Here is a 229,045-nt window from a genome sequence, read left to right as displayed (position 1 = left end):
GGACAATCAAACTTGATAGCGCCGCAGGGGCACTTTACATCATGAAAACGCAGAGTGATTTTCTTATGAAAGCGAGTTTGTCTTGACCATTTTCAAGAACCTGCCCACCCCGCCCCATGCGCAGAAGAAGCCGGTGAGCGATACGCATCACGGCATCACACGCACGGATGATTATGCCTGGTTGCGGGCGGATAACTGGCAGGCGATGTTCAAGGACCCTTCCCTCCTGGACCCCGCGATCCGCACCCATCTGGAAGCGGAAAACGCCTATATGGAAGCGGCGATGGCGGATACGAAGGCGCTTCAGGAAACGCTCTTCGAGGAAATGAAGGGACGCATCAAGCAGGACGATTCCTCCGTGCCGGTCAATGATGGACCTTACGCCTATGGCACACTTTTCGTCACCGGCGGCGAGCAGCCGCATTATTTCCGCACCCCGCGCGATGGTGGCGAGAAGCATGTTCTTCTCAACGGCGACAAGGAAGCGGAAGGCAAGGACTATTTCCGTCTCGGCGGACTCGATCAATCGTCCGATCACAGCCGCGGCATCTGGAGCTATGACGACAAGGGCTCTGAATTTTACACGCTACGCATTCGCGATCTTGCGACCGGCGTCGATCTCGATGACGTCATAGAAAATACCGGCGGCGGCGGCGCCTGGGCGCCGGACGGCAAAAGCTTCTTCTATACGCTTCAGGACGAGAACCACCGTCCATCCAAGGTCTTCCACCACATTATCGGTCAGCCGCAGTCGTCCGACCGGCTTGTCTATGAGGAGAAAGACCCTGGCTTCTTCATGGGTGTCGGCGCCTCGGTTCTCGATGACTTCATCTTCATCGATATCCACGATCACGAGACCAGCGAATACCGCATCCTCTCCACCAAGGATCTGCTGGCGGAGCCGCAGATCGTGGCCGAACGCGAGGAAGGCATCGAATATTCGATGACGGAAGGCGGCGATGTCTTCTTCATCCTCACCAATGATGGCGATGCCAAGGATTTCCGCATTGTCGAAGCCCCGGTTGAAGCGCCTGGCAAGGATAACTGGAAAGAGGTCGTGCCGCATGAGCCGGGCCGTCTCATTCTCTCGGTCGATGCCTATGCCCGCCATCTGATATGGCTCGAACGCCGCGACGGTCTGCCGCGCATCGTCATCCGCGATCGCTCCTCCGGTGAAGAACATGCGATCGCCTTTGAGGAAGAAGCCTATTCGCTCGGCCTGCATGGTGCTGCGGAATATGACACCGACGTCATCCGCTTCAGCTACTCGTCCATGACGACGCCAAGCCAGTTGTTCGACTACAATATGGTGACGCGCGAGCGCACGCTTCTCAAAACCCAGGAAGTGCCATCCGGCCACAACCCGGACGACTATGTGACGCGGCGCGTCATGGCGCCTTCGCATGATGGCGCGCTGGTGCCCGTATCGCTGCTTTACCGCAAGGATACGCCACTCGATGGTTCTGCGCCCTGCCTGCTCTACGGTTACGGCGCCTATGGCATCACCATTCCCGCCTCGTTCAGCACCAACAACCTCTCGCTCGCCGATCGAGGCTTCATCTATGCGGTCGCGCACATTCGCGGCGGCAAGGACAAGGGGTTCGAATGGTATGAAAACGGCAAGATGGAGCACAAGCAGAACACCTTCAAAGACTTCATTGCCGCCGCCGACCATCTGGTGAAAGAGGGCTTTACCTCCTATCGCGGCATCATCGCCGAAGGCGGATCAGCCGGCGGCATGCTGATGGGAGCTGTCGCCAATATGGCGCCGGAGAAATTCGCCGGCATCATCGCCGCCGTCCCCTTCGTCGACGTGCTGACCACAATGCTCGACGATACGTTGCCACTCACACCACCCGAATGGCCGGAATGGGGAAATCCGCTTGAGTCCGAGGAGGAGTATCAGTGGATCGCCGCCTACTCGCCCTATGACAATGTCGGCGCCAAGCCCTATCCGCCTCTTCTTGCGATTTCCGGCCTGACCGACCCGCGCGTGACCTATTGGGAGCCGACAAAATGGGTCGCAAAGCTGCGTGAAAAGACCACCGGCGATGCGCCGATCCTGCTCAAGACCAATATGGCCGCAGGCCATGGCGGCAAGTCTGGCCGCTTCCAAAGGCTGGAGGAGATCGCCTTCGAATACGCCTTTGCGCTGAAAGTTGCTGGCAAGGATCAGGTATAAGGCAATTCAAGCCTTCCTGGGTGACTTGGCGGTGCGCTTTGGCGCATCGCTGATTCTACCCACCTTCAACGTGATTCCCCCGCTTGTGCAGGTTCAGATGCCCCTCGGCAGTCAAAGAATCGGCTTTTGCGGGGTTTTTGTTATTTTGCAAGCCCCTAAAATGCAAAAACGAAGCAGGGGTTTGACACCTGTCAAGCGCCGTCAACGCGTCCGAACGACATGCGACAAGCTTCACGCAAGCTTCAGCGGTTAAAAAACCGTTAACAGCTTGGTGAGGCTAACGATGAACATCGACAACAACATTGGCGGAGCGCCCTATCAAAGTCGCTCACAACCTATTGAGAAAGTGCAAACGGACGCGGCTGTCTCAGAGGTTTCTTTGCCTGCCTTTTCCGGCAGCACGATTTCCTTCGTCAACGCCCTGCAAGCAGGCTCGCTGGCAAGCGTACTCTGGACTGTCAACCGCGACGCGGTGAAAGAGGCTGCGACAGCAGCATCCACCGTTTCCTTGGCCCCGGCCGAAGACACTGACGCCGCCTGGGTCTATCAGGCCTATACAGAACACTGACACCGCCGGATGATCCGGCGGCCGTCCCTTAAGGGCAATAGCGCTTCAGGCAAAGCCCCAGACCTTTATAAAGTGCGCCTCTCGCACCGATCACGCAGCAGCGTTGATCTCGATCGTCACATGCGACAATTCTTCGATCTCTAGAAGCTTTTCACGATAGGCAGCAGCTGATGTCTCGCCAGTCGTGGACAAAGACACGATGGCCGCATGATGCCCTGGGCCGACCTGCCAGACATGCAGGTCGGTAATGTTCTCATTCCCCGTCTCGACCGCGCCGCGGATTTTGGCCAGGAGCGGACGCTGCTGCGGCATCGCATCGACCAGTACCGCGCCCGTGCTGCGAAGCAGGCTCCACGACCAGCGGGCAATAATGATGCCACCGACAATACCCATGGCCGGATCAAGGAAGGTCCACCCGTTCCATTTGCCGAGAATGAGCGCCACGATCGCCAGCACCGAGGTCAAGGCATCCGCCACCACGTGAAGATAGGCGGCGCGCAGGTTGTTGTCGCGGCTCTGATGATGCGCGTGCGAGCCATGAGCGTGATCATCATGACGGTGCGCGTGGCTGTCATGCCCATGGTCATGATTGTCGTCATCACCGTGGTGCCCTTGATGGTGTCCATAATGATGGTGATCGTCCTTCAGGAGGAGAGCGCTGACAATGTTGACGATGAGGCCGAGGACCGCGACGATGATCGCCTGATTGAAATCGATCTCCACCGGCGAGACGAAGCGCAGGGCGCTCTCCCATGCGATCAGCAGCGCAACGACGCCTAGGACCACCGCGCTGGCGAAACCAGCGAGATCGCCGAACTTTCCCGTACCGAAGGTGAAGCGTGGATCATGTGCATGCTTGCGAGCGTAAAGATAAGCGAGTGCCGAAATCAGCATCGCGCCCGCATGGGTCGACATATGCCAGCCATCGGCTGTCAGGGCCATGGAGCCGAACCATTGGCCTGCCGCGATCTCCACCACCATCATGACGGTGGTCAGAGCGATGACCATCCAGACGCGCCGTTCGTTGCGCTCGTGATCACTTCCTAAAAAAACATGGGTATGCGTGCCATCCGTATGGCCATGTTCCATCGTCGCCATCGTCTTCACCTTATCGAATATAGGTTTTCAAAACCTGCGCCAGTTCTTCCGTGGCCTTGGCGCGTTCCTCGTCATTTTCTGCGTGCAGCACATGCTCATGCAGATGCTCCTGCATCACCTCGCCCGTGAGACCTGAGAGCGCGCCGCGCACCGAGGCGAGCAGTTGCAGAACGTCGCCGCAGGGCTTGCCGCCTTCCAGCGCGCGCTCCACCGCTTCCATCTGCCCCTTCATGCGCCGGATGCGCGCCAGAAGCTTATCCTTGTCACGGATCGTATGGGACATCTGTTCATCCTCTATATAGTATAGGGGGGTATACTATTTTTTCTTTAGGCAGAAGGCAAGCCCCCATGCAGCTCGGGAAGATGCTGATGGTGACAGAGAGTTCGATCAGCCCTTCAGGGTATCGAAGAGCGGCATACTGATGAGGGCGGCGGTTGCGATCATCCCATAGCAGATGCGGCGAAAGGTTTTCTCTTCGGCAAGGCCGAATACTCTGCTGCCGAGCCATACGCCAAGGCCATAAACCGGTGCGACCAGAACCGCTAAACCGATGAGCTTAATGGTGATGAGACCATTCCAGAGATAGGCCGTGGCGTTCAGCACGGTGGAAATTGCAAAGTAGAGAATGATATTGGCCCGGACAATGATCGCAGGCACTGCCCCACCCAACCAATAAGCGACGACCGGCGGCCCGCCGATCTGCGCTACACCGGAAAACACACCTGCGATCAGTCCGACAATCGCCGTCAGAATTGCCTTTGGCCGGTCGCGGTAGCGCCAACCGGACATTAGCAGCGTCAGCAGCACAACAACGATGACGACGATCGCCCAACGGATGGTGACGGGATCAAGTGTCATCAGGAGGTGGACGCCAAGGGGCACGCCGATGATCGCGCCGAGCGCCATGGTGAGCACGTCGCGTCGATCCGCCCGACGGACTGCCCCCGGTACAGGCCAAGCGTCATCACCCCATCGACCACAAGAAGAAGCGGAACGGCAATCTGCGGGCCCATGACCGAACTGGCGAGCGGCACGAAGATCAGCGCCGCCCCGAAGCCGGAAAAACCGCGCGCGAGACCTGCGCTCAAAGCGACGAGCACCAGAAATGCCAGGGCGGAAGAGGAAAGACCGGTCGATAAGATACTGGGCATGAAGGTGATCGTCGAAGGGAGTCGTTTTCGCGTCCGACATACTCCATCAGCGCGCGTGAATAACCAACTGCTTTCCTCGAATAGCTGGCGGCGGAGGTGGCAGAAAAATTGCCTTTCCCTTGGCCGAACCCTATATCTCTATAAGCTATAGCTATGAGGATGAGGCGCATGTATTCCATCGGCGATCTATCGAAACGGACCGGCGTAAAAGTGCCGACCATTCGCTACTACGAGCAAATGGGCCTGCTCAACGAAGCAGACCGTTCCGAAGGCAATCAGCGGCGTTATGAGAAGGCCGATCTGGAACGTCTGGCCTTCGTTCGTCATGCCCGGGACCTTGGCCTCAACATTGAAGCGATCCGCGAATTGATCGCGCTCAGCCAGCATCGCGAAATGCCCTGTGCCGGAGCCGATCGCATTGCGGCCGATCATCTTGCCACCGTACGGGAGAAGATCGCCAAGCTGAAGAAGCTGGAACACGAGCTGGAGCGTATCGTCTCGCACTGTGACGGGCATTCCATAGAGGACTGCTATGTCATCCGCGCGCTGTCAGATCACGGCCTGTGCGATCACGATCATTGAGACGTCATGCTGGGAAAGGACAGTCACCAGCGACGGCAACTGTCCTCCTGCTGTCTCCTTAGCGGTTATAGACCGCTGTGATCTTTGCCGTGGCAATGGTGTTGGCGCCAATCATAAATCCCGCAAGCGCGTTGCTGGCATTGTCCGGCAGATCTAGGCGCTCCGTGCCGAGAGCATGGACAGTGAAGATGTAGCGGTGGACTTCGCCGGGTGGCGGGCATGCTCCGCCAAAACCGACAACGCCATAATCGTTGCGGATTTCCAGAGCTCCCGCGGGCAGTTTCTTCTTGCCGCTTGCATCAGGTTCGAGCGCCGTTTGAGAGGCGGGAATATTCACCACGTTCCAGTGCCACCAGCCTGAGCCTGTCGGCGCATCCGGGTCGTAAGTCGTGATGGCAAAGCTCTTTGTGCCAGCCGGTGCGCCAGACCAGGATAGCTGCGGCGACTGATTTCCGCCCTCGCAGCCGAAGCCCTTGAACACGAAGGTCGACGCAAGTTGCTGACCCTCGGCAATCGATGTGCTCGATAATTTGAAGTCCGCGGCGCTTGCTGTCGTGGTGGTTAGCAAGGCGAGTATGAAGCCTGTCGCAACGTTCTTTTTCAGCATGATGAGGTGTCCTTTCCACACATTGATCATGCCCATTCCAATAGACCTTCACGGAATTTCGAGCTTCCGGCTGGCGATCAAAGACTATCGAAAAACGATCAGAGTTCTGCCGTCCGGATGGAGCGCGGCTTGAGACCGAATCTCTTGCGGAAGGCTTCGGAGAAATGGGAGGGCGTCTTGAAGCCGCACTCCAACGCGATGCTGGAGATCGGGCTATCCGTCGATTGCAGCATTCCCAACCCCTTCTCCAGTCTCGTGTTCAACAGGATCTGCGAAAATCCAGGACCGGATTTCGCCAGCCACCGGCGGAAACTGGCTTCACTCATGGCAAAATGCCGGGCGACGTCTTCGGCCCGCCAGGGCTGGCTGATGTCGGTCTCTATCAGCCGCCGCACCTTGTTCCATGGCTGGTCTTCACCTCTCCTCGGCAGATGGACACCGTGATGGCGCAGCCAGACCAATGGCTCCAGAAGGCGATGGCGCTTGACCGGGATGGGTAAAGCGTCGTCATCCAAGGCTCGCCGCGTGATCTCTACGACATCATAATCAGCGCTTTGTGCCTGGCGAATAATCTGCACACCGGGCGGGCCAGCTGCGAGCGGCTGATCGGCGAAGACCGAGTCAATCAACTCATGATCGAAGTAGATCCCGGTCGCCCGATAGTTTGCAGCACTGACAGGACGGTTTTCCAAGGTCACGATAGAACCCGATGGGAAAATAAGGAGGTCACCGGCCTCGCCCACGAACTCGCCGTTCACGGGGCAGACGACCCTTTTGCTCCCCACACAGATGAAGCATAGGAAGGTCAGGCCGATGAACAGATCCGTGAATGTCGCGGCCGTGGCTTGGGTAATGGGAAACACGGAGACGCCCGGCCCATGAAAATCCAGTTGCTCTACGGATTGCGCCGTCATCGATGCTTTTATCCCTGCTATTGCCTTTACTGAGTGGGAGAGCGCACTCGGGAGGCACATAGCGGCTTGAGGGCGCGCGATGTCAATCTGCCACATGCCTCATGGCAGATACCGAAACGTAGCTATCCAAAATGCTGAAACGGCCCCTTGACAGCTCTGCAATTCGAGCGCAATGAATCGCCCATGATCAACGAACGCGCACCCATCTCCTGCACGTATTTTTGGGCCTACCTGTAAAGGGCGGCTCGACAGATCACTTTGTCAACAAGCCGCCGTTAGGCGGCTTTGTTGTTTTCCAAGCGTCCTGACGGCAAAAGACCAGAAAACCGAAGGACCAGACCCATGACCGAAGACAGCCTCCTGACACTGCCGAGACCGCCCGTCGTCACCATTCGTGGTGCGCGCCCTGCCGATCTTCCCGAACTCAATGAGATGATCACCCTGCTTGCCGCCCATCATGGCGATGCCGCCGCGATTACGCCCGAGAAGCTCGAGCGCGATCTTTTCGGCCAGGTCCCCTGGATCACCGCACTGGTGGCCGAAGCTGCAGGCGAGCTTATCGGTTACGCCATTCTCGTGCCGCTCTACCGCGCACAGGAAGGCCGCCGCGGCATGGAATTGCACCACCTCTTCGTACGGGACGGGCATCGCGGACACGGCACCGGCCAGCATCTTGTGGCGCGCGCGCGCGACGTTGCCAAGCGCTGCGGCTGCGACTTCCTGTCCGTCGGTGCTGCAACAGGCAACTTTGCCGCACACAAGTTCTACGAAAACATGGATTTCGTCCCGCGTCCCGTCACCGGCATGCGCTTCATGCAAGCGATCGCCTGAGCTTCTTCGCTTTAGGAGAATGACATGACTCGTATTGCCATTGCGCTGACGCAAGACTTCGCCGACTGGGAACCTGCACTGCTTGCCGCTGCGGCCCGCAGTTATCTCGGCGTCGAGATCGTAACCGCATCACCCGACGGCCAGCCCGTCATTTCGATGGGCGGGTTCAAAGTGATGCCGGAAACGTCCTATGATGCTCTCGACCCGGAGACGATCGACGCGCTTGTCATTCCGGGCGGCATGAGTTGGGAAAAGGGCAGCGCGCCCGATTTTAGCGATCTGGTCTATCGCTTTCGGGCGCGAGGCCGCGTGGTTGCAGGCATCTGCGCCGCGGCCAGCGCGCTCGCCGGGACAGGCATCTTGAACAGTGTGGCCCATACCGGCAACGCCCTGGCGTCGCATCAGAAGTATGGTGCCTATGAGGGAGGAGCGCTCTATCGCGATCAGCCACAAGCCGTCAACGATCAGGGTGTCGTCACCGCGCCCGGCAATTCACCGGTCAGCTTTGCTAAAGAGGTGCTGAAAGCTCTCGGCCTGTGGGGATCGGAAACCGACGCGGAACTGTCGGTATTTTCTGCGGAACACTTGCCGACTTAACGATCCAGAACACGGCAGAGACGCGCCGGTCCTTGCGCGCCCTCTGCCGACATTGATCGACGAAGATCGCGGCTGTTGATATGAAGGCTGCGTTCGAAAGGGATGTTCATCCGCTCGATCTTGTTTCGGGCAGCGGCAAGAAACATCTCGCGGTTTGCGATAAAGTAAGCGCGACAGGTTTCTTCCGCCGGCACCTCAGTCATCAGCGCTTTGAAAGCGAGGCGGTGCATGGCGCAAAGCGCGCCATGACCGGGAACGGAAAAACGCAGGCAATCGAGTTCATGGCTCCAATCGACTGCGTTTTGACCCGCCATCATTTTTACTTTGCAGCCTCGAAGCGCTTGAGGAACAGCCCGCTCAACGAGCCGAGGATCAGCCAGAAGACGAAGCTGGTGACTGTTGCAAGCACGACGAAGCGGCGTTCCAGCGGCAGAGGCGCCAGCGCATGTTCACCCGCAGGCGGCAATGGCGCACCGACGACGTGCGGCGCGACGATCAAGACGACGGCAAGGATCACCGCCCAGGGCTCCGAGCGGCGGAAGGCCAGAAGCGCAATGCCCCCGGCAGTCGCGGCAGCGGTCGCAATCCACCAGGCCTGACGCGCGCCAAGATCAGCAGCAGGGCTGCCCGGCAGTTCTGGCGGCAAACCGATCATCGGCGCCAGCATGACGACAGCAAAGCCGGCGAGCCCCCAGAAGAGACCTTCGCGCCAACCACCCTGGGAGCCGCGAAGCGAGATCAGACCGGTGAGCACCAGCGCATAGCCGATGGCCGTCAGCACGTTAGCGGCCACGGTGTAGGCATTGCGCTCGAAACCATCTGCCGGCGTCCAGGCTTCCGCGTCATGATGGTGATCGGCGGGTGTGGCCGCATCATGGGAGTGACCTGCCTCGCCACCGGCGCTTTCGAAGGTTTCCGCCTGGAGGATCAATGGCGTTGTGCCAACCGCCTGCATGGCGCTGACGGCAAGCCCCGCTATCAGTCCCACGAGGACAGCGGTAAAGACAATATTTCTGAAAAACGGCATCTTATGTCCCCTCAATGGCAGGGGAAAGCGTTGGCGTGGCGCGTATCATGCGCCGCATTATGCATGGCCTCGACATGCGAGAAGCCGACGAAACCGACAATGAACAAACCAAGTGCAACGGCACTCAGCGCCTGCAAGAGTTTCGATGTGGTCGAGGAAACGGCGCTCGACGCCGTGTTCTGTTGGATAGACATGGTGACCCTCTTTTTCAGCGGCGCACCGCTCTCAAGCAGCAGGACGCACGCATTCAACATTCACCACGGGGAAAGACAAACAAGGCTTTTCGGACGGATGACGCCAACCCGAAAACCGTGCTCTTCCGGACACCCCGCCGGCATTGACGACACTTCGCGATGGCAGGTCTCCTGGCTCGCGGGTCGCAGCCTTGAAAACACCTTCCCGATGCCAAAATCAGCATCAGTGGATTTCGTTTTCAGGCTCGCCGCTCACAGTTGCGGGGGCAGCCACGAATGAGAGCAGAGCTCCTATCGTATTCCCTTTTCACTTTCCGGCATATCCGGAAAGACCATCACGCCTCTGTTATCAGTCAGCGGTTGTGGAGAGTCAATGCGGGAAGCGTGGCCTCCCGCTTTCATGATGTCAACGCGCCGGAACGGCCTTGAGATAAGCGGCGATTGCATTGCGATCTTCGGCGGAGAGCTTGGCCATATTCTGCTGCACCTTGACCATCGAACCACCGACGCTGTCGAACTCCGGTGTAAAACCGGTTTCGAGATAGTTGGCTATATCGGCAACGGTCCAGGAGCCGATGGCTTGCGAACCCGGCGTGATGTCGGGGATCGTCCCATCGCCTTCCGGGTTTGGGCCGCCTGCCAGCCACTTATCCGCGATCAGCCCGCCAAGCGCCGTGCGTGGCGTGTGGCATTCGCCGCAATGGCCTGGGCCTTCCACCAGATATTGGCCGCGCGCGACATCCATGCCAGCATTGGCAAGCTGCACGCGCGGCGCGCCCTTGTCGAAATAAAGGAACTTCCAGCCGCCGAGAGCCAGTCGCATATCGAGCGGGAATGGTAAATCGTGAGGCGGCGCGTCATTGGTGCTGGCAGGCAACGTCTTCAGGTAGCCGAAGAGATCGTTGATATCCTGCGCTGTCATGCGCGCATAGGACGTATAGGGGAAGGAAGGATAGAGATGTTCGCCATTCTTTCCCACGCCTCGGGTCATGGCGTCGCCGAACTCGGCCACCGTCCAGCTTCCGATGCCGTGCTGCGGATCAGGTGAAATATTGGGCACGTGGAAGGTGCCGAAGGGGCTTGGCAAGGCCTGGCCACCGGACAGGGTCTTCAAGGCATCGCCGCTGGCATTCGGGGCAGCATGACAGCTTGCACATCCGCCCGCCCAAAACAGCGTCTCCCCATTGGCAAGATCGGGCTCACCCAGATTGGCCCAATGGCTTGGCGGTTGGCGCTCAGGTGCCGTCACCCACATGAAAATGCCGAAACCGGCAAGACCTGCGACCGCAACCCCGCCTGCCAGCTTTGCCCAGATGGACGCCATCCGCCTCTCCGCTATCGATAAAACATGATAAAAAGAATAGCCCGCCGCTGAACCGGCGGGCTTGTCTTGGCTGTCTTACTTCTTCACGCGATAGGCCTGATGGCAGGAGCTGCAATCGGCACCGAGCGTCTTCAGGGCAGCACCCGTGCTGGCCTGATCGGTTGGCAGCTGTGCGAGAACGGTATCGGCATCCGCACCGAGCTTTTCCGACTTTGCCTTGAAGTCCGCAAAGTTCTGCCAGATGGTAGGCGACGCAGCGCCTCCCTCGGAGCCAGCCGGGAACTGATCCGGGAACGCCTTGGCGTTGGTGCTGATGGTGGTGACGGCGGTCTTCACGGCCTCGGCGTCGTAGGGCTTTTCACCCTTGGCGATCGCGCCGAGCGCACCCATGGCACCGCCGATCTGTTTCATCAAGCCTTCGCGCTTTTCAACCTCGCCGGCAGCGGAAACCGCTCCGGCGCAAAGACAGCCTATGAGAATGGATGCGGCAATCGTCTTGAATTTCATGTCTCTCTCCTTGTTCCGGTGGCACCGGAGGGTGGTTGTTCGCCGTACCGCATCGTTGCCACGACACGCGCTTGCGTGCCGGGCGGCACACCGAGTCGAACAGAGATGAAGATGCAGGCTTCGCGTGGCAAAAAGAAGTCACATTCGGGTGATTTTCCAAAGGAAAATCAGCGACCTAAACTTGGACTTTTCGGTTTCCTTTTAAGCCTCCGCAAGCGGTGAGAACGGCTCCCATACGAGACCTAACACATCTTAGGCAATGAAGGGGGAAACGACGTCAGAACACAAGAGTACGGCTTGTCTCCCGGCCAAAACCACGCAGAGAGATGCGGTCCACATAGACATCGGCGATCGCAAAGGTGTTGTGGTCCAGCGTGTCCACCATGCCCTTGATAGTGACGAAATGGGTATTGCCGATGACGCCGTAATTGCCGTCGTGATTATGCCCGCAGAACCACGCCTTGACGCTGTGATGTGCGGCCAGCAGTTTCAGCACGTCTGGCGCATCCCACATATTATGCGCGTTTTCGGGATAGAGGGGATAATGGCAGAAGAGCACGACCTGCTCATGCATGGCATCGGCCTTGGCAAGCGTTGCCCGCAGCCAAGCCAGCTGTTCGTCGCTGAATGAGCCGTTCCAGTCTTGGGCATTCAAGGCGCCAGCCTCGCGCAGCGCCTCCAGGCGGGCCTTGGCAAGCTCGCGCCGCGGATCGCCAAGCGGAGGTGCAAAGGTGCTGACATCGTTGCCGTCGAGCACGATGAAGCGGAATTCGCCGAGGGTGAAGTCATACCATTTCGCCGGCATGCCGAGCCGCTCATGAACCTTCGGCAAATGCTCTTGCTCGACAGCGAAGTCGTGGTTGCCGGGAAGCAATATGGAGCGATGATTGAGTTGATCGTAACAGCCGAGGATCGCGTCAAAGCTCTCCCAGCCGCGGTCGATCAGGTCGCCCAGGGTGACGACGAAAGCCAGCTCCTCCTGATTGAAGGTCAAGATCGCATCCGCCAGCTTTCTGGTACTCTCCGCGTAAAATCGATTCATCTCCGGCCGGGCCGGGATATCGGCATATTGCGGGTCGGCGACGATGCCGAAGGAAAAGAGCGGTGCGGCGGGTGTGTCTGTCATGATCGCTACCGCTTAAGAGCGCCGCATGACAGCGGTGTGACAGCCATAATAGAAGGCGAAGCCTTATGGACGTCAGCAGGAGCGGCAAGAAGCCATAAAACAAAACACCCGGCGCGAAGGCCGGGTGCTGCTTATCCGATCGAATCGGAAAATTACTTGGAGGCGGCTTCGTAGCGCTCCAGGACGTAATCCCAGTTGATGAGATTATCGACGAAGGCTTCGAGGTACTTCGGACGCAGGTTGCGGTAGTCGATATAGTAGGAGTGTTCCCATACGTCGACGCCGAGGATCGGCTCTGCGCCGTGGACCAGCGGGTTTTCACCGTTCGGGGTCTTGGAGATTTCAAGCTTGCCGTTCTTGACCGAAAGCCAAGCCCAGCCCGAGCCGAACTGCGTGGTGCCAGCGGCGATGAAATCCGCCTTGAACTTGTCGTAACCGCCGAGATCGGAGGCGATCGCCTGTTCGAGCTTGCCGGGCAGCTTGTTGCCGCCGCCGTCCTTCTTCATCCACTTCCAGAAATGGACGTGGTTGTAATGCTGGGCAGCATTGTTGAACAGACCGGCATTGGTACCGAAGGACTTCTTTACCACTTCTTCAAGCGAAAGGTCGGAAAGACCGGCTTCCGCAGCCAGCTTGTTGCCGTTGTCCACATAGGCCTTGTGGTGCTTGTCGTGGTGAAACTCCAGCGTTTCGCGCGACATGTAAGGCGCGAGCGCATCGTAATCATAGGGGAGTTCGGGAAGTTCAAAGGCCATGGTTTTACTCCTTGTTGCAGCGGCTGGGCCGCTCCTTGAAACCTTGTGCGCGGACCATAGGATCAGCCGTCAATTCAGGCAACCTGTGAATTATCAAAATGTTCCAGCAAAAGAGAAAATTCCTCTCGCGCCTCTTCAAAAACATGATTGCGACCCAGTTTGCCGTACCAATTCCGAGCGATCCGTTCGGCTGATCCTGCAAGAGACTATCGAAAGGGCATGGCAATGAAACGACAGGCTTTGGTTTTGATCATGGCATCCTTGGTGGCGTTACCCGCAGCCGCATCGTCCGACAACGCCTGGGAAGCATTCATCGCCGACGTGCAGGCAAAATGCCTCGATGCGGGTGCGAGGCTGATGGATGACGCAAAGGCCGTCGTCGATCCGACAGGAAGCGAGAATTACGGCCTCGCAATCCTGACCGGAAAGGCGAAGGGAGCAGACGCAACGATCAGTCATATCTGCGTCTACGACAAGAAGACCAAGGCCGTAGAGCTTGGAAGCGAGCTGTCAGCCGATTCCGTAAAAGTCGAGCTGCCGGGCTCTACCAAGCCCTGAGAGCTGAAGCGCGGCGCGATCTTTCAAATCCGCTCCAAACGCTTTCAGGCCCTTGTTTCATCGCGTGTCATCATCGCAAAACCGCTGCACGCGTTTGCTTGGACCGTGCTTTAGAATCTGGGCGTCGTGTCCGCCTCACCAAGCGGTCGCTGCATGAGAACGATATCCAGCCAGCGGCCGTGCTTCCAGCCTACCGATTTCAGCGTGCCCACCATCTCGAAGCCTACAGCGCGATGCACCCCGACAGATGCGACGTTTTCGGAATCGCCAACCACCGCCACCATCTGGCGGAACCCCCTCGCCGTTGCCTCTTCGATGAGCGCCAGCAGCAGGGTCTTCCCAACGCCTAAGCCCTTTCGGTTTGGATCGACATAGATGGAGTCCTCGACCGTCGCACCATAGGCCGGGCGGGCGCGGTGCGGTCCTGCATAGGCATAACCGACAACCGTGCCCTCCATCTCAGCAACGATATAGGGAAAGCCGCCGGCAAGGAGTGTCGCCCGGCGTTCACGCATGATGTCAGCGGTGGGCGGCTCGATTTCAAAGCTGGCACTGCCATGGAGAACGGCGTCGCGGTAGATTTCGACGATGGAGACGATATCGCGCTCTTCACAGGGGCGGATAATCATGGCGGCTTTTGTAGGCGAGGTCATTTCGGAATGTCCTGAAGGGGTATGCGGCTCACCGCAATCTGCACCAGCGACATATCAAAATAAAGGTTATAGATCTTATGCAAGACATAAGGATTTCTTTGATATGGATTTTGACCTCCGGCAGTTGAAGAGCTTCATCGATGTTGCGGATCTTGGGAGTTTTTCCGCAGCCGCCGAAAAGGCCGGGCTGACGCAGCCTGCCATCAGCCTCCACATTCGGCTGCTCGAAAAGCGGCTTGGCGTTCGGCTGATCGAACGGGTTGGACGTCGGGCGCAGCCAACCTCGGCGGGGCGCGATCTTCTGATCCATGCGAGACGCATTGCCGACGAGGTGTCTCAGGCCATCGAGACCGTCGCCCCGCATCGAAGCGGCCAGAGTGGGCGTTTGCGCATCGGCACTGGCGCGACGGCGCTGATCTATTTCCTGCCGACGATATTGCGAGAGATCCGTCATCTCATGCCCGGCGTCGAAATTCGGGTGGAAACCGGCAACACCCCGGATATCATTCGCCTTCTCGAAAACAACGAGATCGACGCGGCGATCGTCACACTCCCCGTCACCGGTCGAAGCCTCGATCTGCGCGAGGTTCTTCGCGAAGAACTGGTCGCGATCTTTCCACCTGATGCTACGGACGTTCCGGCCCATATCGATGCTGATTATCTCTGTGCCCAAGCCTTGCTGCTCTATCAGGGCGGCAACACCCGAAAGCTCGTTGACGGATGGCTGAAAGGCACCGGCAGACGCGTTCAGCCCGTCATGGAACTTGGTAGCGTGGAGGCGCTGAAGACACTGGTCGAGGCAGGCCTCGGTGTTGCTGTCGTGCCCGCCATGGCCGTTCGCAATGCCACTTCGACTGAACTGCAGACGCGCTCGCTTGTGCCTAAGCTGAAACGTGATCTCGCGCTGGCGCTCAGGCGCGACAAGCACATGACGGCCCCGCTCCGCGCCCTTGTCGCTGCCCTCAACCGCCAGTTAGAAGCGTCAGCGCGATCAGCCACATGACAAGCGCAATGACACCTTCCAGAATGCGCCACGCAGACGGATTGGCAAACACGGGACGCAACCAGCGCGCACCATAGCCAAGCGAGAAGAAGAAGACCCATGACGCTGTGGCGGCGCCTGCACCGAAGACCGCTTCCTTACCTGGGAACTGGGTCGAGATCGTGCCGATCAAAACCAAGGTGTCGAGATAGACATGCGGGTTCAGCCATGTCAGCGCCAGACAGGTCAGAAGCGTCGGAGCAAAGGACGTAACCGTGCCGGATGCAGCGGCCAAAGACTCTGAGGAACGGAGTGCCGATTGCAGGCTCTTTGCGCCATACCACAGCAGAAATGCAGCACCCGCATAGCGCATAGCTGGCTCGATTGCCGGCATGATGGTGGCGATCTGCCGGAAGGCCGTCACGCCGATGGTGATGAGGATTGCGTCGGAAAGCGCGCACGCCAAGCAAACGGCGAAGATATGATCGCCGCGAAGACCTTGGCGCAGCACGAACGCATTCTGCGCACCGATCGCCACGATCAGCGTCATACCCATGGTGAAGCCTGTGAGATATACCGAAAAATCCATAGGATGCCCCTTCCGTCCAGGCATCGAATAGGTAGCGGCATCAGTTTAATCCAGTTAAAGATACTTACCTCGATTAAGCAGAGCTAATTCTATGGACTATGCAGCGCTTCGTGCGGTGGCAATGGTGGTGCAGACCGGCAGCTTCGAAAAGGCAGCACTTGCTCTGCATGTGACGCCATCGGCCATCTCTCAACGGGTCAAGCAGCTCGAGGAGCGGCTGGGCGCCGTTCTCATCCTGCGTGGCAATCCCTGTATGGCTACGGAAAAGGGCGCGTGGGTCTGCCGCCATATGGAGCATGTGGGGATGCTGGAGTCTGAACTCTTCAGCCAGCTTCCCGCTCTTCTCTCCTCCGAAGAAACCAACAGCCGCGTGACGCTGCACATCGCAACCAATGCCGACAGTCTTGGCACCTGGTTCCTGCGGGCAGTTTCCGCTTTCACACATCAGTCAGGCTTTCTCCTGAACGTGGCGGTGGACGATCAGGATCACACGGCGGAGTGGCTTCAGCGCGGACGGGTGCTTGCAGCGGTGACGAGCCTGGAGAAGCCGATCCAGGGCTGCCGCGTCACTCCACTCGGCTTTCTCCGCTACCACGCAACAGCAAGCCCGGAGTTCATCAATACGTACTTTTTCGATGGTGTGACTGAGGCGCGCCTCGCGCAAGCTCCTGCCCTCACCTTCAACCAGAAAGACCGGCTCCAGCAGCAATGGATCAGCCAGGTTTTCGGCACGTCCATCGTCCACCCAACCCACTGGCTACCCTCCACCCAAAGCTTCGTGGATGCCGCGCTGCTCGGCATGGGCTGGGGCATGAACCCGGAGATTCTGGTGCGAAATCATCTGGCGGATGGACGACTGGTGGAACTGGTGGCCGGAACGCCACTGGACGTCCCGCTGTTCTGGCAGGTCAACCGGCTGGCTGCCGATCGGCTAAAGGCACTGACGGATGCGGTGGTCGAAATAGCTCGTCAGGAGTTGGTTCAGGTCAAGATCAAGTAACTCCTTGGGACACCGTATTCACGCGACATCCACAAGGAGTTGCAATGCCGTCTTTTTACTCCGCCGAAGCCGTCGACTTTGCCCAGTCCATGTAAAGATCGAGAGCCTTGCGCGCCACCGGTCCAGCCTGGAGTTCGCGATCGTCAAGCTTAATGACCGGCGAGACCTTTGAGTAATTGCCCGAGCAGAAGATTTCGTCCGCATTGCGGAAGTCTTCGACGGAGAGGGTCGTCTCACGCACATCGAAACCGGCCTGGCGCAGCAGCACCATCACACGCGAGCGGGTGATTCCGGCCAGAAAGGTGCGGTTCGGGACAGGCGTGTAGACGATACCGTCCTTGACCATGAAGACGTTCGAGGATGCTGACTCGGCAACGTTGCCATTCATGTCGCGCATCAGCGCGTTGTCGAAGCCGCGCGAGCGTGCCTCGATGATGGCGCGACCGCTATTGGGATAGAGGCTGCCAGCCTTGGCATCCGTCATGGCCGTTTCCGGCGAAGGACGGCGCAGCGGCGAAACGGTCAGGGTTAGCGGAACGCCGGCATCCATCGGCGCCTCGAAAAGGCAGAGCGCAAAGCGTGTCGATTCCGCATCGGGGGCAACGACAGAGCCGCGCGTGCCATGCTCGGCCCAGTACATCGGCTTGATATAGATCGCCATATTGCCATCGAACTTCTTCACGCCTTCCAGCGCCAGTTGCTCGATCTCCTCCGGCGTCATCGTCGGCTTCATACCCATATTGACGGCGGAGCGGTTGACGCGCTGGCAATGCAGATCGAGATCGGGTGCCAGACCATCGAACCAGCGCGCTCCATCGAACACCGTCGAAGCGAGCCACATGGCGTGGGAAGTCGGGCCGATCAAAGGAGGATTGCCGGGAAGCCATTGACCATCGACATAGGTCCAAGTTGTGGAACGGGGTGCAGTATCGACAGTCATGACATTCTCCTTCTTCAATGCGTCGGAATGAATGCCCGCACGGCTGCTAGGTCAAGATGAAATTCCCGGCGGTGGTCAAAAGGAAGGATTATTGCCTGAGTCTTGCCGTGAAATGCGCATTTGTTGCGTGCAGCCAAGAGCACGCTCCAGGCGTTGTTGCGCCGATCGAGGTGATCTGGCGGTTGCGAGGATGCCGTGCCATCTTCGGTGAAACACGAGCGCAGAGAGGCCCTAAATGGCATGGTCGGCACAACAATATCTGAAATTCGAAGACGAGCGCACGAGGCCAGCACGTGACCTTCTGGCGCAAATTCCGCTGGAGCGGGTTATGACTGGCTTCGACCTTGGTTGCGGTCCCGGCAACTCCACCGAGCTGCTGACGGAGCGCTACGGCGTCAACGTCATTACAGGGGTCGATAGCGACGAGAATATGCTGGAAGAAGCAGCTCTCAGGCTGCCCACCACGCAATTTGTTCAAGCCGATCTCTCATCCTGGCTGCCGGATGCGCCGGTTGATCTGCTCTATGCCAATGCAGTGTTCCAATGGCTGCCGAACCACATCGATCTGTTTGAGCGGCTGATGGATCACCTGAACCCCGGCGGCGTCCTCGCCATCCAGATGCCGGACAACCTCAATGAGCCCAGTCATCTGCTGATGGAGGAAACAAGCCGCTCCGGCCCGTGGAGCCAAAACTTCGAGGGGCGGCAATTACGCCGCCAGCCACTGCCCTCGCCGGCCGATTATATCAACCGACTTTCGCCAAAAGCGATCCGTGTCGATGTGTGGCACAGCATCTACAATCATCCCATGGCCGATGCAGGGGCCATCGTGGAATGGGTCAAGGGCACCGGCCTTCGTCCCTATCTGGCAACGGCCGGGGTCGACCATCAAGATGCTTTCTTGGAGGATTACCGAAAGCGTATCGACGCCGCCTACCCGCCGCTTGCGGATGGTCGACGTCTGTTGCGCTTCCCACGACTGTTCATTGTCGCGGTTCGTGGCTGATCCTGAACGGATAGCCATGGCCCCATGCCTGTCCGTTTCAAGTCTCCAAAGCATGTCCGGTGATCACGGGATTACCGGACATGCTCTATGTTGTTGTTTTTGCAGCATTTTCCGAGGCCGAAGCGATTACGCTTGGGCTGGAAATGCTCTAAAGTATGTCGCGCAAAACTGTGCAGCGGTTTTGCGATAACGACATGCGATAAAGCAGGGACGTAAAGCGTGTGAGCGAATCTGAAAGATCGCGACACGCTCTAGGGTCCAAACCCAATCAAATTGTTGATGAGATTGGCTATCTATGATTCACTGCCTGTAGAAGCAGGAGTGTTTGACCATGGCGGGCGAATTTTGGCTTGATGACGAACAGTGGGCAGTGATTTCGCCGCTGCTTCCGACCAACCAACCCGGCGCTCATCGTACTGATGATCGCCGGGTTATCAGCGGCATCATCCACGTCTTGCGATCCGGTTGCCGCTGGCAGGATTGTCCATCCTGCTACGGGCCTTCGACAACGATCTATAATCGCTTCCATCGCTGGTCTGCAAAAGGGATATGGCGGCGACTGTTTGAGTCTCTGGTGCAAACGACCGATCGCGACATCCATATGATCGATAGCACAACCGCAAAGGCACACCGTTCTGCCGCTGGTGGAAAAGGGGGGCGGATGCCGAAGCAATTGGTCGATCGAGAGGCGGCAGATCGACAAAAGTCCATGCTGTTGTCGATGGTTGTGGCCGTCCAGTCGCGTTGCGAATAACGCCTGGGCAACGTGGTGATGCACCCATTGCCATCCCGCTCCTTGATCCCCTGCCTCCGACACGTCTGTGCGCCGCAGATACGGCTTACGACAGCGACGCCTTACGCAGCTTCCTGACAGCACGCGGCACGCAACCAGTCATCCCAAACAATCCAACCCGAAAGAGGATCAGACCGTTCGACCCGGTCGCCTACCGAAGACGGAATATAATCGAGCGGACATTCTGCCGTCTCAAGGACTGGAGACGTGTCGCGACGCGATACGACAAGCTCATGATAAACTTCGAGGCAACGTGCTACATTGCAGCGATCGTCACATGGTGGATCAATTGAGTCTGGAGCCTAGACCTCAGCCGTGAAAGGCGTAGACGCGCAGCCGGTAACCATCCGGATCTGCCGCCAGGAACGTGCGGCCAAAGTCCATGACAGTTGGCTCCTGCAGAATAGGCAGTCCTTTGTCGGTCCACGCGCGATGGCAGGCATCGACCTCATCGTCAGTCTGCACGATGAACGCAATTTCGGCAGCGCTGCCATCGGAAGACAGTGGCGGCTGAACGGCGTGGCGGGACCAAAGGCCAAGGCGCATGCCGCTTTGCAAGTTGAAAAGAGCGAAGGTATCGGAGAGCTCGACAGGCTGAGCACCCAGCACATCACTGTAGAAAGCAGCGCTATGGCGCGGATCGTTGACGAAGAGAATGATGAAGTTCGGGTGGTTCATTTTGGTCTCCTGTTGTTGATGAGGAGACCTTAGCCAGGCACAGTGTCAGTTTCTGTCAGCAGTCTCTTGGCGCGCCTTCATCATCTGCCGCCACCCTTTGAGAAGGACTTCGCGGCGTTTGGGATAGCGCGCCTCCAGGAGGGTGAAGGACGAAATCCGATCAGCGCGGAAGCTGCGGTAATCCTGTCTTAGTTCGCACCATCCCAGCAGCACACGAACCTGATCGAAAAACGCCAGTGCAAAAGGCCAGACGATCCGGCGACTGCAACGCCCCTGCTCATCGGCATAGTCGATCTGGATCTTTGCCTGGCTTCGGATGGCATCGCGAATATTGCCGAGATCGATATGCGGCATATCGACAACCTTTCCGGGCCCGACAAGAAGCGTGGAATTGTCCAGTTCCTCCGCCAGGGCCTTCGGCAGGACGGCCGCGATCTTGGCAAGCCCGGCACGCGCGGCATCCGCCAATGCGCCATCTGCCCTGCCCGCCACCCAACGCGAGCCCAAAACCAAAGCCTCGATTTCCGCTTCGGAAAACATCAGAGGCGGAAGAAGATAGCCTGGTCGCAACACGTAGCCGACGCCGGCTTCACCCTCGATATTGGCGCCTTGCGCCTGGAGCGTGGCGATGTCGCGATAGAGCGTGCGCAGGCTGACACCTGTCGCAGCGGCCAATTCTGCCCCGCCTACCGGCCTGCGATAACTGCGCAACAATTGTAGCAAATCAAGCAAGCGCTGCGAGCGTGACACGCACATCTCCAGATAGCAAACCAAAACTATGAGTTTTAATCATCGATTTATACCTGTCGTATAAAATCTTACCAATTTACGTCACCTGTCATTATTCATTTTAAGCCACTTATTCTCAATGTCAGGTCGCTATACTGGCTTCATAAGATTTTCCGAGGCACCAATGCTTAATTTCTGGCGAGACAAGAGCGGCAATTTTGCCATGCTTACCGCAATCCTGGCTGTGCCACTGTTTGGCGCGGCAGGCCTAGCGTTGGACTTCAGTCAGGCACTTGCTGTCAAGGAAGATCTGCAGCAACAGGCGGATGCAACGGCACTCGCTGCAGTCGCCAAAAACTCACCCTATGTGGCTGAAGCCCGCAAGATGGGCGGAGATGGCCCCATCATCGTCGCGGGCAGTTCCCCGACGGACCTCTTCAAGAAGGAAAAGGACAAAAAAGACGATTTCGACGTCAAGAATGTCACCCTGATGGTCAAGAAGATGGGGAATGTCGTTGAATCTTCTGTAGAACTCGATGCAACAGTCAACACTTCGCTATCATCGATCCTCGGCAAGGACCTCGTTACCGTCAGCGTTAAATCCACGGGTCGATATCAAACAGAAAAGTACATGAATTTCTATTTGTTGCTCGATAACACGCCGTCCATGGGTGTGGGTGCAACGCCGCAGGACGTCGCCAAGATGGTGGCGAACACACCCGACCAGTGCGCCTTTGCGTGTCATGACGTTAAAAGCGGAGCCAAAAGCTATTACCAGTTGGCCAAAGACCTGAACGTGACGACGCGCATCAATGTGGTAGGGAAAGCGACAGCCTCGCTCATGGACACCGCAGCGGATACGCAGACCGTTTCCAATCAGTTCAGAATGGCAGTCTATACCTTTGGTGAAAAGGCCGAGGACACAAAACTGCTCGAAGTTGTTCCTCTCACGTCTAGTCTCTCAGACGCAAAGAGTAAGTCGAGCAAGATCGACCTGATGTCCATTCCTTATCAAGGATATAATAACGACCAGCAGACAGATATCGACCGCGCCTTGACGCAGATTTCCTCGAAGATGGGCTTGCAAGGTGACGGCAACAGCTCTGCGACGCCCGAAAAGGTACTCTTCTTCGTATCCGACGGCGTTGGCGACAGCTACAAACCGACAACCTGCACCAAAAGAACCACCAACGGTCGTTGTCAGGAGCCGATCGACACGCGGTTGTGTACCGCCCTTAAGAGCCAGGGCTACCGTATCGCCGTACTCTACACGACCTATCTGCCGCTTCCGACAAACGGCTGGTACAATGACTGGATCCGCCCGTTTCAGTCTGAAATCTCGACCCGTATGCAGGATTGCGCTTCGCAAGGCCTCTTCTTCGAAGTCAGTCCGACTCAGGGCATCAGCGACGCCATGTCGGCACTGTTCAAGCGGGCCGTCTCCTCTCCGCGCCTGTCGAGCTGAACTGATCAGTTCGGCTCGAGCCGCTCGACTAGGAAATCGATAAAGGCGCGAATGCGGGCAGCCAGATGCTCGTGTCCCGCATAGACGGCGTGGACAAGCTCAGTGTCGCCGCCATTATACTCTTCAAGGATCGGCACAAGCTGCCCGGCCTCTATGTCCGGACGGACGTGAAACTCCCCGATCCTGCCAAGGCCGACGCCCAGGAGGCACAGCTGCCGCTTGATGGAGCCGCTGGAGACCTGAATATTGCCGGTGATCGCCTTGGTGTACACGCTCTCCGTTCCGGGATCGCGAAAAGGCCATTCATCGAGGCTCCGGCGGAAGTTGAAGCCGATACAGTTGTGCGCGTCGAGGTCCTCCGGGGTCTTCGGCGTTCCATGCTTTTTGAGGTAGTCAGGCGATGCGACAATGACACGCCTGCTGGAAAACAGGCGCCTCGCCATCAGTGAGGAATCCCTCATCGGTCCCACACGGATTGCGATATCGGTGCGCTCGCCGATAAGGTCGATGACGCCATCGGTCAGGGTTAGATCAAGCCGCACCTTGGGGTGGCGTTCGGCAAACTCACCCACGAGCGGCAGAATGCAGCGCTCCCCAAAGCCGACCGAGGAGTTGACGCGAAGCAGCCCCCTCGCCTCCTCGCGACCGCCGGCGACGAGCTCTTCGGTCTCATCGATCTCTTTCAGGATGCGGCGGGCGCGACGCAGATAGATGTCGCCTTCGGGCGTCAGTTCCAGTGTTCGCGTCGAGCGGACCAGCAACCGCGTGCCAAGCCTCTCCTCGACTCTGGAGACAAGCTTGCTGACGGCGGAGGGAGACAATTTGAGCCGCCGTCCAGCGGCGGAGAAGCTTTTCAGGTCGGCAGCGAGGACGAAGACTTCCATCTCACCGGCGCGATTGTCCATGACCTCACCTATGATTTCAATTCAAAGATGATTATCGATTAATTGGGATTATCAAACAAGTGTCCCATGCCGATATTCAGCCCGAAACTTCAACACCTTCGGGACGGCCCATCTGATCGGCCGGAAAGGCGCAACCATGCCCCTCGCTCTCTTTGCCCTGACGATTGCGGCCTATGCAATCGGCACCACCGAATTCGTCATCGTGGGTCTTTTGCCCACCGTCGCCAATGATCTCAACATCACACTTCCGCTCGCCGGCCTGATCGTCTCGGTCTACGCGCTTGGTGTCACCTTTGGCGCGCCTATTCTCACGGCGCTTACCGGTCGCATCGAGCGCAAGCCGCTTCTGCTCGGCCTGATGGGCCTCTTCATCCTCGGCAATAGCGCTGCGGCGCTCAGCCCCAGCTATGAAATGCTGCTGGTCGCGCGGGTTATCTCCGCCTTTGCCCATGGCGTGTTCTTCTCCGTCGGCGCGACCATCGCCGCCGGGCTGGTTGCCGAGGATCGCAGAGCTTCCGCCATTGCGATGATGTTCATGGGATTGACGGTTTCCATCGTCACCGGCGTTCCCCTCGGCACGCTGATCGGCCAAATTTTTGGCTGGCGCGCCACCTTCTTTGCGGTCGCCGCCCTCGGCGTCGTCGCCTTCATCGGCATTGCAGCACTGCTGCCATCGACGCTTCAAAAGGCCCCGGCCGCCAGTCTCATGGACCAGGTGCGTGTTCTCGGCTCCGGCCGGCTGCTGCTGGCCTTTGCCATGACGGCGCTCGGTTATGGCGGTACCTTCGTCACCTTCACCTTTCTCGCCTCAATCCTGCAGGATCTGACTGGCTTTGCTGCAAGCACCGTCAGCCTCGTTCTGGTGCTCTACGGTCTGGCGATCGCTGCGGGCAACCTCGCCGGGGGACGGATTGCCGACCGTAATCCGGTCAAGGCGCTTGGCTGGCTTTTCGCTCTTCAGGCGCTGGTCCTTGCTATCTTTACCTTCACCGCTCCGTCGGCCCCGGCTGCTTTGGTGACCCTTGTCGCACTTGGCTTTTTATCCTTCGCCAATGTGCCGGGACTTCAGCTTTACGTGGTACAGCTTGCAAAGCGTTTCCGGCCGAACGCAGTCGATGTCGCCTCGGCGCTCAACATCGCCGCCTTCAATCTCGGCATCGCCGTCGGCGCCTGGATCGGCGGTCTGGTGGTCGCATCCCCACTCGGTCTCGGTGCAACGCCATGGGTCGGTGCGCTGTTGGTTTCGGGGGCGCTGGTTCTGACGCTGGTCAGCAGCAGTCTCGACCGCCGCCAGGCAGGTCTTGCCCAGACCGTGTGAACCAAATCCCGTCCTCAGTACTTAGGATGAGGACCTTCCCGCCCCGCAGACTTGCGGGGCCATTATTCGCAATGGAGACAAAAACGATGCAAACAGTCAACGCCAATGGCGCAAACATTCCAGCTCTCGGCTTCGGCACATTCCGCATGCCGGAAGAGGACGTCCACCGTATCCTGCCACAGGCGCTGAAACTGGGTTTCCGGCATGTGGACACGGCGCAGGTCTACAAGAACGAGGCTGCAGTCGGTGATGTCATCGCCAATTCCGGTATCGCGCGCGGCGACATTTTTCTCACCACCAAGGTGTGGGTGGATCAATACAAGCACGACGATTTCATCCGCTCGGTGGATGAGAGCCTGACGAAGCTGAAGACGGATTACGTCGATCTGCTTCTTCTGCACTGGCCGAAGAGCGATGTGCCGCTGGCCGAGCGGATTGGCGCACTGAACGAGCTTCATAAAGCCGGCAAGGCGCGCAACATCGGGATTTCCAACTTCAACGTCGCACTGACGGAGGAGTCGGTCAAACTGTCGGATGCGCCGATTGCCAATAACCAGATCGAGTACCACCCCTATCTCGACCAGACGAAGGTGATCGAGGCTGCCCGCAAGCACGGCATTTCGATCACCGCCTACTATCTGATGGCAGATGGCAAGGTGCCGAAAGACGAGGTGCTTCGCGATATTGGCGCCAAGCACGGCAAGACCGCGGCCCAGGTCGCGCTGCGCTGGGCCATCCAACAACCCGACGTGATTGCGCTATCCAAGACGGCAACCGAAAGCCGCCTGCCCGAAAACTTCGACATCTTCGACTTTGAACTCTCTGACGAAGACATGAAGGCAATCTTTGCTTTGGCGAAGAAGGACGGACGCATCGTCAATCCCGGCCATCTGGCGCCGGAATGGGATGACTAAGTCGATCAACGCTGCACGAAGGCCAGTTTCAGGCCAAGCGCAACGAAGGCTGCGGCGAAACTTCGCCGCAGCCAGACCAGCACGGAAGGCCGCGAAACAATCTGGCGCCGGACAGAAGCGGCAAAGCAGCCATAGGCCGCGAAAATCACAAATGTCATCGCCATGAAGACGAGGCCGAGAGAGGCCATTTCGCGGGCCGATGACGACGAGTCTGCCGCGACGAATTGCGGCAGGAAGGCGAAGAAGAAGATCGAGAATTTTGGATTCAAAAGGTTGATGAGGATGGCCTCGATCACGACGGGGCCCGGCGTTCTTGCGGGCTGTGTTTCATCCACCCGCAGAGCGCCATTTTCTCTCAGCGTGTTCCACGCCATGTATAGCAGATAAATAACGCCCGCATATTTGATGAGAGCGAATGCCGCAGCACTCGCATGGAGGATCGCTGCAAGGCCGGTAATTGCCGCCAGCAGATGCGGGACGATGCCGAGCGTGCAGCCGAAGGCGGCGATCAAGCTTGCACGCGCCCCCTGTGTTAGACCGGCTGCCAGCGTGTAAACCACGCCTGTGCCAGGAGAGGCCACGACGATGGCCGATGTGAGAAGAAATTCGAGTGTCATGAGGACCTTCCTTGAAAGAAGGTGTTACTCTGCTTCGATCCCACATATCGGTCTTGGATGAAATTGCAGGTTTCGATCAGGAGAGCGCATGCCTGTAGGTGGCGGCGTCGTGCCGAAGTGCCGAACGAAGACGCGGTTCAAGTGGCTCTGATCGCAAAAGCCGGACGCCAACGCCGCCTCGGCAGGCGCATCGCCCTTTGCCAATGCTTGCCGCGCCATGTGCAAGCGGCGCTGCATGAGATAGCTGTGCGGTGTCAGCCCCGTGACCGAAGAGAAAGCACGCAGAAATCGGAAGCGGCTCATGCCCGCTTCCGCCGCCAGTTCGGCGAGGCTGAACTGCATCTGCGGTGCCTCATCCACCATCTCCTTGACGCGAGAAAGAGCAACGGATGCAGCGTGCTTCGGCGGGGCAAGAGGTCGCTCCAGCATCTGAGACAACAGCAGCAGGAGAGCCTCCTCGCCCGGTAGAGCCGAACGTTGCGACGTCATGGTTTGAAACACTGCGCGAAAGCGATCGGCCAAGGGGCGCGGATCTACGGGGTAGACGAACTCGAAATCGCGGCGATCCTGTTCGCGAATGTCCGACAATGCTGCGTGGACGACTTCGGGATCGAGATAGAGCATCGTCCAGGCCCGGCCACGCTCGCTGAGCGCTATGCCGTCATGCACCTCACCCGGATTAACGGTGATGACGTGCCCTGCCTCGGCCTCGACGACCCCGCGTCCGCTCGCCGATTTTTGCGCGCCCCGTTCGATCACACCAATGCCGAACTGGTCATGCATGTGACGGGGGAAACTGCGGTCGCTATCAGCAATCACCGCAGCCACGCCCGGCATCGTCGTTTTCGGCATCGTGAACTGGTGTCTGCCCATAGACCGCGCGCCCCCTATCAGAAGCGCAAGCCTATCAGGAACAGCCCGCATCAGGAATGCAGGCTGTTCACCATGCCGAAGACCTGATCGAAATTGCCGTTTTCGGCTGCGAACCGCAGAGGCTTGCAGCGCTCCACGATCACTTCCTTCTCTTCGGGTCTGTTCGTCAGGATATCCATGACTTCCGCGATGAAGGCATCGAGCGGCATGGCGCGCTCGTCGTTAGCCTGCTTTTCACCCTGAAGCATCGTCTGCACGTAAGGTGGCGCAATCTCGATGACATCGACGGGCGTGTCCTTCAACTGCTCGCGCAGCGCCATCGAATAGGCATGGATGGCAGATTTCGTGGCACTGTAGGTGGGCGTTGCTACCATCGGCACGAAAGCGAGACCAGAAGAGACGGTCAAGACGGCAGCATTGTTCTTTTGCAGAAAATGCGGAAGCAAAGCTGCGGTCAACCGGATCGGCGCGAGCAGATTGGTGGCAATCGTCTCTTCCGCGATCTCAAGATAGTCCGGGACCGCGGCGATGTCCTCGTTCTTCATGATGCCGGCATTGTTGATGACGACATTGAGTTCGGGATGGTCACGCGTCAGCGTTTCGGCAAAGGTCCGAATGTTCTCTGCCTTTGTCGCATCGAGCACGGCCGATACCATGCCGGGATTTGCTCTTGTCACTTCATCCAGCGCAGACTGGCGTCGACCGGAAATGATGACCTTGTTGCCAAGTGCATGGAAGGCTTCGGCAAGTGCGCGGCCAATACCGGAACCACCACCGGTGATGAGTATCGTGTTTCCTGTCATCTTCATTTGGCTATCCTCTCTTGTTGAGTGAAACCAAGTTAGCTACGCTACTCTCCAATCGAAAGTAGGCACCCGAAAGATTTATACTTACCAAAAGGAGAGTGTCGGGATGAAGAGGCATCTGGTTGACCCAGCCATAGAAGAAAAACGCCTTCATCCACCGCCGGATGAGACGGATCCCGTTATTGAAGCTCTGGTTCAGGACATCATCGCCAAGGTGGCGGACAAGTGGACGATGTTGATCCTGGAAGCTCTGGAAGAGCATGGGACGATGCGCTTCACGCAGATCGGCAAGGTTGTCGGCGATATCAGTCAGAAGATGTTGACCAAGACGTTGCGCCAGATGGAGTGCGATGGGCTGGTGAAACGCACCGTGCACCCGGTCATCCCCCCGCATGTGGATTACAGCCTGACCCATCTCGGCACGACTTTGGGCAGTGCGTTCTGCGGCGTCTGGATATGGGCGGAGACGCATCATGCGGACATAGAAAAGGCGCGGAAAGCCTTCGAAGAGCAATCCCCACGCCTAAAATAATGGGCCTGAAATAATGCAAGCGCTTCCTTGAAGGAAGCGCTTAGAAGTGGCCGATCAGGCGAACTGGCTGAGGCCCGGTACGGACGCGATCACCTTGTCCACGACTTCGTCGCCGGCATGCTGGCGAGCAATCGAAATGGTGGTCTTGGCAAGTGCGGAGATTTCACCCATGCCGAGGCCCTGGCTCATCAGCTGCTGGCCAAGACCCATGATGCCGCCGCCACCGATGGCGCTCATCAAGCCGCCAAGCAGACCACCGCCGCCCTGACCTTCGCCGTTGAAACGCGCGACGAGATCCGGCGCGCCGGGGATCGATTCGATCATCTTGGCCACGGCCGCGTCATCGGCTTCGCGCTGGAGGAAACCCAGCATCATGCCGAGAGCCTTTTCCGCCTTATCTGGCGCAATGCCCACTCTATCTGCAACCTGGGTTACGATTTCGCTCATAAACTTCCTCCTGAATGCGAAATTACGTTCACGTCAACGTAAAACAATTGAAACATAGACTCAAGACCGCGCAGCCCAATGAAACACTGGTTTTTCGATCCGCTCTTTTCAACCTTATCAAACAGTTGTTGAGGGCCAAAACAGTTCCTATAAGTATAGGGCGGAAATTAAAAACGGGGCACCGCTGCTCGGATAGCTTGGGAAGGATCGCCATATGCTGCAGGACGGAAAGCTTTATATCGGCACGAGCCGCAACCCGGACGACAGCCTTAACAAGGGCGAATATCTCGATCTTCGTTTCGGCAATCGCCACGGGCTGATCACCGGTGCCACCGGCACGGGTAAGACCGTTTCCCTGCAGGTGTTGGCAGAAGGGTTCGCCAAAGCTGGAGTCCCGGTTTTCTGCGCCGATATCAAAGGCGATCTGTCCGGCATCGCCAAGCCCGGCGAGGCGAAAGACTGGGTGACGAAACGGGCCGAACAAATCGGCTTTTCCGATCTCTCCTTCGAGCAGTTTCCCGTGATCTTCTGGGATCTCTATGGCGAAAAGGGCCATCGCGTGCGCGCGACGATCGCCGAAATGGGCCCTCTCCTTCTCGCACGGCTGATGGATGCCTCGGAAGCGCAGGAAGGCGTTCTCAATATTGCGTTCAAGATTGCCGATCAGGGTGGTCTGCCGCTTCTCGACCTGAAGGATTTGCAGTCGCTGCTGAATTACATGGGCGAGCATGCAAGCGAGCTTTCCAGCCAGTTCGGCCTGATCTCGAAATCCTCCGTCGGTTCATTGCAGCGCGGTCTGCTGGTGCTTGAACAGCAGGGTGCACAGCACTTCTTCGGTGAGCCGGCGTTGAAAATCGCCGACATCATGCGCACCACCAGCGACGGGCGCGGGGTGATTTCGGTTCTCGCCGCCGACAAATTGATGATGAACCCGCGCCTCTACGGCACCTTCCTGTTGTGGATGCTTTCCGAACTCTTCGAAGAGCTGCCGGAAGTGGGCGATCCCGCCAAGCCGAAGCTCGTTTTCTTCTTCGACGAGGCGCATCTTCTCTTCAACGACGCGCCGCGCGTTCTGATCGAGCGTGTCGAACAGGTGGTTCGCCTGATCCGGTCCAAGGGCGTTGGCGTCTATTTCGTCACCCAAAATCCACTCGACGTACCGGAAACGGTGCTGGCGCAGCTTGGCAACCGTGTGCAGCATGCGCTTCGCGCCTATACGCCCCGCGAGCAAAAGGCGGTGAAAACCGCCGCCGACACGTTCCGCCAGAACCCCGCCTTCAATACGGCAGAAGCCATCACCACGCTCGGCACCGGCGAGGCGCTGGTTTCCACCCTTCAGGACAAGGGCGCGCCCTCCATCGTGGAACGCACGCTGGTGCGCCCGCCGTCCGGCCGCGTCGGTCCGGTGACGGAGGATGAACGTCGCAGCATCATGGGATCCAGCCCGGTGGCCGGTCTCTATGATACGGATATCGACCGCGAATCCGCCTTCGAGATACTGGGCGAACGCGCGCGTAAGGCAGCCGAGGCGGAGGCTGCCAAGCGCGCGGCGGAAGAGCAGGCAAGCCAGCAGCCAGACAGTGCCGCGGGCCGCTGGAAGCTGCCAGGTTTTGGCGACGACGAACCGAAACAGGCATCAACCACCGGCGGAGGAAGACGCTCCAGCGGCTACCAGCGTCAGACGGTGATCGAGGCTGCGATGAAAAGTGCGGCCCGTTCCGTCGCGACATCGGTCGGACGTGCGCTGGTTCGCGGCATCCTGGGAAGCCTGCGGCGCTAATTTCGCGCGCGCCCTGACATCCCGAAAACATGCCGGAGTGTGCGTCCAAGCTCGGTCCGGCCACCAGATCGCCAAAGCCTTCACTGCGAGCGGCTGGGGACGCGCAAAGAGGATCATCTCATTCAAAATGATCGCTTCGGCCGGGTGTGGGGGCGACGAGTTCATCTACGCCATTCTGCAAACCGACTGAAACAAGTTGACGTCGCGATGACCGACGCAAGCCTCTCTGCGTCGAACTCAGACCTTCAGCAGTCTTGCAATCCGAGGATCAGCGGAAAAGTCGCCGAGGGAAAAGCCGATACGCTGAACCGGCTGCTCGCAAAGGGCCTGTATGCCCATTTTCGATAGGCGAATGCGCCAACTGGAACGGGCCACGGGATGCTTTGACTTGAAGCCAAGTGGCGACAACAGCGCGATATTCTTGCCCTTCTCAGGATCGCGCACTGACCGATAAAGGATCGCCTGAACGTCCGCCTCACGCGCCGCGTCTGCCAAAGCCTGGCATGCTGCATAATCGTTGACGTCGGTCCAGAGAGCCGCATCGCGGGATAACGCAGGCTTCGTCAAATCGATTGCCGCATCTGTCCGAATGTCGGCGGCAAAGGCGGTATACTCCGCCGCGTTGACGGGCATGGGCGTTGCTGGTGACTCGACGTAGAACAACAAGCGGTAGAAAGCCATTTCGGCCAGCGCTGTCTCTATCCTCCTGGCGGCATAATAAACGCCCTTCGTAAAACCTGCCCGGCGAAAGCGAGAGCCATAAGGATAGGCAGAATCGTAGCGAAATGGCGTCGCAAGCAGATAATCCAGGCCCTCGCATTCCGGCGGAAAACGCCGCTTGCTGCTTTCCAGAATATCTTCGAGCAGGGATTGCTCATCCACGGTATCGACCAGTTTCATGGTCGACACGCGGTGCTGCGCCTCGACAAGACGCCACCAGCGCCCTTGGGACGGAAAACTTTCAGAGCGGAGCGCGTCTGGCGTCCAGGTAAGAGAGGACATCGAGCAAACCGGTGATGGAGGTCAGTTTTTCGGCGGGCACGCCCGCAAGCGCATCATTGTGGTTTAGAAGCCAGGCACGCGAGACTGCGTCATCCCCGCCGACAATGGCGTCGAGCGAGCGGAAGACACGGATCAGAAGCACGGCAAGTTCGAATGGCTTGCTGCCAGGCTCCAAACAAAAATCCTGCCTCTTCATCCTTGATACGGTGGGGGCGGAAATACCGAGAATATCTGAAAGGCGTGCTGCGGTCAGGCCGAGTTTTTCCGACGCCGCGACGGCGGCTTTCGTAACGACCCTTCCCTCTTTGGACTCCGCTGTCGGCTTGAGTTGGATATCCATCATCAATCCTTTCCTGAGAAAGAATATAACCTATATATTTCAGAAAACAAGAACGGCCGGTTGGGGCAACCGGCCGCTCGAGCAGACGCCACCAGCTGAACGGTGGCAGTCAAAAGCTTTATTCAACGGAAACAGGCACTTCCGTCGAGGTGCGCAGAGCGTGCGAATAGGGGCAAACGATGTGTGCCTTTTTCACGAGATCTTCAGCGGTTGCCTTGTCGAGGCCTGGGATGTTGACCTTGAGCGACACGTCGATGCCGAAACCGCCGCCGTCTTCCCGTGGGCCAACGCCAACGCTTGCGGTCACGGCCGTATCATCAGGCAGCTTCACCTTTTCCTTGCCAGCGACAACACGCAGCGCGCCGAGGAAGCAGGCGGAGTAACCGGTTGCGAAAAGCTGCTCTGGATTCGTGCCGTGGGCACCGTTACCGCCGAGCTCCTTCGGAACCGTCAAAGTAACGTCCAGAACGCCGTCTTCGGTCTTGGAATTGCCCTCGCGTCCGCCGCCGGTTGCCGTCGCCTTGGTCGTGTAAAGAATTGGCATGTCATGTACTCCCTTGGTTTGCGTTGGATATCTTGTAGCGCATAATTCAATTGCGCACAATACAATTTTGCGCATTGAAAAAATTTTTATGGTCTGCGATAAGGTTAATAAGTTTGCTCGGCCTTCGCATGCAGCAGGAACCGAGTGACGGGATAAAATGTTCCCTAGAGCGCTTCCCTGACGAGCGGAATTGCTTCGCCGGAACGGAATTTCGCAGAATGCGACAACACCATAGGCCTTTGATCTCAAAGAGATCGGCGCCTCGGTCGATCCTGTTCTTGTGAAACCGGTTTCGGTGGCGGCTGTCCGAGCAGCGGGAGGGCGCTTCAACAGCGCATTTTGGAGCTCACGCGAATGGACGACGGGACAATGGAAGGCCTTTTAAGGCTGGACGTACAGATATGTTTCGCGCTTTATGGCGCAGCCCATGCGTTTACGCGGGCCTATAAGCCGTTGTTGGAGCCGCTGGGCCTGACCTACCCGCAATATCTGGTGATGATGGCGCTGTGGGAGGAAGACAACGCCACGGTGAAGGCGCTCGGCGAAATGCTCGGCCTCGATTCAGGTACCCTATCCCCTCTCCTGAAACGGCTGGAGCAGGCAGGCCTCATCACCCGCAAACGCGGCAAGCAGGACGAGCGGCAGGTCGTGATCAGCCTGACGCCGGAAGGTGCGGACATGAAGAAGAAGGCCGTTCACGTCATGCGCTCCATCGGCGAAGCGACAGGATGCAGCCTTGAAGAACTCGGGCAAATTCGGGATCGGCTGAATTCTCTGAAGGACAATCTGGCGCGAGCATGACGACGACCGCGCCGCCCCTCGTCGCTGCGCGACGTTCTCACCACTCATAACAGGCGAAGCGAGGGATAAGCTGACGCTGTAGCAGCAAGTGTTTGCACCACCCTCAAAGCCAAAGCATGAGGGTGGTGGATGATTGAAACGAGCCGGCTTACTGCCAGACGACCACACGCGCCTTGTTCGGAACGCGATCATAAAGGTCGATGATGTCCTGGTTCATCAGGCGGACGCAGCCGGACGAGACGGCCTTACCGATGGAGTTCCACTCCGGAGAACCATGCAGACGATAAAGCGTGTCCCTGCCGTTCTGGAAGATGTAGAGCGCGCGTGCGCCGAGCGGGTTTTTCAGGCCGGGCTCCATGCCGCCATTCTTGGCGGAATATTTGACCAGTTCCGGCTGACGCGCCACCATTTCATCCGGCGGCGTCCACTTCGGCCACTTCTGACGCCACTGGATAACGCCCTCACCCGACCAGGCAAAGCCTTCGCGACCGATGCCGACGCCGTAACGCATCGCCGTACCACCGGGCTCGACCACATAGAGGAAACGCGACCGCGTATCGACCACGATCGTTCCGGGACGTTCGCCTGTCGGGTCCACGACCCGCTGGCGGTAATAGCGGCGATCGATTTTCTGGTAAGGTACCGCCGGGATGACGAAACCGCCATCCTCAACCGTGCCATACATCACAGCCAGCTCAGCGTCCGAGATTCCGGAGGAGAACATCTGGCGAAAATCATTGGCAACGCCACCGGCGAAGCCCAGCGGCTGCGTGCTGTCATAGGGGCCGACACCGGTAGATGCACAACCCGCCAACAGCGACGCGGAAGAAAGGCCCAGAAGGGATAGGAAAGTCCGTCTTGAAAGATCTGTGTCGGTGCTCATCATAAGTCCGGTTTTCTCACATCGGAGGCGAAGAGGAGGCACTGTACCGAAGCGTGCAGAGCCTGCCTTTCAATCTCGCCGTACGTCGTTTGTTCCACGATACATCAGCTATTGCTATAGTGGTTAATACATACTGAAAACCAGTTGCAGCCTTGCAACATTCGCACCGGCGGCGTGCTTTTACCGGTCGTCGTGTTCACATCACCACAATCGGCGCGCCCTGCGGCACGCGGTCGTAAAGATCGATCACGTCCTGATTGAGCATTCTCACGCAACCCGATGAGGTTGCCTTGCCGACCGATTGCCAGTCCGGCGTCCCATGAACGCGGTAGAGCGTGTCCTTGCCGTCCTTGAAAATGTAAAGAGCCCGCGCACCGAGCGGGTTGTTGAGACCGGGAACCATGCCGCCCCGCGCCGCCGAGATCGACGCCAGCTCAGGTTGTCGCTGGACCATTTCATCCGGCGGCGTCCAGCGCGGCCATTTTGCCTTCCACTGGATCGTCCCACGACCCGCCCAGGCATAGCCGGATCGTCCGAGCCCGACACCGTAGCGGACCGCTTTGCCGCCCGGCTGCACCAGGTACAGAAAATGCTGCCTGGTATCGACGACGATCGTGCCCGGCGCTTCTGCTGTCTCGTAGCTGACCTCCTGGCGCAGAAACCGCGGATCGATGCGGCTATAAGGAATGGCAGGCAGTGTGTGGCCTTCATCCGACAGCACATCGTACATGGCGCGATGAAGCGGGTTGGAGACTGGCAGCCCGTATCCCATCGTGCGATCACGATAGGCAGGCGAAAGTGCCGGTCCCGGGCGTGCTGTGGTCGGCGGGCCGTAAAGCTGCTGAAACTGCGAGCGGAAGAGATCCGGCGGACGGCTATTGATAGAGCCGGGCGTCTGCGGAAGCGGCTCGCGTGGGATCGAGCCGACATTGTTGTAATTGAAGACAGGCGCCGTTTCTCGCACGAAGACATCGGCATTCATGCGGCTGGTGTCGGTTATGAACAGGCAGCCGCTGAGAAGCGGCGCCGTCATCAACACGCAGGCAAATCGGCGGAGGGTCTTCAGGGCAAATACAATCATCGAACCGCTTCAGAGATAGATCACTGACGGCACAATGACTCGCGCGGCTGGCGCGAGGCTGGATAGATCAGGCTAACAGGGCTGCGCGTGCACTGCGACCTGCACGCAAAACCGGCTTCTTCAGACGAAATTATTGAAGAAGCATATGCTCTCGTCCACCGCATGCGGCACAACGCCATTGTGGGTGCCGGGCAGCAACCTGTGGTCGATCTTAGAACCCACGGCCATCGCGCGCTCGACAAGAAGCCTGTGGTCGGCATCGAACGGGCGTTCTTCCGTCCCGCGCAGCAATAGCGTCGGGCACTTAAGGCTGTGACCGAAACAGACCGAGGAGCGCATTATGAACTCCTGCGGATTGGTCTCGTCGAAACACAACTCATCGGAATAGCGGTTGAAGTAACGCCAGGAGTTCACGCCCGCCGAGATCGGGACCGCTGCGCGGAATTTTCGCGTCATCGCGGCTAGAAGGGAGAGCGTGCCGCCATTGGAATGACCTGCCAGGAAGAAGCGATCCTTGTCGATGCCGGGAAGGCTTTCCAGATACTCGGCCGCGGATAGAGCATCCGACGTCTCGTCATAGAAGCCAGAGTAATAGCCCTTCTGGCCGTTCTCGCCGCGGAAGGACGGCAGCATCACCACAAAGCCTGCTTCCCAGTAGGGCTTCATCAGCGCCCAGTGCCCATCGCCCGTGGCGTTGCCACCGTGAAGGAAGAGAACGGCAGGCTTGAGCTTCTTCTGCGGAACATATTCCGACAGCCAGGCAACAAGCTCGATCGAGCCGTTCGGGCCACCCGGATAGGTAACGCGCCGGGCGCCGGCTGGTGTCCCCAAAGGCTCGGATTTTTCGGGTGCAGACATCTTGCGCAAGAGATGCGTGTGAAATCTCTCGCGCGCCTTGGCATAGTCATCGCGCTCCAGCGGCAGAACAGGCGGCTGGTCCACTTCTGAATGCGCGCCTCTTGGCAGCAGAGCTGCTGCGCCAAGACCAAATGTTCCCGCCAGCAGAGCACGACGTGTGGGAGAAAAGGGAGAAATCTTATCCATGCGCCTGTCCGTCATGCGGGATATCCGATAAGCGTTGCACAGCATAATTTCAGCATCGGAATCTCCGATTGTCTACTTAATGTTTCTCTTTAATGCGGTCATCTGCATTCAACCTTCCCGTTCATCGACCATCGCCATTAGGGTCGCAAGCCGGTCGGCTTCCGAGGGGAGTTTGTCTGCACGCAAACGCGCGATTCGTGGAAAGCGCATCGCAACGCCGGATTTATGGCGGGCCGAGCGATTGATGCCTTCGAAGGCAACTTCAAGCACGAAGCCGAAGGATGGCGTGGCGCGCACCGCGCGGACGGGACCGAAGCGTTCAACCGTGTTGTCACGCACGAACTTGTCCAAAACCTCAAGTTCGGCATCGGTGAAGCCGAAATAGGCCTTGCCCACAGGGACCAGTTGCTCGCCACCCTCACCTTCTGCCCAAACGCCGAAGGTGAAGTCGGAATAGTAGCTGGAGCGCTTTCCGTGACCACGCTGCGCATACATCATCACCGCATCGATATTGAACGGATCCCGCTTCCATTTGAACCAAGGACCCTTGGCGCGTCCCGCCTGGTAAACGCTGTCCTTGCGCTTGATCATCACGCCCTCGATCACGGGATCGGGCGGTGCCTTGCGGAGATCGTCAAGTTCCTGCCAGTTCGAGAAAGGTACCAGTGGCGACAGATCGAAGCGGTCATGTGGCGCCGTCTCGATCAGGTCTGTAAGATGCTTGCGCCGCTCCAGATAGGTGCCGCCTCGAATATCCTCGTCGCCCTTGAATAACAGGTCGTAGGCGCGGATGAAGGCAGGATATTCTTCCATCATCCGGCCCGTTACCGTCTTGCGGTTCAGACGCTGCTGGAGGTCTGAAAAGGTTCGCGTGGCGCTGTTTGAGCGCGCCGTGCCACCGATAAGAAGCTCGCCATCAATGACACCATCGAAATTAGCGGCTTCGAGAATATCTGGAAACGCGCCTGAAATATCGTCGCCAGATCGCGAGTAAAGCTTGCGGGTATCGCCAGCGCGGGAGAGCTGAACGCGGATACCGTCCCATTTCCATTCGGCTGCAAAATCCTGCGGATCAAGATTGGCGAGATCATTGTCGCCGACCGGCGTCGACAGCATGACGGAATGAAAAATTGCGGGTGTTGCCAAAAGAGGCCGGTCGGTCTTTCCCTCCAGCCAGGCAAAGAGCGGCTCATAGGGCGGCTCCAGACCATGCCAGAGCGTTTCGATCTCGGTAATATCCCTGCCGGCAAAATCGGCGAGCGCCTGCCGGGCCAAGCGCGCGGACACCCCAATGCGCAAACCGCCGGTGACGAGCTTCAAAAAGGCGAAGCGTGAGGATGTGTCCAGCCGATCCAAAAGCTCTCGCACCGCGCCGCGCACTTCTGTCTTGCCGAGCGCGTTGATCTTGCGCACGACTTCGCCCAGGCCAGGATCGTTCGCCTGCGGCAGATCGGCGTTCTGGCTTGTATCCCAGACCAGCGAAATCGTTTCGGCCAGATCGCCGACATAGTCGTAGGAATAGCGAAAGAGCACCTCATCCATGCGCTCCAGAACCAGTTCTCGAAGCAAGGCAGGCTTGACGCTTTTCAGGTCCAGCGTTCCGGCGATTGCCGCAAGCCCGTAGCCGCGATCAGGATCTGGCGTTTCACGGAAATAGTCTGTGAGAAGCTTCAGCTTGCCGTTTCTGGACGGTGTCAGAACAAGGCGGTCGAGAAGGGTCGCAAAGGCTTTCACGCTCAATCCCCCTCATCTTCATAGCCGACGAGATGGAGCGGACGCGCCGGAATGCCCTGAAGCTCGCACCAACGCACCAGCGCTTCCTCACGGCCATGCGTGACCCAAACCTCAGACGGCGCGACTTCCTTGATGGTCTCCAGCAGTTCCGGCCAGTCGCAGTGATCGGAAATCACCAGCGGCAATTCAACACCGCCCTGTTTGGCACGCTGGCGCACCATCATCCAGCCAGAAGCAAAGGCGATCAGCGGTTCGTTGAAGCGACGCGCCCAACGCTCCTGAAATGCCGAGGGGGGGCCGACGACGATCGCGCCCTTGAACTGCGCGGGATTGCTTTTCTCCAATGTCGCAGGGCGGATGTCTCCGAGATCGATTCCTTGTGAAACGTAGTAATCACAGAGCTTTGCCAGAGCGCCGTGTATATAGACCGGCCCCGAATAACCGTTGTCGCGCAAGAGCCGAAGAACGCGCTGCGCCTTGCCAAGCGAATAGGCACCGACGAGATGGGTGCGTTCGGGGAACTGGCGTATAGAGGTCAAAAGCTTGGCAATTTCGCGTGCTGGTGCGGGATGGTGAAAAACCGGAAGCGCGAAGGTGGCCTCGGTGATGAAGACATCGCAGGCGACCGGCTCGAAGGGTGAGCAGGTCGGATCGACGCCGCGTTTGTAGTCGCCGGACGCGACGATGCGCAGGCCATCATATTCGATGGAGATCTGGGCGGAGCCGAGCACATGTCCGGCAGGATGGAAACCGACGGTAACGCCGTTGACTTGCGCCGTCTCTCCGAAGCCGATCGCCTGTTCGCTGACCGTAAAATCTTCGCCGTAACGCAAACGCATGATGTCGAGCGTCTGGCGCGTCGCCAATACCTTCTCGTGCCCTGCCCGCGCGTGATCAGAGTGACCATGGGTGATCAACGCCTTCGGCACCGGCTTTACCGGGTCGATGTAAAAGTCACCCACTGGGCAATAAAGCCCTTTCGGTGTCGGGCTGAGCAGTTTTTCTGGTTTCATGGCGTCGGGATCGACCGGAATTTACGATGCTTCAAAACGTCTTGCGCAAGACAAAACGAACCGTGCGGAATAAGGTTCATTCTGGAAACATCGAGGCACGGCCGGTGAGCGCTTTTTTAATTTCGACCTAGCCCTGCCCTGTGTGCAGACATCAATCGCCTTAACAATCAGGCGGTCGACCGATGATCACGCTATACCCTCCTCTCGCCTCAATCCTGAGGCGTCGGCTTCTCTGTAGCAACCGGCAAACGGACATTCTTCAGCATCACCGCGGCGATGAGACCGATCACTGCCGTCGCCGACGCGACAAGAAACAGCGGTGTGAAGGCGGCGGCATAGAGATCGGCCACAGCGTGTTGAGAGGCGGCAGGCAATTGAGCCAGCATCTTGGGCGTCAAGTCCTGAATGCGGCCAACGCCGGGGATATCGGCACCGGTTCCCTTCAGGCTTGACGATATGACCGCCCCATAAATGGAAATGGCAAGAGCTGCACCTCCCATGCGCGTCAGGGTCACCGCCCCGCTCGCCGCGCCGACATCGGCTTTGGCCGCGGAATTCTGGACGCCAATGATCGGCGCCTGCTGGCCAAGGCCAACGCCAAGCCCCTGCAACAGCAACAGCCCCGCAATGATCGCCAAGGGTGTGCCGGCGTGGACCTGCGACAGCGAGAGCATGGCGATGACCGCAATCGACAGACTGATGATCGAGAACGGCTTATAGCTGCCCGTCTTCGAAATCAGCCGGCCCGCCGTCAGCGAACCCATGACGATGCCACCGGTGACGGCGATGAAGAAGAGGCCGGCTTCCGAAGGCGAAAGCCCTGTCGTCGTCTGGAGGAAGAGTGCGTAGTAGTTGACCATACCGATACCGAGACCTCCACTGACCAGCGAAATGATCATCAGCAGAGGAAAGGTCGAATCCTTGAACAGTCGCAGCGGCACGATCGGTTCAGGCGCGCGCTTCTCCACCTGCACCCAAAGCGTGCCGCAGACGACGGCAAATACGAGGATGGCGAGGCTCTGCCAGGCAATCAGTGAGCCGAAGAGTTCAGCACTGTCGGCCCAGAGCACGACGCTGGAAATTGCGGCGGCCAACAAAACCGCACCAATGTAATCGATCTTCGGCTGACGGTCCGGGCGACGATACGGTAGCAGGAAGGCCAGCCCCAGCAGGACGACGATGCCGATGGGCAGGTTGATGAGAAAGATGGAGCGCCAGCCGAAAAGATCGCTCATCGTGCCGCCGAGGATCGGTCCGACACTGCCGGACGCCATGATGACGAGGCTCGAATAACTCTGATAACGTGCGCGTTCACGCGGCGCAAAGAGATCGGCATTGACGGAGAAGATCGACACCATGATGCCACCGCCGCCAAGGCCCTGCAGAACGCGGGCGGCGATCAGCGAGTCCATCGACCAAGCCAGGCCGCAGGCAAGCGAACCGACGGTAAAGATGACGACGGCGGAGATCATCACATATTTGCGGCCAAAGAGATCGCCAAGCTTTCCATAGACCGGCATCACGGCACTGGTGGCAAGCAGGTATGCAGAACCTACCCAGCCGAAGCGCTCAAGCGCACCGAACTCGCCCACGATGGTCGGCAAGGCCGTGGAGACGATCTGGTTATCCAGCGTTGCCATGAACATGGCCAGCATCAGAAAAAGGAAGACAACCAGCCTGCGACGGGGCTCCGTCACGAGAGGGGCCGCAGAGTTCACCGACATATCCATGGAAAGGCCTCGTGTTAGGCGTCGATTTATGTGCTTTTAGCATATATATGTCAATAGCATCTTTTGAAGAATTGATGTAGGGTTGGTTCGATAAGGAGCGAGGGCAGCACATGAACAATCAGATCCTCAGGCGCGCCGACAGGGCAGACAAGAATGCGTCATTGCAAGACGACGTGCTGGACATCAGCCATACCATGACACGCATGCGCATCATGATCGGCCGTCGCGTCATTGGCCGTACTGCGATTGCAAAGCTGGCGCCGGGGCTCGATCTCTCGCATCTTGATGTTCTCGATGTCGTGAATCGGACACAAGGCAACGCCACAGTTGGCTCGATTGCCGAGGGCATGCGGCTCGACCCATCCCGTGGAAGTCGCCTCGTCGCCGATATGGTCGGCCGCGGACTGTTGCAACGGGATGTGTCGCAGGAGGATGGCAGACGCAGCGTGATTGCCGTCACCGCTCTCGGGCGGAGTATCCTCGAAGATATGCATGACGCCAAAATCGCCATCATCCGCGATGTGGTGAGTGATTGGCCGAAAGAGGATGTTGCCGCCTTCGCAGAGCTTTTCGACCGCTTTATCGGGCGCTTCGAGACACGCCTCTCTCCAGACGCACGCCCTTAGACGAACGATATCAGACACCTCAAATATGATTGACTAGTGCATGCCGCGAACAGCGTGCCGCGGTTTTTCGTTACCGGCATGCGACAAAACAAAATCTCGAAACTTAAAGAGCGTCGCTGAAAGATCGCGACGTGCTTTAGGCGACGTGCGCAGTTCGCGCCTACGCGGCGTTTTCGATCTGCGCGTCGTCCGTCGCAGCGCTTCGACCAGCCCTCTTTGCCTCGTACATCGCCAAGTCGGCTTTGGCCAGAAGGCTCTCAGGGGTCTTTCCGTCATTGGGATAGAAAGCGGTTCCCATGGAACATGTGACTGCAATTGCACCCGCGGAGAGAGCGATCGGCTCCTGCGCAGCCAGCCGAATTTCCTCAAGACGCGCCAGGACACCGGCTTCGTCTCCCTTGGGATTGCTAAGATGACGGCAAATTCATCGCCACCAAGACGAACAGCGGTATCAGACGCCCGGATGGTTTTTTTGTGATTCGTTCGGCAATCGCTCGCAGAACATCGTCGCCCGCTGCATGCCCATAGATGTCATTGATTTGCTTGAATTTATCGACATCAAAATAGGTGATAGCAACCAGCCGATCTTCCCGTTTCGCCTCGTGTAGGGCTCGGCGGAACTGCCCCCAGAAGAGATTGCGGTTCGAAAGACCGGTCAGCGGATCATGATGCGCCATGTAATGGACACGCTCTTCCGCACGCCGGCGATCAATCGCAATCCCGGCAATGTTTGTTGCCATATCGATAATCTCTTTTTCCACTTCGGTCGGCATGCGGACCGATTTGGAATAGAGCGCGAATGTGCCCAGCAGGACATCATTGTTGCCAAAGATTGGTGTAGACCAGCACGAGCGAAGACCGTGTGGCTCAACAACACCAGTATAACCGGACCAAAGCGGATTTTCAAAAATGTCACTGACGTAGACGGGCATCCTGCGGAAGGCAGCCGTGCCGCAGGAGCCGTTGTTTGGCCCTACCGGAACACCGTCTACGGCGGAGACATATTGTGGCGGCAACGATGGCGACGCACCATTGCGCAGCAAAGCGGTCTTCTCGTCCAGCAGAAGAACCGATCCGCAAACATTGTCTAGCAGACCCTCCACCTCGCTTACCACCGCCGAAAGAATATCCTTCAGCGGCTCCCCTTTGACGATCATTTCCAGCAATGAAGCATGGCTTCTTCGCATCGTTTCCTGCCGCTTTGTAAAGGTGATCTCGCGAGAGATCCCGGCAAGTCCTACAGCCATACCGGTCTCATCCCGTAGGATGATCCGCGTTCCCGAGTACCAATGTGTCGTTCCGTCGACGGCCACCATCGGCTCTTCAGCATCGAAAATATCGATATTGCCCTTGAGGATGCGGCGATCCAGCCGATCGATACACTCGGCGACTTGCATTGGAGCCAGATCGAAAATCGTCAAAGTCCGGCCTTCAAGGAAATTCCGCTCATAGCCCAAGGAGGCAAGTGCCGCAGCGTTCATGTACTCATACCGACCTGCGCAATCCTTTATGAAAACGATCTCAGGAATATTATCGAGCAAAAATGTCACTTTGTGCCTCAGCACATCCTGCATCATCGTTCCGATGAATGGCGCTTGTGATCTTGACGGGGTCGGACCGTTTTGCTCACGCATTTCTAAAGGCTCCATGAAAAATCTTAAGCCCGGTGCTTCTGCTTGATCGAACTTCAATGCAGCCTCGCCGGATAGCAACAGGCTTAAGCTACAGAGAAGTTGCTTATACTGAATTAACAAACCCCATTGCTACGCCCTGGCGCCGATGGCACGTCTTTTTCATGATACTATTACTACCAAGACATTACCGCGCTACTTGTTTTCCGTTATCGGGGACTGGGTCTCGCGGAGCCTTGTCCGCATCGGCCATCTCAGAACGCAACAGAGGTGCAGAGCGTTTCCTTGTTAAATAGAAACGTTCTGCCGGAGCAGGTTTTCGTCAGGGCAAAGGCGATTGGCGAAGGGCATACCCAAAGGTACGGTCGAGCCGATCGCCTTTGAGCCTGGCGGAAAGATGCCCGGCCCTCCCATCGCGCCGCTTCGCCGTGCGAAGCGATTAGCGCGCCGGGCGATTGAAGCTCTTGCAGATTTGCCAGCAAATCTGCGGGAGGGTTGGTTGAAACGGGCCACCTGCTTGCCCGGACGGCTTGGCCGTATGCTTTGGCTACGGCACGCGCCCTCCGGACAATCAGTCGATCCCGTTTGAACCAACAGAACTGTTTCTATTTAACAAGGAAACGCTCTAGGCTTCGAAGGAATGACCCTAAAGCCCGCCGCGATCTTTCAGATTCGCGCCTTATGCTTTAGGTCTTTGTTTTATCGCATGTCGTTGTGGCAAAACCCCTGCCCACTTTTGTGCGACATGCTTTGGTTTCATCTGGCAAATCGGAGATGCTTGCAATGCTGACTATTTACGGCGTCTATCGTTCCCGGGCCACGCGTACATTATGGCTTGCACGGGAATTGGATATCGCGTTCGAACATGTGCCGGTCATCCAGGCCCGGTGTCTGGCCGATCCTGTGGCGGCCGATGCGCCAATCAACACGCTGACGCCTTCCTATCTAGCCATCAACCCGATGGGCACTATCCCCTGCATCGACGATGACGGCATGGTCCTTTACGAATCCATGGCGATCAACCTTTACCTGGCGCGCAAATACGGCACATCCGTCGCGCCGAAAGATGCGGCGGAAGATGCCCATATGATGCAGTGGTCTTTTTTTGCCGCCACGGAAATCGAGACGAACGCTCTGAAGATTTCCTCGACCTTCGCCGAAGGATTGGCCGACAGCGATACCGGCAAAGCCGTGATCGAAGTGGCAGCGCGCATGTTGCGCCGCCCCTTCCGCGTGCTTGAGCAGCACTTGGCGAACAAGGAGTATCTGGTGGGCAACCGCTTTACCGTTGCCGATCTGAACGCCGCTGAAGTCGTTCGCTACGCGCAGGCGCACGCGCCGCTGTTCGACGCACACCCTGCCGTCAAGGCTTGGTTGGAACGTTGCCAGTCCCGCCCGGCCTTCAAGGCAATGTGGGATGCGAGAGCGGCCGAACCGGCTTAAGGGTTCAGGACAAGACCGAGGTCACGCGGATGTCGCCGACGGGGATACCGTTCCAGTTTTTCGTGGAGCGGTTCGCTATCGCGTCGAGCGCGCGCTCTTCCACGCTGTTCTTTTCGAAGTGACGCGCCAACAGAGCGGCAATCATTGCCTCTGCGGCGCGGGTGGTGCCATCTTCGCATTTCACCGCGACTGCCAATCCCTTCTCCGGCAGAATGCCGACAAAGACACCTTCGGCACCAGTCTTGGCAAAAATTCTGCCTGGGGCGATTTCCATCAGCTTGGTGCAGGTACGGCCAGTGCCGGCAACGTAAAAGGGTTCGGCCATGCAGGCTTCAATCAAGCGGCGTGACGCCTGAGCGCGAGCCGGCTCAAGCCCTTTTCCGGTCGCCATCTTGGCAAAGCCCTGCGCCAGCGATTTTAACGGCACGGCATAGGCCGGGATGGAGCATCCATCGATACCGCAACTGTCTTCGGCAATCGCGACACCCGTCAGGCTTTCCATCGTGGCGCGGATTTCGCGCTGCAATTGGTGCCCGGCATTGACATAACCTCTCGCCTCGATACCGTTATGGCTACAGGCACAGATGAAACCGGAATGTTTGCCGGAACAGTTGTTGTGCAGCGCTGTCGGCTTCTCCATGCTCCGTGCCTGCCCGATGAGTGCTTTCTGATCCAGCGACCAGTGCGCGCCGCATTCCAGCGCGCTGAGATCATGCCCCGCGCGTGCCAGCATAGACGCCGCCAATTCCACATGCGCTTCTTCACCAGAATGGGATGCACAGGAAAGCGCAAGCTCTCGGTTGCCGAATCCATAGGCGTCCGCAGCCCCGCTTTCCACCATGAACAGCGCCTGCATGGCCTTGCAGGCGGAGCGGGGGAAGACTGCGCTTTCTACATCGCCTGCAGAGAAGACAACCTTGCCATCGCCATCCACCACCACGGCCATGCCTCGGTGACGGCTCTCGACGAGGTTGCCGCGGGTGACTTCAACGGTAACGGGGTTGTGCATGGTGCTGGCCTCAAAAAGTTCGAAATGCGATCCCTATCTAACCCTATTGGTCGCATCATGCACGGGGCACTCCATTGAAATTTGCCAAGCGGTTTCTGGCCGTCGTCTTTCTCGTCTATCTCTTGCCTGCCCTCGCCTCCGCGGGTCTCTGGGCGATGAAGGAACATCCTACCGGCTATCGCAATGCGCGCTGGTCTTCCGCAGGCATTCTGCCCGAAGCAGCCTTGGACAAACCCGCAGCGATCTATGTCTACTCGGCCATGACCGGCGGTTTCAAAGGGTCGATTGCCAGCCATGCCTGGATCGTGATGAAGCCGGAAGGTGCTTCAAGCTATGAGCGCTACGACAAGGTCGGCTGGGGCTCGCCCATTCGCCGCAATGCCTACGCGCCGGATGCCTACTGGTATTCCAATATGCCGCGTAAGGTTCTGGAATTGCACGGTGAGAAAGCCGAAAGGCTGATCCCGAAAATCCAGCAGGTCATTGCCGACTACCCTTACGCCAAGGCTGGGGGCTACCGGATTTACCCCGGCCCCAATTCCAATACGTTCATCGCCCATGTGCTGCGTAGCGTGCCGGAACTCGGCGCGGTGCTGCCGCCGGACGCTGTCGGCCGTGACTACCTGCCGAATGGCGCGTTCTTCCATATTGCAGACGATTGGAAGGATGTCAGCGTTTCGCTGGGTGGGCTGTTCGGACTGTCCGCCGGTGTGCGTAGCGGCTTCGAGATCAATTTCCTCGGACTCGTCGCCGGCATCGATATTCAAAACCCTGGCATCAAGATCCCAGGGCTCGGTTACTTCGGCGTCAACTCATTCGATCCGGCACCGGAGCGCAAGCCGGAATCTGCGTGAGCGTCACGCTCATGATGCTCGGCTTCGCTCGCGCGCCTTGCCCTGATCCCCTGCGCAATGAAGACGCGAGACAGGCCATGGTAGAGGGGCTCGGGTGAAATCATCCGCGAGGTCAGGTAGCCCAGCATCGACGCGGCCATGATGGCGATGACTCCATCATGATTACCGGTCATTTCTAAAATAATGACAAAAGCCGTCATCGGCGCCTGAACGACACCGGCGAAATAGCCCGCCATGCCAAGGATGGCGCCAAGCGCGATGCTGGTGCCCAGAAGGGAGGACACCGTACTGCCGAAGCCCGCACCGACGGAGAGCGAAGGCGCGAATATGCCGCCAGGAATGCCCGACAGCATGGCGAGAAATGTCGTCATCAGCTTTTCGGCAAAGAACAGTATCGGTGCAGCTTCACCCTCTACCGCCGCCCGCGCCTGCTCATAGCCGGTCCCGAAGGTCGCGCCACCGCTCACGATGCCGATGACGGCTGAAGCCATGCCGCAGACCGCTGCGACAATCAGCATGCGCTTGAGCGGAACCGTATGTGCCCAGCGACGAATGCGTTGCGAGGCGCGCAGAGCACCAGCGCTGAAGATGGCGCCGAGGAAGCCGCCACCGATGCCACAAAGCAGAACGAGGCTCCAGTCCTTCCCCGTATTCATCACCACCGTGCTGGTACCGAAATAGGTGTAGCTGCCGACAAGTCCGAGAGAGGCGAGACCGGAAAGGATGACGGCCGTCAGCACGAGGCCGTTGGCGCGGGACTGATAGGAGCGGCTCATCTCCTCAATGGCAAAGACGATGCCGGCGAGCGGCGTATTGAAGGCCGCAGCAATCCCCGCGGCCGATCCGGCAAGGATCAGCCCCCTCGCCTGCGCCATGCCGCCCACCCGCGCTGCCAGAAGCATGATCGAGGCACCGACCTGCACCGTTGGCCCCTCGCGCCCAATGGATGCGCCGGACATCAGACCGACGACGGTCAGCACGATCTTGCCAACGGCAAGCTTGATCGACAAAAGTCTCGAACGGTCCGCATCATCGTGAAAATGACGCGCGGCGATGGCTTGCGGAATGCCACTTCCGCCGGAATTGGGAAACACCACCATTGCCAGCCAGGCGCAGATGACGAAGCCGAGTGGCGTGATAATGAGGGGCAGAAGGTATGCCCATTCGCCAGACGATGTCGTGGCGGCAAAAACATGCTGCGCCCAATCCGCAGCCTTGGCAAAGGCAACACTGATCAGCCCTACCGCGATGGCACCGAGCCAGAAGACGGCTCTGGGCTTCCAGATACGCCAAGATCCCCACATGACGCGAGAGCGGCGGACCATCTTCATTTTTTTGTACGTGGCGGGCATGGCGTGTTTCTGCAATTCAAATAGCAAGATTTCTTATCGGACCAGGGCGCTTCGATTGCAACCATGTCTTTGACAAATGCCGCGCAAAGGTGCAAATCTACGTATCGCAATTGCAATTCAGGAGGCAATCCAATGAAAACCGCGACCTTGCCACCCCTTCGGGTCGAGCCGGAATTTAGAGAAAAAGCAGAAAGCGTTCTAAGAGAGGGTGAAACGCTGTCCGGCTTTATCGAAGAGGCCGTGCGCAAGCAGGTGGAAATCCGCAAATCGCAGGCTGAATTCATCGCCAGGGGGCTGGCCGCGCTTGATGAATCAAAACGAAAGGGGACGTTTTACCCTGCAGAAGAGGTTCACGCGGAACTAAGGGCAATGCTCGCCGCCAAGAAAGCAGAGCGGCATAAGTGACGTTCAAAGTCTTCTACACGATCAAAGCGCGCGCGGATATCACGAGACTATATGCTTTTCTTCTGGAGAAAGACTACGAGACGGCGGAAAGAGCAATCGACCGCATCATTATGGCGGTGGAAAGTTTGCGCGACTTCCCTTTTGCTACAAGAAAGGTGCGTGGCGATGACGCACTGCTTCGCGAGTTGCTCATTCCGTTCGGTTCTTCCGGTTACGTCGCACTCATCAAGATTGAGGATGCGGAAACCGTAGCCGTGCTGGCCATACGCCACCAGCGCGAAGACGACTATCATTGATACCTACAGCATAGGCCCGAAAATCGGGATCGACTTTTCGGCAAGGCACCAGAGCACCGTGCGTCCAAAAGGACGCGCGCCGCCCTAGCGATCGCTGACCGCTGCACGCGGATTGACCCAGGGCTCCTGATTGGAGCGCGGCAAGGGCTGTCGGCCAAGAATATGATCGGCCGCTTTTTCTCCTGTCATGATCGACGGTGCATTGAGGTTGCCATAGGTCACATGCGGGAAGATCGAGCTATCCGCGACGCGTAGGCCATCAACACCAATGACGCGGCATTCCGGATCAACGACGGCCAAAGGATCGTCCTTGCCGCCCATACGGCAAGTTCCGCAGGGGTGGTAGGCGCTTTCCAGATGTTCACGCAGGAAAGCGTCGATTTCCGCATCCGACTGAACCTTTTCGCCTGGCTGGATTTCCGGGCCGTGGAACTCATCAAAAGCCTTCTGGCTGAAAATCTCACGCGTGAGGCGCACGCAATGGCGGAATTTCTCCCAGTCTTCAGCGTGGCTCATATAGTTGAAGCGGATCACCGGATCGTCCTTCGGATCGGACGAACGAAGCGTGACATCGCCGCGCGATTTCGACAGGTTGTAGCCGACATGAACCTGGAAGCCATGGCTCTTCGCGGCCGCCTTGCCGTCGTAGGAAATGGCGACGGGGAGGAAGTGGAACTGGATGTCCGGCTGCTTCAATCCTGCTGCGGAGCGCAGGAAGGCGCAGGCCTCGAACTGGTTGGAGGCACCGAGCCCACCCTTGGTCATCAGCCACTGCGCACCGGCCACGCCCTGCCAGAACCATGGCAGCCATGAATAGAGCGATACGGGCTTAGTGGACACCTGCTGGAAATAGAACTCCATATGGTCCTGAAGGTTGGCACCAACGCCCTGTCGATCCACCTTCACCTCAACGCCCATGTCCTGAAGATGCTGCGCCGGGCCGATGCCGGAGAGCATCAAAAGCTTCGGCGAGTTAAAGGATGAAGCGGCGACAATGACCTCGCGGTTCGCCTTGATCGTCTCGACGATGCCCTTGCGCTCGATCTCCACGCCCGTCGCACGACCATTCTCTATGACGATCTTGCGCGCAAAGCCATGCACAAGCGTGACGTTGCCGCGCTTCAGCGCCGGTCTTAGATAAGCATTTGCCGCGGACCAGCGGCGACCGTTATGGATCGTCTGCTCCATCAGGCCGAAGCCTTCCTGCTTCGAACCGTTATAGTCGTCGGTCAGTTCGAAACCCGCCTGCGCTCCCGCCTGAATGAAGGCATGGAATAGCGGGTTCTTCACCGGACCACGCTGTACATGCAGCGGCCCATCCGTGCCGCGCCAGCCTTGCTCACCGCCATGGCTGTGTTCCATGCGCTTGAAGTAAGGCAGCACATCCGCATAGGCCCAGCCCTGCGCGCCGAGCTCTTCCCAGCGGTTGAAGTCTTCCGCGTGACCGCGAACATAGACAAGTCCGTTGATGGAGGACGAGCCGCCGATGACCTTACCGCGGGGCGCGGTGATGCGGCGATTGTTGAGGTTCGGCTCCGGCTCGGAGAGATAACCCCAATTGTAGCGCTTCATGCTCATCGGCCAAGCGAGCGCTGCGGGCATCTGGATGAAGGGTCCGAAATCCGATCCGCCTGCCTCGATGACGATGACAGAATATTTGCCGTCTTCCGACAGGCGATAGGCCATGGCTGAGCCAGCGGACCCGGAACCGACAATGACGAAATCTGCCTGTTGCATCAGCTTATCTCTTTTGGTGTTAATTGTTCGCGCTTAAGGTCGTAACACGACCGGCGATAAACATGATCTATTGAATAATCCCCTAGCAGGGGAGCGCATCATCAATAGGGCGCCTCGACCTTTCCGGTCGCCACGTAAACCGTCTTCAACTCGCTGTAATGATTGAGGGCTGCTGCCGAATTTTCCCGGCCAAAGCCGGATTGCTTCGAGCCGCCAAAGGGCATTTCGACTGGGCACAGATTATAGGTGTTGATCCAGAGCGTTCCGGCTTCCAACTGGTCGACCACGCGGTGCGCACGCGACAGATCGGCGGTGAAGACGCCGCCCGCGAGACCGAATTCGGTCGCGTTGGCGCGGGCAATGACCTCGTCCTCATCGTCGAAATCCAGCACGCACATCACCGGCCCGAAGATCTCTTCGCGGGCGATCGTCATCTCGTCCTTCACATCGGCGAAGACGGTGGGCTGCACATAGTAGCCCTGGCCGGAGACATTGTTGGGAATGCCACCACCGGTCACGAGCGTTGCACCTTCCGCCTTGCCCTTCTCCATATAGGCCAGCACCTTTTCCTGCTGCGCCTTCGAGACGAGCGGGCCGATCTGCGTTGCCTCATCCATCGGGTCACCAATCACCATGGCATCGGTGCGGCTCTTCAGATTGTCGAGAAAGCGCTGTTTTGCGCCGCGCTGGACGAAGACGCGCGTCCCATTGGAGCAGACCTGTCCCGAGGAGTAGAAGTTGCCGAGCATGGCGCCGCCGACAGCGCTTTCGATATCGGCATCGTCGAAGACGATCAGAGGCGACTTGCCGCCAAGCTCCATGGTCACATGCTTGAGGTGGCCCGCCGCCGCAGCGGCAACCTTGCGGCCCGTCGGAACGGATCCGGTCAACGACACCTTTGCGACGTCAGGGTGGTTGACGAGAAGCGGACCGGTATCGCGGTCGCCCTGAATGACGTTGAAGAGACCTTTCGGCAGTCCCGCTTCGATGAGGATTTCGGCGATCTTCAAAGCACCCAGCGGCGTATTTTCCGACGGCTTGAAGACCATGGCGTTGCCAGCGACGAGCGCAGGGGCCGCCTTCCAGCAGGCGATCTGCTGCGGATAGTTCCACGCACCGATGCCAACGCAAACACCAAGCGGAACGCGCTTGGTATAGGCAAAATCACCGCCAAGAGGGATGTAATCTCCGTTCAGCGCTGACGGTGCAATGCCGCCAAAAAATTCGAAGGAATCGGCACCGGAGGTCGGATCAGCAACGATGGTTTCCTGAATGGGCTTGCCGGTATCGAGCGTTTCCAGTTCGGAGAGCTCGCGGTTGCGCTCGCGCATGATATCCGCCGCGCGCCGCAGGATCCGGCCACGTGCCGTCGGGCTCATCGCCGCCCATTCCTTTTGCGCGCGCTTCGCCGAGGCGATTGCCTGCTCGACAATGGCAGGCGTTGCCGCATGGAGCCGCGCGATGACTTCACCGGTCGCCGGATAGATGCTTTCGATCAGCGTGCCCTTGTCGTCTTCGACATAGTCGCCATCGATGAAATGCGAGGCTTTGGGCTGGGCTTTCAAAGTCATGATCAATGTCCTCAAAGAATACGGGCGGTCGGCTTATTGGCCGAAAAGCGTTTCAACTGCACGTCAAAGTAATCTTCGACCAGAGCGGCCGCGGCGGAGATGCCGAGCGGTGCCGCATGGAGACTGTGGCGGATATAGAGCCCATCAATGAGGGCTGCCGCCCCTTCCGCGATCCGCGCCGCGTCGTCAGGCGGGCATAGGCGACCAAGACCGTGCATGATGTTGGAGCGAAGACGTTTGGTGTAGACGACCAGCAGCCGGCGGGTTTCTTCCGAACGCTGCGCCTCGACATAGAAGGCCAACCATGCCGCCACGGTCTCCTGGGTAAACTGGTCGCTTTGAAACGACACCCGAACGATGGCACTGAGGCGCTCGCGCGGACCGGAGGCTCTTGTCAGCGCCGCAACCGCATCCCGCCGCAGATCCCGCAACAGGCTGCGGATCGTTTCCAGCAGGAGTTGCTGCTTGCTGCCGAAATAATGATGCGCGAGCGCCGCGGAAACGCCCGCCTCCTTGGCTATATCCGACATCGTCACATTCAGCGAACCTTGATGGCCTATGGTGCGCAGCGCTGCGTCAACCAGTGCCTTGCGCCGCAACGGCTCCATCCCGACTTTGGGCATAACGATCTCCTTTGTGCTTTTTTTATTATTGATTGACTGATCAATCAATAAAAAATGCGACAAGCATCCGCCTGCTTTGCGGCATATCAAAGCGCGAAGCGATCGCATGCCGGAAGCTCTTCGTCGTTCAGTGAATATCATCTGGAACCAACCGCGAGCTACCGCGTTTGCTCCGACCGCCATTTGGCGATGTGACAATATTATGTGCCGCATCGCGACCCCATGGCGGCCATACGGCTGACGGGAAAAATTCCGCAGCTTGGAAATAGGGAGGACTACCATGCCATTGTTGACCGTATCGATCTCTCCAGAGCAAGCCGCAAAGATGCACGAAGCCGTGGCTCGTGGTGCTTATGCATCAAGCAGTGAAGTTGTGCGCGCAGCGCTAAAGCTGTGGGCAGAGACGCAGCACGTCGAACAGCGTAACCTCGTTGGCCGCAATAGAGATGGTGAGGCCGTCAACGTCGCAGAGCTTTATGCTCTCCACAACACTCACAGGCGCTGATTGACTGGCTCGCCTCCGCAGCATCAAGCCGGAGGTTAAACTTTCATCAAAGTTTCATCTGCCGTAAAGTTTTCATTGAGGAGTTCTCTCCACACTCCCGCTTAAAAACGTAGGTTTATGTGGCGTCGCCACAAACCGATGTGCAATGGTGGAGAGAGCGCGTGGTTTCGATGAATGCCGAGCCGACTATCATAAGACGGTTTGCCAGCGGCCAGATGATTTCGATGGCGAAGCTGGTACTCGAATGCGCGTTCCAACCGATTGTCGAAGCGACGACCGGCACGGTCTTCGGTTATGAGTCCCTGATGCGCGGATATGACCGCATCGGCTTTTCCAACCCTCTCGAACTTCTCGATCACGTCGAGGCCGATGGGCAGCTTGTCGAATTGGAAAAGATGATTGCGAGCCGCGCTCTCGCCAAGTTTTCCACGCTCCCGGATCTCTCCTCCGCGACCCTGTTCCTCAATCTCGATGTCCGGCTCATACGCTATGGCGACATCATTTTGGACAAGCTGCTGGAACAACTAGCACAGGCCAAAATCCCGCCCTCCTCCATCTGCTTCGAGCTGTCGGAACGCTTCGACAATACCAGCGTGCCCGAGTTCAGCACCCTGATCAACCGTATGCGCAAGGAAGGCTTCAAGCTCGCCATCGACGACTTTGGCGTTGGTCACGGCGAAATGAAGCTGCTTTGCGATTTCGATGTCGATTACCTGAAAATCGATCGCTACTTCATCCAGGATGTCGAGCGTAATCCGCGCAAGCGGCACATGGTCAAAAACATCGTCAACATCGCCCATGTGCTCGGCGTACGCGTCATAGCAGAAGGCATAGAAACGGAAGCGGAATTCCTCGCCTGCCGGGAGATGGGCGTCGATCTGGTCCAGGGCTGGTTCGTCTCCCGCCCCACCACCTTCGTCAAGGAACTGCAGACCTCTTTTCCGCATCTCCAACTGCTCGGCGAAACCCGGCGCAACCGACAGACGCTCGATGAGATCCTCATCCGCCGCCAGATCGAGCACCTGCCAACCGTCTATGAAAATGACAGCATCGACAGCGTTTTCGAACTCTTCCGCCGCAATCCGGAGCAGGCTTTTTTCCCCGTTCTCAACGCCAATGGCGAACCGCGCGGGGTGATCAACGAGTATCACCTGAAGGAATATATTTATCAGCCCTTTGGCCGCGATCTCTTGAAGAACAAGGTCTATGAGCGGACGATCTCGCATTTTGTCGATCGCGCCCCGATCGTCGGGCTGGATGCGGATGCGGATCGGCTGATGAATATCTTCGCCAATATGGGCGGTAGCGCCTGCGTCATTCTCACCGAAAACATGCGCTATGTCGGCGTGGTCTCGGCCGCATCGCTGATCAAAGTCATCAACGAGAAGCAATTGAAGCTGGCGCAGGAGCAAAACCCGCTGACGGCTCTTCCCGGCAACCGGGCGATCAGCGGCTTCATCGAGCAGTCCTGCCGGGATAGCGATGAAGATCGCTTCTTCTGCTATTGCGACTTCGACAATTTCAAACCCTTTAACGACAAGTATGGCTTCCACGTCGGCGACCACGCGATCAGCCTGTTCTCAGCCCTGATGAAGCGATACTTCTTCTCTGGCGATTGTTTCCTTGGCCATATTGGCGGCGATGATTTCTTCATCGGCGTTCGCGACTGGAGGAAGGACGAGGTAACGGAAATCCTGGAGCGGTTGCTCAGCGATTTCCACGACGATGTCATCTCACTTTATTCGGATGAAGATCGTCTGGCAGGACAGATCAGGGGCTTCGACCGTTTTGGCAACGAGCGGGAATTTGCTCTCCTGCGCTGCTCGATCGGCGTCCTTCAATTGCCAAAGGGCATGTTGATCGGCAATCCAGAGGGTATCGGCGCCGAAATCGCCAACATCAAGAAGGCGGCCAAGCGAAGCGATGCCGGTCTCGTCATCTGCAGCCACGGCGAAACGAAATGACGGGAGCGGCATTACGCCGTCTTTCATAAGCCATCCGGGTCACCTAAGTTTAGCTGACTGTAAGAAAGCTTTGAGGAGGCCACCCGTGTCACTGCCGTCCACCATGCGTTTTGTTGATCTCCCCAGCTTCGGCGGACCCGAGGTCATGACGTTTTCGAACGGGCCTCTGCCCTCACCCAAGGCCGGAGAGCTTCTGGTGAAGGTTCAGGCCGCCGGGATCAACCGACCGGATGTCGCGCAGCGTCAGGGGAATTACCCAGCCCCCAAAGATGCCAGCCCGATTCTAGGACTTGAGGTCGCCGGAGAAGTCGTCGCGCTCGGCGAAGGTGTCAGTGATTTCCAGATTGGCGACCGGGTCTGCGCGCTTGCCAATGGCGGCGGCTATGCTGAGTACTGCGTGGTGCCGGCGGGCCAGGCGCTGCCCTTCCCGACTGGCTATGATGCGGTCAAGGCGGCGGCTGTGCCGGAAACCTTCTTCACCGTATGGGCCAACCTCTTCCAGATGGCGGGCCTTACCGAAGGCGAGAGCGTTCTCATCCACGGTGGCAGCAGCGGCATTGGCACAACGGCGATCCAGCTCGCCAAAGCCTTTGGTGCGGAGGTCTATACCACTGCGGGCTCGAAGGAGAAATGCGACGCCTGTGAGAAACTCGGCGCCAAGCGAGCGATCAATTACCGCGAGGACGATTTCGCCGCGGTCGTCAAAGAGGTGACCGGCGGCAAGGGCGTCGATGTGATCCTCGACATGATCGGCGCCTCCTATTTCGAAAAGAACATCGCCTCGCTCGCCAAGGATGGCTGCCTGTCCATCATCGCCTTCCTGGGTGGCACGATTGCTGAGAAGGTCGATCTGCGCCCCATCATGGTCAAGCGCCTCACTGTGACCGGATCGACCATGCGGCCGCGCACCGCGGACGAAAAGCGCGCCATCCGCGATGAACTCGTCGAGCAGGTCTGGCCGCTGTTGGAAAGCGGCAAAGTGGCCCCTGTCATTCATGACGTGATCGATTTTGATCAGGTTGCGGAGGGTCACCGGCTGATGGAAAGCAGCAGCCATATCGGCAAGATCGTGATGCGCGTCAGCGCGTAATATCAGAGACTTGGCGTCGGCGCCCGGCAACCCGGCTGGCTTTCTGTGCGTCACGCTGCCGTTTGCGGACTATCGCGGCTTGTTCGGGTAACGACATCGATATAAGGGCGCCCTCTTGCAATCGGCGCGAATCAGATTACCTTCATACTATGTTCAACGTAGAGAAAGGAAGGTGATCCAATGTCTAGTGAGATTTCGGTCTTCGTAGCAGGCAATGGAAAGGATTTGATTTTGACGAGGCAGCCCTCGGCCTGATCCGCCTTCCCTTCGAAACGTTGCAAAACGTTTCGGGTCTGAAACAGTGACCAAACTCATGGAAGGGCCGCTCGAAGCGGCCCTTTTCCGTTTCTTCGTTGTACTTACTTGCGAAAGACCTGCCAGCGGGTCGGGCGAAAGCGCACCTCGTTACCGACGGAAACCGATGCGTCGAGCGGCACCTCGATCTCCAGATGGTAGGGCGCGTGGCCGTTATTGGCGATATCGACTTCCGCAATGCGGGTCCCAGCGAGGCGACGACAGGTGGTGACCTTCCCGTAAAGCGCGTCGCGCTCTTGCGTCAGCACCACATCTTCCGGACGGAAGAACAGATCGCCCTCTCCATCGCCGCCTTCAGCAAGACCGACGCTCTCCTGTTGAAACAGGATTTGGCCAGTCTGGATCTTGACCGGAAGGCTGGAGGATTCGCCAATGAACGAAAAGACGAAGGGGGAGTTCGGCGTGTCGTAGACATCGTCCGCCGTGCCAACCTGCTCGATCTTGCCCTGGCTCATCACCACCACGCGGTCAGCCAGCTCCAGGGCTTCTTCCTGATCATGGGTGACGAAAACGGTGGTGTGGCCTGTGCGATCGTGAAACTCGCGAAGCCAACGACGAAGCTCCTTGCGCACCTTGGCATCCAAAGCACCGAAGGGTTCATCCAACAGCAAAACCCGCGGCTCAATGGCAACGGCGCGCGCAAGCGCGACACGCTGACGCTGGCCGCCTGATAGCTGGTTGGGATAACGTTTCTCTAATCCGGACAGATGAACCATGTCCAGCAGTTCTGAAACTCTTCTGCGGATTTCTGCTTTTGGCGGACGCGTCGCAGACGGTCGTACCTTGAGGCCGAAGGCAATATTTTCGGCAACCGTCATATGACGAAACAGCGCGTAGTGCTGGAAGACGAAGCCGACATTGCGCTCCTGCACGGAACGATGCGAGGCATCCTCGTCGCCAAAGAAAATCTGTCCCGCGGTTGGCTGCTCGAGGCCTGCGATAAGACGCAGAAGCGTCGTCTTGCCGGACCCGGAGGGACCGAGCAATGCGATCAGTTCGCCGGAACGGATATTGAGCGACACGTCGTTCAACGCCGGGAAGCGATCGAACTGCTTGGTAATGCCGGAAACCTTCACTTCCATAGATATGCCCTTCAATGCTTGCCGGCAGCGTTGCCCGCGCCAAAGCGTATTTCGAGAATGGTTTTGAGTACAAGGGTAACAAGCGCAAGACCTGCCAGCAGCGTGGCGACGGCAAAGGCGGCTCCGATATTGTACTCGTTATAGAGAATTTCGACATGCAGCGGCATGGTGTTGGTCTCGCCGCGAATATGACCGGACACCACCGAAACGGCGCCGAACTCGCCCATGGCGCGGGCGTTACACAACAGCACGCCGTAGAGCAGGCCCCATTTGATGTTGGGCAGCGTGACATACCAGAAGGTTTGCCAGCCGGACGCGCCCAGCGAAATGGCTGCTTCCTCGTCTCCGGTTCCCTGATCCTGCATCAATGGGATCAGTTCGCGGGCAACGAATGGAAAGGTGACGAAGACGGTCGCAAGAACGATGCCCGGTACAGCGAACAGGATTTCGATGCCATAGCTCTTCAGCCAGGGTCCGAGCACACTGTGGGAAGAAAACAGGATGACATAGACGAGGCCGGAAATCACCGGTGAGATGGAAAATGGCAGGTCGATCAGCGTGATGAGGAAAGCCTTGCCCTTGAACTCGAACTTGGCGATGGCCCAGGCGGCAGCCACCCCGAAGATCAGATTGAGCGGCACAGAGATGGCGGCGACCAGAAGCGTCAGGCGAATGGAGGCGAGCGCATCCGGCTCTACGATCGCTTCCCAGAAGGATTCCACACCTTTGCGGAAGGCTTCGACGAAGACGGCCACCAGAGGCAGCACAAGAAACAGCGCCAAGAAAAGGAAGACCACAAGAAAAAGGGCAAGCTTTGCTGGCAGCCCCTCGCTTGCCGGATCGCGGAACGGCCTGGAGGGAAGGATTTGAGCTTTATCAGGCATAACCATACCTCTTACGGCTCCAGGCCTGAATGAGATTGATGACGAAGAGCATCGCAAAGGAGATGATCAGCATGATGGTGGCGATGCCCGTCGCGCCCGCATAGTTGAATTCCTCAAGCCGGATGACGATCAGGAGCGGAGCGATTTCCGACACATAGGGGATGTTGCCGGCAATGAAGATGACGGAGCCATATTCCCCGACGCCGCGGGCAAAGGCGAGCGCAAAACCCGTGAGAATGGCGGGAACGAGACCAGGCAGCAGAATGCGGGTGATCGTCTGGAAACGGTTGGCGCCGAGCGTGGCCGCAACCTCTTCCACCTGCCGGTCGATTTCTTCCATCACCGGCTGCACGGTGCGCACGACAAAGGGCAAGCCGATGAAGATCAGAGCAATGACAATGCCAATTGGAGTGAAAGCAATCTTGATGCCAAGCGGTTCGAACAGTGAGCCGATCCAACCGCGATTGGAATAGAGCGTCGTCAGCGCAATACCTGCAACCGCAGTCGGCAATGCGAAAGGCAGATCAACGATCGCATCGACGAAGCGACGCCCTGGGAAGCGATAGCGTACCAGTACCCAGGCGATGATGACGCCGAAGAAGGCGTTGACGAGCGCTGCGATGAAGGCCGTGCCGAAACTGATGCGCAGCGCATTCAAGGTTCTGCTGTCGGTGGCAATGGCCAGGAACTCGGAAAATCCGAGTTGGGCCGTGGACCAGATAAGGCCGCCGAGGGGAATGAGAATAATGAGAAAAAGATAGGTAATCGTGTAACCGAGCGTCAGGCCAAATCCTGGCAAGACGCTAGACTGACGCCACTTCCATCCGCTTTGCGATGGGGTATTGCTCATCGAGGCTCCGGGTAAACTGATGGCTTGACGAGCCATCATATGCGCTATCGACCGGCCGTGAAGCCAGTCGATCCAATCTGCTCATCGCCGGGCGGCACCAGGCCGCCCAATCGTTTGCACATCATCCACTTACTTGGCAGGCTTGTAAATCTGGTCGAAGATGCCGCCATCGCCGAAGTGTTCCGGCTGTGCCTTGGCCCATCCGCCGAAGATCGGATCATCGATGGTGACGAGCTTGATATCCGGCAGCTGCTTCAGGAGATCCTTGGAGACAACGGATGGGTTGCTCGGACGATAGAAATGCTTGGCCGCGATATTCTGGCCCTCATCCGAGTAGAGATACTGCAGATAGGCCTCGGCCACCTTGCGGGTTCCCTTGGCATCCACGTTGGCATCGACCACCGCGACTGGCGGTTCGGCCAGAATGGAGATCGGCGGAACGACGATTTCGAAAGCATCCGCACCGAATTCCTGTCCGGCGAGATAGGCTTCGTTTTCCCAGGCCAACAGAACGTCGCCGATCTGGCGCTGAGCAAAGGTTACAGTGGAACCGCGGGCCCCTGTATCCAGAACCGGAGCACGCTTGTAGAGTTCACCCACATACGCCTTGATCTTATCCTGGTCGCCTTTGAATTCTTCATTCGCCCAGGCCCAGGCAGCAAGATAGTTCCAGCGCGCGCCACCCGACGTCTTGGGATTTGGCGTCACGATCTGCACGTCACCCTTCACCAGATCGCCCCAGTTATGGATGCCCTTTGGGTTTCCCTTGCGCACGAGGAAGACGATGGTGGACGTATAGGGTGAGGAATTGTGCGGCAGGCGGGTGCGCCAGTCTGGATTGATCTTGCCGCTGTTCTTGACGATGGCGTCGATATCGCTCTGGAGCGCCAGCGTGACGACATCGGCCTCGAGTCCGTCGATAACGGAGCGGGCCTGCTTGCCTGAGCCGCCATGCGACTGCTGGATGGTGACATCCTCACCCGTATCGGCCTTCCACTTCTTGGCGAAGGCCTCGTTGAAGTCCTTGTAAAGTTCTCGCGTCGGATCATAAGACACGTTGAGAAGCTTCGTTTCGGCCAAGGCCGGTCCGACAGCACCCAATGTGACAGACAGGCTGAGCGCGACGGCGCTGAGGCTGGAAAGAAATTTCGACATCACTACCCTCCTGGATGCGTTCGGCCTCACAGTAGCGGTTGAGGCTGTGGGGTCAATCAGGTGCGATTTATTCGCAAAAGTGTTTCCCTGACGCCCATTCCGACAATACGAAACACGCCGCCGAGGAAAAGAATGGCGGAACAAGTCATGCGCCAAAAGACCGACCTGCGCAAAACTGGTTCACAATTTTGCCCTATTTTGCGAGATCACGCGTAAAAAAATTGCGTGATCGGAATGTTATTGCGCTTCAAACATTCCAGACAGACGAACTCGAGGTGGCTCAGCAAAGAAAAAGTCTATCAAAATTAGAGAAAATATCGCGATCTATCTTGCAATTCGGGACGAACGAGGCTTAATTCGCCGGATTGATTTGGGCGCTACTTCGCTCTTTTGGGACTCTTTTGCGCATAAACACGCCGCAAGAGAGATATTTGCTCATTAGCGTTCGACAGAAGCATGCTGGTTTCTGTCACAAATGGCATCTTTCGGCGATTATCGGGACACTAGAGTTTCGGAATCGAGAAATGACGATCAATACGCCCCCGCAGACCATTTCCAGCCACAACGTGACGTCGCTTGATGCGACTCTGAAAGATCTCAACCTCGTTGAGAGACTTGCCTTTGTCTCTGGCCTTGGGTCGCGGGTGGTCTTTACCACCAGCCTCGGCATCGAAGATCAGGTCATTACTGCCGCGATCGGCACGCATCGCTTGCCTATCGACGTCGCCACGCTTGAAACTGGGCGTCTTTTTGCCGAGACGGTTCGTTTGATCGAAGAAACGGAAGACCGCTATGGTCTGACGATCACCCGCTTCTATCCAGAGCAGGACGATATTGACGCCTATGCTGAGAAATATGGCCTGAATGGCTTTTACGAGAGCGTCGAGGCGCGCCATGCCTGCTGCCATGTGCGCAAGCTCATTCCCCTGGCCAAAGCGCTTGACGGTGCTGGTTTCTGGATAACGGGCCTGCGCCGGGGACAATCAGGCAATCGAGCCTCCACGCCGTTTGCCGAGTTTGACGCTGAGCGCAACCTCATCAAGATCAACCCGCTTGCGGACTGGGACATCGATACGATCAAGGCCCATGTCGCGGCGGAAAACATTCCCGTCAATCCACTCCATGCACGCGGGTACCCGTCTATCGGCTGTGAGCCCTGTACTCGCGCCATCAAGCCCGGCGAACCAGAGCGTGCCGGTCGCTGGTGGTGGGAAAATGACGAGAAGCGCGAATGCGGCCTGCATGTTGCCGAAGCCGCGCAAAGCTCGATCAGTCCCGCCCCACAAAACTAACAATTCAATTCAGTACATTCCCGGAGTTTAAAATGTCCAATGCAGTTCCGGAAACGGAAGGCACCAGCGTCAGCACACCCAAGCAGCCGCTCGATCCCCATCTCAAAGCCCTCGAAAACGAAGCCATCCATATTTTCCGTGAAGTTGCCGCCGAGTTCGAGCGTCCTGTGATGCTCTACTCTATCGGCAAGGATTCGTCCGTGCTGCTACACTTGGCGCGCAAGGCATTCTTTCCGGGTCGCATCCCCTTCCCGCTTCTGCACGTCAATACCGGTTGGAAGTTCAAGGAAATGATCGAATTTCGCGACAATATCGTCAAGGAATATGATCTCGACCTGATCTCACACACCAACCCACGTGGCGCTGCGGAGAACGTGACGCCATTTACGCATGGCTCAGCGCTCTACACCGATATCATGAAGACGGAGGCTCTGCGTCAGGCGCTCGACGCCGGCAAGTTCGATGCCGCTTTCGGCGGTGCGCGCCGCGACGAGGAAGCCAGCCGCGCCAAGGAGCGCATCTATTCCTTCCGCACGCCCGACCATAAGTGGGATCCGCGCAACCAGCGTCCGGAACTCTGGAACATCTATAATGGCATGGTGCGCCAGGGCGAAAGCGTGCGCGCCTTCCCGCTGTCCAACTGGACCGAGGTCGATATCTGGCGGTATATCCAGGCGGAAAACATTCCGCTCGTTCCGCTCTATTATGCCAAGGAGCGCCCCTATATCGAGCGCGATGGCATGATGATCCTGGCGGAAGACGAGCGGTTGGAACTGCAGCCTGGCGAAGAGGTAAAGTATGATTCGATCCGCTTCCGCACACTCGGCTGCTTCCCGCTGACGGGTGCGATCCATTCCGAGGCGACCACGCTGGACGAGGTCATCGCCGAGCTTGAGATCGCCACCGTCTCCGAAAGGCAGGGCCGCGCCATCGACCGCGACCAGTCGGGCTCCATGGAAAAGAAAAAGCGCGAGGGCTACTTCTGATGACACAGACCTCCACAGCACAATCCGCCACCATACTGCCCTTCGTCGAGCCGGCGAAAGCCGTCAAGGATACCCGCCCGCTGCGCCTCATCACCTGTGGCAGCGTGGATGACGGAAAGTCGACGCTGATCGGCCGTCTGCTTTGGGACACCAAGGCGGTAAAGGAAGATCAGGCTGCGACGCTGAAGCGTGACAGCGGCAAGCAGAACGATTTGGGCCTCCCAGACTTTGCGCTGCTGCTCGACGGTCTCCAGGCCGAGCGTGAACAGGGCATCACCATCGATGTCGCCTATCGCTACTTCGCAACCGACAAGCGCGCTTTCATCGTCGCAGACACGCCCGGTCATGAGCAATATACCCGCAACATGGCAACCGGCGCCTCGACCGCAGATCTTGCTGTGCTTCTGGTGGATGCCCGCACAGGCATCCTGGAACAGACGCGCCGTCACGCCACGATTGCAGCGCTGATGGGCATTCGCCAGTTCGTGTTGGCCGTCAACAAAATCGACCTGACCCACTACGACAAGGCCGGTTTTGAGCTGATTGCGCATGACTTCAAGGAATTCGCGCTGTCGCTCGGCATCAAGCAGATCGTTGCCATTCCCATGTCGGCGCTGAAAGGCGAGAATGTCGTGCTCTCCGGCAAGGCCTCCATGCCGTGGTATGATGGCCCGACGCTGGTGGAAACCCTGGAGCTTGCGACGGTTCGCTCCACCCAGACCGGCGGCTTCCGCCTGCCCGTGCAGCGCGTCTCTCGCCCGGGCGAAAGTTTTCGCGGCTATCAGGGGACGGTTGCCGGTGGCGCCGTGAAGCCTGGTGACTCTGTCGTCATCCTGCCATCGGGCATGGTGGCAAACGTCAAGCAGATCGTCACCTTCGATCTGGTGCGCAATGCCGCCGTTGCCGGCGACGCGATCACGCTGGTTCTCGATCGTCAGGTCGACGTGTCTCGCGGCGACATGATCGTTTCGATCGATGCACAGCCCCAAACGGGTCTTGCCTTCGACGCGCAGATCGTTGCACTACAGCCGGGTGGCATCGAGCCGAACAAGCGCTACTGGCTCAAGAGCGGCAGCCGTCGCCAGCGCGTCAGCGTTCAACCGGTGACCCAGCTGGACCTGAAGAACGGTCACTGGCAGGCCCATGCCGAAACGCTGCCGATGAACGCCATCGGCAAAGTGCGCCTGAGCTTCGACGAAACGGCGATCTTCGACCCTTACGAGCAGAACCGCTCTACGGGCTCCTTCATCCTGATCGACCCGGACACCAACAACACGGTGGCGGGCGGCATGATTGTCGGCAAGCGCAGCGATACGGGCAAGATTTCCGACGGCGAACGCGTCATTCTCTCGCTCCCCGCCGATCTTGCGGAGGCGCTGCTGGCTAGCGAATCGCTCTCGTCGCGACGTGATGAAATCGAACTTCGAAGAACAAGCGCGAAGGCCGCGTCGAGGCTTCTTGAAGATCTCGAATAAACGAAAAGGCGCCGGACAATCCCGGCGCCTTTTTCGATTGACGTTTTTAATGTCTGATATTCAAAGTGTCTTAGATGCGTGGAATAATGTTTGTAGTTTCCCGTTTTATCGCTTGTAATCAGCACAAAACACTGGACGCGTTCGCACCGGATGTCTCAGAAAACGAACATCCACAGCAGCACGACGACGAAGAACGGTACGCCCAGCGCCCACAACAATAATCCTTTCAGCATGACATAACCTCCTTGTATATTAGAGGACAACGTCTGCGGGCACACCATGTTCCAAAACGATTTTTTCTCTTCGTGGACTGCCTTTCGCCCACATACACCCTATTCATATTAATCGAGCGAAATCGACGGATGCGTCGTCGCTTTTCGAATGTCAGGCTTTTTTGCAGAGGTGGGTCAGCCTGACACAAGTGAGCGATGTGAAGGTGCCGCAAAATACTGCGGAAGGTCACCATGAACAATTTTGCCGCCCCCACGTCCTCAAATCTCCTGGAGTCCGTCAACGAAAAGCTCGATCACCTCATGGCATCGTTCTCCGTGCTTGCCGAGCGGCAGCAGGTGACGGATGAAATCATGACGGAATTGGTGACGTTCTTTCAGCGTTTCCGCGAGGACACGATCGAGGGTAGCGAACGCAATTTGGAGGAAATACGGGCAGCGACAGACGTCTTCATGAGCCGAACGAACGACGTCGCAGAAACAACCGTCAGACTGACAGAGGCCGTTGTCGCCGGACTTCGCGACGTAACCGCAGTGAGTGAAGAGGCGTCGAAAGAACATTATCTCGCCCTTCGTCATTTGGCGCAGACGAGCCTGCGTAAGGCGCCGCTGGGCTCAACTCGGATTCGCTGCATGTTCCTCGTCCACATGATCGAATCATGGGACGCGCAAATAGACGTGTATTATGCAATGAAGAGCGATCCGCGCTTCGATCCTGTCGTGATCAGCATTAACAGGTCATTTCCCGGAGACAAGGACTTCGGCGGTGAAGAGGTCGTCAGCAAGGCACTCAGTGACTTGAAGATTGAACATGTTCGCATCGCCACGCACGACGTCGCCGAAGCGCGGGAGATGCTTGGATACCTCGCGCCTGACGTGATTTTCCGCCAATCGCATTGGGACAACGATTACCCGCCGGCGTTCTCGACATCGGAGCTATCCATTGCGAAGTTGTGCGTTATTCCTTACGGCATGTCGATAGTGCAGAAATTCGTTCACTCCGATCCGACGCCAGAAACCGTCTCTCCGATGGCTTTCGACCAACCGTATCATCGCTCCGCATGGCGGATTTTTTGCGAGACCGAGCAAACAAGAACCTATTTCAAGAGCTTTCAGCACTCTCACCCTGGCAAGTTCGTCCTTTCCGGCTACCCGAAGCACGAGCGATTAAGGAAGGCCATTGGCCAGGGCAAATGGCCCTTGCCGGATGGCGGGGGCAAGCCTTTCCGCGTGATATGGGCACCGCATCATTCGTTGGATGACAACTGGCTGGCTTTCGGCGTGTTTCATCAGGTTTACAAGGACATGTTGCGCTGGGCGCAAAGCGCACCGGACATTCAGTTCGTCCTGAAACCTCACCCCGCGTTGTTCGGTACTGCAGTCGGTCTTGGCCTGCTGTCTCAAGGCGAACTTGAAGAGTTCAAGCGCGAATGGCGTGCGTTACCAAACTGCGCGATCGAGGAGGGGTTATATGCAGAAATCTTCGCTGCATCCGACCTGATGCTGACAGACGGGCTTTCCTTCCTCACAGAGTATCAGCTTTTCGACAAGCCACTCGTGTTCATCGACTCTCAGCGCCACGTGCCGTTGAACGCCCTTGGCCAACTCGCGCTAGAATGCGCCGATACCGTAACCTCCGTATCGCAGGCGGAAGATACAGTGATGGCTTACCTGAACGGCAAGCCATGGGGGCATGAGGAGGCACGCAGGCGTCTACGGGAAATCATGCTTCCGAACGAACGGCCTTCCGCGGATATCATTGTTGATGCCATTGCAGAAGGGCTCGGTATCCACCGCGCTCCGCAATATGGCTTATCCATCTCCGCTGATCAGCCTGAGAAAAGTTTCGGACATTAAAACCTTCGAGGACAAGGGACATGGCGCATCCGACAGGATGCAGGTTGGAGTGGGTATGAACATCGTTTTTCTGGCAGCGGGGCGCGGAAGCCGTTTATCGGAACTGACGATCGACACCCATAAGTCGCTGTTACCCGTGGCAGGCAAACCTGCTTTACAGCACATTCTCGACATTGCTGTGGCGTCAAAACCGCGCGACATCGTCATCGTAACCGGCTACAAGAACGACGATATCGAGGCCTTCATCCGCTCGGCCTACGGCGATGCCATCCGCACGGTTCTGAACGAACGCTATGCGTCTGACACGAATATTCTCTCCACTGATATCGGCGTCGATGCCTTGCATCGTCCTCATGACGGCTATCAGATCGTTGAAACCGACATTGTGATGCAAGCTGCCGGATGGCAGAGAATTTTTCGCGGTGAGCGTAATGTGTCCGAATGGTCCACGCGTGGCATCTACAGCTACAATTTGACGGGCGGCGCTTTGAAGGCAGACGAGAATGGTCAAGTCGAGGGCATCGTCTACGCTCCCCAATATGATGCGCGATATGAGGGCTGGTCCAAGCTTCTCGGCACGCTTTACGTTGGCAAAGGCGAGGTGGAGGCCGACCGGCGGATCCGCAAACAGGCAATCGGCAAGACGATCGCCCAATACTACATGACCCCTTGGGCGGAGAATCTGGAGGAGCTGCCATGCAGCAAGCTCGATCTGAGCACGTTTTTCGCGGCGTCCTACAACGATGTGAACGCATATCTAAATGCCACCCAAGCATTTGAAAAAATGGCAGCAGGACACGGAGCGTAAGGTGAAAGTCGAACTCGTAGAGGTGGCAGACCTCAAGCACATCGAAGGCTATAGCAAGCGCCGTGTGGAGTGGCTCAAGGAAAAGGTGCTCAAAGAGCAGGTATGGAACAAGCCGCTTGCGCTTGATGACAAGCACGCGCTGGTCATGGATGGTCAGCATCGCATGGAGGTTGCTCGCGCGCTCGGCTTCAAGCGCGTGCCTGCGGTGAAGTTCAGCTATGCCGACATCGAAATCTGGAGCCTGCGTCCCGGAAAATATGAGTTCGATTGGAAAATGGTGACAGAGCGTGCGCTGAGCGGCGATATCTTCCCTTATAAGACCGTTAAGCATCGCTTCCCCGGCGACCTGCCTGTGATCAGCTACACTCTGGATGAACTGCGATGAGCAAGGTAGAACGCGCCATCATTCTGGCAGCTGGCAGGGGCCACCAGCTCGATGGCTACACCAAGATCCTCATTCGACATCCAAAGACCGGCAAGACGATCCTCGACCACGCAATCGAGGCTTTTGGCGAGAAGCAGATAACTGTGGTCGTCGGCTTCCGCGCCGTACAGATCATGGAGCAGTACCCACAGCTCGACTACGTCGTCAATTACGACTGGGCTCTGACCAATAATGCCATGAGCCTTGGCCTAGCCCTGGATGAACGGCCTGCCTATGTCGTCTCCGGCGATGTGTTTTTTGACCAGCCACTGATTAACATGCTAGATGATGCGCCCGCCAATCTGGCGCTGACTGAAACGCGTGAAAATCGCACGCTGACCGCCATTCACTGCATGTTGCGGGAAGACGGTAGTGTGGCAGAAACCTATCAGGGTGCTGTTCGCAACGTGCATCACCCGGAAGCCATTGGTCTGTTCAAGATCAGCGACAGCGATCTCCTGCAACGCTGGAAGAAGCTGTGCGTGCGTCATGGCAATCTTTTTGTTGGCCAGACCCTCCCTTGCGATGGTGCGCCGATTTTCTCCACAGCTGTGGGTGACCACCCCTTCGTTGAGATCAACACCCCCGGCGATTACCTAAACTTCATGGAACGGTGCCGAAAGCAATGATAAGATCCGTCACGGTTGGCATACCCGTCGGGGTAAGGTCCCCCGCCGAACTCGAAGAAGGCGCGAAGATGCTAATCGCGGAGGCGCGAAGCATTCTTGGTGACGCCAACATGGTGCCGCGCACGATTCGCTACACGCTGCCGGCCGTCGGCCCCAAGGGGGAAGATGATGGCACGGTTCTTTCGACGCTGCGTTGGATTGACAATCTGGCCGCCGAAACAGGCGTCCGCTGGTTCTGCCTGCCGTTTGATTTTGTCGAAGAGGGTCCGCGACGCCAGCGTCTTTCGACCGCGCTCGATATCATTACCCGCTTCCCCAGGCTCTTCATGAACCTGATCGTTGCCGACGAGGAACGGTTGTCGGTTCCCGCCATCAATGATGTGGCATCGCTGGTGGCCAAAATTGCGCGCAAAAGCAATAATGGCTTCGATAATTTCCGTGTCGGCGCGTCCTGCGGCTGCCCAGCCAATGCCCCCTTTTTTCCCTTCTCCCGCCACGAAGGCGATGAGATTGCTTTTAGCTTCGCGCTGGAGACAACGGGGATTGCGCTCGCCGTCGTCCAGGAATTCGGCACCGCGCCGGATCTCGATCTCTTCCGTGACCGATTGGTCGAGCGACTGACCGAATCGCTTAGCGAGATCCATGCGCTCGGCGAAGAGATCGCAGCGCGAACGGGTACGATCTATAAGGGGCTCGACGCTTCCTTCGCTCCCTTCCCAGACGGTGAAATGTCGGTGGCGACCCTTGTCGAGCATCTTCTTGGCGCGCCCGTCGGCAGCCATGGCAGCGTCTTCATCACCGGCATACTCACCGATGCGATCCGTGCCTCGCTGCGTAACAGTGGCGCGCTGAGTGTCGGCTTCAACGGCGTCATGTATTCACTGATGGAGGACAACGCCCTCGCCGCCGCCAACAGCCGTCGCAACATCAATATGGATGCTATGGTATCTCTTTCGGCCGTCTGCGGCTGTGGCGTGGACATGGTTCCTATCAGCGGCAACAGCTTCCCCGAAGAGATCGCCGGCTTAACGCTCGATATTGCGCAAATGGCCTTGTCACTTCACAAGCCACTTGGCGTTCGCGTTTTGCCGATCCCCAACAAGTCCCAGAACGAGTTCACCGAATTCAATCTCGATTTCCTGTGCGACAGCCGGGTGGTTGGCCTCCAGGCGCATGATCGCAGACTGAACACATCGGCCGCGACTCTCAATCTTCTCTCCCCGCGTTTCTCCAACTCCCTCAACAGCTAAGGTTTCCGAAGACATGCTCGATAAGGACAAGGTCAAACGCTTCTGGGACGATCGGGCATCGACGTTCGAATCAGTCGCCTTCGAAAGCATCGCGAATCTGGAGCAGGACAAGAACAACCTGGAACTCAAGATCGATCTGGAGACACAAAAGGTTTTCGACTGGCTTGGCGATGTTTCAGGCAAGTCGATTCTAGATCTTGGTGCGGGCGTTGGGCAATGGACTTTCCGGTTCGCCGCACGTGGATGCAGCAAGGTGACTGCGGTGGAGTACTCCGCGCCGCTCGCCGAGATCGGCAAAAAAGAGGCGCTGCGCCAGACAGCCACAAATGTAGAGTTCATCGTCTCACCAGCGGAAAAATACGTCGCGACGGAACCGTACGACATCGTCTTCATCTCCGGCCTTTTCGTCTATTTGAATGACGATCAGGCCGAAGAGCTGATGCAAAATCTTCCAAAGGCCTGCGGAAAGAACACCACCCTCCTGCTGCGGGATGGAACAGGCATTCTAGACCGCCACGAGATCAACGATAGGCTCTCGGAACACCTGCAGTCAAATTATTCAGCAACTTACCGCACGCGCGACCAGTACGTCGGCATGTTCGCAGCCGCAGGCTTCAGCGTACTGCGCGATGAAAACATGTTCGAGGAAGGAAACCCGCTGAATAAGTATGCGGAAACGCGCCTGCGGATCTATCAGTTTAAACCGGACGCGTGACATGCCAACAATCATCCCGCCTGGCGGCGCAGTCGATTGGCCTGCACAAGAAGGTACTTTGGGCGTCATTGGCGTCGCTCCATGGGCAACGATCGAATTTCTACGGGCCTTTTATACCCTGATACCGGCGTCAAAAGACTGGCACTATCCGCGCGTTATCACCGATACCAATACCAAGCTGCCAAGTCGTGGACGTCATCTTCAGCTTGGTGAGCGCGATCCGTCACCCTTCATTGCAGAAACCATCGAGGAGATGGCAGCCCTTGGCGCCACTGTCATCGTACTTCCCTGCAACACAGCTCATATTCTATATGACCGCTGGGCGTCGGCGTCGCCCGTTCCCGTGCCGCATATTGTTCAGGAAACAGTGTATCGGGCTGCGCTCAACGGCGCTCGCCTCGTGACGGCGTTCTCGTCGACGTCCCTTGCAAGCTCCGATCTTTATGGCTCTTTCATTGAGAAGAGCGGAATGTTCTGTTACCGGCTCGAAGCCAGCGATCAGGCGCTGATCTCCGCGATGCTGGAAGAGGTGAAAGTAAGGGGCGCTGTAGGGGCGCTCAACCTAGAGCATTTGCGTCTATTGTGTGAGACCTTGCGGCGGGCAGAGGTCGATACCGTTCTCCTGGGTTGCACGGAGTTATCGGGTATTGCACCGCATCTTCAAGCGGCAGGTCTTGCCGTCTTCGATTCCAACCTTGCCCTTGCGGAAAGCGCTCTGGCTCTCGTCAACGGCACCTCCTCCCTCTGATAAACCCGTAGTCTCATCGCTGCAGCCCCGCATCATCGAGCTTGAGGATACGGCGATCAAGTTGATATGTTTCTCCAGCCTCATATGGTCAAAAAAACACGCCTGTCGTCGGACAGGCGTGTCTTGCAAAACGACGCAAACACTTGATCAAATGAACTGCTCAAGATAACTGGAGAGGTCGAAACCCGCGTCGCCGCGCTTCATCGGCTCTCCGAAGCTTGGATCCATCCGCAGCCACGCGTGAGGGCCGCTATCGCCTAAGGGGATGTCGCGGGTCATACGCTGTTGCAGCGATGGATGCAGGAGTTCAATGATGTCGTCGGTAATCATGGGGTCGACCACCACCGGCTGGAGACTAAACGCCTCGGCCTCCTTCGCGGCCAGGGAAAGTCCAGCGAGTTGCTTGATCGTATCCGGTGACGATTCGGAGAGCGGCACTTCCTGATAGGCGCGCATACGGTGATAAAGAATATACGCTTCGGGCCAGTTCCCCGTCTCGATATGCAGCCTCAGCGCAACGCTTTGTCGGTTGAGCATGAACATGATCAGCTTGTTTAGGAAATCTTGACGCTCATAGCCGGACGGCTTCTTATGCTTCCACATCAGTGACGCAAGAAATTCCAGGCCTCCACGATAGGTATCCCACTGGAACATGCATTCATTGTTGCCCTGCTGCAGGCGAGGATCGTCCGAGATGGCGGTAACGCGCGCAAACGGCTCCGGCATGAAGAGGATTTCGGTATGTTCAAGCGCCCTTCCAGTGAAGAGATAGGCCCAGAAGATGAACGGCGTCGCACTCGAAATGGATTTCGCCAGGATATCTCGCCGAACGATCATGAATTCTGGAAAGATATGATACCCGAAGATGACATCGAGGAAAGCGCCATAATCACCCTTGGCTATCCGCGTAGGACCGGAAACGCGGTAGAACGGCCCAACGTCCCGCTGGCCGCCACGCGCATCCACCAACATCCAGGGGGCCTGAACCATACCGACACCTGGATCGCGCTCCATGATCTCGATATACCCCTTGACCTTCTCGGGAATGAGCAGATCGTCATCGCCCAGAAACACCGCATAGCGTCCGCGCGCGCGGCGCATCGCAAAGGCGTAGTTGCTGACGAAACCGGAATTCTTCACCCGGCGATAGGCATTGATTTCGGGGATACCATCCAGGGACTCGATATAGGCGCCCGTATCGTCCGTCGAGCAATCATCAACGATAACAATTTCGAAAGGTACCTGAAGCGCCCGGAACCGCTCCAGATGAAAGGATACATTCCGCTCCAGCAGGAACTGGCGATTGTAGGTAGGAACACAGATAGACAGAAGAATTTCAGAATTCGACATCGCGACGGCCGCCTGCAAACAACGATGACATCGACCATCAGGGACGAATTCGCCTTGAGGCAGGAACACGGCTTTAACGCCTCAACTACCGGGAAAATTCGCAAAGCCCGAAGACGGATGCGGATTGATCTTTGGTCCGACCCAACCTTCTTGCCCCGTAACAAAAGCGGGAAGACGGATCATCGAGACAGCCTTAGCGCGTCCGGCTTTTGCGAAACTTATGGAGTTCGTTAACTGATGCGTGCTGACGGCCGCACGCCTGGACCGGACAGTACGACACTTATCACTCGCCAGATAATGCAAAAGATCCAGCCATAGTTAGCGTCAGTTGCAATCGATTTTGGAGGGTTATCGGGACCTAAAACCTTGGCCGCACAGGCTTAAGCTGGTCGGAGTGAGAGGATTCGAACCTCCGACCCCGTCGTCCCGAACGACGTGCGCTACCAGACTGCGCTACACTCCGTGACCAGCGGCGTTTCTATAGACCAGCATCCGGCTCTCGACAAGCGGCGGTTACGAAATTTTTGTGACATGTGCTTCGGAAAGAAATGAAGGAGTTAGGTGCGCGGGAATCGTTACAAAAAAGCAATTGTGGCAAGAAATTTTGATCAGCGCTTCACTTGGCACTGCCCAGTTCCTGTAAATCTGTTAGGGGAAACGCATTTCCCGGCGACGATGCCGGACAGGCACAAAGGACCTTTCACCATGCGTTTGCGCATTGCACTGCTCGCGGGCCTCTCCATCGCCCTCTCCGCTTGCACCACCACGCCCTCCATCGCCACGAAGAGCCCGGTCGAGACCCGTTGGGTCGGCCAGTCCGCTGGCATCTTCTTTGCCAAGTTCGGCCCGCCTCTCAGCGATGTATCCAATGGCAACAGCACGACCTACACATGGCGTGGCGGTTACAAGAAGGCGAAGATTCCAGCGAAGTATGATGAAAAGGACGGCAAGCGTGGCCGCCAGATTTCTCCGGCTCGCAGCGCCTCTCTGTCTTGCACCGTTCAGTTGAACGTCGATTCCAACTACAAGATCAGCTCGATCCGCACCGTTTCCGATCGTCCGGGCGTCAACGGTCCGAGCTACTGCGCGGAATTCCTCGCCGGCGAATAAAGGCTCGACCTCATTGCGAAGCCTGCACCGCCCGCCTGATTTCGTCAGGCGGGTTTTCTTTTGTATTGAGAAGAGTGGCTCACTGCTCTTGCAGTCCCGCGCATGCCAGCCATGCAAAAATGCATATCTTCAATCTAGACCGATTTAATTTAGGCATAGCTCAATTCGCGTCGATTTGCGCAATACGAGACGGCACGACCTATATGTCCGTAAACGCTTATAAAATGCGTCAGGAATGATTTGCTGCGCCTCCTGGATTCTGCCGCACTAACATTTCTTTGACAATCAAAGGAGCGATTTCAGCCTCGTGCTGGCCATGTTGTGACATGGAGGTCGATGGTCTATTGCGGCGCACAATTCTAATAAAGCGCAATTTAATAGGGTAGCGACGTGATCAAGAACGATAAGGGCAGCACACTGCCAACCGAATTTTCCCACAACTCCTTCACCATAACCCGTCGGCAGGTTCTTGGAACTGCCTTGGCAGGTCTCGCTGCCGCTGCCCTCCCTGGCGTTCCGGCGCTCGCTCAATCGGCCGATAAAAAAGCGGACGTGCTGCTCATCGGTGGCGGCATCATGAGTGCGACGCTCGGCATCTGGTTGCGCGAGTTGGAGCCGAACTGGTCGATCCAGATGCTTGAGCGCCTGGATGCGGTGGCTCTTGAAAGCTCCAATGGCTGGAACAATGCCGGCACCGGGCACTCTGCACTTGCGGAATTGAACTACACGCCCGAAACCGCCAATGGCGGCATCGATATTTCCAAGGCGGTCGAGATCAACGAGTCCTTCCAGATCTCCCGCCAGTTCTGGGCCTGGCAGGTGCGCAATGGCGTTCTGAAAAATCCGCGCTCCTTCATCAACCACACGCCACATATGAGCTTTGTCTGGGGCGATGAGAATGTTGCCTATCTTGAAAAGCGCTATGAAGCGCTGAAGGCGAGCCCGCTGTTTGCCGGCATGCAATATTCGACCGATCCGGAACAGATCAAGAAGTGGGTGCCGCTGATGATGGAAGGACGTGATCCCTCCCAGAAGATCGGCGCCACCTGGTCGCCGCTCGGCACCGATATGGAGTTTGGCGAGATCACCCGCCAGTTTGTGTCTCACCTCAAGAGCACGTCGAATTTCGACATGCAGGTTTCCAGCGACGTCGATGCCATCGAGCGCAATGCCGATGGCTCCTGGCGCGTCAGCTACACCAATTCGACGAGCGGTTCCGAGCACTCGATCGACGCGAAATTCGTCTTCATCGGCGCTGGTGGCGGCGCGCTTCATCTGCTGCAAATGTCCGGCATTCCGGAGGCCGAAGATTACGGTGGCTTCCCGGTCGGCGGCTCGTTCCTGGTCAACGAGAACCCGGATGTCAGCATGCTGCATCTGGCAAAGGCCTATGGCAAGGCATCGGTCGGCTCTCCGCCCATGTCCGTGCCGCACCTCGACACCCGCGTCATCGGTGGCAAGCGCATCGTTCTCTTCGGACCGTTCGCAACCTTCTCTACCAAGTTCCTCAAGGAAGGTTCCTATTTCGACCTTCTGACCTCTACGACCATGAGCAACATCTGGCCGATGATACAGGTCGGCGTCGAGGAGTATCCGCTGGTTGAATATCTGGCCGGACAGTTGATGTTGTCCGACGAAGATCGGATCGCGGCACTGCGCGAATATTTCCCCAAGGCAAAGGCGGATGAGTGGCGCCTGTGGCAGGCGGGCCAGCGCGTGCAGATCATCAAGCGCGATCCGGAAAAGGGCGGCGTCCTGAAGCTCGGCACAGAAGTCGTTGCCGCCAAGGATGGCAGCATTGCAGGCTTGCTCGGTGCTTCTCCGGGCGCCTCCACCGCCGCCCCGATCATGCTCGGGGTGCTGCAGAAGGTCTTCAAGGACAAGGTGGCTTCGCCGGAATGGCAAGCGAAACTGCGCGAGATCGTTCCAAGCTACGGCACAAAGCTGAATGCGGATCCGGAGAAAGTTCAGCAGGAATGGGATTATACTGCCGAACATCTGCAACTGCCGACACCGCCACGCATCGATGTGAGCGCGCTAACCACATCGGCTCCGACCGACGCGCCGGTTAAGAAGACGCCGGATATGGCGCTTTAATCAAATCGAAACATCGATCCTTAAAGCCGCGTACCCTATGGGCGCGGCTTTTTGCCCGGAAGGCACGAGACGGGCGCTAAAGAAACCAGAGAGCCGACTCTATTCAGATCCTCAACGATCGCGAAAAGCCTTAGCATCTGGTCAGCGTCTCAATGCGCTCTGCATTGCATGATCAAAATGAGAAGAAAAAATGGCTGGGGCGCCAGGATTCGAACCTGGGAATGCCGGTACCAAAAACCGGTGCCTTACCGCTTGGCGACGCCCCAACGAAGCAAGTGGGTAAAACGCCACTGCCTGAACGGCGCCTGATTAGCAAAGCATGGCGGCAGCGGCAATCATTAAGTTTGTGCTGGTCCAGATTTCTTGTGGGTGCTGTGGTATCTTCGTGATAGGTCGTGAACGACCAGGATGGCCGCAAAAGCGCTAAGCGGCTTTACGATGATCCCATGCGCTAAAACAACGGCTTGAGACGTGCCGCGAACTTACAAAATCGCGTGTCGTTGTACCAAGCATTGTGAAGAGCTTTCGCACCATGGCAGACCCCGCATTCGATCTTGAATTTCAACCGGCCTACGGCACGGCGGTGACTGTTGCGGAGAATGTTCAACGGCTCACGGTCAACAATCCGTCGGCCTTCACCTTCCATGGCACCAACAGCTATATCGTCGGCGATCGCTCGGTGGCGGTCATCGATCCGGGTCCGGAGGATGAAGATCATTTTCAGGCACTGATGCGTGCGCTGGAAGGCCGTGAGGTGACGCATATTTTCGTCAGCCACACGCACCGGGATCACTCACCGCTGGCGAAACGGCTTAAAACAGCGACCGGCGCAATCACCGTGGCTGAAGGGCCGCATCGTTCGGCGCGGCCGCTGCATGACGGTGAGCGCAGTCCCTTCGCGGAAAGCGCCGATAGCGATTTCGTGCCGGATCTGGCTCTTGGCGACGATGAGACAGTGACGGGCGATGGCTGGGCGCTGACCGCACTTCACACGCCGGGTCACACGGCCAACCATGCGGCTTTCGCGCTGGATCGTGACGGCATCGTTTTTTCCGCAGACCATGTGATGGCCTGGGCAACGACCATCGTTGCGCCGCCGGATGGCGCGATGAGCGACTATATGGCCTCGCTCGACAAGCTTCTCGAACGGGATGACAGGCTGTTCCTGCCCGGCCATGGTGGTCCAGTCAAAGATCCGGCGGCCTTCATGCGCGGGCTTCGCACCCATCGCCGCATGCGGGAAAAAGCTGTGCTGACGAGGATCAAGGCGGGGGACCGGACGATCGCGGAGATGGTGAAGGTGATCTACCGCAGCACCGATCCGCGCCTGCATGGCGCAGCGGCGCTTTCCGTTCTCGCTCATATCGAAGATCTGATTGAAAAAGGTCTGATTGAGACCGATGGTCCGCCGTCGTTGACCGGTCTTTATCTGCCGAAATAGGGGAACGGATGAGCGCCGCCTATAGCTATCGCAACGACCCCTCCGTTCCGCACTTCCTGGACGATAAGCCATTGATCATCTTCGATGGCGAATGCGGTTTCTGCTCCCGGGATATCGATTTCGTTCTTCGCCGCGACAAGCAAGGGCTGTTTCGGTTCACGCCGGCGCAATCTCCTCTCGGTGCCGCGCTGATGCGTCATTACGGTTTCCGCACCGATGATTACGAGACGAGCCTTCTCATCGAGAACGGCGTCGTCCATGCTTACTCCGACAGCGTGCTGCGCGTGATCGAACTGCTGGGCGGCATGTTGGGGATGACCGCAACAGTGATGCGCCTGGTGCCGCGCTTCCTACGCGATCGGGTCTACCGGCTGGTTGCTCGAAACCGCATGAAGATTGCCGGGCGGCGCCAGACGTGCCGGGCACCCACGCCGCAAGAGCGCGAGCGTTTCTTGTAGATTAGTTGTCGTTGAGACCCTGCATCTCAGCGTCCAACGCGTCGAGATAGCTGTCGGCGATCTTCTTGCCCATACCGAGATCATGCGGACCGAAGCGCGAGGCGACGCGGACATCCACAAGTGTCGTTTCCGTGTCTTCGCGCAGGCGGATCAAGACATCGAAACGCGCACCCAAAATAAGAGTGCGCATATCTCCCTGCATCAACACGGTGCCGCTGCCATTGAAGAAGGTCGGTGCCGGTGCTTCCGCCGGCCGTGCCAGCGGCACAGGCACAATGGCGGGCAGATCTTCGACGGGCGTGTCCGTGGCACCCTCCTGCACGTCCTGCTTTGGGGCACCCGGCTGCGCATCCGGCAAGGCACCAATCAGGCCGTCGGTCTGCAAGATGCGGATGTGCTGAGCCTTCGCCACCTTCCGCGCGGCGGTGTAGACCCGGTCGATCGCGCCTTCGTAGCGGTGGCCGAGGAAGCCGGGATAGGCCTCCAGCTGCGCGTCGCGTTCGGCTTTCGAGACGGCCGCCGGACGCGGCAGCCATTGCTGGTTGGCCGAGGGGATCGACAGCCAGTTCGGAACATCGACCGTATCGGTCGTCACATCATAGATTTGCGGTTTCTGCCAATAGAGGAAGCCACCATAGGCGACCACGCCAAGCGGGATGGCGGAGAGCAGCAAGGCGTAAAGCGACCACACCCCACCCTTTGCGCCGACAGACCAGAGACGTTGAAGACCGATGAGCGCAAGCACGACAGAGACAGCAGCAATGCCAGCGGAAATCAGGGTGAGCGCAATGAAGTCCGGCGTCGTCAGCGGACCGAACCGGTGCAAGGGTGCCGTAATCAGAAACAGCAGGAGGGCTGCAAAACCAAGATAACGGGAGAGATAAGCCGCATGGGAAACGGGTCTAACGAAACGCACTGTCATGAAGCAGCACCCGCACACACATGCATTACAAAAAAGCGCCCCAGAGACATTTGTCTGCCTGAATCACCGATACCGGGTTGTCATAAAGCGTTTCCGAAGGAAATGGAATCGCTGCACCGATTTTGCTTAACAGGGTACCGCAACCTTTCCTGAAAGCGGGACTTTTACACATCACCAATTGGGCGTATCAGAGCAAGAAAACGCCAAGCTGGGATCAGGGCTTCCAGAGGAGTGATGACTATGCGTGTTTCGATCGTTCTCGGTTCACTTGCCGCCATGCTGGCACTGACCGCTTGCCAGACGCTGACGCCGGAAGAGCGCCGCGCGCGCGACGAGGCAACCTGCCGCGGCTATGGCTTCCGCCCGAACACCGATCAGATGGCGCGCTGCCTGCTCGATCTCGATCTCGACCGCAGGGCCGATAACCGGGCATGGCAGGCGCAGGTCAACCGCGACATGTTCTGGTCACCGGTTGTTGTCGAACGCCGGGTCATTGTCGAAAACCGCTAACTGGCGCCTTACAGCGAAACGACTTTCTTAGCAGGTGCGGCCTGCCGCTGCTGCGCCTGCGACAGCGTTGCCTGAGCGGCGGCCAGCCGGGCAATCGGCACACGGAAGGGCGAGCAGGACACGTAATCCAGCCCGACATTTTCACAGAAATCGATGGAAGTCGGATCGCCGCCATGCTCACCGCAGATGCCAAGCTTGAGCTCGGAGCGCGTCTGCCTGCCGCGGTCCGCGGCAATGCGAATCAACTCTCCTACCCCGTCGAAATCGAGCGACACGAAGGGATCGCGCTCGATGATACCCTTGCGTTGATAGGTGTTGATGAAGCGCGCCGCATCGTCGCGCGAAATGCCGAAGGTGGTCTGCGTCAAGTCGTTGGTGCCGAAGGAGAAGAATTCCGCAGCCTCGGCGATGACATGGGCGCGAAGGGCGGCGCGCGGCAGCTCGATCATCGTGCCGGTTAGATATTCCAGCGTCATGCCACTCTCTGCCGCAACCTCTGACGCAACGCGGTCTATCACCCCGCGAACGTAATCGAGTTCAGAGCGAAGGCTGACAAGCGGCACCATGATTTCCGGAACGACTGGCGCGCCCGTGCGACGCGCGGCTTCCACCGCAGCTTCGAATATGGCACGCGCCTGCATCTCGGCAATCTCGGGATAAGAGATCGCCAGGCGGCAGCCGCGGTGGCCAAGCATGGGATTGAACTCATGCAGCGCATCGAGCCTCTGGCGGAACAGAGTCTGCGGCATGCCCATGGCAGCCGCAACCTCGACGATCTCGCCATCGGTCTTGGGCAGAAACTCGTGCAGCGGCGGATCAAGCAGGCGGATCGTCACAGGCATGCCGTGCATGATGGAGAAGAGTTCGGTGAAGTCCTCTCGTTGCATGGGAAGCAACTGGTCGAGCGCGGCGCGCCTGCCCGCCTCATCCTCCGCGAGGATCATTTCGCGCATCACATGGATACGCTCGCCTTCGAAGAACATGTGCTCGGTGCGGCAAAGGCCAATGCCCTCGGCACCGAAGGCGCGGGCAGCTCGCGCATCGGCAGGCGTATCGGCATTGGTGCGAACCGTCATGCGCCGCGCGCCATCGGCCCATTCCATCAGCTTGCCGAAATCGCCGGAAAGCTCCGGCTGAGTCATCGGTACTTCGCCTTTCAGCACCCGCCCCGACGAACCGTCTATTGTAATGACATCGCCTTTGCGCAGCATGCAGCCCATGCCAATCAGCACGCCACTGCGCAAATCCACGCGCATCGAGCCAGCACCCGTGACGCAAGGAATGCCCATGCCCCGCGCCACCACGGCCGCGTGGCTTGTCATCCCACCTCGCGTCGTCAGGATGCCCTCGGCCGCATGCATGCCATGAATATCTTCCGGGCTGGTTTCCATGCGAACCAGAATGACGCGGCGACCTTCCGCCTTGGCAGCGACGGCTTCCTCGGCGCCGAAGACGATCTCTCCGGATGCAGCTCCTGGTGACGCCGGCAGGCCTGAGCCGATAATCGGTCTTTCGATAGACGAATCGATGGTGGGATGCAGCAGTTGATCCAGCGAAGAAGGATCGATCCGGCAGACAGCTTCATCGGCGGTGATCAGGCCTTCCTCGACCATATCGACGGCGATCTTCATGGCCGCACGTGTCGTGCGCTTGCCGCACCGGGTCTGGAGCATCCAAAGCTGCCCGCGTTCGATGGTGAACTCCATATCCTGCATATCGCGATAATGGGTTTCCAACTGCTTGCAGATCACCAGGAATTCCTGAAATGCCTCCGGCATCAGCTTTTCCATCGACGGCTTGTCGGAGCCGGAGGCGATGCGGGCCGCCTCGGTGATGGATTGCGGCGTGCGGATGCCCGCGACCACGTCTTCGCCTTGCGCGTTGACAAGAAACTCACCGTAAAGCTCTTGTTCTCCTGTCGATGGGTTGCGGGTGAAAGCAACGCCTGTGGCAGAGGTGGAGCCGAGATTGCCGAACACCATGGCCTGAACATTGACCGCCGTTCCCCAATCGCCAGGGATTTTGTGCAGATGGCGGTAGGTGACGGCACGCGTGTTCATCCAGCTGGAAAAGACAGCGCCAATTGCGCCCCAGAGCTGGACTTCCGTATCCTGCGGAAAGGGTTCATCCAACTCGTCTTCGACCAGTTGCTTGTAGCGCGACACCACATGCTGCCACTCGTCGGCGGAAAGCTCCGTATCATATTCGTGACCGAGACGGCCCTTTTCATCCTCGAGGATTTCCTCGAAGACCTCATGGTCAAGACCCATGACGACATCGGCATACATCTGGATGAAGCGGCGATAGCTATCCCACGCGAAACGGGCATCACCGGAGTCCTCGCAGAGCGCCTGCACCGTCTCGTCATTGAGACCGAGATTGAGAACGGTATCCATCATGCCGGGCATGGAGGCACGCGCACCGGATCGGACGGAAAGCAGGAGTGGACGCGGGCCTGCGCCGAATTTGCGGCCGGTCATCGCTTCCATGCCGGCGATCCCGCTTGAAACCTGCAGCTTCAGGTCATTGGGGAGTTGGCGTCCGCCCTGGTGGTAGCGGCCGCAGACTTCGCTGATAATGGTGAAGCCGGGCGGAACAGGCAGGCCGAGGCTTGCCATTTCGGCAAGATGCGCACCCTTGCCTCCCAATATGGCAACATCACTCGCGCGGCCTTCGGCAGCACCGTTGCCAAAGGTATAAACCCATTTCTTCATTATACGCTCTCCACCCAGAAGCGTTCTTGTTTTTCAACCCATTATAGCATTGTCACACCGTTGGGAACGCCAGAGAGTGCAAGATGACAGTGCAGTGCAGCATAATTGCGGCATTGGCGGCCCAGGGATGGCGAAACGCCTGCGGCGAGCGCGGGCATCCATTGTTACGGGTTGTCTCCGAGAGCTTCGCTTGAAGTGTGTCGCGATCGTTCAGATGCGCTTCTCACACTTCAAGCCTTTGATCGCATGTCGTTATCGCAAAACCATTGCGCAACTTTCGCTTGGACCATGCTATCACAACTCTTGCCAGTCCTGCTTAACCGCTGCGTTGCCGTTGAAGGCGGTTGCGAGCTTGCGGCCAAGCGCACGGGCGGGTGACGCTGCCGGACGCTCCGCAGGGGTTGCCGCACGGATCGGGGCCTCGAAGGTGGCAGACAGCTTGAACTGGCCGAGAAGCTGGTTCAGCGAAGAGGCTTCACGTGCGAGACCATGGCTGGCCGCCGTCGTCTCTTCCACCATCGCCGCATTCTTCTGCGTGTCCTGGTCCATCTGGTTCACAGCCGTGTTGATCTGCTGCAGACCGGAAGACTGCTCCTGTGCCGCTTCCACAATCGCCATGACGTGCCGGTTGATCTCCTGCACTTCCGCCACGATCGTCTCAAGCGCGCGGCCGGTTTCACCGACAAGCTCCACGCCTTCCTGAACCTGGGTGTTGGAGGTGGAGATCAGGCCCTTGATGTCCTTGGCAGCACTGGCAGAGCGCTGCGCCAGTTCACGCACTTCCTGCGCAACGACGGCAAAGCCCTTGCCTGCTTCACCAGCACGTGCCGCTTCGACACCGGCGTTCAGCGCCAGAAGGTTGGTCTGGAAGGCAATCTCATCAATCACGCTGATGATGTTGGAGATTTCACCGGACGACTTCTCAATCCGCTCCATGGCGATAACGGCCTTGCGAACGACTTCACCCGACTGTTCGGCTCCGGTGCGCGCCTTGGCGACCAGATGACCGGCTTCCTGGGCGCGACGGGTGGAGTCCTTCACCGTGGTGGTGATCTCTTCCAGTGCGGCTGCGGTTTCCTCGACGGAGGCTGCCTGCTGTTCGGTCCGCTTGGCAAGATCGTCGGCGGCCGAACGGATTTCATTCGCACCAGCATCGATACCACGGGCGTTCTCCGCCACGCGGGTCAGGGCCGACTGGAGCTTCTCGGCAGAGGCGTTGAAGTTCTCACGCACGACATCGAGATGGGCCACGAAAGGCTGGCTGATGCGATAGCACACATCGCCATCCGACAGACGCGACAGGCCGTCTGCCAAATGGTCGACCGCAAACTGCGTGTCCTCGGCTTCCTTCGCCTTCTGTTCGTCGCGAGCAATCCGCTCCTTCTCCGACAGGCTGCGATTGGCGTCAGCCTCCTGTTCCAGACGGATGCGCTCCAGCGCATTCTCGCGGAAGACGGAGACAGCTTGCGCCATCTGCCCAACCTCGTCCTTGCGATCGACGCCGTCGATCTCTTCGCGCGTTTCGCCACCGGCAAGCGACACCATACGCGCACGCAGCTTTTCAATCGGTGCCGTGATGCCTCTGGAAACACAGAACAGGGCCGCGCCGATGAAGGCGAGAAAAGCCAGACCGATGCCGATCAACGAGTGTTTGATGGTTCTTGTTGCCTGTGCGGATAGAACCTGCACGCCTTTCGCGGTTTCCGCAGCATTTGCGTTATTCCAACCCCGGAGATCGGCGCGATAATCCACGACGCGGGAGCCTATCTTTCCGATTTGGAGGCGTGCGTCATCGAGATTACCAGCCTTGATGAGATCAACGCTGGAATTCGCCAGATCGATGATCTCCTTACCTCTTTGAATGAACTTATTCGCTTCGGCGCTGACAGAAGGATCGAGCCGCTTGGCCTCTTCCATGCGCTTGATAAACAATTCGGCGTCGTTTCTATACAGTGCTTCGATTGCGCCCATGTCGCCACCGATCACCTTGATGCGAAGAATTTCGTTGACGGCAAAACCTACGCCGACGATCGCGGTGGACGCTCTGAACAGACTCGTCGACGCGGCAGCGTTGTTGTCGAAAAAGCGCACATAGGCACCATTTGCCTGATTGTAACTATGCGCCAGAAAGCCGGCGCCAGCCATGCCGACCGCGACCATTGGGAGGAGGATCGCCAGGATCTTGTAACGAATTTTAATATTGTCAAAGAGGATCATGTGTTCTCGCAGGACTAAGAAATAACAAGAAAAGACCCGGATACCCTCCTCGAAATCCAGCATGCCATTTCTTGCCACAAGACTTTGCACCGTCATGGAGCAACTGTGGTTGAGGCAATAAACTACGGGCGGCTGCCTTTAAAATTGATTAAATGCAAACGGAATCCGCATCCTAAAGGCGCGAAAAGCGAACCGGATGCAGCTTTCTAAATAACTAATATAACTTAAAATTGTATATTAGGACGCTTCCGCCAATGTCTCCGCCATTTGCAGATCGACCGAAACCAGTTGCGAGACGCCCTGCTCAGCCATGGTAACGCCAAAGAGGCGGTCCATCCGGGCCATGGTGATGGGGTTGTGCGTGATGATGACGAAACGGGTTTCGGTGGAGGCCACCATTTCGTCCATCAGGTTGCAATAGCGCTCGACATTGTGGTCGTCGAGCGGCGCATCCACCTCGTCCAGCACGCAAATGGGAGCTGGGTTGGTGAGGAAGACGGCAAAGATCAGCGCCATGGCGGTCAGGGCCTGCTCGCCGCCGGACAAGAGCGTCATGGTCTGCGGCTTCTTGCCCGGCGGACGGGCGAGAATCTCAAGCCCTGCTTCCAACGGATCGTCGGACTCGATCAGTTGCAGCTCTGCTGTGCCGCCGCCGAAGAGATGGGTAAAGAGCCGCTGGAACTGGGTATTAACGACATCGAATGCGGCGACCAGGCGCTCGCGGCCTTCACGGTTGAGGTTTTGGATTCCGGCGCGCAGCTTCCTGACGGCATCGATGATGTCATCGCGCTCTTTGATCAGGGCGGCAAGCTTGGCGGAGAGCTCCGCCTGCTCCTCATCGGCGCGCAGATTGACCGCGCCGAGGCGCTCACGCTCGATCTTCAACCGGTCGAGATCGCGCTCCACGTCACGCACTTCCGGCAGCGGCGCTCCTGACGGTAGTCCGGTGAGACGCAAGGCCATATGGGGTTCGACGTTCAAAGCCTCGCGAATGCGGTGCTCGCTCTCCTGCCGTTTCTCCCTTGCAGAAACCAGCCGTTCTTCGGCGCGGCCACGCTTTTCTCGTGCTTCCGCCAGTTCTGACAAGGCGGTTGCCGCTGCGCGATCGGCATCCCGCTGGAGATTTTCGGCTTCCACCAGACGGTCTGCGGCAGCGCGGCGCGCCTCTTCCATCTTCTGCAATTCGGTTAAGAGATTGCGGCGCTTCTCATCGAATTCTTCCGGCGCGATATCGAGTTCCGCGAGTTCATCACGCGCCTCCTCTTCACGCTCGCGCAATGTGGCGATGTGGTCGGCGGCACTTGCAGCGCGAGCCGCCCATGTTGCGCGTTCCTGCGCAATGGCATTGATGCGGCGCTGGCGCGCATCAGCCTCACGGCTTAAGCCCTCATGGCGTGCACGCGCCTCGGCCAGAAGGCTTCTATCTGTTGCAACTTCCAGCTGGCTGTCGCGCAAGCGCTCATCAAGGCTGGAAAGATCAGCACCGTCTTCGAGTTCGATGCGGGCATTCTCTTCCTGAGCCGCGATCTCCTCAATCTGACCGCCAATCTGGTTCAGAGCCTCCGAGACGACGTCGCGGCGGCGCAGGAGATCGCCGGATGCCCGCTCTGCCATAGAGAGGGCATCACGCGCTTCGGTCAGCTGCCGGGCGGCAAGGCGGCTACGCTCGCGCGCTTCATTCAAACCGGCCTCCGCCAGACGGATGTCTTCGGCGCGCACCGACAGTAGCTCTTCCGCCTCTTCCAGCGCGAAACGCGCCTCCTCGATTTCGCCTTGGATTTCGGACAGGCGATTCTTTTGTGCCAGCCGCAGCGCTGCACTTCCCGGCGCATCGGCGCTTGCCACGTGGCCGTCCCAGCGGAACAGCGCGCCGTCTTTCGTCACCAGCCGCTGGCCGGGTTTTAGAAGCGACATCAGTCGCTGACCGTCTTCGACAGAGACGACGATACCGATCTGGCGAAGTCTTCGCTTCAAGGCATCCGGGCCGGAGACATGCGACAGGAGCGAGGGAAGGCCCTGCGGCAGGGCCGGATCGTCGGCGCCTTCGCCATTCGCTGTCCAATATGCGGGCGCGTTTTTATCCAGCGGGCTTTCCAGATCGTCGCCAAGGGCTGCACCAAGCGCTGCCTCGAAGCCGCGATCCACTTTCAGCTCTTCCGCTACCGGCGTGAACGAGCCGGAAGCAGCGCCGGCGGCCAGCATTTTCGAGATGGTGCGCGCTTCGGTTTCCAGCGCGTTGAGGCGATTACGCGCCATATCAACCGGTCCACGCGCCAGGGATTCGGCGGAACGCGCCTCAGCAACGGCTGTCTCCGAATCGTCAACAGCGACCAGCGCATCTTCCGCCGCTATCTCCGCCGCCTCGACCATCTCGCGCTTTTCCGCAGGATCTGGAAGTTCGGCCAGCTTCTCATCGATCGTTTCGACTTCGGTAGCAGCCTCGGAAAACTGTCTTTCCAAGCGCATCTTGCGGTCGGCAAGCTCACGGATCGAGCGTTCAAGCTGGGCGCGAGACGCCGCAGCTTCGGCGCGTTCTGCCGTCAATGCTGCAAAAACCCGTTCGCTTTCGGAAAGCTTGGCAGCGGCCTCCTCGAAGGCCTCGCGCGTCTCCTCGGCGTAGCGCCCCGAATCGGCCAGGATGTCGAGGAGCTCGGCTTCTTCCGTATCGAGGCGGGAAAGAAAGTCGGCATTGTCCGAGACGAGCCGCTCTTCGCGCTGAATGTCTTCGCCAAGTTGCGAAAGGCGCCGCGCCAGTTCATCGCGGCGGCGGAGCAAGCGGTTGGCTTCATCATCCAGCTGTGTGCGGGCGATCTGCAATCGCTGAAGCGCGGCAGCGACCTTCGCTTCATTCTCGCGCAGTTCGGGCAGCTTGAAGCTTGCAACGCCCTGCTCTTTTGCCGCTTCCATCTGCCGCTGCGCCTTTTCGGCCACCAGATTGGTGGCGAGGTTCAGCGCGCTGTCCGCTTCCCGTTCCGACTCGCTCGCATCCACCCAGCGGATATGGAGAAGCGTTGCTTCGCGCGCGCGGATCTCGGCAGAGAGCATCTTGAAACGATTGGCCTGGCGGGCCTGGCGCTTCAGGCTTTCGATCTGGCTTTCCAGCTGTGCGGTCACATCCTCAAGCCGTTCCAGATTGGTTTCGGCGGCACGAAGGCGCAGTTCCGCCTCGTGGCGGCGTGAATGCAAGCCGGAAATGCCTGCCGCCTCTTCCAGCAATTGTCGGCGCGCCTGCGGTTTGGCATTGATCAGCTCGCCGATGCGCCCCTGCCCCACCATGGAGGGTGAGCGCGCGCCGGTAGACGCGTCGGCGAACAGAAGCTGCACATCCTTGGCGCGGGCCTCCTTGCCATTGATCCGATAGACAGAGCCGTTCTCGCGCTCGATGCGGCGCGTGACCTGGATCTCGTCAGCATCATTGAAGGCGGCGGGCGCGGTGCGATCGGAGTTATCGAGGTAAAGGCCGACTTCCGCTGTGTTGCGCGCAGGGCGATTGCCGGAGCCGGAGAAGATCACGTCATCCATGCCGGAGGCGCGCATGTTCTTGTAGGAGTTCTCGCCCATCACCCAGCGAAGCGCTTCCACAAGATTGGACTTGCCGCAGCCGTTCGGCCCGACAACGCCGGTCAGGCCTGGCTCGATGATGAATTCGGAGGGCTCGACGAAGGATTTGAAGCCCAGCAGGCGCAGCTTATTGAACTTCATGCCGCTGCCTCGAACCGTAGACTTTCAGATGCGAAAACGGGCGCGCGGAGATATCCGGCGCCCGTCAGAATGTGGCGGCGTCGATTAAAGAAGTTTGTCGATAAGGGCCGACATGGTTTCAACCGACATGTCTCCAGAGTACTTCTTGCCGTTGATGATGAAGGTTGGCGTAGAGTTGACGCCGAATTCCGTCGCGCCGCGCTGCATCGTTGCGTTCACATCATTCAGAAGTTGCTGGTTCGTCAAGCAGGCCTCGAAGCTCTCTTGTGAAAAACCGGCCATTTTCGACATTTGCAGCAGTGCTGCGCGTGCATCCTGGGCGGTTGCCCAGCTCTGCTGCTGTTTGAACAGCATGGAGACGAATGGGAAATACTGCTGCTCCGGCGCGCAACGGGCCAGCATGAAGGCTGCGGCAGCGCGCGGATCGAACGGGAACTCGCGGATGATGAAGTAAACCTTGCCGGTGTCGATGTACTTCTTCTTGATCTCTTCAAAGGCTGTGTTGTGGAAATGCGCGCAGTGCGGGCAGGTCATCGACATGTATTCGACGATCTTCACCGGCGCATTGGCATCGCCCAGAGCACGGTCCGGCAGAGCGCCGGGCTTCAGCACCTCAGCCATATCGACGTCGCCGGAGGATTCCGGAATATCCTGCGCAAAGGCATTGCCTGCAAGCACCGGGAGTGCAGCGACGACAGAGGCCATGGCAACAGTGCCGAGAAGAGCGCGGCGGGTGAGGTTCAGTTCGGGGAAATGCATGGAAGCACCTGTTTGTGAAAGACGCAAATGTCTATGATTCCGATATAGCCACACATCGTTTCCAACAAGCGGCGAGTTCTTTTGTTCTTGTCAAAGAATTGTGACCAGTCAAGGACTGTTCGCTCCAGTTCCCTGCTTCACAGTGTCCGGCTGTTCATAACGTCCGACCTTTGGGACGCTTTTGCATGACGGCGGTTCCAAGCCGCTCCACCGCTTTGCGCAGGGCTTCACTTTCTATCCCCTGCATCATGTCATCCAGTCGTTTTGCCGCCTCCCCTCGCAAAGGCTGCGGCTTGCGCCTGCGAGTGGAAGCCGTCGAGACAGGCTTTTGCACGATGCGGATCTGACGCACTGCGGGGAAGCCAAAAAAGCCGTTGATCCGGGCGATCAACTCGCCCTGAGCATGGGTCAAAAAAAGCGCACGCGCGCCCTCGCAGGCAATCGTCAGAACACCCGGCTGATAACCGCCGCGATCCGGCCCCTCGTCGCGGCGCGGCCAGGTGATCTTTTCGGGGCGGGTACAGTCGGCAAAATCATCGCCGGCAATCTCGTCCCATGAACCGAGCAGTGCCGTGCTGATACCGGCTCTCTTTGCCAAAACGGGATCGATAATGCCGTTTGCAACTTCGGCAATCTGAAGGACACCTTTACGGGTCTGTCGCATGGTCACACTACTCTGAACTCGCGGCTTGATTGGGCGAAGCGTATGGACCAAGTATAGGACGTTTCCATCTCAATTGGAAACGCCATCACCAAATCGGACAGACCTTACATATGCTTCATAAAACCGAAGGGCCGGCTTACGCGCAGTTGTTGCTGGCCTGGTATGATCGCCATCACCGCGATTTGCCATGGAGAACTTCACCATCCATGGCTGCAAAAGGCCTGCGGGCCAATCCCTATCATGTCTGGCTGTCCGAAGTGATGCTGCAGCAAACGACGGTGCAGGCCGTGAAGCCTTATTTCACCAAGTTTCTCGCCGCATGGCCAACGGTCAACGATCTCGCCGCAGCGCCGACCGAGGACGTGATGGCCGCATGGGCGGGGCTTGGTTATTATGCCCGGGCACGAAACCTGAAGAAATGCGCCGAAGCGGTCGCCCATCAGCATGGCGGTACGTTTCCCGACACGGAGGAGGGGCTGAAAGCGCTCCCAGGTATTGGCGACTATACCGCCGCGGCCGTGGCAGCGATTGCCTTTAACCGTCAGGCGGCGGTGATGGACGGCAACGTGGAGCGTGTGATCTCACGCCTGTTCCTGATCGATTCGCCCCTGCCCGGCTCAAAGCCTTTGATGAAAGCCCGCGTTGCGGAGATCACGCCTAACGACCGGCCGGGTGATTTTGCCCAGGCGATGATGGATCTCGGCGCCACGATCTGTACGCCGAAGCGTCCTGCCTGCGCGCTCTGTCCGTTCAACGGCCACTGTCTGGCTCTGGCGCAGGATGAGCCGGAGCGGTTTCCGGTCAAAGCCAAGAAGAAGGATAAGCCCGTGCGCGTCGGCGCGGCCTTCGTTGCGGTCAATGACGAGGGAGAGATCCTTCTGCGGCGGCGCATCGACAGTGGCCTGCTCGGTGGCATGACGGAGGTTCCGACGACGGCCTGGACCGCGCGCCTCGATGGCGGCACGGAAAAAGCCCATGCGCCTTTTGACGCCGACTGGGAAGCGGCAGGCACCATCGTACATGTCTTCACCCATTTCGAACTCAGGCTGACGATCTACCGGGCGAGAGTCGGAAACGAAGTCAAAGCCGATGACGGATGGTGGGAGCCGGTCACAAATCTTGATGCCCAGGCACTGCCAACGGTGATGAAAAAGGCAATCGCTCAGGCTATTCCATTGGCGTTTGCGGCAAGCGCCGGGAAAACGCAGCAGTCTTCGAGAAGCAGGAAAGTTTCATGAGCAAGATCAATCATATTGTTTTCGATATCGGCAAGGTTCTCATTCATTACGATCCGCATATTCCCTATAGCCGCCTGATCCCCGACGATGCCGAACGCGCCTGGTTCTTCGAGAATGTCTGCACCCATGATTGGAATTTGGAGCAGGATCGCGGTCGTACATGGGCGGATGCCGAAGCCTTGCTACTGGAAAACCATCCGGACCGGGAAGAGCATATCCGCGCGTTCCGCACCCATTGGCACGAGATGGTCTCCCACTCCTATGACGATTCCGTCGCCATCCTCAAAGGCCTGATCGACAGCGGCCATGATGTGACGATGCTGACGAACTTTGCCTCCGACACCTTCCGCGAGGCACAGAAGATGTACCCGTTCCTGACGCTCTCTCGTGGTGTGACAGTCTCGGGCGATGTCGGCCTGATCAAGCCGGATGTCGCGATCTACAAGCTGCATGCCGAAACATTCGGGCTCGATCCTGAGACCAGCATCTTCATCGACGATTCGATTGCCAATGTGGAAGGTGCGAAGGAAGCCGGCTGGCAGGCGGTTCACTTCACCGGTGCGGAAAAGCTGAAGGCGGATCTGGCAGAATACGGTATCAAGGTCTGAGGAATGGCAGAGGCGAAGATCTATCTGAGCGGGTACTTGGACGTGCCGGAAGATCGTCGTGAGGCGGTGGCAGACGCCTTGCCGCATCATATCGAACTGACACGCGCTGAACCAGGATGTCTCTCCTTCGAGGTCGTTCTGAGCGACGATATTCCGGGGGCTATCTGGTTTCGGAAGTCTTCACCAATGAGGAGGCCTTCGATGCACATCAGGGCCGGATGAAAAGCTCACACTGGTTTGCGGTCACGCAGGGCATTCCGCGCAATTATAATATTCAAAAAGGCGAGTAATGTCCGGAGGCTTCGTCAGGAAAAAAGTTTGAGAATTCCTGGCGCAGGCAGGAATGGCGGTCCCCGTCCTGCGCCAGTCCAGCCGCAAGCGGCCAGATCTGAAGAATCATCAAAGCAGGGAAGCATCCGTCTTCTTGGCTTTGCGCATCTGTTCGATGCGCCAGCGGCTCGCCCTCGTCCCTTGGCGAGATTGATTAATGTCGCTTACTTGCTCCAAGCTTGCCATGCAATTGAAATATTTCGGGAAAACTCGTTGTCCAAAACAACATACACCAAGGCCCGGCATTCTATGAACGCCGGGCCTTGCTTGTTCTTCATCCGGGACTGAAGGTACTAAAACCGGATGAAGTCTATGGCGAAAGTAACATCGAGCGGTGGATCGAAGACTGGATGTTCCTTTTATCGCGTGTCAATATCGCAAAACCGCTGCACACTTTTGCGCGACATGCTTTAACCGGCTTTGGCCAATTCTATGCGGATGACGCTTCTCAGATCATCGATCGGCTTCAGAGCATCACCATCCTGGTAGTGCCAGAAGGTCCAGCCATTGCATGCATCTAGGCCCTGCACCTTGGCGCCCAGCCGATGGATCGAACCAGCATCACCGCCCGACGAAACCGTGCCATCGGCGCGAATGATCGCCGTGTAACGGCGCTTGGCATCCGTCAGCACCTGGCCGGGGCGTACGAGGCCGCTTTCGAGGAGAACGTTGAAGGCCACGCGTGGTTCGGCCTTCTTGCCGGTCATCACCGTCAGTTCCGCCTTGCCAAGCGGTTCGACGGCAGCGATGCGGGCAGATGCCGCATCGATGTAGTCCTGCTCGCGCTCGATGCCGACGAAATGACGGCCAAGGCGCTTTGCCACCGCACCTGTCGTACCGGAGCCAAAGAAGGGATCGAGCACAACGTCGCCGGGCTTGGTCGAAGCCATGATCACGCGGGCCAGAAGTGCTTCCGGCTTTTGCGTCGGATGGATCTTCTTGCCGTCATCACCCTTCAGCCGCTCGGAGCCGCTGCAGATCGGAAACAGCCAGTCGGAGCGCATCTGCACGTCGTCGTTCGACGCTTTCAGCGCTTCGTAATTGAAAGTGTAGCTCTTCGCCTTGGCATCGCGGCTGGCCCAGATCATCGTCTCATGGGCGTTCTGGAAACGGCGACCCTTGAAGTTCGGCATCGGGTTGGTCTTGCGCCAGACGATATCGTTCAGGATCCAGAAGTTCATGTCCTGAAGGATAGCACCGACACGGAAGATGTTGTGATAGGAGCCGATGACCCAGATGGTGCCATTCGGCTTCAGCACGCGCCGGCAGGCGAGCAACCAGGCGCGAGTGAAGGCATCATAGGCGTCGAAGGAGGCGAACTGGTCCCACTCGTCATCCACCGCATCCACAAGCGACTGATCAGGACGATGCAGCGTGCCGCCAAGCTGGAGGTTATATGGCGGATCGGCGAAAATCGCATCTACGGACTGGCTCGGCAGCGCTTCGAGAGCGGCGACGCAGTCACCCTTGATGATGCTGTCTTTCCAGGCATCGCTCTCGCCTGCAAGATCAAAACCGGCGCGCCGAAAATCGGCCAGTGGAAACACTGATGCCATGGGTACTCGCTCCATACGCTTACTCAACTGAACTGGCCTTATGGTTACCGAAGATGGTTATCAAAGGCTGAACGAGAGAAAGAAAGTTCGGAGGTAAGTGCATAAAAATGCGAGAAAATAGATTACCAGGCCAAAGAGTGAGATCGCTGAGCGGACGCGGCGGTTGCTATGGGAGGATGACACCACCGCAATAGTGGAGCGCATAGGCTTCCTCGCAACCGACCATGATCACCTCGCGGCCGTGAAAATGGCGAGCATCGCCCTCGCTCCTGTCGATGTATGTTCCGTATTCACCCGTCCACTCGAAACCACCGAGGAACCGACCGCTCCGATACATCGTAGAGAGAGCTTTCGTGATGGTGGCTCCGGCTCGCTGGCCATCGATCAGATCCGGACGACAGATGAAGCCGTAATAATTCATCGCCCAATAGGGCGTTCGCCTGAACCAGAGAACCTCTTGGCCGATGAAATTCGTACCGCCAAAGTAGCTGTCGCGATACTCCCAATCCCCATCCGACCATGTGAGATCGTGGGAGCCAGGCCTACTCGGCTCTGTCTTCACGCCGCCTCCGACGTAGCAGGCCGCTTTTGCCCGAACGATGACATCATTCAGATTGTCCATAGCAACTCCTCTGACATGAACATATAGCGAACAAATCATCTGTTTCGTCAAGACGAAATAGCGTCTTCCCGCCAACGGACTCGCTTATGGAACCGGATGTTATTTCTAACGTTTTAATTTAGGAATTTTCCACACTGGCGGTATTATGGTGCCAGTGAAGGGTGCAGGGGTGAAGTTGAAAATGCGCATAGCCTTGATGATCGCCGCGACGCTCTATGCCAGCGCCGCCTTCTCGCAGCAGTCTGCACAGCAAAGCCAACAGGTACCCAAGCCACAAGTCAATGTGCGCACGGACGCCTTTCTTTTCAAAGGCGGCCCGTCGCTCGGCGATAGCGACAAGGTTCGATGGGATTTCTACAAGGCAGATAGCATGGGCGGACGAAGCGACGAGAATGTCGGCGGTGCTTATGATGCGACCTTCGAGGAGAAAATTCCGCCGGGCAAATATGTCGCGGTTGCTGCGCTCGGCAATATCAGCCGCGAGATCGCGTTCGAGGTCAAGGACGGCGCCGTCACCGAGCTTGCAGTGGACTTCGAGGCGGCACAACTCACACTCGTGCCGAAGCGCAGTCCGGACAGCAAGGAGGCAGAGCCGCTTGCGCGAGTGACTGTGACGCAGGACGAATTCAGCGACAGTATCTATGGCGCTAAGGAACTTTATGTGCCGGCCGGCGAATTGAAACTTGAGGGCCGTATAGGTCCGGCGGTGGCCGAGGAAACGATCACGGTCAAAGCCGGAGACACCGTGAGCCATGATGTCATCATTCCAAGTGGTGTGGTTGTCACCAACGCCGTCTACAAGGAGGGCGGACGGCAGGTCGAGACCGACAGCATTCGGTTCGAGGCATTAAAGGACATGCAAACTTTGGACGGCACGCGCGAGACGATCACCGGAACCTATGGCCCAGGCAAGATCATGCAGATGCCGGCTGGAAACTTCATTATGCGGGCGAGGCTCGGCAAGGTGACCGTCGAGAAGCCTTTTAGCGTCACGGCAGGCCAGCGTACCGATCTCAGCATCGATCTCGATGCAGGCGTGCTTGTCGTATCAGCGCCTCAGGCAGAGAGGATCGACATTCTCGAAACCACCAAGGATCTCCAGGGCACGCAGAAGGAAATTTCCGGTCGCTATGGCACGACTCACCAGGAGACGCTTCACCCCGGCACCTATGCGGTGAAAGTGACCTATGACAAGAAGGCCAACCGCGATCCGAAGGAAGTCAGCGCCACGGTGACGGCATCCGAGCGCACCGAGATCAACATCACCGATTGATCCCAAAAGCCAAACCGCGAACTATCCAACGATGGCGAACGCGTCGCGGGTCGAGCCGGTTGGTGTACGCACAGCCGTTCGGCCGATCCACTGAACATGACCGTGCAGAATACGGACGGCCTCTTCCGCTCGCTCACCGCGAAGCGCGTCTATGATGGCACGGTGATCCGTGTCGGTGCGACGCTCCCAGCCTGCCCGCCAGGCGGAGAACAGAAAACGGGCGCTGGCCGCATGCAGTCCGTCGATCGCTTCCATCAGTCGAGGCATGTTGCAGGGGGCTGTGATCAGCCGATGAAACCGCCGGTTTGCTTCTTCCCATCGGCGGACGTCCTGCGCATCGTCACCCTCATGCGTCGCGGCCTCCGCCTCATCCAAAATGGCTGTGGTCAGGTTGGGGATGGCATTACGCAGAGCAAGCACTTCGAGCGCGGCACGCATCTCCGCCACTTCCCGCACATCAGCCAGGCCGAAATCGGCCACCCGAACGCCGCGGCGCGGAATGCTGACGGCCAAGCCTTGCGCCTCCAGGCGCCGAAAGGCTTCTCTCACCGGCACATGCGAGGCACCGAACTCTTCGGCGATGTGATCCTGCCGCAGCCTTTCGCCAGGCGCAAACTCACCGCGCACGATGCGCTCGGCGAGCGTGCGGCTGATCTTGGCGGCAATCGTATCGTCAGGCTTGGTTTTTGGAATCTTGACCATGACCTGACATAGGGCGAGGCCGGCGAATTGTCGAGCGATGCGATAAACCGCAAAGCTCCCTTGCATTCCAGCCGGTTGAGCTTGTGGCTGAGTTGGTCTAAAAGCCGCCAACCCCATTCCCATTCCTCCACCGACATCAAGGGAGCGCATATGAGCGGCTTCGACCTTATTATTTTCGACTGCGACGGCGTTCTGGTCGATTCGGAAATCATCGCTGCACAGGTCGAATCCCGCCTGTTGACGGAAGCGGGCTATCCCATCTCCGTTGAAGAAATGGGCGAGCGCTTCTCGGGCATGACCTGGAAGAACATCCTGCTTGAGGTCGAGCGCGAGGCAAGCATTCCGCTTTCGGCCACGCTGCTCGATAAATCCGAAAAGCTTTTGGATGCGCGCCTGGCACGCGATGTCAAAGTCATCGATGGCGTAAAGTTTGCGCTGTCGCGGCTGACGACGCAGCGTTGCATCTGCTCGAATTCGTCCAGCGCCCGGCTCGACATGATGCTGACGAAGGTCGGTTTGAAACCCTATTTCGAAGGCCACGTCTATTCCGCCAAGGACCTTGGCGCAGATCGCGTCAAGCCGAAGCCGGACATTTTCCTCCATGGCGCCAAGCAGTTCGGCGTCTCGCCTGACAAGGTGGTGGTGATCGAAGATTCCGTTCACGGCATTACCGGGGCGCGGGCTGCTGGCATGCGCGTCATCGGCTTCACCGGCGCGTCGCATAGCTATCCAAGCCATGCGGACAAGCTGACCGATGCAGGCGCCGAAACAGTCATCTCCCGCATGCAGGATCTGCCCGCGACAATCGCTGCACTGTCCGAATGGGCGATCTGATCCATTAAAAAAGCCGGAGCGCCTAAGGCGCTCCGGCTTTTGAAAATATGTCTTGGAGTCGGGTCTGATCTCAGCCCCTACGGCCACCCTTCTTGCTGCTGGCCTTGGCGCCACCTTCGTCAAACGAAATGAAGACATTGGTCTGCTTCGATGCGCCGCCGGGACCATTCGGAATGGCGACATTCGGGTTGTTGAAGATGAACTGCGTGCCTGCGGCCCCAGCAGGAACATCCACGCCGAGGCTGGTGACCTGCGAGAAGATTTCGCCGTCGCCATCCTTCACCGTCACACGGATCGGCAGATTGACACGACCTGGCTTGGAAAGAGGACCTGGAACCACGCGGCCCTGAGCGAAGACATTCACCGTCAGGGTGGAGTCACTCATACTGCAGGAACGTGTCGTATCGGAAATCGACGCCTGATAGACGAGCTTGCTCGGATCACCCTTGGTGCCGGCATAGACCTGATGGACGGCATTGGTATCCAGCACGGTAATGGGTGGGCAGTTTGCCTGCACGACGGGGGCGGTTGCAGCCTGTGCAGCCGGAGGATTGACCGCCAGCGAATCCGATGGATTGGAAGAATTGCAACCCGCAAGCACGGCAAGCAGCGATGCTGCGGCGGATAAACGCAAAATAGTCCCTGTCACTCTGTTCCACCCTCTAAAACAATTCCGCGACAGGCCGGAGATGCAATTTATTGGCCTTCCTTGCCTGTCGGCGATGGTCTATAGCAGCGGCGCCGGAAAAAATCGATGGTTGCGTTCGGATTTGCGCCATTTTTGCAAAATGGACGAAATTCCCGCGCCCAGTGGTTCGTACGGCTTGACTGGTGACGACGACGAAGGACGATTTCCGTGAAATATGTTTCGACCAGGGGCAGCGCCCCATCGCTTGGTTTTTCCGATGCGCTGCTGGCAGGTCTCGCGCGCGATGGCGGCCTTTACGTTCCGAGCGAATGGCCGACGATGAAAAAGAAGGAAATTCGCGCACTTCGTGGCAAAAGCTATCAGGACATCGCGTTCGAGGTCCTTTATCGCTTCACCGGCGGGGAAATTCCTGAAAAGGATTTCCGTTCGATGATCGACGACGCCTACGCAACCTTCCGTCATCCGGCCGTCGCTCCGCTCGTGCAGACCGGGCCGAACAGCTTCATTCTCGAACTTTTCCATGGCACGACATTGGCGTTCAAGGATGTCGCCATGCAGTTGCTCGCCCGGCTGATGGACTACACCCTTGCGGAACGTGGCCAACGTGCGACGATCGTTGGCGCCACATCCGGCGACACGGGCGGCGCTGCGATCGATGCCTTTGCCGGTCGCGACCGCACCGACATCTTCATTCTCTTCCCGCATGGCAAGGTCTCGCCGGTGCAGCAGCGTCAGATGACCAGTTCCACGGCTTCGAATGTGCATGCGCTTGCTATCAACGGAAACTTCGACGACTGCCAGAACCTCGTCAAAGAGATGTTCAACGACGCTAAATTCCGTGATGGCGTCAAGCTATCCGGTGTGAACTCCATCAACTGGGCGCGCATCATGGCGCAGGTGGTCTATTACTTCACCACCGCCATTTCGCTCGGCGCGCCGGACCGCAAAGTTTCCTTCACTGTGCCGACTGGCAACTTCGGCGATATTTTTGCGGGCTACGTGGCCAAGCAGATGGGCCTGCCGATCGACAAGCTGGTGATTGCCACCAATGACAACGACATTCTGGCGCGCACCCTGAAGACTGGCCGCTACGAGATGCGCGGCGTGCACGCCACCACCTCGCCGTCGATGGACATCCAGATTTCTTCGAATTTTGAGCGCTTGCTTTTTGAAGCCTATGATCGCGACTCGAACGAGATCAAGCGTTCTATGGATGGCCTGAAGCAATCGGGCGCCTTCCAGATTTCCGAAGCGGCGATGAAGGTGATCAAGCGAGACTTCCGCGCAGGTCGTGCGACCGAAAAGCAAGTCGCCGCGACCATTCGCGATACGCTGAACGAGACCGGTTATCTGCTCGATCCGCACACGGCAACGGCGGTTCACGTAGCGAAAAAGTACGAAAAAACAAACAGTCCGATGGTGGTTCTTTCCACCGCGCATCCGGCGAAATTCCCCGACGCCGTAAAATCCGCTTGCGCAATTGATCCTGCCCTACCAGTATGGCTAGCTGATCTTATGAACCGGGAGGAGCGTTTCGACGTCCTGGAAGCAGAGCTTGACGCCGTGGAGACATTCATCGGCAAGCATGCTCGCGCCAACGACTGAGCGACGCGGAAAGACGTGGAAATGAATGTGAACGTAACCCGGTTGTCGTCCGGGTTGACAGTCGTCACCGAAAGAATGCCTCACCTCGAAAGCGTTGCTCTCGGCGTGTGGATAAAATCAGGTTCGCGCAACGAGACGGATGACGAGCATGGCATCGCGCATCTGCTCGAGCATATGGCGTTCAAGGGTACGGCGCGCCGTACCGCCCGGCAGATCGCCGAGGAGATCGAGAATGTCGGCGGCGAAGTCAACGCCGCGACATCCACCGAAACCACATCCTATTATGCTCGCGTGCTGAAGGATCACGTTCCGCTGGCTGTCGACATTCTTGCCGATATCCTGACGGAGTCCGCGTTCGACGAGGCGGAACTCGAACGTGAAAAGAACGTCATCCTGCAGGAAATCGGTGCGGCCACCGACACACCCGATGACGTCGTGTTCGACAATTTTTCCGGCGTTGCCTATCGCGACCAGACCATCGGTCGCCCGATCCTTGGTACACCGGAAACGGTACAGTCCTTCACCACGGCGCAGATTCGCCATTATCTCGGTCGCAATTACACGACGGACCGGATCTTCGTCGTCGCTGCCGGTGCTGTCGATCATGAAATCTTCGTCAAGCAGGTCGAACAGCGCTTTTCCAGCCTGCCGCAAAAGCCCGAAGCCACGCCGATCATCGAAAAAGCCATCTATACGGGCGGCGAAATTCGTGAGACGCGCGATCTCATGGATGCGCAGATCCTGCTCGGCTTCGAGGGCAAGGCTTACCACGCACGCGACTTCTACTGTTCGCAGATTCTGGCCAATATTCTTGGCGGCGGCATGTCGTCCCGCCTCTTCCAGGAAGTGCGCGAATATCGCGGTCTTTGCTATTCGGTCTACGCCTTCCACTGGGGCTTTTCCGATACCGGCATTTTCGGCATTCACGCCGCAACCGGCAGCAGCGATCTGGCGGAACTGGTTCCGGTCATCACCGAAGAACTGCGCAAGTCCTCCGAGGTCATCTATCAGGAAGAAATCGATCGCGCTCGGGCGCAGATCCGTGCGCAGTTGCTGATGGGCCAGGAAAGCCCAGCGGCACGCGCTGGCCAGATTGCCCGCCAGATGATGCTCTACGGTCGTCCCATCCCCAATGACGAGATGATGACGCGTCTTGGCGACATCACTCGCGAGCGGTTGACCGATCTTGCAGGACGTCTGTTTTTCGATAAAGTCCCGACATTGTCCGCGATCGGCCCCTTGGAAAACCTCGCGCCGCTGTCTGACATTACGGCGGGGCTTTCTGCGGCGCCATCCATGAAGATAACGGCAAACGGCTGACGGCAGAGACTGATCCGCAGCATGGTGTTGGATGACTAGATGCTGCGCTTTCTCTCCCGCAACAGTGATACGCCGGAACTTCGCAACGCAAACTATCTGCTGAGACTGCCGCGTTATTCCGACTACCGCCAGTGGCACAAGCTGCGCTCGGAAAGCCGCGGCTTTCTTCAGCCATGGGAGCCGACCTGGCGAAGCGACGAACTGACAGAGAGTTCGTTTCGCGTACGCGTCACCCGCAACAACCAGGAATTTTCATCCGGCACAGCCGTGTCGCTTCTGCTCTTTCTTGCGGACGGAACGCTGATCGGTGGCATCACCATCGGCTACATCCGCAGGGGTGCTGCACAAAGCTGCATGATCGGATATTGGATGGGTGAAGCCCATGCGCGTCACGGCCATATGTCTGCCGCATTAAAACTGGTAATACCCTACATCTTCAATGGACTTCAGTTGCACCGTATTGAGGCAGCCTGTATTCCAGACAACTTCAAAAGCATCCGGCTGCTCGAAAATGCCGGCTTTCAGCGGGAAGGCCTCTTGCGCGAATATTTGAAAATAAACGGCGAGTGGCGGGACCACGTCATGTTCTCGCTGATTGCCGATAAACACGGTTCCGGCAGGACTCAGTGAGATTGATGACATATATGAGCCTTGTGTCGCGCCCTGTTGAAACACCTACCGGCGAAAACATGTGCGACAGCGCTGCTGTTCTTCTGCGCCATTTTCTCCAGCCAGGCGTTCGCCTTCGAGCCGGTCAAGATTTCCCGCGACGACAATGCGCTCGATCTGACCGCCACCACCGATATCTACGCCAACCAGGGCGAGGCCTTTCAAGTTTCGACCGCTCCGGGGCCGGACGGTATTCGCCGGCGCATCGAAGTGCGCGCGAGCTCTCCCGCCCACCAAGGCGACTGGGCGGTCTTTGCGCTTGCCAACGTCTCGGAAGAGCAGCTTGAGCGCGTCATCGTCGCGCCGCACTTCCGTTTGGTCAATTCCAAGCTCTTCTGGCCAGATCTCGGTTCGCAGCGCATCATCGCCATCACCCCGAGCGAAGGCTTTGCGCTGGACCGTCAGCCAAGCCCCGACGCCGACGTCTTCCGCATTACGCTGAACCCGGGCGCGGTCATTACTTTCGTGGCAGAGCTTTCCACCCCACAGCTGCCGCAGCTCTATCTCTGGGAGCCGGAGGCCTACAAGGACACGATCAACGCCTTCACGCTCTATCGCGGCATCGTGCTGGGGATCGCCGGTCTTCTCGCCGTTCTTCTGACCATTCTTTTCGTCGTCAAGGGCACGTCGGTTCTGCCGGCTTCGGCGGCACTCGCCTGGGCGGTGCTCGCCTATATCTGCGTGGATTTCGGCTTCCTTGAAAAGCTCATCACCGTAACATCAAGCGACGAGCGAATGTGGAGGGCGGGCGCCGAAGTGGCGCTCGCCTCCAGCTTCGTGGTCTTCCTGTTCACCTATCTGAATTTGAACAGATGGCACGCGCATCTGGGTTACGCGACATTCGCCTGGATCATCGGACTGGGTGCGCTTTTCGGCGTGGCGATCTACGATCCATCGATTGCATCGGGGATCGCGCGCGTTTCCTTCGCGTTGACCGCGACCGTCGGTATCGTGCTGATCATCTATCTCGGCTTCAACCGCTACGACCGCGCCATTCTACTCGTGCCGTCCTGGGCGCTGATCCTGGTCTGGCTCTTCGGTGGCTGGCTGACGGTGACGGGCCAGTTGGATAATGACATCGTACAGCCGGCGCTTGGCGGCGGCCTCGTTCTCATCGTGCTTCTGATCGGCTTTACCGTCATTCAGCATGCTTTTGCCGGAAGTGCTTACCAGCAAGGCCTCTTCTCCGATCTCGAGCGCCAATCGCTGGCGCTGACCGGCAGCGGCGATACGGTATGGGATTGGGACGTGACGCGTGACCGCATCGTCACGACACCTGACGTATCGATCAAGCTCGGACTGCATCCCGGCACCATGCATGGCGCTGCGCGCAACTGGCTGCCTCGCCTGCACCCGGACGACCGCGACCGGTTCAAGGCGACGCTCGACGTGTTGCTGGATCATCGCAAAGGGCGGCTGAACCATGAGTTCCGCATTCGCGCCGAAGACGGCCACTTCCATTGGCTGCAGATCCGCGCGCGTCCGGTTCTCGGTTCGAACGGCGAAATCATCCGCTGCGTCGGCACCATCACCGACATCACGGAGCAGAAGAATTCCGTCGAACGCCTGTTGCAGGATGCGCTGAACGACAATCTGACCGGCCTTCCGAACCGTCAGGTCTTCCTCGACCGTCTGCAATCCATGTTAAACCTGGCGCTAGATGGCGATACGGTTCGCCCCACAGTGATGGCCATCGACATCGACCGCTACAAGCTGGTGAATGACACGCTTGGGATCGCCGCTGGCGACAACATTCTGATCGCGTTGACGCGTCGCTTGCGCCGCCTTCTAAAACCGCAGGATACGCTGGCGCGGCTTGGCGGCGACGAATTCGGGCTGATCCTCGTCTCGGAACGCGACCCACAGCGCGTGGCCGACTTTGCCGATGCGGTGAACAAGGCCATCATGGTGCCGATCAATTTTGCCAATCGCGAGATCATTCTGACGGCTTCGATCGGCCTCGTCTCCTGGATCGACCAGCAGGAAAGTGCTGCAGGTTTGCTGAGCGACGCAGAACTTGCTATGTATCGCGCCAAGCGCGCCGGCGGCAACCGCGTGGAGCCCTTCCGGCCGGCTTTCCGTACTTCTGGGACCGACCGTCTGCAGATGGAAAGTGACCTGCGCCGCGCGCTTGAACGCAAGGAGCTTACGCTCGCCTACCAGCCGATTGTTAAACTCGACAATGGCGATCTAGCCGGCTTTGAAGCCTTGATGCGCTGGGAGCACCCGAAACGCGGCAATATCCCGCCAAGTGAATTCATTCCGATTGCGGAGGCCTCCGGCCTTATCGAACCGCTTGGCATGTTTGCGCTGGAGCGCGCGGCAAATGATTTGATGGATTGGCAGCATGCGATCGACAAGCTGCCGATCTTCATCTCCGTCAACATCTCCAGCGCGCAACTACTGAATAACGAACTCTACAATGACGTTCGTAGCATGCTGCAGCGAACACGCTGCAATCCGCAGCAGCTGAAGCTGGAGCTGACGGAATCGATCGTCATGGAAAATCCAGAGCAGGCGCGACTTGTGCTGGCGAAGCTCAAGGAGACAGGCCTGAGCCTCGCGCTCGACGATTTCGGCACCGGCTATTCGTCACTTGCCTATCTGACGCGCTTCCCCTTCGACACGATCAAGCTCGACAAGGCACTGATTGCCAACACCAGTGACAAGCGAAACGTGCTGCTTCGCTCGATCATTGCCATGGCGCGTGCGCTTGAAATGCAGGTGGTGGCGGAAGGCATCGAAACGCCTGAGGATGCGGCGGAACTCGCCCGCATGAATTGTCATTACGGGCAGAGCTTCTTGTTTGGGACGCCGGACACGCCGGACGCAGCACTTCGGTTGCTACGCGAGCGCTTTCAGGTTTTCAAACGTGCCTGACTGCTGCTCGGCTTGCGGCTGAGAGGCCTGATAGTCTGTGACTTGTTCTTGTCCGCCGAAGTCGGAGTTCTCCGGAATTTTTCCATGTAGCAAGTCATGGACGAATTGCAGCTTCTCGACGACAGCCGGCGCCAGAACGAAGGGGTAGAGATCTGCCTCACCCATACTACGCTGCATGGAGTTCAGCGCAACGCTGAGCGGCACCCATGCATTGACCAGTCGCTGCGCGCTTCTTGCACGGTAGGGATCGAAAGCCACTTCCGTCGCCATTTCCTCATGGCCTTCCGGCTCGATAGCAATGCCGAAGGCATGGGCCGTTTCAAGCGTGTCGACGATGTGGAGATAGTGGGCAAAGCACTCGGCGAAGTCCTCCCAAGGATGAACCGAGGCGTAGGAGCTGATGTAGATCTCCTGCCAGCCGGGCTTCGGTCCTTCTTCGTAATTGCGTTTCAGTGCCTCGCCATAATCCTCGCGCTCGTCGCCGAATGCGGCACGGAAAGCCTCAAGGCGGCCAGCGTCGCGGACCAGCTTGTTCCAGATAAAGTGACCGACCTCGTGGCGGAAATGACCAAGCATGGTCCGGTAGGGCTCGTTCATATTGGCGCGGACCTGCTCACGCGTCACATCATCCGCTTCAGCCGCGCGAATGGCAATAAGGCCCTCATCATGGCCCGTCATGGCAGGGATCACGGATCCGTCTGGAGCGATCTCATCCACCAGGAAGTCGAACACCAGGCCGCCCTGCGGATCGGCATCGCGGTTCGGATGGGGCAGATTCAAGCGCAGCATGGAGTAGAAGAGATGCCGCTGGGCCTGGCTAAGACGACGCCATTGTTCAATGCCTTCCTGGGTGGAGGCATCCGGCACAAGACGGTTATGGTTGCAGGCGGGGCAGAACGGCGTTTCGCTGTCAGATGGCACTGCCCAGTTGCAGATGTCGTTGACTTCATTGGCGCAGAAGCGAACCTGATGATCAGGCCTCGATACCAGCGTCCATAGGGGGTCGCCTGCTGGATCCAACGCTTCCATTGAAAGCGTCTCCGGTACGAAGGCAAGACGATGACCGCATCGAACACAGGAGCGGTTGTCGAAGTGAACGGGCTGTCCGCAGGCAGCGCACGAGAAAAGTTGCATCACTATCTCCGGGTATCACGACTGATTGGCGAAATTGACTGCACAAGCGAAGAGCGCATGTGCCGAGTTTCAACACATGCGCTCTGCGACCTTTGAAGGTCATTCAGGTCGCGACCGTCTCATTTCGAAGACGTCGCGGTCCTGTTACATTCTGTCGACGGTGTCTTTAACGGCATCCTTGGCCTTGCCAGCAGCGACCTGGACCTTGCCCTTGGTTTCCTGCGCAGCACCTTCAGCGCGCACACGGTCATTGCCAGTGGCAGAACCGACGCTCTGCTTTACCTTGCCAGCAACTTCATTTGCCTTACCAGCGATCTTGTCGGATGTGCTACCCATGATCATTCTCCCTAGTTTATGCCAGGCTCGGTGCTGGCTACCGGGGAGAAAACGTCATGAATATAGTTTTGTTCCTCTGGATCTTACGCTTTCGTAGCGAAGATCAGGCATGCCCTGCCTCGGCCGAAAGCATGCGCGGATCAACGCCCATCAAAGCAAGGGCGCGCTCATACTTGTCATCCAGAGACCGGTCGAAGATCAATTCTTCCGAGGCGGGGCAATTCAGCCAACCATTATTGGCGATTTCGTTTTCGAGTTGCCCTGGCGCCCAACCGGCATAGCCGAGCAGCATGGTTGCGCGCTGTGGCATCCGGCCGTTGGAAATGGCCCGCAGGATGTCAAGTGTGGCGGTCAGCGAGATGTCGTCGCTGACTGGAATGCTGGACTCGCTGGAGTAATCATCGGAATGAAGCACAAAGCCCCTACCCGTCTCCACCGGCCCGCCAAACTGAATGGGAAACTCGCGCGTGCGGTTGGGCAGCATGATGGCATCGTTGCTGTCCATGATCTTGAGGTGCAGCAAAACGTCGGTGAAAGTGATCTGCTGCCCGCGATTGATGATGAACCCCATGGCCCCGGCCTGCGAATGCGCGCAGATGTAAATGACGGAGCGCTCGAAGGCGCTGTTGGCGAGCCCCGGCATGGCGATCAGAAACTGACCATCCAGAAAGCCTCGTTCCTTCTTGTCCATGAGGGTCGAAAAAGCCAAGAGCGCCTCCCCATCAGCGCCCCATAGCGACGCCGGTCTGGTTTCACCTTTTGATAAGGATGCGGCATCCGGCCCCATCAATCAACCGAAAATGATGAATGAGACGAAATCGTAACTGGTCGCTTCGCGCCGCTTGCGGTAGACGAAGACTATGACCCTTTCGTTCTTCTCCTCCCTTCGCACTTTTCTCATCGCTTCTATCGCGCTTTTATCCACGCTTGCCGTTGGAGACACTGCCAAGGCCGATACGACCGAATGGGCAACGAGCGAAGGTGGGCGCATGCGCATCGTCAGCTTGGCCCCCGATAGCAGCGGGAAAATCGAGGCGGTGCTTCAGATCGATCTCAAGCCCGGCTGGATCACTTACTGGCGTGAACCGGGGGAAGCTGGCATTCCTCCGCAGTTGAAGCCAGACGCGGCAAGTGGTGTGACGCTGTCCTCCATGTCGTTTCCCGTGCCGAAGCTGATAAAGAACGATGACATCACAGATATCGGCTACGACCAGCCTGTGAACTTCCCGATCACACTGCAATCTGGTGCTGGGCACGAAGCCGACGCGGCCAAGCTGACGGCCTTTATCGGTGTCTGCCTCAACATCTGCATTCCTTTCGAAGCCAGCTTCGACATCGACAGGAAGGCAGAGGCCACGGAAGAAGAGGTCGCTTTCATCCAGTCGAGCAGGGCAAATCTTCCAGAGGCACCATCGGATGATTTCAAGGTAGTCAACTTCCACATCACCCCGGACAAGACCCTGCTCGGTGTGGAGTTGTATTTGCCCGAGGGAGCGCCGAAGGAGGCCGATATCTACGTCGCCGGCCCATCGGGATATGCCTATTTCGAGCCGCAGAACCTTGTGCGCGACAAGCGCAAGCTCTCCTTCTACATGAACATTAAGGGTCTGCCCAAGAGCTATAATCCGAAAGGACAGAGCTGGCATATTCTGGTCAAATCCGGCGCGCGCGCCATGGAAGCACCGCTGAATTTTCCCGCTCAGTAAGGGATCTCGGATATCCGAGAAAACGACTTCACAGTTTTCTTGATCATGCTCTATAGTCGCGCCGTCATTGCCACAGGAGCGATATTATGACCATCAAGATCGGCGACAAGCTGCCTTCCGCCACATTCAAGGAAAAGACCCCGGACGGCCCTGTCGAAACCACGACCGACGAGCTTTTCAGCGGCAAGAAGGTTGTCGTCTTTGCCGTTCCCGGCGCATTCACGCCAACCTGCTCTTTGAACCATCTGCCCGGCTATCTGGAAAATCGTGACGCCATCCTTGCACGCGGCGTGGACGATATCGCTGTCGTCGCCGTCAATGACTGGCACGTCATGGGTGCATGGGCGCAGTCCAGCGGCGGCCAGGGCAAGATCCACTTCCTGGCAGACTGGGACGCATCCTTTACCAAGGCGCTTGGCCTTGATGCAGACCTTTCCGCTGGCGGTCTCGGCGTGCGCTCCAAGCGCTATTCCATGCTGGTGGAAGATGGCGTGGTCAAGTCCTTGAACATCGAAGACAATCCCGGCCAGGCTACGGTTTCCTCCGCCGCCACGATGATCGAACAGCTCTGATCTTTCGATAAACAGCTCATCGAAAACTGGCCCGGCATTCAGTCGGGCCTTTCACGTTTCAGGCTATCCTGCGCCCTGACGAAACCTCACGAGGCCCGCCATTCTTCCGCCTCAATTGTTACACCATAACGGTAACGGTATAACATTTTTGTGAGCGCGCCATGCTGCGTTTGTCCTTCCTGCCTCCCCTGCTGCGCCAATCCGCAGCTCACCGTATTTTGCTGGTTCTCCTGCTCCTCCTGCCTCTATGGGCAGCGATCTATTGGGCGGTCATTCTTCCATGACAGAGCCATCCATCCTTCGCATCGAAAACCTGACCGTTGCCTATGAGCGGCATCCGGCAGTCCATCATGTGTCTGGTGCGTTTCATGCCGGGAGCCTGACGGCCATTGCCGGACCCAATGGCGCCGGCAAATCCACGTTGCTCAAGTCCATCATCGGAGAGTTGCGGCCATCGGAAGGCCAGATCATCCACTCCTTGAAGCGAACAGACTTCGGCTATCTTCCACAAGCGGCGGATATCAACCGGCGCTTTCCGATCTCTGTGCTCGATACCGTGCTGCTCGGGGCCTGGAAGACCGCGGGCGCATTTGGACGTCTCACGAATGAGCAGTTGAACGCAGGTGGTCGCGCATTGTCGGCCGTCGGTCTTGAGGGTTTCGAGAAGCGGCCTATTGGCTCGCTGTCGGCCGGACAGTTCCAGCGTGTGCTTTTTGCGCGGCTTCTGGTGCAGGATGCCAAGGTTATTCTGCTCGATGAGCCTTTTACCGCCATCGACGCCAGAACAACGCGCGACCTGCTGGACATCGTTGCCCGTTGGCATGGCGAGGGACGCACCGTGATCGCCGTGCTGCATGACTTCGATCAGGTGCGAGCGCATTTCCCCCAGACATTGTTGATCGCCCGCGAGCTCGTCGGCTGGGGCGCAACAGCCGATGTGATGTCGCCTGCCAACCTCCTGCGCGCCCGCGCCATGGCGGAGCGCTGGGATGAGAATAGCGACATTTGCGAGCCAGCGGCATGATGGCCTACGATCTCTTCATTGCGCCGTTTCACGATTACGGCTTCATGCGGCGTGCGCTGGTCGCCTGCCTTTGCCTCTCTCTCGGCGCAAGCCCCATCGGCGTGCTGCTTGCCCTGCGGCGGATGAGCCTGATGGGCGATGCGCTTAGCCACGCCATCTTGCCGGGCGCGGCGATCGGCTATCTGGTGGCCGGCTCGCTGTCCTTGACGGCCATGGGGCTCGGTGGCCTCGTGGCGGGGCTCTCCGTGGCACTTCTTTCCGGTATTGTCACCCGCGTAACGCCGCTTCAGGAAGATGCGAGTTTTGCGAGTTTCTATCTGGCGTCGCTCGCGCTTGGCGTTCTGATCGTCTCGCTGCACGGCTCGAATGTCGATCTGCTGCATGTGCTGTTCGGCACGATCCTGGCTATCGACGCACCGGCGCTTTATCAGATCGGCGCCATTACTTCGCTGACACTGGTGGTGATGGCCTTCATCTATCGCCCACTCGTGACCGAGTGTTTCGATCCGGGCTTCCTGCGCGCCGTTGGCGGCCGAGGGCCGATCTATCACGTGGCATTCCTGCTGCTGGTCGTCATCAATCTGGTCGCAAGTTTCCAGGCGCTTGGAACGCTGATGGCCGTTGGCCTGATGATGCTGCCAGCGGCCATCGCCCAGCTTTGGGCACGCAGCCTGCCCGCCATGCTGGCGATTGCCAGCGGCAGTGCTGCGGCCTCCGGCTATCTCGGCCTCGTCGCCTCCTATCACTTCGAGACGGCATCTGGCCCCACCATCATCATCGCGGCCACCTGTCTCTACGGGCTCTCCATTCTGATTGCGCCCGCAGGCCTTGGTTCCCGCCTTTTCACCCGCCCTCATCTGAAGGGCTAATTTTAGGAGAATGCCAATGTCACCACGCTTCTTTCTTCTCTCGACCGCGCTTCCCATCACCATGGCCTTTTCCAATGCCGCCTCGGCTGGAGAGGTGAAAGCCGTCGCCTCCTTCACCGTGCTTGCCGATGTGGTGAAGCAGGTGGGCGGAAAGCACGTAACCGTCACCAGCCTGGTGAAGCCGGATGGCGATCCCCATGAGTTCGAACCCTCACCTGCGGATGCAAAAAGCCTGAAAGCTGCAGACGTCGTCTTCGTGAGCGGGCTTGGTTTGGAAGGATGGATGGACCGGCTTATCTCCGCGTCGGGCTACAAGAGAACACCTGTCGATGTATCCCAAGGCATCAAGACGCGCGAAATGGACGAGGACGGCAAGACCGTCACCGATCCGCATGTCTGGAACAGCCCGGTCAACGTCAAGGTGTGGGTGAAGAATATCGAGACGACGCTGGCCGCTGCCGATCCGGAGGACAAGGACGACTTCAAGGCGAATGCCGCCGCCTACATCCAGAAGCTTGACGACATGGATCGTTACGCGCACCAGAAGTTCGATCCCATCCCGCAGGATCGCCGCAAGATTCTCACAAGCCACGATGCCTTTGGTTACTTCGGTCGCGAATATAACGTCACCTTCCTGTCGCCGCTCGGTGTCTCAACGGAAACGGAAGCCTCAGCCGGCGACGTGGCAAAGCTGATCGAGCAGATCAAGGCCGAGCACGTGAAAACCTATTTCTTTGAAAATTCCAATGACCCGCGACTGGTGAAGCAGGTGGCAAAGGCGACGGGTGCTGCGCCCGGCGGCGAACTTTATGTCGAGTCGCTCTCCAAGGCGAAGGGCCCTGCCCCGACCTATGAGAAGATGTTCCGCTACAACGTCGACAAGATCTCGGACGCCATCAACAAGTCCAGTTGATTTGAAACTGAATGGCCCTCTTCACCCAGCCGGGTGATGAGGGCCATTCATCATAGATGTCGGACATGAAGCTGCTTGTCGTCAAACAGCCATGTCGAAAACGAGGATGCCGGCCAGGCCGCCATCTGTCAGGCCAGCCAGACGTTCGCCAACCTCGACGTGTTCCGGATGGACGAGATAGTCGTCGCGCGCCTCGGTGCTCTCGAAGGTGACGATGAAGCCATCCAGAAATCCACCATTCAAGCCTTCCGACGATACGTTCTGGCCGCACTTGATGTCGGAAATGCCGGGAATGACATCTTTCAGCGCTGTGATCGCTTCATAGATCGCCTGCTTTTCGGCGGTGGTGGTTGCGGATTTAAACCGCAGGAATACGCAGTGAAGTATTGTCAAGTGCCTCTCCTCTTCGACTGGGCAGCTCGGTCCGAGACTACACCATCGCTTCATGACCGCCGTTTGAACGGTTCCATGCCTTTTCGCGCCAATTCATCGGCGCGCTCGTTTTCCGGATGTCCGGCATGACCCTTGACCCAGTGCAGCGTGACCTTGTGTCGCTCGCGCGCCGTCTCCAGCGCCTGCCAGAGCTCGACATTCTTGACAGGTTTATTGTCGGCGGTCTTCCAGCCCTTTTTCTTCCAGCCAAAAATCCACTTGGTGATGCCGTCCTTGACATAGGCGCTATCGGTATAGAGATCGACCTCGCAAGGAGCCTTCAGTGCGTTCAGCGCTTCAATGGCCGCCATCAGTTCCATGCGGTTGTTGGTGGTCTCAGCCTCGCCACCGTTCAGTTCCTTCTCGACCTCGCCATAGCGAAGAACGGCGCCCCACCCGCCTGGTCCGGGATTACCAGAACAGGCGCCATCGGTGAAAATGTCGACGTGCTTCATTCTTCCACCAAACCATATTCGGCCACGTTGCCGATGGAGCGGTGGAAGCGCAGCTTGCGCAGATATTCGAGCGGATCCTTCTTGACCACCAGCGCGCCCGCCGGCGTCGTCAGCCAGTCATAGAGGCGGGTCAGGAAGAAGCGTAGCGCGGATCCACGCGCCAGGATCGGCATGGCATCCAGTTCGGCTTCACTCATCGGACGGACCGACTGATAGCCTTCAAGCAGCGCTTTGCCCTTGGTGACGTTATAGGAGCCATCCTTCTCGAAGCACCAGGCATTGAGGCAGATCGAGACGTCATAAGCGAGAAGATCATTGCAGGCGAAATAGAAGTCGATCAGGCCGGAAAGCTCATCACCCAGGAAGAAGACATTGTCCTGAAAGAGATCGGCATGGATAACGCCCGACGGCAAATCCTTCGGCCAATGGGCCGCGAGGAAGGCGATTTCGGGATCGATCTCTTCCTTCAACCCGCTTTCGACTTCGTCGGCGCGCGCCTCAGACTTGTCCCACAGCACTTTCCAGCCTTCCAGCGAAAGAGCGTTTGGCCGCTTGATCTCGAAGCCTTCGCCCGCCAGATGCATCGCAGCCAGTGCCTTGCCGACTTCGCGGCAATGCTTCGCCTCCGGCTTCCTCAACCACATGCCTTCGAGGAAGGAAATCAGCGCAGCGGGACGGCCAGATAACTCGCCCAGTAGCTCGCCGTCTTTTCTCGGCAAAGGCAGCGGGCAGGATAGGCCTCTATCGGCCAGATGCTGCATCAGCCCGAGGAAAAACGGCAGGTCCGACTTTTCCACCCGCTTCTCGTAGAGGGTCAGGATGAGTGGATCTTTCGTCGTGTGCAGCAGGAAATTGGAGTTTTCGACACCCTCGGCAATGCCCTTATAGGAGGTCAATTCGCCGACGTCATATTGGCCGAGAAACTGTCTCAGCTCATCTTCGGTGATGTCCGTGTAAACTGCCAATGGAATTCTCTTGTAAGAGGATGGATAAGGATCAGCCGTTCAGCACGGCCTTTGGCGGAAGCGCATCGATCGCGCTGCCATTGACGAATGCCATGTCTTGCGTGGTGAGTTCAATATTGCGAAGCTCCCGATTCACCAGAAAATGCTCGGTCTCTTCTACCGTTACGGCAAGATCGAGCGTCGTGTCGAAGCGTTCTTTAAATGACTGGATGATCTCGTCGACAATGACTTCCGGCGCGGAGGCGCCCGCCGAAAGACCAACCGTGCGAACGTCGCCGATGTCGCTCCAGTCGATCTCACCGGCACGCTGGACCAGCACGGAACGCTTGGCGCCGGCGCGCAAGGCTACTTCAACCAGACGCTTGGAATTGGACGAGTTCGGCGCACCGACGACGATGAAGAGGTCACAGCCGGGAGCTGCCTGCTTCACCGCATCCTGCCGGTTGGTGGTGGCATAGCAGATGCTATCGGCCGCTGGTGCCTGCATGGCCGGGAACCGCTCCTGCAGCTTGGCAATGACGCCCGCCGTATCATCGACGGAGAGCGTCGTCTGCGTCACAAAGCCGAGGTTTTCGGCATCGAGCGGCTGATAAAGCGCTGCATCTTCCACCGTCTCGATCAGTGATACTGTGCCTTCGGGCAATTGCCCCATGGTGCCAATGACTTCGGGATGGCCGGCATGGCCGATGAGGATGACGTGACGACCGAGCCGCTGGTGGCGCATGGCCTGCTTGTGCACCTTGGAGACGAGCGGGCATGTGGCATCGAGATAGAAGAGGTTTCGCGCCTGCGCGTCTTCCGGCACGGATTTCGGCACGCCATGGGCGGAGAAAACGACCGGCTGCTGGCGATGCTCGGCAGGAATCTCGTTCAGTTCCTCGACGAAGATCGCGCCTTTCGCCTCAAGCCCCTCGACCACGTAACGGTTGTGGACGATCTCGTGGCGCACATAGACGGGTGCGCCATAGGCTTTCAGCGCCAGCACCACGATCTGGATCGCGCGATCGACACCGGCGCAGAAACCGCGCGGGCCACAGAGCCTAATGGTAAGAGGCGGCTTGGAAACGGCCATGTTCATTCCTGCTCCTTTTGCCTCCCGCATTTCAGAGATACCGGCAGGCATTCGCCCATCAACGTCCCACTTCAACGGTCTTGGACGAACACGCGACTGCCCTACTTCTTCGGACCCTTCATGTCCCGCACATAGGCAAAACCGGCCACGAAGACAAGGGCGGCGGCAAGACCGTACCATGTAATCGCATATTGCAGGTGATTATTGGGCAGGTCGATCAGCGTTACGCCACCCTTCGGCCAGCCACCTGGATTGGGCGCCGCATTGGCATCGACGAAAAACGGCACGAGCGTGTCTGCCGGAACGCCGGCGCTTTTCGCCATGGCGCGGATGTCTTTCCAATAGAAGATATTCTTACCCACGTCATTGTCCGGCAGCATAATCGACGGCTTGGATGCAAGCTGCGCCCGCGCCAGGCCTTCAATGGTGACACGACCGGTAACCTGACCCTGCTCACGCTTGGCGGGCTCTTTCATTTCGTAAGGCACAAAGCCACGGTTGACGAAGATCTCTCGGCCATCATCCAGTTTTAGCGGCGTGTAGACATAATAACCCGTCTGCCCTTGGTGGGTAGCGAAGAAGTGCCTCTCCTTGGCATGATCGAAAATGCCGGAAAGGCGAACGGTGCGATACTCGATATCCCCGCCGGAGGCAGCGATCGTCTCGATCTCACCGAGTTCGACGGGCGCCGAGTGAACGCGAAGCTCAATCTCACTCAGCAAGGCTTCCTTCCAGTAAAGCCGCTTCACCTGCCACGTTCCGAGCGACAGAAGAATAACCAGCAAGAGAAGCACCAGCGGACCGGCAAACCACAAGCGCCGGTGGGATGGCTTGAGAGCGCCAGAATCAGCCATGATCGATTTTGCCTTCACTGGCATTGTTACGATATTGCAGCGCCACCATGATGCCCTTCAGCTTACGCAGCAAAACGAGCGAGACGATCACGGTCAAAGGAAGCCAGATCAACGCATGAAGCCAGACGGGGGGAGCGAATACGGAATCGAACCAGAGCGCGAGACCCATAATCAGGAAACCGACGATCAGCATGACGAAGACTGCCGGGCCATCGCCAGCATCTGCAAAAGCGTAATCCAGCCCGCAGGCGCTGCAATGTGGCTTCAATTTCAAAAACCCATCGAAAAGCTTTCCTCGCCCACAGCGCGGGCAGCAGCCTTGCAAACCGACTTTGATGGGATCGACGGGAGGGAATTCGCCTGTAGTCTCTCTCATGGCTCCTCCGGCCTCTTCAGATCAACAAGCGCGGCCATACGCCGCGCTTATACCGCCGCTGGATGAGGCGACACTTGCCCTTCGCCATCCGGCGCAGGGCGGTAACGCACCGCCTTTTGCAAGCCTCGTCAGTGGCCAGTCTCCGCCAGAGGCGCGCCCCAACCACCCCAGATGTAAATGGCGAAGAAGAGGAAAAGCCAGACGACGTCAACGAAGTGCCAGTACCAGGCCGCTGCTTCGAAGCCGAAATGATGCTTCGGCGTGAAACCGCCAGCGATGGCGCGGAACAGGCAGACCAGCAGAAAGATGGTTCCAACGAAGACGTGGAAACCATGGAAGCCCGTAGCCATGAAGAATGTCGCGCCGTAGATGGAATTCTTGAAATCGAACGGTGCGTGGACATACTCGTAGAACTGCACGGCAGAGAAAAGCACGCCAAGCGCAACGGTCAAGGCCAAGCCGGTAATCATGCCCTTGCGGTCATTGTGCAGCAGCGCGTGATGCGCCCAGGTGACGCAGGTGCCAGACAGCAGCAGGATAACCGTGTTGTAGAGCGGCAGATGCCAGGGGTCGATTACCTCGATACCCTTTGGCGGCCATTGACCGCCCGTATAGGCAAGACGCGACGCTTGAATGGCCTCATGAGGATAGAGGCTCGCATCAAAGTAAGCCCAGAACCATGCCACGAAGAACATGACTTCCGACGCGATGAACATGATCATGCCATAGCGCAAATGCAGCGCCACGACCGGTGTGTGGTTCCCCTCATCACCTTCCTTGATCGTATCCGCCCACCACGCATACATGGTGTAAAGAACGATGACGAGGCCGATATAGAACAGCCAAGGATTGGCAAGCTCAAGCCCGAACAGCTTGAAGGAGCCACCATTCAAATAGCGCATGTAGCAGATGCCGCCAAAGGTCAGCACGAACGCGCCGATCGATGCCAGAAGCGGCCATGGGCTCGGGCTTATGATATGGTAGTCGTGGTTTTTCTGCTGCGTATCTGCCATGTGATCAATCCCCGAAGGCTCTTCCCTATCTCGCTGAACCCGCCTCGCTGAGTTGATATCAGGCGACCGGTTCATTCCATGGCGCGATCTTGCGACCACGCCTCCCTCTCACAGTCTCGTTTCGTCACGTTCAGTCTTTGCCGGTAAGGACGCAACCGGTTTTTCCGCTTTTGACGGATAAAACGTATAGGACAAGGTCAATGTATGAATGTTCTTCGTTTCCCGGGCCTTGACGATGTCTGGATCAATGAAGAACACGACCGGCATCTCCAGCGTCTCTCCTGGCTGAAGCGTCGTCTCAGTGAAGCAGAAACACTGTACCTTGTTGAAATAGGCACCAGCCTCCATCGGCGTCACGTTGAAGACCGCCGTGCCTGTGGTTGCTACCGGCGAACGGTTGGTCGCCTTGAAGGTCACCTGAATCGTCTCGCCGATCCTCGGTTCGACCATCTTGTTTACCGGACGAAAGTCCCAGTTCAGCCCGTTGGAGGTATTGGAATCGAAGGTCACCTTCATCGTCTTGTCGAGAACGACATCGGAATATTGCTCGACGCGCTGGGTGGTGCCGTTATAGCCGGTGACCTGGCAGAACAGGCGATAGAGAGGCACAGAGGCATAGGCCATGCCGACCATGCCGCAAACGAAGACGAGGCAAAGCACAAGGATCGAGCCGTTGCTCGTCTTTCTATTTCCCGTCGTCTTTTGATCTGCTCCCATGTCTCCCTCCTCCCGAATATCGTGCGATCAATGACCGCCGATCTTGATGATGGTGATGATGTAGAACAGCACCACCAGAGCCGCGAGTGTTAGGCCGAGTGCGACGTTGCGCCCGCGCCTCGACCTCTTCTGCGCTTCGTTGAGCTTGACGGTCTCGATCACGCCGCACCTCCAAACATCGTTACAAAGGACGGCACGAGGTGATCGGCCAAAAGCGCGGAGAAAATCGCAAACAGGTAGAACACCGAGTAGGCGAACATCTTCTTTGCCGGCATCATCTTTTCATCGCCATCCGGCATGCGCCGAACGGAGATGGAACAGTAGACGAAGATGACGCTCAGTACCGCAGCGAAAATACCATATCCCAATCCAGCGAGACCGGAAAAATAGGGGGCCACGGCGACCGCCATGGTCAGTACGGCATAGACGATCATCTGATTCTTGGTCGAGCGTTCACCGGCGACGTTCGGCATCATCGGAATGCCGACAGAGCCGTAGTCGCGCATCTTGAAGAGCGCCAAGGCCCAGAAATGCGCAGGCGTCCAGAGAAAGATGATCAGAAACAGGATCGTGCTGTCGAGGGAGACATTGCCGGTCACACAGGCCCAGCCGATCATGGGCGGAAAGGCACCTGATGCACCACCGATAACGATGTTTTGCGGCGTCGAGCGCTTGAGCCACATCGTATAGACGACGGCATAGAAGAAGATGGTAAAGGCGAGAAGACCGGCCGCAAACCAGTTGACCGCGAGACCCAGAATGGCAACCGAAAACACCGACAGTGTCAGTCCGAAGGCCAGCGCCTCGCCCGGTGCGACCCGGCCCGACGGAATAGGGCGCTTGGCCGTGCGGGACATGACCGCATCGATATCGGCATCGTACCACATGTTCAAAGCGCCGGAGGCCCCTGCCCCGACGGCAATGCAGAGGATCGCGATCAGGGCGAGGATCGGATTGATCTCTCCCGGCGCCAGAATGAGCCCGGAAAAGGCCGTGAACACCACCAGCGACATGACACGGGGCTTCAAGAGCTCAAAATAATCACGCGCGCCAGCTTCCGAAAGCGAAGCGGAGTCGATTGCCAGCGTGTCGCGATTGTCAATAACGGTCATTATTTCCTGCTTTCCCGAAAGACGCCCCATCGCAATGCGGCGCCTTATCTCATTTCGTCCGGCGTAAAACTGACATCTATCATGTTACGCCGGACAAAACGCTCGGACAAAATGCCTCAGCGAATGCGCGGAAGCTGCTCCCACTGGTGGTAAGGCGGCGGAGACGACAGCTGCCATTCCAGCGTGGTGGCACCTGGACCCCAAGGATTGTCGCCAGCGATGCGCTTCTTGGCAAAGGCTTCCCATACGCCGAAGAGGAAGATCAGGACAGCAACCGCCGAGATATAGGAACCGTAGGACGATACCATGTTCCAGCCCGCATAGGCATCCGGATAATCGATGTAACGGCGTGGCATGCCGGCCAGACCGAGGAAGTGCTGCGGGAAGAAGATGAGGTTGACGCCGACAAACATGACCCAGAAGTGCAGGTTGCCGATCTTCTGATTGTACATGTAGCCGGTGATCTTCGGGAACCAGTAGTACCAGCCGGCAAAGATCGCAAAGACGGCGCCGAGCGACAGAACGTAGTGGAAGTGGGCCACAACGTAGTAGGTGTCGTGAAGCGAACGGTCGAGGCCAGCATTGGCGAGCTGAACGCCCGTAACACCACCCACCGTGAAGAGGAAGATGAAGCCGATCGCCCAGATCATCGGCGTCGTGAAGGTCAGCGAACCGCCCCACATCGTCGCTATCCAGGAGAAGATCTTGATGCCGGTCGGCACCGCAATCACCATGGTTGCGAAAACGAAGTAGCGCTGCGCTTCGAGCGACAGGCCGACGGTGTACATGTGGTGTGCCCACACGATGAAGCCGACGGCACCGATCGCGACCATGGCATAGGCCATGCCGAGGTAACCGAAGATCGGCTTCAGCGAGAAGGTCGATACGATGTGGCTGATGATGCCAAAGCCAGGCAGGATCAGAATATACACTTCCGGGTGACCGAAGAACCAGAACAGGTGCTGGTAGAGGATCGGGTCACCGCCGCCTTCAGGAGAGAAGAAGGTGGTGCCGAAGTTACGATCCGTCAGAAGCATGGTGATGCCGCCTGCCAGAACCGGAAGCGACAGAAGCAGAAGGAAGGCAGTGACGAGCACGGACCAGGCAAAGAGCGGCATCTTGTGAAGCGTCATGCCCGGCGCGCGCATATTGAGGATCGTGGTGATGAAGTTGATCGCACCGAGGATCGAGGATGCACCGGCCACGTGGAGCGCGAAGATCGCCAGATCGACCGCCGGCCCCGGCATACCGCTCGTTGACAGCGGTGGATACATCGTCCAGCCGCCACCCACACCATAGGCACCTGCCGGACCTTCGACGAAGAGCGAAAGAAGAAGCAGGATGAAGGCAGGCACGAGCAGCCAGAAGGAGATGTTGTTGAGGCGTGGAAAGGCCATGTCCGGCGCGCCGATCATGATCGGTACCATCCAGTTGGCGAAACCGCCGATCATGGCCGGCATGACCATGAAGAAGATCATGATCAGCGCATGCGCGGTGGTGAACACATTGTACATGTGCTTGCCGCCGTCGATGGCAGCGTCACCTTCGAAGCCATAGACCATGGTTGCCAGACCGTGGAAGATCTGGATGCCAGGCTCTTGCAGTTCCATACGCATGACGACCGAGAGGCCGCCGCCGATGATGCCCGCAATGATCGCGAAGATCAGATAGAGCGTGCCGATATCCTTGTGGTTGGTCGAGAAGAACCAGCGCTGCGCGAAACTCGGCGTATGATCGTGATGTGCGTGATCGTCGCCATGGGTCTCATGGGCGGCACGAGCATGAGAGTGATGGTCGTCGTGTGCGGAATGTCCAGCCATTGTCCTCACCCCTTGCCTTAGTTGGTTTCATTCGAAGCGACGCGAAGGGCGCTTGCGCCATCCACAGAAGCCATCAGCGCCCGGTTGGCACCGCTCAAGTCAGACGCAGCGGCAGCAGCCCAGGTTTTATATTGCTCTTCGGAAACCACCCGTATGGCAATTGGCATGAAGGCGTGATCCTTGCCGCAAAGCTCGGAACACTGGCCGTAGTAAAGTCCTTCTTTCTCGGTCTTGAACCAGGTTTCATTCAGACGGCCTGGAACAGCATCGATCTTGACGCCAAAGGCCGGCATCGCGAATGCATGGATCACGTCCGTCGGCGCGGCGGTGACGAGGAGACGAACGGTCTTGTTCACCGGAACGACCATTTCATTGTCCACGGCGAGAAGGCGCGGATAGATCGCGCGGTTTTCCTTGCCGGCAGCAGCGCGGTCGGCGTCCTTCAGCAAGTAGCTGTCGAACGCGAGAGGCTCGGAGCCTTCCGCTGCCTGGTATTCATAATTCCACTGCCACTGAGTGGCGGTTGCCTTCAATGTCAGGTCTGGATTTTCCGGCTGCGTCAACTGCGCATTGAGCAGGTTGAAGGACGGGAATGCCAGGAAAAGAAGAATGAGGACGGGAGCCAGCGTCCAGATGATTTCGATCGCCGTATTATGGCTGGTCTTGGACGGTACCGGATTCTTGGACGCCTTGAACTTCGCGACAACAAGAATGAGCAGGACGAGAACGAAAAGCGTGACGGGAACAATGAACCACAGCGTATATTGTTCAAACCACCGAATTTCGTGCATGATTGGCGTTGCGGCCTCCTGCAATCCCATCTGCCACTCTTTCGGCTGGTCAGCGCGGGCGCCGACAGCCGAGAGCAGACAGATCATGCCCGCTAACGCTGCGTTAATCCTAGTAATCACGGTACCTCTCCCTCACGCACCTGGTCATGATCAATCCCAGGCACAGAATCCATGCTTATAGCTTAGACTCAAATCATAGTTTGTCCACTGCCGCAATATCGCCCAGCTTTCGGAGAGAGGCATTTTTCTTCCCCAAATTCTTCCCGCTCACCCTTCGCTGTAACGATCTCGAAAGGTGACAAATGGTGCGCGCCATTGCTGAAGCTGCAACAGATTTAAGCTGTGGCAGGTCCTATTTTGGCCGTACTCACTTGGAAATGAGGAAGCCAGCTCTTTCATTTCCCGTATCGGAAGTCAAAATAGCGCACTGATTCGAATTCCAGAGGTATCCATGCGTCTGCCCCCGATTGCGCGCGCCGCTCTTGTCGCCGCCGGTTTCTCTCTTCTCGCGTCCGGCGCGAGCGTCGCCCAGCAACCGCCTGGTACGCCGAAGTCCACACACGGCTCATGGTCGGTCATCTGCGACAAGCCCGCCGGCGCGTCCGAAGAGCAATGCGCATTGATGCAAAACGTCATTGCCGACGATCGCCCGGAAGTTGGCCTTTCTGTCGTGGTGCTGAAGACCGCTGACCGCAAATCCCGCATCCTTCGCATCCTCGCACCGCTCGGCGTGCTGCTGAAGGATGGAATGGAACTCTATATCGACAACAACAATATCGGCCGCGCCTATTTCACCCGCTGCTTCTCCGAGGGCTGCTATGTGGAAGTCGATATCGATGACGAGTTGATGAAGGTTTTGCGCGCGGGAAAGCACGCGGTGTTCGCATTGCGTGAATCGGTCGATCAGGATCGTGTCGGTATTCCGATCGAACTCAGTGGCTTTGCTGAAGGCTATGACGCTCTTCCCTGAGCTATGTGGGCCGGCAGCGCGCCGCGATGCTACCGATTGACAATTCCTCAACAGACCTGTGAGGCGGCTTGCGCCGCCACATTCCAGCACCTAAATCTCACATGAACAGATGATGGATGCTGACGCCTGGAGTACGCGATGACCCAAGACCTTCTGACGCTTTTCGATTGCGATGAGGGGACGTTGCGGAGCCGCGTGGCAGACGCGCTTGCCGGTGCCGATGACGGCGAACTCTTCGTCGAACACGCCCAGGCGGAATCGCTGACCTTCGACAATGGTCGCCTGAAGGGTGGCAGCTTCAATACCGATCAGGGCTTCGGCCTTCGTGCGGTCGCTGGCGAAACCGTAGGCTACGCCCATGCGGGTGAACTTTCGACTGCGGCATTGCAACGCGCGGCCGATGCTGTCGGCGCAGTCACCAAGGGATACTCCGGCTCTTACGCGGCGGCACCTCAGCGGACCAACAAGAAGCTTTATGGCGACGAAAACCCCATCGGCTCACCCTCCTTCGAGGAAAAGGTGAAGCTTCTGACCGAAATCGACGGCTATCTGCGGGACAAGGATCCGAAAGTTCGTCAGGTGACTGCATCAATTGCGGCAAGCTGGCAGATCGTCGATATTCTGCGCGCCGATGGCCACCGCGTCAGCGATATCCGTCCGATGACGCGCATCAATATTTCCGTCGTAGCCGGTGAAGGCGATCGCCAGGAGACCGGCTCTTACGGCATTGGCGGACGCGTCGGCTTCGGCGATTTCATCCAAACCGAGAGCTGGCAGCGAGGTGCCGACGAAGCGTTGCGTCAGGCGCTGGTCAATCTCACAGCGATCGATGCGCCTGCTGGTACCATGGATGTCGTGCTCGGCTCCGGCTGGCCTGGCGTCATGCTGCATGAAGCCGTCGGACACGGTCTCGAGGGCGATTTCAATCGCAAGAAAACATCTGCCTTCGCGGGACTGCTTGGTGAAATGGTGGCCGCACCCGGCGTCACGGTGGTGGATGATGGCACCATCGACAACCGTCGCGGCTCGCTGACGGTGGACGACGAGGGCACGCCGTCCGGCTACAATGTACTGATCGAAAACGGCAAGCTGGTCGGCTATATGCAGGACCGGCAGAATGCCCGGTTGATGGGCATGACCGCAACGGGCAACGGACGCCGTCAGGGCTATTCCCACGTTCCCATGCCGCGCATGACCAACACCTATATGCTCGGCGGCGACAAGACGCCGGAAGAGATCATCGGGTCGGTTAAAAAGGGCATCTATGCCGTTTCCTTCGGCGGCGGTCAGGTGGACATCACGTCGGGCAAATTCGTCTTTGGCTGCACGGAAGCCTATCTCATCGAGAACGGGAAGATCGGCGCACCCGTCAAAGGTGCCATGCTGATTGGCAACGGACCGGACGCGATGAAGCGCGTGACCATGATCGGCAACGACATGAAGCTCGACACCGGCATTGGCAATTGCGGCAAGGCAGGCCAGTGGGTACCGGTCGGCGTTGGCCAGCCGCATCTGCGTATGGACCAGATCACGGTCGGCGGCACCAGGGCTTGAGGTGGGCGGATGGCAACGCTCGTCGAGATCGTTGCCTACGATCCTGACTGGCCGTGTCTCTATCTCGATACTCAAGACCGTCTGGTCCTGTTGTTAAGCGGCATGGTCGAAAACATCGAGCATGTCGGCAGTAAATCCGTCGCCAATCTTCCCGCCAAGCCTTATATCGATATCGATGTCGTCCTGAAGCATTCCAGCTGCATGGACGATGCCAGGTCACGCATGGAAGCTGCAGGCTTTGAGCCACGCGGATCGCGCCATGGTGACGGCGTGTTTGCTTTCATGGTTCGGGATCCGTTGCCGGGTCTTCGCGTTTATCTTTGCCCGCCGGGCAGCAAGACCCACCAGAATAGAATGCGTTTCCGTGAAATCCTTCGCCAGAACCCCTCTCTTGCCAATGACTATGCGACGCTTAAGATGGTGCTCGCCAAGACATACAGGCACGATGGCGATGCCTATACGCAGGCCAAGTCCGACTTCATTCATAAGACGCTGAACACCGAAATCCCGCCCTCATCCGCACGATAAACACCCCTCCCCATTGATCAGGAAAAGATGACCTTCGTTTCCAATGCACTCGTTCCCGAACTTGCCGTCAGCGACTGGCACAAGAGCCGCACATTCTATTGTGATCTGATCGGCTTTCATGTCGTCTATGAGCGCCCGGAAGAAGGTTTCACCTATCTGGCGCTCGGCGACGCGCAATTGATGATCGACCAGATCGGTGCTGGACGTACCTTCGAGCAGGAGAATGCGCCGATCAGCTATCCCTTCGGCCGCGGCATGAACCTGCAATTGGCCGTTCCCTCCCTCCAGCTCATCCTTGACAGGTTGGAGCTTGCACGCGTTCCGCTCTTTCTCCCGCTCGAAGAGAAATGGTATCGCAAAGGAGAGACTGAAGTAGGCAACCGGCAGTTCGTCGTTGCCGACCCGGATGGCTATCTCATTCGCCCTTTCGAGAGCCTCGGCGAACGCGTCTTTCGGTTCGAGTAAGGCATGGACATGACATTACCGCACGTGCCGAAAGCGGTCATCTTCGATATGGATGGCCTCCTGATCGACAGCGAGACGCTTTACCGCGACTCCTTTCTTGCGGCATCGCAAGAGGGCGGGCACAACTTGCCTGTCGAGCTTTACCAGCGCGTCTGCGGTAGTCCGTGGGATGTGATCAGCGGAACCATCATTGCCGAGAATGGTGCGGATTTCCCCATGGATGCGTTTCGCGACGCATGGCTACGCCACCTGGCGATCAGCATGGCAGGGGGCGTGCAGATCAAGACTGGCGTTGTGGAGATGCTCGATCTGCTGGACGATCTGAAGCTGCCGCGTGCCATCGCCACCTCATCCCGGCACGAATCCGTCGATCGACACCTCGGACCTCATAACCTCCTCGGGCGCTTCGATCACATCGTGGCGCGCGAGGATTATACCGAGCCCAAGCCTTCCCCCATGCCCTATCTGACTGCCGCCAACCGTCTCCGCGTCGATCCTGCCGACTGCATGGCACTGGAGGATTCCTATCATGGCGTTCAATCCGCCTCCTCTGCCGGGATGATGACGGTGATGGTGCCGGATGTAGCGCCTGCGACCGAGCGGATGCGGGAGAAATGCGTTGCGATCTGCCCTAGTCTCTCGGACGTCGCTGCATTGCTGCGCGCGGAACCGACGCGCGGCTAATCCGCAGCGGCTGGATCGAAGCGCCATTTGCGTTGGATCGAACCGATGAGATCAAGCTGGTTGTGATGGGCAAGCAGAAGAACATGGCCGAACAGGTCTGCCAGCTCGTCCGAAAGGTCCTGCCTCATCTCTTCTGCCGTTTTGCCCTTTGCCCGACCGCGCGCCGTCAAGCGGTTCCACGCTTGCGTTACCTCGCCAACCTCTTCCTGCAGCTTCAGCATGAACCAGTCCGGATCGCGCTCAATACTGTTTGATGCGGCATAGTACGCCGAAGCTTTTTCGAATTTTTGCATCAAGTCGGCCAGCATCGTGTTCCCTCTTCGTTCACACGAATACTGATCATGATTCGGCCGCCGCTGTCGACGGCCATCCCGCTTACGGTATCCGCCCGAAATCGGACTCGATTTTCGGAAAGCACGATGCGTCGCTTCAAAAAAGGTAAAGCGCCGTGCGTCCAATGGGACGCACGGCGCTTTACGGGTACATGCGGACCTTCGCCCAAGGGGCGTCAGTGGTTTCCCGCCGGAATTCCACGCGGTCGTGGAGACGGAATTTCCGGTCGTGCCAGAATTCGATGGTCAGCGGATTGATGCGGAAGCCCGACCAATATGGGGGACGTGGAATATCACCCAGCGCATATTTGGCGGTATACTCCGCCACGGCCTTTTCAAGCGCGAAGCGACTTTCCAGCGGTCGGGACTGCTTGGAGGCCCAGGCACCGATACGGCTGCCACGGGGGCGTGAGGCATAATATTCATCTGCCTCTTCGTCCGAGACAATCTCCACCAAACCTCGAATGCGGACCTGTCGGCGGAGGCTTTTCCAATGGAAACACAAGCCGGCCTTCTGCTGTCCAAGAAGCTCGCGACCCTTGCGGCTCTCGAAATTCGTGTAGATCACAAAACCGCGTTCATCCGCCGCTTTCAACAGCACCATGCGCACGCTCGGCATTCCGTCCTCGTCCACGGAGGCCAGCGCCACCGCGTTTGGATCATTTATCTCGGACGCGGTTGCATCACGCAACCATTCAGCGAAAAGCGCGAATGGTTCATTTTCTTCCGTGAAGTCACTAGATGTTAACCCCGTTTCCGACATATTGAATAAAATGCTCCAAAGCTGATTTGCGTACCAGAGATGAGTTCTGGGTAAGAGATGGTGATCGTCATAGCAAAGTCGAACAGTCGCACAAAGAGCTTCCTGTCATCGGTCGTCAATGTTTTTGCCGCCGGCTTTATGGCCGTTGCACTGACAGGCTGTGTCAGTCTTGATCTTTTCGGCGGCGAAAAAGTCGACCGCTCGCTCTCCACGGCGTCCGTGCCAAACCAGCCGACCCAGCCGGTGCTCTCCGATGATGCCACCATTCGCAATGCCGTCACGTCTGCCGACCTGGTGAAAGTTGCCGATTCCCCTGTTCCATGGGCGAATGCTGCAACCGGCAGCGCTGGCGTCGTAACCGCGATCCGCGAAGACAGAAGCACCGGCTTCGTCTGCCGCAACTTCAACACCACGCGCCATTCCTTTGAAGGCGTGGCCAGCTATACGGGTCAAGCGTGCCTTTCCGAGACAGGCGAATGGCTGATGACCCGCTTCGACCAGAAGTAAAACATTTACCCTATCCTCAGAGATCAGACCGGCAATGCGCTCAGTAACGCGTGTGTAAAGGTCTGATTAGCAACTTCTTGCCACAGTCCTATCCAGTTCAAGACACTGATCGTGCAACATTTTCAAAGGTTGGCACGTTCAGGTCTGAGTTTCTTCTGTTTCAGGCCGCTTCGACAAGCGGCAGCAGTTTCGGGCGTAACTGGTGGTTCGGATGCGTGATCCCTATTCAATTCTCGGTGTCAAGCACGATGCCGATTCGGACGAGATAAAGGCCGCCTGGCGTTCCAAGGCGAAGACCGTTCATCCCGATCACAATCGCGATGATCCGGATGCCACTGCACGCTTCACCGAGATTGGACAGGCCTACGATCTGCTGAAGGATCCAAAGAAGCGCGGTTTCTACGACCAGGCACGTCGGGCCTCAGACGGCAAGCAACGCGAACAAACCATTATGCAGAAGCGGGAGGCCGCAAGGGAGGCCGCCCGCCAGGCTGCGGAACGCGCAAAGGCCGCCGAAAAACTGATGGAAGAACTGGCCCGGGCGCAGGCGCGCAACGAGAAGGCGGCCGCAGAGAGCACAGAAGATCCCTCTGCCGCCGCAACAAAGGGTAGCGCCAAACCGGAATCTCCCGAGGATATGCTGGAACGCATTTTCGGTGCGGAAGCGAAGGTGAAAGGCGGCGTTGACGCGGCAAAATTCGCCGTCAACGGATCGGTCGACGACGCATCCGCTCGCGAAACATCGGACGCCGGAAACTCCGTTGCCCTCGGCTTTTTCAACGCCCTTATCCGTCGTTTCAAGGCGCCTCCTCCAGTCGTGGAGAAAGCACCCGACATGACGGCCGAAGCCATTGTAACCGTGAACGACATTATCGCTCAGAAGCAGGTGACGCTTCGTATGCCCGATGAGCGGGAAGTGCGCTTTCACCTGCCGATCGGAACCACCGATGGACATGTGGTGCGACTGAAGGGCCAGGGCCTCAAGCTGCCGGAAACGCCGCGTGGCGATCTCGTCGTCACGGTTTTGACCGCCCGCGACGACGCGTTCACCGTGAAGGGCTACGATATCCACACAAGTCTACCGCTCGCACTTGCCGATGCCGTGCTGGGATGCGAGGCCAAGGTTCACTCGCCTCGTGGAGAACAGCAGGTTTCAGTGCCGGCATGGTCCGGTTCGGACAAGGCCATTCACGTGCCGGGCAAAGGCTTGCAAAAAGAAGATGGCACCTTCGGCGATCTCGTCGTCGAACTGCGTATCGTTCTGCTTGAAACACCAGATGCTAAAGTAACGGACCTGATGCGCCACATGCGCGAAGGCCTTTATCTGTGACGCCTGCGTGAAAGCGGTGAACAACGCACCCTTTGTTACGCTCCCTTACATGAGATGATCTGAGGCCTTCTTGAACAGCGGTTCTGCCTATGCCATAGGCAGGATCAATCTGGAATATGAGGGAGCATCACATGGCTCAGACATCCGGCCTGATGGCTGGCAAGCGCGGTCTCATCATGGGCGTCGCAAACAATCGTTCGATTGCCTGGGGCATTGCCAAGGCTTGCGCCGATGCCGGTGCCGAACTTGCCTTCACCTGGCAGGGTGACGCATTGAAGAAGCGCGTTGAGCCTTTGGCCCAGGAACTGGGCGCCTTCATGGCCGGGCACTGCGATGTCACCGATCTCGAAACGGTCGACGCTGTCTTTTCCAATCTCGAAGCCCATTGGGGCAAGATCGACTTCGTCGTGCACGCCATTGCGTTTTCCGACAAGGACGAGTTGACGGGTCGTTACCTCGACACGAGCCGCGACAACTTCAACCGCACCATGGACATCTCCGTCTATTCTCTGGCGGCCGTTGCAAAGCGCGCCGAGCCGATCATGAATGACAGTGGCTCGATTTTGACGCTGACCTATTATGGCGCTGAAAAGGTCATGCCGAACTACAACGTCATGGGCGTCGCCAAGGCAGCGCTCGAAGCAAGCGTGCGTTATCTGGCGGTCGATCTCGGCAACCGAGGCATTCGCGTCAACGCCGTCTCCGCCGGCCCGATCAAGACGCTTGCCGCTGCAGGCATTGGCGATTTCCGCTATATCCTGAAGTGGAACGAGTACAACGCACCGCTCAAGCGCACCGTTTCCATCGAGGAAGTCGGCAAGTCTGCGCTTTACCTGCTCTCGGACCTCTCCACCGGCGTGACGGGTGAAGTGCATCATGTGGATTCGGGCTATCACGCAATCGGCATGAAGGCTGTAGACGCGCCGGACATCTCCGTCGTAAAAGACTAACACGGTTCAGAGATAAGGACTGGCGCCGCCTCATTTTTGACGTGCGGCGCCGTCACGTCTTTAAAGGACAGAGTTAGAAACGCAGGGGTGAGCAGTGCTGGTCTATGTTATCCGCCACGGACAGACAGACTGGAACGCGATCAGAAGGCTTCAAGGCCAAAAGGACATCCCGCTTAACGACTTCGGCCGCTCCCAAGCGGTCGGCAACGGCAAGACCCTCGCCTCTATTCTCGGCCCGACAGCCACGGAATTCGATTACGTCGCAAGTCCCCTTGGCCGCACGCGTGAGACAATGGAACTTGTGCGCGGTGCGATGGGACTTGATCCTATAGACTACCGCACCGATGAGCGCCTTGTCGAAGTGTCCTTCGGCGACTGGGAAGGCTACACCCTCCCCGAACTCAAGCTTTCCTTTCCTGACCGCGTCAAGGCGCGCAAGGCGGCGAAATGGGATTTCATTCCGCCGGGCCAGAATGCCGAAAGCTATGAGATACTTTCCTGGCGCATCGGCGCCTGGCTTTCATCCGTCGAGCGCAAGACCGTTTGTGTTTGCCATGGCGGCGTGATCCGCAGCATGTTCCGGCTGGTCTCTGGCATGGACAAGGACGAAGCGGCGGAAATTCCCATTCCACAGGACAAGATATTGAAAGTCGAGACCGACAAGAATCTGGCCGAATGGGTTGACGTCAGAGAAACCGTCTAGTCTTACCCTGTGTCTGCCGCTCTGGACGTAAAGAAAGGCTTCAAATAGCTTCTTCAGAACGCTGAGGTTCAGGGAGCATGATATGCTTGGCAAAACGGTTTTCCTTGTTGCCGTGATGATGGCAAGTCTGGCCAACGCACAGGATACAGAGCCCGCCGAGACTGAACCTCCAGCACCGTGGAGACATCTTGACGGTCGCAACACCGGCACCGTTGGGACGTGCTCGCCGGACGATACTGGCGACATCACCATCTGTTATCTCGTGCGGTGTGACAAAGGCGAACTGGTCTTCGTCATGCAGGAGGCCGATATAGCGGAATTTGGGATTAGCAAGATGACCTTTGAGATCGGCCGCTACAAACGGACGATCAAGATGCCTCCCGTCAGGAACGATGAACAAGCGATCAGTCTTGCTAAGGAACCGAAGCTGCTCGCAGCGCTCACATCGGGCGCCGATTGGGCAAGCCTTTCAACGTCCGGCGCCCGGGTGGAATATAGTACGGGTTTCGAATTGACCAACGCGCCGAAATTGATTTCGGAGTTGCGTGCTAAATGCCTGAAATAATTAGAAGTGCCGCAGTAAAACGGTGCCCGTGTCAACAGCCTAAAAACAGATCACTGATGTGAACGCTGCATTCGCTTACTGCACGACCTCAAGGTCATCCACGACGCGCTTTCCGTCCACTTCCGTGTAAAACACCAGAACCTTCACGCCCGGTTGCAGTCCCTCGAAGTTGAACTCTTCCGGCACTTTGTAATTCTTGCCGTCAGCGAGCGTTATGTTCAGGCCCTTCACGTCAACCTTGCTGATGGTCGACTCGACATCGACGCTCTGAGCAAAGCTGTTCAAAGGGGCAAACAGATTTGCGGTGGCTAAAAGTGCGGCAATCATCAAGCGCATGGTTCTAGCCTCCTTCAGGCCCTGGATCAGTTTCTCATGCAACAAGATTTCTCTCCCGAATGTGGCGGAATTCGCCCGTAACAATGTCAATTTCCGTATAATTGGTGAATGGATTTTAACCAATATCAAACGTTTAGACTTTTTTCGAGACGTGGCCTCTGAAACACCAGCGGGGGCGCGCAGCTATACTATTTGTTTTAGATTATCTTTTAGGGTTCTCCTCGACCATTGTTTTCTTAGCTTGGACTGAGGACTGTCTGACGTGGCATCAGCATCGACATTTTCACGCAGCATCCGCGAGAAGAGCAAACGAAAAAAGATGCTGTTCGGAGCTTCGGCGGGCGTGTCGCTTGCGGTGATCTACTTTATCGATCCGGCCTCCTTCTGGATTGCATTGCCTCTCACCGTCATTCTCCTTTTGGTTGCAGAGCGCAATCACAATCTGACGATGATTCATATTCGAGAGAGCAAGTTCCTCGAACTCTCCCAGCGCTTCAAGCTCGCAATGGATTCGTCCAATATCGGCCTATGGGAGCTGAATGGCGGCGACGCGTGCTATCTGGATGGTCGTGCTGCAGGACTGCATGGCTACGCGACGACCGAGAACGGGTTTTCTCTCACGCGTTGGCTGGAAGCGGTCGCGCCAGAAGACCGGCCCAAGATCACCGACTTTCTGAGGCGTTGCACCGATGGGGAGGAAACCCATTCCGAAGCCTATAGAATTCAGTTGCGATCCGGTGAGATGCGCTATCTGCGGGCTGCAGGCGCAAACTATGGCACACCGGACGGTGCCCGGCACACGAGCGGCATCATCTGGGATGTCACCTCGGACATGCAGATCGCAGAGACGTTGAAGAACTCAATCTATAGCAGCCGCGTCAAGAATGCCGAGCTTGAGCTTGCACTTCAGGAACTGTCGTCCCGCGAACACGATCTGATGGAGTTGTCGCGACGGCTCGATTTCGCGCTCCAATCCTATAATTGCGGCATCTGGGAAGCCAATCTCACCAAGGACCATTCCTATTGGGATCGTCGTATGCACCAACTCTATGGGCTGGAATATACAACAGGTTACACGGATCGAGCGAAATGGCTGAACTGCCTCCACCCAGATGACAGAGAGAAGGCCGCCGCTGAGGCCGATCGCTCCGCAGCCAACAATGAGCCCTTCTCCAGCATTCAGCGCGTGCTGCCTCAAGATGAAGAGGTACGCTATATTCGCTCCGTGGGCAGTATCCATGTCGATCGGGATGGAGATCGCAAGGTCATCGGCATTGCTTTCGACATCACCGCAGATGTGCGCCTTGCCGAGGAGCTTAAGGCCGCGAAGGAAGAGGCCGAGGCACGCAACGCGGAATTGATCGAGGCCAAGTCACACATCGAGCACAACGCGCTGCACGATCCCTTGACCGGGCTGGCAAACCGTCGAAAGCTGGATAAGGAGCTGGACGATCTGACGTCATCGCCCATGGCAGATGGCCGGTCGCGTTTTGCCATCCTTCACCTTGACCTCGACCGCTTCAAACAGATCAACGACACGTTGGGGCACGCGGCGGGCGATGCGACGCTTGCCAGAGCCGCGGAAATTCTGACCCTCAATGTCGGTGACGCGGGCATCATCGCCCGTATTGGCGGCGACGAATTTGTCATCCTCATCCCGCAGCTGGCCGACAAGCACACCGTCACCTTGATCGCATCGAACATCATCGCAGCTTTCCAGCATCCCTTCGATTTTCAAGGGTTTACCTGCCGATGCGGCGTCTCGATCGGCATCGCCTTTGGCGAAGCCCAGGACAACGACGCGCGCAAGATTCTCATCAACGCCGACCTCGCCCTCTATCGTGCTAAAGCGATGGGCCGGAACCGCTACGAGTTCTTCACGCAAAATCTTCAAGCCGAGATCGTCAATCACAAGCGCACGGCCGATGAGATTCTGGAGGGGCTGGAAAAGGGTGAGTTCGAAACCTGGTACCAGCCGCAACTCTGCGCCAGAACCGGCGAGATCGCAGGCATGGAAGCGCTCGTCCGCTGGCGCCATCCCACACGCGGCCTGCTGACGCCGGACAAATTCCTGGGTATCGCAGAGGAGCTGGACGTCGTTCAGGCGCTCGATCGACTGACCTTGCAATCCGCGCTACAGGACCGGCGCTTGTGGAGTATGAAGGGACTGGAAATCCCCCGCGTTTCGGTCAATGTTTCGGTGCGTCGTCTGCATGACGTGCATCTGCTGGAAAGCCTGCAACAACTTCACATCCGGCCTGGCGAAGTTGTCTTTGAGTTGGTTGAATCCATCTTCCTCGATGACAGCGACGAGCAGGTCGTCCAAAATCTCGACAGGGTCAAAGCGCTTGGCATCGATGTCGAAATCGATGATTTCGGTACCGGGCATACCTCACTCATCAGCCTGCTGCGCCTCAAGCCGAAACGCCTCAAGATCGACCGGCAGCTGGTGATGCCGATTCTAAACTCTCCACAGGAGCGGGCGCTGGTCCGTTCCATCATCGACATCGCCCGCTCGCTCGGCGTCGAGACCGTGGCAGAGGGCGTGGAAACGATGGAGCATGCCGCTATGCTGAAAGATATGGGCTGCGATATCCTTCAAGGCTTTGCCTTTGCCGCGCCTTTGCCACCACACGAGTTTTCAGCCTTTGCCCTACAGCAGGAACTGCGTCGCGTGTCTTGATGCACGCTGCCCCAGCCGGATCAAAGAAAGGCTTTTGCCTTCCTGTTATTTTACACTAAGGAGATGACCGCGCATTTTTGTAAATATCGCGTCTCTCTAAGGAAACGCTGCCTGGTCTGGTTTTATTGTCATGTCGCATAACACGTTCGGTCACCTCTTCCGCGTTTCCACCTGGGGCGAAAGCCATGGTCCGGCGCTGGGCTGCGTGGTGGATGGCTGCCCTCCCGGCATTCGCTTCACGCTTGCGGAAGTGCAGGCCTGGATGGATAAGCGTAAGCCTGGCCAGAGCCGCTTCGTCACGCAGCGGCGCGAAGATGACATCGTCAAGGTTCTTTCCGGCGTGATGCTGGATGAGGACGGCGAGACCATGATCACCACAGGCACGCCGGTTTCCATGCTGATCGAAAACACCGACCAGCGCTCGAAGGATTATGGCGAGATCGCCAAGCGCTACCGTCCAGGCCACGCCGATTTCACCTACGATCTGAAATACGGCATTCGTGATTACCGCGGTGGCGGCCGCTCTTCTGCGCGCGAGACAGCAGCACGCGTGGCGGCCGGCGCGCTGGCCCGCAAGGTTGTGCCCGGGATGACCGTTCGCGCAGCACTCGTGCAGATCGGCAAGCACAAGATCAACCGCGACAATTGGGATTGGGCGCAGGTCAACGAGAACCCATTCTTCTGCCCGGATCCTGAGATGGTGCCTGTCTGGGAAGACTATCTCGATACGGTCCGCAAAGCGGGCTCTTCCATCGGTGCTGTGGTGGAAGTTGTCGCCGAGGGCGTTCCGGCAGGCATCGGCGCACCGATCTATGCCAAGCTCGATCAGGACATCGCATCCAATCTGATGTCGATCAACGCGGTCAAGGGTGTCGAGATCGGCGAAGGTTTTGCGTCCGCGGAACTCAGCGGCGAGGAAAATGCCGACGAGATGCGCATGGGCAACGATGGCCAGCCTTTCTTCCTGTCGAACCACGCCGGCGGCATTTTAGGTGGCATTGCGACCGGTCAGCCGATCGTCGCACGTTTTGCCATCAAGCCCACCTCTTCGATCCTCACCGAACGCCAGTCCATCGACGCCGATGGAAACAACGTCGACGTCCGCACCAAGGGCCGTCATGACCCTTGCGTGGGCATTCGCGCCGTTCCCATTGGCGAAGCCATGGTCGCCTGCACAGTAGCAGACCACTATCTGCGCGACCGCGGCCAGACTGGCAGACTGAAATAAACAGGAGAAATAGCATGGCATACGATCAGAAACGCGTCGTGGAAGCGATCCGCGCCTTCGAGGCTGGCGAGATCGTGGTAGTCATGGATGATGACGGGCGCGAGAACGAAGGCGATCTCATCGTTGCCGCCGTGCATTGTACGGCTGAAAAAATGGCCTTCATCGTGCGCCACACCTCCGGCATCGTCTGTGCGCCCATGCCGCGGGGGGAAGCCAAGAGGCTGAACCTGAACGCCATGGTCGCCGAAAACGACAGCGCGCATACGACCGCCTTTACCGTGTCCGTCGACTTCAAACACGGAACCACGACCGGCATTTCCGCCGACGACCGTACGCTGACGGTGCGCAATCTTGCGAACCCGAATGTCGGCCCCGCTGATTTTACCCGTCCCGGCCACATCTTTCCGCTGATTTCACGCGAAGGCGGCGTGCTGATGCGCTCGGGCCATACGGAAGCAGCCGTGGACCTCTGCAGGCTTGCAGGCCTGCCACCGATCGGCGTCATCTGCGAACTCGTCAATGACGATGGCAGCGTCATGCGTGGTCCGCAGGTTTCGAGCTTTGCGGAAACCCATGGTCTGAAACAGGTGTCCGTTGCCGACCTGATCGCCTACCGCCAGCGCAAGGAAACTCTGGTGGAGATTGAGAGCGAGTTCACCATCGATACACCCTTCGGCCCGGCCAAGGCGCAGACCTATTCCCTGCCCTGGGACCCGATGCAGCACATGGCGGTGATTTTCGGCGATATCCGCGATGGCGTCGATATTCCGGTTCGCCTGCATCCGGAAAACGTGGCGGACGATATTTTCGGCAGCAAGCAGCCGGTGCGCAATTATATGCAGAAGATTGCCGAGGAAGGTCGCGGCGTTATCGTTTATCTTCGCGAGGGTTCAGTTGGCGTCGGCAAGGTCGAAGGCCGCCGCAAGGCGCGTGATGCGGACGAGACTCACGAGCAGGCGCGTTCTCGCGAAGAAGAATGGCTGGAAATCGGCCTTGGCGCGCAGATCCTAAAGGAACTCGGCATCAGCTCCATCAAGTTGCTGACCACACGCGAGCGCCATTATGTCGGGCTGGAAGGCTTTGGTATCCAGATCAGCTCCACCGAGCTCTGCTGATGCGTGAAAATGCCAGGAGCGGGCTCGTCCGCTCTTGGCCCTATTCCCCAGCTAGCCAGCCATCCAAATAACGCACGCTCGCAACGCCGGTGAATTTTGCCAGCCGGTTCAGTTCCGCATCCAGCTTTCCCAACCTGCCCGATGATGGCCGCACGCCCGGCTCCAGCCATAGACGTCTAACGTCGAGCGAACCGTTCTTGCGCTCTGCCTTCATATCGATGCGCCCGATCATGCGATCGCCTTCCAGAAGCGGGAAGACATAATAGCCATATTGTCGCTTCGGCTCCGGCACGAAGACTTCGATCCGATAGAAGAAGCCGAAGAGGCGTTCAGTACGAGCACGGTTGCGCAACAACGGATCGAAGGGGCTGAGAACCCGGACCCGCTGCGGCGGTTCGAGCGACGCCTCCGCATCCATTTCTGCTGCAAAGCTCGCAAAGGCGTGGGATGCGCGCTCCTTAGCACCGTTGGCTGAGATCAGCGAGACCTCGACCAGTTCGTCCCGATGGGACGTCACCCAGTCCTTCGCCTCGTTCGGCGTCACCAGATTGAAGAAGGCGGATATTTCTCCTGAGGTCGCAAAGCCCAGCCGAGATAGTGCCTCACGGCAGGCCCAATCGATGAAGGCTTCGTGGCTGACGTCCTGATAGTAGTGCTCCTTCAGGATGACGCGCTCTGCGAGATCGTAGACCTTCTGAAAGTTCACGCGGCGCGCGATGGCAAGTCTGCCGGTGTGCCACATATATTCAAGCGCCGTCTTGGATGGATGCCAGTTCCACCAGCCGCCGGATTGATGATCTTCGGCCTTCATATCGCGCGACATGACCGCACCGTTTTCTGCAATGTGCCGATAGGTCTCCTCGAAGGCGGAATCGAATCCCTCGCCATGCCATTTTTGCCAACGCTCCTGCATGATTGGCTCGCGGCGGCGGAAGCGGTGCTTCCAGTAGGGATAAAAGGCCGTCGGCACGATCGACGCATCATGTGTCCAGTGCTCGAAAAGCGTGCGGTCCTTTTCCAGCAGCGCGTTCAGATGCTCGCGCCTATAGGTCTGGTTTCTGGAGAAGATGATCTGGTGATGCGCTCGCTCTACTGTTGCGATGCTATCCACCTGCACAAAGCCGAGAGTCGTAATGAGCTCGAGCAATCCGTCCTTCGACAGTGCCTTGTTCGGCGGCGCCGAAAGACCCTGCCGTGCCAGAAAAATACGCCGTGCTGCTTCGTTGGAAACCAGAATCGCCATGTCAGGAAGTCTAGGATTCCCGTTTCGCGAAATCAATGTTCTTTTTTTGTTCTTGATTTCGTCGATAGCCCTTTGTGTTTATAGAGGCGTAGAGGACGACAAGGGAAACGACGTGGACATTCAGTTCCAGAATGCGGGTGTAACTTTCGAGGGACGAACGGCGCTTGCGCCGCTCGATCTTTCGCTGTCGCAACGGCGCATCGGCATTATCGGTCTCAACGGTTCCGGCAAGACCACCTTCGCCCGATTGATCAATGGTCTGACCAAACCAACGACCGGAAGGGTCATCGTCAACGGGCTCGATACGGTAAAGGATGCCGATGCTGTCTTGAAACAGGTGGGCTTTGTTTTCCAGAACCCGCAGAACCAGATCATCCTGCCGATCATTCGCGACGACATCGCCTTTGGATTGAGGAATCGCGGTCTCGGCAAGAGCGCGGTCGATGAGGCCGTGACGGCGATATTGCATCGCTTCGGCATCGAACACCTTTCAGGCCGCCGTGCCCATGAACTGTCGGGCGGCGAGTTGCAGCTTGCAGCACTTGCGGCGCTGTCCATCACCGGCCCAAACATTCTGATCCTGGACGAACCGACGAACCAGCTCGACCTGAAGAACCGCGCCGTGGTGGAGCGGACGATCCTCAGTTTGGAGCAGGATGTGGTCGTCATTACCCATGACCTATCGTTGCTTGAGACTTTCGATCGCGTTCTGCTCTTTCATCAGGGCATGCTGACATTGGATGGTAAGCCAGAAGAGGTTATTGCCCAATACCGGAAGATCGCACTTTCATGAGAAGCCTTTATGCCGAGGGAACGGGCTGGCTTTACAGGCTTTCGCCGCGCATCAAGCTATTGACGCTTGCAGCTTTCAGCGCGGGGTTGTTTCTCACTCGCGATCCGTTGATCCTCAGTCTTGCGGTCATCCTGGCGGTGCTCATTCTTTGGCAGGCCCATCTCGGACTGCGCGGAACGCTCTCCCGGCTTCGCCCGGTCTTCCTGACCATCGCCCTCATCGCCGCGTTCAGCGTCCTGCTGATCCCATTCATGGATGCCACCATCACCCTCTTGAGATTGAGCGCGCTGACACTACTGGCAACGGCGATAACGGCAAGCGTCAACATCTCCCAGTTCATGGATGAGATCACTTACGCGCTTCGCCCGCTGGAAAAGCTCGGCCTGGCGAATGCGGCAGACGTGGGTCTTGCGGTTGGACTTGTGGTTCGCTTTGTCCCTGAAATCATCAGCCGGTATCACACGTTGAGCGATGCGCACCGGGCACGCGGCAGTCGTGTGAGGCTCACCAGTATTCTCGTCCCACTCGTCATTATGACGTTGAAGGATGCCGACGCGATTGCGGATGCCATTGACGCGCGCGGCTTCAGAGGTCAAACCTCACTTAAGCAAAAGGGAGATGCCCCATGACGACCCGTGACCTCGTTCTGATATCGCTGTTTTCAGCCATCATCATCGCGCTTGGCCTGCTGCCGCCCATCACACTCGGCTTCATTCCGGTTCCGATCACAGCGCAGTCACTCGGCGTCATGCTGGCGGGTGTCGTGCTTGGCGCAAAGCGCGGCACGCTTGCCGTGCTGCTGACAATCCTGATTGCGGCCATCGGCCTGCCGATTCTTTCCGGCGGCAGAGGTGGGCTCTCTATTTTCACAACTCCGACAACGGGTTATCTGATCGGCTGGATCGCCGCTGCATTCGTGACAGGCATCCTTTCCGAACGCCTTGTGAAGGCGAACCAGACCGCGCTGACGCAAGGCATTGGCTTCTTTCTCGCCTGCGTCGCAGGTGGTGTCATTGTCCTTTACGCTTTCGGGATCACTTACCTGGCTTTCGCAACCGGCATCGGTTTCAGCAAGGCATTCATCGGCTCCATGGCGTTCGTCCCGGGTGATCTGATCAAGGCCGTCGTGGCAGCGCTTGCTGGCCGGGCGGTGATGGCTGGTTACCCGCTGCTGCCGCAGCGCGCTTAACAACGATTTTATCCGTTTCAGGAGCAAGCGACCCATGGCCACACGGCTTTACGAGCATCCGATCTTCCTGGAACACATCACCCCTGATGGGCATCCGGAGCGGCCAGACAGACTACGCTCGCTGAACATCGCGCTCGAGCATCCGAATTTCGAGCGGCTGGTTCGCACCCAAGCACCGCAGGCCAATGAGGATGCGGTGCTTCTGGCTCACCCGGAAAGCCATCTTCTGTCCGTAATGCGTCAGATCCCGGAAGAAGACGGCGAGATCAGCCGTATCGAAGCCGACACCTACGCCTCTCCGAAAAGCCTGCAAGCAGCCCTGACCGGAATTGGTGCGGCCATGGCCGCCGTGGATGACGTGTTCAAGGGCGAAGCCGACAACGTCTTCGTCGCAAGCCGTCCGCCGGGCCACCATGCGGAAACCGAAAAGGCGATGGGTTTCTGTCTTTTCAACAACGCGGCGATTGCTGCCCGTCACGCGCAGAAAGTCCATGGTGCGGAGCGCGTGGCAATCGTGGATTGGGATGTTCACCACGGTAACGGCACGCAGGACATCTTCTGGAACGACACATCGGTGCTTTTCTGTTCCACCCACCAGATGCCGCTTTATCCCTGGAGCGGCGACAAAAACGAAACGGGCGTGAAGAACAATGTCGTCAACGCGCCGCTCTCCCCTAACACGGGAAGCGACCATTTCCGCGAGGCCTTCAAGTCCAGGGTTCTGCCTGCTATTGCCGATTTCTCGCCGGACCTGATCATCATCTCCGCCGGTTTCGATGCCCATCACCGCGATCCGCTCGCCCACATCAATCTGGTGGGTGAGGATTTCGATTGGGCAACGGGGCGAATTCTGGAGATGGCCGATAAATATGCCGGCAACCGGGTCGTCAGCCTTCTGGAAGGCGGTTATGATCTGGAAGGGCTGGCGGAATCGGCGGCCATGCATATCTTGAGAATGATGAAGGGTTGAAGATGACGGAAAATGCCAACACGGCCGATGTCAGCGGTTATTCTTTCGAAAAGGCCGTCGCCGAGCTGGAAAGCATTGTTGCCCGCCTGGAACGCGGCGATGTGGCCCTGGACGAATCCATTGCCATTTACGAGCGCGGAGAAGCCCTGAAGAAGCATTGCGAAGCGTTGCTGACGACCGCCGAAAAGCGCATCGAAAAGATCCGCCTGGACCGCGCAGGCAAACCTCAGGGTGTCGAGCCACTGGACGGCGAATAAAGCTAGTACGTCAAGCATAATGCTCGTGAGCTTGGTTTTCGTCGCCTTGCTCGCTGCAGGTCGCAGCAGCGCCGCCTCCATAAGAGAATGCTCACGCACCGGATCAAATCGTGGTAGTCTGCGAAGCAAGCACGGTGAAGGAGCAATCCATGTCGTTTTTTCCAGGCAATGATCCCGCCGTCGGCGATGCTTTTGCGTGTGATGCCATCGAGAATCTTATCGTTCCCCGTTCGAGCGATATTGGCGGCTTTTCCGTTCGTCGCGCATTGCCGACGAGGGATCGCCGTCTGGTCGGACCTTTCATCTTCTTCGACAGGATGGGGCCGGCGATCTTGAAGGCCGGGGACGCGCTGGACGTAAAGCCGCATCCGCATATCGGGCTTTCCACCGTGACCTATCTTTTCGATGGCGAGATCAAGCACCGCGATAGCCTCGGAACGGAAATCGTCGTGCGGCCGGGCGATATCAACCTGATGACGGCAGGTCGCGGTATCGTCCATTCGGAGCGTACACCCGAAAACCTGCGCGGACATCCTTTCTCCATGTCCGGCCTGCAAACCTGGCTTGCCCTACCGGACGACAAGGAAGAGATCGCTCCGGATTTCTCCCACACCGAACGCGATTCCATGCCACTGATCGATGTGGCGGGCGCAACCGGACGTGTCGTTATTGGTGATTTTGCGGGCCTGCACTCACCGGTCAAGACCTTCACCGATACGCTTTATGCCGACCTTTCGCTTGCCGCGGGCGCGAAGTTTCCTTTTCCGGCCGATCACGAAGAAAGAGCGATCTATATTCTCTCCGGCTCACTGGAAGTCGCTGGCGATGTGTTTGCCGCAGACCAGTTGCTGGCCTTTCGCGCAGGCGACGACATCACCCTGAAGGGCGGCGTCGATGGTTGCCACATCATGCTCTTCGGGGGCGCAGCCTTGAATTCGCGGCGTTATATCTGGTGGAATTTCGTCTCGTCATCAAAAGAACGCATAGAGCAGGCCAAGGAAGAGTGGAGAACCGGACGTTTCGATATCGTACCGGGAGATGAAGACGAGTTTGTACCTTTGCCCAAAAGCTGAAATGTGTGAGAGCGCCGAGCGTCCTTTCGGACGCACAAAGGACGCTCTAAATGTTTGAATTCACGCATCATGCTTTTCCGAAAATCGATTTCGATTTTCAGGCCGATGCTGTAGAACGGGACCATGCTTGCCGAAGGCTGCGCCCTGCCCCATCTAAAGGGTACGTTTTTGAAGAGAACACGAAGGCCAAACGATTGACCGGAATGCCAGACACACCATTGCTTGACCGGGTGAAATTCCCATCCGATCTGAAAGCAATCGAGGATCGCGACCTGCCGCAACTGGCGAGGGAATTGCGCGACGAGATGATCGATGCGGTCTCCAAGACCGGTGGACATCTGGGTGCCGGCCTCGGCGTGGTGGAACTGACGATCGCCATCCACAAGGTGTTCAACACCCCTGACGACCGCGTGATCTTCGATGTCGGACACCAGTGTTATCCGCATAAAATCCTGACCGGTCGTCGCGATCGCATCCGCACGCTGCGCCAGGAAGGTGGCCTTTCCGGCTTCACCCGTCGTGCCGAAAGTGAGTATGACGATTTTGGCGCAGGCCACTCCTCCACCTCCATTTCCGCCGGTCTCGGCATGGCGGTTGCGGCAGAACTCGATGGCAGTGACCGCAAGGTGATTGCGATCATCGGCGATGGCTCGATGTCGGCCGGTATGGCTTTCGAGGCGCTGAACAATGCCGGCGCGCTGGACGCACGGCTGATCGTCATCCTCAACGACAACGACATGTCGATCGCGCCGCCGACGGGGGCCATGAGCGCCTATCTGGCACGCCTTGCATCCGGCCGGACCTATATGGGCTTCCGCGACTTCGGCAAGAAGCTGACGGCCTATCTCGGCAAAACGATCGACCGTGCCATAACCCGCGCAGTGACCCATGCGCGCGGCTATGTAACGGGCGGCACGCTGTTCGAAGAGCTCGGCTTCTATCATATCGGCCCGATCGACGGCCATTCCTTCGAGCATCTTCTCCCCGTCTTGCGTAATGTGCGCGACAACCAGAAGGGTCCGGTGCTGATCCATGTCGTGACGCAGAAGGGCAAGGGCTACGCCCCGGCCGAAGCCGCCGCCGACAAGTATCATGGCGTGAACAAGTTCGATGTCATCACCGGCACCCAAGCGAAAGCAAAGCCGAATGCGCCGAGCTATACCAGCGTCTTCGCCGAGGCACTGGTGCAAGAAGCAAAGCTCGACGACAAGATTGTCGGCGTCACTGCTGCCATGCCGAGCGGCACAGGGCTCGATAAGCTGGCCGAGCTCTTCCCCAAGCGCACTTTCGATGTCGGCATTGCCGAGCAGCACGCCGTGACCTTTGCGGCGGGTCTTGCTGCGGAAGGCTACAAGCCCTTCTGCGCGCTCTACTCCACCTTCCTGCAACGGGGTTACGACCAGCTGGTGCACGATGTGGCGCTGCAGGGATTACCGGTCCGTTTTCCGATCGATCGCGCTGGCTTCGTTGGCGCCGACGGCCCAACCCATGCGGGCTCCTTCGACACCACGTTCCTTGCCACCCTCCCCGGCATAGTGGTGATGGCCGCGTCCGACGAGGCTGAACTCAAACACATGGTGCGCACCGCCGCAGCCTATGACGAAGGCCCGATTTCCTTCCGCTATCCGCGAGGAGAAGGTGTCGGCATTGAGATGCCAGCCCGTGGCGAAATCCTTGAGATTGGCAAAGGCCGCGTCGTTAAGGAAGGCTCGAAAATCGCACTTCTCTCCTTCGGGACTCGTCTCGCCGAATGCCTGGCAGCCGCAGAAGATCTGGACGCAGCAGGGCTTTCCACGACGGTGGCCGATGCACGCTTTGCCAAGCCGCTCGATCTTGATCTCATCCGCCAGCTGACGAGCCATCACGAGGTTCTCGTCACCATCGAAGAAGGGTCTTCCGGAGGTTTCGGTGCGCAAGTGCTCCACTTCATGGCAGGAGCCGGCCTTCTCGATACCGGTATCAAGGTTCGCACGCTGACCATGCCCGACCATTGGGTAGAGCAGGCAAAGCCGGAAACCATGTATGCAAAAGCGGGTCTAGACCGCGCTGGCATCATCAAGACCGTGTTTCAGGCTCTAGGCCAAAAACAGATCGACGTCGGTTTTGCCGGATAAGCCTATGATTCGAAAACGAAGAAGCCACAGGAACGATCCTTGCGGCTTTCGGTTGTCTGCCATCCACACTGGGCCCGATGCCACAACAGGGCTCGGCAGACCCCGATTTTAGCTGTTTAGTTCCGGGCAAGGGGGAACAGCTGGCGCGACTACAATAACGGTAGAGAGCGCCACGTCAGGCACGAAGGCGCGGGCGATCCATTTTTCCGTGCTATGGACGCGCTGCTCAGCTCACAGAGACGTCGACGTTGAAGACTTGCGGGAACATGAACAGACTGGAGGTCGAGTCAATTGGCGAGGCAGCGGAGGAGATCGCTTTTAGGACTTTGATCAGGTCTTCAGCAGATTTTATCAGGACCAAGATTTACGTAAGCCGATTGGGTCTCGCTATGAATTCGAGGGGCGGGCCTGTGTCCGCCGCCCCAACAAGCGACATAGCTCGCTGGTTCTGGGCCAGAACCATTTGCCGCATGCATTATAGCCGCTGGCGGAGCCTCCTACGGCTTTTTGGTAGGAAGCCCTGTCCTCAAAACTCTTCCCAATTCTGCTCACTCGCCTTCAGGTGGGGCGTTTCGGCCTTTGCTCCGAACGCCTGGGCCAGTGTTGCGCCGAGCGCGCGCGCAGGGGAAGCCACCGGGCGGGCAGCCGGCTTGACTGCGGCGGGTGTGAAGCTCGGCTTCGTCGAATAGACCGGCTTTGGTGCAGCCGCTTGTGTAGCGCGTGGCGCAGCCGGAGCCGGAGCCGGGCCCGATGCAAAGGATCCAACGCGCGTGGCCGCTCCTGCGCCCAGATTGAACTGGCCGATCAGGCTTGTGAGTGCTTCGGCCTCACGGGCGAGCGAGTGGCTTGCGGCCGTCTGCTGTTCAACCATGGCTGCATTTTGCTGCGTTCCCTGATCCATGGTGTTCACTGCGGTATTGATCTCATTCAGGCCGGTTGCCTGTTCACGCGAGGCCGTGACGATGGCGCTCACATGGGTATTGATCTCTTCGACCTCGGCCACGATCATCTGCAGTGCCTTGCCGGTTTCGCCAACGAGGCCCACGCCATTTTCCACATGCTTGCTGGAGTTGCTGATCAGCGACTTGATTTCCTTTGCCGCATTGGCCGAGCGCTGGGCAAGCTCGCGCACCTCCTGTGCAACGACGGCAAAGCCTTTACCAGCCTCGCCGGCACGGGCTGCTTCTACGCCCGCATTCAATGCGAGCAGGTTCGTCTGGAAGGCAATATCGTCGATCACGCCGATGATGTTGGTAATTTCGCCAGAGGACTTTTCGATCTCCTGCATGGCGGCCACGGCGCGGCGCACGACTGTCCCGGATTGTTCGGCACCGGCACGGGCGCGCTGCACAAGAGCGCCCGCTTCTTCGGCGCCTTTGGCGCTATCGCGAACGGTGGTTGTGACTTCTTCCAGCGCGGCAGCGGTCTCTTCGACCGAAGCAGCCTGCTGTTCCGTGCGGCGAGACAGGTCATCGGCTGCAGAAAGCATTTCAGCAGCACCGGCATGGATCGCCGCAGCGTTTTCACCCACCTTGCGCAAGGTCTGCTGCAGGCTTTCAAGCGACGTGTTGAAGTTCAAACGAAGCGGCTCGATGAACGGCGTGAAGGGCTTTTCGATGCGGTAGTCGAGATTGCCGTCGGCGAGCGCCTGCAACCCCTTGGCAAGCTCCTCACGAGCGAAAGCCTGCTCAGCTTCGGCGCGCTCTTTTTCAGCCTCGTTGCGCAGACGATCAGCCTCAGTGGAGGCGCGCAAACGATCACTCTCATGAGACAGACGCTGCTTTTCGATAGCAGCATCCTTAAAGACCAGAACGGCCTGTGCCATTTTCCCAACTTCATCGCCTCGGTCGAGGGCGGGAACGTCGACGTTGTTATCGCCATTGGCAAGACGGCCCATGGCATCGGTCATGCCGACAATGGGCGTGACGATGGCGCGCGATAGCGCCCATATCAAGAGGATGGACACGAGACCCGCTGCCGCCCCACCGCCAAGCAACGCATATTGCAGGTTGGCCTGGGCGCCTTGCTGGGCATCAATCTGCGACTTGGCGAGTGCGTTCAGCTGCTCCTTGATCTTTTCGGCAGCAGCACGGAAGCCGTCGACCTGGCCCTTGGCCTGGTTGCGGCCGATCTCGATGATTTCGGAGACCGGTGCTTCCGTCGTTTTGCGAGCAGCCATTTGCGGCTCTGCCAACTGCTTATAGAACACAGTCGCCGTCGCCTCCATCTCATCGATGGATTTCAAAATATCGGGCTGGTCGGCAGCATATCCACGTGCCTCTTTCAATTTCTGCAGCATCACGTCACGCTGAGCAAAGACATCCTTGTAGGTGCTGTCACTCCGGAACAGAAGAAAGCCGCGCTGATTGACGACCTGCTCCAGCATGGCTGCCTTCGCTTCGTCTACTGTCTGCATCAGTTGAACCGTGCGAGTCTGCGTGTCAGACAAGCGCTGTGCGTCCAGCGTTTGAAAGAACACGAATGCCGAGGCCACAAGGCACACCCCCATCAAGGCGACGAAGGTCATCATCAACTTGATATTGATAGGCAAATTTTTCAAAGACATCGACAGCTCTTCTTCGACGCAGGACCGCGCATCAGTCATCAGACCGCGAACCAATAGTTTTCCGTCCTAACCTTCATGTCAGGACGGGATCTGTTTTCAGCCTCGCAAATTGCTGCAAAGCGGTTGATTTTTGCTTAAATTTGAACTCTCTAAAGAAACAAACCCTCACAGTATTGGTCAGGGTAAACGAAGTCTTCCGCAGGGAGCAGACACAAAGCGCTTGCACTGCGCCCGATTGGCCGTCATTGACACTCTCCATGACCAAAACATCCGAAAACCAACGCCTTGACCAGCTTCTGGTCGCCAAGGGCCTGTTTGCCAGTCGCTCTCGCGCGCGCGATGCTGTGTCGCGCGGCACCGTCAGCGTGAATGGCAAGATCGTGACCAAGCCGAGCCTCTGCTTTGCCGAGAACGCGGTTATCGCAATCGACGATCCAGCACAGGATTATGTGTCTCGCGCCGCGCTAAAACTCGTCGCTGCGCTCGATCATTTTGAGCTGGACCCGAAAGGCCATGAGTGCCTGGATGTGGGTGCTTCCACCGGCGGCTTTACGGAGGTGCTGCTGGAACGCGGTGCAGGCCACGTCACCGCAATCGACGTAGGTCACGGGCAGATCCACCCGCGGGTGGAGAACAATCCACGTGTGACCAGCATCGAGGGGCTGAATGCGCGTTTCTTGACAGAAGACGATGTTGACGGTCGCGAGATCAGCTTCATCGTCTCGGACGTCTCCTTCATTTCGCTGAAGCTGGCGCTGGCACCCGCGCTCGATCTGGCGAAGGATGGCGCGCTTGCGGTTCTGCTCGTCAAGCCGCAATTCGAGGCCGGACGCGATGCGATCAGCAAGGCTGGCCTGTTGAAAGAGCCCGAGACCGCACCGCAGGTTGCCGAAGAGTTGGAGCGTTGGCTCACAGAAGACATGGGCTGGGAAAGCCTCGGTCTCATCCCCTCCCCCATTGCCGGAGGGGATGGCAATGTAGAATTCCTTCTCGGAGGCAGAAAGCCATGAGTACGCAGACCGTCAAGATCCAGAGCCTCGGCGCGCAGGGCGATGGCATTGCGCACTGTCCCGAGGGCGCGGTCTATGTGCCCTTTACGCTCCCCGGAGAAACAGTCGCGATCGCTCGGGTAAAGGACCAGGGCACGATCATGTCGATTACGGAAGCATCGCCAGATCGGCGCGAGCCTGCCTGCCGGCATTTCGGACCGGATGGCAAAAACGGCACCTGCGGCGGCTGCTCGCTGCAACATGTTGCGGACGAGCCCTATCACGCCTTCAAACGTAACCTCGTCGTCTCTGCCCTGCGTTCAAAGGGTCTGGATGTGGAGGTCGATCCGCTGGTGATCTGTCGGCCCGGTGAGCGGCGGCGCGTCGTCTTTACCGCGCGCAAGACCGAGAAGGGACTTCTCCTCGGCTTCAGCCAGGCCAACAGCCACCACATCGTTGCGATCGAGGAATGTCCCATCGCCTCGCCCGCCATCGTGTCGAGGCTCGATGCGATCCGGGCTATCGGTCTGCCGCTCGCATCCAATGCGGAGCCTTTCCGCATGACGGTGATGGAGACGCTTTCGGGGCTGGATATTGCCGTTGAGGGCATCAAGTCCGTCAATGACAAGCAGCGTCGCGCATTGACCGAAACGGTTCTGTCCATGCGCGGCATTGCACGTGTATCGCTCTCCGGCGAAATTCTAATCGAACCGCAGAAGCCGGTCATCGAATTCGGCAGCGTCAAAGTCGCCCCGCCCGCGGGCAGCTTCGTCCAGGCCACCAAGGTGGCGGAAGAGGCCATGGCCGAACGCGTATTGGCGCATGTCGGCAAATCAAAGCGGATCGCCGATCTATTCTGTGGCACCGGTACTTTCACGCTACGGCTCGCACGCATCGGCAAGGTGCATGGTGTGGAAGCGGAAGACAAGCCATTGAAGGCGCTGGATTTTGCCGCACGCAACACACCCGGTTTGAAGCCGGTCACCATCGAGCGGCGCGACCTGTTCCGCCATCCTTTGATTGCCAAGGAGCTGAAACTTTACGACGCCGTCGTCTTCGATCCGCCACGTGCAGGCGCGGAAGCACAATGCAAGGAGCTTGCCCGCAGCACGGTGAAGAAGATCGTCGCCGTCAGCTGCAATCCGCTGTCCTTAGCGCGCGATCTCTCCATCCTGGTCGAGGGTGGCTATCGCATTACAGGCGTGACGCCGATCGACCAGTTCCTCTGGTCGCCGCATGTCGAGGCGGTCGTGACACTGGAAAAATAAGTCGCGTTACCACGCCGTATCGATACTGCCGCTACCGACCACGCCGGAGCAGCGGCAACGGCCACCGACACGGCCTTGCTGAACCGGGCAGACATAGGGGCGTGAGCGGTCGGCGCTATCGGGCGGCGTGATGACGCAGACGAAACGCGGCTGCCGACGATCCCACCCGTTGTTCTGATTCTGATTGCTGCGTTGCGAGCGGCTGTTGAAATCCTGCACCTGAACGACATCATTCTCTCCAGGCGAAGATATCATCGGCGAGGACAGCATGCCCGCCTCCGCAATGCCGGACAGTGACAGTATAGCAATCATTGCAAGAGCAGTTTTGCGCATCATGGCGACCTTCTCCCAAGTAAAGATGTTGATCGAGTAACCGGAAACACTTCCCGTTCCGTAAAGACCGACACCTTCTTCTCAAGAGACTTAACGGCGCATGAATGCCTCGAAGGCAGCGCGTGCCTCGCTACTCTGAAGCTGGGCGGCGAAGTGAACGATTTCCTCGTCGATCCGTGTTCGAATGGCATCGACGTCACCTCGGACGAGATTGCGGGCGATCTTCAGCGCTTGCGGTGGCTTCGACGCGAGGTTAGCGGCAATCTTCAGGGTTTCCTCCTCGACATCGGCCTCAGAGACGACCTTCCAGATCAGGCCCGCAGCCAGAGCCTGCTCCGCCGAGAAGCCCTCACCTGCCGCAAGAAGCGCGAACGCTCGCTGATGGCCAGCAATGCGCGGCACGAGAAGGCTGGAGGCGGCTTCCGGCACCAGTGCCAGATCGACGAAGGGTGTCTTGAACAGGCTGCGGCTGGAAGCGACCGTCAGATCGCAGTGGAGGTTCAGCGTCATGCCGATGCCGATCGCTAAGCCATCGACGCCGGAGACGATGGGCTTTTCCACACTGACCAGCGTGTGCAGGAAGTCTCCAGCCGTAAGCTGCCCCTTGCCTCCCGACATTGCAAACCCAAGGAAATCAGCCATATCATTGCCGGCAGAAAAGCAGCCCGGCGTGCCGAGAAAGGCAATGGCGCGAACGTCCTCGTCCGCATCGGCGGCCTTCAACGCTTCGATCATGCTGCGATACATGGCATCGGTAATGGCGTTCTTCTTGTCTGGCCGGTTGAAGCGGATGACTTGCACACCGGCGGCGTCTTGAGGGCGCTCGAGAAGGATATGATCTTCAGACATGGATTCTTCCTTCAGCCAAGAACGACACGTGCGGCTTCGAGACTTGCGGCACCCGATACGACTCGATCCTTCAGCGCAGCCGTTTCCGCCAAAAGATTTTCCGCCGCAAAACGGCAGAGCGAGGCGCGCTTGGCACCCTGCCCGTCGTCAACGTCTGCAAGCGCGCCCTTGGCAAGATAGACACCTGTCAGTGAGAGGCCGAAGAGGCGCTGGTAAGGAGTCGCGCCAGCAAGCGCGGCGGCTACCAGTCCGTTGGTTTGGGCATCCAGCAGCCAGTCGGTGGCAACCTCCAGATCGGCAATGCTTTGGTCGAGGTAGCGCGCCGTTTCGCCCAGTTCCGGCTTGTTCGATGCACGAACGTCTTCGGCAATGGCCTTCAACTCTTCGATGAAGCCGCGAACGTGGTGACCTTCGGAGAGCGGCAGCTTGCGCATGACGAGGTCGATGGCCTGAATGCCGTTGGTGCCTTCATAGATCGGGGCGATGCGGGCATCACGCAAATAGCGGGCAGCACCCGTTTCCTCGATAAAGCCCATACCGCCATGCACCTGAATGCCGAGCGAGGCCACGTCCACGCCAGCGTCGGTGGAGAAGGACTTGGCAATCGGCGTCAGGAGGGCCGCACGTTCCTGCCAGAACTTCTGTGTCCCGGCATCGCTTTCCGCATGGCTCATGTCGATGGCATGGGCGCAAGCGAAGCTGATGGCACGCGAGCCTTGTGTCAGCGCCTTCATCGTCAGCAGCGTTCTGGCAATATCCGGATGCTCGATAATCGGGCTCATGCCCGTCGCCGTCGTTCCGGGCGCCTTGCCTTGAGTCCGCTCCTTGGCATATTGGATCGCCTTCTGGGTTGCGGCTTCGCAGATTGCCACACCCTGCATCCCGACGGCGAGGCGGGCATTGTTCATCATGGTGAACATGCAGGCGAGCCCCTTGTTCTCCTCACCCACGAGCCAGCCGATAGCACCTTTCTCCTCACCGTAACGGCCATCGCCGAAAATCATGGTGCAGGTCGGCGAGCCGTGAATGCCAAGCTTGTGCTCCAGAGCATGGCAGAAGAGATCGTTGCGCTCACCCGGATTGCCAACCGCATCCGGCAGAAACTTCGGCACGAGGAAAAGCGAGATCCCGCGTGTCCCCGCAGGGGCATCCGGCAGACGGGCAAGCACCAAGTGAATAATGTTTTCGGCGGCGTCGTGTTCACCCCAGGTGATGTAGATCTTCTGGCCGAAAATGCGGTATGTGCCGTCGTCGGCCCGTTCGGCCCTGCTCTTCAGTGCGGCAAGATCGGAGCCCGCCTGCGGCTCCGTCAGGTTCATCGTACCCGTCCATTTGCCGCTGACGAGATTTTCAAGATAGATAGCCTTCAGTTGCTCGCTGCCATGGGCGGTGATGGCTTCGACCGCGCCCATGGTGAGCGTCGGGCAGAGCGCAAATGCCATGGAACCGGAGTTCCACATTTCCAGCGCGGCGACATTCAGCATATGCGGCAGACCTTGCCCACCGAATTCTTCCGGCGCCGTCAGGCCGTTCCAGCCGCCTTCGGCCCAGCGATGATAAAGACCGGCCCATCCATCTGGCGTGCGAACCTCACCGTCCACGAGACGCGATCCCTGGCGATCGCCGATTTCGGCGAGAGGCGCAACTTCTTCAGTCGCAAAACGTCCCGCCTCATGGAGAATGGCATCGACGAGGTCTTCATCGAGATCACCGAGCGCACCGCTCTGAAGAGCCTCGCCCAGCCCCGCAACGTGTTTCAACGTAAAAGCGATATCGTCTACCGGCGCGGTATACATCCTGCCTCCTCCCGAAGCGTCTGCCTACAATGCAATGTCTTTAGGGGCTAATTGATTTTTACGTAAACGTCAATTTGAAATTTATCCGAGAGGCCATGCGTCCTTAAAGCGTGTCGCGATCTTTCAGATTCGCTCATACGCTCTAGGTCATTGTTATCGCATGTCGTTATCGCAAAACCGCTGCCCACTTTTGCTTGGACCGTGCTTTAGGACCGAGACCCCTATTCGCCTCCGCACCTCGTACCTCAGTAAAATCGATTCGGATTTTCGCTCCAAAGCTTGGCGGGATCGTCACTGTTATGAAACTGTCATAAAACTCTGGTCTGCATGATGCGGCCTTTCGCCGAGAGAGGCGACCGCTATGCCCCCGCCCGCCTCTCAGGAACAAGACATGGATATTCATTACCCAGCCATTCCCGGCCTCGTTTGGGCCTATCGCTTCCAGCCCGGGAACCAGGCCTGTACGCGTCTTGCACCAACCGCCCAGTGGAGCGAAATGGAAAGCAGCGAGGGCTTCTTCTGGCTGCATCTCAATCTGGTCGACACGCGGGTGGCGACCTTTCTGGAAGCGATCCCCGGCCTTGACGAAAACAGTCGCGCCATTCTGACCACGCATGAGACGCACCCCTCCATCACCGTGGATGAGGGCGCACTTTACGGCACTCTTGTGGATTTTCAGAGGGAGTTCGATCAGGAGACGCGCGACCTCGGCTGGCTGCATTTCGCGCTGACGGATCGCTTTATCATTACGACCCGGCTTCAGCCATTGCGGTCAGTGGACCGCCTGCGCGCAGCGATCGACAAGAACCCGAAGCGCTACAGCACACCATCGCATATCTTCGAAGGACTGGTGGCGGAGTTTCAGCGCAGTCTGATCACTCTGGTGATGGAGACGACGGAAGAGCTCAACGCGATCGAGGACTATGTCTACGACACCGCGCCGCGTGACGAACGGCGAAGGCTGGCACCCGTCCGGCGCACGGTCGTGCGGTTGCATCGTCATCTTCGAACCGTACTGACCTTGATGCGGCGGGCCTCGGCCGCTGACGAGGATGAAATGCCCGCAGGCTTCGAGGAGATTGCCGGGCGGCTGACGAGCCGGCTGGAATCAGTCGATTACGATGTTTATGCCCTCCAGGAGCGCGCACGTCTGCTGCATGAAGAAATCGACTCCAAGCTCTCGTCCGAAACGAACCGCCATCTTTACATCCTGTCGATCATGACGGCGTTTCTCTTGCCGCCGACACTCGTGACCGGCTTCTTTGGCATGAATACCAGCGCCCTGCCCTTCATCGATGGCGGAAACGGTACGCTCTATGCGGCCGGCTTCATCATAGCGTCCAGTCTTCTCGCCTGGTTCCTGCTGCGACGCGTGGGCATTATCTGATAAAAAGCCGCCCCGCGGGTGCGGGGCGGCCTTATCAATCCTATGTTGCGTTCGCGATCAGCCGTAAGGCGAATAGCAGGTCTGGCGTGGGCCGTGATAGGGCTGGAACGTGTTGCTATACGCATCATAGGAGCGATAACGACCGTAGCACCAATTCACATGCGCCTGGCTCAGTCCACCGCGGACGACTGGTCGATACTCGCGATAGACCGGGCGCGGACGATATTCCGGAACGGGGCGATAGACCTCACGCGGCTGAGACAGAGCACCGCCAACGATCGCGCCGGTCGCAAAGGCTGCCAGTGGGAACCAGTAGCCATTGTGGTGGCGATAACCGGGACGGTAATCACGGTAGCCGCGATGACCGCGGTAATAGCCCGGACCGTAGTCACGATAGTAACCGCGATCGCGCCAATACTGCACGTTGACGATGTTGTTGTCGGCCTGAGGTGCGACAGGCGCCGCGGGCACGATAGGCATAGCCTGTGCCGGGATAATAGATCCGGCAGTAACGACTGCTGAGAGGCCGGCAGCCAAAATAGTCTTCATGTAAGTTTTCATCTGACCTTCTCCATTCACATCCGGATACACAAACGGACGGGGTGAACTACGACGATTATTCTCCTGCTTTTCCAGTTTTTAACGGCGTTGACCCGCCTTATATTCACGATAAGAAATTCAGCCTGAATGCAGCATTAACAGAATGATCACAGATACTTGACCGTTTGCCACCAGGACGGCAGAAGGCCCGGACAAGCCGGGCCTTCCAAGTGACCTGTCTCAGCTATAGGGCGAGACGCACTGACGGCGCGGGCCGTTATTGGGCTGATAGGTGTTGTCATAAGCGCGGTAAGAGCGCCAACGATTTGCACACCATTGCTGATGGCTGCTGCCATAGGATGGGCGGGCCTGATTGGTTGCTCCGCCGATGATCGCGCCAGCCGCAAAGGCTGCGAGCGGGAACCAGTAGCCGTTGTGGTAGCGGTAACCCGGACGACGTTCGCGATAGCCGCGGTGACCGTTATAGAAGCCTTGGCGACGATACTCGCGATGGTGACGCCAATCGCGTCCGTGGCGCTGGCGCCACTCGCGACGGTCACGCCAATCGCGATACTGAACGTCTACGACGTGGTCTTGCGCCGCAACCGGTGCCGGAATGGGTGTGGGAACTTGAAAGGCCTGCGATGGCGTAAAGCTCGTCAGGACCATGACAAAAGCGGTAGCGAGGCTCGTCTTCCGCAAATTCAGCATGAATTTCCTCCGTTTCTTTGCACATTGATGTTGTGCTGTTTTTATATCTTTCGGCATAAACGCGGAAACAGCCCGCAGTGACACAGCCTCAGACATTTTAGAAACGGGAAAACTACAAAGTCGTTCCATAGATCAGACTAAAGGCCGATTGCAGGAGCGAAAAGGAAAGGTAGGAGGAGGCTTTATGCCTCCACCTTGACGTCGGTCAGCGGCCTGGAACAGCAGGCCAAAATATAGCCTTCGGCAATGTCTTCATCGAGAATGCCGCCATTGTGGTTCATCTCGACCTCGCCCGACAGCTTCAGCACGCGGCATGTGCCGCAGATGCCGGATTCGCAAGCCGCACCGATGCGAACGCCTGCCGATCTGGCGGTCATCAGAACCGTCTGGCCTGGCTGGCACGGCACTTCCTTACCCGAGAGCGTAAAGCCGACCGTCGTGAGTGCCTCACCATCAGCTTCGAGCGCGGTTTCCCCGACAGCAACAGGCGGCGCGGCGGGCGCGAAGCTTTCCTGATGATAGCGCGTCATGTCGAAACCGGAGGCTTCGAGCATGGAACTGACCGCCGCCATGAAGGGCTCGGGGCCGCAACAGAAGACTGTGCGATCCATGAAATCATGAGACAGAAGCGCAATCTTGGCCTTATCGACAAAGCCCTTCAGGCCAGACCAGAGATCGGTGCGACCACAGGACTCCACGATGAACCCCAGCGACAGGTTCGGCATGTAACGCGCGAGATATTCGAGTTCGTGGCGGAACACGATATCGGACGGCGTGCGCGAGCAGTTGATGAAAGAAATGTCGCTGTGCGGTGCGCGATCGCACATATCGCGCACCATCGACATCATCGGCGTAACACCGGAGCCCGCCGAGATGAACAGGTATTTGTCGCCTGGGTGCTTCACATAGGAGAAGTCACCCAGAGGACCAAGCGCGCGGATCTTCATCCCCGGCTTGAGATGATCGAACATCCAGCGCGTGCCGATCGAATTCTTCTGTGCCTTGACCGTGACCGCTACTGCATAGGGACGAGACGGCGTGGACGACAGCGTGTAGGTCCGGAATAGCGGCTCCGGTCCCACTGGCAGTTCCAGCGTCACGAACTGGCCCGGAATATAGCGAAACCAGTTTGTGTCAGTGGAGCGGAACAGGAACGTCATCACATCCGGCGTTTCGGGAGTCACCGAAATGCATTCCAGCATGTGAAGCTTGTCGCTCCAAGGCTTCATCTCATCGATATGCTTATAGGTCACGGGCACGGTCATCTGCATCAAGCCACTGCGGAAAGCTTCTTCTTGTCGCCGGACAGCCGGTCGATCATGAAGTCGGCATACCAGTTGACGAACTGCATGACGCCACCTTCGTCTTCCATGGAGTAAGGACCCGGCTCATAGGCTGGCGAGCGGATGCCGAAAGCATTTTCCTCGACGATCTGGCGATCCTGATCGTTGGTCTCGTTCCAGACATGGGTCAGGTCTTCGAGATTGTAGTCCACCCCTTCCACGGCATCCTTGTGGACGAGCCACTTGGTCGTGACCATGGTTTCCTGCGGACCGAGCGGCAGCACGCGGAAGGAAATCATGTGGTCGCCGAGGAAGTGGTTCCAGGTCGTCGGGTAATGGAAGAGCAGCAGTGCGCCGATATGGCTGATGGTGACATCGTCGGAGAGTCGGCGGCGAACCGCAGGCTTACCGGACATGGTGTAGCTTTCCGCTTCACCAATCAGCGGCATACGCGCTACGCGGAACTGGCCCTTGGGGTCGATCTTGAAACGGCTTGGCAGGCCTGCCGCTTCGCAGCGCGCCCAGTGGCCGCCGATTTCTGGATCGCTGGCGCCGCCATCGGTACCGGTGACGCTCGGGTTTTCCGGATAGGTGCGGCAGAGCTCGGGATGGTTGGCCGCGCAGTGGTAGCACTCGCGATTGTTTTCCCAGACGAGCTTCCAGTTGCCCTTTTCGATGATGGTGCTTTCATGCGCCACCTTGGCTTCCCAAGCCCGATGTGGCTTCATGTAGGCTTCGACTTCCGCCCGAACCGGCGCAAAATCCATGGGCTGTTCAGCGAGGCAGATGAAGACGTAACCGGCAACGGTTTCGCAGGCGACCGGCTTCAGCCCGAAATTTTCCTTGTTGAAGTCTTCGCCCATGTGGCGCGCGAAAAGAAGCTTGCCATCCAGATCATAGGTCCACTGGTGATAAGGACAGACGAGACGGGCCGACTGGCCTTTCTGGCTGGTGCAGACGCGCGAACCGCGGTGGCGGCAGGAATTGTGGAATGCGCGGATGGTGCCATCCTTGCCGCGAACAATCACGACAGCATAGTTGCCGACCTGAACGGTGAAATACATGCCGGATTTCGGCACTTCACAGTCGTGACCGACAAACAGCCAATCGCGATACCAGATGGTTTCCATGTCGAGCTGGAAGTAATCCTGATCGGTGTAAAATGGCTGCTCAAGGCTGAAGCCTTCGCGGCGATTCTTCAATTGGCGCAATACGGTTTCACGCAGTTCCATGGCCATGTCCTCGAGTAATACTGCAGCCACCCAACAATCACGGCCGCATGGTGTGGATTGATCTAATCATTGACGTCTTTTTGCAGCACCACATTGCGCGACATTCTGTCCCGCATTGGCGACAAATTGCGACATTGCCCTCAAAAGTACCGCCTTATTTTTTGTGAATGTAAAACAGTGACTTAGAGTGTCATTCAAGCAGCCCACCGTCGCAATGAGACTTTGGCCCTTTGCCCATTATGATGGAAGCCACGGAGGCACCGGAAACCCCATATTAACCCTGGTCGGCTAAAAAGCTTATATCTTTCAAAGAGGATATGGCAGTGGAGAAGGAAACTCGTATCCGCTATGTGGACACAAAGTCCGGCAAGATCACGCCCATAAGGTCGAAAACCGCACATTCCGATTTTCTGCGGACCGGACGCATCGGCCGCTTCGAAGAAGCGCTGCCGCCCGGCGGAAAACGATACCTTAGCCATGAACACGTTGCGGAGATCACAGCACGTCGTTTGCACGACGCCGGCTCCAAAACGCATTCACGATTGAATGGCTTTCACCCCAGTATCCGTTTCCCCAATATGATCTCTCACAAACTGATCGATAGCACTCCCCATCTCGGCTATTGCCATGTGACCGCTTCCACAACCCGTTTCGACAAAAGCAAACCGGTTCTATGGTCTTTTTACCTCGCCAATTTCTTTGCTGAACTGTGCGGCGAGGAGCATTTCTTCGAGAAGATCGACCAGACCCGGTCGCGGATGTATTTCGCCGTTGCGATGCAGCCGCAGGGCGGCGGCACATCTGTGGCGATCGACACGTCCATTCATCGCGGCGGCTTGCTGTTCCAGACACAGGACCCGAAAGAAGCCCTGAAGAATGTGTTGATACTGGGTGCCCGTTCCAAGGAGTTGCGCAAAATCATCCGTGCGCTGTAAGGCTTACGCGCTCTCACGCCACCTCATTCCCGATAGCGGTTGAGACATTCTACCGATTGCGCAGATCGTCGAGATTCCCAGCTTACGTTAAACCTTCTTACGTTTTCGGGTGTCGTCATCGCAAAACCGCTTCACACTTCTGCGCGACATGCTTTAAGAGCCTTTCCCAAGGAAAGGGCCTTCAAAGATGGCGCGACACATCGATATCGAGCAGCAGCCGGAAGAGGCATTGGATGACGCCGTCCGCGTGCTCAAGGCGGGGTTCCCCGTCGCCATCCCCACAGAGACCGTTTACGGCCTCGCCGCAGATGCGACCAATCCTGCAGCTATCACCCGAATTTACGAGACCAAGGGGCGTCCTCAGTTCAACCCGCTGATCTGCCATATGGCGAGCATCGCGATGGCGGAGCAACATGCGATCTTCGATCCGATCTCGCGCAAGCTGGCAGAAGCCTTCTGGCCAGGACCCATCACGCTGATCCTGCCCCTGAGAAAAGAAAGCCCCATCCATTCACTAGCGACAGCCGGGCTCGATACCGTGGGCATTCGTATTCCCAAGGGCTTTGCCAGCGCGCTCATCGAAAAACTCGGTCGGCCGCTTGCGGCCCCCAGCGCCAATAGTTCCGGCAAGATCAGCTCGACCAGTGCCGCCCATGTGGAGGCGGACCTGGGGCAGAAGATCGACCTTATTCTGGATGGTGGCGCTGCTCCCGTCGGCGTCGAATCCACCATCATCAAGGTGGAGAGCGATGGCTCCGTCCGCCTCCTGCGCCCCGGTGGACTGGTGGCGAAAGAGATCGAACGGGTAACGGGGGTCGAGCTGGTGAGACCGGCAAGGGCATCTGCGGCGATAGAAGCACCTGGCATGCTGGCCTCCCATTATGCACCGGGTGCGTCGGTTCGTCTGAACGCGACCTCAGTTCACAAGGGCGAAGCACTGATCCGCTTTGGGAATAAGCCGGTGACGGGAAAAGGCGATGCGGTTGCCGTGCTCGATCTCAGCCCAAACGGTGATCTTGCCGAAGCCGCTACCAATCTTTTCGACCATTTGAAACTTGCCGATGCGAGCGGTGCTGCCACCATTGCGGTAACGCCCATTCCCAAGACGGGGCTTGGCGAAGCCATCAATGACCGGTTGGAGCGCGCGGCTGCACCGCGATCCTGACCTCGCCAGATACGATTTCCGGAGGAATTCTCATGACGCCAACCGCCATTTCTGACGAACTGCTTCTACGATTTGTCGCTATCGTCGGCGAGAAGAATGCGCTGCGTGACGCTTCCGATCTCGCACCACATCTCGTTGAGAACCGTGGCCTCTATCACGGCAGCTCGCCGCTTCTGCTGCGTCCCTCCACGACTGAGGAGGTTGCCGCCATCATGAAGCTTGCGAGCGAAACCGGCACGGCCATCGTGCCGCAGACCGGTAACACCGGCCTTGTTGGCGGGCAAACGCCGCGCAGCGGCGGAAGCGATGTGATCCTGTCGCTGGAACGCATGAACAAAGTTCGCGATATCGATCCCGTCGCCAATGTGCTTGTCGTCGATGGCGGCTGCATTCTGGACGATGTTCACAAGGCCGCGGAGAAGGTGGAGCGGATGTTCCCGCTTTCGCTCGGCTCGCAAGGCTCATGCCGCATCGGCGGCAACCTCGCCACCAATGCCGGCGGTACGGCGGTGCTGGCCTATGGCAATATGCGCCAGCTTTGCCTCGGCCTGGAAGTCGTTCTCCCCACCGGCGAAATCTGGGACGGCCTGCGCCGGTTGAAGAAAGACAATACGGGTTACGATCTCCGTGATCTCTTCATCGGCTCGGAGGGGACGCTCGGCATTATCACCGGCGCGGTCCTGAAGCTCTTCCCAAAACCGCTCGGCCATCAGGTGGCCTTTGCCGGTCTCCATTCTCCGGCAGATGCGCTGACACTATTCGAGCGCGCATCCACTCTTTGCGGCACGGCACTGACCGGCTTCGAGCTGATGCCAAGGATTGGCGTCGAATTCACCGCAAAACATATTCCCGGCGTGCGCGACCCACTGGAAACGCCGCATCCTTGGTACGCGCTGATCGATATCTCCAGCTCCGACTCGGCTGAAACTGCGCAAACGATGGTGGAAACGCTATTGGAACAGGGTTTTGAAGCGGGGATCGTGCAGGATGCCGTCATCGCCTCCTCGGAGAGCCAGCGGCAGGCACTATGGCACATGCGTGAAAGCATGTCGGACGCGCAAAAGCCGGAAGGCGGCTCGATCAAGCATGATGTGTCCGTACCGGTTTCGCACGTTCCAGCCTTTATGGATGAAGCGGCAGCTGCCGTCATGCGCGCCATTCCAGGCGCGCGTATCTGCGCCTTCGGACACTTGGGCGATGGCAACATCCATTACAACATCTCCCAGCCTGTGGGTGCCGATAAGGAAGCCTTCCTTGCCCGGTGGAAAGAGATCAACGAGATCGTCCACGGCATCGTGCTTTCCTTCGGGGGCTCCATCTCTGCGGAACACGGCATTGGCCAGTTGAAGCGGGACGAACTGGCCGCCATCCGTCCGGCGATCGAGATGGACCTGATGCGCCGCATCAAGACAGCTTTCGATCCCGCGGGCATCATGAACCCGGGCAAGGTTGTCTTCTCCTGATCTTGGAGCGTCCTTCGAGCCGCCGGTAACGCTATGACCCTTCCATCTCAGCATCGTGCTTCGATGCTGTAGAGCGGCCCCCCACGCTCATTTTGGCTCTCGCCGCAATGGCTATTGCCGCCTTCCCTCACAGCTGTTGAAGTGCTTTTCAGGACATGCGTTCAGGCCGATCCCTGGCGTTTTTCTCAAGACTTCGTCGACCTGTACCACCTGTGGGCCGGATGACGCGCCATCGTCCCAATTCAGGAATCTGAAACCTTAAGCGGCTGGGTTTTGCTAACCATTTGGGAATGCAAAGTTTTCTTAACCTCGATTTTTAAGCTGTTTCGAAGATGCGCTGGCTATCTTCCACCTATCAGAGGACGAAAAGTCCCGAACGAGGCCATGAAACGGCTCTCAGGTAAAACAAGGATAGCATGATATGAACAACACCGTTCTGAAGCCCGAATGGGCAGGCGCAACTCTCCGGCTCGATCCGACGCGGTTCCCGCAGCAGCTGACCTATGGCAACAGCAATGGTTCGGCAGATGTCGCTATCACGCTCGACGAGCGCGGCGCCGTTCTGCGCAAGGTTCTTCATTCCAGCGGTCTGCCGCTGTCCTTTGCCCTGCCCGCACGGGCCTTCAAGGGTGTTGCAGCCCGTGCCATCGACCATGGTGATGGTGGCGTGACGGTGACGCTCGAACTTCATCACGACGATCCGGATCTCTGCGTCCCGCTCTTGGTGGCGCATGACCTGTGCGACATCGCCGCCGATTGGCGCAGTTGGTCGGAAAAGTACAATATTCCCATGCTGATGGTGGAAGCCGACGGTGTCGCCCGCCCTCTCGAAGATCATCTCGGCCACGTCCGCACAAAGTCGACGCGCCCGCGCCGCCGCCACTCCTATTTCGCCGATCGCCGCCCACGCTTCCTCGTGCGCCGCAGTACCGGTTCGCTCGGCCTGACGATGCGCATCGAAGGCAAGGAAATTATCGCCCGCAACTGATCCACGCGACGCCGTCGTTCAGCCGGCGTTTCGACTGCGGACGAAAGTGAGCCCGGCACGCGCCTCGCGTCCGGGCTTTTCGCTATGAGAAGATCAATGGCAACATCAAGCCTGCGAAAATCAACAGGCCGACGCGGTTGTTGGATTTGAAGAGCGCCAGGCACTTTTCTACATTGCCGATGTCCAGCGACTTCACCTGATAGAAGAGCATCGCGGTGGCGACGATGAGGCCTGCATATCCGACCGGGTTAATATTCGCGATTGCGAATGCAAGGAAGAGAAACACCGCGGCTGTGCCATAAAGGGCCACCAGCCAGCCATGTGTCCTATCTCCGAACAGAAGGGCGGTGGATCCGATGCCGACGGCTATGTCGTCATCCTTGTCCATATGCGCGTAGATTGTGTCATATCCGATCGTCCAGGCGATCGATGCGGCGTATATCAGTACAGGCGCTACGCCTAGCGACCCGAACTGAGCGGCCCAACCCATTAGCGCGCCCCAGGAAAAGGCGAGGCCTAAGAAAAACTGCGGCCAGTTGGTAAAGCGCTTGGCAAAGGGATAGATCGCTACGAAAATCAGCGATGACAGGCCGAGCAGGATTGCAAAGCTGTTGAAGCACAGCAGCACCACCAAGCCCGCGAGCGCCTGTATCACGATGAATATTTTTGCCTGCAACCGGGTTACCCGGCCGGACGGCAGCGGTCTTGAGCGAGTGCGCGCCACTGCCATATCGATTTTGTGGTCGATCAGATCATTATAGGTGCAGCCAGCCCCGCGCATCGCGACCGACCCTGCAAAAAACAGGAAGAGGTGGAACAGCAACGTGGACCAGGAGAATGTGCCGATCTGTTGTGCGGCATTGGCGGCGACCGCCGCCGACCAGAAGCAGGGCCACATCAGAAGCTGCCAGCCGATGGGCCGATCCCACCGGGCAAGCTGCGCATAGGGCCAAAGGCCTCTCGGCAAGATCCGATAGACCCAATTGTTGGATGGCGCGTCCGAAACGCGGCCGGAAAGATCGCTGTTGTGAACCATGGGGACTTCTACCGCATCGACAAAGAACACGGTAGCTCGGATTCAGCTTTTGTTATGGTCTGTCCTCAGTTCGGTTGAGGCAGGACCGCGCCGCTTAAAAAGCCACCTTCTCCAACGGCGCGCGCGTCTTCTCGAACTCCATCAACCTTGCCTCGTTGCGGGCGATATAGTCGCGATTATCGGGCACCACCCCACCGCGCTTGGTAAGCTGGATCTGAAAGATGTGGAAGTTCTCGTGGGTGAAGGCCATTTCGGAGCCGGCCAGATAGAATTCCCACATGCGGAAAAAGCGCTCATCATAAAGCGCAACCGCCTCTGTTTTCCGCGCGACGAAGCGCTCGCGCCAGTGGCGCAGCGTATGCGCGTAATGCATCGGAAGGATTTCGATGTCCTTGACAAGAAGCCCGGTCTTTTCGATCGCCGGCAAAACCTCAGCCAGGGACGGGATATAGCCGCCGGGGAAAATATATTTTTCGATAAACGGATTGGTGGCAAGAGCGGGATAAGGCTGGCCGATAGAATGCAGAAGCATGACGCCGTCATCCTCCAACACCTCCGCTGCCTTGTGAAAATACTCCCTGTAATGCGTCGGGCCGACATGTTCGAACATGCCAACCGAAACGATACGATCATATTTCCTGTCAGGCGGAAGATAGCGGTAGTCCTGAAGTTCGAAGCGAACGATATCCGTCAGCCCTCGCTTCTCCGCCCGGTCCCGCGACACGCGCAGTTGCTCTTCGCTGAGCGTGATGCCGGTGACGTCGACGCCGGAACTCTCGGCCAGATACATGGCCATGCCGCCCCAGCCGGAACCGATTTCAAGGACGCGCTGTCCTGGCTCCGGCATGAGTTTGGCAACGATATGGCGCTTCTTGGCCACCTGCGCCTCATCCAGCGTGATACCGGGAGGATTGAAATAGGCGCAGGAATATTGCCAGTCCTGATCGAGAAAGAGATCGAAGAGCTTGGCGCTCAGATCGTAATGATGCGCGACATTCTGCTTGTTGTGATTAACGGGCAGGTGCATCTTGATGCGTGAAGCGATGATCCGCGCCATTCCGCGCCAGACCATGCCGAACGTCAAAGCTTCGCTGAGCGTATTGCTTTTAACGAGTGCGAGGAAGTCGTAAATGTCGCCTTCGACGACCGTCATCCGCCCTTCCATGTAGATTTCGGCCAGCTTTAGCGCTGGATCGGCGGCGATTTCTTCCATCGCCTGTTCATCGGTGAAGTTGAGCGCAACGCGCTTGCCGCTCCCGTCTCCGAAGGAATGAAGTCCGCCCGGCCCTGTCACGATCAGGTTTCCGGTTTTGACGATTTTCTGAAGCAGCGTATGCAGAGACGAGGCCATAGCACCCCCAATAAGCTAAGTCTCACTTATCAAGTCGATGTTACCGTATTCCTTTCCGGCAAAGTTTCAAGCCGAGATGGTTTCAAAAATACTGAACGATTTCATGGAGCAAAGGCGCCTAGCCCGGCTTAGGAAAGGCGCCGCTTCAACCATGTATCAGCGCCGCTTCATCGCCTCGGCGAGAGCCGCCGCCAGCGCACCTCCGGATTGCGCAGGCTCCGCACGGTCCTTCGGCTTTGCGCTGGCGTGGCGCATAGCATTGGCATTGCCCTTTTCACGCATCGGCTGAGGTGCCGCTTCACCGCCATCCTTGCGCATTGTCAGTCCGATCCGCTTGCGCTTCACATCCACCTCGACCACGCGGACCTTCACAACATCGCCAGCCTTCACCACCTCATGTGGATCCTTGATGAAACGATCCGCCAATTGGCTGACATGCACCAACCCGTCCTGATGAACGCCGATATCGACGAAGGCGCCGAAGGCGGCGACGTTGGTCACCGTGCCTTCCAGCAGCATGCCGGGTTTCAAGTCAGTGATCTCGTCTACGCCATCTGCAAAGGTCGCGGTCTTGAAGCTTGGACGCGGGTCGCGGCCGGGTTTTTCCAACTCCGCGATGATATCCTTGACGGTCGGAAGGCCGAAGCGATCGTCGATGAAACGCTTGGGGTCCAGCGCCTTCAAGGTGGCGCTGTCGCCCATCAGGGTCCTCAGGTCGCGCCCACAGGCGGCAACGATCTTCTTTGCCACATCATAGGCCTCCGGGTGGACGGAGGAGGAATCGAGTGGCTCCTTGCCGTTCGGAATGCGCAGGAAGCCCGCGCATTGCTCGAAAGTGCGCTGGCCGAGGCGCGGCACTTTCAGCAGCTCCTTGCGACTGGCGAACGGCCCGACCTGATCGCGATGGAGCACAATCGCATCGGCAATCGAGCTTCCAAGACCAGAGACCCGTGCCAGAAGCGGTGCGGACGCCGTGTTGAGATCGACACCGACGGCGTTCACCGCATCTTCTACCACCGCATCGAGAGAGCGGGACAATTTGCCCTGATCGACATCGTGCTGATACTGCCCGACGCCGATGGACTTTGGCTCGATCTTGACGAGTTCGGCGAGCGGATCCTGTAAGCGGCGGGCAATAGAAACGGCACCGCGCAGAGACACATCGAGATTGGGAAACTCCGCAGCAGCACGCTCGGACGCAGAGTAGACGGAAGCCCCGGCCTCGGAGACGATAACCTTCGTGGGCTTAGGTCCGGTGATCTGAGTCAGCATGTCCGCCACCAGTTTTTCCGTTTCACGGCTGCCGGTGCCGTTGCCAATGGCGATCAGTTCAACGCCGTGCTTGCGGATCAGCGAGGCCAGCTCGGCCTGCGTGCCGCGAATGTCGTTCTTCGGCGGGAAGGGATAGACCGTGGTCGTTTCCAGCAGCTTGCCAGTGCCGTCCACGATGGCAACCTTGACGCCTGTGCGAATGCCGGGATCGAGACCCATTGTCGGACGCGAGCCAGCGGGTGCTGCCAGCAGCAAGTCTTTCAGATTGCGGGTAAAGACATGGATCGCCTCCTCTTCCGCCCGCTCGCGCAACTCGCGCATCAAATCAAGCGACAGCGACATGGAGAGCTTGACGCGCCAAGTCCAGCCCGCCACTTCCATCAGCCACTGATCGGCGGGACCGGCATTGCGGATATCGAAAGCCGCAGCGATCGTGCGCTGCGCAGGCTTGACCGGAGACGGATCGTCGGCATCCACATCGATGGTCAAGGTCAGAACTTCCTCGTTCCACCCGCGCAACATGGCGAGCGCCCGGTGGCCGGGCACTGTCGCCCATTTTTCCGTGTGGTCGAAATAGTCGGAAAACTTTTCGCCCGCCGCCTGCTTGCCATCTACCACCTTGGCGCGGAGCGTGGCGTTCTGGCGCATATAGTCGCGCAGCCGCTTCAAGAGATCGGCATTTTCCGTCATAGTTTCGGCGACGATATCGCGCGCTCCCTCAAGTGCCGCCTTCACATCGGCGACCTCCCCTTGGACATAGGCTTCCGCGAGCTTTGCCGGATCTACGGCACGGTTGTCCCATATTGCTTCCGCCAGAGGACCGAGGCCACGCTCCCGTGCTATTTCCGCTCTCGTGCGGCGCTTCGGCTTGTAGGGAAGATACAGATCCTCCAGTTCCGCCTTCGTCGCGGCCTGCATGATCTTCAGCATCAACTCGTCGGTCATTTTTCCCTGACCATTGATGGAGTCAACGATCGATGCGCGGCGCGCGTTCAGTTCCCGCAAATAGGAAAGGCGCTCAGCGAGAATACGAAGCTGGGTATCGTCCAGACCGCCGGTCACTTCCTTACGATAGCGCGCGATGAAGGGAACGGTCGCCCCCTCATCGAGAAGCTGGATCGCCGCCTTCACCTGCTCAGCGCGGGCGTTGATTTCGGAAGCGATAAGGGATGAGAGGCGGGCATTATCTGCGGACATAAGGGTCTCTGACATGTTCTGTAATTCTTGCCGAACATAGAGGCTGATTGTGGCATGACAACACCGAGACCAAGCGATTCCACAGAAAAGCGGCAGGCGCAGGCTGCCTTTTGTCTTGACCTTTGTTCACCCTGCCCTTAACGCCGCAGGACATTGAAACAGGGGTGTCGAGCATGAAAGTTCTGTTGATCGGTTCCGGCGGACGCGAGCATGCTCTGGCCTGGAAAATCGCCCAGTCCCCAAAGCTGACCAAACTCTATGCCGCACCCGGTAATCCAGGCATTTCCGAACATGCGGAACTGGTATCGCTGAACGTTGAAGACCACGCTGCCGTCGTCGACTTCTGCCGCGACCATTCGATCGACTTCGTCGTGGTCGGCCCGGAAGCTCCGCTGGTTGCAGGTCTGGCAGACGATCTTCGCGCTGCTGGCTTTGCCACCTTCGGCCCCTCCAAGAGCGCCGCCCAGTTGGAAGGCTCCAAGGGCTTCACCAAGGATCTCTGCGCGCGCTACGACATCCCGACCGGCGCCTATCAGCGCTTCAAATCCGCCGAGCCGGCAAAGGCCTATATCCGTGAGCAGGGCGCGCCGATCGTCATCAAGGCCGATGGCTTGGCAGCGGGCAAGGGCGTGACCGTTGCCATGACGGAAGCGGAAGCGCTTGCCGCAGTGGACGATTGCTTCGACGGCGCCTTTGGTGCGGCCGGCGCAGAAGTCGTGGTCGAAGCCTATCTCGACGGTGAGGAAGCAAGTTTCTTCTGCCTCTCGGATGGCAGGACGGCACTTGCACTTGCAACCGCCCAGGACCACAAGCGCGTCGGGGACGGCGATACCGGACCCAACACGGGTGGAATGGGCGCTTACTCCCCTGCCCCGGTCATGACGGACGAGATGGTTCAGCGTACAATGCGCGAGATCATCGAACCGACGATCAAGGGCATGGCGAAGGATGGCAATCCCTTCTCCGGCGTTTTCTTTGCAGGTCTGATGATCACGAAAAAAGGCCCGGAACTCATCGAATATAATGTTCGCTTCGGCGATCCGGAATGCCAGGTGCTGATGATGCGTCTGAAGAGCGATCTGCTGCCAATTCTCTACGCTACCGCCACAGGCACGCTGGATCAGGTCACCATTGAATGGCGCGACGACCCGGCACTGACAGTGGTTCTCGCCTCCAAAGGCTATCCCGGCTCCTATGACAAAAACACACCCATCGCCTTTATTCCGCAGGAGAGCAAAGAGGCCAAGGTGTTCCATGCCGGCACTGCCATGAAGGATGGACAACTCGTCGCAACCGGCGGGCGCGTGCTTAATGTCACGGCCTGCGGCAGCACGGTCAGAGAAGCGCAGGCGCGTGCTTATGACCTGGTCGGTCAGGTTAAGTGGGAAAACGGCTTCTGCCGCCGTGATATCGGCTGGCAGGCTGTGGCGCGTGAGGCGACGTAGAATCTGCTTTCGTTCAATTTTTACCAAATATCCTGACCGTGTGGAAAGGAAGACCTTGTAGGATTGCTACTGTGTAAAGCGGCGATCAGACCGTGGGCTACGGGGTTGAGTATGTTTAAATTTGTTTTGACGGCAGGCATGATGTTCATCAGCGGCACGGCGTTGGCATCCTCAATTGAGGTTGTGCATGGCACCAAGACATCCAATGGTAGCGTGCTGATCGTCACCTGCAACACATGTTCTTCCGCTCCATTTTCCGGCAAGGCAAGCGCAAAGCCTGTTTTGAAGCGCGGCATGCAGAGCATATCGACGCGGGAGGTTGGTGGCCGCAAGGAGACGGTTCGAACAGAAGCTTGGCTCGGCGGTTCGCCCGTGACCTTCGTTAGCAGCAATCCTCTGTGGCTTCCTCAAGACCATCCCGTACCTGTGGTTGCCGAGCACACACCTCAAGCGGTGGAAAACCAGATCGCGCTTGAGGGCAATCCCTTGCCAACCCAGACCACCCGACCTGTCTTGGCGGAGGCCGATGGACTGGGCAACATCACTTTGATGTCGATACGGCCATCGCATTGATCAGGCAAGGTTCATCCTTGCTGCCGAACAAGATACGACAATGCGCTCCATCTCCTCGTCGCTCAACCAGTTGGATGCCCAAGCATAACGCTGCCATGGCAGAAGAGACGACGGCGTCTGCCGATGCATTGACGTAGGATACCGAAGAGCTGCTGACGCTGATCCGCACATTCCGCGTATCCCAGCATTAATCGGACTCGTTGCATGGCGTAGCGCGCCAGATGCGTATGGCAAGCGGAACGTCACAAACACGGTCGATTTGAAGGACACTGGAGAGACTTCTCCGGCGTTTTCATTTCGTGATGGTGTCCAGACGGTCGATATCTGTATGCGAGAAAACCTTGATTCCTGCCTTTGACAGCAGTGCCGCCGTCACGCCATGTCCCGCATGTTTGATGCCTGAAAACGTCCCATCATAGATGGCGGTCGAGCCGCAGGACGGGCTTCCATCGATCAGCAGCGCGTAGGCGCAGCCGTGTTGTTTGGCAAAGGTGAGAGCCTTGTATGCTCCGGCGATAAAGGCCTCCGTGACATCGGCTCCGGTGACCTCCACAACACGCGCCCTACCCTCCAGCACATCAATGCCGGAAGCTCCGTTTTCGATTTCCGCAGGCGGACGCGGAACGGGCATGCCACCTGCCATCTCCGGACAGATCGTTACCAGTCGTCCCTCCTCCTGCCATCGTTGGATGGCCGGGTGGTGGAGCGGCTTTCCCTTGCCGTCGTAGCGCACGGCGTGACCGAGAAGACAGGCGCTGATGAGGATCTTGGACGTCATCAGCGCTGAACCTTGTTATCCCGTGATCTTGGAGAAATCCGCGACAGTACCCGTGGCTTCGCGGATAGCTTTCAGCAACGCTAGGCGGTTGGCCCGGATCGCGGCATCTTCGTCATTGACGAGAACATCGTTGAAGAAGGTATCGACCGGCGCGCGCAGGGTGGAAAGCGCCTGCATGGCTGAGCGGAAGTCCTCCGCCGCAACAGCCTTGGCCGCGTCTGCGGAGGCGGTCTTGATCGCCGCATAAAGCGCCTTCTCGGCATCGAGCTTGAGGAGTTCGTCCGCTACGCCATCGGCAACGACGGTGCCCTTCTTCTCTTCGGCAGCAAGCAGCTGCGTGGCGCGCTTGGTACCGGCCAGCAGGTTCTTGCCATCCTCACCGGTGATAAAGGCCGTGAGAGCCTCGACGCGGCGTGCTACCATCAACAGGTCGTCGGATTCCGGTGCCAGCACCGCTTCGATCAGATCGTAGCGGGCGCCGAGGTCACGCAGATAGACCTTTAGACGATCATGGAAGAATGACAGCAGATCGGCATCCTTGACGACGGTCAGCAGCGGCAGGCGAACGTTGCGCTCAAGTATAATACGAACGACACCGAGCGCAGCGCGGCGCAGCGCAAACGGGTCCTTGGAGCCGGTCGGCTTTTCGTCTATCGCCCAGAAGCCGGTGAGCGTATCCAGCTTGTCAGCCAACGCCACGGTAATGGCCACCTTGTCCGACGGCACGCGGTCTGACGGGCCTTGCGGTTTGTAATGATCCTCGATCGCTGCAGCGACACTTTCGTTCTCGCCCTGTAGGAGCGCATATTTGCGTCCCATCAAACCCTGCAGTTCCGGGAATTCGCCAACGGCTTCGGTGCGCAGATCGGCCTTCGCCAGAACCACGGCGCGGTCAACGAGGGCGGAATCGGCACCGATGACAGGCGCCAGTTGCTTTGCCAGTTCGCGGATACGGGCCACACGCTCGCCCTGTGTGCCAATCTTGGCGTGGAAGGTAACGTTCAGCGCGTCGAGCTTTGCCATGCGCTGGTCGAGCGGCTTGTTGAGATCGAGGTCGAATTTCCTCGCGGAGTCCGTCAAGGTCTCGAGGTCCGGCAGATCGCCCTGATCGCGCGTCCAGAAATGCTTGGCATCTGACAGGCGCGCACGCACCACCTTGCCGTTGCCGTGAACGATCTCCTTGCCGCCATCGCTGGCCTGGATATTGGACACCAGAATGAAACGGTTCGACAGACCTTCTTCTGCGCCTTGCGGGCGGGTGACGAAGCATTTCTGATTGGTCTTGATCGTCAGGCGGATGATCTCAGCAGGGATCTGCAAGTAGTCTTCTTCGAAGGTGCCGATGAGAACCTGGGGCCATTCGACCAGACCGGACACCTCTTCCAGCAGGCCTTCATCTTCCACGAGGTCGAGACCATTGGCAAAAGCGAGGTCCTTGGCATCATGCAGGATGATGTCCTTGCGGCGCTCGGCATCGAGAATGACCTTCGCCTTCTCAAGGCTTGCGACGTAGTCATCGAAGCGGCGCACGGTGATGGCGTCCGGCGCGTGGAAGCGGTGGCCATAGGTGACGTTGCCGGCGACGATACCGTCGATCTCAAAGGGAATGACCTGCGTTTCGTCGTGTTCGGGTCCGAACAGGCAGACGATGGACTGCAGCGGGCGCACCCAGCGCAGGCTTTCCGAGCCCTTGCCTTCGATGCCGCCATAGCGCGAACCCTTGGGCATGGACGCAGCACCGGAGCGCATCGATTTCGGCCAGGGGAACGTGCGGATAATACCCGGCATTACATCTGCGATGATCTCTTCGGCGGCGCGACCCGGCTTGTTGATGATCGCGACATAGAAATCACCCTTCTTCGGATCGGAAACAACCTGCGCCTCAGAAATATCGCTCAGGCCCGCGCCGCGCAGAAAGCCTTCGATGGCCTTTTCATTGGCATCGGTGCGTGGTCCCCTCTTCTCCTCGCGAACATCGGCAGAGCGCGCGATCAGACCACGAATGTCCAGTGTCAGGCGGCGGGGCGTCCAGTATTCGCGTGCACCCTCATAGGTGAGGCCCGCTTCCACCAACGCATCGGTGACGAGTTTCTTCAGATCGCCAGCCGCTTTCCGCTGCATACGGGCAGGGATTTCCTCGGAGCGGAGTTCAAGCAGAAGATCGGGCATTTTGGTTTTCCGGTGTCAGAGATATTCGGGTTCGGATTTTCGGTTGGCCTCTGCTAGCAAAATTTGCGACAGATGCACAATGTAAATATCGGCAGACGCCTCGGGTCTTCTCTTGCGAAGCAGCGCTCGTCTCGCTTGAGCGGGCATGACGGAAGTTCTTGACCCGCAACCCCTGCCATGGCACCTGTCCGCAATCGAAGTAAGTCCTTACTTATCCTCTGTTGACCAAGATGACCGCAATGACCGACGTTCCAGACCATATGAACCCGAAGCGTTCCTTTCAGGCGCTGATCCTGACGCTGCATAATTACTGGGCGGACAAGGGCTGCGCTGTCTTGCAGCCTTACGATATGGAAGTCGGCGCGGGAACGTTTCATCCGGCGACGACACTGCGAGCGCTTGGTCCGAAGCCCTGGAAAGCGGCCTATGTCCAGCCATCCCGTCGCCCGTCCGATGGACGTTATGGCGAGAACCCGAACCGTTTGCAGCACTACTATCAGTATCAGGTCATTCTGAAGCCGAACCCGTCCAACCTTCAGGAGCTTTATCTCGGCTCACTGAAAGCGATCGGTCTCGATCCGCTGCTGCATGACGTGCGTTTCGTCGAAGACGACTGGGAAAGCCCGACGCTGGGCGCCTGGGGTCTCGGCTGGGAATGCTGGTGCGACGGCATGGAAGTGTCGCAGTTTACCTATTTCCAGCAGGTCTGCGGCATCGAATGCTCGCCGGTTGCCGGCGAGTTGACCTACGGTCTCGAGCGCCTTGCCATGTACGTCCAGGGCGTGGACAATGTCTACGATCTGAACTTCAATGGTCGCCAAGGCGAAGAGAAGATTTCCTATGGCGACGTCTTCCTGCAGGCCGAGCAGGAATATTCACGCCATAATTTCGAATATGCCGACACCGCCATGCTGCATCGCCACTTCATCGACGCCGAGAAGGAGTGCCAGGCGCTTCTGGCTGCCGGTGCGCCCGGCGACAATGCCAACCAGATGCTGCATAAATGCGTGTTTCCCGCTTATGATCAGTGCATCAAGGCCTCACACGTCTTCAACCTTCTGGATGCGCGCGGCGTAATCTCGGTGACCGAGCGTCAGAGCTACATTCTGAGGGTACGCACGTTGGCAAAGGCCTGTGGCGAAGCGTTTTTGATGACGGATGCTGGTGGCTTGAACTGGAATAAAGCGGCCTGACGGGATAAAGTATGAAGCGTTTGGATCCGTTTCGGGCAGCGCTTTACGATGTTCCCTAAGTTGTTACTTTACGTCTTTTTCCTGCTTCTTTTCCTCAATACCGAGACACAGGCGGCACCGCTAACATTTGAGTCGACGCGTCTCTCGACACACATCGAAGGCGCGGCGGTTGGGCTCGAAGCATTTATCGCCAAACCTGCGCTTGAGGGTCGTTTTCCCGTTGCGCTCATCACCCATGGATCGAGCGATACCCCCGAAAAACTAAGCGCTCAGGAAGAGCTTGGAAATTGGGCGCTGGACTTTGCCGCGCGCGGTTATCTGGCTGTCGCGGTTTTGCGGCGCGGCTATGGAAATTCCGATGGTGTGGTGAACCAGATGGGCGGGAGCTGCGAAAGCCCGACGCCGGATGTGTTGTTGCAGCACGATGCCGACGATCTTGAAGCAGCGTTGAAAGCCATCGCCAGCCGGCCGGATGCGGATATGTCGAAAGTGATCGCCATCGGGCAATCGCGTGGGGGAGCAGACGTGCTGGCGCTGTCCGCTAGACCGCAGGCGCATCTTACCGCAGTGATTTCCGTCTCCGGCGGTGTTTATCATCTCGATAAGGGATCGGAACGATTACCATTCCACGTCTATGACCATTGCACATCCTACCGCGACAAGCTTATTGCCGCCCTCGGTGACTATGCATCAAAGGCGCCTATGCCGCAGCTATGGGTGTACGAAGAAAATGATCCGTGGTTCCAGCCGGATATCGTTCACAGCTTCCAGGAGGCATGGACGGACCACGGCGGCAATGCGCAGGTCGATCTCGTGTCCCCTCGCGATATCAATGGCCACCAACTGTTTTTCTCTCCGCAGGGTCGCGCCGTACTCCATCCTCTGATCGACGCTTTTTTGCGCGATCACGACCTGCCATCGTGGGACATGGCTGCAACGGACGCACTGCGCAAACAGCTGACGCGACAACAGCAGGCGGAGCTGGACACCTATCTGGTACAGGGGACGGCTGAGCGCGCGCTGGCCATGGCGAAAGACGGAACTGGGCATCTGCATTACAACGAAGGGCGCGGTATCAGCGATCGCGCCCGCGGGCAGGCCTTGAAAATCTGCGAAGACACGGAGCATAAGCCATGCAGACTGCTGATGGCAAACTTTGACGTTCTACCGCAGACTGTTTCAGATGACAAAAACGAGTGAGACGAATAATGTCCGACTGCCTACGCGCCATTGGAGGATATCGCTGAATGTATCTGGCTCTCGCTGCCATCGTCTTGATCGGCCTTTACGCCGTCTTCACCTACAACAGCCTCGTCAAAGCACGGCAGATGAAGGAAGAGGCGTGGTCCGGCATCGACGTGCAGTTGAAGCGCCGCGCTGATCTGATCCCCAACCTCATCGAAACGGTGAAGGGCTATGCGGCCCATGAGAAGAGCACCTTTGAAGAGGTGGTGTCTCTCCGCAATCAGGCGCAAGCTGTACCTGCGGGAGATGTCGAAGGGCGTGCCAAAGCCGAAGGCCTGCTCGGGCAGGCTGTCGGCAAGCTGTTTGCACTGGCGGAGGCCTATCCGGACCTTAAGGCCAATCAGAATTTCGTCGAATTGCAGCGCTCGCTCGAAACGCTTGAAAGCGAAATCCAGATGTCGCGCCGTTATTACAATGGTGCTGCGCGCGAGTTGAATGTGAAGGTGGAGAGCTTCCCCTCCAACCTCATCGCCGGGCAGTTTGGGTTCTCGAAAGCGCCTTACTTCGAAATCACCAATGAGGCGGATCGCGCCGTTCCCACCGTGAAATTCTGACAATGATCGCCAGTCCGCTGGCAAGAAGACGATAAAGACATGATCGAACTGACCATCACCCCGCCCGGTAAACCGCTTTCCGGCAAGGTGGAGCCACCCGGCTCCAAATCCATCACCAACCGCGTGCTGCTTCTAGCAGGTCTTGCCAAAGGCAGAAGCCGACTGACGGGCGCCCTGAAAAGCGACGACACGCTCTATATGGCGGAAGCCTTGCGGGCGATGGGCGTGACCGTCACGGAGCCAGACGCGACGAGCTTTGTCGTAGAAAGCTCGGGCATTCTCACCGCGCCAGAAAAACCTCTCTTCCTCGGCAATGCCGGGACGGCAACGCGCTTTTTGACGGCTGCGGTCGCATCCGTGAATGGCACGGTGGTCGTCGATGGCGATGAGCATATGCGCAAGCGTCCGATCAAGCCGCTGGTGGAAGCACTGACAGCATTGGGGATCGAGGCCGAAGCAGAAACCGGATGCCCGCCGGTTACGGTCAAGGGAAACGGCAAGGGCTTCACCAAGGACAGTGTCACGATCGACGGCAATCTTTCCAGCCAGTATGTCTCGGCACTTTTGATGGCCGCCCCTTGCGGCGCGCAGCCGCTCGACATCATTCTCGCCGGAGAAGATATTGGCGCGAAAGGCTATATCGATCTGACGGTTGCAGCCATGGAAGCTTTCGGCGCCAAGGTCGAGCGCGTCAGCAATGCCATATGGCGGGTGCATCCGACTGGCTACAAGGCGACGGATTTCCACATCGAGCCAGACGCGTCTGCCGCCACCTACCTCTGGGGCGCAGAACTTTTGACCGGCGGCAAGATCGATATCGGAACGCCAGCCGAAGCGTTCACCCAGCCCGATGCCAAGGCGCATGCGGTGATGGCGCAGTTCCCGAACCTTCCCGCCGAAATCGACGGCAGCCAGATGCAGGATGCCATTCCCACCATTGCTGTCTTGGCTGCCTATAACAACACGCCAGTGCGCTTCGTCGGCATTGCCAATCTGCGCGTCAAGGAGTGTGACCGTATTCGCGCGCTGTCGCTCGGTCTCAACCAGATCAGGGACGGTCTTGCGCATGAAGAGGGCGACGACCTGATCGTTCATGCCGATCCGGCGCTCGCAGGACAGACGGTTGACGCCTCCATCGACACGTTCCACGACCACCGCATTGCGATGAGCTTTGCACTTGCGGGCTTGAAGACGGATGGAATTGCCATCCAGAACCCGGCCTGCGTGGGAAAGACCTATCCAGGATACTGGAAGGCGCTCGCGTCCCTCGGCGTCACCTATCAGGAAGTGGAAAAGCCGGTTTAAAACGCACCTTTCGCAACTGACCGGCTCGGGAAGCAAACACCATCTGGAGAGATCGCACGTGAAGACCTTGTTCGCCAGACTTCTCGGGCTGTTTCTCCTTCTCGCAGCAGTGCTGCCAGCCTCCGCCGAAGAGTTCATCAGTTCCTATCATTCCATCGTTGAGGTCGCCAAAGACGGTACGCTGACGGTGACGGAGGCGATTACGGCGCGGGCGGAAGGCGACCGCATCAAGCGAGGGATTTTTCGCGACTTCCCGCTCTATGCGGTCGACAAGGACGGCAAGTGGACGAAAGTCGGCTTCAAGGTTCTCTCCGTGGAGCGCGACGGCGCCCCCGAAGACTGGCATACGGAAAACATAGACGGTGGCATTCGCATCTACACCGGCAATGCCGACCGCCTGCTCCCCACGGGCGAGCACATCTTCCAGATCACCTACAACACCGATCGGCAAATCCGCTATTTCGACAGCTACGACGAATTGACCTGGAACGTCACCGGCAATGGCTGGCAGTTTCCGATGCGCGAAATCTCTGCCACAATCTCCTTGCCACAGGGTGCGAGACCAACCGATACGGCCGTCTTCACCGGCAAGTTGGGTGCAACTGGCAAGGACGCGCGTATCCTGACCGAAGGCAACGATGTCTTCTTTGCCTCTACCCGCCCCTTCTATCCAGGCGAAGGCATGACGGTGGCCGTGAAGCTGCCAAAGGGCGTGCTGGATCCACCCTCCACCTCGCAGCAGCGGGAATGGTGGCTGCGCGATCGCCTCGCCCTCATCATCGCCGGTCTCGGCCTGCTGATCGTTCTTGCTTATTACTACAGAGCATGGGCAGCCGTTGGTCGCGACCCGGCAGCGGGCGTGATCGTGCCGCGCTGGCATCCGCCAGAGGGTCTGTCGCCTGCGCTTGTCAATTACGTCGACGGCCGCGGCTTTGCCGATGGCGGCTGGACGGCGCTCTCTGCCACGGCACTCGATCTTGCGGTCAAAGGCTTCGTCACAATTGAAGATCTGAAGAACGGCCTGATCATTCGCCGCACGGAGAAGAAGATCGAGGACAGTTTGCCGGTCGGTCAACGCACACTGCTGTCCTCCATCGGTGCTCCCGGCAATAGCCTGACGATCGACAAGGCGAATGGCGAGACGGTGCAGAAAGTCGGGTCGGATTTCCGCTCGTCCATCGAGAAAGAGCATCGCGGGAAATATTATAGGAGCAATAGCGGCTATATCGTCGGCGGACTTGTGCTCAGCTTCGGGGTCATCGTTGCAACCTTGATCTTCGGCAGTTTCGATGAAGGCGATATCGGTACCATCATTTCGCTGTCCATGGCTGCGGTGTTCTTTGCCGTCAGCGCCACGATCTACGGCAAACAACGCCGTCGCGGACGCGGCGTCCTCTCGCGCCTGGGTGGAATCGTGTTCATGGCCATTTCCGGCTTTCTGACCTTTTCGCTGATTGCGGCAGTCGTTGGCCGCATCTTTTTCGATCACGTCCATGATGCCAACACGTTGGCGGTCGTTGCGCTGGCGCTCATCGTGCTTGTGAATGTGCTCTTCGTGCTGGTCATGGGCGCGCCGACTCCGCTTGGCCGGCAGTTGATGGATGCAATCGAGGGCTTACGGCTTTACCTCACGGTGGCAGAGAAAGACCGCATGAACATGCAGGGCGCGCCGCAGATGTCGCCGCAGCATTTCGAGACTTTGCTGCCCTATGCAGTGGCGCTTGGTGTGGAGAAGCCCTGGAGCAAAGCGTTCGAGACCTGGCTTGCCGCGGCATCCGCCGGGGCTGCGGCTTATGCGCCGACTTGGTATAACGGCAACTACAACAGCTTCGGGGACCGGATCGGCGGGTTCTCATCCTCCATGGCCTCTACGATTGCCTCCACTATTCCTGCACCACCCAGTTCCTCGTCATCCAGCTTTTCAGGTGGCGGCGGGTCTTCCGGCTCTGGCGGTGGCGGCGGGGGTGGGGGCGGCTGGTAAGACGCCAAGGCCTCTAAACTCGTGCTTTGCCGCGTAGGTCGGACGTCTGTCAGTAGTATTCCGGGGCATCAACCGCTCCCGCAGCTGAGAAAGCCTGGCGCCATCCACCTTTTCTATACGACTTGACGACAGCCGGACATCTGGAGACGACTTTCCGTGACGACCACTTTTGCCAGATTTCTTGCGCTCTTTTTCTTCTTGGCCACGATGCTGCCGGCCTCTGCCGAAGAATTCATCCTCTCCTATGATTCCACGATCTCCATCGCCAAAAATGGCGAACTGACCGTGACCGAAACCATCAAGGCCCGGGCGGAAGGGGATCGGATCAAGCACGGCATCTATCGGGATTTCCCGCTCTACACTTTGGATGGTGACGGTAAGCTCACCAAGGTGGGGTTCAACATCGTTTCGGTGAAGCGTGACGGTGCTGTGGAATATTGGGATACGAAATGGATCGATGGCGGTACTCGCATCTATGTCGGCGACGCCGATCGCCTGCTGACGAAGGGCGATCATGTCTTTCAAATCACCTACGCGACGGACAGACAAATCCGCCACTTCGATACCTATGACGAATTGACCTGGAACGTGACAGGCACTGGCTGGGACTTTCCGATGCGGGATGTTTCTGCCACCATCCTGTTGCCGGAAGGCACAAGTCCGAGCGAGACCGCATTTTTCACCGGCCCGCCTGGCGCAGTGGGCAAGGACGCAAACGTCCGCGTAGAGGGCAATAAAACGATCCTCACTTCAACCCGCCCCTTCAGCAAGGGCGAAGGGATGACGGTGGCGGTGAAGCTACCAAAGGGTGTGCTTGTTACGCCCTCGACTGCTCTACAAAGTGAATGGTGGATACGCGATCATAACACGATGATCATAGGGTGCGTCGGTCTGCTGGTCGTGCTTGTCTATTACTTCCAGGCGTGGCGTGCGGTTGGCCGTGATCCTGCTGCGGGCATCGTAGTGCCGCGATGGCACCCGCCTGAGGGTGTCTCACCCGGGCTGATGAACTATATCGACCATCAGGGTTTCGAAGAAGATGGCTGGACGGCCGTTTCCGCCAGCGCGCTCGATCTTGCCGTCAAAGGCTATCTTGAGATCGAGAATCTGGACGAAGCCGTGATGTTGCATCGCACGCATAGACAAATCGAGGACCGTCTGCCAGTCGGCCAGAAAACACTGCTCACGACCATCGGGCCACCCGGACATGGCTTCACCATTAACGAGGACAATGGCGAGGCGGTTGAGAAAATGGGAGAGCGGTTTTTCACTGCTGTTGAAAAGGAACACCGCGACAGGTATTTCAGAAGCAACGACGTCTATGTCCTAGTTGGGTTTCTTCTCAGCGCCGTCTTCGTGATTGGAACGATCTATTTTTCCAAACATCCAGACGATATAGGGGCGTTCCTAATCGTCGCATACGGATGTGTGAAGATCACATCATTGGTGATTTGGGTCCGGAAGCTCCTGCATCCGAGAGCATCGCTTAAAAACAAGCTTGGCGGGATCGTGTTGTTATCTCTGCTCGCATACGGAATTATCGCATACGGCGCATACATCGTCGGCACCGTCTGGTTCGAGATCACTCGTGAGCCGAACTTGATTGGCCTTGGAGCGGCCGGCCTTATTGTCCTCATCAACATGCTTTTTTTCTCCTTGATGGAGGCACCGACGCCGCTCGGTCGCAAAGTCATGGATGAGATCGAAGGTCTGCGTCTCTATCTGCGTGTCGCGGAGAAAGACCGGATGAACATGCAAGGGGCGCCGACAATGTCGCCGCAGCATTTTGAAACGCTGCTGCCCTATGCAGTGGCGCTCAATGTCGAGGAACCTTGGACCGAGGCATTCGAGAGGTGGTTTTCAAAAGCGACAGAGGATTCCGAAAACTATGTGCCGGGCTGGTACTACGGTCTCGTGAAAGGCCCCAGCGACTGGATCGGCGCGTTCTCATCCTCCGTGGCGTCAACTATTTCGGCGACGATTCCACAGTCTTCATCATCGAGTTTCTCAGGAGGCGGCTTTTCCGGCTCTGGTGGTGGCGGCGGTGGTGGTGGCGGCTGGTAGCCGCCGTTGCGCCCTCACGCTTGTCGGTTCTTCGTGGAGTACTTCTGACGATGAGCAAGTATATCAATCATCGCGGCCAGCGAACCGCGCCACGCTTAAACCTCGTCTTCTCTCTTGACACGGTATTCGCCTGTCGTCGGGTCCTTGACCAAGGTGCCGGTTGCGCCCGTTTGGCGCTCCTTTTCCTGCCGCTTCGACTTGGCAGACAGCTTCTCAGCGTCCGTGACAAAGCGGCGATAGAGGATGATCGCCCCGATCACGAGCAGGGCGAGCGTTATCAATTGGGCCATTTAAATCGCGTCCATCACAATCCGTATCGCGCCCACAATGCCTTTTCTTCGGCGACCTCTGCAAGTCCCGACGCGGCGGAAGCGGCGATTGCCTGTGCGCAAAGATCGACGCCCGGCACCTTCTTGCCGAACAGGTTTCTTGCACCGCTGATCAGTTGCATCTTCACCTTCTCGCCATAGCGCCTGCGCAGCACGTCCTTCATGTCACCCAGCCCATCGACGAGGCCGAGATCGACGCCACGCATGCCTGTCCAGAAGAGGCCGGAGAACAGAGCCGGATCGTCTTTTAGCTTCGCGCCACGGCGAAGCTTGACCATGTCGATGAAGACGTTGTGGATTTCAGACTGGAGTGACTTCAGATACTCGATATCGCCTTCCTTTTCCGGCTGGAAGGGATCGAGGATCGCCTTGTTCTCGCCTGACGTATAGACGCGACGTTCGACGCCGATTTTGCGCAGCATTTCGGGAAAGCCGAAGCCGCTGGAGACGACACCGATGGAGCCGACGATGGAGGTTGGATCAGCAATGATCTCGTCGCCTGCGAGCGCAATCATGTAGCCGCCGGAAGCTGCGACATCCTCGACGAAGATCAAGACCTTCTTGTCCTTCTCTTCCGCCAGCTGACGGATGCGGTTGTAGATCATCCGCGACTGAACCGGCGAGCCGCCAGGAGAATTCAGCGAGATGGCGACGACCGGCGCATCCTTCATGCCGAAAGCCTTGTCGAGCAACGGCGCATAGCCTGCAAGGTTGAGAGCGGGGCGAAGCTGGCTGCCGCCTGCCATGATCGCGCCGTGCATGCGCACGACCGGGACCACCAATTCCTGCTTGCGAAATCGCTTCGGCACAATGCGCTTCAAAAACCCGGCCATCTTATCCTCTCGGTCGTTCATCTTGAAGAGGGATGTATGTATCGCGCTCACAAACGCAATGGCGGCCTTGGAAATTCGTTTTGCCGGATAGCGTTTCCAGTGGTCGACTTCAGCCGAGGATACGCATGCGTTTATCGTTGCGTCGATAAGCGGCTCGTCCGTTGTTCAGATCATCGACAAACGCGGAAAAGGCGTGACTGCCCTCTTCATGCATAATCAACGGCGCGCGAAAGGTGAGACGCGCGCGTGAACCCTTGATCGCCGTCACGAGCATTCGGACGGCGTCTTCTCCTCGTCTGGGATGGATAAGGGTAATCTCCATCCCGCCAAAACGGCGGCCACATGCCGAGATGATGTCGGCCACCGATTGGGGCCGGGCGATCAGGGAGAGCTGCCCGCCTGGCACCATGATCGCGCCTGCCGTTCTGATCCAATGCTCGAAAAGATCGTCCGTCATGGCATGGGCCTGCGCCTTCAAGGCATCGGGTGTCTTGCGATCGCCGGCATCATTGTAAGGCGGGTTCATGATGACGTGATCGAAATGGTCATCGATGAGACCGGCTTCGGCGCGGGCATTGGCCCGCAACGTCACATCCGCCTGACGGACTGTAAGGCGATCCGCAAGGTGTGCGTTTTCCGGGAGCGCAATGCTGCGTGTGGCGAAATCGACCATCTCGGACGCAAATTCGAAAAGCGTGACTTCGGCCTTTTCCAAGCGAGCAGCAACGGCAAATCCGGCTGCACCTGCGCCAGCGCCAAGATCGGCCACGCGGCAGGGTCTGTCATCGGCCACGAGGGAGGCGAGCAACATGGCATCCATGCCTGCCCTGTGTCCCCTGCCCTTCGGCTGGACGAGATGAAACCGACCCCGGTGGAATGCGTCGATGGTCTCCGACGTCATCGTCGATCAGGCCTCGTCTCGCAACTCGTCGGCAAGACCCGCATCGATCAGGATGCGACGCGCCTGCTCGGACCTGTCATCCTCCACGAGAAAACGGCGCGGCAGAAGCCCAAGCGAACCCTCCAGAATGCTCATGCCCTGATCGGCAATGAGGCAATGAATGCCGGCATCTTTCATCAGGCTCTCTGCAAAAGAAAGCAGGACAGCGTCGTTTGTTCGGATCAATTCACGCATCAATGAGTTTCCACATTCCCATATTTTTGAAGGTCATGAGGCGATTCCACACTTGCCGCCACCATCGTCGCTTTCTATTGTCAAAACCGAAATCGAATAGGAGTCCGTTCCGTTGGGCGTCGTCATACCGCTTGAAGAAAGCAAAAACAAACTCGCATCCGTCAAGCCGCTTGTCGATCTGACCCGTCCGGACATGGAACGCGTCAACCAACTGATCCTCTCCAAGGCGGGGTCGGATGTGCAGATGATCCCGGAAGTGGCAAACCACCTGATCTCTTCCGGTGGCAAGCGGCTGCGCCCGATGCTGACGCTCGCCTCCGCCTCCATGTTCGGTTATGACGGCGACCACCATATCAAGCTCGCGACCAGCGTCGAGTTCATGCACACCGCAACACTCCTGCATGACGACGTGGTGGATGAGAGCGATCTGCGTCGCGGCAAGTCCACGGCACGCACCATCTGGGGCAATCAGGCGAGCGTGTTGGTCGGCGACTTCCTGCTGGGTCAAGCCTTCCGCATGATGGTGGATGTCGGCTCGCTGGATGCGCTGGACGTGCTCTCCACCGCCGCTTCCGTGATTGCCGAAGGCGAGGTGCTGCAGCTGTCCGTCGCCAAGAACATGGAGACGACGGAAGACGACTATCTCCAGGTTATCCGCGCCAAGACCGCGGCGCTGTTTGCGGCCGCTGCCGAAGTCGGCCCGATCGTTGCCAAGACGGACAAGGCGACGCGCGGTGCGCTGAAATCCTACGGCATGAATCTCGGCCTCGCCTTCCAGCTGGTGGACGACGTGCTGGACTATGGCGGCAAATCCGCCGATCTCGGCAAGAACACCGGCGACGATTTCCGTGAGGGCAAGATCACCCTTCCGGTCATCCTGTCCTATCGCCGGGGCACGACCGATGAGCGGGCGTTCTGGAAGCGCGCGATCGAGAACGGCGAGAGCACGGATGAAAATCTCGAGATCGCGCTGGGTCTTATCAAGAAATATAATGGTTTGACGGACACGATCTCTCGCGCCAACCACTATGGCACGATCGCGCGCGATGCGCTGGCACCGCTGCCGAACAGCCCGTGGAAGGATGCACTGATGGAAGTGATCGACTTCTGCATCGAGCGCGTCAACTGACGGTCGGTCGAGCTTTTCGTCAAAAAGGAAACGGTCGACGGAAGGAAGAAGACCAGCAGATTTTGTTGCAGGCCTGCTTCAAAAAAGCCATTCTATCATGACGTGATGCATGGCTTTCTGAACCGATTCCGGTTTCCGATGGCGTGTCTATCTCAAGCTTTGCAGTCATTATGGGCAGATATTTTGCCCAGCGCTGTTGAGTTTGAAGCTGATTTTTCAGTGCGGAAGCACACAAGCAAGGGTTCCTTCATGCGGCGCAATCCAGCATTTCGTCTTTTCGGCAGCGCGGCTTTCATTGCCGCACTCACGCTTGGCGCAGGCTCTGCCGCGCTCGCGGAGACGAAGCCCGCCGATAAGGCGGAAGAGGCCGTCAAGTTCGATCCAGGTCGAGTTACCACCTTCTCCGGCGCATTTCTGGCTGCCCGCACCGCCGATGTCGACCAGGATTATGCGACCGCCATCACCCTCTATCAGAAGGCGTTGGATTTCGATCCCGCCAATACCGAAATTCGCCAGCGCCTGATGATCGCACAACTGTTGAGCGGCGACTTCGAGGCTGGCGCGAAGATCGCGGACAGCCTGAAGGACGACAGCTCGGTCGAGCGCGTAACGACGATCGTGCGTGCGCTTGCGGCGATCAAGCACAAGGAATTCTCCTCCGCCGAAAAAATCCTGAAATATAGCGGCCCGAACGATCTGGACCGCATGGTCAATACGCTTCTTGCTGCATGGGCGCGCGCCGGTGCCGGAAAGAGCAAGGAAGCGCTCGCCATGGTCAATGGCATGAAGGGTCCGGGCTGGTTCTCGATCTTCCAGAAGTACAATGCGGGCGCCATTGCGCTGGTGACCGGCAACACGGACGCGGCCCGCAAGAGCCTGAGCGAAGCGGTGGCCGACCGTGAAGGCGGGGCGACCGCGACGGACACCTATATGCGCGCTGTGATGGCGCTGGCCCGGTTGGAGGCGAAAGCGGGCAACAAGCAGAAAGCGCTAGACACGATTGCCGTCGGCGACGGTTTTGCTCCGAATTATGCGCCGTTGAAGGCGCTGCGCCAAAGCATCGAAAAGGGCGAGAAGCCCGACCAGCAGGTTCAGACCGCGGTTGAAGGTGCTGCCTCGGTAATGTTTTCGATTGCCGGTGCGCTGAACCGCGAAGGTGCGGAAGAAATCGTCACGCTCTATCTCCAGGCGTCGCGTGCGCTCGATCCGAAGAGCGCCGATACGCTCATTCTGCTTGGTGGCTTGGCCGAGGCGCAGAAGCAGGCGGAGCGCGCCATCGAATTCTATCGCGAGGTGCCGGCCGATTCGCCGATGCACCGCATTTCCGAGCTGCAGCTTGGCCTGACACTGGCGCAGACCGGCAAGGTGGATGAGGCGCGCCAGCATCTGAAGGCGCTGCTCGAATCCGATCCTGACGACATCCGCTCCTACCTCGCCTATGGCGCCGTCCTGTCTGATGCCAAGGATTATGCCGCCATGGCTGCCAATTACGACAAGGCTGCCGAGGTGATCGGCGCTGTCCCGAAGAAGTCAGATTGGACGATCTTCTTCCAGCGGGGCATTGCCTATGAGCGTCTGAAGCAATGGGACAAGGCCGAACCGAACTTCAAGCGGGCACTGGAGCTCAACCCTGAGCAGCCACAGGTCCTGAACTATCTCGGTTATTCCTGGGTCGATAAGAACATGAATCTCGACCAAGGCATCGAGATGATCCGCCGTGCGGTGGAGCTTCGCCCGAATGACGGCTACATCGTCGATTCGCTTGGCTGGGCGCATTATCGTCTTGGCGCTTTCGATGAGGCCGTGACCGAACTGGAACGCGCCATCGAGCTTCGCGCCGGTGACCCTACCATCAATGACCATCTGGGTGATGCCTATTGGCGCGTCGGCCGCAAGCTGGAGGCCGTGTACCAGTGGAACCGCGCGCTGATCGGCGATAGCGACGATGTGGACAAGGCGAAGGTGAAGGAAAAGATCGCCAACGGCCTGCCGCCGCTGGAGAAGGATGCGGAAAACACCGCAAAGAAGGATCAGGCGCCGCCGCCACCTGCACCGCCCGCCCCTGCCCCGGACAAAAAATCCTGACGTCTGATGGGCCCGGCTGATGGCAAGGGGGCGGTCGAAACTGTCGAGGCCGCTCCGGCGAAGATCAACCTTGCCCTGCATGTGACGGGGCAAAGGGAGGATGGTTATCACCTCCTCGACATGCTGGTGACCTTTACCGAAGCAGGCGATGTCATTCGCATTCGCCATGCTGACGAAGATAGCTTTTCCATATCCGGGCGTTTCGCCTCGGACCTTCTTCAGTCGGGCGCGAGCAACAATCTTGTGCTGAAGGCGCGCGATCTTCTGCGCAGCCATGCGCGGCAACGCGACATCGCGACAACACCGGTCGCTATTCAACTCGAAAAGAACCTGCCAGTCGCATCGGGAATCGGTGGCGGATCGGCCGACGCCGCTGCCGCCTTGCGCGGCTTGATCCACCATTGGCAATTGGACATCGGCGACGAGGACCTGAGCGGAATCGCACTCACGCTTGGGGCCGACGTACCAATGTGCCTTGCCAGCAAGCCGCTGATCGCGCAGGGGATCGGTGAAGAGCTCACGCTTCTTACTCAGTTCCCGCAATTGGCGCTGGTGCTGGTGAACCCGCTGAAGGGTGTTTCGACGCCGCAGATTTTCCGCTTGCTGGCGCACAAGCAGAACGAACCTCTTCCCGCTCCGCCTGATGATGAAGGCGAGTCCTGGCTTCCGACAATGGACGGGCTCAGAAACGATTTGCAGCTCCCCGCCATCTCGCTTTTGCCTGAGATCAACGATGTGTTGGCGATGCTTCGTTCGGAGGGCGCGGATCTCGCACGCATGTCCGGTTCCGGCGCCACATGCTTTGGCATTTTTTCCTCCCTACAAAAAGCAGAGGCAGCAGCGGCAAGGCTTCGGGAACGGAAACCCGGATGGTATGTTCAGGAAACAATGTCAATTGCAGGGAGAGTGTTATGAGCCAGATGAAGACGGGTGGAGAGCGGCAATTCATTCCGGTCGGCATCGCCGTTTTGACCGTATCGGACACCCGCACATTGGCGGACGACAAATCCGGCAACACGCTCGCAGCCCGAATCGAGGAGGCTGGCCACCATCTGGTGGATCGCGCGATCGTCCCCGACGACATCGCTGTCATTCGTGAGAAGGTACGTGACTGGACGTTGTCGGATCAAATCGACGTCGTCATCACCACGGGCGGCACGGGCTTTACCGGCCGCGACGTGACGCCGGAAGCTCTGGAGCCACTCTTCGACAAGCACATGGACGGCTTCTCCGAGGTGTTCCACCGCATTTCCTACGACAAGATCGGCACCTCCACCATTCAATCGCGCGCCACCGCGGGGCTTGCCAATACGACCTTCATCTTCGTTCTGCCGGGCTCACCTGGCGCTTGCAAGGATGCTTGGGACGGGATTTTGAAAGCGCAGCTGGATTATCGCCACATGCCCTGCAACTTCGTGGAAATCATGCCACGGCTGGACGAGCACCTGCGCCGCACAAAGGGCTGATGCCAACAGCATCGGTCCGAAAATCGAAATCGATTTTCGGAAAAGCACGATACGTAGCTTCAAAGAGATAGAGTGTCCTTATTGGGTCCAAAAGGACGCTCTACCGCACAGGACTGAGCGCCCAAGCCGGCACCAACTCCGCCGTTAATCTGAGAGGCTTCTGCGTTTTTGAAAACTCCTTCAGCGGCAGGCCGGATTTTGCGAGTTCGATTGCATCCCGCTTGCGCAGCAAGAGGCCAAACTCCAGAGGTGGACCGCGCCGAAGCATTCGCTCAAGGAAGGGTTTCTTATAATAGCGTGATGGCGAGAACTGCGCCGGTCGCTCATTCAACGCCATGTATTCGAGAACATCCTCGATCCAGCCACCCTGCGGACGGCTGCCCGGCTCGATCAGCAAAATCCAATCGCCGCGGATCGACTGAATGACATCGTCGATCTTCCAGCTCTGATGGAAGCGGCAACCGGCAGCCTCTGCAACCCGCGCCGAGCCATCCTGCGAGGCGTGGTCGAGAATGATGACATCGCTGATCAGACCCTTCACGGCGCCCGTGACCAGCGCCGAAAGCGTGTGTGCTAGCGCTGGTTCGTTGTTGTGGCATTCCATGATGACTGTCAGCATCTCTTTGTCACTTGCGGTGCGTTCCGATCAATAAAGTCTCTATAGCATCGCTACAGCATCGGCCGGAAAATCGGAACCGATTTTCGGAAAGCACAGTGTGTAGACTCAAAAGGGGTAAGGCGCGCGAGCCCAAATCACCTTTCCAAACGCGCTGGTCGCTCAAAAATCTTTCCCTTCTCGCTTGCTCCGGATCCCATAAAGCAGACCTTCATCGCCTCCTCACTACACGACGATCTCACTGCCCCAATTTTTGTTCTTGTATTGTTCTCATTTGTGCATTAGATATTTGCTCATCCAATTCGCTGGCGCTGGCCGGTCAGGAGCATCAGATGAGACACCAAGTGCTTTCGGGGCAGGCTGCCTATCAGCCGGGCCATACGCCGGATATTGCCAATGCTCTGGCAGATGACTCCGGTCTCAGGATCGAAATCGATCGTCGTCGCGGCAGAGGTGCAGGCATCAATCCTGGCGGTCGTTTCGAAACGTTACAGCATGAAGCCTTTAACGATGGCTGGGACATTATCGAAGAACTCCCGGAGTTCAAGACGGATGTGCAGGTGGAAAAGCCGCGCACCATCATCACCCGCAACGAATCGCCCGACATTCCCTTCGACCGGTCGATCAATCCCTATCGCGGCTGCGAGCATGGCTGCATCTATTGCTTCGCCCGGCCAACGCATAGCTATATGGGACTTTCGGCCGGGATCGATTTTGAAGCGAAGCTCTTTGCCAAGCCGGATGCCGCCAAACTTCTGGAGCGCGAGCTTGCCAAGCCTGGCTACAAGGCGCGGGTGATTGCGATCGGCACCAATACCGATCCCTACCAGCCGATCGAGAAGGAATGGCGGATCATGCATCAGATCCTTGAGGTGCTGGCCAAGGCGGAACATCCGGTCGCCATTGTCACGAAATCGGCGCTGATCACGCGCGATATCGATATTCTGGCGCCCATGGCGAAGAAGGGCCTCGTCAAAGTCGGCATCTCGGTGACGACGCTCGATCGCAAGCTGGCCCGCAGCATGGAGCCACGCGCCTCGACGCCATCGAAAAGGTTGGAGGCAGTCAAAACGCTGACGGAAGCCGGGATACCAGTGGCCGTCATGATGGCTCCTGTCATCCCCGCACTGAACGATCATGAGATCGAGCGTGTGCTAGAGGCTGGCAAAGCCGCCGGGGCTATGGAAGCCTCTTATGTGCTGCTGCGCCTGCCACTCGAGGTTAGCCCGCTGTTCCGCGACTGGTTGCTGCGTAATTACCCGGACCGCTACCGTCATGTCATGTCGCTGGTACGCTCCATGCGCGACGGGAAGGATTATGATGCGGAGTTTGGCAAGCGCATGAAGGGTGCAGGTCCCTATGCCTGGCAGATCAGCCGCCGCTTCGAGATGGCGACCAAAAGGCTCGGTCTCATTCGCAGGGGTATCCAGCTGCGTGATGATCTCTTTGCTCCGCCCGGCGGTGCCGGCGTCCAACTTTCCTTGCTTTGAAGGATGGAAACGCTCGGCCACGCCAACTCCGCCTTATGACATCGGTTTCCAAGCGTCTCTAGATTATTGCGTAAAGACCACGGCTACTAAGTCACTCTTGAAGAAATGTTCGGTGCGCGTCCCTGACGCACCGGCATTGCCCCCGGTTCCGCCGCCTCGCGTGCGATTTCTCGTTTTCCTCCGCCCTATAAGAAAACGATCCTGGCCTCTCGCGCCACGGATGACAACCACGCCCTACGGGTTGTCTATCGCCGCACCGGGGGCTTGCGGGAGATCGGGTGTCTGTGCAAGTTTCCGCCGCATGAAGCGACGCACAGCATCCGATTCTCCTGCCCTGTTCGATCTTGCTCCGGCGAGCCCCGACTTCAGCATGGAGCTAGAAGCCCGCCAGCGAGGCCTTTGGCCCGTGGCAGGGACGGATGAGGCTGGACGCGGGCCTCTGGCCGGCCCCGTCGTTGCCGCCGCCGTCATTCTTGACCCCGACAATATCCCAGATGGTCTCGATGATTCAAAGAAGCTGACCAAGGCGAAACGGGAAGTGCTGTTCACGAAGATCGTGGAAACGTCGATCGTCTCGGTCGCGTCATCCGGGCCTGTTCTGATAGACCGGATCAATATCCTCCGCGCCAGCCTCGATGCCATGCGCCGCGCTGTTCTTGGCCTTGAGCTTTCGCCTCGACTGGTATTGGCTGATGGGCGCGATCAACCGCCCGGCATGTCTTGTGAAGCGAAGGCTGTGATCAAGGGTGACGCGCGATCCCTGTCGATTGCCGCCGCATCGATTATCGCCAAAGTCACAAGAGACCGGATGATGGAGCGTGCCGGGACGGTGCACACCGCCTATGGCTTCGAGCTTCATGCGGGTTACGGGACGCCTGTGCATCTTCGCGCCATCGAGGCCCATGGCGCGTGTTCCCTTCATCGAATGAGCTTTCGGCCGCTTCGTCAGGACGCTGCCGAAGCAGACGTGGCTTAAAACCTGGAACTTCTGCTACGTCGATAGGAGAGCAAGGTTCCACCCATTAGCCGGCAAGCCGCATATCGCTAGCACGACCATCATCGCGCTGCGCATGATCGGCCAGCTTGAACCGCTCCAGCAGCGCACGGAGTCTGTCGCTTTCTGTCGCCAGTGCCGAGGTTGCAGTGGTGGTTTCCTCCACCAATGCTGCATTCTGCTGCGTCGTTTGGTCCATCTGGTTGACGGCTGTATTGACTTCCGTGAGACCGGTCGCCTGCTCTTGGGATGAGGTGGCAATCGCGCCCATATGCTCATTGACAGCTTCGACATGGTGACTGATTGCTTTGAGTGCCTCACCGGTCTGCTGGACCAGCTTCACACCATTCTCCACCTCATGCGACGACTTACCGATCAGTTCCTTGATTTCCTTCGCCGCCCTCGCTGAGCGTTGCGCCAGTTCGCGCACTTCCTGCGCAACAACGGCGAAGCCCTTGCCCGCTTCACCAGCACGCGCGGCTTCAACACCCGCATTTAGCGCCAGCAGATTGGTCTGAAAGGCAATCTCGTCGATCACCACAATGATATTGGAAATCTGGCCCGAGGATTGTTCAATGCGCTGCATGGCATCCACAGCCGCTGCAACGACATCACCGGAGACCTTTGCGGCGCGGTTGGCCTCGCTCGCAGCACCTGTCGCCTCCTGGGCACGTTTGGTGGAGTTCGCAACGTTGACGGTAATTTCATCCAGCGCCGCCGCCGTCTGTTCCAGGGTTGCGGCCTGCTGCTCGGTGCGCCGGGAAAGATCGGACGACCCTTCGGCAATTTCCCGGGTTCCGCTGTTCATCGTCTCAATGGCGCGCGAAATTTCCATGAGCGTATTTCCAAGCTGCTGGATCGACTGATTGAAGTCATTTCTGAGCGGCTCGAAATCAGGCGCAAATTTCTCGTTAAGGCGGAACGCCAGATCGCCTGAAGCAAGGCGGCGAAGTCCCGATGCAAGGCCGTATGTTGCCACACGCAGCCGCTCCTCGGCGTCAGCCTCGGCCTTTCGCTGGGCCTCCAGACGTTCAGCCTCGGCGCGCGAGCGGTTCTGCTCAGCCTCGGCCTCAAGGCGCTTGTTCTCGATCGCGCTTTGACGAAAGACCTCTACGGCATCCGCCATGGAGCCGATTTCGTCCTTGCGGCGACGCCCTGGGATATCGATCTGCGTATCACCCAAAGACAACTTGCGCATGACGCCCGTCATCTGCACGAGCGGCCGTGCGATGTAACGATTGCCAAAGACCGCCGCGCCAAGGCCGATCGTCAGCGCAAGCGCAAGCGCGATGTAGTTGAGCGTGATCGCGGAGCCAGCCGTCGAGACGGTGACATTACCCTCACGGCGCACATCCGCCTCAATGTCGTTGACTGCGTCTTGAAGTGTGCTCTTCGCTTGATTGTAGGCAGTCAGCGCACCACCGGCGAACATCGATCTCGCCTCATCAATCTTGTTGGCATCGACGAGGGCCTGCACTTGTGTCCACTTGCTTTCGGCCACAGCCCAGCGCGCGTTGAAGTTCTCAAAGTTCTGCTTGTCCGCATCATCAACGAGATATTCCTGATACTCCTTCACCCTCGCCGCAAGCGCACCTTCAGCCTTCGCCAAGTCGGCCTGAAAATTGGCTCGTGCGTCCGGATCCGCAATAACAATTGCGCTCTGTGCATTTCTGATGCTTCCAATGTCGGCATTGATGGCGCCAATCACGATAAAACCGGACACCCGCTCCCGGACAATCACACCGATCCCATCTTCGATCTGCGACATGGATATGATTGAGGAGATGCCTTGCACACCCGCCACAAGAATCATGACTCCAGACAGAGCAGCCAGAACCTTGCCGATCGATAATTTCATAGCATCATCCTCAAATAAATCTGTGGAAGTAATCTTGGTGGTAGAACCGTGTCGTTCGAGGTTTATTCGAGTTATGCTCATCGACGCGAGCAGTGTTATTTCATAGCGCCATCTACGAAAATTATAACCAAATATTATTAGATATTATTTATATTTAATTAAAATACTCATTGAAATAGTAGTTCTTTATATTTTTCCGCCATCCCAACAGACTCATTGCGGATACGAAAATTAATGAGCAACAGCGCGTTCATTTCGACGATTTCTCTTGTAAAGCGACTACCCCCGCGGGAAACAATAACCGACTGATACTTTCGATTTAAACGACATCTCACCTAGTCTTCCAAAATAAACGCGGGCTTCTACATCGTAAAGCATGTGAAGCCCTGGGCGTCGGCGTCTCAACATGTCCTACAACGCGGCGCGATGGCCATTTCGGGATGTTTTCCAGCTCACGACATGGCTCACCGCTTCTATCCCGCACCTCAAAGGTGACGCTGCATGCGGTTCCCGGTCTCCAGAATAGAACAACAAAAAAACCCCTCCCGGTGACTACCGGAAGGGGTTTCTACTATTCAATGCGATCAGATCTTACAGAGCTTAGTTCAAGCGCGACTTGACTTCACCGATAGCAGATTTGATCAGTTTGCCCTTGGCAGCAGCCGTCGTCTTTTCGGCAATCAGCTTCTCCGACGCTGCAATCGCAATGTCGACTGCCGCGGAGCGAACAGCGCCGATCGCATCTGTTTCAGCCTGCTTGATCTTCTGCTCGGAAAGCGCGGTACGGCGAGCGACAAACTCTTCCGTTTTTGCCTTGGCTTCCGCCGTCAGCGCTGCAGCTTCGCGTTCAGCCGCGGCAACGATGTTCGCTGCATCCGCTTCCGCTTCCTTCCGCTTGCGCTGATACTCAGCCAGCAGGTGCTGGGCTTCTTCACGCAGCCGCTTGGCTTCCGCCAGTTCTTCGGTGATGTTCTTGGCGCGCTCATCGAGTGAGCTTGCCAACATGCCCGGAACCTTGAGGTAGGCAATCAGCACGAAGAAGAGAATGAGACCTACGAGTGCGTAGAATGTTGCGTCAAACGCCATCTCAAGCCCCCTTCACGTCGGATACCGCAGCAACGGCTGCCTTGGCATCGGTTTCCTTGACCTTCAGGCCGATCAGCTGATCGACGACGGCAGTCGCGGTTTCTTCGGCAATCGTGCCGACATCGGCCAATGCTTGCTGCTTGATGGACGCGATACGCGCTTCGGCAGCAGAAAGCTTCTCAGCCAGTTCCGCTTCGACCGCGGCGCGGTCCGCATTAGCCTTGGCCTTTGCAGCGTCGCGAGCGGCGGATGCGATGGATCCAGCCTTGGCGCGTGCTGCAGCAAGTTCTTTTTCGTAGGTTTCGATCGCAGCGTCAGCCTCAGACTTCAGCCGGGAGGCTTCATCGAGATCCTGTGCGATACGGCCATGACGATCCTCAAGGATGCCACCGACACGCGGCACGATGACTTTCTTCATGAGCACGTAGAAAATGCCGAACGAGATCGCCAGCCACAAAAGCTGGGATGCGTAGGTCGACGAATCGAAAGGCGGAAATACGCCGGATCCGTGACCGGCGTCATGCGCCACTCCGGTTTCCGTATGCGTTGCTTCCGGGGCCGTCTGGCCGACAGCGGGTGTTTCCGTCGTCGTTCCGGTTGACGGCGCTGCTGACTGGGCAAGAGCCTCGGTCACGAACATGCTCACCTCCAGGGGTACTGCAAATGCGAAGGATCACGGCACGCCGTTTGCGAGCCGTGATCCAAACCTGATGCCGTTATTAGACAGCGAACAGGAGAAGGAGAGCAACGAGCAGCGAGAAGATGCCCAGAGCTTCCGTAACGGCGAAGCCGAATACCAGACGGCCGAACTGGCTGTCAGCGGCAGACGGGTTGCGCAGTGCGCCGGAGAGGAAATCGCCGAAGATACGGCCGAGAGCGAGGGACGTACCAGCCATGCCGAGGCATGCGAGACCTGCGCCGATGTACTTTGCTGCTTCCGCTTCCATATTAAGCTCCTTGAAATGGTTGTTGCGGCTGTTTTTTGACACCCGGTTCCGGGGCCAGCGACTTTACTTCTCAGTGACCACCATGCACGGCGTCATTCAGGTACATGCATGTCAGTACCGCGAAGACATATGCCTGCAAGAAGGCGACGAGAAATTCGAGAGCGGTCATGGCGACCGTCATGAGGAGAGGCAGGATCGCTCCGCCGACACCGATCGCGCCAAGCGCGCTCATTGAAGCGACGAAACCTGCGAATACCTTCAGCGTGATGTGACCTGCCAGCATGTTCGCGAAAAGACGAACAGAGAGGCTGATCGGACGCGAGAGAAAGGAAATGACCTCGATGGCCGACACAAGCGGCAAGAGAACGGCAGGAACGCCCGAAGGAGCGAAGATGCCGAGGAAGTGCAGGCCGTGCTTGTAGAAACCGTAGACGATGACCGTTCCGATGACGAGGCACGACAGTGCAAAGGTCACGATGATCTGGCTCGTTACCGTGAAGAAATACGGGAACATGCCGAGAAGGTTGGCAGTCAGAACGAACATGAAGAGCGAGAAGACGAAGGGGAAGAAGACCATCCCCTTCTTGCCCGCACCTTCACGAAGCATCGACGCGATGAATTCGTAGGACATTTCGGCAACGGACTGCACGCGGCCCGGGATCAGTCCGCGGTTCGACGTTGCGAAATAAAGGAAGCCCGACGCCGCAGCGACTGTAGCAACCATGAAAAGCGACGCATTGGTGAACGAAAAATCAACGCCACCGATATTGATCGGGATAATCGGCTGCACCAAGAACTGATGAGTCGGATCGTTTGCCACCGGCTGCCCTCTTTACCTGTTGCCGCAGAACCGCGGCACCTCGCATCTATATTTCATGGAAAGAACGGCATCAGCCGTTTTTCTCCCCACCCTGATCTTTCCCCAGCCCATCCTGAAGAAGCGGCGGCTTTGCCACCATCCCCGCAGACCGCAGAACATTCAATACGCCTGCACAAAAACCGAGAAGAAGAAGAACGATCATCCCCCACGGCGACGTGCCAGCAAAATAGTCCAGAAGATGACCCAGCATCGCGCCGACAATGATGGCGGAAATGAATTCCGAAGAGAGCTTGATCGCCATCGCAAAGCCTTTCCGGCTCTCCTCCGCGTTCTGCTCCGTCCGCCTCTCCGCCTCATCGTCCGCATGAACCTTGGCCAATCCCTCGGCAAGGCGCTTGCGGCGCTCATCCAGACTATCGTTACGGTTGCCGGTCATTTTAAAATCCTGCCCTTTTCGCTCCGTTCCAGCGTTGCCAGAACCCTTTGGAGTTGTAAACGGCAGGGCTTTTAGCCTGTTCCAGCCCGCTCTGAAGTCGCGCGCAACATAGTTTTAGGGACTTCGCTAGTCAAGGCACCGTCGGCGCTTGTTTCAGCACAAATTTTCTGATTAAAATCAATCGCTTGGTCGACAAACACGGAATCTTGGCACGGTTTGCCGATGGAATCGGCATTTTTGACACGGGTTTTGCAGGCAAATCCGCGTGATCGTGACAGCGCTTCCTTGTTAAATGGTAACGCTCTAGCTCCAGCCGCCGCCATAGGTCCGGTAGAAGACGTGCAACCCGATCCTGCCGACCTTCTTCATGGATTTGCCCCAGGCGGGTCGGACATAGATGGCGTGATAATGGGTAGCAGAGCCCACTTCACTCAGCCAGATCTTGCCGGCTGTCGTTGCCATGGCAACTTCGCGCGCCATCTTCCAGTGCCGCTCGGAATTGACGCGGTCCTTGATGTTGTCGCAGGCGAAGGAGAACTGGCAGCGGTTACGCCAATCCTTGTTCTGATAGACCACGCCGCAGATGGTTTTCGGATAGGCGGGGTTGCGCACGCGGTTGAGAATGACCTGAGCGACGGCCGCTTGCCCCTTGATGGATTCGCCGCGGGCTTCGAAGTAGATGCCGGAGGCCAGGCACTGTTGCTCCGCAGCCGAAAAGGCTTCTGCCGGCAGCGGCGTCGCCGCCCAGGCGTGATCATCCGGGGAGATTGGTGGGATGAAACGTCCGGTATCCGGCTTTTTCAGGATGGCGTCGAAGGGTGACTCGCGGGCGAAGTCCGGCTCCGCCGGGGCGTAGGCCGTGGCCAGTACATCCGGGGTGCGGTTGGTGACCAGACCCGCCAGCATTGGCGACACGGTTTTATCGGCCTTCCTCTCATCGCGGCGGAAATAGAAGGAGGCAAGTTCGATCTCTTTGCTCTTCTTCGGCTTGACGAAGGCGGTTCGATCCTTGCGCTTGAGCGGCTCGATATCGATCATGCTTGTGCGTTGAAGAACCGAGCCGGCAGTAAAGGCTTTCGGCGGCTGCATCACTTCGGTGGCCATCACCCTGCCCTTCTTGGCGGCGCGATTGACACGCTCACTATCGGGCGTCGTCTCATGGCCACCCTTTTTGGTGATGAAGGCAACTTTACGGCCATCGGGAAGCGTCATGCCTGCGCCGGTGATGGCCGCGGTATCGCTCGCATCATTGAAAGCCAGAGACGCGTTGTGAACAGAACCCGCTGGGGAGTTGGTCAGCACCATGCGCCACTGTTCGCCGCCGGCATCGAGACCAGCAAGAAGCGAAGCGAGATCCGCGCGGGCTGCAAGGGAGGGGAAGGCAAGCCAGGCCACGAGGCCAAAGACAACAGGCGAGGTCCACTTCTCATAGGCAATGAGGGGCCCGCGACGCGATACTTTTCTTGAACGCAAAACCATGACTCCGGACACACGCAAACAACTTGCTACACAGCCGGATAATCTCTCATTAACCTTGATGCTTGGTTAACGATGCACCTTTGAAAGCCACCTCACATTAATGTGTGACCAGATACTAAAACGCGCCGCTCTTGGAGAGGAGAGCGACGCGTTGCTAAAACATTGTATTGGAAGCTCAGATGACCACGTGTGAGCCGAGTTCGACGACGCGGTTTGTCGGAAGGCGGAAATAATCGGATGGGTCAGCCGCATTTTCCGCCAGAGCGATGAACAACCGGTTTTGCCAGCCAGGCATGGCCGATTTCGAATCCGGCACCAGTTTTCGACGTCCCAGATAGAAGGAGGTCGACATGATATCGAACTTGTAGCCGGTGCGGCGCAGATAGCCGAGTGCCTGGGTGACGTTCTGGGTTTCCATGAAGCCGAAATGCAATTCGACCACGACGAAGCGCTCACTGATCTTGGTCATGGTGTAGCGTTTGTCCGTGTGAACGCGCGGCGTATCCTCCGTGCGGATCGTCAGGATGACGTTCTTGTCGTGCAGAACGTGGTTGTGTTTGAGGTTATGCAGCAATGCGGCGGGTGCCGTCTCAGGATCGCCGGTCAGGAAGATCGCCGTGCCGGGAATACGCACCGGCGCATGCGCACTTTCCTTCTCCACAGAGGCGACGAAAGCCTTCAGCGGCACGTCGGTTCTCCGAGTCTTGGCAAAGAGTATCTTGGAGCCGCGCTGCCACGTCATCATAATGACGGTAAAGGCAATTGCCAGCAGGACCGGCACGTAGCCACCGTCATGGATTTTCAAGAGGTTGGCGCCGAGGAAAATCAGTTCAAGCGTGATAAAGGGCAGAACGACCAGGAGCGTGAGGGGCAGCGACCATTTCCATTGGCTGCGGGCAAACTGGAAGAACAACAGGCTGGTCACGACCATCGCGCCGGTAACGGAGATACCATAGGCGGTAGCGAGCGCGTCGGAACTCTTGAAAGTGAACACCAGGGCGACGACACCAATGAGTAGCACCGTGTTGACGGACGGCAGATAGATTTGTCCGGTGTTGGTCTCGGAGGTGAAGAGGATTTCCATGCGCGGCAGGTAGCCGAGGTTGATCGCCTGGCGCACCATCGAGAAGGCACCCGTGATCACTGCCTGGCTGGCAATGATGGTGGCAGCCGTCGCAAGGATAACCGCCGGCAGCAGCGCCCATTGCGGGAACATCAAATAGAAGGGGTTCGACATGGTGGACTGGTCCTTCAGAACCAGTGCGCCTTGGCCGAGATAATTGAGGGTGAGTGCGGGAAAGACCAGCGCGAACCAGGCCCACTGGATGGGCTTGCGTCCAAAATGGCCAAGATCGGCATAAAGCGCTTCGGCACCCGTAATGGTCAGAAACACCGCACCGAGCACCACAAGGCCATAAAAACCCTCATTCATCAGAAACTCGACCGCATGGATCGGATTGAAGGAATAGAGGATCCTGAAGTCGTCAGAGATATGCAGGAGCCCGACAAAGCCCATCACGATGAACCAGACTGCTGTGATCGGGCCAAAGAACTTGGCGACGATCTCCGTGCCATGCGACTGGATGGCAAAGAGACCGACCAGAATGACGAGCGAGATCGGAATGATGAATTCATCCATTTGCGGGGTCACGAGCTTCAGGCCTTCCACGGCGGAAAGGACCGAAAGCGCCGGCGTAATCATCGCGTCGCCCAGGAAGAGAGCCGCACCGATCAGGCCCAGCATGATGAGGAAATTGCGTCGCGCGCCTGCTCTCTTCATCAGCAAAGCCAGCAGCGAGAGCGTTCCGCCTTCGCCATCATTGTCCGCCCGCAGCAGAAAACAGATGTATTTGATCGTGACAATGATAGTGAGCGACCAAATCATCAGTGAAATAAGGCCGATGACTTCGGCTTCGGTCAGCCCGTCCTGGGAGATCGGCTTCAGCGCTTCTCTGAACGCATAAAGAGGGCTTGTGCCGATATCGCCGTACACAACGCCAATAGAGCCGAGCATGGCGGCAAACAGCCCTTGCTGGTGGTTGTCCTTCACTTCAGGCTTGTCGAGCATGTCTTTTTCAAACGGATTAGGCATATGAATCCTGGCCCTCTAGAGCCAGCCCTTCCAGCGAAAAACGATAAACGGGATGATCGCCGATATCAGCATGACGAAGACTGCAAGCGGATAGCCATAGGCCCATTGCAATTCCGGCATGTGCGCAAAGTTCATTCCGTAAATGGAGGCCACCAGCGTCGGCGGCAGAAAGACGACCGATGCGATGGAGAAAATCTTGATGATCGCGTTTTGCTCGACATTGATGATGCCAAGCGATGCATCCAGCAGAAAGGTCAGATTGCCGGAAATATAGGATACGTGCTCGGACAGCGAATGGATGTCGCGCGCGATCGAGCCGCCCATTTCCTTCGCATCCTTGTCCTCCTGAACCAGCGCCGTCGCCTGCAGGAAAGACTGGACACGGGCAAGCGAGGTCAGACTGTCGCGCACTTTCGAGACAAGGCGATGGAATGAAGCGATCTCGGAAATCTTGTCTTCGAGATAACGGGGCGCCTTGCGCTTGCTGCGCGCCTCGCCACCGAAGATACCCTTCGCCACATGGTCGATACCGACGACGGTGTTCTCGATGATCTCGGCCGTGCGGTCGACGATGGTTTCGAGCAGCTTCAAAAGCAGCGCCGCACCGCTGCGGATCTCATGCGGCGTGCGGGCAATGGCAGCGATGAACAGATTGAAAGACTTCGGCTCCGCGTAGCGGATGGTCACCAGCCGGTTGCCGACAAGGATAAAAGCGACATCGGTCAGTTGCGGATCGGAAGAATCTGCCTTCCAGACGAGCGATGCCGTCATGAAGACATTATTGTCCTCCGTATAGAGACGGCTGGAAGGCTCGATGTCTTTCAGATCCTCACGCGTCGGAAGCTCTGTACCAAGCAGGGCTTCAACACGCTTTTCCTCGTCGCGGTGGGGATTAATGAGATCGATCCAGACGATGTCGTCGGATAAATGCGTAAGCTCCCCGTCAGCAGACAGGCTGATCGCCTCGCAATTCGAGCGATAGGCTTTTATCAATCAGGTTCTCCGGTCCGCGGCGCCAACTGTCATCGGCTGGTCGATCTAACACATCATGCGTAGCGTTCGCAAACGCATGAGCAAGACTGCGGTTCAAACGGCGCCGGGCTATGCTCCCAACAGGGTAAAGAATCAAGGGGTATTTTCGTCTAAGGCGTCAGGCTACCCGACCTCCGGAACAGCTAGCTTTAAGAAAAAGGCATTCAAAACAAGCTATTGTCCCCCTTCTTACTCGGTGCAAATCTTTCTGACCTGCCTCCGGTGCTCGATAGATATGCAGTCAATGCATCGATCCCAGCGGGTTTTCCGTAATATTTTCAAAGCTTTCTATTCAAATATGATCTTTGGCGCCGTGCGGGCGGTGCCTCTTCCAATCTCTGTCCACACCTTTTGTGCAATCTCCCTGTAGGATTGCGCCTGCGGGCCATCCGGTTCGGAGACGACGATCGGTGTCCCGGCATCCGACATTTCTCGGATCGACATTGTCAGAGGCACAGCACCCAGGAATGGTACACCGATACGCTCAGCCTCAGCCTGCGCACCGCCATGGCCAAAAATGTCATAGCGCTTGCCGGTATCCGGCGCGATGAAATAGCTCATATTCTCAATGACGCCGAGAAGCGGCACCTCAACCTTGCGAAACATGGTGATGCCCTTGCGCGCATCGATGAGTGCCAGATCCTGCGGCGTGGAGACGATCACCGCGCCTGCCAGCGGGACTTGCTGGGCAATTGTCAACTGCACGTCGCCTGTTCCGGGCGGCATATCGAGAACCAGAACGTCCAGCTCTCCCCAGACGACTTCGCGCAGCATCTGCATCAGTGCCGATTGCACCATGGGACCGCGCCAGATCATGGCCGCTTCATCATCCACCAGGAAACCCATGGACATGACTTTTAGGCCGTAATTTTCCATCGGCATGATGGTGCGGCCCTCGCCCTGCTTCGGGCGACCCGATATGCCGAGCAGCCGAGGAACAGACGGGCCGTAAATATCGGCGTCGAGAACGCCAACGCGTAAACCCAGCGCCTGCAAACCCAAAGCGAGGTTGACGGCGGTTGTGGATTTGCCCACACCGCCTTTGCCGGAGGCGACCGCGATGATCGATCCGATTCCCGGAACGCCAGCCTTCGCCTGCTGCTGCAGCGCAGTCCTCGGTGCTGTCGGTGGTGCCTTCGGCGTCGTGGTATTGGAGGCGCTGCCCGGCCTGCTATTGGCGGTCAAAGCCACCACAGCTGCCTTGACACCCGGAACGGCAAGTGTCGCCTTCTCGGCCGCAAGCCGCAGAGGCTCCAGCTCCTTGGCGCGATCCGCGGGCACAGTGAGGGAGAAATAGACCTTTGAATCGCTCAGAAAGATTTCCGAGACCATACCGAGTGCGACGATGCTCTTGTCGCTGCCTGGATAGATCACCTGATCGAGAGCCTGCTCGATCTGTCTTTTATCTGCCTGTGCCATGCCCAACCCCCATCCGCTTCAGCAAGGGTTAGATAAGGGAGCCCACGCCATTCGCCAATATCAGAGTATCGGGTTTAACAGAGAAACGTCCCGGCGCGCAAATCGGCATGCGTTATAAGGGGACCGGGCCCGGTTTGCTCCGAATTGGATCTCACGAGAGAGCATCATCAGCTTTCGTGACTTGTGGCAAAGCTCTCTGGATCAAAGACTTGCCCATCGAAGAAGGTATCCGGCCCAAGGAGAAGCGGTGCTCGATCGGCGCCCACATACACCCTCGTATGAAGCGTTCCTTCCAGCTTCATGTTCGCCGCCGGCACAGGCGCGAAGATCGGCTTTACGGCCTTGCGGAATATGTCCGGTCGGAAGACTTCGGCAGCGCCTTCTCGAACGCTCTCAGCGGCGGCGATATGAGGCGGGCATTCGTTCCAGCGGAGCATCTGGTTGAAGAACCAAAGAGCCTGGCTTTGCCAGGGGAAGTTCACCGCGTTCGCACTTACGCAGAAGAAGTCATGGCATTCCAACAACCGGGCGGGTGAATGTGGGATGAAACCGGATAGCGAGGCAAGAATGTGCTCGACGTCACAGGAAAGATAGGCAGGCGCGGCCAGAAGATCAGCCAGTTCCTCTCTGTTAGCGACAGACGCACACCATTCGCCCGCGCGGTAGAAGGCGCGCAGGATCGCGTGCAGCGTCTGTTCGTTTGTCGCCGCCCATTGCTTCGAAACGGCAAGACCCTTTTCGGGCCCGTTTTGCCAGATGTGGGATTTGGTCGTGACGATCCGGCCTTCTTCTTCCATCGCGACCAAGCTTCCATAGGGCTCACCCGCATAGAAGCCGTCGATGCTACCCTTTTGTAGCAGGCCGGGCATCTCAGCGGGCGCCGCTTCCAGGAGTGTCACGTCGTGCTTGCCAATCAGGCGCGTGCTGGCGATGAGATAAAGAAGCTCATAGGTCGATGTCGCAGAGGGGTGCTCCGTGGCGAATATGAGGGGCGGCAGATCAGCCTTTTGACGCGCCAGAGCGACGCGCGAAAGCGCTCGGGCTACCGATCCGGGATCCGGGATTTTCATACCCTGCTCGACCAGATCATCATATAGCAGAGAGCTGACCACCAGCGTGGAGCCACCGGTCGCGAGAATGAAGGGAATGATGAGATCCGCTTCGACTTCAGCCGATGGCAATGAGAGGGCCACCGGTAACGACACGGACAGATGCGCGCCATCAAGTTCAGCAGACGACCATGCGTCGAGAATGTCACGCGGGCCGTTCATTCTGATCAGTTCAAGGGCGACGCCTTCGTCGGCGGCAAAACCCTTTTCAAATGCTGCGACGAGAATGGCGCAGTCTACGGTAGGAGAAAACGCTGCCCTGAAGCGCCGTGTTCCTGCCAAATCAGTCTCCTCTTTGCCGAGAGTAGGAGGATCACTCACACTATCCCGGATAACAACAGGAAAAAGAAAAAATCCCTATTTTATCAGGCCCACGCGCAAAGCCTTTGCGACAGCCTGCGTCCGATTGACCGTATCGAGCTTTTTTGTCGCGCGATTGAGGTAATGATTGACCGTATGCTCGGAAAGCGTGAGGATATCGGCGATCTCGGCACTTGTTTTTCCCGCCGCCGTCCAGTTTAGGCAGTCGATCTCGCGGTCGGTCAACGTCTCACTGATTCGTGAGTCGAGGCTGCGAACATGGGCAAGATGTCCGTAGACATGTGCGGATAGGTAGAAGATTTCCGCGACCTCGGAGGGAGAAAAGGACGACCTGCTCCCCGAGAGAGACACCGCGCCGCGCGTGCCCGTCATATCCTGCACCGGGCACCATACAGAATTCATCATCTCGAAGCGGGCAAACAGGCTCTTGGACTTGTCCGCCACGACTGGCCGCAAGCCGTGGCTGATGAAGTCCTGGTTGACGACGAATGGCGCGCTCGCCTTCTTCAGCGCGCTATAGACGTTGCTATCAATCAAGAGTCCGTCATTATCATATTGCTGAAGCAGATCAGCTGGCCAACTGGTGATGACAGTGCATTGCGACAGCGTCAGTGACATCTGAAGCGGCAGATTCATCACCATGAACGCTTTCATACCCCAGCTTTCCGTCACGCGCTTCATGAAACGGAAGATGTCGTACTGACTTTCCAGACAGGCCAACTCGGAGACGCTGTCTGCCCCCATAGGAGAAAATTTTTCTGGTTCAGCGACAGACATTCCCAATGATCTTTACAATGGACTAAATTAAGAAAAACGTAAAAAGAGAAACATGAGTAATATAGTTAGCCAAATACAGATTTAACGCAAACGAAAGTTGGTAAGCGAGCGTACATAACCTGGGTAGAGTTGTAACTCTTTTTAGAGATGCGCAAATTTCCACCTCAGGGAGAGGGCGCAAGACGCAGCGCAGCATCGTTAGAAATTCGTCTTGCAATGTCTGTCACGAACGGGGCCCAGCCTTCCAGTCGCTCGCGTGTCAATCGGTAAGCTGGCCCGGTCACAGAGATCGCGGCATAGAGCCCCGGCCTGTTCGCTTCGATCGGTACGGCAATGCATTGAATGCCCTGTTCGTGCTCTTCAAGATCAAAGCCATAACCACGCTCGCGTATCGTCTGGATATTTTCCAGCAGGGCCACCTCGCTGGTCATGGTGTTTGGTGTGAACGACGTCAGCGACAGAGCCTTGATGGTTTTGAGCAACTCGTCCTGCGCAAAGAGTGACAGGGCCGCCTTGCCGACACCGGTGCAGTAGAGCGGCGAGGTGCGGCCGATTTGCGAGTACATCCTGACGGCATGCTTACCGTCGATCTTGTCGAGATAGATGATCTCAGACCCGCGGACGACGCCAAGATGTACGGATTCACCGGTCTTTTCATGCAGATCACGCAAGTGAGGCGCAGCAACCGTGCGCAGATCGCTTCCACTCCAAGCTTTGGCTGCGAATTTCAGCAGCCTAATTCCAGCGCTATAGGATTGATCGCTGTTTTGCTCAAGAAGCCCCTCCTCCACCAAATGAGACAATTGCCTGTGCAATGTGCCCCGCGGCTGCCCGGATTGTTTCAGAAGATCCGTAAAACGCGGCGGTTCTTGCGCCATCACCACCATCTCAAGCAGAGAGATGGCTTTGCCGAGCGTACCGGTCAAGTTGTCTTTGCTTCCAGTATCAGGAGGGTTAGGCACGCAATTCTCTCCGAAGGCCGCGCGACTGCGCTTGACATCGCGAGCAACACAAGGCGATTATTCCATTTAGTAAAACTTAGTTCCAAATAATGGAACTTTCAACCATTAAGTTGATGTCGTCATGAACAGCCATCTCAGCCCGTCGTCGGAATTTTTAAACAGAGGTGTTCTGATCACCGGAGGTGGATCCGGCATCGGTGCTTCTCTGGTGGAAGCGTTCGTCCGGATGGGTGCCAAAGTCGCCTTCATCGATATCGATACGCGCGCGAGCGAAGCGCTTGTCAGCAGGCTTTCAACGGGAGACAGCATTGCTCCGCTCTTCCTACAGGCAGACTTGAGAAACCAGTCGGAGCTTGCCGTAGCCGTGAAGGCTGCTGGAGATGCGCTGGGCGGAATCAGGGTTCTCATCAACAACGCTGCCTGGGACGACAGGCATGATATCGATACCGTCACCAGCGAATATTGGGATGCCAACCAGGCTGTCAACCTGAAGCAGGTGTTCTTCGTCACCCAAGCCGCACTTCCTTATCTGAGACAAGAAGAGGGTGCGTCCATCATCAACTTCTCCTCGATTTCCTACCTGCTCAATATGGGCGATTTGCCCGCCTATACGGCGGCCAAGGCAGGCATCATCGGACTGACGAAGAGCCTTGCAGGCCGACTTGGACCTGAGACCATCCGCGTCAACGCGATCCTGCCCGGCATGATCGTGACCGAGCGGCAGAAGGACCTCTGGCTCACGGACGAGTCTATCAGACATACCATCAACCGACAGTGCCTCAAGAGGACCTTGACCGGCGAGGACCTCGTCGGACCCTGCGTCTTTCTGGCTTCGGATGCCTCCGCCGCCATGACCGCACAAACAATGATTATCGATGGAGGTCTTCTATAATGTCAGATGCTGCATTCGTTGCCGTAGACTGGGGCACGACCAGCTTCCGCCTGTGGCTTATGAACCGCTCAGGCGAGGTTCTAGCCGAGCGGCGCAGCTCCGAAGGCATGACGACTGCCATGCGCACAGGCTTTGCCGAGGTTCTGGCATCGCATCTCGCAGCAATCTCCGCACCGGAAGGTCTGCCGGTGATTGTCTGCGGCATGGCAGGCGCTCGGCAGGGCTGGGTCGAAGCTGGATATGTGGATGTCCCCGCCAATCTGTCCGAAGTCATGGATCGCGCAACCCGCGTGCCGGAGCAGACGAGCGATATCCGCATTCTTCCTGGCCTCGCACAAAGAGCAGAGAACATGCCGGATGTGATGCGAGGCGAGGAAACGCAGCTTCTTGGCGCCTTATCGACCGATCATCGGAGCGGGTCGCAACTCGTCTGCATGCCGGGCACCCACTCCAAATGGGTTCGCGTCAAGGATCTCAACGTCACGCAATTCTCGACCTTCATGACCGGCGAGATTTTCGATGTCATTTCGAAGCACACCATTCTTTCCCACGCGCTAGCGGATGCCGAAGCCTTTAGCGGCGACCTTCCGGCGTTTAGCGATGCGGTGATCGACATTTACAACAATCCGCAAATGGCGACGAACCGCTTCTTTACCTTGCGGTCCGGGCAGTTGCTGCATGGGCTCTCGCCAACAGATGCCAAAGCCAGACTTTCCGGAACCCTGATCGGCATGGAGATTGCCGGCGCGCATGCCAGTGCGCCGCGCGATTCCTCTGTCATCCTGATCGCCTCGGGCGGCCTTGGTGAGCTTTACAAGGCGGCCTTCAACGCTCTTTCCATCAGCTTTACCACAATTGACGCCGATGATGCGGTTCGCCGGGGGCTTATTGCCGCTGCGACATCCATCTGGCACTGAGGAGTTTCAAGCCCGTGTACGTTCCCTTCCCCGACATGAAGTATCCGCTCGTTGCCATCTTGCGTGGCATTCGCCCTGAAGAGACTGAGGGCGTTGTTGTTGCCCTGCTGGAAAGCGGCCTTCGCGCCATCGAGATTCCCTTGAACTCGCCAGATGCGTTCCGCTCCATCGAAATCGCAGCCAAGCTTGCGCCCGCCGATGCCTTGATCGGTGCGGGTACCGTTCTGACCGTCGATGACGTCGCACGGCTCGATAGCGCCGGTGGCAAACTGATGGTTAGCCCGAATGTCGATACCGACGTGATTACGGCGGCACGCGACAAAGGCATGGTGACGATGCCGGGTGTTCTGACACCGACCGAAGCCTTGCTCGCCCTGAAAGCGGGGGCGACGGGCCTCAAATTCTTCCCCGCAAGCGTACTCGGCCCCTCGGGCATCAATGCCATTCGTGCCATTTTGCCGAAGGATACGCTGGTCGCTGCAGTCGGCGGCGTGTCGGACAAAAACTTCTCCGACTACACGAGTGTCGGCATCAAGGCATTTGGCCTTGGAACAAGTCTCTACAAGCCTGGTATGAATGCAAGTGAGGCCCGTGAACGGGCAGAGATCACCATCAAGGCTTATGACGTGGCCGTGGGAGGATAAGATATATGGCGACCAATCACCCGTTTCAGGGCAAGGTTCTCGACAGCACGCAACTGATGCTGGGTGAAGGCCCAAGCTTCGACCCGATTTCCAAACGGATCGGATGGCTGAACATTATCGGCAAAGAGTTGCATGAACTCGACCCGGCATCGGGCGAGAAGACCGTGGCGTCTTTGCCCTTCATGGCGAGTGTAGTCGCCGCCATCGATGCGGAGCGTCAATTGCTGGGAACGGAAGAGGGCCTCTTCATCCGGAACCGATTCACGGGTGAACTCTCGCTGCATGTCGATTTCGAGCCAAACAAGCCCGGCAATCGCTCGAATGACGGCAGAGTGCATCAAAGCGGCGCACTCTGGATCGGCACCATGGGCAAAAGGGCCGAAGAGGGCGCAGGCGCGATCTATCACGTCGCCAAGGGCGTCGTGACAACGCTTTTCGATTCACTCAGCATTCCCAATGCCATCTGTTTTTCACCGGATGGCGCAATGGCTTACTTCGTTGACACCAATGTGAACCGGTTGATGAAGGTGACGCTCGATCCCGCAACCGGACTGCCGACCGGCGCTCCGAGCATTTTCCTCGATCGATCCGAGGACGAAGGCGGTATCGATGGTGCAGTCTGCGATGCCGAGGGCAACATCTGGAACGCACGATGGGGCGAAGGTGCGGTGGATCGCTATGATCCAACCGGCCGGCACACCGACCACTATGAACTTCCGGCATCTCGCACGACCTGCCCAGCCTTCTTCGCCACCGGTGCAGACCGTTTGCTGGTGACGTCCGCATGCGAAGGACTGGAAGAGGACGAGATCAAGGCGAACCCCATGCATGGCGCCACCTTCGATCTTGGCATTACGGTCAAGGGCAGGCTAGACGGGATCTACAAGCTGTAGGTTTGGGAAACGGGAGGGCGCTAAGATCCAAAATGCGCCCTTCTGACCATGCGTGCAAACCTTCAGGATTAGCTCCGCACAATCCTGCCACAACGGATGTCTAGAGTTTCCTTGTTAAATGGAAGCGCTCTAACGAGGACGACGGTCGGCGAAGGCCCCTCGCCGCTTCCACCGTCAAATCAATTCAAATCTGTGCTGGGAACACGATAGCTGTCGTGCAGATAGCGGCGTGTGGATGCGGCATCTGCCGGGCGACCGTAGAAGTAGCCCTGCCCCATGGCGCAGCCAAGCCCGCGCAACTTGTCGGCCTCGCTACCATCTTCAATCCCTTCGGCCACGACCTCCAGGTCAAGGCCATCGCACATGGCGACGATCGCCTTGATGATATGTTCCGATGGCCGGTCGGTACTAATGCGGGAAACGAAGGCGCGGTCGATCTTGACCTTGTTGAAGGTGAAGTCGCGGAGGCGGCCGAGACTGGACTGTCCGGTTCCAAAGTCATCGAGCGAGATGCGTACGCCGGCCTGCTGAAGCTCCGTGATGATGCGCTGCGCGGTATCTGCCGAGCTCATCACCGCCGTCTCGGTAATTTCCAGTTCCAAACGCCGCGGATCGAGGCCAACGCGACTGAGAATGGAGAGAATATTGGCCGCGGTCGATGGATCCATCAATTGGGCGGACGACAGATTGAAGGAGAGAAAGAGTTCACGCGGCCATGACAGTGCAGTCTCGGCTGCCTTTCGCAGCAGAGCCTCAGACAGCGCATCGATGAAGCCGCGCTCTTCCGCCAGCGGAACGAATACATCCGGTGGCACGAAACCGAGATCCGCATCATGCCAGCGTGCCAAGGCCTCGAAGCCAACGACCGAGCTGTCAGCCAATCTAACGATCGGCTGAAAATGCACATCGATGGTGTCATTGATGATCGCGTTTCGAAGCGCCTGTTCCAGTTGCGTGGCGCGCTTCATCTCCTGGGCAATTTCGCGGGAATAGACGGTGATCTGACCGCGTCCGCGGCGCTTCGACCGATAAAGTGCAGTCTCGGCACTTTTCATCAAGTCTTCGAATTCCTCGCCTGCGAATGGGTAGATGGCAAAACCGAACGAGGAGGACAGGCGTACATTGCGATCGCCAAGATCATAGGGTGCCGACAGGACATCCTTGATCATCTGGCCGAGCCGTTCGGCACCGCTGCGCTCGAAAATCAGCGGCAGGATGAAGGCGAACTCATCGCCATCATGGCGCGTGACGATCGATCCATCCATCATGCAAGCTTTCAGCCGGTGCGCCACCTGGCAGAGGATTTCGTCTCCGGCATGCGCACCGAACAGGTCGTTGATCGGTTTGAAGCCATCAATATTGACGATACCCACCGCAAAAGGCGCAGGGTCCTCCGCGCGTTCGGCCGCCAGCAATTTTATCTTGTCGCGCAAGCGGTACTTGTTACCGAGCCCCGTCAAAGGATCGCTATACGCCATAGCCTGCAATTCTTGCTCACTGATAAGCGGAAGGTTCGGCCCGGACGAGTTCATTCACATATCCTGTGGGACTGCGGTGGTCGGTAGTATTCGTGGCCCGCAATTAACAAAGAATATCGGCACGAATACGAAATCCCACCACCACGAACATGTGTGCGGTCATCCATGAAGGCTATGGGAGTAACGCGGCAAAAAACGCTTCAGCAGCGTATCAATTATATCCGGGCTAATGGGTTTGAGCAACATTTCATCCATACCAGCATCGAGGCAGGCGCGCTGATCCCCCTCGAAAGCGAGCGGGACAACGCCGATCAGGGGCGTTCTTTCGCCCGTCAAGGATTCCCGTTCCCGGATTTGTCGAGCAACTTCGAAGCCATCAATATCGGGTAGAGTTGTGTCCAGTAGGACAACCGAGGGCTTTTCCGACTGGAAGAGTGCCAGCGCTTCATTGCCCGATTGCGCCAGCCTGTATTCGATCTGAAGACCTTCGAGTATTTGCGAAAAGACGATCTGGTTGATCTTGTTGTCCTCAACGACGAGAACATCGAGCTTCGGACGGTTTAGCGATTCGTCATCGCTGTTGATAACAACCCAATCGTCGTCCTTGCCCCTGCCCTGCTGGATGGTTTCAAGCGAGCGGAAATGACGTGTCAGCATATTGACCAGCGAACTACCGATCTCGAATTCATCCACCGTCATCACGCCGACGCCGAATGTCGTCGGCACGTCGAGGCACTCGAGCGGCAGTTGCACATCGACGACAACGAGGTCGATATTCACGCCCATGGATGCGGAAAAGCTCAAGAATGCTTCCTGCTCCTGGAGCCCGACGGCAACCGCGCAATCCACACCGATCGTCGTCAATCGCTTGCAAGCCGCATTGCCGGCCTCGGCATCCTGCATCACGAGAAGGACACGACGGCCCTTCATCACCAATGATGCCTGGTGATTCTCATCGTCCATGTAAGAACTGCGCAGGAAGGACAGGTGCTCCAGCCCCGGGATGATGCGCCTGCCATCCGGCTGGGTCACCGCAAAGGCGGTGACGTCGTCCATCGTCGTCACCAGAAAATAATGGCCTGGTTTGCCAACCCTGTGTTTCCGGGTGATGACGAGGATCTCATCGCCGGTGAGCAGCGTGACCATTTCCGGCAGGATGGCCGGAACGCCGGTCTCCAGCACTCGCCTGTCCATCGCGTCGATCCGCGTCGCCAGCTCATGCGAATGAAGATCGAAAACATTGCGGCCGAGGACGAGGTCCGGTGAGGTTTCAATCATCGAGCAGCCGGCCTTGTTAACGGCTGAATAGATGCGGTTTCTATCCTTGACGAAGATGGAAAGTGGAAGGTTGTCGAGAATTTCCTCGGTGATCTGGACGCGCTCGACATCGGCGCGCCAATGATCCTCACGTCGTTTCTGCTCGGTGATGTCAGCCACTGCACAAATGCAGAAACCGGAAGGAACACGCCGCTTGGTGAAACGCAGCCATCGGTCGCCTGGACGTTGCTCTACCGTTTCCGACCGCTCCGCCCAATGGGCCGCAAGGCTCTTCGCGATCCATTCCTCGCGATCGACGCGGCTGCCACGCAAAGACGTTTCGCCAAAGCCAGCACGATCATAAATGGCGCCGAGAACATCTTTCAGCCTGGTGCCAGGTGCCACCTCTGCCTTCTCGAGCGGCAGAAGCGTGAAAATGCGGTGGCTGGCAAACACAAGGCTGTCGTCACGATCATAAAGGAGAATCGCTGCAGACATTGCATCGCTGATAGCGTCTAGCACCGCCGCTTGAATGGCCACGCCGTCTGGCGCTAAATCATTCATAACAATTCCCTACACACGTTTCGAGAACGCGCTCAATTCATCTTGAAAACCTGCAACAGCAATAGGCTTTGGCAATAATGGGAACATGCGGGCAAGACGCTCGAAAACCCTTCAGGATCAAACAGGACGGCCCCAGCGCTTCCGTCATGCCCATATCAACCACCCTAAAAAGGCAAATAGATCACTCATTCAAGCACGATCAGTGATATCGCTCCAGGATTAAAGACCTCTTAAACTTGAAAAAAGAACAATCCTGGATGGGCAGACAGGGAACGTGTTTTGGGTGGAGAGGCGCGATTTCTCTTTCGTTGGAGCCACGAATCCGCGAGAATGGCCGCATGTCCATCAAGCAGCTTTCAGAAACCCTGATCAACCAGATCGCCGCGGGTGAAGTGATCGAGCGCCCGTCGAGCGCCGCGAAAGAACTCATCGAAAACGCCATCGATGCCGGAGCGACCCGGATCGAGGTCGCGACGGCGGGAGGCGGCAAGGGTTTGGTCCGCATTACCGACAATGGCTGCGGCATGTCGGCCCCCGACCTCGAACTCGCGATCAGCAGGCATTGTACCTCGAAGATCTCCTCGACGCTCGACGATATCCGCACGCTCGGTTTTCGAGGCGAAGCCCTGCCCTCTATCGGCTCGGTTGCCAAGCTGACGATCACCAGTCGCGCGCAGGGCGCGACCGAAGGTGCGATCATATCCGTTACAGGCGGCAGGGTCTCGCCAGTGCGTCCTGCTGCCGCAAATACCGGAACGATCGTCGAGGTGCGCGACCTGTTCTTCGCCACGCCAGCGCGTTTGAAATTTCTGAAGACGGAGAAGGCCGAAGCTGCCGCCATCACCGAGATCGTCAAGCGCATGGCGATCGCCTTCCCGCATATCCGCTTCGTGCTCTCCGGCACGGATCGCTCGACGCTGGAATTGCCATCGACCGGGGACGACCATCTGGCCCGCATGGCGCAAATCCTCGGAGCCGAGTTCAAGGACAACGCCATCGAGATCGATGCCGTGCGCGAAGATGTCGAGCTTACCGGCTTTGCCGGTGTTCCCACCTTCAACCGTGGTAACTCCGCGCATCAGTACATGTTCGTCAACGGCCGCCCGGTGCAGGACAAGCTGCTGCTTTCCGCGATCAGAGGCGCCTATGCCGAGACGGTGCCGCATGGCCGATATCCGGTTGCGGTGCTGTCGCTCCGCCTCGATCCGGCGCTGGTCGATGTCAACGTGCACCCGGCGAAATCCGACGTGCGCTTTCGCGATCCCGGCCTCGTCAGAGGATTGATCGTTGGCGCGGTCCGCCAGGCGCTGTCCCGCGAGGGAGACCGCGCCGCGACCACAGGCGCCTCACAAATGATGAATGCGTTCCGCCCCGGCTACAGTCCATCGACGGTCAGACCCTTTGCTTCGCAGGCCTGGACACCCGCGACCTCCCCATCCAGGCCGCTGGAGATATCGGATGGGCTGGCTCTGCGCGAACCGGCGCAGTCGCAATTTATCGACATCACCATGCCGACGGCACGGGCGGAAGTCTTCCACACGGAAGAAAAGCCGGCCGCGACCCTCGAGCCATCGCGCTTTCCGTTGGGTGCGGCACGCGCGCAAGTGCATGCCAATTACATCGTCGCGCAGACTGAGGACGGGTTGGTGATCGTCGATCAGCATGCCGCGCATGAGCGCCTCGTCTTCGAGGAGATGCGCAAGGCGCTGCACGCCAAGCGGCCCGCGTCGCAGGTTCTTCTGATCCCGGAAATCATCGATCTTCCAGAAGAGGATTGCGACCGGCTGATGGAGCATGCGGATGGCTTCGACAAGATGGGGCTTGCCATCGAGCGTTTTGGACCGGGCGCAGTCGCGGTTCGCGAGACGCCCGCCATGCTGGGTGAGGTCAATGTTCAAGGGCTCGTCCGGCAACTGGCAGATGAGATCGCCGAATGGGATACGGCCAGCAGTCTCTCCAGTAAGTTGGAATATGTTGCTGCCACCATGGCCTGCCATGGCTCTGTTCGCTCCGGACGGCGGATGCGGCCCGAGGAGATGAATGCGCTTTTGCGGCAGATGGAAAACACGCCGGGCTCCGGCCAGTGCAACCACGGCCGCCCGACCTACATCGAACTGAAGCTTGCCGACATCGAAAAGCTCTTCGGCAGAAGCTGAGGCTACTAGAATTACAGGCTGCGTAGGAATAGAGATCGCATCCAGAGATGAGAAGACCGAGGAGACGAAAGCGCATGAACAGATTTGACGGTGGACAACGGGAAGCGAAGATCGAATATCTCGATGGCGACCTGCGTATCGTCCAGACCGGCTCCTATGTGGTTTGCGCCATGACGGGCGTTCAAATTCCAGTCGATGAATTGCGCTACTGGAGCGTCGCACGCCAGGAGCCTTACGCGGATGCTGCGGCCTCTGTGGAGGCGGAAAAGCGGGCGGGCGCCCTTCCGAACCAGAAGCGCGCGTAAAGAAAATCACACGAGCCTGAATGTTCAAATCGTCATTGTGAGAGAACCGATATGTTCGGATATGTTGCGGGGTTACCTGCATTTTTAAGCTATTTCGCATTCGGACTTCTTGCCTATGCGGTGTTTGCCGGCATCTACACGCGGTTGACACCCCACGACGAAATGCGGCTGATCCGCTCCGGCAATCTCTCTGCCACGATCGCGTTTTTAGGCGCTCTCGCGGGCTTTGGTCTGCCGATGGCATCGGCCGCTGCAAACTCCGTCAACATCATCGATTTCGTCATCTGGTCGATCATCGGCATCGTCGTCCAGATCCTGGCCTTCTACGTCGCGCGCGCCAGTCTGCCAGGCATCCACGAGAAGATCAGCAGAGGGGAAGTTTCCGCGGGCGTTTGGGGCGGCGGCATCGCGCTCATCATCGGTATCCTCAACGCTGCCTGCATGACCTACTGAGGAGACTTCGCATGAAAAGACGGATGCGAAGTCACGCAAGACCGGTTCTTGCGCTAGGGACGATCACCGTATCGGGGTTGGCGCTCGCAGGCTGCGGCGAACAGCCTCCAGATGCCTTCGTCTTCAAGTCGACGCAACAATGCGTGATGAGCGGTATCGGAGCGGATGTCTGCGATGTCGCCTTTCGCGACGCCACGACCGACTACGCAAAGAACGCGCCGCGTTTTGCCGACCAGGCGAGTTGCGAAGACAGCTTCGGTAGCGGGCTTTGTGCTCGATCTCCCCGCGATGCGCAGGATGTCGCGCCGTTCATCCCTGTCCTGACGGGTTTCTATCTGGCGCGCAATGTTCGCTCGATTGCGGAGTATAATGCCGAGCGAAAGCGGCAGGAAGAAGAAGAGGAAGCCGCAGCCAGCTCCGGCGGTGTCGGAGGCAGCGGCGGTGGCGGCGGTTCATTTCGCTCCGGCAGCGGCTCGGCCGTTTATAAGGATCGGCAGGGCACCGCCATGGTTGCGCGAAGCCAAAACGGTCAGGCTGGCAACAACTCCTATCGCTTCCTGAAAAATGTCAGCTATGGCGTCCCGGAAACGACCGCACGGAGCGGTTTTGGCCATTGGAGTTCGTCCAGCCATTATGGCAGTTAAATGAAACGCATCGCCCTTCCTGAAAGACCCCACTGGCGCGAACAGGCAAAGTCCGTCGGCTTCGGGTTTCACGAGATGTATGGGGAGCCATACTGGGTCGACAATGCGGCTTACCTCTTCAATTACGATCAGATCGAAGAGGACATCGAAGCGCCCTCGCAGGAACTGCATGAGATGTGCATGGACCTTGTGGCGGATGTCGTTACCAGCGAAGAGGCGCTTGAGAAGCTTCAAATTCCCGAAGAGATGCGAGATGCGGTGCACCAGTCGTGGCTGCGGGGCGACCGGCATCTCTATGGCCGGTTCGATCTTGCCTATATGGGCGAGGGCCCGGCAAAGCTTCTCGAATATAATGCCGACACGCCGACCTCGATCTTCGAGAGCGCCTATTTCCAATATGACTGGCTGACCGACCAGATTGCCTCAGGCGCGTTGCCGAAAGACGCCGACCAGTTCAACTCCCTTCAGGAATGCTTGGTCGAAGCCTTTCGCCAGTTTCCGACCGATAGCGTCTTTCACTTTTCAACGATGTTGGACAATGAAGAGGACCGCGGCACCACGACCTATCTGATGGACTGCGCCATCCAGGCCGGCCACCATGTGGAACTCATCGATATTCGCGATATCGGCGTGGATCGAACTGGACGCTTTACCGACCTTCAAGATCGTTTGATCGAACGCTGCTTCAAGCTCTATCCGTGGGAGGTGATGTTCAAGGAGCCTTTCGCGGTGCATCTGCCTACGGCAGGCGACGTGTTCATTGAACCTTTGTGGAAGTCCATTCTCTCCAATAAAGGCATCCTGCCGCTTTTGTGGGAGCGTCATCCAGGACATCCCAATCTTCTGCCGAGCTATTTTGCCGACGATCCGAAGGCGCGTAGTCTAACCGATTACGTCAGGAAGCCGCTTTTCTCGCGGGAGGGGGAGAGCGTCTCCTTGTTTGAAGACCAGCGACTGGTTGCTGAAAATCCCGGCATCTATGGCGCGGAAGGTTACGTGGTGCAGGCGCTGGCGCCGCTTTTCGATGTCGATAACGTTCACGCCATTCTGGGAAGCTGGATCGTTGGGGACGTGGCCTGCGGCCTGAGCATTCGCGAGGATGAAAACCGCATCACCACCAATCTCTCGCGCTTCGTGCCTCACCTTATCGTCGACTGACGACAAGAGGCCTCCGCCTCTTCTTCAACTTCTCTGCCTACAGCATCGGCGCCAAAATCGGAATCGATGAGAGCCCTTAGTGCTCTAGCTCAGGAACCATCAAGGGGAGCCGATGTTCGGTGTGCCGTGCGATCATCAGCACCAACATTTGGGAGATACACATGGCAGAGAAAAAGCTCGACGATCTTTTCTACGACACGCTGAAGGATATCTATTTTGCAGAACGCCAGATCTTGAAGGCCTTGCCCAAGATGGCGCGAGCAGCCAGCAGCGATAAGCTGAAAGCGGCATTCGAGAAGCACAAGGAAGAAACCCAGGGCCAGATCGAGCGCCTGCAGGAAGTCTTCGAAATCATCGGCAAGCGCGCTCAGGGAAAGACCTGCGAAGCAATCCAGGGCATCATCGCCGAAGGCGAAGAGATCATGGAAGACTTCAAGGGCAGCCCGGCGCTCGATGCCGGCCTCATCTCCTCGGCGCAGGCTGTCGAACATTATGAGATGGCACGCTATGGCACGCTGAAGGCATGGGCACAGCAGCTTGGTCACAGCCAGGCCGTGCAGCTGCTGGACGCAACGCTGAAGGAAGAGACCAAGACGGACGAAGACCTGTCGTCGCTCGCAACTGCGTCCTTGAACGCATCTGGTAAGAAAGCCGCCTGATATCGAATACCGTCACGAAAAAAGCCGGGGCATTCGCTCCGGCTTTTTTGTTGCGATGATTCTGCTTGCCCATCAAGCATTCCCAATGGTTTGAGAATTCGGTCGCGCCTCAAGGCGCCTGTGTGGAAGGGTTACGATCAACGCCTTCTGTGGGCGGGGTTGCACCGGATGGCGGGTTGTTATCGAAAGCTTGTCCACCCTGCGCGCCGGGATTGACCGTCTGGCCTGAGGTTGCAGGACTCGGAGGCGGAGGCGTTTCCGTGGTCGCAGGTGCAGTGCTCTCGCCCCAGATTTCTGCGGCCAGCCACACGGCCAGTGCCAGAACAAGGCTAACCACAAGGATGACCAGCACCGGCTTACCCTTGAAGCCCTGACGGGTTTCGCGCGGAGTGAACGTCTTCTTTTCCGCATTCGTATGCTGCATAATCTCTCTCCTCCTCCGGATAAGAGCCCAAATTGAGCTTCACTGGGAGGTAAAAGAGTTGCAACGGCCGATTGTTCCTTTGTCCCGCCGAGGCGCGGGACAAGGTTATCGATCTATTGCGGCGAAAGACGCCGCGTCCGGCAGTTTTCAAATGCCATATCGATCATCGCCGAAGCCGCCATCGGATCATCGAAGATCATATCGATCTCAACAACCCGACTGCTCCAGAGAAGTTCGGCCGCTTGTCCGGGGAGGCCCGCGAGGCGCACGGCATCTTTTGCCGTCGTTACCGGCAGGAGATCGAGCTTCCTCGCTTCCTCCACCATATCGGCAAGCTCGTCCTCGCTGAACTGATGATGATCGGGGAATGACCGTTCGATGACGATCTCAGCGCCGAGGGACTCGACGGTGCGATAGAATTTGCTGGGATCGGCAATACCAGCGAAAGCCAGAACACGTTGTCCGGCAAAGCCGGGCAGCGGGCGCGGCTCGGTCGAGGCGACGAAGACCGGTTTCGCCGCGCGGGCTGCCGTTCGGATAATCGCATCCGCAGCATTTCCGTCGCCCACCTTCAAAATAGCGGTGGCTTGGCGCATCTGTTCGGCCAAAGGGGCGCGCACCGGACCGCCCGGCACAAGATGCCCGTTGCCAATTCCCCGCCGCGTATCGATGACAACCAAGGCGTAGTCGAGCGTCAACCTGGCGCTTTGAAAACCGTCATCCATGATGATGAGATCGACGCCTTCTTTGACGAGGCGTTCGGCACCCTCGACGCGTTTGCGCGAAATCACCGTCGTCGCCTCGCGCGCAAGCAGGAGCGGTTCGTCACCCACCGCAGCAGAGCGATGATGATCCGGATCGACCAGCGTCGTGACGTCCAGCGTGCCGCCATAGCCGCGGCTGAGGAAGCCGGGCTTCAACCCCTTGTCGAGTGCTGCGCGTGCAATGGCGATCGCCGTCGGCGTTTTGCCCGCACCGCCCACGGTGAAGTTGCCGATGCAGATGACCGGAACGGGAAGCGAGGCTCGCCGTGCCGTTTTCATGCGGTGGCCCGCCACCCGGCCATAGAGATAGGAAAATGGGCTAAGAGCCCAGGCTTCCCAGCCAGCTTTTCTCCACCAGAAGGGCGGCGCTTCCGAAACCATTGGCCTTATGACCCCCAATTACATTTTATGGTAGCGAGAGCTAAAGCATGTCGCGCAGAAGTGTCCAGCGCTTTTGCGACATGGACATGCGACAATGTGACGATGGCGGGACAATCGTCCGAAATCAGACAGAAGCGCGCTCCGGCAGCAAAGCTTCGAGACCCGTGATGTCATCGAAACAATAATCGCCATCGGCCGCGAGGCTCTCACGCGATCCGGTGCCGGTAAGCACGCCGATGCGCAACCCCGCCCCCGCATTGCGTCCCATATGCAGATCGTGATTGTTGTCGCCGACGACCGCCACTTGCTCTGGCTTCAGGCCGGTCGCCTGGCAAAAACCAAGAACCATGCCCGCCTGCGGCTTCGCGCCATGGCCGCTATCATAACCCGCGACGAAATCGAGATAGACATCGAAGCCGAAGCGCTTTGCCAGTTCCCGAATGGAGGCTTCGTTGTCGCTAGAGGCGACACCGAGCCTATACCCTCTGTCCTTCAGCTTTCCGAAGAAAACTTTCAGGTCCGTGACCGCTACGGACTTGCTCGCCGCGTCGGTAAACAGCCGATCAAGCCGCTCCGTCAAAGGCTGCAAGGCGCAAGGCGATCCGGCTGCTATCAAGCCAGCGGCGATTTCCGCCGTATTGCCTGCCGCCAGCAAGCTGTCGGGTTTCACATGGCCGGTGACCGGGTCCATGCCGCAAGCGAGAAGAAGACGGTCTGCAAGCGCTGCATCGCCTTCAGCGGCGATCGCCGCCAGTTCGCGGTTGACCGGACCCCAACTGGCGTCATAGCCAATCAAGGTGCCGTCCTTATCGAAAAGAACAGCGGCAATGTCGGCGGCGGACTTCATCGAATTGTTATGGTCCAAGGCTTCAGCCCACCGCGCTGCGTGGCCGGAGCTTGGCAGACACCGTCAATGGGTTGATGTAGGGCTCAAGCGCCTTCAGCGTCAACGACAGAGCACCGCGCATGTCCTGGATAACCCGGCCGCCCGCATCGATCATCTTGTAGCGCTCATTGTCATTGGCCAGCAGGTAGTGCACCGCCTTAGCCAGCATCTCGACATCGCGGACGATCCGACCGGCGCCGGAGCGCAGAAGCTTCTGGTAGGCTTCGCGGAAATTCTGGACGTGGGCGCCGGACAGAACCGCACAGCCAAGCATGGCAGGCTCCAGCGGGTTCTGGCCGCCTTCCGCCATCAGCGATCGGCCAACAAATGCCAGTTCCGTTAGACGCAGGTAGAGGCCCATTTCGCCGATGCTGTCTCCGAGGAAGATATCGGTCTCGGGTGTGATGACATCATTGCGGCTTCTGCGCGCGACCGTAAGGTTCATGCCCTTCAGCATGGCTTCGATTTCATCCGCACGTTCCGGATGGCGGGGAACGATGATCGTCAACTGGCCATTGCGGGATTTGATCGCGACATGAACGGTCGCCGCTGCTTTCTCTTCACCGTCAAAGGTGGAGATCGCCGCCCAGGTCTTTCGATTGCCGATCTGACGCTTATAGATGTCCAACTGCGCCGGATCGCAGGGCGGCGGATCGGTATCGCCCTTAAGATTTCCGGAGGTAATCACCGGCCACGAGCCGAGGTCTCTGAAACGTTCAGCATCCACATCCGACTGGACGACGACAAGCGCCAGCTTGCTGAAGAGCGCTTCGGCGATATCGGAATAGCGCTTCCACCGGTCGAAGGACCGGTCGGAAATGCGGGCATTGACGCGAATTTGCGGGATGTGCCGGCGCTCCAGCTCCATCATCGTGACCGGCCAAATTTCCGATTCAGCGGTGATAGCGGCGTCGGGCGCCCAATAGGTGAGAAAGCGATTGATACAAATCTTGATGTCGAGCGGCACATATTGATGAATCACATCATTGCCAAGCCGCGTGCGGCTGATATCGGCCGACGTTACCGTGCCGGTGGTCAAGAGCACATGGATATCGCGCTTGCGGATTTCGCGGATGAGCGGGACCATCGCCAGGGTTTCGCCCACGCTTGCCGCATGAAACCAGACCAGCGGGCCGCGTGGGCGCTCCGCACTCGGATAGCCGAAACGTTCAAGCCGCCGGTGTTTATCCTCTTTGCCTTTCGCTGCTCGATAGGACAGGTAAGGCCGGGCGAAAGGATAGGCAGCCATGCCCGCCATTCTATAACCCGACAGGGCGAAACGTGCGATCCGGCTGTTCATACGATGCTGCCCTCGATCACTTTGCGCAATGCTTTTCCCCCGTTAACGTCGCCGGCTATGTCTGATGAAAATGCGTCTTTTTTGTTATGATCGGGTCAAGGCAGAAAAATGTCGCTTAACACCCAATATGTTGTGCATCGCCCCAAGGGAGACGCACTACCAATATGCACAACGAATTATAGTAGAGAATAAATGGGAGGAAAGACGTTATTTGCTCTGAGGGTCCAAAAGACGATGCATATGCACTATGAAATAGCGCATGTGGGCATTATCGACCGTCTGTTGTGCCTTTGACTTCCAGGCGCTGAGTGCAGTTGCATAGTCGGGGAAAATGCCGACGATATCGAGTGCGTTCAGATCGCGAAACTGTACATCCTGGAGATTGTCGAGTTCGCCGCCAAATACGAGGTGAAGGAGCTGTTTCTTGGTGTTCGCTTCGGTCATGTCCTGTCGTCTCTTCTTTCTTCTCAAAGGCCTTCAAGCAAGCCTTCATCTGCTGGATTTTACCGTAAAAATCAACCTCTGGCCGATCGTCCAAGCTGCATCAACAGGGTCGGCAAGATGTGGTTCGCGGCAGCGCAAAGAGCGCCATGTTTGACCTGCGCCCGGTTGTATATCAATGGCTTGCCGTCGAGATCGACCAGCTGACCGCCCGCCTGCTGCAAGATCAAGTCGGCGGCTGCGAGATCCCAGTCATGCGAATTTGGGAGAACCAGCGTCCCGTCTATCCTTCCGTCGGCCACCATGGCAAGGCGGTAGGCAAGAGAGGGCACATGCGGGATACGCCGAACCAAGGGTTTGAAGTCTAATGGCAGGCGCGCAATCACTTCCTCGGGAGCAGCAAGCTCGATCGGTCCGCCGGCCGTCTCGGTGATGTGAAGCACCTCACCATTCTTTACAGCCTCAGCGCCCTGAAACGCTGTGAACTCCTCACCCAAGGCTGGCGCCACCAGAGCCGCGACCACCGGTCTGCCTTTGTGAACCACCGCAACACTGACGCACCACGTATCCTTGCCGTTGATGAAGGCGCGGGTGCCATCGATCGGATCGACGACGAAGAGCGTGTCGCACGACAGGCGCTTTTCATCATCGGTGGTTTCTTCCGATAGCCAGCCATAATCCGGGCGGGACGAGCGGAGCAGTCTTTCGAGAATGTCATTGGCAGCATAATCAGCGGTACTCACCGGCGAGCGACCGCCATCCTTCCACCAGACCTCAGGGTCCTTGCGGAAATACTGAAGGGCCGCCTGTCCTGCCTCTCGCGAGGCATTCAAAACAAGGTCCAGATCGGAGCGCCAATCGGCTCCAGAGGTATCAATGATCATACTGCCGTTCTGCGCGTGTCGCACATTTCCAATTGTGCTTTCACATGCGCATGGGGAAGATGCGAAAGCAACCGCCGAATGGCGATTTCAGCGTCCCGCTATCGTCATGCCTTCGATGGCAAGCGTGGGTGCTGCCACACCATATTTCCTGTCTAGGTCATTTGCAGGCGTGACGCGCATGAACATATCCTTGAGGTTGGACGCGATCGTCACCTCGGAAACGGCGAAAGAAGTTTCGCCATTCTCGATCCAGAAACCGCTTGCACCACAGCTATATTCACCGGTGATCATGTTGGCGCCGTGGCCGATCAGTTCGGTGACGTAGAAGCCCGTGCCAACTTGACGGATCAGGTCTTCCGGCGAGATGTCGCCAGGCTCCAGCGCCAGGTTGGTGGATGCGGGCGACACGGAGGTGCCACCGCGCACGCCGCGACCATTGGTTTCAAGGCCGATCTCCCGGGCCGTGGAGGTAGAGAGGAACCAGTGGTTCAAGACACCGTCCTCGATCATCACCAGCTTTTCACCGCGCACGCCCTCGCCATCGAACGGGCGCGAGGATGGGCCACGGACGATCTGCGGATCATCAGTGATGGACAAGCCTTTTTTCAGCACCTGCTGGCCCATCTTGTCACGCAGGAAGCTGGTCTTGCGCGCCACCGACGCACCATTGATCGCGCCCGCAATCGAGCCGACGAAGCCGCGCGCAATACGAGGGTCGAACACGACCGTGATATTGCTGCCGGTATCGACCTGCCTTGGGTTGACGCGTCTGACGACCCTTTCCCCGGCGCGGCGTCCAATCTCTTCCGGCGCATCGAGATCGGCGAAGTAAAGACGGCTGTCGTAATCGTAGTCGCGCTCCATCTTCGTGCCTTCACCAGCAATGACGCTGACCGAGCGACCGAAACGGCTGCCCATATAGCTGCCGGAAAAGCCATGAGAGGTGACGAGAACAAGGCCACCCATGCCGCTGGAGGCACCGGCTCCAGAGGAATTCGACACGCCCTTCACCGCAAGCGCTGCTTCTTCTGCTGCCAGTGCCGCATCACGAAGCTGGTCGGTGGACACCTCTGTTGGATCGAACAATTGAAGGTCGTCATAGGAGGTCGCAAGACGCTCCTTGTCGGCAAGACACGCAAAGGGATCTTCGGGCGAAACCTTGGCCATCGCAACGGCGCGCTCGGCAAGCGTCTTCAGGTCGAAACCCGGATTGGCCGAAACACTTGCAACCCGCTTTCCGACAAAGACACGCAACGAGAAATCATCGCTCTCGGAGGATTCCGTGCTTTCGACCTTTCCAAGCCTGACGCCCACCGACTGCGAACGGGAGCGCACGATCACCGCATCCGCCTCATCGGCACCGGCGCGCTTGGCGAGAGTGACGAGTTCGCTTGCGCGGTCAAGAAGCTTGGAAGAATCGATTTCTGAGGACATGAGGCGGGCCTTTCGTTGACCTTCATTTATGGCCGAGCTTTTGCCGCATCAAGGTCAAAGCGCCATTTCACCTGCATTTGAGCAGAAGCGTTTAGATATCCAGGCCACGCCCTCGGTGAAACAGCTCGATCTGCATGTCGATCTGCCGCTTCAGGTCGTCCTTGATACCATCCGATTCGGCTAGAACTTCATGAGCCTTGAGGAAATCCAGCACACGGAAACGGTTGACCGGCGGGCGCAGAAAAATATGCGGCGGGCGCATGCGCAGCTTCAGTCCGATAGCAGATTGCATCATCAACTGGCTGGCACCGAAAAGGCTTTCGATCCGGCTTGGCATGGTGGTGCCATCGCCCTCGGGTCCACCCACGACATCGACAGCGATGACGATATCGGCATCGTCGAGAAGATGCTCGTAAGGAACTGGATTGAAGATGCCGCCATCGATCATAATGCGATCATTCATGCGGATCGGCATGAAGAGAGCGGGAATAGCCGCCGATGCAGCGAGCGCCTGGCGCAGATCGCCGTCCTGGCAGATGACTTCCATCTGGGCGTAATAGTCGGTTGCGATTACCTTCAACGGAACACCGAGTTCGGCAAAATCGCGCGGCAGCGCAGAAGGCAGAAGCGCATCGAGAATGAGTTCGAGATTGAACTGGCCAAAACGAAAGCCGAAGGCAGCATGGCGCATGGAAGCTGGACCAAGGCTCCAGAGCTTGTTGGCAACGCTTCCCTTCTTGCCCATCAGGGCCAAAGTGTAGTCGCGGATTTCCTTGCCGCTCATGCCGGCTGCCATGCCTGCACCCATGATGCCGCCAATAGACGCACCGGCAATGGCACATGGACGGATGCCAAGTTCGTCCATCGCCTCGATAACGTTGATGTGGCAGATGCCTCGCGCACCACCACCGCCGAAGGCAACGGCAAAGGTGGGATCGCGTCTCTCCGGCGGCATCTCTTTGCGCTTACGCTTTTTGTCGGAGAGTTTCTTTTTCTTCGCAGCCACGAGAACAGCCTCATTTCCTGTCATGCAGTCGCGCCTGAGCAAAGCGGCTTGGCAAAGCATCTGGGCAAAGCGTCGCGACGGTCATCCCGGACTGGCTCTATGACATAAAGACGACAGGACAGTGACGCGTACGGCTCTCGCCTCGCGTCAACGATGGTGCTTCAGGGCTCGTAGCGGTAGAAATGCATTTTGGTATCGCCGAAGGTGCGGCTTTCCAGCGGCTTGAAGGCGGTGTCAACCATGACGGCCACATCGCCTTGTTCTTCCAGAATCGCCAGTGCACCCGGCACAAGCCAGCCGCCGAGATGGGCGGCCTGGAAGGCCTTTTCACCTAGGGCCTGACCATAAGGCGGGTCAGCGAAGAGAAGATCGAAGGGTTCGATGTTGTTGACGCCCCCGAGTTTCGTTGCGTCACGGCGCAGGATTCGAGCGCGGCCATGAAGACCGAGCGCATCGATATTCTCCCACAACAGCCCCCTGCCCTCGACGCCGTTTTCGACGAAAAGAGCAACACGACAGCCGCGCGAGAGCGCTTCGAGACCAACGGCGCCGGTGCCTGCAAAGACATCGAGAATGCGCGTACCGTCGAGGCTTTCGGGGTAAGCATGGCTCAAAATATTGAACAGGCTTTCCCGCGTCCGATCGATCGTGGGTCTGATGGCATTGGATTTGGGCGCGGCCAGACTGCGTCCGCGAAACTCACCGCCGACGATCCGCATTAGGCGCCGTTCCCTCGCGAACCGCCTCTTGGACCGGAGGGTCTACCGCCAGAGGGCTTGCCACCCGGTCCACGACCACCGCCGCCGCTCGAACCTTTGCCACCGGAGCCGCGGTTGCCGCCCTTGCCGCCAAAGCCCTTCGCGCCGCTGCCGCCGTCGGAGCGTTCACCACGCGGTTTACCGAAACCGGATTTGCCGCCTGATGGCTTGCCACCGGAAGGCTTGCCGCCAAACGGTTTTGCGCCACGCGGCTTATCGCCGAAGGGGCGCTCGCTGCGTGCCGGGCGATCACCATCCTCACGCGGCTTGCGATCACCAAACGAGCGCTCACTGCGGGCAGGACGATCGTCGAACGAACGGGCTGGACGATCCGAACGGTCGGTTCTCTCGCCAAAGGATCTTTCCCCGCGCGGGCGATCATTGCGGGGGCGATCACCGCGCTCACCATCCTCGCGCGGCTTGCGGTCGCCAAAGGGGCGGTCGCCGAACTTGCGGTCGCCGCGTGGCTTATCACCGAAAGAGCCGCGTGAGGGACGATCGCCCGCTTCGCGTGGCTTGCGGTCGCCGAAGGAGCGATCACCGCGGCCACGACCGCGACCTTCATCGCGTCCGGCCTCGTTGCTCGAATCCGAGCGGATCCATTCGCCCTCATCATCGGCGTGGCGCACGACAGCGCGGCGAGCCTCGGCCTGTGCCGATGGCTGCTTGAAGACGCTTTCGGCTTCCGCACGAGCGGAGAGCTTACGAGACTTGCCGTCGCGGGTCGGCTTGGCGCCAGGTGCCATCCAGACATTGGCAGTGCGGTTGCTGCCAAGTGGCGGACGCTTCGGACCGCGATCATCGGCCTCTGCTTCGTCCCTGCCCTTTCCGGCGAACTTGCCGCCAGCCTTAGCACCTGGCTTCGCTCCAAACTTGCCAGCCGGCTTATCAGAGCGCTTGCCATCGAAGCGACCAGCGGAACGTTCGTCACCGTCGCGGGACCGGCGCACGGCCTGGTCCTGCTTGCCCCACTCGGGCTTCGCTGGTTTCGCAGGCGCTTCGTCCTCATCTTCTTCGGACTTGTGATCATAGATCGGCGCATCGAAGTTGGCGCCAGCAGCCTCTATGAGGCGCGGACCCAACTGGTCGCGCAGCATGCGACCGCGGACCTCGATAACCTGGCCTTCCGGCAGGTCGCCCAGCTGGAACGGTCCGTAGGACACACGGATCAGACGGTTGACTTCAAGGCCAAGCGCGCCGAGCACGTTCTTGATTTCGCGGTTCTTGCCTTCGCGAAGGCCCATGCTGATCCAGACATTGTGGCCTTGCGTGCGGTCGAGCGTCGCATCGATCGCGCCGTAGAGCACGCCGTCGACGGCAATGCCGTCCTTCAGCTTATCGAGAGCTGCCTGATCGACCTCGCCATGGGCGCGGACGCGGTAGCGGCGCAGCCAGCCGGTGGTCGGCAACTCAAGCACACGGGACAGGCCGCCATCATTGGTCAGCAGCAGCAGGCCTTCGGTGTTGATGTCGAGACGGCCGATCGAGAGAACGCGCGGCAATTCCTTCGGCAGGTTGTCGAAGACCGTCGGACGGCCTTCGGGATCGGAGTTGGTGGTCACGAGGCCCGCAGGCTTGTGATAGAGCCACAGGCGGGTGCGCTCTGCGCCACGGATCGGGACGCCATCGACTTCGATCTTGTCATCGAGCGTCGCATTGACGACCGGGCTGTCCAGCTTGACGCCATTCAAAGACACGCGGCCTTCCATGATCATGCGCTCGACATCGCGGCGCGAGGCCACGCCTGCGCGCGCCATGATCTTGGAAATGCGCTCTGGCTTGGAAGCGACCGTTTCTACCACGGTCGCGGCTTCCGGCTTTTCCCTGAAAGGCTTCTTTTCACGCGCGCCTGACGCGTCGGCTGACGGCTTGCCCGATGATTTCGGCTTCCTGTCACGGTCGAATGTCTTGCCACCGGCGCGCTTCGGCTTGTCTTTGAATGTCATTTGTTGTTTGCCTGTTGTTTGCCGTGTCCTATCAGGTCACGCGGCGACGGTTAAGAGGAAATTGCACGAAGCATGGCGGAAACGACGCATTTCATGGACATTGCGCTTGAAGAAGCGCAGGCAGCGGGTGCCCGTGGCGAAGTACCCATCGGTGCCGTGCTCGTTTATGATGGCCGCGTGATCGCCCGTTCCGGTAACCGCACACGGGAATTGAACGATGTGACGGCCCATGCCGAAATCGCCGTGATCCGCATGGCCTGTGAAGAGCTTGGCCAGGAGCGGCTGCCCGGCGCCGATCTTTACGTCACGCTCGAGCCTTGCACCATGTGTGCTGCGGCGATCTCGTTTGCCCGCATCCGCCGGCTTTATTACGGCGCGAACGACCCTAAGGGCGGCGGCGTGGAGAGCGGCGTTCGCTTCTACAGCCAGTCGACCTGTCATCACGCACCGGAGGTCTATTCCGGCCTTGCCGAGATCGAGAGCGCCGAGATCCTGCGGGCCTTCTTTCAAACCAAGCGCGACTGAATAGGCTGAGAATCAGGCCTCGGCAGCAAAAGCCTTCAGAGCGTCGCCTGAAAGACGGTAGCGCACCCATTCGTCCTGCGCTTCAGCGCCAATGGCTTGATAGACGCGGATGGCCGGCTCATTCCAATCCAGAACGCTCCACTCGAAGCGGCCACAGCCCTTTTCAACAGCAATCGCTGCCAGCCGCTTCAACAGCGCCTTCCCGGCGCCGGAGCCACGCGCATCCGGCGTCACATAGAGGTCTTCCAGATAAAGACCGTTCCTAGATAGCCAGGTGGAATAGGTGAGAAACCAGACGGCAAAGCCGATGGGCTGGCCATCGCGTTCGCAGATCAGCGCTGAGGTCACGGAGCCCTCACCGAAAATGGAGGCCGTGATGCTTTCGACCGTGGCCTTAACCTCGTGCTCGGCATTCTCATAAATCGCCAACTCGCGAATGAAGCGCAAAATGGTGGGCGCATCAGCGGCAACCGCGTCCCTGATCAGCAGCGTCACGACAAACTCCGTATGCAAAGAAACCGAAAACAAAAACGCGACGTCAGAGGCGTCGCGTTTGTAAGATGAACCTCGGTGGGATTACTGGAAGGGGTTCCACCAGCTTTTGCCGGTTCCGGCTAGAGCAGCTTTCTTCTTGCGTTCTTTTTCCTTCTTCAGTTCCGGCTCACCGAGATCGGCCAGCTCGTCCTGAGAAACATTGCGATACTCGACTGGAGGATCGGTCAGATATTTGCGCGTATTGGTGTTGACCACGGTACCGCCCTGCGCATCGGCCTTGGCCTTGCGGAAGGCTTCCCACTTCTGGGTTTCCGTCATCTGGCCGTTGGTGCCATTGCCAGCCAAGAGCGGCGAGCGATAGTTCGGGTTGTCTTTGTTGGCCTCAGCTTCCGCACGAAGACGCTCACGTGCCTCTTCCGGCGTTTCCGGCCACTGCGGATTGGTCTCGCGGTTGGCAAGGCTCTGTTGGGGCTGGGCCAGTTGCTCTGCGCGGGCCTGGGCCGGTACGACGAGACCGGGGCGCGGATTGTACTTCACATTCCGCTTGGTCTGGTCGCCGGTAATCGAGGTCGCGTTGCCAAGATCGTCCAGGAGCTGTTCGCTTGCAGACTTGCCCGTACCATAGGTCGGGCTGGTGCACGCGCTCAGCGCCAGGCAGGCGAAGGAAATGCCTGCCACGGTGCGATACATGCGAAAACTCTGCGTCATGCTCATGAAACCCTTCCGCCCAGAACGCCGCGCGGCACGAATGACGCAAAACAGACGCTCTACATATTAAAACCACGCGGTACGCTTCCCGAAAATCACCCTGATCTTCTTATGCGCGCGCGGATGTCCCGACGACCGGATGCACCCCTTGATGCGTAATTCCGACCATTTTCAGGCAGGTTTACCGGATGAACGGCAAAAGCGCAATTCATCCGGCCATTTTCTTAAGCACTGATGTTAGACACCAACACCAAGTTCGCGCAGCGCTGCCGCGTCACGGGCCGACACGTCAGGGTATCGCGGGTCGGAGCCGACATCGGTCGTGATCCGCCAGGAGCGGGCACATTTTTGCCCTTCCGCCAGCTTCTGCTCGACTGCCACTTTCTGCACCTCGCCGAGGCGGAATGCATCGGCCGGACCTTCACCAGCGACAACGGAGATTGCCGAGGTGATGCAGATTTCTGCAAAGTCCTGACCGTCAAGTGCTGCCATCAGATCCGGATCGGCAACGTGAACCACAGGCGCCGCCTCCAGCGAGGAGCCGATGCGCTTTTCGCGACGCTCGACTTCCAGCGCGCCGGTCACCACCGTACGAACCTTGCGGATCTTCTCCCACTTGGCATCGACGGCAGGGCTGTGCCACTCTGCCGGGATCGTCGGGAACTGTTCGAGATGAACAGACTCGGCGTTCGGATGGCGCGACAGCCAGGCTTCTTCCGTGGTGAAAGGCAGCATCGGTGCCAGCCATGTCACGAGGCAATCGAAAAGCTTGGCGATCACGTAAAGCGCCGAGCGGCGCTTCAATGAAGACGGCGCATCGCAGTAGAGCGCATCCTTGCGGATATCGAAGTAGAAGGCCGAGAGCTCGACGTTGGAGAAATCCACCAGCGCGCGGGCGATCTTCTTGAACTCGAAGCTGTCATATCCTTCGCGCACGACCTTATCGAGTTCGCTCAGGCGATGCAGGACAAGCTTTTCCAGTTCCGGCAGATCGGCATAGGCGATCTCCTCGCCCTTGTCGTGCGCGAGCGTGCCGAGCATCCAGCGGATGGTGTTGCGCAGTTTGCGATAGGCATCGACATTGGTCTGGATGATCGCCTTGCCGAGACGCTGGTCGTCCCAGTAATCGGTGGTCATGACCCAAAGGCGCAGGATATCGGCGCCTGCATCCTTCATCACATCCTGAGGCGCAACGACGTTACCCTTGGACTTCGACATCTTCTCGCCCTTCTCATCCATGGTGAAGCCATGGGTGACGACGGCGTTGTAAGGCGCACGGCCACGCGTCGCGCAGCTTTCCAGCAGCGACGAATGGAACCAGCCGCGATGCTGGTCTGAGCCTTCGAGATAGACGTCCGCGGGCCATTTCAGGTCCGGGCGGTCTTCGAGCGTGAAGGTATGGCTGGAGCCCGAGTCGAACCAGACATCGAGAATGTCCATGACCTGATGCCACTTGGCGTGGTCATGGTCTTTGCCCAAGAAGCGCTCCTTGGCGCCTTCGGCGAACCAGGCATCGGCACCTTCGGCTTCGAAAGCATCAAGGATACGGGCGTTGACGGCTTCGTCCACAAGCACCTCGCCCTTGTCATCAGCAAAGACGGCGATCGGAACGCCCCAGGCGCGCTGACGCGACAGAACCCAGTCCGGACGGTTTTCGATCATGGCGCGCAGGCGGTTCTGACCACCGGCCGGGACGAAGCGTGTGTCGTCAATTGCAGACAGGGCTCTTGAGCGCAGCGTGGTGCCATCGCCCAATTCCTTGTCCATATAGACGAACCATTGCGGTGTGTTGCGGAAGATAACGGGCTTCTTGGAGCGCCAGCTATGCGGATAGCTATGCTTCAGGCGTCCACGGGCAAACAGGTTATTGGCGGCAATCAGCGCCTTGATGACGCGCTCATTGGCATCGCCCTTTTTGCCGTTATCGTCCATCACGCGGGCAGCGCCGCCCTCTGCCGAGGGGCCGAAGCCGGGGGCATCTTCCGTGTAGAAGCCATCGTCGCCGACGGTGAAAGGAATTTTCGCCGAGATTCCACGCGCTTCCAGCTGACGTCCATTTGCCATCCATGCGTCGAAGTCCTCGCGACCGTGGCTCGGCGCGGTATGCACGAAGCCCGTACCGGCATCGTCGGTGACGTGTTCGCCATCGAGCAGCGGCACCTTGAAGTCGTAACCGAGACCGGCCAGCGGATGGGCGCAGACAACATTTCCGAGTTCGTCAGACGAAACGTCCCGCAGGCGCTTGAACTCCAGCTTTGCCTTGGCAAAGCATTCCGCCGCAAGCTTGTCGGCGAAGACAAGCTTCTCGCCCGGCTGCGGACCAAAATCATTGGCAGCAGCCGTGACTTCATAAAGGCCATACTGGATGCGCGACGAGAAGGAGATCGCGCGGTTACCCGGGATCGTCCATGGCGTTGTGGTCCAGATGACGATCGAAGCGCCTGCGAGCTCAGCCGAACCCTCGACGACCGGGAATTTCACCCAGATCGTATCGCTTTCGACATCGTGATACTCGACTTCCGCTTCCGCCAGCGCCGTGCGCTCGACGACCGACCACATGACGGGTTTAGAGCCGCGATAGAGCTGGCCGCTCTTGGCGATCTTCAACAGCTCGCCAGCGATGCGCGCTTCGGCGTGGAAGTTCATCGTGGTGTAGGGATTGTCGAAATCGCCTTCGATGCCGAGGCGCTTGAACTCCTCCGACTGAACCTTGATCCAACCGGCGGCAAAGTCACGGCATTCCTTGCGGAATTCGTTGATCGGGACCTCGTCCTTGTTCTTGCCCTTGGCGCGATAGGCTTCCTCGATCTTCCATTCGATCGGCAGGCCGTGGCAATCCCAACCCGGAACGTAGTTGGAGTCGTAACCGCGCATCTGGAAAGAACGGGTGATCACATCCTTCAGGATCTTGTTCAGCGCATGGCCGATATGGATGTTGCCGTTTGCGTAAGGAGGGCCATCATGCAGCACGAACTTCTCACGGCCAGCGGCGGAGGCACGCAGCTTCTTGTAGAGGTCCATCTGTTGCCAGCGCTTGACCAGCTCCGGCTCTTTCTGCGGCAGTCCGGCGCGCATGGGGAAATCCGTCTGCGGCAGGTAAAGTGTTGCGGAATAATCGATTTTTTCTGCGGTGTCGTTCATGATCGTACCATTATCGCGGCGCCGAATGAGGCTCGCGCCGTCTCAACAAAAAAGAGGGCTTAGCGAAGGCGCTTGGATC

General features: G+C 58.1%; 222 protein-coding genes, 2 tRNA genes, 2 pseudogenes and 1 riboswitch. Of the genes and pseudogenes, 106 read left to right on the top strand and 120 right to left on the bottom strand.

The genetic code is table 11. The annotated features are described in order from the left end of the window. Positions 1-82: 82 nt before the first annotated feature. Complete coding sequence (locus QE435_RS17955; protein WP_349042200.1) at positions 83-2,182, top strand: S9 family peptidase; 2,100 nt, start codon at positions 83-85, stop codon at positions 2,180-2,182. A gap of 283 nt (positions 2,183-2,465) precedes the next feature. Further along, positions 2,466-2,750: a hypothetical protein gene (locus tag QE435_RS17950; RefSeq protein ID WP_349042199.1), complete on the top strand. Its 285-nt coding sequence runs from the start codon at positions 2,466-2,468 to the stop codon at positions 2,748-2,750. 90 nt (positions 2,751-2,840) lie between these two features. Here the strand turns inward: QE435_RS17950 and dmeF are convergent, their stop codons facing one another. The 4 genes from dmeF to QE435_RS17930 all read right to left on the bottom strand — a co-directional run bounded on the left by dmeF (position 2,841) and on the right by QE435_RS17930 (position 5,000). Next, a complete protein-coding gene (gene dmeF, locus QE435_RS17945; RefSeq protein ID WP_349042198.1) occupies positions 2,841-3,848 on the bottom strand; it encodes a CDF family Co(II)/Ni(II) efflux transporter DmeF in 1,008 nt (335 codons plus the stop codon). 10 nt (positions 3,849-3,858) lie between these two features. Then, entirely contained in the window at positions 3,859-4,131 is a 273-nt protein-coding gene (gene dmeR / locus QE435_RS17940) for a Ni(II)/Co(II)-sensing transcriptional repressor DmeR (RefSeq protein ID WP_306931668.1), read from the bottom strand. Between the two features lie 105 nt (positions 4,132-4,236). Beyond that, positions 4,237-4,755 (bottom strand): sulfite exporter TauE/SafE family protein, encoded by a 519-nt coding sequence (locus QE435_RS17935; RefSeq protein ID WP_349042897.1) that lies wholly within the window; start codon positions 4,753-4,755, stop codon positions 4,237-4,239. After that, positions 4,707-5,000 carry a hypothetical protein gene (locus QE435_RS17930; protein ID WP_349042197.1) on the bottom strand — a complete coding sequence of 98 codons (294 nt, stop codon included), beginning with the start codon at positions 4,998-5,000 and terminating at the stop codon, positions 4,707-4,709. The genes QE435_RS17935 and QE435_RS17930 overlap by 49 nt, the downstream gene beginning before the upstream one ends. Positions 5,001-5,168: 168 nt before the next feature. Between QE435_RS17930 and QE435_RS17925 the strand changes: the two genes are divergently transcribed. Beyond that, positions 5,169-5,582, top strand: a complete 414-nt coding sequence (locus QE435_RS17925; RefSeq protein WP_306931666.1) for a helix-turn-helix domain-containing protein — start codon at positions 5,169-5,171, stop codon at positions 5,580-5,582. 58 nt (positions 5,583-5,640) lie between these two features. Here the strand turns inward: QE435_RS17925 and QE435_RS17920 are convergent, their stop codons facing one another. Further along, entirely contained in the window at positions 5,641-6,189 is a 549-nt protein-coding gene (locus QE435_RS17920; protein ID WP_349042196.1) for a YbhB/YbcL family Raf kinase inhibitor-like protein, read from the bottom strand. Between the two features lie 98 nt (positions 6,190-6,287). After that, entirely contained in the window at positions 6,288-7,103 is an 816-nt protein-coding gene (locus QE435_RS17915) for an AraC family transcriptional regulator (RefSeq protein ID WP_349042195.1), read from the bottom strand. A gap of 342 nt (positions 7,104-7,445) precedes the next feature. Here QE435_RS17915 and QE435_RS17910 point away from each other — a divergent pair, with 342 nt between their 5' ends. Together QE435_RS17910 and QE435_RS17905 are read left to right on the top strand one after the other, a co-directional pair. Next, positions 7,446-7,934, top strand: a complete 489-nt coding sequence (locus tag QE435_RS17910; RefSeq protein ID WP_306931661.1) for a GNAT family N-acetyltransferase — start codon at positions 7,446-7,448, stop codon at positions 7,932-7,934. Between the two features lie 24 nt (positions 7,935-7,958). Then, entirely contained in the window at positions 7,959-8,531 is a 573-nt protein-coding gene (locus tag QE435_RS17905) for a type 1 glutamine amidotransferase family protein (protein WP_349042194.1), read from the top strand. On the opposite strand, the gene QE435_RS17900 is transcribed toward QE435_RS17905, so the two are convergent. From QE435_RS17900 to QE435_RS17870, 7 genes are all read right to left on the bottom strand, one after another. Next, positions 8,528-8,845 carry a hypothetical protein gene (locus QE435_RS17900; RefSeq protein WP_349042193.1) on the bottom strand — a complete coding sequence of 106 codons (318 nt, stop codon included), beginning with the start codon at positions 8,843-8,845 and terminating at the stop codon, positions 8,528-8,530. The genes QE435_RS17905 and QE435_RS17900 overlap by 4 nt on opposite strands. Before the next feature lie 5 nt (positions 8,846-8,850). Further along, complete coding sequence (locus tag QE435_RS17895; RefSeq protein ID WP_349042192.1) at positions 8,851-9,558, bottom strand: CbtA family protein; 708 nt, start codon at positions 9,556-9,558, stop codon at positions 8,851-8,853. A gap of 11 nt (positions 9,559-9,569) precedes the next feature. Beyond that, the gene (locus tag QE435_RS17890; protein WP_082447245.1) at positions 9,570-9,752 is read right to left on the bottom strand and encodes a CbtB-domain containing protein; all 183 of its coding nucleotides are present in this window, start codon (positions 9,750-9,752) and stop codon (positions 9,570-9,572) included. A 143-nt stretch (positions 9,753-9,895) separates the two neighbouring features. Next, positions 9,896-10,104: riboswitch (cobalamin riboswitch) on the bottom strand. Positions 10,105-10,158: 54 nt separating this feature from the next. After that, positions 10,159-11,076, bottom strand: coding sequence for a cytochrome c (locus QE435_RS17885; protein WP_349042191.1), 918 nt, complete (start codon positions 11,074-11,076; stop codon positions 10,159-10,161). 75 nt (positions 11,077-11,151) lie between these two features. Next, entirely contained in the window at positions 11,152-11,583 is a 432-nt protein-coding gene (locus QE435_RS17880; RefSeq protein WP_349042190.1) for a cytochrome c, read from the bottom strand. Positions 11,584-11,860: 277 nt separating this feature from the next. After that, positions 11,861-12,709 carry a metallophosphoesterase gene (locus tag QE435_RS17875; protein ID WP_349042189.1) on the bottom strand — a complete coding sequence of 283 codons (849 nt, stop codon included), beginning with the start codon at positions 12,707-12,709 and terminating at the stop codon, positions 11,861-11,863. A gap of 152 nt (positions 12,710-12,861) precedes the next feature. Next, positions 12,862-13,464, bottom strand: a complete 603-nt coding sequence (locus tag QE435_RS17870; RefSeq protein ID WP_062425801.1) for a superoxide dismutase — start codon at positions 13,462-13,464, stop codon at positions 12,862-12,864. Positions 13,465-13,689: 225 nt separating this feature from the next. On the opposite strand from QE435_RS17870, the gene QE435_RS17865 reads away from it, so the two are divergent. Beyond that, positions 13,690-14,022 (top strand): hypothetical protein, encoded by a 333-nt coding sequence (locus QE435_RS17865; RefSeq protein ID WP_349042188.1) that lies wholly within the window; start codon positions 13,690-13,692, stop codon positions 14,020-14,022. 110 nt (positions 14,023-14,132) lie between these two features. Here the strand turns inward: QE435_RS17865 and QE435_RS17860 are convergent, their stop codons facing one another. Next, positions 14,133-14,675: a GNAT family N-acetyltransferase gene (locus QE435_RS17860; RefSeq protein WP_113266076.1), complete on the bottom strand. Its 543-nt coding sequence runs from the start codon at positions 14,673-14,675 to the stop codon at positions 14,133-14,135. Between the two features lie 103 nt (positions 14,676-14,778). Between QE435_RS17860 and QE435_RS17855 the strand changes: the two genes are divergently transcribed. Continuing rightward, positions 14,779-15,678: a LysR family transcriptional regulator gene (locus QE435_RS17855; protein WP_349042187.1), complete on the top strand. Its 900-nt coding sequence runs from the start codon at positions 14,779-14,781 to the stop codon at positions 15,676-15,678. Here the strand turns inward: QE435_RS17855 and QE435_RS17850 are convergent. After that, positions 15,638-16,246, bottom strand: coding sequence for a LysE/ArgO family amino acid transporter (locus QE435_RS17850; RefSeq protein ID WP_349042186.1), 609 nt, complete (start codon positions 16,244-16,246; stop codon positions 15,638-15,640). The genes QE435_RS17855 and QE435_RS17850 overlap by 41 nt on opposite strands. 91 nt (positions 16,247-16,337) lie before the next feature. On the opposite strand from QE435_RS17850, the gene QE435_RS17845 reads away from it, so the two are divergent. Continuing rightward, positions 16,338-17,246 (top strand): LysR family transcriptional regulator ArgP, encoded by a 909-nt coding sequence (locus tag QE435_RS17845; protein WP_349042185.1) that lies wholly within the window; start codon positions 16,338-16,340, stop codon positions 17,244-17,246. A gap of 55 nt (positions 17,247-17,301) precedes the next feature. Here the strand turns inward: QE435_RS17845 and QE435_RS17840 are convergent, their stop codons facing one another. Further along, positions 17,302-18,186, bottom strand: coding sequence for a branched-chain amino acid aminotransferase (locus tag QE435_RS17840; RefSeq protein ID WP_349042184.1), 885 nt, complete (start codon positions 18,184-18,186; stop codon positions 17,302-17,304). 235 nt (positions 18,187-18,421) lie between these two features. On the opposite strand from QE435_RS17840, the gene tam reads away from it, so the two are divergent. Next, positions 18,422-19,192, top strand: a complete 771-nt coding sequence (tam, locus tag QE435_RS17835) for a trans-aconitate 2-methyltransferase (protein ID WP_349042183.1) — start codon at positions 18,422-18,424, stop codon at positions 19,190-19,192. Positions 19,193-19,523: 331 nt separating this feature from the next. Beyond that, positions 19,524-20,278 (top strand): IS5 family transposase gene (locus QE435_RS17830; RefSeq protein ID WP_349041349.1). Its coding sequence is split into 2 segments (ribosomal slippage): positions 19,524-19,854 and positions 19,854-20,278, totalling 756 coding nucleotides; the frame shifts between segments, so codons are not numbered across the junction. 16 nt (positions 20,279-20,294) lie between these two features. Here QE435_RS17830 and QE435_RS17825 read toward each other — a convergent pair. After that, the gene (locus QE435_RS17825) at positions 20,295-20,663 is read right to left on the bottom strand and encodes a VOC family protein (RefSeq protein ID WP_349042182.1); all 369 of its coding nucleotides are present in this window, start codon (positions 20,661-20,663) and stop codon (positions 20,295-20,297) included. A 45-nt stretch (positions 20,664-20,708) separates the two neighbouring features. Continuing rightward, positions 20,709-21,413, bottom strand: a complete 705-nt coding sequence (locus QE435_RS17820) for a YafY family protein (protein WP_349042181.1) — start codon at positions 21,411-21,413, stop codon at positions 20,709-20,711. Between the two features lie 163 nt (positions 21,414-21,576). On the opposite strand from QE435_RS17820, the gene QE435_RS17815 reads away from it, so the two are divergent. Beyond that, positions 21,577-22,857 (top strand): TadE/TadG family type IV pilus assembly protein, encoded by a 1,281-nt coding sequence (locus QE435_RS17815; RefSeq protein ID WP_349042180.1) that lies wholly within the window; start codon positions 21,577-21,579, stop codon positions 22,855-22,857. A gap of 5 nt (positions 22,858-22,862) precedes the next feature. On the opposite strand, the gene QE435_RS17810 is transcribed toward QE435_RS17815, so the two are convergent. Further along, the gene (locus tag QE435_RS17810; protein ID WP_349042179.1) at positions 22,863-23,762 is read right to left on the bottom strand and encodes a LysR family transcriptional regulator; all 900 of its coding nucleotides are present in this window, start codon (positions 23,760-23,762) and stop codon (positions 22,863-22,865) included. A gap of 136 nt (positions 23,763-23,898) precedes the next feature. Here QE435_RS17810 and QE435_RS17805 point away from each other — a divergent pair, with 136 nt between their 5' ends. Further along, positions 23,899-25,080: an MFS transporter gene (locus QE435_RS17805; protein WP_349042178.1), complete on the top strand. Its 1,182-nt coding sequence runs from the start codon at positions 23,899-23,901 to the stop codon at positions 25,078-25,080. Positions 25,081-25,166: 86 nt separating this feature from the next. Then, entirely contained in the window at positions 25,167-25,994 is an 828-nt protein-coding gene (locus tag QE435_RS17800; RefSeq protein ID WP_349042177.1) for an aldo/keto reductase, read from the top strand. A gap of 5 nt (positions 25,995-25,999) precedes the next feature. Here QE435_RS17800 and QE435_RS17795 read toward each other — a convergent pair whose 3' ends face one another. Genes QE435_RS17795 through QE435_RS17785 form a run of 3 tightly spaced genes read right to left on the bottom strand, consistent with a single transcriptional unit; the run spans position 26,000 to position 28,293 of the window. Then, the gene (locus QE435_RS17795; RefSeq protein WP_349042176.1) at positions 26,000-26,611 is read right to left on the bottom strand and encodes a LysE family translocator; all 612 of its coding nucleotides are present in this window, start codon (positions 26,609-26,611) and stop codon (positions 26,000-26,002) included. A 24-nt stretch (positions 26,612-26,635) separates the two neighbouring features. Then, positions 26,636-27,484: an AraC family transcriptional regulator gene (locus QE435_RS17790; RefSeq protein WP_349042175.1), complete on the bottom strand. Its 849-nt coding sequence runs from the start codon at positions 27,482-27,484 to the stop codon at positions 26,636-26,638. A 50-nt stretch (positions 27,485-27,534) separates the two neighbouring features. Further along, positions 27,535-28,293, bottom strand: a complete 759-nt coding sequence (locus QE435_RS17785) for an SDR family oxidoreductase (protein WP_349042174.1) — start codon at positions 28,291-28,293, stop codon at positions 27,535-27,537. A 103-nt stretch (positions 28,294-28,396) separates the two neighbouring features. On the opposite strand from QE435_RS17785, the gene QE435_RS17780 reads away from it, so the two are divergent. Further along, entirely contained in the window at positions 28,397-28,822 is a 426-nt protein-coding gene (locus QE435_RS17780) for a helix-turn-helix domain-containing protein (RefSeq protein ID WP_349042173.1), read from the top strand. 54 nt (positions 28,823-28,876) lie between these two features. Here the strand turns inward: QE435_RS17780 and QE435_RS17775 are convergent, their stop codons facing one another. Continuing rightward, on the bottom strand, positions 28,877-29,269 hold the full coding sequence (locus QE435_RS17775) for a DUF937 domain-containing protein (RefSeq protein WP_062438236.1): 393 nt from the start codon (positions 29,267-29,269) through the stop codon (positions 28,877-28,879). Between the two features lie 214 nt (positions 29,270-29,483). Between QE435_RS17775 and QE435_RS17770 the strand changes: the two genes are divergently transcribed. After that, positions 29,484-31,049: a helicase HerA-like C-terminal domain-containing protein gene (locus QE435_RS17770; RefSeq protein ID WP_349042172.1), complete on the top strand. Its 1,566-nt coding sequence runs from the start codon at positions 29,484-29,486 to the stop codon at positions 31,047-31,049. A gap of 87 nt (positions 31,050-31,136) precedes the next feature. Beyond that, positions 31,137-31,239: pseudogene (locus QE435_RS17765) on the top strand (N-acetyltransferase); the annotation flags it as partial. Between the two features lie 47 nt (positions 31,240-31,286). On the opposite strand, the gene QE435_RS17760 reads toward QE435_RS17765, so the two are convergent. The 3 genes from QE435_RS17760 to QE435_RS17750 all read right to left on the bottom strand — a co-directional run bounded on the left by QE435_RS17760 (position 31,287) and on the right by QE435_RS17750 (position 32,935). Further along, entirely contained in the window at positions 31,287-32,051 is a 765-nt protein-coding gene (locus QE435_RS17760) for an RES family NAD+ phosphorylase (RefSeq protein ID WP_349042171.1), read from the bottom strand. Then, positions 32,011-32,394, bottom strand: a complete 384-nt coding sequence (locus tag QE435_RS17755; RefSeq protein WP_349042170.1) for an MbcA/ParS/Xre antitoxin family protein — start codon at positions 32,392-32,394, stop codon at positions 32,011-32,013. Before QE435_RS17755 ends, QE435_RS17760 begins: the two co-directional genes overlap by 41 nt. A 115-nt stretch (positions 32,395-32,509) precedes the next feature. After that, positions 32,510-32,935, bottom strand: a complete 426-nt coding sequence (locus QE435_RS17750; RefSeq protein WP_062425823.1) for an organic hydroperoxide resistance protein — start codon at positions 32,933-32,935, stop codon at positions 32,510-32,512. Between the two features lie 354 nt (positions 32,936-33,289). On the opposite strand from QE435_RS17750, the gene QE435_RS17745 reads away from it, so the two are divergent. Then, positions 33,290-33,736, top strand: coding sequence for a MarR family transcriptional regulator (locus tag QE435_RS17745; protein WP_062425824.1), 447 nt, complete (start codon positions 33,290-33,292; stop codon positions 33,734-33,736). Positions 33,737-33,884: 148 nt separating this feature from the next. Here the strand turns inward: QE435_RS17745 and QE435_RS17740 are convergent, their stop codons facing one another. The 6 genes from QE435_RS17740 to QE435_RS17715 all read right to left on the bottom strand — a co-directional run bounded on the left by QE435_RS17740 (position 33,885) and on the right by QE435_RS17715 (position 41,221). After that, a complete protein-coding gene (locus QE435_RS17740) occupies positions 33,885-34,619 on the bottom strand; it encodes a L,D-transpeptidase (RefSeq protein WP_349042169.1) in 735 nt (244 codons plus the stop codon). Positions 34,620-34,815: 196 nt separating this feature from the next. After that, the gene (locus QE435_RS17735) at positions 34,816-35,700 is read right to left on the bottom strand and encodes a L,D-transpeptidase (protein WP_309772687.1); all 885 of its coding nucleotides are present in this window, start codon (positions 35,698-35,700) and stop codon (positions 34,816-34,818) included. Positions 35,701-35,820: 120 nt separating this feature from the next. Next, positions 35,821-36,744 carry a prolyl oligopeptidase family serine peptidase gene (locus QE435_RS17730; protein ID WP_349042168.1) on the bottom strand — a complete coding sequence of 308 codons (924 nt, stop codon included), beginning with the start codon at positions 36,742-36,744 and terminating at the stop codon, positions 35,821-35,823. Between the two features lie 108 nt (positions 36,745-36,852). Next, positions 36,853-38,478 (bottom strand): cisplatin damage response ATP-dependent DNA ligase, encoded by a 1,626-nt coding sequence (locus QE435_RS17725; protein ID WP_349042167.1) that lies wholly within the window; start codon positions 38,476-38,478, stop codon positions 36,853-36,855. A gap of 2 nt (positions 38,479-38,480) precedes the next feature. Continuing rightward, the gene (locus QE435_RS17720) at positions 38,481-39,491 is read right to left on the bottom strand and encodes a ligase-associated DNA damage response exonuclease (protein ID WP_349042166.1); all 1,011 of its coding nucleotides are present in this window, start codon (positions 39,489-39,491) and stop codon (positions 38,481-38,483) included. Between the two features lie 209 nt (positions 39,492-39,700). Continuing rightward, positions 39,701-41,221, bottom strand: a complete 1,521-nt coding sequence (locus QE435_RS17715; RefSeq protein WP_349042165.1) for an MDR family MFS transporter — start codon at positions 41,219-41,221, stop codon at positions 39,701-39,703. Between the two features lie 110 nt (positions 41,222-41,331). Here QE435_RS17715 and QE435_RS17710 point away from each other — a divergent pair, with 110 nt between their 5' ends. Continuing rightward, positions 41,332-41,847, top strand: coding sequence for a MarR family winged helix-turn-helix transcriptional regulator (locus QE435_RS17710; RefSeq protein ID WP_349042164.1), 516 nt, complete (start codon positions 41,332-41,334; stop codon positions 41,845-41,847). Positions 41,848-42,254: 407 nt separating this feature from the next. On the opposite strand, the gene QE435_RS17705 is transcribed toward QE435_RS17710, so the two are convergent. After that, the gene (locus QE435_RS17705; protein ID WP_349042163.1) at positions 42,255-43,601 is read right to left on the bottom strand and encodes a diguanylate cyclase; all 1,347 of its coding nucleotides are present in this window, start codon (positions 43,599-43,601) and stop codon (positions 42,255-42,257) included. Positions 43,602-44,261: 660 nt separating this feature from the next. Between QE435_RS17705 and QE435_RS17700 the strand changes: the two genes are divergently transcribed. Next, complete coding sequence (locus tag QE435_RS17700; RefSeq protein WP_349042162.1) at positions 44,262-44,921, top strand: glutathione S-transferase family protein; 660 nt, start codon at positions 44,262-44,264, stop codon at positions 44,919-44,921. 4 nt (positions 44,922-44,925) lie between these two features. On the opposite strand, the gene QE435_RS17695 is transcribed toward QE435_RS17700, so the two are convergent. Next, entirely contained in the window at positions 44,926-45,930 is a 1,005-nt protein-coding gene (locus QE435_RS17695) for an asparaginase (RefSeq protein ID WP_349042161.1), read from the bottom strand. Positions 45,931-46,004: 74 nt separating this feature from the next. On the opposite strand from QE435_RS17695, the gene QE435_RS17690 reads away from it, so the two are divergent. Then, complete coding sequence (locus QE435_RS17690; RefSeq protein ID WP_349042160.1) at positions 46,005-46,784, top strand: DUF3750 domain-containing protein; 780 nt, start codon at positions 46,005-46,007, stop codon at positions 46,782-46,784. Here QE435_RS17690 and QE435_RS17685 read toward each other — a convergent pair. Then, a complete protein-coding gene (locus QE435_RS17685) occupies positions 46,727-48,136 on the bottom strand; it encodes a chloride channel protein (RefSeq protein WP_349042159.1) in 1,410 nt (469 codons plus the stop codon). The two genes, QE435_RS17690 and QE435_RS17685, sit on opposite strands and share 58 nt — an antisense overlap. Before the next feature lie 132 nt (positions 48,137-48,268). On the opposite strand from QE435_RS17685, the gene QE435_RS17680 reads away from it, so the two are divergent. Then, entirely contained in the window at positions 48,269-48,541 is a 273-nt protein-coding gene (locus tag QE435_RS17680) for a YlcI/YnfO family protein (RefSeq protein WP_309772673.1), read from the top strand. Then, positions 48,538-48,837 carry a type II toxin-antitoxin system RelE/ParE family toxin gene (locus QE435_RS17675; protein ID WP_349042158.1) on the top strand — a complete coding sequence of 100 codons (300 nt, stop codon included), beginning with the start codon at positions 48,538-48,540 and terminating at the stop codon, positions 48,835-48,837. Before QE435_RS17680 ends, QE435_RS17675 begins: the two co-directional genes overlap by 4 nt. 84 nt (positions 48,838-48,921) lie before the next feature. On the opposite strand, the gene betA is transcribed toward QE435_RS17675, so the two are convergent. The 3 genes from betA to betI form a co-directional block, all read right to left on the bottom strand. Then, on the bottom strand, positions 48,922-50,574 hold the full coding sequence (betA, locus tag QE435_RS17670; protein ID WP_349042157.1) for a choline dehydrogenase: 1,653 nt from the start codon (positions 50,572-50,574) through the stop codon (positions 48,922-48,924). Between the two features lie 101 nt (positions 50,575-50,675). Further along, entirely contained in the window at positions 50,676-52,139 is a 1,464-nt protein-coding gene (gene betB / locus QE435_RS17665) for a betaine-aldehyde dehydrogenase (RefSeq protein ID WP_349042896.1), read from the bottom strand. 17 nt (positions 52,140-52,156) lie between these two features. After that, positions 52,157-52,768 (bottom strand): transcriptional regulator BetI, encoded by a 612-nt coding sequence (betI, locus tag QE435_RS17660; protein WP_309772668.1) that lies wholly within the window; start codon positions 52,766-52,768, stop codon positions 52,157-52,159. Between the two features lie 280 nt (positions 52,769-53,048). Between betI and QE435_RS17655 the strand changes: the two genes are divergently transcribed. The 3 genes from QE435_RS17655 (at position 53,049) to QE435_RS17645 (ending at position 56,327) form a co-directional block, all read left to right on the top strand. Continuing rightward, complete coding sequence (locus QE435_RS17655; RefSeq protein WP_349042156.1) at positions 53,049-53,273, top strand: type II toxin-antitoxin system ParD family antitoxin; 225 nt, start codon at positions 53,049-53,051, stop codon at positions 53,271-53,273. A 170-nt stretch (positions 53,274-53,443) separates the two neighbouring features. Continuing rightward, a complete protein-coding gene (locus QE435_RS17650; protein WP_349042895.1) occupies positions 53,444-55,237 on the top strand; it encodes an EAL domain-containing protein in 1,794 nt (597 codons plus the stop codon). A 103-nt stretch (positions 55,238-55,340) separates the two neighbouring features. Beyond that, positions 55,341-56,327 (top strand): NAD(P)H-quinone oxidoreductase, encoded by a 987-nt coding sequence (locus QE435_RS17645; protein WP_309773170.1) that lies wholly within the window; start codon positions 55,341-55,343, stop codon positions 56,325-56,327. Between the two features lie 359 nt (positions 56,328-56,686). Here the strand turns inward: QE435_RS17645 and QE435_RS17640 are convergent, their stop codons facing one another. The 4 genes from QE435_RS17640 to QE435_RS17625 form a co-directional block, all read right to left on the bottom strand. After that, positions 56,687-57,724 carry a sulfate/molybdate ABC transporter ATP-binding protein gene (locus QE435_RS17640; protein ID WP_349042155.1) on the bottom strand — a complete coding sequence of 346 codons (1,038 nt, stop codon included), beginning with the start codon at positions 57,722-57,724 and terminating at the stop codon, positions 56,687-56,689. An 11-nt stretch (positions 57,725-57,735) separates the two neighbouring features. Continuing rightward, positions 57,736-58,608, bottom strand: a complete 873-nt coding sequence (gene cysW / locus QE435_RS17635; protein WP_349042154.1) for a sulfate ABC transporter permease subunit CysW — start codon at positions 58,606-58,608, stop codon at positions 57,736-57,738. After that, the gene (gene cysT / locus QE435_RS17630; RefSeq protein ID WP_349042153.1) at positions 58,601-59,458 is read right to left on the bottom strand and encodes a sulfate ABC transporter permease subunit CysT; all 858 of its coding nucleotides are present in this window, start codon (positions 59,456-59,458) and stop codon (positions 58,601-58,603) included. The genes cysW and cysT overlap by 8 nt, the downstream gene beginning before the upstream one ends. 129 nt (positions 59,459-59,587) lie before the next feature. After that, positions 59,588-60,613 (bottom strand): sulfate ABC transporter substrate-binding protein, encoded by a 1,026-nt coding sequence (locus tag QE435_RS17625; RefSeq protein WP_306931515.1) that lies wholly within the window; start codon positions 60,611-60,613, stop codon positions 59,588-59,590. 524 nt (positions 60,614-61,137) lie between these two features. On the opposite strand from QE435_RS17625, the gene QE435_RS17620 reads away from it, so the two are divergent. The 10 genes from QE435_RS17620 (at position 61,138) to QE435_RS17575 (ending at position 71,027) form a co-directional block, all read left to right on the top strand. Then, positions 61,138-61,905 carry a phosphoadenylyl-sulfate reductase gene (locus tag QE435_RS17620; RefSeq protein WP_309772660.1) on the top strand — a complete coding sequence of 256 codons (768 nt, stop codon included), beginning with the start codon at positions 61,138-61,140 and terminating at the stop codon, positions 61,903-61,905. A 32-nt stretch (positions 61,906-61,937) separates the two neighbouring features. Continuing rightward, entirely contained in the window at positions 61,938-62,891 is a 954-nt protein-coding gene (gene cysD, locus QE435_RS17615; RefSeq protein WP_062425850.1) for a sulfate adenylyltransferase subunit CysD, read from the top strand. Beyond that, positions 62,891-64,366 (top strand): sulfate adenylyltransferase subunit CysN, encoded by a 1,476-nt coding sequence (gene cysN / locus QE435_RS17610; RefSeq protein WP_349042152.1) that lies wholly within the window; start codon positions 62,891-62,893, stop codon positions 64,364-64,366. The genes cysD and cysN overlap by 1 nt, the downstream gene beginning before the upstream one ends. A gap of 464 nt (positions 64,367-64,830) precedes the next feature. Further along, on the top strand, positions 64,831-66,453 hold the full coding sequence (locus QE435_RS17605; protein ID WP_349042151.1) for a hypothetical protein: 1,623 nt from the start codon (positions 64,831-64,833) through the stop codon (positions 66,451-66,453). A 55-nt stretch (positions 66,454-66,508) separates the two neighbouring features. Next, positions 66,509-67,261, top strand: coding sequence for an NTP transferase domain-containing protein (locus QE435_RS17600; RefSeq protein ID WP_309772655.1), 753 nt, complete (start codon positions 66,509-66,511; stop codon positions 67,259-67,261). A gap of 1 nt (position 67,262) precedes the next feature. Next, positions 67,263-67,646 (top strand): hypothetical protein, encoded by a 384-nt coding sequence (locus QE435_RS17595; RefSeq protein WP_309772653.1) that lies wholly within the window; start codon positions 67,263-67,265, stop codon positions 67,644-67,646. Next, positions 67,643-68,314 carry an NTP transferase domain-containing protein gene (locus tag QE435_RS17590; RefSeq protein WP_309772652.1) on the top strand — a complete coding sequence of 224 codons (672 nt, stop codon included), beginning with the start codon at positions 67,643-67,645 and terminating at the stop codon, positions 68,312-68,314. Before QE435_RS17595 ends, QE435_RS17590 begins: the two co-directional genes overlap by 4 nt. Beyond that, positions 68,311-69,564, top strand: coding sequence for a DUF711 family protein (locus QE435_RS17585; protein ID WP_309772650.1), 1,254 nt, complete (start codon positions 68,311-68,313; stop codon positions 69,562-69,564). Before QE435_RS17590 ends, QE435_RS17585 begins: the two co-directional genes overlap by 4 nt. 13 nt (positions 69,565-69,577) lie before the next feature. Further along, the gene (locus tag QE435_RS17580) at positions 69,578-70,279 is read left to right on the top strand and encodes a class I SAM-dependent methyltransferase (RefSeq protein ID WP_309772649.1); all 702 of its coding nucleotides are present in this window, start codon (positions 69,578-69,580) and stop codon (positions 70,277-70,279) included. A 1-nt stretch (position 70,280) separates the two neighbouring features. Then, a complete protein-coding gene (locus tag QE435_RS17575; RefSeq protein WP_309772647.1) occupies positions 70,281-71,027 on the top strand; it encodes an aspartate/glutamate racemase family protein in 747 nt (248 codons plus the stop codon). 147 nt (positions 71,028-71,174) lie between these two features. On the opposite strand, the gene QE435_RS17570 is transcribed toward QE435_RS17575, so the two are convergent. Both QE435_RS17570 and QE435_RS17565 read right to left on the bottom strand, forming a co-directional pair. Further along, positions 71,175-72,377 carry a glycosyltransferase family 2 protein gene (locus QE435_RS17570; RefSeq protein ID WP_349042150.1) on the bottom strand — a complete coding sequence of 401 codons (1,203 nt, stop codon included), beginning with the start codon at positions 72,375-72,377 and terminating at the stop codon, positions 71,175-71,177. Positions 72,378-72,763: 386 nt separating this feature from the next. Continuing rightward, a tRNA-Pro gene (locus tag QE435_RS17565) sits at positions 72,764-72,840 on the bottom strand. A 242-nt stretch (positions 72,841-73,082) separates the two neighbouring features. On the opposite strand from QE435_RS17565, the gene QE435_RS17560 reads away from it, so the two are divergent. Further along, positions 73,083-73,487 (top strand): hypothetical protein, encoded by a 405-nt coding sequence (locus QE435_RS17560; RefSeq protein WP_306931503.1) that lies wholly within the window; start codon positions 73,083-73,085, stop codon positions 73,485-73,487. Between the two features lie 417 nt (positions 73,488-73,904). After that, positions 73,905-75,584, top strand: a complete 1,680-nt coding sequence (mqo, locus tag QE435_RS17555) for a malate dehydrogenase (quinone) (RefSeq protein WP_349042894.1) — start codon at positions 73,905-73,907, stop codon at positions 75,582-75,584. Positions 75,585-75,775: 191 nt separating this feature from the next. Here the strand turns inward: mqo and QE435_RS17550 are convergent. Continuing rightward, positions 75,776-75,850, bottom strand: a tRNA-Gln gene (locus QE435_RS17550). A gap of 266 nt (positions 75,851-76,116) precedes the next feature. Here QE435_RS17550 and QE435_RS17545 point away from each other — a divergent pair. Both QE435_RS17545 and QE435_RS17540 read left to right on the top strand, forming a co-directional pair. Then, the gene (locus QE435_RS17545; protein WP_349042149.1) at positions 76,117-77,025 is read left to right on the top strand and encodes an MBL fold metallo-hydrolase; all 909 of its coding nucleotides are present in this window, start codon (positions 76,117-76,119) and stop codon (positions 77,023-77,025) included. Positions 77,026-77,033: 8 nt separating this feature from the next. Next, complete coding sequence (locus QE435_RS17540; protein ID WP_306931501.1) at positions 77,034-77,483, top strand: DCC1-like thiol-disulfide oxidoreductase family protein; 450 nt, start codon at positions 77,034-77,036, stop codon at positions 77,481-77,483. A 1-nt stretch (position 77,484) separates the two neighbouring features. Here QE435_RS17540 and QE435_RS17535 read toward each other — a convergent pair whose 3' ends face one another. Then, positions 77,485-78,405 (bottom strand): DUF1499 domain-containing protein, encoded by a 921-nt coding sequence (locus QE435_RS17535; RefSeq protein WP_349042148.1) that lies wholly within the window; start codon positions 78,403-78,405, stop codon positions 77,485-77,487. A gap of 240 nt (positions 78,406-78,645) precedes the next feature. Between QE435_RS17535 and QE435_RS17530 the strand changes: the two genes are divergently transcribed. After that, positions 78,646-78,915, top strand: a complete 270-nt coding sequence (locus QE435_RS17530) for a hypothetical protein (RefSeq protein WP_062425861.1) — start codon at positions 78,646-78,648, stop codon at positions 78,913-78,915. An 8-nt stretch (positions 78,916-78,923) separates the two neighbouring features. On the opposite strand, the gene ppdK is transcribed toward QE435_RS17530, so the two are convergent. From ppdK to QE435_RS17505, 5 genes are all read right to left on the bottom strand, one after another. Continuing rightward, positions 78,924-81,629 carry a pyruvate, phosphate dikinase gene (ppdK, locus tag QE435_RS17525; RefSeq protein WP_349042147.1) on the bottom strand — a complete coding sequence of 902 codons (2,706 nt, stop codon included), beginning with the start codon at positions 81,627-81,629 and terminating at the stop codon, positions 78,924-78,926. Between the two features lie 294 nt (positions 81,630-81,923). After that, complete coding sequence (locus tag QE435_RS17520) at positions 81,924-83,846, bottom strand: methyl-accepting chemotaxis protein (RefSeq protein ID WP_349042146.1); 1,923 nt, start codon at positions 83,844-83,846, stop codon at positions 81,924-81,926. Between the two features lie 237 nt (positions 83,847-84,083). After that, a complete protein-coding gene (locus QE435_RS17515; RefSeq protein ID WP_349042145.1) occupies positions 84,084-87,548 on the bottom strand; it encodes a chromosome segregation SMC family protein in 3,465 nt (1,154 codons plus the stop codon). Positions 87,549-87,632: 84 nt separating this feature from the next. After that, positions 87,633-88,307, bottom strand: coding sequence for a DsbA family protein (locus tag QE435_RS17510; protein WP_306931493.1), 675 nt, complete (start codon positions 88,305-88,307; stop codon positions 87,633-87,635). 154 nt (positions 88,308-88,461) lie between these two features. Then, a complete protein-coding gene (locus QE435_RS17505) occupies positions 88,462-88,971 on the bottom strand; it encodes a DUF721 domain-containing protein (protein ID WP_349042144.1) in 510 nt (169 codons plus the stop codon). Positions 88,972-89,081: 110 nt separating this feature from the next. Here QE435_RS17505 and mutY point away from each other — a divergent pair, with 110 nt between their 5' ends. The 3 genes from mutY to QE435_RS17490 are packed head-to-tail and all read left to right on the top strand — an operon-like array spanning position 89,082 to position 91,039. Then, entirely contained in the window at positions 89,082-90,209 is a 1,128-nt protein-coding gene (gene mutY, locus QE435_RS17500) for an A/G-specific adenine glycosylase (RefSeq protein WP_349042143.1), read from the top strand. Next, positions 90,206-90,817, top strand: coding sequence for an HAD family phosphatase (locus tag QE435_RS17495; protein WP_349042142.1), 612 nt, complete (start codon positions 90,206-90,208; stop codon positions 90,815-90,817). The genes mutY and QE435_RS17495 overlap by 4 nt, the downstream gene beginning before the upstream one ends. A gap of 3 nt (positions 90,818-90,820) precedes the next feature. Continuing rightward, positions 90,821-91,039 carry an antibiotic biosynthesis monooxygenase family protein gene (locus QE435_RS17490; protein WP_349042141.1) on the top strand — a complete coding sequence of 73 codons (219 nt, stop codon included), beginning with the start codon at positions 90,821-90,823 and terminating at the stop codon, positions 91,037-91,039. Positions 91,040-91,557: 518 nt separating this feature from the next. On the opposite strand, the gene QE435_RS17485 is transcribed toward QE435_RS17490, so the two are convergent. Both QE435_RS17485 and QE435_RS17480 read right to left on the bottom strand, forming a co-directional pair. After that, positions 91,558-92,703: a site-specific DNA-methyltransferase gene (locus QE435_RS17485; RefSeq protein WP_349042140.1), complete on the bottom strand. Its 1,146-nt coding sequence runs from the start codon at positions 92,701-92,703 to the stop codon at positions 91,558-91,560. A gap of 166 nt (positions 92,704-92,869) precedes the next feature. Continuing rightward, positions 92,870-93,325, bottom strand: a complete 456-nt coding sequence (locus QE435_RS17480; RefSeq protein WP_349042139.1) for a DUF5680 domain-containing protein — start codon at positions 93,323-93,325, stop codon at positions 92,870-92,872. Between the two features lie 181 nt (positions 93,326-93,506). Here QE435_RS17480 and QE435_RS17475 point away from each other — a divergent pair, with 181 nt between their 5' ends. Beyond that, complete coding sequence (locus tag QE435_RS17475) at positions 93,507-94,598, top strand: hypothetical protein (RefSeq protein WP_349042138.1); 1,092 nt, start codon at positions 93,507-93,509, stop codon at positions 94,596-94,598. A gap of 21 nt (positions 94,599-94,619) precedes the next feature. On the opposite strand, the gene QE435_RS17470 is transcribed toward QE435_RS17475, so the two are convergent. Continuing rightward, a complete protein-coding gene (locus QE435_RS17470; RefSeq protein WP_306931480.1) occupies positions 94,620-95,300 on the bottom strand; it encodes a GntR family transcriptional regulator in 681 nt (226 codons plus the stop codon). A gap of 150 nt (positions 95,301-95,450) precedes the next feature. On the opposite strand from QE435_RS17470, the gene QE435_RS17465 reads away from it, so the two are divergent. Then, positions 95,451-96,134, top strand: a complete 684-nt coding sequence (locus QE435_RS17465; RefSeq protein ID WP_296021223.1) for an HAD family hydrolase — start codon at positions 95,451-95,453, stop codon at positions 96,132-96,134. 70 nt (positions 96,135-96,204) lie between these two features. Here QE435_RS17465 and QE435_RS17460 read toward each other — a convergent pair whose 3' ends face one another. Next, on the bottom strand, positions 96,205-96,783 hold the full coding sequence (locus QE435_RS17460) for a PilZ domain-containing protein (protein ID WP_306931477.1): 579 nt from the start codon (positions 96,781-96,783) through the stop codon (positions 96,205-96,207). Positions 96,784-96,990: 207 nt separating this feature from the next. Between QE435_RS17460 and thrC the strand changes: the two genes are divergently transcribed. From thrC to QE435_RS17440, 4 genes are all read left to right on the top strand, one after another. Then, a complete protein-coding gene (gene thrC, locus QE435_RS17455; RefSeq protein WP_309772620.1) occupies positions 96,991-98,388 on the top strand; it encodes a threonine synthase in 1,398 nt (465 codons plus the stop codon). A 21-nt stretch (positions 98,389-98,409) separates the two neighbouring features. After that, positions 98,410-99,708 carry a pitrilysin family protein gene (locus tag QE435_RS17450; protein ID WP_306931472.1) on the top strand — a complete coding sequence of 433 codons (1,299 nt, stop codon included), beginning with the start codon at positions 98,410-98,412 and terminating at the stop codon, positions 99,706-99,708. Between the two features lie 39 nt (positions 99,709-99,747). After that, positions 99,748-100,338 (top strand): GNAT family protein, encoded by a 591-nt coding sequence (locus QE435_RS17445; RefSeq protein WP_306931470.1) that lies wholly within the window; start codon positions 99,748-99,750, stop codon positions 100,336-100,338. Positions 100,339-100,410: 72 nt separating this feature from the next. Beyond that, the gene (locus QE435_RS17440; protein ID WP_349042893.1) at positions 100,411-103,257 is read left to right on the top strand and encodes an EAL domain-containing protein; all 2,847 of its coding nucleotides are present in this window, start codon (positions 100,411-100,413) and stop codon (positions 103,255-103,257) included. Here QE435_RS17440 and QE435_RS17435 read toward each other — a convergent pair. From QE435_RS17435 to QE435_RS17425, 3 genes are all read right to left on the bottom strand, one after another. Next, a complete protein-coding gene (locus QE435_RS17435; RefSeq protein ID WP_349042137.1) occupies positions 103,222-104,391 on the bottom strand; it encodes a putative zinc-binding metallopeptidase in 1,170 nt (389 codons plus the stop codon). The genes QE435_RS17440 and QE435_RS17435 overlap by 36 nt on opposite strands. Positions 104,392-104,535: 144 nt before the next feature. Next, on the bottom strand, positions 104,536-104,727 hold the full coding sequence (locus QE435_RS17430) for a CsbD family protein (RefSeq protein WP_309772612.1): 192 nt from the start codon (positions 104,725-104,727) through the stop codon (positions 104,536-104,538). 103 nt (positions 104,728-104,830) lie between these two features. Beyond that, complete coding sequence (locus tag QE435_RS17425; RefSeq protein WP_349042136.1) at positions 104,831-105,436, bottom strand: YqgE/AlgH family protein; 606 nt, start codon at positions 105,434-105,436, stop codon at positions 104,831-104,833. A 151-nt stretch (positions 105,437-105,587) separates the two neighbouring features. On the opposite strand from QE435_RS17425, the gene QE435_RS17420 reads away from it, so the two are divergent. The 5 genes from QE435_RS17420 to QE435_RS17400 all read left to right on the top strand — a co-directional run bounded on the left by QE435_RS17420 (position 105,588) and on the right by QE435_RS17400 (position 109,811). Next, positions 105,588-106,433 carry a protein-disulfide reductase DsbD domain-containing protein gene (locus QE435_RS17420; protein ID WP_349042135.1) on the top strand — a complete coding sequence of 282 codons (846 nt, stop codon included), beginning with the start codon at positions 105,588-105,590 and terminating at the stop codon, positions 106,431-106,433. Between the two features lie 86 nt (positions 106,434-106,519). Beyond that, positions 106,520-107,005: a peroxiredoxin gene (locus QE435_RS17415; protein ID WP_306931460.1), complete on the top strand. Its 486-nt coding sequence runs from the start codon at positions 106,520-106,522 to the stop codon at positions 107,003-107,005. 280 nt (positions 107,006-107,285) lie between these two features. Continuing rightward, the gene (locus tag QE435_RS17410) at positions 107,286-108,029 is read left to right on the top strand and encodes a metal ABC transporter ATP-binding protein (protein ID WP_349042134.1); all 744 of its coding nucleotides are present in this window, start codon (positions 107,286-107,288) and stop codon (positions 108,027-108,029) included. Then, positions 108,026-108,898, top strand: a complete 873-nt coding sequence (locus QE435_RS17405; protein WP_349042133.1) for a metal ABC transporter permease — start codon at positions 108,026-108,028, stop codon at positions 108,896-108,898. The genes QE435_RS17410 and QE435_RS17405 overlap by 4 nt, the downstream gene beginning before the upstream one ends. A gap of 16 nt (positions 108,899-108,914) precedes the next feature. Further along, complete coding sequence (locus tag QE435_RS17400; RefSeq protein ID WP_349042132.1) at positions 108,915-109,811, top strand: metal ABC transporter substrate-binding protein; 897 nt, start codon at positions 108,915-108,917, stop codon at positions 109,809-109,811. An 81-nt stretch (positions 109,812-109,892) separates the two neighbouring features. Here the strand turns inward: QE435_RS17400 and QE435_RS17395 are convergent, their stop codons facing one another. The 12 genes from QE435_RS17395 to coxB all read right to left on the bottom strand — a co-directional run bounded on the left by QE435_RS17395 (position 109,893) and on the right by coxB (position 119,505). After that, positions 109,893-110,198, bottom strand: a complete 306-nt coding sequence (locus tag QE435_RS17395; protein WP_306934778.1) for a Dabb family protein — start codon at positions 110,196-110,198, stop codon at positions 109,893-109,895. Positions 110,199-110,254: 56 nt separating this feature from the next. Next, positions 110,255-110,698 carry a ribonuclease HI gene (rnhA, locus tag QE435_RS17390; RefSeq protein WP_306931452.1) on the bottom strand — a complete coding sequence of 148 codons (444 nt, stop codon included), beginning with the start codon at positions 110,696-110,698 and terminating at the stop codon, positions 110,255-110,257. Beyond that, a complete protein-coding gene (locus QE435_RS17385) occupies positions 110,695-111,663 on the bottom strand; it encodes a homoserine kinase (protein WP_349042131.1) in 969 nt (322 codons plus the stop codon). The genes rnhA and QE435_RS17385 overlap by 4 nt, the downstream gene beginning before the upstream one ends. Positions 111,664-111,694: 31 nt before the next feature. Continuing rightward, positions 111,695-112,741, bottom strand: coding sequence for a 4-hydroxy-3-methylbut-2-enyl diphosphate reductase (ispH, locus tag QE435_RS17380; RefSeq protein WP_306931448.1), 1,047 nt, complete (start codon positions 112,739-112,741; stop codon positions 111,695-111,697). Positions 112,742-112,836: 95 nt separating this feature from the next. Continuing rightward, on the bottom strand, positions 112,837-113,613 hold the full coding sequence (locus tag QE435_RS17375; RefSeq protein WP_349042130.1) for an SURF1 family protein: 777 nt from the start codon (positions 113,611-113,613) through the stop codon (positions 112,837-112,839). Continuing rightward, on the bottom strand, positions 113,582-113,965 hold the full coding sequence (locus QE435_RS17370) for a DUF983 domain-containing protein (protein ID WP_306931445.1): 384 nt from the start codon (positions 113,963-113,965) through the stop codon (positions 113,582-113,584). The genes QE435_RS17375 and QE435_RS17370 overlap by 32 nt, the downstream gene beginning before the upstream one ends. 128 nt (positions 113,966-114,093) lie before the next feature. After that, complete coding sequence (locus QE435_RS17365) at positions 114,094-114,978, bottom strand: cytochrome c oxidase subunit 3 (protein WP_349042129.1); 885 nt, start codon at positions 114,976-114,978, stop codon at positions 114,094-114,096. Positions 114,979-115,086: 108 nt separating this feature from the next. Beyond that, positions 115,087-115,695, bottom strand: coding sequence for a cytochrome c oxidase assembly protein (locus tag QE435_RS17360; protein WP_306931441.1), 609 nt, complete (start codon positions 115,693-115,695; stop codon positions 115,087-115,089). Between the two features lie 27 nt (positions 115,696-115,722). Beyond that, on the bottom strand, positions 115,723-115,857 hold the full coding sequence (locus tag QE435_RS17355) for a hypothetical protein (RefSeq protein ID WP_306934962.1): 135 nt from the start codon (positions 115,855-115,857) through the stop codon (positions 115,723-115,725). Beyond that, positions 115,854-116,807 carry a heme o synthase gene (locus tag QE435_RS17350; protein WP_349042128.1) on the bottom strand — a complete coding sequence of 318 codons (954 nt, stop codon included), beginning with the start codon at positions 116,805-116,807 and terminating at the stop codon, positions 115,854-115,856. The genes QE435_RS17355 and QE435_RS17350 overlap by 4 nt, the downstream gene beginning before the upstream one ends. 116 nt (positions 116,808-116,923) lie before the next feature. Further along, positions 116,924-118,627, bottom strand: coding sequence for a cytochrome c oxidase subunit I (gene ctaD / locus QE435_RS17345; protein ID WP_306931437.1), 1,704 nt, complete (start codon positions 118,625-118,627; stop codon positions 116,924-116,926). 17 nt (positions 118,628-118,644) lie between these two features. Further along, complete coding sequence (gene coxB, locus QE435_RS17340) at positions 118,645-119,505, bottom strand: cytochrome c oxidase subunit II (protein WP_306934777.1); 861 nt, start codon at positions 119,503-119,505, stop codon at positions 118,645-118,647. Between the two features lie 364 nt (positions 119,506-119,869). Here coxB and QE435_RS17335 point away from each other — a divergent pair, with 364 nt between their 5' ends. The 5 genes from QE435_RS17335 (at position 119,870) to QE435_RS17315 (ending at position 123,619) form a co-directional block, all read left to right on the top strand. Next, positions 119,870-120,388 carry an invasion associated locus B family protein gene (locus QE435_RS17335; protein WP_062425894.1) on the top strand — a complete coding sequence of 173 codons (519 nt, stop codon included), beginning with the start codon at positions 119,870-119,872 and terminating at the stop codon, positions 120,386-120,388. Between the two features lie 138 nt (positions 120,389-120,526). After that, a complete protein-coding gene (gene tldD, locus QE435_RS17330; protein WP_349042127.1) occupies positions 120,527-121,942 on the top strand; it encodes a metalloprotease TldD in 1,416 nt (471 codons plus the stop codon). 9 nt (positions 121,943-121,951) lie between these two features. Further along, positions 121,952-122,470, top strand: a complete 519-nt coding sequence (locus QE435_RS17325) for a GrpB family protein (protein WP_349042126.1) — start codon at positions 121,952-121,954, stop codon at positions 122,468-122,470. 27 nt (positions 122,471-122,497) lie between these two features. Beyond that, positions 122,498-122,935, top strand: coding sequence for a VOC family protein (locus tag QE435_RS17320; RefSeq protein WP_306931431.1), 438 nt, complete (start codon positions 122,498-122,500; stop codon positions 122,933-122,935). Positions 122,936-122,944: 9 nt separating this feature from the next. Beyond that, positions 122,945-123,619 (top strand): HAD family phosphatase, encoded by a 675-nt coding sequence (locus tag QE435_RS17315; RefSeq protein WP_349042125.1) that lies wholly within the window; start codon positions 122,945-122,947, stop codon positions 123,617-123,619. On the opposite strand, the gene QE435_RS17310 is transcribed toward QE435_RS17315, so the two are convergent. Together QE435_RS17310 and pdxH are read right to left on the bottom strand one after the other, a co-directional pair. Next, positions 123,616-123,927: a MazG nucleotide pyrophosphohydrolase domain-containing protein gene (locus QE435_RS17310; RefSeq protein ID WP_349042124.1), complete on the bottom strand. Its 312-nt coding sequence runs from the start codon at positions 123,925-123,927 to the stop codon at positions 123,616-123,618. The two genes, QE435_RS17315 and QE435_RS17310, sit on opposite strands and share 4 nt — an antisense overlap. A gap of 166 nt (positions 123,928-124,093) precedes the next feature. Continuing rightward, positions 124,094-124,714, bottom strand: a complete 621-nt coding sequence (pdxH, locus tag QE435_RS17305; RefSeq protein WP_309772584.1) for a pyridoxamine 5'-phosphate oxidase — start codon at positions 124,712-124,714, stop codon at positions 124,094-124,096. 57 nt (positions 124,715-124,771) lie between these two features. Between pdxH and QE435_RS17300 the strand changes: the two genes are divergently transcribed. The 5 genes from QE435_RS17300 to QE435_RS17280 all read left to right on the top strand — a co-directional run bounded on the left by QE435_RS17300 (position 124,772) and on the right by QE435_RS17280 (position 128,769). Beyond that, a complete protein-coding gene (locus QE435_RS17300; RefSeq protein ID WP_309772583.1) occupies positions 124,772-125,221 on the top strand; it encodes an RT0821/Lpp0805 family surface protein in 450 nt (149 codons plus the stop codon). 211 nt (positions 125,222-125,432) lie between these two features. After that, positions 125,433-126,551 carry a DnaJ C-terminal domain-containing protein gene (locus QE435_RS17295; protein WP_349042123.1) on the top strand — a complete coding sequence of 373 codons (1,119 nt, stop codon included), beginning with the start codon at positions 125,433-125,435 and terminating at the stop codon, positions 126,549-126,551. Positions 126,552-126,682: 131 nt separating this feature from the next. After that, positions 126,683-127,501, top strand: a complete 819-nt coding sequence (gene fabI, locus QE435_RS17290; RefSeq protein ID WP_349042122.1) for an enoyl-ACP reductase FabI — start codon at positions 126,683-126,685, stop codon at positions 127,499-127,501. A gap of 94 nt (positions 127,502-127,595) precedes the next feature. Next, a complete protein-coding gene (locus tag QE435_RS17285; protein ID WP_349042121.1) occupies positions 127,596-128,204 on the top strand; it encodes a histidine phosphatase family protein in 609 nt (202 codons plus the stop codon). Between the two features lie 82 nt (positions 128,205-128,286). Continuing rightward, on the top strand, positions 128,287-128,769 hold the full coding sequence (locus QE435_RS17280; RefSeq protein WP_306931417.1) for a hypothetical protein: 483 nt from the start codon (positions 128,287-128,289) through the stop codon (positions 128,767-128,769). A gap of 75 nt (positions 128,770-128,844) precedes the next feature. Here QE435_RS17280 and QE435_RS17275 read toward each other — a convergent pair whose 3' ends face one another. Beyond that, positions 128,845-129,105 carry a DUF1344 domain-containing protein gene (locus QE435_RS17275; protein WP_062425904.1) on the bottom strand — a complete coding sequence of 87 codons (261 nt, stop codon included), beginning with the start codon at positions 129,103-129,105 and terminating at the stop codon, positions 128,845-128,847. Between the two features lie 262 nt (positions 129,106-129,367). On the opposite strand from QE435_RS17275, the gene QE435_RS17270 reads away from it, so the two are divergent. The 3 genes from QE435_RS17270 (at position 129,368) to ribB (ending at position 134,131) form a co-directional block, all read left to right on the top strand. After that, a complete protein-coding gene (locus tag QE435_RS17270; protein ID WP_349042120.1) occupies positions 129,368-131,788 on the top strand; it encodes an EAL domain-containing protein in 2,421 nt (806 codons plus the stop codon). Between the two features lie 130 nt (positions 131,789-131,918). Further along, a complete protein-coding gene (aroC, locus tag QE435_RS17265; RefSeq protein WP_309772577.1) occupies positions 131,919-133,016 on the top strand; it encodes a chorismate synthase in 1,098 nt (365 codons plus the stop codon). Positions 133,017-133,030: 14 nt separating this feature from the next. Next, entirely contained in the window at positions 133,031-134,131 is a 1,101-nt protein-coding gene (gene ribB / locus QE435_RS17260) for a 3,4-dihydroxy-2-butanone-4-phosphate synthase (RefSeq protein ID WP_306931410.1), read from the top strand. A 40-nt stretch (positions 134,132-134,171) separates the two neighbouring features. On the opposite strand, the gene QE435_RS17255 is transcribed toward ribB, so the two are convergent. After that, positions 134,172-135,374, bottom strand: a complete 1,203-nt coding sequence (locus QE435_RS17255; protein WP_349042119.1) for a winged helix-turn-helix domain-containing protein — start codon at positions 135,372-135,374, stop codon at positions 134,172-134,174. A 112-nt stretch (positions 135,375-135,486) separates the two neighbouring features. Between QE435_RS17255 and QE435_RS17250 the strand changes: the two genes are divergently transcribed. The 7 genes from QE435_RS17250 (at position 135,487) to dxs (ending at position 141,770) form a co-directional block, all read left to right on the top strand. Then, positions 135,487-136,167: an energy-coupling factor ABC transporter ATP-binding protein gene (locus QE435_RS17250; RefSeq protein WP_349042118.1), complete on the top strand. Its 681-nt coding sequence runs from the start codon at positions 135,487-135,489 to the stop codon at positions 136,165-136,167. Then, positions 136,164-136,796, top strand: a complete 633-nt coding sequence (locus tag QE435_RS17245; RefSeq protein WP_349042117.1) for an energy-coupling factor transporter transmembrane protein EcfT — start codon at positions 136,164-136,166, stop codon at positions 136,794-136,796. The genes QE435_RS17250 and QE435_RS17245 overlap by 4 nt, the downstream gene beginning before the upstream one ends. Then, positions 136,793-137,356: a biotin transporter BioY gene (locus QE435_RS17240; protein WP_349042116.1), complete on the top strand. Its 564-nt coding sequence runs from the start codon at positions 136,793-136,795 to the stop codon at positions 137,354-137,356. The genes QE435_RS17245 and QE435_RS17240 overlap by 4 nt, the downstream gene beginning before the upstream one ends. A 34-nt stretch (positions 137,357-137,390) precedes the next feature. Continuing rightward, entirely contained in the window at positions 137,391-138,326 is a 936-nt protein-coding gene (locus tag QE435_RS17235) for a histone deacetylase family protein (RefSeq protein WP_349042115.1), read from the top strand. Between the two features lie 2 nt (positions 138,327-138,328). Then, positions 138,329-138,583 carry an exodeoxyribonuclease VII small subunit gene (locus QE435_RS17230; RefSeq protein ID WP_037171757.1) on the top strand — a complete coding sequence of 85 codons (255 nt, stop codon included), beginning with the start codon at positions 138,329-138,331 and terminating at the stop codon, positions 138,581-138,583. Positions 138,584-138,732: 149 nt separating this feature from the next. Beyond that, the gene (locus QE435_RS17225; protein WP_306931395.1) at positions 138,733-139,656 is read left to right on the top strand and encodes a pirin family protein; all 924 of its coding nucleotides are present in this window, start codon (positions 138,733-138,735) and stop codon (positions 139,654-139,656) included. Positions 139,657-139,850: 194 nt separating this feature from the next. Then, positions 139,851-141,770, top strand: a complete 1,920-nt coding sequence (dxs, locus tag QE435_RS17220; RefSeq protein ID WP_349042114.1) for a 1-deoxy-D-xylulose-5-phosphate synthase — start codon at positions 139,851-139,853, stop codon at positions 141,768-141,770. A gap of 526 nt (positions 141,771-142,296) precedes the next feature. Here the strand turns inward: dxs and QE435_RS17215 are convergent. Beyond that, entirely contained in the window at positions 142,297-144,336 is a 2,040-nt protein-coding gene (locus tag QE435_RS17215) for a methyl-accepting chemotaxis protein (protein WP_349042113.1), read from the bottom strand. A gap of 257 nt (positions 144,337-144,593) precedes the next feature. Between QE435_RS17215 and QE435_RS17210 the strand changes: the two genes are divergently transcribed. Next, a complete protein-coding gene (locus tag QE435_RS17210) occupies positions 144,594-145,346 on the top strand; it encodes a TlyA family RNA methyltransferase (RefSeq protein ID WP_309772560.1) in 753 nt (250 codons plus the stop codon). After that, a complete protein-coding gene (locus tag QE435_RS17205; protein ID WP_349042112.1) occupies positions 145,343-146,593 on the top strand; it encodes a class I SAM-dependent RNA methyltransferase in 1,251 nt (416 codons plus the stop codon). The genes QE435_RS17210 and QE435_RS17205 overlap by 4 nt, the downstream gene beginning before the upstream one ends. Before the next feature lie 6 nt (positions 146,594-146,599). Here QE435_RS17205 and QE435_RS17200 read toward each other — a convergent pair whose 3' ends face one another. The 3 genes from QE435_RS17200 to QE435_RS17190 form a co-directional block, all read right to left on the bottom strand. Beyond that, positions 146,600-146,929 (bottom strand): hypothetical protein, encoded by a 330-nt coding sequence (locus QE435_RS17200; protein ID WP_306931386.1) that lies wholly within the window; start codon positions 146,927-146,929, stop codon positions 146,600-146,602. Between the two features lie 87 nt (positions 146,930-147,016). After that, on the bottom strand, positions 147,017-147,775 hold the full coding sequence (locus QE435_RS17195) for a crotonase/enoyl-CoA hydratase family protein (protein WP_349042111.1): 759 nt from the start codon (positions 147,773-147,775) through the stop codon (positions 147,017-147,019). Between the two features lie 11 nt (positions 147,776-147,786). Beyond that, positions 147,787-149,571 (bottom strand): acyl-CoA dehydrogenase, encoded by a 1,785-nt coding sequence (locus QE435_RS17190; protein ID WP_349042110.1) that lies wholly within the window; start codon positions 149,569-149,571, stop codon positions 147,787-147,789. Positions 149,572-149,962: 391 nt separating this feature from the next. Between QE435_RS17190 and QE435_RS17185 the strand changes: the two genes are divergently transcribed. Next, on the top strand, positions 149,963-150,958 hold the full coding sequence (locus tag QE435_RS17185) for a transporter (RefSeq protein ID WP_349042109.1): 996 nt from the start codon (positions 149,963-149,965) through the stop codon (positions 150,956-150,958). A 57-nt stretch (positions 150,959-151,015) separates the two neighbouring features. Here the strand turns inward: QE435_RS17185 and QE435_RS17180 are convergent, their stop codons facing one another. The 4 genes from QE435_RS17180 to QE435_RS17165 all read right to left on the bottom strand — a co-directional run bounded on the left by QE435_RS17180 (position 151,016) and on the right by QE435_RS17165 (position 154,724). Continuing rightward, complete coding sequence (locus QE435_RS17180) at positions 151,016-151,519, bottom strand: BA14K family protein (protein ID WP_349042108.1); 504 nt, start codon at positions 151,517-151,519, stop codon at positions 151,016-151,018. A gap of 219 nt (positions 151,520-151,738) precedes the next feature. Continuing rightward, positions 151,739-152,209, bottom strand: coding sequence for a BA14K family protein (locus QE435_RS17175; RefSeq protein ID WP_306931377.1), 471 nt, complete (start codon positions 152,207-152,209; stop codon positions 151,739-151,741). Between the two features lie 182 nt (positions 152,210-152,391). Beyond that, on the bottom strand, positions 152,392-153,474 hold the full coding sequence (locus tag QE435_RS17170) for a hybrid-cluster NAD(P)-dependent oxidoreductase (protein WP_309773165.1): 1,083 nt from the start codon (positions 153,472-153,474) through the stop codon (positions 152,392-152,394). Positions 153,475-153,479: 5 nt separating this feature from the next. Further along, a complete protein-coding gene (locus tag QE435_RS17165; RefSeq protein WP_306931376.1) occupies positions 153,480-154,724 on the bottom strand; it encodes an aromatic ring-hydroxylating dioxygenase subunit alpha in 1,245 nt (414 codons plus the stop codon). A 323-nt stretch (positions 154,725-155,047) separates the two neighbouring features. Here QE435_RS17165 and QE435_RS17160 point away from each other — a divergent pair, with 323 nt between their 5' ends. The 4 genes from QE435_RS17160 (at position 155,048) to QE435_RS17145 (ending at position 159,275) form a co-directional block, all read left to right on the top strand. Then, positions 155,048-155,659, top strand: a complete 612-nt coding sequence (locus tag QE435_RS17160) for a DUF6656 family protein (RefSeq protein ID WP_349042107.1) — start codon at positions 155,048-155,050, stop codon at positions 155,657-155,659. Positions 155,660-155,846: 187 nt separating this feature from the next. Beyond that, entirely contained in the window at positions 155,847-156,824 is a 978-nt protein-coding gene (locus QE435_RS17155; protein WP_349042106.1) for an L-threonylcarbamoyladenylate synthase, read from the top strand. 32 nt (positions 156,825-156,856) lie between these two features. After that, positions 156,857-158,287: an FAD-binding oxidoreductase gene (locus tag QE435_RS17150; protein ID WP_349042105.1), complete on the top strand. Its 1,431-nt coding sequence runs from the start codon at positions 156,857-156,859 to the stop codon at positions 158,285-158,287. A 421-nt stretch (positions 158,288-158,708) separates the two neighbouring features. Further along, entirely contained in the window at positions 158,709-159,275 is a 567-nt protein-coding gene (locus tag QE435_RS17145; protein WP_306931368.1) for a DUF6101 family protein, read from the top strand. 82 nt (positions 159,276-159,357) lie between these two features. Here QE435_RS17145 and ubiA read toward each other — a convergent pair whose 3' ends face one another. The 3 genes from ubiA to QE435_RS17130 form a co-directional block, all read right to left on the bottom strand. Continuing rightward, positions 159,358-160,311 carry a 4-hydroxybenzoate octaprenyltransferase gene (gene ubiA, locus QE435_RS17140; protein ID WP_349042104.1) on the bottom strand — a complete coding sequence of 318 codons (954 nt, stop codon included), beginning with the start codon at positions 160,309-160,311 and terminating at the stop codon, positions 159,358-159,360. A 94-nt stretch (positions 160,312-160,405) separates the two neighbouring features. Continuing rightward, positions 160,406-161,662 (bottom strand): cyclopropane-fatty-acyl-phospholipid synthase family protein, encoded by a 1,257-nt coding sequence (locus tag QE435_RS17135; protein ID WP_349042103.1) that lies wholly within the window; start codon positions 161,660-161,662, stop codon positions 160,406-160,408. Positions 161,663-161,818: 156 nt separating this feature from the next. After that, positions 161,819-164,131 (bottom strand): Tex family protein, encoded by a 2,313-nt coding sequence (locus tag QE435_RS17130; RefSeq protein ID WP_349042892.1) that lies wholly within the window; start codon positions 164,129-164,131, stop codon positions 161,819-161,821. A 173-nt stretch (positions 164,132-164,304) separates the two neighbouring features. Here QE435_RS17130 and purD point away from each other — a divergent pair, with 173 nt between their 5' ends. Next, positions 164,305-165,576 (top strand): phosphoribosylamine--glycine ligase, encoded by a 1,272-nt coding sequence (purD, locus tag QE435_RS17125; protein WP_349042102.1) that lies wholly within the window; start codon positions 164,305-164,307, stop codon positions 165,574-165,576. Positions 165,577-165,687: 111 nt separating this feature from the next. Then, positions 165,688-166,149 (top strand): plant virulence effector HPE1-like domain-containing protein, encoded by a 462-nt coding sequence (locus QE435_RS17120; protein ID WP_349042101.1) that lies wholly within the window; start codon positions 165,688-165,690, stop codon positions 166,147-166,149. Between the two features lie 292 nt (positions 166,150-166,441). Here QE435_RS17120 and QE435_RS17115 read toward each other — a convergent pair whose 3' ends face one another. After that, on the bottom strand, positions 166,442-166,927 hold the full coding sequence (locus QE435_RS17115; protein WP_349042100.1) for a DUF523 domain-containing protein: 486 nt from the start codon (positions 166,925-166,927) through the stop codon (positions 166,442-166,444). A gap of 15 nt (positions 166,928-166,942) precedes the next feature. After that, on the bottom strand, positions 166,943-169,096 hold the full coding sequence (glyS, locus tag QE435_RS17110; protein ID WP_349042099.1) for a glycine--tRNA ligase subunit beta: 2,154 nt from the start codon (positions 169,094-169,096) through the stop codon (positions 166,943-166,945). Positions 169,097-169,326: 230 nt separating this feature from the next. On the opposite strand from glyS, the gene QE435_RS17105 reads away from it, so the two are divergent. The 6 genes from QE435_RS17105 to QE435_RS17080 all read left to right on the top strand — a co-directional run bounded on the left by QE435_RS17105 (position 169,327) and on the right by QE435_RS17080 (position 177,438). Further along, the gene (locus QE435_RS17105; RefSeq protein WP_349042098.1) at positions 169,327-170,289 is read left to right on the top strand and encodes a glycine--tRNA ligase subunit alpha; all 963 of its coding nucleotides are present in this window, start codon (positions 169,327-169,329) and stop codon (positions 170,287-170,289) included. A 48-nt stretch (positions 170,290-170,337) separates the two neighbouring features. Further along, on the top strand, positions 170,338-171,489 hold the full coding sequence (locus QE435_RS17100) for a CocE/NonD family hydrolase (RefSeq protein WP_349042097.1): 1,152 nt from the start codon (positions 170,338-170,340) through the stop codon (positions 171,487-171,489). 47 nt (positions 171,490-171,536) lie between these two features. Further along, a complete protein-coding gene (locus QE435_RS17095) occupies positions 171,537-172,088 on the top strand; it encodes a LemA family protein (protein ID WP_349042096.1) in 552 nt (183 codons plus the stop codon). 39 nt (positions 172,089-172,127) lie between these two features. Then, a complete protein-coding gene (locus QE435_RS17090; RefSeq protein ID WP_349042095.1) occupies positions 172,128-173,393 on the top strand; it encodes a 3-phosphoshikimate 1-carboxyvinyltransferase in 1,266 nt (421 codons plus the stop codon). 58 nt (positions 173,394-173,451) lie between these two features. Next, the gene (locus tag QE435_RS17085; protein WP_349042094.1) at positions 173,452-175,374 is read left to right on the top strand and encodes a DUF2207 domain-containing protein; all 1,923 of its coding nucleotides are present in this window, start codon (positions 173,452-173,454) and stop codon (positions 175,372-175,374) included. A 156-nt stretch (positions 175,375-175,530) separates the two neighbouring features. Continuing rightward, positions 175,531-177,438 carry a DUF2207 domain-containing protein gene (locus QE435_RS17080; protein ID WP_349042093.1) on the top strand — a complete coding sequence of 636 codons (1,908 nt, stop codon included), beginning with the start codon at positions 175,531-175,533 and terminating at the stop codon, positions 177,436-177,438. Positions 177,439-177,533: 95 nt separating this feature from the next. On the opposite strand, the gene QE435_RS17075 is transcribed toward QE435_RS17080, so the two are convergent. The 4 genes from QE435_RS17075 to QE435_RS17060 form a co-directional block, all read right to left on the bottom strand. Beyond that, the gene (locus QE435_RS17075) at positions 177,534-177,728 is read right to left on the bottom strand and encodes a hypothetical protein (RefSeq protein ID WP_062425942.1); all 195 of its coding nucleotides are present in this window, start codon (positions 177,726-177,728) and stop codon (positions 177,534-177,536) included. 14 nt (positions 177,729-177,742) lie between these two features. After that, the gene (locus QE435_RS17070) at positions 177,743-178,600 is read right to left on the bottom strand and encodes a S49 family peptidase (RefSeq protein WP_349042092.1); all 858 of its coding nucleotides are present in this window, start codon (positions 178,598-178,600) and stop codon (positions 177,743-177,745) included. A gap of 109 nt (positions 178,601-178,709) precedes the next feature. After that, complete coding sequence (locus QE435_RS17065) at positions 178,710-179,501, bottom strand: tRNA1(Val) (adenine(37)-N6)-methyltransferase (RefSeq protein WP_309772533.1); 792 nt, start codon at positions 179,499-179,501, stop codon at positions 178,710-178,712. 6 nt (positions 179,502-179,507) lie between these two features. Further along, complete coding sequence (locus QE435_RS17060) at positions 179,508-179,735, bottom strand: DUF2007 domain-containing protein (RefSeq protein ID WP_112358867.1); 228 nt, start codon at positions 179,733-179,735, stop codon at positions 179,508-179,510. A gap of 112 nt (positions 179,736-179,847) precedes the next feature. On the opposite strand from QE435_RS17060, the gene QE435_RS17055 reads away from it, so the two are divergent. From QE435_RS17055 to moaB, 4 genes are all read left to right on the top strand, one after another. Further along, a complete protein-coding gene (locus QE435_RS17055; RefSeq protein ID WP_306931334.1) occupies positions 179,848-180,864 on the top strand; it encodes a polyprenyl synthetase family protein in 1,017 nt (338 codons plus the stop codon). Between the two features lie 249 nt (positions 180,865-181,113). Beyond that, entirely contained in the window at positions 181,114-182,949 is a 1,836-nt protein-coding gene (locus tag QE435_RS17050) for a tetratricopeptide repeat protein (protein WP_349042091.1), read from the top strand. Positions 182,950-182,955: 6 nt separating this feature from the next. Further along, positions 182,956-183,864, top strand: coding sequence for a 4-(cytidine 5'-diphospho)-2-C-methyl-D-erythritol kinase (locus QE435_RS17045; protein WP_349042090.1), 909 nt, complete (start codon positions 182,956-182,958; stop codon positions 183,862-183,864). A gap of 5 nt (positions 183,865-183,869) precedes the next feature. Then, positions 183,870-184,415 (top strand): molybdenum cofactor biosynthesis protein B, encoded by a 546-nt coding sequence (moaB, locus tag QE435_RS17040; RefSeq protein ID WP_349042891.1) that lies wholly within the window; start codon positions 183,870-183,872, stop codon positions 184,413-184,415. A 100-nt stretch (positions 184,416-184,515) separates the two neighbouring features. On the opposite strand, the gene QE435_RS17035 is transcribed toward moaB, so the two are convergent. Continuing rightward, positions 184,516-185,034, bottom strand: coding sequence for a glycosyltransferase family A protein (locus QE435_RS17035; protein WP_349042089.1), 519 nt, complete (start codon positions 185,032-185,034; stop codon positions 184,516-184,518). 329 nt (positions 185,035-185,363) lie between these two features. Between QE435_RS17035 and QE435_RS17030 the strand changes: the two genes are divergently transcribed. After that, positions 185,364-186,521, top strand: coding sequence for a PA0069 family radical SAM protein (locus QE435_RS17030; protein ID WP_349042088.1), 1,158 nt, complete (start codon positions 185,364-185,366; stop codon positions 186,519-186,521). 301 nt (positions 186,522-186,822) lie between these two features. Beyond that, positions 186,823-187,497 carry a ribonuclease HII gene (locus tag QE435_RS17025; RefSeq protein ID WP_349042087.1) on the top strand — a complete coding sequence of 225 codons (675 nt, stop codon included), beginning with the start codon at positions 186,823-186,825 and terminating at the stop codon, positions 187,495-187,497. 46 nt (positions 187,498-187,543) lie between these two features. Here the strand turns inward: QE435_RS17025 and QE435_RS17020 are convergent, their stop codons facing one another. From QE435_RS17020 to QE435_RS16960, 13 genes and pseudogenes are all read right to left on the bottom strand, one after another. Then, positions 187,544-189,373: a methyl-accepting chemotaxis protein gene (locus tag QE435_RS17020; protein ID WP_349042086.1), complete on the bottom strand. Its 1,830-nt coding sequence runs from the start codon at positions 189,371-189,373 to the stop codon at positions 187,544-187,546. Positions 189,374-189,973: 600 nt separating this feature from the next. Continuing rightward, entirely contained in the window at positions 189,974-190,459 is a 486-nt protein-coding gene (locus tag QE435_RS17015) for a F0F1 ATP synthase subunit B (RefSeq protein WP_349042085.1), read from the bottom strand. Position 190,460: 1 nt separating this feature from the next. Then, a complete protein-coding gene (locus QE435_RS17010) occupies positions 190,461-191,099 on the bottom strand; it encodes a F0F1 ATP synthase subunit B (protein WP_349042084.1) in 639 nt (212 codons plus the stop codon). Positions 191,100-191,178: 79 nt separating this feature from the next. Continuing rightward, positions 191,179-191,406, bottom strand: coding sequence for a F0F1 ATP synthase subunit C (locus QE435_RS17005; RefSeq protein WP_027673924.1), 228 nt, complete (start codon positions 191,404-191,406; stop codon positions 191,179-191,181). Positions 191,407-191,476: 70 nt separating this feature from the next. Then, positions 191,477-192,226, bottom strand: coding sequence for a F0F1 ATP synthase subunit A (locus QE435_RS17000; RefSeq protein WP_306931299.1), 750 nt, complete (start codon positions 192,224-192,226; stop codon positions 191,477-191,479). Positions 192,227-192,296: 70 nt separating this feature from the next. Continuing rightward, the gene (locus QE435_RS16995; RefSeq protein ID WP_349042083.1) at positions 192,297-192,662 is read right to left on the bottom strand and encodes an AtpZ/AtpI family protein; all 366 of its coding nucleotides are present in this window, start codon (positions 192,660-192,662) and stop codon (positions 192,297-192,299) included. Between the two features lie 303 nt (positions 192,663-192,965). After that, the gene (locus QE435_RS16990; protein ID WP_349042082.1) at positions 192,966-194,141 is read right to left on the bottom strand and encodes a cell wall hydrolase; all 1,176 of its coding nucleotides are present in this window, start codon (positions 194,139-194,141) and stop codon (positions 192,966-192,968) included. 175 nt (positions 194,142-194,316) lie between these two features. Further along, positions 194,317-196,152: pseudogene (locus QE435_RS16985) on the bottom strand (potassium transporter Kup); the annotation flags it as partial. Between the two features lie 96 nt (positions 196,153-196,248). Further along, a complete protein-coding gene (gene corA, locus QE435_RS16980; protein ID WP_306931292.1) occupies positions 196,249-197,226 on the bottom strand; it encodes a magnesium/cobalt transporter CorA in 978 nt (325 codons plus the stop codon). A gap of 327 nt (positions 197,227-197,553) precedes the next feature. Next, the gene (apbC, locus tag QE435_RS16975) at positions 197,554-198,684 is read right to left on the bottom strand and encodes an iron-sulfur cluster carrier protein ApbC (RefSeq protein WP_349042081.1); all 1,131 of its coding nucleotides are present in this window, start codon (positions 198,682-198,684) and stop codon (positions 197,554-197,556) included. 167 nt (positions 198,685-198,851) lie between these two features. Beyond that, the gene (locus QE435_RS16970) at positions 198,852-200,075 is read right to left on the bottom strand and encodes an ABC transporter substrate-binding protein (protein ID WP_349042080.1); all 1,224 of its coding nucleotides are present in this window, start codon (positions 200,073-200,075) and stop codon (positions 198,852-198,854) included. Between the two features lie 75 nt (positions 200,076-200,150). Beyond that, positions 200,151-200,891 (bottom strand): LuxR C-terminal-related transcriptional regulator, encoded by a 741-nt coding sequence (locus tag QE435_RS16965; RefSeq protein ID WP_306931286.1) that lies wholly within the window; start codon positions 200,889-200,891, stop codon positions 200,151-200,153. A 164-nt stretch (positions 200,892-201,055) separates the two neighbouring features. Then, positions 201,056-201,817: an IclR family transcriptional regulator gene (locus QE435_RS16960; RefSeq protein ID WP_349042079.1), complete on the bottom strand. Its 762-nt coding sequence runs from the start codon at positions 201,815-201,817 to the stop codon at positions 201,056-201,058. 157 nt (positions 201,818-201,974) lie between these two features. Between QE435_RS16960 and QE435_RS16955 the strand changes: the two genes are divergently transcribed. The 4 genes from QE435_RS16955 to QE435_RS16940 are packed head-to-tail and all read left to right on the top strand — an operon-like array spanning position 201,975 to position 205,199. Beyond that, a complete protein-coding gene (locus QE435_RS16955; RefSeq protein WP_349042078.1) occupies positions 201,975-202,745 on the top strand; it encodes an SDR family oxidoreductase in 771 nt (256 codons plus the stop codon). Then, the gene (locus tag QE435_RS16950; protein WP_349042077.1) at positions 202,745-203,662 is read left to right on the top strand and encodes a 2-dehydro-3-deoxygalactonokinase; all 918 of its coding nucleotides are present in this window, start codon (positions 202,745-202,747) and stop codon (positions 203,660-203,662) included. The genes QE435_RS16955 and QE435_RS16950 overlap by 1 nt, the downstream gene beginning before the upstream one ends. Before the next feature lie 35 nt (positions 203,663-203,697). Beyond that, positions 203,698-204,306 carry a 2-dehydro-3-deoxy-6-phosphogalactonate aldolase gene (locus QE435_RS16945; RefSeq protein WP_349042890.1) on the top strand — a complete coding sequence of 203 codons (609 nt, stop codon included), beginning with the start codon at positions 203,698-203,700 and terminating at the stop codon, positions 204,304-204,306. 5 nt (positions 204,307-204,311) lie between these two features. Beyond that, a complete protein-coding gene (locus tag QE435_RS16940) occupies positions 204,312-205,199 on the top strand; it encodes an SMP-30/gluconolactonase/LRE family protein (RefSeq protein ID WP_349042076.1) in 888 nt (295 codons plus the stop codon). A gap of 179 nt (positions 205,200-205,378) precedes the next feature. Here the strand turns inward: QE435_RS16940 and QE435_RS16935 are convergent, their stop codons facing one another. Continuing rightward, positions 205,379-206,731: an EAL domain-containing protein gene (locus QE435_RS16935; RefSeq protein WP_349042075.1), complete on the bottom strand. Its 1,353-nt coding sequence runs from the start codon at positions 206,729-206,731 to the stop codon at positions 205,379-205,381. 105 nt (positions 206,732-206,836) lie between these two features. After that, a complete protein-coding gene (locus QE435_RS16930; RefSeq protein WP_349042074.1) occupies positions 206,837-208,498 on the bottom strand; it encodes a response regulator in 1,662 nt (553 codons plus the stop codon). A gap of 338 nt (positions 208,499-208,836) precedes the next feature. On the opposite strand from QE435_RS16930, the gene mutL reads away from it, so the two are divergent. From mutL to QE435_RS16900, 6 genes are all read left to right on the top strand, one after another. After that, entirely contained in the window at positions 208,837-210,654 is a 1,818-nt protein-coding gene (mutL, locus tag QE435_RS16925; RefSeq protein WP_349042073.1) for a DNA mismatch repair endonuclease MutL, read from the top strand. Positions 210,655-210,728: 74 nt separating this feature from the next. Next, entirely contained in the window at positions 210,729-210,959 is a 231-nt protein-coding gene (locus tag QE435_RS16920) for a lipoprotein insertase outer membrane protein LolB (RefSeq protein WP_306931269.1), read from the top strand. A 51-nt stretch (positions 210,960-211,010) separates the two neighbouring features. After that, on the top strand, positions 211,011-211,412 hold the full coding sequence (locus QE435_RS16915) for a DUF350 domain-containing protein (protein WP_349042072.1): 402 nt from the start codon (positions 211,011-211,013) through the stop codon (positions 211,410-211,412). 11 nt (positions 211,413-211,423) lie between these two features. Continuing rightward, positions 211,424-212,056 carry a DUF1190 domain-containing protein gene (locus tag QE435_RS16910; RefSeq protein ID WP_349042071.1) on the top strand — a complete coding sequence of 211 codons (633 nt, stop codon included), beginning with the start codon at positions 211,424-211,426 and terminating at the stop codon, positions 212,054-212,056. After that, complete coding sequence (locus QE435_RS16905; protein ID WP_349042070.1) at positions 212,057-213,214, top strand: glutathionylspermidine synthase family protein; 1,158 nt, start codon at positions 212,057-212,059, stop codon at positions 213,212-213,214. Positions 213,215-213,375: 161 nt separating this feature from the next. Then, positions 213,376-213,873, top strand: a complete 498-nt coding sequence (locus tag QE435_RS16900) for a ferritin-like domain-containing protein (RefSeq protein WP_349042069.1) — start codon at positions 213,376-213,378, stop codon at positions 213,871-213,873. Between the two features lie 109 nt (positions 213,874-213,982). Here the strand turns inward: QE435_RS16900 and QE435_RS16895 are convergent, their stop codons facing one another. The 10 genes from QE435_RS16895 to QE435_RS16850 form a co-directional block, all read right to left on the bottom strand. After that, the gene (locus QE435_RS16895) at positions 213,983-214,297 is read right to left on the bottom strand and encodes a hypothetical protein (RefSeq protein WP_349042068.1); all 315 of its coding nucleotides are present in this window, start codon (positions 214,295-214,297) and stop codon (positions 213,983-213,985) included. Between the two features lie 113 nt (positions 214,298-214,410). Next, the gene (lpxK, locus tag QE435_RS16890; protein WP_349042067.1) at positions 214,411-215,442 is read right to left on the bottom strand and encodes a tetraacyldisaccharide 4'-kinase; all 1,032 of its coding nucleotides are present in this window, start codon (positions 215,440-215,442) and stop codon (positions 214,411-214,413) included. 124 nt (positions 215,443-215,566) lie between these two features. Next, positions 215,567-216,289: an HAD family hydrolase gene (locus tag QE435_RS16885; RefSeq protein WP_349042889.1), complete on the bottom strand. Its 723-nt coding sequence runs from the start codon at positions 216,287-216,289 to the stop codon at positions 215,567-215,569. Between the two features lie 22 nt (positions 216,290-216,311). Beyond that, the gene (gene waaA / locus QE435_RS16880; protein WP_349042066.1) at positions 216,312-217,628 is read right to left on the bottom strand and encodes a lipid IV(A) 3-deoxy-D-manno-octulosonic acid transferase; all 1,317 of its coding nucleotides are present in this window, start codon (positions 217,626-217,628) and stop codon (positions 216,312-216,314) included. A gap of 207 nt (positions 217,629-217,835) precedes the next feature. Further along, positions 217,836-218,072: a DUF4170 domain-containing protein gene (locus QE435_RS16875; protein ID WP_306931251.1), complete on the bottom strand. Its 237-nt coding sequence runs from the start codon at positions 218,070-218,072 to the stop codon at positions 217,836-217,838. 71 nt (positions 218,073-218,143) lie between these two features. Then, the gene (locus tag QE435_RS16870) at positions 218,144-218,950 is read right to left on the bottom strand and encodes a 3'(2'),5'-bisphosphate nucleotidase CysQ (RefSeq protein WP_349042888.1); all 807 of its coding nucleotides are present in this window, start codon (positions 218,948-218,950) and stop codon (positions 218,144-218,146) included. A gap of 90 nt (positions 218,951-219,040) precedes the next feature. After that, positions 219,041-220,387, bottom strand: a complete 1,347-nt coding sequence (locus QE435_RS16865; protein WP_349042065.1) for a TldD/PmbA family protein — start codon at positions 220,385-220,387, stop codon at positions 219,041-219,043. Between the two features lie 91 nt (positions 220,388-220,478). Next, the gene (locus QE435_RS16860; RefSeq protein ID WP_349042887.1) at positions 220,479-221,342 is read right to left on the bottom strand and encodes a patatin-like phospholipase family protein; all 864 of its coding nucleotides are present in this window, start codon (positions 221,340-221,342) and stop codon (positions 220,479-220,481) included. A gap of 212 nt (positions 221,343-221,554) precedes the next feature. Continuing rightward, positions 221,555-222,112 carry a 16S rRNA (guanine(966)-N(2))-methyltransferase RsmD gene (gene rsmD, locus QE435_RS16855; protein ID WP_306931248.1) on the bottom strand — a complete coding sequence of 186 codons (558 nt, stop codon included), beginning with the start codon at positions 222,110-222,112 and terminating at the stop codon, positions 221,555-221,557. Further along, positions 222,112-224,097 (bottom strand): pseudouridine synthase, encoded by a 1,986-nt coding sequence (locus QE435_RS16850; RefSeq protein ID WP_349042064.1) that lies wholly within the window; start codon positions 224,095-224,097, stop codon positions 222,112-222,114. The genes rsmD and QE435_RS16850 overlap by 1 nt, the downstream gene beginning before the upstream one ends. A 72-nt stretch (positions 224,098-224,169) precedes the next feature. On the opposite strand from QE435_RS16850, the gene QE435_RS16845 reads away from it, so the two are divergent. Next, positions 224,170-224,622 carry a nucleoside deaminase gene (locus tag QE435_RS16845; RefSeq protein ID WP_349042063.1) on the top strand — a complete coding sequence of 151 codons (453 nt, stop codon included), beginning with the start codon at positions 224,170-224,172 and terminating at the stop codon, positions 224,620-224,622. Positions 224,623-224,634: 12 nt separating this feature from the next. Here QE435_RS16845 and QE435_RS16840 read toward each other — a convergent pair whose 3' ends face one another. From QE435_RS16840 to ileS, 3 genes are all read right to left on the bottom strand, one after another. Next, positions 224,635-225,117, bottom strand: coding sequence for a GNAT family N-acetyltransferase (locus QE435_RS16840; RefSeq protein ID WP_349042062.1), 483 nt, complete (start codon positions 225,115-225,117; stop codon positions 224,635-224,637). An 81-nt stretch (positions 225,118-225,198) separates the two neighbouring features. Then, positions 225,199-225,831, bottom strand: coding sequence for a hypothetical protein (locus QE435_RS16835; RefSeq protein ID WP_306931240.1), 633 nt, complete (start codon positions 225,829-225,831; stop codon positions 225,199-225,201). 231 nt (positions 225,832-226,062) lie between these two features. Further along, positions 226,063-228,966 carry an isoleucine--tRNA ligase gene (ileS, locus tag QE435_RS16830; protein ID WP_349042061.1) on the bottom strand — a complete coding sequence of 968 codons (2,904 nt, stop codon included), beginning with the start codon at positions 228,964-228,966 and terminating at the stop codon, positions 226,063-226,065. Positions 228,967-229,045: the final 79 nt, after the last annotated feature.

The sequence above is a fragment of the Agrobacterium sp. SORGH_AS 787 genome (assembly GCF_030819035.1).
Classification (GTDB): domain Bacteria; phylum Pseudomonadota; class Alphaproteobacteria; order Rhizobiales; family Rhizobiaceae; genus Agrobacterium; species Agrobacterium larrymoorei_B.
Note: the sequence above shows the minus strand (reverse complement) of the source record. Positions and strands in the feature narration are given on the sequence as shown.

Bases quoted from the DNA above. Each gene is read 5' to 3' on its own strand.
- QE435_RS17950 (WP_349042199.1), top strand. From the start codon at position 2,466: ATGAACATCGACAACAACATTGGCGGAGCGCCCTATCAAAGTCGCTCA.
- dmeF (WP_349042198.1), bottom strand. From the start codon at position 3,848: ATGGCGACGATGGAACATGGCCATACGGATGGCACGCATACCCATGTT.
- dmeR (WP_306931668.1), bottom strand. From the start codon at position 4,131: ATGTCCCATACGATCCGTGACAAGGATAAGCTTCTGGCGCGCATCCGG.
- QE435_RS17935 (WP_349042897.1), bottom strand. From the start codon at position 4,755: ATGGCGCTCGGCGCGATCATCGGCGTGCCCCTTGGCGTCCACCTCCTG.
- QE435_RS17930 (WP_349042197.1), bottom strand. From the start codon at position 5,000: ATGCCCAGTATCTTATCGACCGGTCTTTCCTCTTCCGCCCTGGCATTT.
- QE435_RS17925 (WP_306931666.1), top strand. From the start codon at position 5,169: ATGTATTCCATCGGCGATCTATCGAAACGGACCGGCGTAAAAGTGCCG.
- QE435_RS17920 (WP_349042196.1), bottom strand. From the start codon at position 6,189: ATGCTGAAAAAGAACGTTGCGACAGGCTTCATACTCGCCTTGCTAACC.
- QE435_RS17915 (WP_349042195.1), bottom strand. From the start codon at position 7,103: ATGACGGCGCAATCCGTAGAGCAACTGGATTTTCATGGGCCGGGCGTC.
- QE435_RS17910 (WP_306931661.1), top strand. From the start codon at position 7,446: ATGACCGAAGACAGCCTCCTGACACTGCCGAGACCGCCCGTCGTCACC.
- QE435_RS17905 (WP_349042194.1), top strand. From the start codon at position 7,959: ATGACTCGTATTGCCATTGCGCTGACGCAAGACTTCGCCGACTGGGAA.
- QE435_RS17900 (WP_349042193.1), bottom strand. From the start codon at position 8,845: ATGGCGGGTCAAAACGCAGTCGATTGGAGCCATGAACTCGATTGCCTG.
- QE435_RS17895 (WP_349042192.1), bottom strand. From the start codon at position 9,558: ATGCCGTTTTTCAGAAATATTGTCTTTACCGCTGTCCTCGTGGGACTG.
- QE435_RS17890 (WP_082447245.1), bottom strand. From the start codon at position 9,752: ATGTCTATCCAACAGAACACGGCGTCGAGCGCCGTTTCCTCGACCACA.
- QE435_RS17885 (WP_349042191.1), bottom strand. From the start codon at position 11,076: ATGGCGTCCATCTGGGCAAAGCTGGCAGGCGGGGTTGCGGTCGCAGGT.
- QE435_RS17880 (WP_349042190.1), bottom strand. From the start codon at position 11,583: ATGAAATTCAAGACGATTGCCGCATCCATTCTCATAGGCTGTCTTTGC.
- QE435_RS17875 (WP_349042189.1), bottom strand. From the start codon at position 12,709: ATGACAGACACACCCGCCGCACCGCTCTTTTCCTTCGGCATCGTCGCC.
- QE435_RS17870 (WP_062425801.1), bottom strand. From the start codon at position 13,464: ATGGCCTTTGAACTTCCCGAACTCCCCTATGATTACGATGCGCTCGCG.
- QE435_RS17865 (WP_349042188.1), top strand. From the start codon at position 13,690: ATGAAACGACAGGCTTTGGTTTTGATCATGGCATCCTTGGTGGCGTTA.
- QE435_RS17860 (WP_113266076.1), bottom strand. From the start codon at position 14,675: ATGACCTCGCCTACAAAAGCCGCCATGATTATCCGCCCCTGTGAAGAG.
- QE435_RS17855 (WP_349042187.1), top strand. From the start codon at position 14,779: ATGGATTTTGACCTCCGGCAGTTGAAGAGCTTCATCGATGTTGCGGAT.
- QE435_RS17850 (WP_349042186.1), bottom strand. From the start codon at position 16,246: ATGGATTTTTCGGTATATCTCACAGGCTTCACCATGGGTATGACGCTG.
- QE435_RS17845 (WP_349042185.1), top strand. From the start codon at position 16,338: ATGGACTATGCAGCGCTTCGTGCGGTGGCAATGGTGGTGCAGACCGGC.
- QE435_RS17840 (WP_349042184.1), bottom strand. From the start codon at position 18,186: ATGACTGTCGATACTGCACCCCGTTCCACAACTTGGACCTATGTCGAT.
- tam (WP_349042183.1), top strand. From the start codon at position 18,422: ATGGCATGGTCGGCACAACAATATCTGAAATTCGAAGACGAGCGCACG.
- QE435_RS17825 (WP_349042182.1), bottom strand. From the start codon at position 20,663: ATGAACCACCCGAACTTCATCATTCTCTTCGTCAACGATCCGCGCCAT.
- QE435_RS17815 (WP_349042180.1), top strand. From the start codon at position 21,577: ATGCTTAATTTCTGGCGAGACAAGAGCGGCAATTTTGCCATGCTTACC.
- QE435_RS17810 (WP_349042179.1), bottom strand. From the start codon at position 23,762: ATGGACAATCGCGCCGGTGAGATGGAAGTCTTCGTCCTCGCTGCCGAC.
- QE435_RS17805 (WP_349042178.1), top strand. From the start codon at position 23,899: ATGCCCCTCGCTCTCTTTGCCCTGACGATTGCGGCCTATGCAATCGGC.
- QE435_RS17800 (WP_349042177.1), top strand. From the start codon at position 25,167: ATGCAAACAGTCAACGCCAATGGCGCAAACATTCCAGCTCTCGGCTTC.
- QE435_RS17795 (WP_349042176.1), bottom strand. From the start codon at position 26,611: ATGACACTCGAATTTCTTCTCACATCGGCCATCGTCGTGGCCTCTCCT.
- QE435_RS17790 (WP_349042175.1), bottom strand. From the start codon at position 27,484: ATGGGCAGACACCAGTTCACGATGCCGAAAACGACGATGCCGGGCGTG.
- QE435_RS17785 (WP_349042174.1), bottom strand. From the start codon at position 28,293: ATGAAGATGACAGGAAACACGATACTCATCACCGGTGGTGGTTCCGGT.
- QE435_RS17780 (WP_349042173.1), top strand. From the start codon at position 28,397: ATGAAGAGGCATCTGGTTGACCCAGCCATAGAAGAAAAACGCCTTCAT.
- QE435_RS17775 (WP_062438236.1), bottom strand. From the start codon at position 29,269: ATGAGCGAAATCGTAACCCAGGTTGCAGATAGAGTGGGCATTGCGCCA.
- QE435_RS17770 (WP_349042172.1), top strand. From the start codon at position 29,484: ATGCTGCAGGACGGAAAGCTTTATATCGGCACGAGCCGCAACCCGGAC.
- QE435_RS17760 (WP_349042171.1), bottom strand. From the start codon at position 32,051: ATGTCCTCTCTTACCTGGACGCCAGACGCGCTCCGCTCTGAAAGTTTT.
- QE435_RS17755 (WP_349042170.1), bottom strand. From the start codon at position 32,394: ATGATGGATATCCAACTCAAGCCGACAGCGGAGTCCAAAGAGGGAAGG.
- QE435_RS17750 (WP_062425823.1), bottom strand. From the start codon at position 32,935: ATGCCAATTCTTTACACGACCAAGGCGACGGCAACCGGCGGCGGACGC.
- QE435_RS17745 (WP_062425824.1), top strand. From the start codon at position 33,290: ATGGACGACGGGACAATGGAAGGCCTTTTAAGGCTGGACGTACAGATA.
- QE435_RS17740 (WP_349042169.1), bottom strand. From the start codon at position 34,619: ATGAGCACCGACACAGATCTTTCAAGACGGACTTTCCTATCCCTTCTG.
- QE435_RS17735 (WP_309772687.1), bottom strand. From the start codon at position 35,700: ATGATTGTATTTGCCCTGAAGACCCTCCGCCGATTTGCCTGCGTGTTG.
- QE435_RS17730 (WP_349042168.1), bottom strand. From the start codon at position 36,744: ATGGATAAGATTTCTCCCTTTTCTCCCACACGTCGTGCTCTGCTGGCG.
- QE435_RS17720 (WP_349042166.1), bottom strand. From the start codon at position 39,491: ATGAAACCAGAAAAACTGCTCAGCCCGACACCGAAAGGGCTTTATTGC.
- QE435_RS17715 (WP_349042165.1), bottom strand. From the start codon at position 41,221: ATGGATATGTCGGTGAACTCTGCGGCCCCTCTCGTGACGGAGCCCCGT.
- QE435_RS17710 (WP_349042164.1), top strand. From the start codon at position 41,332: ATGAACAATCAGATCCTCAGGCGCGCCGACAGGGCAGACAAGAATGCG.
- QE435_RS17700 (WP_349042162.1), top strand. From the start codon at position 44,262: ATGCTGACTATTTACGGCGTCTATCGTTCCCGGGCCACGCGTACATTA.
- QE435_RS17695 (WP_349042161.1), bottom strand. From the start codon at position 45,930: ATGCACAACCCCGTTACCGTTGAAGTCACCCGCGGCAACCTCGTCGAG.
- QE435_RS17685 (WP_349042159.1), bottom strand. From the start codon at position 48,136: ATGCCCGCCACGTACAAAAAAATGAAGATGGTCCGCCGCTCTCGCGTC.
- QE435_RS17680 (WP_309772673.1), top strand. From the start codon at position 48,269: ATGAAAACCGCGACCTTGCCACCCCTTCGGGTCGAGCCGGAATTTAGA.
- betA (WP_349042157.1), bottom strand. From the start codon at position 50,574: ATGCAACAGGCAGATTTCGTCATTGTCGGTTCCGGGTCCGCTGGCTCA.
- betI (WP_309772668.1), bottom strand. From the start codon at position 52,768: ATGCCCAAAGTCGGGATGGAGCCGTTGCGGCGCAAGGCACTGGTTGAC.
- QE435_RS17655 (WP_349042156.1), top strand. From the start codon at position 53,049: ATGCCATTGTTGACCGTATCGATCTCTCCAGAGCAAGCCGCAAAGATG.
- QE435_RS17650 (WP_349042895.1), top strand. From the start codon at position 53,444: ATGAATGCCGAGCCGACTATCATAAGACGGTTTGCCAGCGGCCAGATG.
- QE435_RS17645 (WP_309773170.1), top strand. From the start codon at position 55,341: ATGCGTTTTGTTGATCTCCCCAGCTTCGGCGGACCCGAGGTCATGACG.
- QE435_RS17640 (WP_349042155.1), bottom strand. From the start codon at position 57,724: ATGGAAGTGAAGGTTTCCGGCATTACCAAGCAGTTCGATCGCTTCCCG.
- cysW (WP_349042154.1), bottom strand. From the start codon at position 58,608: ATGCCTGATAAAGCTCAAATCCTTCCCTCCAGGCCGTTCCGCGATCCG.
- cysT (WP_349042153.1), bottom strand. From the start codon at position 59,458: ATGAGCAATACCCCATCGCAAAGCGGATGGAAGTGGCGTCAGTCTAGC.
- QE435_RS17625 (WP_306931515.1), bottom strand. From the start codon at position 60,613: ATGTCGAAATTTCTTTCCAGCCTCAGCGCCGTCGCGCTCAGCCTGTCT.
- QE435_RS17620 (WP_309772660.1), top strand. From the start codon at position 61,138: ATGACGATCAATACGCCCCCGCAGACCATTTCCAGCCACAACGTGACG.
- cysD (WP_062425850.1), top strand. From the start codon at position 61,938: ATGTCCAATGCAGTTCCGGAAACGGAAGGCACCAGCGTCAGCACACCC.
- cysN (WP_349042152.1), top strand. From the start codon at position 62,891: ATGACACAGACCTCCACAGCACAATCCGCCACCATACTGCCCTTCGTC.
- QE435_RS17605 (WP_349042151.1), top strand. From the start codon at position 64,831: ATGAACAATTTTGCCGCCCCCACGTCCTCAAATCTCCTGGAGTCCGTC.
- QE435_RS17600 (WP_309772655.1), top strand. From the start codon at position 66,509: ATGAACATCGTTTTTCTGGCAGCGGGGCGCGGAAGCCGTTTATCGGAA.
- QE435_RS17590 (WP_309772652.1), top strand. From the start codon at position 67,643: ATGAGCAAGGTAGAACGCGCCATCATTCTGGCAGCTGGCAGGGGCCAC.
- QE435_RS17585 (WP_309772650.1), top strand. From the start codon at position 68,311: ATGATAAGATCCGTCACGGTTGGCATACCCGTCGGGGTAAGGTCCCCC.
- QE435_RS17580 (WP_309772649.1), top strand. From the start codon at position 69,578: ATGCTCGATAAGGACAAGGTCAAACGCTTCTGGGACGATCGGGCATCG.
- QE435_RS17575 (WP_309772647.1), top strand. From the start codon at position 70,281: ATGCCAACAATCATCCCGCCTGGCGGCGCAGTCGATTGGCCTGCACAA.
- QE435_RS17570 (WP_349042150.1), bottom strand. From the start codon at position 72,377: ATGTCGAATTCTGAAATTCTTCTGTCTATCTGTGTTCCTACCTACAAT.
- QE435_RS17560 (WP_306931503.1), top strand. From the start codon at position 73,083: ATGCGTTTGCGCATTGCACTGCTCGCGGGCCTCTCCATCGCCCTCTCC.
- QE435_RS17545 (WP_349042149.1), top strand. From the start codon at position 76,117: ATGGCAGACCCCGCATTCGATCTTGAATTTCAACCGGCCTACGGCACG.
- QE435_RS17540 (WP_306931501.1), top strand. From the start codon at position 77,034: ATGAGCGCCGCCTATAGCTATCGCAACGACCCCTCCGTTCCGCACTTC.
- QE435_RS17535 (WP_349042148.1), bottom strand. From the start codon at position 78,405: ATGACAGTGCGTTTCGTTAGACCCGTTTCCCATGCGGCTTATCTCTCC.
- QE435_RS17530 (WP_062425861.1), top strand. From the start codon at position 78,646: ATGCGTGTTTCGATCGTTCTCGGTTCACTTGCCGCCATGCTGGCACTG.
- ppdK (WP_349042147.1), bottom strand. From the start codon at position 81,629: ATGAAGAAATGGGTTTATACCTTTGGCAACGGTGCTGCCGAAGGCCGC.
- QE435_RS17520 (WP_349042146.1), bottom strand. From the start codon at position 83,846: ATGATCCTCTTTGACAATATTAAAATTCGTTACAAGATCCTGGCGATC.
- QE435_RS17515 (WP_349042145.1), bottom strand. From the start codon at position 87,548: ATGAAGTTCAATAAGCTGCGCCTGCTGGGCTTCAAATCCTTCGTCGAG.
- QE435_RS17510 (WP_306931493.1), bottom strand. From the start codon at position 88,307: ATGCATTTCCCCGAACTGAACCTCACCCGCCGCGCTCTTCTCGGCACT.
- QE435_RS17505 (WP_349042144.1), bottom strand. From the start codon at position 88,971: ATGCGACAGACCCGTAAAGGTGTCCTTCAGATTGCCGAAGTTGCAAAC.
- mutY (WP_349042143.1), top strand. From the start codon at position 89,082: ATGCTTCATAAAACCGAAGGGCCGGCTTACGCGCAGTTGTTGCTGGCC.
- QE435_RS17495 (WP_349042142.1), top strand. From the start codon at position 90,206: ATGAGCAAGATCAATCATATTGTTTTCGATATCGGCAAGGTTCTCATT.
- QE435_RS17490 (WP_349042141.1), top strand. From the start codon at position 90,821: ATGGCAGAGGCGAAGATCTATCTGAGCGGGTACTTGGACGTGCCGGAA.
- QE435_RS17485 (WP_349042140.1), bottom strand. From the start codon at position 92,703: ATGGCATCAGTGTTTCCACTGGCCGATTTTCGGCGCGCCGGTTTTGAT.
- QE435_RS17480 (WP_349042139.1), bottom strand. From the start codon at position 93,325: ATGGACAATCTGAATGATGTCATCGTTCGGGCAAAAGCGGCCTGCTAC.
- QE435_RS17475 (WP_349042138.1), top strand. From the start codon at position 93,507: ATGCGCATAGCCTTGATGATCGCCGCGACGCTCTATGCCAGCGCCGCC.
- QE435_RS17470 (WP_306931480.1), bottom strand. From the start codon at position 95,300: ATGGTCAAGATTCCAAAAACCAAGCCTGACGATACGATTGCCGCCAAG.
- QE435_RS17465 (WP_296021223.1), top strand. From the start codon at position 95,451: ATGAGCGGCTTCGACCTTATTATTTTCGACTGCGACGGCGTTCTGGTC.
- QE435_RS17450 (WP_306931472.1), top strand. From the start codon at position 98,410: ATGAATGTGAACGTAACCCGGTTGTCGTCCGGGTTGACAGTCGTCACC.
- QE435_RS17445 (WP_306931470.1), top strand. From the start codon at position 99,748: ATGCTGCGCTTTCTCTCCCGCAACAGTGATACGCCGGAACTTCGCAAC.
- QE435_RS17435 (WP_349042137.1), bottom strand. From the start codon at position 104,391: ATGCAACTTTTCTCGTGCGCTGCCTGCGGACAGCCCGTTCACTTCGAC.
- QE435_RS17430 (WP_309772612.1), bottom strand. From the start codon at position 104,727: ATGGGTAGCACATCCGACAAGATCGCTGGTAAGGCAAATGAAGTTGCT.
- QE435_RS17420 (WP_349042135.1), top strand. From the start codon at position 105,588: ATGACCCTTTCGTTCTTCTCCTCCCTTCGCACTTTTCTCATCGCTTCT.
- QE435_RS17415 (WP_306931460.1), top strand. From the start codon at position 106,520: ATGACCATCAAGATCGGCGACAAGCTGCCTTCCGCCACATTCAAGGAA.
- QE435_RS17410 (WP_349042134.1), top strand. From the start codon at position 107,286: ATGACAGAGCCATCCATCCTTCGCATCGAAAACCTGACCGTTGCCTAT.
- QE435_RS17405 (WP_349042133.1), top strand. From the start codon at position 108,026: ATGATGGCCTACGATCTCTTCATTGCGCCGTTTCACGATTACGGCTTC.
- QE435_RS17400 (WP_349042132.1), top strand. From the start codon at position 108,915: ATGTCACCACGCTTCTTTCTTCTCTCGACCGCGCTTCCCATCACCATG.
- rnhA (WP_306931452.1), bottom strand. From the start codon at position 110,698: ATGAAGCACGTCGACATTTTCACCGATGGCGCCTGTTCTGGTAATCCC.
- ispH (WP_306931448.1), bottom strand. From the start codon at position 112,741: ATGAACATGGCCGTTTCCAAGCCGCCTCTTACCATTAGGCTCTGTGGC.
- QE435_RS17375 (WP_349042130.1), bottom strand. From the start codon at position 113,613: ATGCCAGTGAAGGCAAAATCGATCATGGCTGATTCTGGCGCTCTCAAG.
- QE435_RS17370 (WP_306931445.1), bottom strand. From the start codon at position 113,965: ATGAGAGAGACTACAGGCGAATTCCCTCCCGTCGATCCCATCAAAGTC.
- QE435_RS17365 (WP_349042129.1), bottom strand. From the start codon at position 114,978: ATGGCAGATACGCAGCAGAAAAACCACGACTACCATATCATAAGCCCG.
- QE435_RS17360 (WP_306931441.1), bottom strand. From the start codon at position 115,695: ATGGGAGCAGATCAAAAGACGACGGGAAATAGAAAGACGAGCAACGGC.
- QE435_RS17350 (WP_349042128.1), bottom strand. From the start codon at position 116,807: ATGACCGTTATTGACAATCGCGACACGCTGGCAATCGACTCCGCTTCG.
- ctaD (WP_306931437.1), bottom strand. From the start codon at position 118,627: ATGGCTGGACATTCCGCACACGACGACCATCACTCTCATGCTCGTGCC.
- coxB (WP_306934777.1), bottom strand. From the start codon at position 119,505: ATGATCTGTCTGCTCTCGGCTGTCGGCGCCCGCGCTGACCAGCCGAAA.
- QE435_RS17335 (WP_062425894.1), top strand. From the start codon at position 119,870: ATGCGTCTGCCCCCGATTGCGCGCGCCGCTCTTGTCGCCGCCGGTTTC.
- tldD (WP_349042127.1), top strand. From the start codon at position 120,527: ATGACCCAAGACCTTCTGACGCTTTTCGATTGCGATGAGGGGACGTTG.
- QE435_RS17325 (WP_349042126.1), top strand. From the start codon at position 121,952: ATGGCAACGCTCGTCGAGATCGTTGCCTACGATCCTGACTGGCCGTGT.
- QE435_RS17320 (WP_306931431.1), top strand. From the start codon at position 122,498: ATGACCTTCGTTTCCAATGCACTCGTTCCCGAACTTGCCGTCAGCGAC.
- QE435_RS17315 (WP_349042125.1), top strand. From the start codon at position 122,945: ATGACATTACCGCACGTGCCGAAAGCGGTCATCTTCGATATGGATGGC.
- QE435_RS17310 (WP_349042124.1), bottom strand. From the start codon at position 123,927: ATGCTGGCCGACTTGATGCAAAAATTCGAAAAAGCTTCGGCGTACTAT.
- pdxH (WP_309772584.1), bottom strand. From the start codon at position 124,714: ATGTCGGAAACGGGGTTAACATCTAGTGACTTCACGGAAGAAAATGAA.
- QE435_RS17300 (WP_309772583.1), top strand. From the start codon at position 124,772: ATGGTGATCGTCATAGCAAAGTCGAACAGTCGCACAAAGAGCTTCCTG.
- QE435_RS17295 (WP_349042123.1), top strand. From the start codon at position 125,433: ATGCGTGATCCCTATTCAATTCTCGGTGTCAAGCACGATGCCGATTCG.
- fabI (WP_349042122.1), top strand. From the start codon at position 126,683: ATGGCTCAGACATCCGGCCTGATGGCTGGCAAGCGCGGTCTCATCATG.
- QE435_RS17280 (WP_306931417.1), top strand. From the start codon at position 128,287: ATGCTTGGCAAAACGGTTTTCCTTGTTGCCGTGATGATGGCAAGTCTG.
- QE435_RS17275 (WP_062425904.1), bottom strand. From the start codon at position 129,105: ATGCGCTTGATGATTGCCGCACTTTTAGCCACCGCAAATCTGTTTGCC.
- aroC (WP_309772577.1), top strand. From the start codon at position 131,919: ATGTCGCATAACACGTTCGGTCACCTCTTCCGCGTTTCCACCTGGGGC.
- ribB (WP_306931410.1), top strand. From the start codon at position 133,031: ATGGCATACGATCAGAAACGCGTCGTGGAAGCGATCCGCGCCTTCGAG.
- QE435_RS17255 (WP_349042119.1), bottom strand. From the start codon at position 135,374: ATGGCGATTCTGGTTTCCAACGAAGCAGCACGGCGTATTTTTCTGGCA.
- QE435_RS17245 (WP_349042117.1), top strand. From the start codon at position 136,164: ATGAGAAGCCTTTATGCCGAGGGAACGGGCTGGCTTTACAGGCTTTCG.
- QE435_RS17240 (WP_349042116.1), top strand. From the start codon at position 136,793: ATGACGACCCGTGACCTCGTTCTGATATCGCTGTTTTCAGCCATCATC.
- QE435_RS17235 (WP_349042115.1), top strand. From the start codon at position 137,391: ATGGCCACACGGCTTTACGAGCATCCGATCTTCCTGGAACACATCACC.
- QE435_RS17230 (WP_037171757.1), top strand. From the start codon at position 138,329: ATGACGGAAAATGCCAACACGGCCGATGTCAGCGGTTATTCTTTCGAA.
- QE435_RS17225 (WP_306931395.1), top strand. From the start codon at position 138,733: ATGTCGTTTTTTCCAGGCAATGATCCCGCCGTCGGCGATGCTTTTGCG.
- QE435_RS17215 (WP_349042113.1), bottom strand. From the start codon at position 144,336: ATGTCTTTGAAAAATTTGCCTATCAATATCAAGTTGATGATGACCTTC.
- QE435_RS17210 (WP_309772560.1), top strand. From the start codon at position 144,594: ATGACCAAAACATCCGAAAACCAACGCCTTGACCAGCTTCTGGTCGCC.
- QE435_RS17205 (WP_349042112.1), top strand. From the start codon at position 145,343: ATGAGTACGCAGACCGTCAAGATCCAGAGCCTCGGCGCGCAGGGCGAT.
- QE435_RS17200 (WP_306931386.1), bottom strand. From the start codon at position 146,929: ATGATGCGCAAAACTGCTCTTGCAATGATTGCTATACTGTCACTGTCC.
- QE435_RS17195 (WP_349042111.1), bottom strand. From the start codon at position 147,775: ATGTCTGAAGATCATATCCTTCTCGAGCGCCCTCAAGACGCCGCCGGT.
- QE435_RS17190 (WP_349042110.1), bottom strand. From the start codon at position 149,571: ATGTATACCGCGCCGGTAGACGATATCGCTTTTACGTTGAAACACGTT.
- QE435_RS17185 (WP_349042109.1), top strand. From the start codon at position 149,963: ATGGATATTCATTACCCAGCCATTCCCGGCCTCGTTTGGGCCTATCGC.
- QE435_RS17180 (WP_349042108.1), bottom strand. From the start codon at position 151,519: ATGAAAACTTACATGAAGACTATTTTGGCTGCCGGCCTCTCAGCAGTC.
- QE435_RS17175 (WP_306931377.1), bottom strand. From the start codon at position 152,209: ATGCTGAATTTGCGGAAGACGAGCCTCGCTACCGCTTTTGTCATGGTC.
- QE435_RS17170 (WP_309773165.1), bottom strand. From the start codon at position 153,474: ATGACCGTGCCCGTGACCTATAAGCATATCGATGAGATGAAGCCTTGG.
- QE435_RS17165 (WP_306931376.1), bottom strand. From the start codon at position 154,724: ATGGAACTGCGTGAAACCGTATTGCGCCAATTGAAGAATCGCCGCGAA.
- QE435_RS17155 (WP_349042106.1), top strand. From the start codon at position 155,847: ATGGCGCGACACATCGATATCGAGCAGCAGCCGGAAGAGGCATTGGAT.
- QE435_RS17150 (WP_349042105.1), top strand. From the start codon at position 156,857: ATGACGCCAACCGCCATTTCTGACGAACTGCTTCTACGATTTGTCGCT.
- QE435_RS17145 (WP_306931368.1), top strand. From the start codon at position 158,709: ATGAACAACACCGTTCTGAAGCCCGAATGGGCAGGCGCAACTCTCCGG.
- ubiA (WP_349042104.1), bottom strand. From the start codon at position 160,311: ATGGTTCACAACAGCGATCTTTCCGGCCGCGTTTCGGACGCGCCATCC.
- QE435_RS17135 (WP_349042103.1), bottom strand. From the start codon at position 161,662: ATGGCCTCGTCTCTGCATACGCTGCTTCAGAAAATCGTCAAAACCGGA.
- QE435_RS17130 (WP_349042892.1), bottom strand. From the start codon at position 164,131: ATGTCCGCAGATAATGCCCGCCTCTCATCCCTTATCGCTTCCGAAATC.
- purD (WP_349042102.1), top strand. From the start codon at position 164,305: ATGAAAGTTCTGTTGATCGGTTCCGGCGGACGCGAGCATGCTCTGGCC.
- QE435_RS17120 (WP_349042101.1), top strand. From the start codon at position 165,688: ATGTTTAAATTTGTTTTGACGGCAGGCATGATGTTCATCAGCGGCACG.
- QE435_RS17115 (WP_349042100.1), bottom strand. From the start codon at position 166,927: ATGACGTCCAAGATCCTCATCAGCGCCTGTCTTCTCGGTCACGCCGTG.
- glyS (WP_349042099.1), bottom strand. From the start codon at position 169,096: ATGCCCGATCTTCTGCTTGAACTCCGCTCCGAGGAAATCCCTGCCCGT.
- QE435_RS17105 (WP_349042098.1), top strand. From the start codon at position 169,327: ATGACCGCAATGACCGACGTTCCAGACCATATGAACCCGAAGCGTTCC.
- QE435_RS17100 (WP_349042097.1), top strand. From the start codon at position 170,338: ATGTTCCCTAAGTTGTTACTTTACGTCTTTTTCCTGCTTCTTTTCCTC.
- QE435_RS17095 (WP_349042096.1), top strand. From the start codon at position 171,537: ATGTATCTGGCTCTCGCTGCCATCGTCTTGATCGGCCTTTACGCCGTC.
- QE435_RS17090 (WP_349042095.1), top strand. From the start codon at position 172,128: ATGATCGAACTGACCATCACCCCGCCCGGTAAACCGCTTTCCGGCAAG.
- QE435_RS17075 (WP_062425942.1), bottom strand. From the start codon at position 177,728: ATGGCCCAATTGATAACGCTCGCCCTGCTCGTGATCGGGGCGATCATC.
- QE435_RS17070 (WP_349042092.1), bottom strand. From the start codon at position 178,600: ATGGCCGGGTTTTTGAAGCGCATTGTGCCGAAGCGATTTCGCAAGCAG.
- QE435_RS17065 (WP_309772533.1), bottom strand. From the start codon at position 179,501: ATGACGTCGGAGACCATCGACGCATTCCACCGGGGTCGGTTTCATCTC.
- QE435_RS17060 (WP_112358867.1), bottom strand. From the start codon at position 179,735: ATGCGTGAATTGATCCGAACAAACGACGCTGTCCTGCTTTCTTTTGCA.
- QE435_RS17050 (WP_349042091.1), top strand. From the start codon at position 181,114: ATGCGGCGCAATCCAGCATTTCGTCTTTTCGGCAGCGCGGCTTTCATT.
- QE435_RS17045 (WP_349042090.1), top strand. From the start codon at position 182,956: ATGGGCCCGGCTGATGGCAAGGGGGCGGTCGAAACTGTCGAGGCCGCT.
- moaB (WP_349042891.1), top strand. From the start codon at position 183,870: ATGAAGACGGGTGGAGAGCGGCAATTCATTCCGGTCGGCATCGCCGTT.
- QE435_RS17035 (WP_349042089.1), bottom strand. From the start codon at position 185,034: ATGCTGACAGTCATCATGGAATGCCACAACAACGAACCAGCGCTAGCA.
- QE435_RS17030 (WP_349042088.1), top strand. From the start codon at position 185,364: ATGAGACACCAAGTGCTTTCGGGGCAGGCTGCCTATCAGCCGGGCCAT.
- QE435_RS17025 (WP_349042087.1), top strand. From the start codon at position 186,823: ATGAAGCGACGCACAGCATCCGATTCTCCTGCCCTGTTCGATCTTGCT.
- QE435_RS17020 (WP_349042086.1), bottom strand. From the start codon at position 189,373: ATGAAATTATCGATCGGCAAGGTTCTGGCTGCTCTGTCTGGAGTCATG.
- QE435_RS17015 (WP_349042085.1), bottom strand. From the start codon at position 190,459: ATGGCGTTTGACGCAACATTCTACGCACTCGTAGGTCTCATTCTCTTC.
- QE435_RS17010 (WP_349042084.1), bottom strand. From the start codon at position 191,099: ATGTTCGTGACCGAGGCTCTTGCCCAGTCAGCAGCGCCGTCAACCGGA.
- QE435_RS17005 (WP_027673924.1), bottom strand. From the start codon at position 191,406: ATGGAAGCGGAAGCAGCAAAGTACATCGGCGCAGGTCTCGCATGCCTC.
- QE435_RS16995 (WP_349042083.1), bottom strand. From the start codon at position 192,662: ATGACCGGCAACCGTAACGATAGTCTGGATGAGCGCCGCAAGCGCCTT.
- QE435_RS16990 (WP_349042082.1), bottom strand. From the start codon at position 194,141: ATGGTTTTGCGTTCAAGAAAAGTATCGCGTCGCGGGCCCCTCATTGCC.
- apbC (WP_349042081.1), bottom strand. From the start codon at position 198,684: ATGGCACAGGCAGATAAAAGACAGATCGAGCAGGCTCTCGATCAGGTG.
- QE435_RS16965 (WP_306931286.1), bottom strand. From the start codon at position 200,891: ATGTCTGTCGCTGAACCAGAAAAATTTTCTCCTATGGGGGCAGACAGC.
- QE435_RS16955 (WP_349042078.1), top strand. From the start codon at position 201,975: ATGAACAGCCATCTCAGCCCGTCGTCGGAATTTTTAAACAGAGGTGTT.
- QE435_RS16950 (WP_349042077.1), top strand. From the start codon at position 202,745: ATGTCAGATGCTGCATTCGTTGCCGTAGACTGGGGCACGACCAGCTTC.
- QE435_RS16945 (WP_349042890.1), top strand. From the start codon at position 203,698: ATGAAGTATCCGCTCGTTGCCATCTTGCGTGGCATTCGCCCTGAAGAG.
- QE435_RS16940 (WP_349042076.1), top strand. From the start codon at position 204,312: ATGGCGACCAATCACCCGTTTCAGGGCAAGGTTCTCGACAGCACGCAA.
- QE435_RS16935 (WP_349042075.1), bottom strand. From the start codon at position 206,731: ATGAACTCGTCCGGGCCGAACCTTCCGCTTATCAGTGAGCAAGAATTG.
- QE435_RS16930 (WP_349042074.1), bottom strand. From the start codon at position 208,498: ATGAATGATTTAGCGCCAGACGGCGTGGCCATTCAAGCGGCGGTGCTA.
- mutL (WP_349042073.1), top strand. From the start codon at position 208,837: ATGTCCATCAAGCAGCTTTCAGAAACCCTGATCAACCAGATCGCCGCG.
- QE435_RS16920 (WP_306931269.1), top strand. From the start codon at position 210,729: ATGAACAGATTTGACGGTGGACAACGGGAAGCGAAGATCGAATATCTC.
- QE435_RS16915 (WP_349042072.1), top strand. From the start codon at position 211,011: ATGTTCGGATATGTTGCGGGGTTACCTGCATTTTTAAGCTATTTCGCA.
- QE435_RS16910 (WP_349042071.1), top strand. From the start codon at position 211,424: ATGAAAAGACGGATGCGAAGTCACGCAAGACCGGTTCTTGCGCTAGGG.
- QE435_RS16905 (WP_349042070.1), top strand. From the start codon at position 212,057: ATGAAACGCATCGCCCTTCCTGAAAGACCCCACTGGCGCGAACAGGCA.
- QE435_RS16900 (WP_349042069.1), top strand. From the start codon at position 213,376: ATGGCAGAGAAAAAGCTCGACGATCTTTTCTACGACACGCTGAAGGAT.
- QE435_RS16895 (WP_349042068.1), bottom strand. From the start codon at position 214,297: ATGCAGCATACGAATGCGGAAAAGAAGACGTTCACTCCGCGCGAAACC.
- lpxK (WP_349042067.1), bottom strand. From the start codon at position 215,442: ATGGTTTCGGAAGCGCCGCCCTTCTGGTGGAGAAAAGCTGGCTGGGAA.
- QE435_RS16885 (WP_349042889.1), bottom strand. From the start codon at position 216,289: ATGAAGTCCGCCGCCGACATTGCCGCTGTTCTTTTCGATAAGGACGGC.
- waaA (WP_349042066.1), bottom strand. From the start codon at position 217,628: ATGAACAGCCGGATCGCACGTTTCGCCCTGTCGGGTTATAGAATGGCG.
- QE435_RS16875 (WP_306931251.1), bottom strand. From the start codon at position 218,072: ATGACCGAAGCGAACACCAAGAAACAGCTCCTTCACCTCGTATTTGGC.
- QE435_RS16865 (WP_349042065.1), bottom strand. From the start codon at position 220,387: ATGTCCTCAGAAATCGATTCTTCCAAGCTTCTTGACCGCGCAAGCGAA.
- QE435_RS16860 (WP_349042887.1), bottom strand. From the start codon at position 221,342: ATGCCGCCGGAGAGACGCGATCCCACCTTTGCCGTTGCCTTCGGCGGT.
- rsmD (WP_306931248.1), bottom strand. From the start codon at position 222,112: ATGCGGATCGTCGGCGGTGAGTTTCGCGGACGCAGTCTGGCCGCGCCC.
- QE435_RS16850 (WP_349042064.1), bottom strand. From the start codon at position 224,097: ATGACATTCAAAGACAAGCCGAAGCGCGCCGGTGGCAAGACATTCGAC.
- QE435_RS16845 (WP_349042063.1), top strand. From the start codon at position 224,170: ATGGCGGAAACGACGCATTTCATGGACATTGCGCTTGAAGAAGCGCAG.
- QE435_RS16835 (WP_306931240.1), bottom strand. From the start codon at position 225,831: ATGAGCATGACGCAGAGTTTTCGCATGTATCGCACCGTGGCAGGCATT.
- ileS (WP_349042061.1), bottom strand. From the start codon at position 228,966: ATGAACGACACCGCAGAAAAAATCGATTATTCCGCAACACTTTACCTG.